The 194,448-nt window shown below is 61.0% G+C and carries 183 protein-coding genes, 10 tRNA genes and 1 pseudogene; 106 read left to right on the forward strand and 88 right to left on the reverse strand.

The window, feature by feature from the left end:
* Both EA795_RS21305 and EA795_RS12365 read left to right on the forward strand, forming a co-directional pair.
* A pseudogene (locus tag EA795_RS21305) lies at positions 1–266 on the forward strand (hypothetical protein); the annotation flags it as partial.
* The gene (locus EA795_RS12365; protein WP_122077589.1) at positions 263–661 is read left to right on the forward strand and encodes a hypothetical protein; all 399 of its coding nucleotides are present in this window, start codon (positions 263–265) and stop codon (positions 659–661) included. The pseudogene EA795_RS21305 and the gene EA795_RS12365, both read left to right, overlap by 4 nt.
* A 168-nt stretch (positions 662–829) precedes the next feature.
* On the opposite strand, the gene EA795_RS12375 is transcribed toward EA795_RS12365, so the two are convergent.
* Together EA795_RS12375 and EA795_RS12380 are read right to left on the reverse strand one after the other, a co-directional pair.
* The gene (locus EA795_RS12375; RefSeq protein ID WP_122077593.1) at positions 830–1,900 is read right to left on the reverse strand and encodes a hypothetical protein; all 1,071 of its coding nucleotides are present in this window, start codon (positions 1,898–1,900) and stop codon (positions 830–832) included.
* 26 nt (positions 1,901–1,926) lie between these two features.
* Positions 1,927–3,990, reverse strand: coding sequence for an alpha-amylase (locus tag EA795_RS12380; RefSeq protein WP_043942558.1), 2,064 nt, complete (start codon positions 3,988–3,990; stop codon positions 1,927–1,929).
* Between the two features lie 260 nt (positions 3,991–4,250).
* Here EA795_RS12380 and malE point away from each other — a divergent pair, with 260 nt between their 5' ends.
* From malE to malK, 6 genes are all read left to right on the forward strand, one after another.
* Positions 4,251–5,438 (forward strand): maltose/maltodextrin ABC transporter substrate-binding protein MalE, encoded by a 1,188-nt coding sequence (gene malE, locus EA795_RS12385; RefSeq protein ID WP_122077595.1) that lies wholly within the window; start codon positions 4,251–4,253, stop codon positions 5,436–5,438.
* Between the two features lie 59 nt (positions 5,439–5,497).
* Entirely contained in the window at positions 5,498–7,063 is a 1,566-nt protein-coding gene (gene malF / locus EA795_RS12390; RefSeq protein WP_014852448.1) for a maltose ABC transporter permease MalF, read from the forward strand.
* A 193-nt stretch (positions 7,064–7,256) separates the two neighbouring features.
* Entirely contained in the window at positions 7,257–8,147 is an 891-nt protein-coding gene (malG, locus tag EA795_RS12395) for a maltose ABC transporter permease MalG (RefSeq protein WP_014852449.1), read from the forward strand.
* Positions 8,148–8,190: 43 nt separating this feature from the next.
* Positions 8,191–10,935 (forward strand): HTH-type transcriptional regulator MalT, encoded by a 2,745-nt coding sequence (gene malT / locus EA795_RS12400; protein WP_122077597.1) that lies wholly within the window; start codon positions 8,191–8,193, stop codon positions 10,933–10,935.
* 252 nt (positions 10,936–11,187) lie between these two features.
* Positions 11,188–12,804: an alpha-amylase family glycosyl hydrolase gene (locus EA795_RS12405; RefSeq protein WP_122077600.1), complete on the forward strand. Its 1,617-nt coding sequence runs from the start codon at positions 11,188–11,190 to the stop codon at positions 12,802–12,804.
* 60 nt (positions 12,805–12,864) lie between these two features.
* Positions 12,865–13,980, forward strand: coding sequence for a maltose/maltodextrin ABC transporter ATP-binding protein MalK (malK, locus tag EA795_RS12410; RefSeq protein WP_122077603.1), 1,116 nt, complete (start codon positions 12,865–12,867; stop codon positions 13,978–13,980).
* Positions 13,981–14,009: 29 nt separating this feature from the next.
* Here the strand turns inward: malK and sugE are convergent, their stop codons facing one another.
* A complete protein-coding gene (sugE, locus tag EA795_RS12415) occupies positions 14,010–14,324 on the reverse strand; it encodes a quaternary ammonium compound efflux SMR transporter SugE (RefSeq protein ID WP_122077605.1) in 315 nt (104 codons plus the stop codon).
* 253 nt (positions 14,325–14,577) lie between these two features.
* Complete coding sequence (rdgC, locus tag EA795_RS12420) at positions 14,578–15,498, reverse strand: recombination-associated protein RdgC (RefSeq protein WP_122077607.1); 921 nt, start codon at positions 15,496–15,498, stop codon at positions 14,578–14,580.
* Positions 15,499–15,724: 226 nt separating this feature from the next.
* On the opposite strand from rdgC, the gene EA795_RS12425 reads away from it, so the two are divergent.
* The 4 genes from EA795_RS12425 (at position 15,725) to bamJ (ending at position 17,563) form a co-directional block, all read left to right on the forward strand.
* A tRNA-Val gene (locus EA795_RS12425) sits at positions 15,725–15,800 on the forward strand.
* A 15-nt stretch (positions 15,801–15,815) separates the two neighbouring features.
* Positions 15,816–15,892: transfer RNA gene (locus EA795_RS12430), tRNA-Asp, on the forward strand.
* 234 nt (positions 15,893–16,126) lie between these two features.
* A complete protein-coding gene (locus EA795_RS12435; protein WP_122077609.1) occupies positions 16,127–16,678 on the forward strand; it encodes a sugar O-acetyltransferase in 552 nt (183 codons plus the stop codon).
* A gap of 132 nt (positions 16,679–16,810) precedes the next feature.
* Positions 16,811–17,563: a BamJ family beta-barrel-assembly machinery protein gene (gene bamJ, locus EA795_RS12440; RefSeq protein ID WP_122077612.1), complete on the forward strand. Its 753-nt coding sequence runs from the start codon at positions 16,811–16,813 to the stop codon at positions 17,561–17,563.
* A gap of 490 nt (positions 17,564–18,053) precedes the next feature.
* Here bamJ and EA795_RS12445 read toward each other — a convergent pair.
* Positions 18,054–18,129 (reverse strand) — tRNA-Asn (locus tag EA795_RS12445).
* A gap of 51 nt (positions 18,130–18,180) precedes the next feature.
* Positions 18,181–19,377, reverse strand: a complete 1,197-nt coding sequence (locus EA795_RS12450) for an amino acid aminotransferase (RefSeq protein WP_122077614.1) — start codon at positions 19,375–19,377, stop codon at positions 18,181–18,183.
* A 289-nt stretch (positions 19,378–19,666) separates the two neighbouring features.
* Here EA795_RS12450 and uvrB point away from each other — a divergent pair, with 289 nt between their 5' ends.
* Both uvrB and EA795_RS12460 read left to right on the forward strand, forming a co-directional pair.
* Entirely contained in the window at positions 19,667–21,682 is a 2,016-nt protein-coding gene (uvrB, locus tag EA795_RS12455; RefSeq protein ID WP_014852458.1) for an excinuclease ABC subunit UvrB, read from the forward strand.
* A 244-nt stretch (positions 21,683–21,926) separates the two neighbouring features.
* Complete coding sequence (locus tag EA795_RS12460) at positions 21,927–23,945, forward strand: TonB-dependent receptor (protein WP_122077616.1); 2,019 nt, start codon at positions 21,927–21,929, stop codon at positions 23,943–23,945.
* Positions 23,946–23,978: 33 nt separating this feature from the next.
* Here the strand turns inward: EA795_RS12460 and EA795_RS12465 are convergent, their stop codons facing one another.
* Together EA795_RS12465 and EA795_RS12470 are read right to left on the reverse strand one after the other, a co-directional pair.
* Positions 23,979–25,532 (reverse strand): MDR family MFS transporter, encoded by a 1,554-nt coding sequence (locus tag EA795_RS12465; RefSeq protein ID WP_122077618.1) that lies wholly within the window; start codon positions 25,530–25,532, stop codon positions 23,979–23,981.
* A complete protein-coding gene (locus tag EA795_RS12470) occupies positions 25,522–26,556 on the reverse strand; it encodes an HlyD family secretion protein (RefSeq protein WP_122077621.1) in 1,035 nt (344 codons plus the stop codon). Before EA795_RS12470 ends, EA795_RS12465 begins: the two co-directional genes overlap by 11 nt.
* 263 nt (positions 26,557–26,819) lie before the next feature.
* On the opposite strand from EA795_RS12470, the gene gltX reads away from it, so the two are divergent.
* The 6 genes from gltX to EA795_RS12500 all read left to right on the forward strand — a co-directional run bounded on the left by gltX (position 26,820) and on the right by EA795_RS12500 (position 29,748).
* Entirely contained in the window at positions 26,820–28,301 is a 1,482-nt protein-coding gene (gltX, locus tag EA795_RS12475) for a glutamate--tRNA ligase (protein WP_122077623.1), read from the forward strand.
* Between the two features lie 325 nt (positions 28,302–28,626).
* Positions 28,627–28,702: transfer RNA gene (locus tag EA795_RS12480), tRNA-Ala, on the forward strand.
* 57 nt (positions 28,703–28,759) lie between these two features.
* A tRNA-Glu gene (locus tag EA795_RS12485) sits at positions 28,760–28,835 on the forward strand.
* Between the two features lie 49 nt (positions 28,836–28,884).
* Positions 28,885–28,960 (forward strand) — tRNA-Ala (locus tag EA795_RS12490).
* A 57-nt stretch (positions 28,961–29,017) separates the two neighbouring features.
* Positions 29,018–29,093, forward strand: a tRNA-Glu gene (locus tag EA795_RS12495).
* Positions 29,094–29,298: 205 nt separating this feature from the next.
* Positions 29,299–29,748, forward strand: a complete 450-nt coding sequence (locus tag EA795_RS12500; RefSeq protein ID WP_115027952.1) for an acyl-CoA thioesterase — start codon at positions 29,299–29,301, stop codon at positions 29,746–29,748.
* 6 nt (positions 29,749–29,754) lie between these two features.
* Here EA795_RS12500 and EA795_RS12505 read toward each other — a convergent pair whose 3' ends face one another.
* Positions 29,755–30,018 carry a hypothetical protein gene (locus EA795_RS12505; protein ID WP_125864814.1) on the reverse strand — a complete coding sequence of 88 codons (264 nt, stop codon included), beginning with the start codon at positions 30,016–30,018 and terminating at the stop codon, positions 29,755–29,757.
* Positions 30,019–30,128: 110 nt separating this feature from the next.
* Here EA795_RS12505 and dinB point away from each other — a divergent pair, with 110 nt between their 5' ends.
* The 17 genes from dinB (at position 30,129) to EA795_RS12600 (ending at position 49,271) form a co-directional block, all read left to right on the forward strand.
* Complete coding sequence (gene dinB / locus EA795_RS12510) at positions 30,129–31,178, forward strand: DNA polymerase IV (RefSeq protein ID WP_082636294.1); 1,050 nt, start codon at positions 30,129–30,131, stop codon at positions 31,176–31,178.
* 620 nt (positions 31,179–31,798) lie between these two features.
* Positions 31,799–32,722, forward strand: a complete 924-nt coding sequence (locus tag EA795_RS12520) for a type IV pilus biogenesis protein PilM (RefSeq protein WP_058078243.1) — start codon at positions 31,799–31,801, stop codon at positions 32,720–32,722.
* The gene (locus EA795_RS12525; protein ID WP_058076074.1) at positions 32,722–33,327 is read left to right on the forward strand and encodes a PilN domain-containing protein; all 606 of its coding nucleotides are present in this window, start codon (positions 32,722–32,724) and stop codon (positions 33,325–33,327) included. The genes EA795_RS12520 and EA795_RS12525 overlap by 1 nt, the downstream gene beginning before the upstream one ends.
* A complete protein-coding gene (locus EA795_RS12530) occupies positions 33,320–33,985 on the forward strand; it encodes a type II secretion system protein M (RefSeq protein WP_014852468.1) in 666 nt (221 codons plus the stop codon). The genes EA795_RS12525 and EA795_RS12530 overlap by 8 nt, the downstream gene beginning before the upstream one ends.
* The gene (locus tag EA795_RS12535; RefSeq protein ID WP_238536424.1) at positions 33,978–34,310 is read left to right on the forward strand and encodes a Type II secretory pathway component; all 333 of its coding nucleotides are present in this window, start codon (positions 33,978–33,980) and stop codon (positions 34,308–34,310) included. The genes EA795_RS12530 and EA795_RS12535 overlap by 8 nt, the downstream gene beginning before the upstream one ends.
* Positions 34,307–35,929: a pilus (MSHA type) biogenesis protein MshL gene (mshL, locus tag EA795_RS12540; protein WP_058078244.1), complete on the forward strand. Its 1,623-nt coding sequence runs from the start codon at positions 34,307–34,309 to the stop codon at positions 35,927–35,929. Before EA795_RS12535 ends, mshL begins: the two co-directional genes overlap by 4 nt.
* A gap of 8 nt (positions 35,930–35,937) precedes the next feature.
* A complete protein-coding gene (locus EA795_RS12545; RefSeq protein WP_058078245.1) occupies positions 35,938–36,861 on the forward strand; it encodes an ExeA family protein in 924 nt (307 codons plus the stop codon).
* Complete coding sequence (locus EA795_RS12550; RefSeq protein ID WP_058078246.1) at positions 36,858–38,222, forward strand: tetratricopeptide repeat protein; 1,365 nt, start codon at positions 36,858–36,860, stop codon at positions 38,220–38,222. Before EA795_RS12545 ends, EA795_RS12550 begins: the two co-directional genes overlap by 4 nt.
* Entirely contained in the window at positions 38,219–39,943 is a 1,725-nt protein-coding gene (locus tag EA795_RS12555; RefSeq protein ID WP_058078247.1) for a GspE/PulE family protein, read from the forward strand. Before EA795_RS12550 ends, EA795_RS12555 begins: the two co-directional genes overlap by 4 nt.
* Before the next feature lie 400 nt (positions 39,944–40,343).
* Complete coding sequence (locus tag EA795_RS12565; protein ID WP_122077629.1) at positions 40,344–41,579, forward strand: type II secretion system F family protein; 1,236 nt, start codon at positions 40,344–40,346, stop codon at positions 41,577–41,579.
* 71 nt (positions 41,580–41,650) lie between these two features.
* Complete coding sequence (locus EA795_RS12570) at positions 41,651–42,205, forward strand: type II secretion system protein (protein WP_122077631.1); 555 nt, start codon at positions 41,651–41,653, stop codon at positions 42,203–42,205.
* 22 nt (positions 42,206–42,227) lie between these two features.
* On the forward strand, positions 42,228–42,689 hold the full coding sequence (locus tag EA795_RS12575) for a pilin (protein WP_122077634.1): 462 nt from the start codon (positions 42,228–42,230) through the stop codon (positions 42,687–42,689).
* Positions 42,690–42,878: 189 nt separating this feature from the next.
* The gene (locus tag EA795_RS12580) at positions 42,879–43,334 is read left to right on the forward strand and encodes a pilus assembly FimT family protein (RefSeq protein ID WP_014852477.1); all 456 of its coding nucleotides are present in this window, start codon (positions 42,879–42,881) and stop codon (positions 43,332–43,334) included.
* Entirely contained in the window at positions 43,331–44,017 is a 687-nt protein-coding gene (locus EA795_RS12585; RefSeq protein WP_240645012.1) for a prepilin-type N-terminal cleavage/methylation domain-containing protein, read from the forward strand. Before EA795_RS12580 ends, EA795_RS12585 begins: the two co-directional genes overlap by 4 nt.
* Complete coding sequence (locus EA795_RS12590; protein WP_122077638.1) at positions 44,014–44,883, forward strand: PilW family protein; 870 nt, start codon at positions 44,014–44,016, stop codon at positions 44,881–44,883. The genes EA795_RS12585 and EA795_RS12590 overlap by 4 nt, the downstream gene beginning before the upstream one ends.
* Positions 44,873–45,295, forward strand: a complete 423-nt coding sequence (locus EA795_RS12595; RefSeq protein ID WP_122077640.1) for a type IV pilus modification PilV family protein — start codon at positions 44,873–44,875, stop codon at positions 45,293–45,295. Before EA795_RS12590 ends, EA795_RS12595 begins: the two co-directional genes overlap by 11 nt.
* Positions 45,285–49,271: a DUF6701 domain-containing protein gene (locus EA795_RS12600; RefSeq protein WP_240645013.1), complete on the forward strand. Its 3,987-nt coding sequence runs from the start codon at positions 45,285–45,287 to the stop codon at positions 49,269–49,271. The genes EA795_RS12595 and EA795_RS12600 overlap by 11 nt, the downstream gene beginning before the upstream one ends.
* Positions 49,272–49,584: 313 nt before the next feature.
* Here the strand turns inward: EA795_RS12600 and EA795_RS12605 are convergent, their stop codons facing one another.
* Entirely contained in the window at positions 49,585–49,986 is a 402-nt protein-coding gene (locus EA795_RS12605) for an META domain-containing protein (RefSeq protein WP_065983843.1), read from the reverse strand.
* A complete protein-coding gene (locus tag EA795_RS12610) occupies positions 49,983–50,420 on the reverse strand; it encodes a hypothetical protein (RefSeq protein WP_122077642.1) in 438 nt (145 codons plus the stop codon). The genes EA795_RS12605 and EA795_RS12610 overlap by 4 nt, the downstream gene beginning before the upstream one ends.
* 466 nt (positions 50,421–50,886) lie before the next feature.
* Here EA795_RS12610 and EA795_RS12615 point away from each other — a divergent pair, with 466 nt between their 5' ends.
* The 22 genes from EA795_RS12615 (at position 50,887) to EA795_RS12725 (ending at position 76,469) form a co-directional block, all read left to right on the forward strand.
* Positions 50,887–52,548, forward strand: a complete 1,662-nt coding sequence (locus tag EA795_RS12615; protein WP_122077644.1) for a DEAD/DEAH box helicase — start codon at positions 50,887–50,889, stop codon at positions 52,546–52,548.
* 455 nt (positions 52,549–53,003) lie between these two features.
* Positions 53,004–53,288, forward strand: coding sequence for an integration host factor subunit beta (gene ihfB / locus EA795_RS12625; protein WP_014852485.1), 285 nt, complete (start codon positions 53,004–53,006; stop codon positions 53,286–53,288).
* A gap of 144 nt (positions 53,289–53,432) precedes the next feature.
* The gene (locus tag EA795_RS12630; RefSeq protein WP_065983846.1) at positions 53,433–54,707 is read left to right on the forward strand and encodes a Wzz/FepE/Etk N-terminal domain-containing protein; all 1,275 of its coding nucleotides are present in this window, start codon (positions 53,433–53,435) and stop codon (positions 54,705–54,707) included.
* A 485-nt stretch (positions 54,708–55,192) separates the two neighbouring features.
* Positions 55,193–56,473 (forward strand): Wzz/FepE/Etk N-terminal domain-containing protein, encoded by a 1,281-nt coding sequence (locus EA795_RS12635; protein ID WP_122077646.1) that lies wholly within the window; start codon positions 55,193–55,195, stop codon positions 56,471–56,473.
* Positions 56,474–56,601: 128 nt separating this feature from the next.
* Complete coding sequence (locus EA795_RS12640) at positions 56,602–58,272, forward strand: MBL fold metallo-hydrolase RNA specificity domain-containing protein (protein ID WP_122077648.1); 1,671 nt, start codon at positions 56,602–56,604, stop codon at positions 58,270–58,272.
* 67 nt (positions 58,273–58,339) lie between these two features.
* Positions 58,340–59,440: a dTDP-glucose 4,6-dehydratase gene (rfbB, locus tag EA795_RS12645; protein WP_122077650.1), complete on the forward strand. Its 1,101-nt coding sequence runs from the start codon at positions 58,340–58,342 to the stop codon at positions 59,438–59,440.
* A 12-nt stretch (positions 59,441–59,452) separates the two neighbouring features.
* Positions 59,453–60,316, forward strand: coding sequence for a glucose-1-phosphate thymidylyltransferase RfbA (gene rfbA / locus EA795_RS12650; RefSeq protein WP_122077652.1), 864 nt, complete (start codon positions 59,453–59,455; stop codon positions 60,314–60,316).
* A 50-nt stretch (positions 60,317–60,366) separates the two neighbouring features.
* Positions 60,367–60,939 carry an acyltransferase gene (locus tag EA795_RS12655; RefSeq protein WP_122077654.1) on the forward strand — a complete coding sequence of 191 codons (573 nt, stop codon included), beginning with the start codon at positions 60,367–60,369 and terminating at the stop codon, positions 60,937–60,939.
* Positions 60,926–62,074, forward strand: coding sequence for a dTDP-4-amino-4,6-dideoxygalactose transaminase (rffA, locus tag EA795_RS12660; RefSeq protein WP_122077656.1), 1,149 nt, complete (start codon positions 60,926–60,928; stop codon positions 62,072–62,074). Before EA795_RS12655 ends, rffA begins: the two co-directional genes overlap by 14 nt.
* 26 nt (positions 62,075–62,100) lie before the next feature.
* Positions 62,101–63,342, forward strand: a complete 1,242-nt coding sequence (locus tag EA795_RS12665) for an O-antigen translocase (RefSeq protein WP_240645018.1) — start codon at positions 62,101–62,103, stop codon at positions 63,340–63,342.
* A 1-nt stretch (position 63,343) separates the two neighbouring features.
* Positions 63,344–64,612 (forward strand): glycosyltransferase, encoded by a 1,269-nt coding sequence (locus EA795_RS12670; RefSeq protein WP_122077660.1) that lies wholly within the window; start codon positions 63,344–63,346, stop codon positions 64,610–64,612.
* Between the two features lie 166 nt (positions 64,613–64,778).
* The gene (locus EA795_RS12675; RefSeq protein ID WP_122077662.1) at positions 64,779–65,762 is read left to right on the forward strand and encodes a hypothetical protein; all 984 of its coding nucleotides are present in this window, start codon (positions 64,779–64,781) and stop codon (positions 65,760–65,762) included.
* A 38-nt stretch (positions 65,763–65,800) separates the two neighbouring features.
* On the forward strand, positions 65,801–66,835 hold the full coding sequence (locus EA795_RS12680; RefSeq protein WP_122077664.1) for a polysaccharide biosynthesis protein: 1,035 nt from the start codon (positions 65,801–65,803) through the stop codon (positions 66,833–66,835).
* Positions 66,836–66,838: 3 nt separating this feature from the next.
* Positions 66,839–67,957, forward strand: a complete 1,119-nt coding sequence (gene wbjC, locus EA795_RS12685) for a UDP-2-acetamido-2,6-beta-L-arabino-hexul-4-ose reductase (RefSeq protein WP_122077667.1) — start codon at positions 66,839–66,841, stop codon at positions 67,955–67,957.
* A 19-nt stretch (positions 67,958–67,976) separates the two neighbouring features.
* Entirely contained in the window at positions 67,977–69,107 is a 1,131-nt protein-coding gene (gene wecB, locus EA795_RS12690) for a non-hydrolyzing UDP-N-acetylglucosamine 2-epimerase (RefSeq protein ID WP_122077670.1), read from the forward strand.
* A 5-nt stretch (positions 69,108–69,112) separates the two neighbouring features.
* A complete protein-coding gene (locus EA795_RS12695) occupies positions 69,113–70,336 on the forward strand; it encodes a glycosyltransferase family 4 protein (RefSeq protein ID WP_122077673.1) in 1,224 nt (407 codons plus the stop codon).
* 46 nt (positions 70,337–70,382) lie between these two features.
* The gene (locus tag EA795_RS12700) at positions 70,383–71,063 is read left to right on the forward strand and encodes a PIG-L deacetylase family protein (RefSeq protein ID WP_122077675.1); all 681 of its coding nucleotides are present in this window, start codon (positions 70,383–70,385) and stop codon (positions 71,061–71,063) included.
* A complete protein-coding gene (locus EA795_RS12705) occupies positions 71,060–71,638 on the forward strand; it encodes a sugar transferase (RefSeq protein ID WP_122077677.1) in 579 nt (192 codons plus the stop codon). The genes EA795_RS12700 and EA795_RS12705 overlap by 4 nt, the downstream gene beginning before the upstream one ends.
* Positions 71,638–72,633: a methionyl-tRNA formyltransferase gene (locus EA795_RS12710; RefSeq protein ID WP_158601306.1), complete on the forward strand. Its 996-nt coding sequence runs from the start codon at positions 71,638–71,640 to the stop codon at positions 72,631–72,633. The genes EA795_RS12705 and EA795_RS12710 overlap by 1 nt, the downstream gene beginning before the upstream one ends.
* Positions 72,630–73,250 carry an acetyltransferase gene (locus EA795_RS12715; protein WP_122077681.1) on the forward strand — a complete coding sequence of 207 codons (621 nt, stop codon included), beginning with the start codon at positions 72,630–72,632 and terminating at the stop codon, positions 73,248–73,250. Before EA795_RS12710 ends, EA795_RS12715 begins: the two co-directional genes overlap by 4 nt.
* A 2-nt stretch (positions 73,251–73,252) precedes the next feature.
* The gene (locus EA795_RS12720; protein WP_122077683.1) at positions 73,253–74,449 is read left to right on the forward strand and encodes a DegT/DnrJ/EryC1/StrS family aminotransferase; all 1,197 of its coding nucleotides are present in this window, start codon (positions 73,253–73,255) and stop codon (positions 74,447–74,449) included.
* A 4-nt stretch (positions 74,450–74,453) separates the two neighbouring features.
* A complete protein-coding gene (locus tag EA795_RS12725) occupies positions 74,454–76,469 on the forward strand; it encodes a polysaccharide biosynthesis protein (protein ID WP_122077685.1) in 2,016 nt (671 codons plus the stop codon).
* 274 nt (positions 76,470–76,743) lie between these two features.
* Here the strand turns inward: EA795_RS12725 and EA795_RS12730 are convergent, their stop codons facing one another.
* The 14 genes from EA795_RS12730 to EA795_RS12795 all read right to left on the reverse strand — a co-directional run bounded on the left by EA795_RS12730 (position 76,744) and on the right by EA795_RS12795 (position 94,040).
* Positions 76,744–78,279 carry a Fic family protein gene (locus EA795_RS12730; RefSeq protein ID WP_122077687.1) on the reverse strand — a complete coding sequence of 512 codons (1,536 nt, stop codon included), beginning with the start codon at positions 78,277–78,279 and terminating at the stop codon, positions 76,744–76,746.
* Positions 78,280–79,097: 818 nt separating this feature from the next.
* A complete protein-coding gene (nuoN, locus tag EA795_RS12735; RefSeq protein WP_122077689.1) occupies positions 79,098–80,567 on the reverse strand; it encodes an NADH-quinone oxidoreductase subunit NuoN in 1,470 nt (489 codons plus the stop codon).
* Between the two features lie 7 nt (positions 80,568–80,574).
* Positions 80,575–82,104 (reverse strand): NADH-quinone oxidoreductase subunit M, encoded by a 1,530-nt coding sequence (gene nuoM, locus EA795_RS12740; protein ID WP_122077691.1) that lies wholly within the window; start codon positions 82,102–82,104, stop codon positions 80,575–80,577.
* Between the two features lie 22 nt (positions 82,105–82,126).
* The gene (nuoL, locus tag EA795_RS12745) at positions 82,127–83,971 is read right to left on the reverse strand and encodes an NADH-quinone oxidoreductase subunit L (RefSeq protein WP_122077693.1); all 1,845 of its coding nucleotides are present in this window, start codon (positions 83,969–83,971) and stop codon (positions 82,127–82,129) included.
* The gene (gene nuoK / locus EA795_RS12750; RefSeq protein ID WP_014852504.1) at positions 83,968–84,276 is read right to left on the reverse strand and encodes an NADH-quinone oxidoreductase subunit NuoK; all 309 of its coding nucleotides are present in this window, start codon (positions 84,274–84,276) and stop codon (positions 83,968–83,970) included. Before nuoK ends, nuoL begins: the two co-directional genes overlap by 4 nt.
* Before the next feature lie 3 nt (positions 84,277–84,279).
* Positions 84,280–84,780, reverse strand: coding sequence for an NADH-quinone oxidoreductase subunit J (nuoJ, locus tag EA795_RS12755; RefSeq protein ID WP_122077696.1), 501 nt, complete (start codon positions 84,778–84,780; stop codon positions 84,280–84,282).
* 88 nt (positions 84,781–84,868) lie between these two features.
* A complete protein-coding gene (gene nuoI, locus EA795_RS12760) occupies positions 84,869–85,417 on the reverse strand; it encodes an NADH-quinone oxidoreductase subunit NuoI (RefSeq protein ID WP_058076039.1) in 549 nt (182 codons plus the stop codon).
* A 12-nt stretch (positions 85,418–85,429) separates the two neighbouring features.
* A complete protein-coding gene (nuoH, locus tag EA795_RS12765) occupies positions 85,430–86,425 on the reverse strand; it encodes an NADH-quinone oxidoreductase subunit NuoH (protein ID WP_122077698.1) in 996 nt (331 codons plus the stop codon).
* Positions 86,422–89,127 carry an NADH-quinone oxidoreductase subunit NuoG gene (gene nuoG, locus EA795_RS12770; RefSeq protein ID WP_122077701.1) on the reverse strand — a complete coding sequence of 902 codons (2,706 nt, stop codon included), beginning with the start codon at positions 89,125–89,127 and terminating at the stop codon, positions 86,422–86,424. Before nuoG ends, nuoH begins: the two co-directional genes overlap by 4 nt.
* A 126-nt stretch (positions 89,128–89,253) precedes the next feature.
* Positions 89,254–90,600: an NADH-quinone oxidoreductase subunit NuoF gene (nuoF, locus tag EA795_RS12775; protein ID WP_115028566.1), complete on the reverse strand. Its 1,347-nt coding sequence runs from the start codon at positions 90,598–90,600 to the stop codon at positions 89,254–89,256.
* A gap of 5 nt (positions 90,601–90,605) precedes the next feature.
* Positions 90,606–91,100 carry an NADH-quinone oxidoreductase subunit NuoE gene (gene nuoE, locus EA795_RS12780; RefSeq protein ID WP_115027919.1) on the reverse strand — a complete coding sequence of 165 codons (495 nt, stop codon included), beginning with the start codon at positions 91,098–91,100 and terminating at the stop codon, positions 90,606–90,608.
* Position 91,101: 1 nt separating this feature from the next.
* Positions 91,102–92,883 (reverse strand): NADH-quinone oxidoreductase subunit C/D, encoded by a 1,782-nt coding sequence (nuoC, locus tag EA795_RS12785; protein WP_122077704.1) that lies wholly within the window; start codon positions 92,881–92,883, stop codon positions 91,102–91,104.
* 64 nt (positions 92,884–92,947) lie between these two features.
* Positions 92,948–93,622, reverse strand: coding sequence for a NuoB/complex I 20 kDa subunit family protein (locus tag EA795_RS12790; protein WP_014852512.1), 675 nt, complete (start codon positions 93,620–93,622; stop codon positions 92,948–92,950).
* A 10-nt stretch (positions 93,623–93,632) separates the two neighbouring features.
* Complete coding sequence (locus EA795_RS12795) at positions 93,633–94,040, reverse strand: NADH-quinone oxidoreductase subunit A (protein WP_014852513.1); 408 nt, start codon at positions 94,038–94,040, stop codon at positions 93,633–93,635.
* A gap of 540 nt (positions 94,041–94,580) precedes the next feature.
* Between EA795_RS12795 and EA795_RS12800 the strand changes: the two genes are divergently transcribed.
* Positions 94,581–94,889, forward strand: a complete 309-nt coding sequence (locus tag EA795_RS12800) for a hypothetical protein (RefSeq protein ID WP_043942766.1) — start codon at positions 94,581–94,583, stop codon at positions 94,887–94,889.
* A gap of 117 nt (positions 94,890–95,006) precedes the next feature.
* Here the strand turns inward: EA795_RS12800 and EA795_RS12805 are convergent, their stop codons facing one another.
* Positions 95,007–95,348, reverse strand: coding sequence for a helix-turn-helix domain-containing protein (locus EA795_RS12805; RefSeq protein WP_238536430.1), 342 nt, complete (start codon positions 95,346–95,348; stop codon positions 95,007–95,009).
* A gap of 234 nt (positions 95,349–95,582) precedes the next feature.
* Between EA795_RS12805 and EA795_RS12810 the strand changes: the two genes are divergently transcribed.
* On the forward strand, positions 95,583–97,211 hold the full coding sequence (locus EA795_RS12810) for a methyl-accepting chemotaxis protein (RefSeq protein WP_122077706.1): 1,629 nt from the start codon (positions 95,583–95,585) through the stop codon (positions 97,209–97,211).
* 66 nt (positions 97,212–97,277) lie between these two features.
* On the forward strand, positions 97,278–99,023 hold the full coding sequence (locus EA795_RS12815; RefSeq protein ID WP_240645014.1) for a putative bifunctional diguanylate cyclase/phosphodiesterase: 1,746 nt from the start codon (positions 97,278–97,280) through the stop codon (positions 99,021–99,023).
* A gap of 67 nt (positions 99,024–99,090) precedes the next feature.
* On the opposite strand, the gene EA795_RS12820 is transcribed toward EA795_RS12815, so the two are convergent.
* The 7 genes from EA795_RS12820 to EA795_RS12850 form a co-directional block, all read right to left on the reverse strand.
* On the reverse strand, positions 99,091–99,669 hold the full coding sequence (locus EA795_RS12820; protein ID WP_014852518.1) for an ANTAR domain-containing response regulator: 579 nt from the start codon (positions 99,667–99,669) through the stop codon (positions 99,091–99,093).
* A 99-nt stretch (positions 99,670–99,768) separates the two neighbouring features.
* Positions 99,769–101,403: a BatD family protein gene (locus tag EA795_RS12825; RefSeq protein WP_122077710.1), complete on the reverse strand. Its 1,635-nt coding sequence runs from the start codon at positions 101,401–101,403 to the stop codon at positions 99,769–99,771.
* On the reverse strand, positions 101,400–103,106 hold the full coding sequence (locus tag EA795_RS12830) for a VWA domain-containing protein (protein ID WP_122077712.1): 1,707 nt from the start codon (positions 103,104–103,106) through the stop codon (positions 101,400–101,402). Before EA795_RS12830 ends, EA795_RS12825 begins: the two co-directional genes overlap by 4 nt.
* Positions 103,103–104,119, reverse strand: a complete 1,017-nt coding sequence (locus EA795_RS12835; protein ID WP_058076028.1) for a vWA domain-containing protein — start codon at positions 104,117–104,119, stop codon at positions 103,103–103,105. The genes EA795_RS12830 and EA795_RS12835 overlap by 4 nt, the downstream gene beginning before the upstream one ends.
* The gene (locus tag EA795_RS12840; protein ID WP_122077714.1) at positions 104,112–104,603 is read right to left on the reverse strand and encodes a DUF4381 domain-containing protein; all 492 of its coding nucleotides are present in this window, start codon (positions 104,601–104,603) and stop codon (positions 104,112–104,114) included. The genes EA795_RS12835 and EA795_RS12840 overlap by 8 nt, the downstream gene beginning before the upstream one ends.
* Entirely contained in the window at positions 104,600–105,553 is a 954-nt protein-coding gene (locus tag EA795_RS12845) for a DUF58 domain-containing protein (RefSeq protein ID WP_014852523.1), read from the reverse strand. The genes EA795_RS12840 and EA795_RS12845 overlap by 4 nt, the downstream gene beginning before the upstream one ends.
* Positions 105,553–106,512: an AAA family ATPase gene (locus EA795_RS12850; protein WP_014852524.1), complete on the reverse strand. Its 960-nt coding sequence runs from the start codon at positions 106,510–106,512 to the stop codon at positions 105,553–105,555. The genes EA795_RS12845 and EA795_RS12850 overlap by 1 nt, the downstream gene beginning before the upstream one ends.
* Positions 106,513–106,543: 31 nt before the next feature.
* Here EA795_RS12850 and EA795_RS12855 point away from each other — a divergent pair, with 31 nt between their 5' ends.
* From EA795_RS12855 to queF, 5 genes are all read left to right on the forward strand, one after another.
* On the forward strand, positions 106,544–106,723 hold the full coding sequence (locus EA795_RS12855; RefSeq protein WP_043942570.1) for a hypothetical protein: 180 nt from the start codon (positions 106,544–106,546) through the stop codon (positions 106,721–106,723).
* A 73-nt stretch (positions 106,724–106,796) separates the two neighbouring features.
* On the forward strand, positions 106,797–111,644 hold the full coding sequence (locus EA795_RS12860; protein WP_122077716.1) for an NAD-glutamate dehydrogenase: 4,848 nt from the start codon (positions 106,797–106,799) through the stop codon (positions 111,642–111,644).
* 281 nt (positions 111,645–111,925) lie between these two features.
* Positions 111,926–112,858: an ABC transporter ATP-binding protein gene (locus tag EA795_RS12865; RefSeq protein ID WP_014852526.1), complete on the forward strand. Its 933-nt coding sequence runs from the start codon at positions 111,926–111,928 to the stop codon at positions 112,856–112,858.
* The gene (locus EA795_RS12870; RefSeq protein WP_014852527.1) at positions 112,855–113,634 is read left to right on the forward strand and encodes an ABC transporter permease; all 780 of its coding nucleotides are present in this window, start codon (positions 112,855–112,857) and stop codon (positions 113,632–113,634) included. The genes EA795_RS12865 and EA795_RS12870 overlap by 4 nt, the downstream gene beginning before the upstream one ends.
* 381 nt (positions 113,635–114,015) lie before the next feature.
* The gene (gene queF, locus EA795_RS12875) at positions 114,016–114,846 is read left to right on the forward strand and encodes an NADPH-dependent 7-cyano-7-deazaguanine reductase QueF (RefSeq protein ID WP_122077718.1); all 831 of its coding nucleotides are present in this window, start codon (positions 114,016–114,018) and stop codon (positions 114,844–114,846) included.
* Positions 114,847–114,919: 73 nt separating this feature from the next.
* Here the strand turns inward: queF and EA795_RS12880 are convergent, their stop codons facing one another.
* Entirely contained in the window at positions 114,920–115,186 is a 267-nt protein-coding gene (locus EA795_RS12880; protein ID WP_014852529.1) for a DUF4404 family protein, read from the reverse strand.
* Between the two features lie 192 nt (positions 115,187–115,378).
* Here EA795_RS12880 and EA795_RS12885 point away from each other — a divergent pair, with 192 nt between their 5' ends.
* Positions 115,379–116,077 (forward strand): MlaA family lipoprotein, encoded by a 699-nt coding sequence (locus EA795_RS12885; protein WP_122077720.1) that lies wholly within the window; start codon positions 115,379–115,381, stop codon positions 116,075–116,077.
* A gap of 198 nt (positions 116,078–116,275) precedes the next feature.
* Here the strand turns inward: EA795_RS12885 and EA795_RS12890 are convergent, their stop codons facing one another.
* Positions 116,276–116,575, reverse strand: coding sequence for a PilZ domain-containing protein (locus EA795_RS12890; protein ID WP_058076020.1), 300 nt, complete (start codon positions 116,573–116,575; stop codon positions 116,276–116,278).
* Between the two features lie 205 nt (positions 116,576–116,780).
* Here EA795_RS12890 and rssB point away from each other — a divergent pair, with 205 nt between their 5' ends.
* Positions 116,781–117,965 carry a two-component system response regulator RssB gene (rssB, locus tag EA795_RS12895; RefSeq protein ID WP_058076019.1) on the forward strand — a complete coding sequence of 395 codons (1,185 nt, stop codon included), beginning with the start codon at positions 116,781–116,783 and terminating at the stop codon, positions 117,963–117,965.
* A complete protein-coding gene (gene rssC, locus EA795_RS12900; RefSeq protein ID WP_014852533.1) occupies positions 117,962–118,444 on the forward strand; it encodes an anti-sigma factor antagonist RssC in 483 nt (160 codons plus the stop codon). The genes rssB and rssC overlap by 4 nt, the downstream gene beginning before the upstream one ends.
* A 13-nt stretch (positions 118,445–118,457) precedes the next feature.
* Here rssC and tal read toward each other — a convergent pair whose 3' ends face one another.
* The 10 genes from tal to EA795_RS12950 form a co-directional block, all read right to left on the reverse strand.
* Positions 118,458–119,390: a transaldolase gene (tal, locus tag EA795_RS12905; protein WP_122077722.1), complete on the reverse strand. Its 933-nt coding sequence runs from the start codon at positions 119,388–119,390 to the stop codon at positions 118,458–118,460.
* 260 nt (positions 119,391–119,650) lie between these two features.
* On the reverse strand, positions 119,651–120,661 hold the full coding sequence (dusA, locus tag EA795_RS12910) for a tRNA dihydrouridine(20/20a) synthase DusA (RefSeq protein ID WP_122077724.1): 1,011 nt from the start codon (positions 120,659–120,661) through the stop codon (positions 119,651–119,653).
* A gap of 263 nt (positions 120,662–120,924) precedes the next feature.
* Positions 120,925–122,025, reverse strand: a complete 1,101-nt coding sequence (locus EA795_RS12915; RefSeq protein WP_014852536.1) for a polysaccharide biosynthesis/export family protein — start codon at positions 122,023–122,025, stop codon at positions 120,925–120,927.
* A 385-nt stretch (positions 122,026–122,410) separates the two neighbouring features.
* Positions 122,411–123,178, reverse strand: coding sequence for a WecB/TagA/CpsF family glycosyltransferase (locus EA795_RS12920; RefSeq protein WP_122077726.1), 768 nt, complete (start codon positions 123,176–123,178; stop codon positions 122,411–122,413).
* Positions 123,168–124,046, reverse strand: coding sequence for a glycosyltransferase family 2 protein (locus tag EA795_RS12925; protein ID WP_065983880.1), 879 nt, complete (start codon positions 124,044–124,046; stop codon positions 123,168–123,170). Before EA795_RS12925 ends, EA795_RS12920 begins: the two co-directional genes overlap by 11 nt.
* Positions 124,006–125,259: a hypothetical protein gene (locus tag EA795_RS12930; RefSeq protein ID WP_014852539.1), complete on the reverse strand. Its 1,254-nt coding sequence runs from the start codon at positions 125,257–125,259 to the stop codon at positions 124,006–124,008. Before EA795_RS12930 ends, EA795_RS12925 begins: the two co-directional genes overlap by 41 nt.
* A 268-nt stretch (positions 125,260–125,527) precedes the next feature.
* Positions 125,528–126,523 (reverse strand): glycoside hydrolase family 5 protein, encoded by a 996-nt coding sequence (locus tag EA795_RS12935; RefSeq protein ID WP_122077807.1) that lies wholly within the window; start codon positions 126,521–126,523, stop codon positions 125,528–125,530.
* Between the two features lie 204 nt (positions 126,524–126,727).
* The gene (locus EA795_RS12940; RefSeq protein WP_014852541.1) at positions 126,728–128,938 is read right to left on the reverse strand and encodes a polysaccharide biosynthesis tyrosine autokinase; all 2,211 of its coding nucleotides are present in this window, start codon (positions 128,936–128,938) and stop codon (positions 126,728–126,730) included.
* A gap of 15 nt (positions 128,939–128,953) precedes the next feature.
* Entirely contained in the window at positions 128,954–129,391 is a 438-nt protein-coding gene (locus tag EA795_RS12945; RefSeq protein ID WP_122077728.1) for a low molecular weight protein-tyrosine-phosphatase, read from the reverse strand.
* 215 nt (positions 129,392–129,606) lie between these two features.
* A complete protein-coding gene (locus EA795_RS12950) occupies positions 129,607–131,043 on the reverse strand; it encodes an undecaprenyl-phosphate glucose phosphotransferase (RefSeq protein WP_014852543.1) in 1,437 nt (478 codons plus the stop codon).
* 443 nt (positions 131,044–131,486) lie between these two features.
* On the opposite strand from EA795_RS12950, the gene yegS reads away from it, so the two are divergent.
* From yegS to EA795_RS12965, 3 genes are all read left to right on the forward strand, one after another.
* Positions 131,487–132,395 carry a lipid kinase YegS gene (gene yegS / locus EA795_RS12955; protein WP_014852544.1) on the forward strand — a complete coding sequence of 303 codons (909 nt, stop codon included), beginning with the start codon at positions 131,487–131,489 and terminating at the stop codon, positions 132,393–132,395.
* A gap of 348 nt (positions 132,396–132,743) precedes the next feature.
* Entirely contained in the window at positions 132,744–133,676 is a 933-nt protein-coding gene (locus EA795_RS12960) for a chemotaxis protein CheV (protein WP_014852545.1), read from the forward strand.
* Between the two features lie 18 nt (positions 133,677–133,694).
* Positions 133,695–134,498 carry an MOSC domain-containing protein gene (locus EA795_RS12965; protein WP_122077730.1) on the forward strand — a complete coding sequence of 268 codons (804 nt, stop codon included), beginning with the start codon at positions 133,695–133,697 and terminating at the stop codon, positions 134,496–134,498.
* 15 nt (positions 134,499–134,513) lie between these two features.
* Here EA795_RS12965 and EA795_RS12970 read toward each other — a convergent pair whose 3' ends face one another.
* Positions 134,514–136,442 carry a transglycosylase SLT domain-containing protein gene (locus EA795_RS12970; protein ID WP_122077732.1) on the reverse strand — a complete coding sequence of 643 codons (1,929 nt, stop codon included), beginning with the start codon at positions 136,440–136,442 and terminating at the stop codon, positions 134,514–134,516.
* Positions 136,443–136,709: 267 nt separating this feature from the next.
* On the opposite strand from EA795_RS12970, the gene EA795_RS12975 reads away from it, so the two are divergent.
* The gene (locus EA795_RS12975) at positions 136,710–138,617 is read left to right on the forward strand and encodes an ATP-binding cassette domain-containing protein (protein ID WP_122077734.1); all 1,908 of its coding nucleotides are present in this window, start codon (positions 136,710–136,712) and stop codon (positions 138,615–138,617) included.
* Between the two features lie 175 nt (positions 138,618–138,792).
* Positions 138,793–139,485, forward strand: a complete 693-nt coding sequence (locus EA795_RS12980; protein WP_014852549.1) for a DUF6901 family protein — start codon at positions 138,793–138,795, stop codon at positions 139,483–139,485.
* A gap of 142 nt (positions 139,486–139,627) precedes the next feature.
* On the opposite strand, the gene EA795_RS12985 is transcribed toward EA795_RS12980, so the two are convergent.
* Positions 139,628–140,068, reverse strand: a complete 441-nt coding sequence (locus EA795_RS12985) for a universal stress protein (protein ID WP_014852550.1) — start codon at positions 140,066–140,068, stop codon at positions 139,628–139,630.
* 209 nt (positions 140,069–140,277) lie between these two features.
* On the opposite strand from EA795_RS12985, the gene EA795_RS12990 reads away from it, so the two are divergent.
* The 3 genes from EA795_RS12990 to EA795_RS13000 are packed head-to-tail and all read left to right on the forward strand — an operon-like array spanning position 140,278 to position 142,093.
* Complete coding sequence (locus tag EA795_RS12990; protein WP_058077635.1) at positions 140,278–140,742, forward strand: hypothetical protein; 465 nt, start codon at positions 140,278–140,280, stop codon at positions 140,740–140,742.
* Between the two features lie 56 nt (positions 140,743–140,798).
* Entirely contained in the window at positions 140,799–141,581 is a 783-nt protein-coding gene (locus EA795_RS12995; protein WP_014852552.1) for a class II glutamine amidotransferase, read from the forward strand.
* Positions 141,575–142,093: a DUF2937 family protein gene (locus EA795_RS13000; protein WP_122077736.1), complete on the forward strand. Its 519-nt coding sequence runs from the start codon at positions 141,575–141,577 to the stop codon at positions 142,091–142,093. The genes EA795_RS12995 and EA795_RS13000 overlap by 7 nt, the downstream gene beginning before the upstream one ends.
* A 71-nt stretch (positions 142,094–142,164) precedes the next feature.
* Here EA795_RS13000 and EA795_RS13005 read toward each other — a convergent pair whose 3' ends face one another.
* From EA795_RS13005 to EA795_RS13025, 5 genes are all read right to left on the reverse strand, one after another.
* Positions 142,165–142,611 (reverse strand): hypothetical protein, encoded by a 447-nt coding sequence (locus EA795_RS13005; RefSeq protein ID WP_058076007.1) that lies wholly within the window; start codon positions 142,609–142,611, stop codon positions 142,165–142,167.
* Between the two features lie 79 nt (positions 142,612–142,690).
* A complete protein-coding gene (locus tag EA795_RS13010) occupies positions 142,691–143,869 on the reverse strand; it encodes a vWA domain-containing protein (protein ID WP_122077738.1) in 1,179 nt (392 codons plus the stop codon).
* A 23-nt stretch (positions 143,870–143,892) separates the two neighbouring features.
* On the reverse strand, positions 143,893–144,297 hold the full coding sequence (locus EA795_RS13015) for a GFA family protein (protein WP_014852555.1): 405 nt from the start codon (positions 144,295–144,297) through the stop codon (positions 143,893–143,895).
* Positions 144,298–144,492: 195 nt separating this feature from the next.
* The gene (locus EA795_RS13020; protein WP_014852556.1) at positions 144,493–145,338 is read right to left on the reverse strand and encodes an AAA family ATPase; all 846 of its coding nucleotides are present in this window, start codon (positions 145,336–145,338) and stop codon (positions 144,493–144,495) included.
* A 172-nt stretch (positions 145,339–145,510) separates the two neighbouring features.
* Positions 145,511–146,587, reverse strand: coding sequence for an AsmA family protein (locus EA795_RS13025; protein ID WP_014852557.1), 1,077 nt, complete (start codon positions 146,585–146,587; stop codon positions 145,511–145,513).
* Positions 146,588–146,711: 124 nt separating this feature from the next.
* On the opposite strand from EA795_RS13025, the gene cysK reads away from it, so the two are divergent.
* The 4 genes from cysK (at position 146,712) to EA795_RS13040 (ending at position 150,606) form a co-directional block, all read left to right on the forward strand.
* Entirely contained in the window at positions 146,712–147,686 is a 975-nt protein-coding gene (cysK, locus tag EA795_RS13030; protein ID WP_122077740.1) for a cysteine synthase A, read from the forward strand.
* A gap of 81 nt (positions 147,687–147,767) precedes the next feature.
* Positions 147,768–149,480: a bifunctional isocitrate dehydrogenase kinase/phosphatase gene (aceK, locus tag EA795_RS13035; RefSeq protein WP_122077742.1), complete on the forward strand. Its 1,713-nt coding sequence runs from the start codon at positions 147,768–147,770 to the stop codon at positions 149,478–149,480.
* 173 nt (positions 149,481–149,653) lie between these two features.
* The gene (locus tag EA795_RS21560; protein ID WP_284069482.1) at positions 149,654–149,779 is read left to right on the forward strand and encodes a PA1414 family protein; all 126 of its coding nucleotides are present in this window, start codon (positions 149,654–149,656) and stop codon (positions 149,777–149,779) included.
* Positions 149,780–150,018: 239 nt separating this feature from the next.
* Complete coding sequence (locus EA795_RS13040) at positions 150,019–150,606, forward strand: tRNA-uridine aminocarboxypropyltransferase (RefSeq protein ID WP_043942572.1); 588 nt, start codon at positions 150,019–150,021, stop codon at positions 150,604–150,606.
* Here EA795_RS13040 and EA795_RS13045 read toward each other — a convergent pair.
* Positions 150,596–150,997, reverse strand: coding sequence for a YbaN family protein (locus EA795_RS13045; RefSeq protein WP_014852561.1), 402 nt, complete (start codon positions 150,995–150,997; stop codon positions 150,596–150,598). The genes EA795_RS13040 and EA795_RS13045 overlap by 11 nt on opposite strands.
* A gap of 17 nt (positions 150,998–151,014) precedes the next feature.
* Positions 151,015–151,602, reverse strand: coding sequence for a UPF0149 family protein (locus EA795_RS13050; RefSeq protein ID WP_122077744.1), 588 nt, complete (start codon positions 151,600–151,602; stop codon positions 151,015–151,017).
* Positions 151,603–151,787: 185 nt separating this feature from the next.
* Here EA795_RS13050 and recQ point away from each other — a divergent pair, with 185 nt between their 5' ends.
* Positions 151,788–153,911, forward strand: a complete 2,124-nt coding sequence (gene recQ, locus EA795_RS13055) for a DNA helicase RecQ (RefSeq protein ID WP_122077747.1) — start codon at positions 151,788–151,790, stop codon at positions 153,909–153,911.
* A gap of 136 nt (positions 153,912–154,047) precedes the next feature.
* Entirely contained in the window at positions 154,048–154,479 is a 432-nt protein-coding gene (locus tag EA795_RS13060; RefSeq protein ID WP_043942573.1) for a MarR family transcriptional regulator, read from the forward strand.
* 27 nt (positions 154,480–154,506) lie between these two features.
* On the opposite strand, the gene EA795_RS13065 is transcribed toward EA795_RS13060, so the two are convergent.
* The gene (locus tag EA795_RS13065; RefSeq protein WP_122077749.1) at positions 154,507–155,433 is read right to left on the reverse strand and encodes a DUF6685 family protein; all 927 of its coding nucleotides are present in this window, start codon (positions 155,431–155,433) and stop codon (positions 154,507–154,509) included.
* Positions 155,434–155,600: 167 nt separating this feature from the next.
* On the opposite strand from EA795_RS13065, the gene EA795_RS13070 reads away from it, so the two are divergent.
* Together EA795_RS13070 and EA795_RS13075 are read left to right on the forward strand one after the other, a co-directional pair.
* Positions 155,601–155,822 carry a DUF2835 domain-containing protein gene (locus EA795_RS13070; protein ID WP_014852566.1) on the forward strand — a complete coding sequence of 74 codons (222 nt, stop codon included), beginning with the start codon at positions 155,601–155,603 and terminating at the stop codon, positions 155,820–155,822.
* A 100-nt stretch (positions 155,823–155,922) separates the two neighbouring features.
* Complete coding sequence (locus EA795_RS13075; protein ID WP_014852567.1) at positions 155,923–156,963, forward strand: quinone-dependent dihydroorotate dehydrogenase; 1,041 nt, start codon at positions 155,923–155,925, stop codon at positions 156,961–156,963.
* Between the two features lie 86 nt (positions 156,964–157,049).
* On the opposite strand, the gene rmf is transcribed toward EA795_RS13075, so the two are convergent.
* Positions 157,050–157,265, reverse strand: a complete 216-nt coding sequence (rmf, locus tag EA795_RS13080) for a ribosome modulation factor (protein ID WP_014852568.1) — start codon at positions 157,263–157,265, stop codon at positions 157,050–157,052.
* 285 nt (positions 157,266–157,550) lie between these two features.
* Between rmf and rlmKL the strand changes: the two genes are divergently transcribed.
* The gene (rlmKL, locus tag EA795_RS13085) at positions 157,551–159,731 is read left to right on the forward strand and encodes a bifunctional 23S rRNA (guanine(2069)-N(7))-methyltransferase RlmK/23S rRNA (guanine(2445)-N(2))-methyltransferase RlmL (RefSeq protein ID WP_122077751.1); all 2,181 of its coding nucleotides are present in this window, start codon (positions 157,551–157,553) and stop codon (positions 159,729–159,731) included.
* A 147-nt stretch (positions 159,732–159,878) separates the two neighbouring features.
* Here the strand turns inward: rlmKL and dacB are convergent, their stop codons facing one another.
* On the reverse strand, positions 159,879–161,339 hold the full coding sequence (gene dacB / locus EA795_RS13090) for a D-alanyl-D-alanine carboxypeptidase/D-alanyl-D-alanine endopeptidase (protein WP_115027896.1): 1,461 nt from the start codon (positions 161,337–161,339) through the stop codon (positions 159,879–159,881).
* A gap of 246 nt (positions 161,340–161,585) precedes the next feature.
* Between dacB and EA795_RS13095 the strand changes: the two genes are divergently transcribed.
* The gene (locus EA795_RS13095) at positions 161,586–161,930 is read left to right on the forward strand and encodes a YggL 50S ribosome-binding family protein (protein ID WP_058076000.1); all 345 of its coding nucleotides are present in this window, start codon (positions 161,586–161,588) and stop codon (positions 161,928–161,930) included.
* On the opposite strand, the gene EA795_RS13100 is transcribed toward EA795_RS13095, so the two are convergent.
* From EA795_RS13100 to EA795_RS13125, 6 genes are all read right to left on the reverse strand, one after another.
* Positions 161,914–163,020: an FUSC family protein gene (locus tag EA795_RS13100; protein ID WP_058075999.1), complete on the reverse strand. Its 1,107-nt coding sequence runs from the start codon at positions 163,018–163,020 to the stop codon at positions 161,914–161,916. The two genes, EA795_RS13095 and EA795_RS13100, sit on opposite strands and share 17 nt — an antisense overlap.
* Positions 163,021–163,024: 4 nt before the next feature.
* Positions 163,025–164,356 (reverse strand): deoxyguanosinetriphosphate triphosphohydrolase, encoded by a 1,332-nt coding sequence (locus tag EA795_RS13105; RefSeq protein WP_122077753.1) that lies wholly within the window; start codon positions 164,354–164,356, stop codon positions 163,025–163,027.
* Between the two features lie 183 nt (positions 164,357–164,539).
* Positions 164,540–164,860 carry a hypothetical protein gene (locus EA795_RS13110; protein ID WP_043942576.1) on the reverse strand — a complete coding sequence of 107 codons (321 nt, stop codon included), beginning with the start codon at positions 164,858–164,860 and terminating at the stop codon, positions 164,540–164,542.
* Complete coding sequence (locus EA795_RS13115) at positions 164,857–165,237, reverse strand: phage holin family protein (RefSeq protein WP_014852575.1); 381 nt, start codon at positions 165,235–165,237, stop codon at positions 164,857–164,859. Before EA795_RS13115 ends, EA795_RS13110 begins: the two co-directional genes overlap by 4 nt.
* A gap of 14 nt (positions 165,238–165,251) precedes the next feature.
* Positions 165,252–165,653, reverse strand: coding sequence for an ElaB/YgaM/YqjD family protein (locus tag EA795_RS13120; protein WP_014852576.1), 402 nt, complete (start codon positions 165,651–165,653; stop codon positions 165,252–165,254).
* A gap of 200 nt (positions 165,654–165,853) precedes the next feature.
* Complete coding sequence (locus EA795_RS13125) at positions 165,854–167,134, reverse strand: OprD family porin (RefSeq protein ID WP_058077619.1); 1,281 nt, start codon at positions 167,132–167,134, stop codon at positions 165,854–165,856.
* Positions 167,135–167,510: 376 nt separating this feature from the next.
* On the opposite strand from EA795_RS13125, the gene EA795_RS13130 reads away from it, so the two are divergent.
* A complete protein-coding gene (locus tag EA795_RS13130; protein ID WP_014852578.1) occupies positions 167,511–167,750 on the forward strand; it encodes a glutaredoxin family protein in 240 nt (79 codons plus the stop codon).
* 203 nt (positions 167,751–167,953) lie between these two features.
* Here EA795_RS13130 and EA795_RS13135 read toward each other — a convergent pair.
* From EA795_RS13135 to mobA, 3 genes are all read right to left on the reverse strand, one after another.
* Positions 167,954–168,030, reverse strand: a tRNA-Pro gene (locus EA795_RS13135).
* A gap of 96 nt (positions 168,031–168,126) precedes the next feature.
* Positions 168,127–168,348, reverse strand: a complete 222-nt coding sequence (locus tag EA795_RS13140; RefSeq protein WP_122077755.1) for a YgdI/YgdR family lipoprotein — start codon at positions 168,346–168,348, stop codon at positions 168,127–168,129.
* 70 nt (positions 168,349–168,418) lie between these two features.
* Positions 168,419–169,003, reverse strand: coding sequence for a molybdenum cofactor guanylyltransferase MobA (gene mobA / locus EA795_RS13145; RefSeq protein ID WP_014852580.1), 585 nt, complete (start codon positions 169,001–169,003; stop codon positions 168,419–168,421).
* Between the two features lie 69 nt (positions 169,004–169,072).
* On the opposite strand from mobA, the gene moaB reads away from it, so the two are divergent.
* The 3 genes from moaB (at position 169,073) to EA795_RS13160 (ending at position 172,049) form a co-directional block, all read left to right on the forward strand.
* Positions 169,073–169,612, forward strand: coding sequence for a molybdenum cofactor biosynthesis protein B (gene moaB / locus EA795_RS13150; RefSeq protein ID WP_014852581.1), 540 nt, complete (start codon positions 169,073–169,075; stop codon positions 169,610–169,612).
* Complete coding sequence (locus tag EA795_RS13155; protein ID WP_122077757.1) at positions 169,612–170,820, forward strand: molybdopterin molybdotransferase MoeA; 1,209 nt, start codon at positions 169,612–169,614, stop codon at positions 170,818–170,820. Before moaB ends, EA795_RS13155 begins: the two co-directional genes overlap by 1 nt.
* Before the next feature lie 197 nt (positions 170,821–171,017).
* Complete coding sequence (locus tag EA795_RS13160) at positions 171,018–172,049, forward strand: acyltransferase family protein (RefSeq protein WP_065983923.1); 1,032 nt, start codon at positions 171,018–171,020, stop codon at positions 172,047–172,049.
* A 40-nt stretch (positions 172,050–172,089) separates the two neighbouring features.
* Here the strand turns inward: EA795_RS13160 and EA795_RS13165 are convergent, their stop codons facing one another.
* The gene (locus EA795_RS13165) at positions 172,090–172,476 is read right to left on the reverse strand and encodes a VanZ family protein (RefSeq protein ID WP_147456301.1); all 387 of its coding nucleotides are present in this window, start codon (positions 172,474–172,476) and stop codon (positions 172,090–172,092) included.
* Between the two features lie 217 nt (positions 172,477–172,693).
* On the reverse strand, positions 172,694–172,999 hold the full coding sequence (locus EA795_RS13170) for an I78 family peptidase inhibitor (RefSeq protein ID WP_240645016.1): 306 nt from the start codon (positions 172,997–172,999) through the stop codon (positions 172,694–172,696).
* 165 nt (positions 173,000–173,164) lie between these two features.
* Here EA795_RS13170 and EA795_RS13175 point away from each other — a divergent pair, with 165 nt between their 5' ends.
* Entirely contained in the window at positions 173,165–173,566 is a 402-nt protein-coding gene (locus EA795_RS13175; RefSeq protein WP_058075988.1) for a PA2779 family protein, read from the forward strand.
* Positions 173,563–174,516 carry a PA2778 family cysteine peptidase gene (locus tag EA795_RS13180; protein ID WP_122077761.1) on the forward strand — a complete coding sequence of 318 codons (954 nt, stop codon included), beginning with the start codon at positions 173,563–173,565 and terminating at the stop codon, positions 174,514–174,516. Before EA795_RS13175 ends, EA795_RS13180 begins: the two co-directional genes overlap by 4 nt.
* Before the next feature lie 7 nt (positions 174,517–174,523).
* Here the strand turns inward: EA795_RS13180 and EA795_RS13185 are convergent, their stop codons facing one another.
* Positions 174,524–175,807: an NAD(P)/FAD-dependent oxidoreductase gene (locus EA795_RS13185; protein WP_158601307.1), complete on the reverse strand. Its 1,284-nt coding sequence runs from the start codon at positions 175,805–175,807 to the stop codon at positions 174,524–174,526.
* A 162-nt stretch (positions 175,808–175,969) separates the two neighbouring features.
* Here EA795_RS13185 and EA795_RS13190 point away from each other — a divergent pair.
* The 10 genes from EA795_RS13190 to EA795_RS13235 all read left to right on the forward strand — a co-directional run bounded on the left by EA795_RS13190 (position 175,970) and on the right by EA795_RS13235 (position 183,794).
* Positions 175,970–176,046, forward strand: a tRNA-Val gene (locus EA795_RS13190).
* Positions 176,047–176,273: 227 nt separating this feature from the next.
* Positions 176,274–178,196, forward strand: a complete 1,923-nt coding sequence (gene thrS, locus EA795_RS13195; protein ID WP_014852589.1) for a threonine--tRNA ligase — start codon at positions 176,274–176,276, stop codon at positions 178,194–178,196.
* Entirely contained in the window at positions 178,196–178,747 is a 552-nt protein-coding gene (gene infC, locus EA795_RS13200) for a translation initiation factor IF-3 (protein ID WP_177330807.1), read from the forward strand. Before thrS ends, infC begins: the two co-directional genes overlap by 1 nt.
* Before the next feature lie 62 nt (positions 178,748–178,809).
* On the forward strand, positions 178,810–179,004 hold the full coding sequence (rpmI, locus tag EA795_RS13205; protein ID WP_014852591.1) for a 50S ribosomal protein L35: 195 nt from the start codon (positions 178,810–178,812) through the stop codon (positions 179,002–179,004).
* 25 nt (positions 179,005–179,029) lie between these two features.
* The gene (gene rplT / locus EA795_RS13210) at positions 179,030–179,386 is read left to right on the forward strand and encodes a 50S ribosomal protein L20 (RefSeq protein WP_014852592.1); all 357 of its coding nucleotides are present in this window, start codon (positions 179,030–179,032) and stop codon (positions 179,384–179,386) included.
* Positions 179,387–179,555: 169 nt separating this feature from the next.
* Positions 179,556–180,572 carry a phenylalanine--tRNA ligase subunit alpha gene (gene pheS / locus EA795_RS13215; protein WP_058075984.1) on the forward strand — a complete coding sequence of 339 codons (1,017 nt, stop codon included), beginning with the start codon at positions 179,556–179,558 and terminating at the stop codon, positions 180,570–180,572.
* Between the two features lie 40 nt (positions 180,573–180,612).
* Positions 180,613–182,991: a phenylalanine--tRNA ligase subunit beta gene (gene pheT, locus EA795_RS13220; protein WP_122077766.1), complete on the forward strand. Its 2,379-nt coding sequence runs from the start codon at positions 180,613–180,615 to the stop codon at positions 182,989–182,991.
* Between the two features lie 3 nt (positions 182,992–182,994).
* Positions 182,995–183,297 carry an integration host factor subunit alpha gene (ihfA, locus tag EA795_RS13225; RefSeq protein WP_014852595.1) on the forward strand — a complete coding sequence of 101 codons (303 nt, stop codon included), beginning with the start codon at positions 182,995–182,997 and terminating at the stop codon, positions 183,295–183,297.
* Entirely contained in the window at positions 183,278–183,634 is a 357-nt protein-coding gene (locus EA795_RS13230; protein WP_058075981.1) for a MerR family transcriptional regulator, read from the forward strand. Before ihfA ends, EA795_RS13230 begins: the two co-directional genes overlap by 20 nt.
* Positions 183,635–183,717: 83 nt before the next feature.
* Positions 183,718–183,794 (forward strand) — tRNA-Pro (locus tag EA795_RS13235).
* Positions 183,795–183,881: 87 nt separating this feature from the next.
* Here EA795_RS13235 and EA795_RS13240 read toward each other — a convergent pair.
* The 3 genes from EA795_RS13240 to EA795_RS13250 are packed head-to-tail and all read right to left on the reverse strand — an operon-like array spanning position 183,882 to position 185,680.
* Entirely contained in the window at positions 183,882–184,994 is a 1,113-nt protein-coding gene (locus EA795_RS13240; protein ID WP_122077768.1) for a tyrosine-type recombinase/integrase, read from the reverse strand.
* Positions 184,994–185,203, reverse strand: a complete 210-nt coding sequence (locus EA795_RS13245) for a hypothetical protein (protein ID WP_122077770.1) — start codon at positions 185,201–185,203, stop codon at positions 184,994–184,996. Before EA795_RS13245 ends, EA795_RS13240 begins: the two co-directional genes overlap by 1 nt.
* A 24-nt stretch (positions 185,204–185,227) precedes the next feature.
* A complete protein-coding gene (locus tag EA795_RS13250) occupies positions 185,228–185,680 on the reverse strand; it encodes a hypothetical protein (protein ID WP_122077772.1) in 453 nt (150 codons plus the stop codon).
* A 73-nt stretch (positions 185,681–185,753) separates the two neighbouring features.
* On the opposite strand from EA795_RS13250, the gene EA795_RS13255 reads away from it, so the two are divergent.
* Complete coding sequence (locus EA795_RS13255; RefSeq protein WP_122077774.1) at positions 185,754–186,206, forward strand: hypothetical protein; 453 nt, start codon at positions 185,754–185,756, stop codon at positions 186,204–186,206.
* A 419-nt stretch (positions 186,207–186,625) separates the two neighbouring features.
* Here EA795_RS13255 and EA795_RS13265 read toward each other — a convergent pair whose 3' ends face one another.
* From EA795_RS13265 to EA795_RS13275, 3 genes are read right to left on the reverse strand one after another with little or no spacing between them, the layout of a single operon-like run.
* Positions 186,626–187,132 (reverse strand): hypothetical protein, encoded by a 507-nt coding sequence (locus tag EA795_RS13265; protein WP_122077778.1) that lies wholly within the window; start codon positions 187,130–187,132, stop codon positions 186,626–186,628.
* Positions 187,125–187,361: a DUF7446 family protein gene (locus EA795_RS13270; protein ID WP_122077780.1), complete on the reverse strand. Its 237-nt coding sequence runs from the start codon at positions 187,359–187,361 to the stop codon at positions 187,125–187,127. Before EA795_RS13270 ends, EA795_RS13265 begins: the two co-directional genes overlap by 8 nt.
* Complete coding sequence (locus EA795_RS13275; protein ID WP_122077781.1) at positions 187,361–188,038, reverse strand: hypothetical protein; 678 nt, start codon at positions 188,036–188,038, stop codon at positions 187,361–187,363. The genes EA795_RS13270 and EA795_RS13275 overlap by 1 nt, the downstream gene beginning before the upstream one ends.
* Positions 188,039–188,174: 136 nt before the next feature.
* On the opposite strand from EA795_RS13275, the gene EA795_RS13280 reads away from it, so the two are divergent.
* Positions 188,175–188,441 (forward strand): hypothetical protein, encoded by a 267-nt coding sequence (locus EA795_RS13280; RefSeq protein WP_122077783.1) that lies wholly within the window; start codon positions 188,175–188,177, stop codon positions 188,439–188,441.
* Between the two features lie 3 nt (positions 188,442–188,444).
* On the opposite strand, the gene EA795_RS21050 is transcribed toward EA795_RS13280, so the two are convergent.
* The 13 genes from EA795_RS21050 to EA795_RS13330 form a co-directional block, all read right to left on the reverse strand.
* Positions 188,445–188,606, reverse strand: a complete 162-nt coding sequence (locus EA795_RS21050; RefSeq protein WP_158601308.1) for a hypothetical protein — start codon at positions 188,604–188,606, stop codon at positions 188,445–188,447.
* A complete protein-coding gene (locus tag EA795_RS20920; RefSeq protein ID WP_147456302.1) occupies positions 188,603–188,830 on the reverse strand; it encodes a hypothetical protein in 228 nt (75 codons plus the stop codon). The genes EA795_RS21050 and EA795_RS20920 overlap by 4 nt, the downstream gene beginning before the upstream one ends.
* 41 nt (positions 188,831–188,871) lie before the next feature.
* The gene (gene ssb, locus EA795_RS13285; RefSeq protein ID WP_122077785.1) at positions 188,872–189,339 is read right to left on the reverse strand and encodes a single-stranded DNA-binding protein; all 468 of its coding nucleotides are present in this window, start codon (positions 189,337–189,339) and stop codon (positions 188,872–188,874) included.
* A 21-nt stretch (positions 189,340–189,360) separates the two neighbouring features.
* A complete protein-coding gene (locus EA795_RS13290; RefSeq protein ID WP_122077787.1) occupies positions 189,361–189,978 on the reverse strand; it encodes a lambda exonuclease family protein in 618 nt (205 codons plus the stop codon).
* Complete coding sequence (locus EA795_RS13295; protein ID WP_122077789.1) at positions 189,962–190,726, reverse strand: ERF family protein; 765 nt, start codon at positions 190,724–190,726, stop codon at positions 189,962–189,964. The genes EA795_RS13290 and EA795_RS13295 overlap by 17 nt, the downstream gene beginning before the upstream one ends.
* Before the next feature lie 7 nt (positions 190,727–190,733).
* On the reverse strand, positions 190,734–191,801 hold the full coding sequence (locus tag EA795_RS13300) for a hypothetical protein (protein WP_122077791.1): 1,068 nt from the start codon (positions 191,799–191,801) through the stop codon (positions 190,734–190,736).
* Positions 191,802–191,863: 62 nt separating this feature from the next.
* On the reverse strand, positions 191,864–191,989 hold the full coding sequence (locus tag EA795_RS21510) for a hypothetical protein (protein WP_262924184.1): 126 nt from the start codon (positions 191,987–191,989) through the stop codon (positions 191,864–191,866).
* Positions 191,979–192,170 carry a hypothetical protein gene (locus tag EA795_RS13305; RefSeq protein ID WP_122077793.1) on the reverse strand — a complete coding sequence of 64 codons (192 nt, stop codon included), beginning with the start codon at positions 192,168–192,170 and terminating at the stop codon, positions 191,979–191,981. Before EA795_RS13305 ends, EA795_RS21510 begins: the two co-directional genes overlap by 11 nt.
* On the reverse strand, positions 192,167–192,523 hold the full coding sequence (locus tag EA795_RS13310) for a hypothetical protein (RefSeq protein ID WP_122077795.1): 357 nt from the start codon (positions 192,521–192,523) through the stop codon (positions 192,167–192,169). Before EA795_RS13310 ends, EA795_RS13305 begins: the two co-directional genes overlap by 4 nt.
* A complete protein-coding gene (locus EA795_RS13315; protein WP_122077797.1) occupies positions 192,520–192,912 on the reverse strand; it encodes a hypothetical protein in 393 nt (130 codons plus the stop codon). Before EA795_RS13315 ends, EA795_RS13310 begins: the two co-directional genes overlap by 4 nt.
* Before the next feature lie 12 nt (positions 192,913–192,924).
* Positions 192,925–193,590, reverse strand: a complete 666-nt coding sequence (locus EA795_RS13320) for an ASCH domain-containing protein (protein WP_122077799.1) — start codon at positions 193,588–193,590, stop codon at positions 192,925–192,927.
* Positions 193,591–193,874: 284 nt separating this feature from the next.
* Complete coding sequence (locus tag EA795_RS13325) at positions 193,875–194,111, reverse strand: hypothetical protein (RefSeq protein WP_122077801.1); 237 nt, start codon at positions 194,109–194,111, stop codon at positions 193,875–193,877.
* 42 nt (positions 194,112–194,153) lie between these two features.
* Positions 194,154–194,448, reverse strand: a 295-nt coding sequence (locus tag EA795_RS13330; RefSeq protein WP_122077803.1) for a helix-turn-helix domain-containing protein, incomplete at its 5' end; no start/stop codon positions are given.

A 194,448-nucleotide genomic window follows, 5' to 3' on the forward strand; every position in this document is an offset into this window, starting at 1 on the left:
CCGGGGAAACCGAGGCGTGCGAGAAGATTCGTTATACCGAGGCGGGTAGTTTTGTTGGCGGAATGGGTGGAGGAGGTGTTGCTGTACCACTTGCTAGCCGTTTGGCAGCAGCACCTATTTGCGCTGCCATTGGTTTTGGATCAGGTGGTATAGGCGGGATCGTCTGTGGCTTGGTGGTGGTTGGGGGAGCTTCGTATGCAGGAGGTGAGGGGGGCGAGTGGGTCGGGGAATGGATGGGAGAGAATATTTACGAGGTGCGGAAGTGATCGATATCAATAGCTGGCCATTGCAGTTGCAGATTGCTTTTGGTTTGGCCCCCTTCGTGATCGGAGCAATAGGACAAGTTATTACAATCTACATGGCTTATCACGACTTGGATGAAATGAAAGCAGCATTCCCTCAGAGCAACCACATCCGCAATCAGTTGACTGTGTGGTCTGGATCAGGATTCGTTGCACGCTATATGCAAGTGAACGCCATAACTGGCGCGGTGCTCCTTTCTAACTTCTATCTGCGCCGTGGAGAACTTGAGCCTGAAGAAGTGGAAAGATTTCCAAAGCATCTCAAACCTCGAATGCTTTGGTCGACGTGGCTCCTGGGTACCAGCCTTGCGTGGCTATTTTTGACAGTTGGTCTACTCAAACTCAGCGGCGTTGATTGACGACCGGACTCGAGTCGCTGGGGTGTATCGGGGAAATCCCCGGCTACGCCACCCATATGGACGAGGTTGTCAAAGCGGCCAGATACCTGAAGTACGATGGCTACATCGGCATTGCCCTGACTGGTACGGCTTCCGCCATGAAAGTGCAGGAAGTCTGCCGCGCCGGCCTCAGGCCGTGACCTGCCACTGCCGTGCCATCCGGCGGGCATTCCGCAGTTTGGTCTGCAATGTCTCGGCAGCCTCGACGGATACCAGGAGTTGCAGGTCGTGGTAACGCTCGCGCACCGCTTGTTCCAGCCAGTCGATGCGCGAGAAGGTGGCCGCGGTGCAGGTCTGGCCGTCCAGATCGTCCTGCAAATCCAGCCAGTGCGAGCGCCAGGCTTCGCGCAGGTATAGCGCGTCGAGATCGCCATTCAATCCTTGCTGCCATCCGGTAATGATGTCGCTCAGCCAATCGACTACCGTCGTGCTGGCACCACGGGCGTCAAGCTCGCTGCGCAGGCGTCGGTAGGTCTCCAGGGCAATGCGCTTTTCCGTGTCGAAGGCGGCCAGGGCAAGCCTGTCGCCCTGGCGTTCCAGCGGCAGCAGATGAGCGAAGAACTGGCGCGTCTCGAAACGCTCGGCGGCATGGAATTCGGGCGTTGCGGTGCCGTTGCTGTTGAACTGGCGCAGGGGATCGAAGGGGTACATGTAGCCGAAATCGAACAGGCGGATCTGGCCATCGTCCAGGGTGTTGCCGGGGCAAAGGTCCCACTCGAACAGGCCGCCGAGCAGCAAGGCCAGCAGCGCCTCGAAGAGCTCGACGAGCTGGCGCTCGTCCCATGTCCGTACCGGCTCGCCGTCGATCCAGGGCGAAAGCAGTACGCCGTGGCGAAAGCTGGCGTAGTGGGTATCGACGATGGCGCGCAGGCCCGTGGCGAACCGCGGATCGCGCTTGAGCGCGCGCAGTTCCGCACGCCGCTGGATCTCGTTGAGAAAGCTCGTCTGCCCATCGAGGTTCTGCACCTTGCAGCGCTCGCGGGCGCGTTTGAGCGTCCAGTCGCGGCCACCGGCGTGTATGCGGTAGACATGGGCCGTCAGCCCGCCGCTGAAGTATTCGCGCATGTAGGGCTCGGTGCCTGTGGTCGCAACCAGCTGTTCGAGCGGCAGCGGGCAGTCGGCCCGTTCGCCGATTTCCAGTTCCGCGCCGCTGGCGACGAAGGCCAGTTGGTTCCGATGGCGTTGCTGTTCCGGTGTCATGTGGCATTCCTCGCTGTGGCGATGGTTCAACGGCCCTGAACGACGATTACCCGGTCGTCGCCCTGTTCGCGAACGAAGGCATAGGGCTGCTCGGACAACTGCCGGTGGCTGCCGGCACCGATGGCCGGATGGCGCGCGCGGAACTGGCCGAGTCGCTGCCAGTGTTCGATCAGCGCGGCGATTTCCGGTTTGCCGTGGTCGTCCCAGTTCATGTCGGAGCGGGTGCCTTGGAACGGGTCGGAGCCGGTGGGTCCGAAGGGCCGCGCGCTTTCGTCGCCGTAGTAGATCTGCACCGCGCCGGGGCTGAGCAGCAGGGCGCTGGCCAGGTCGCGCTGACGCTGCAGGTCCTGGTGCCTGGCGAAGAACAGAGAGGTGTCGTGGGAGGAGGCGTAGCTCATGAAGTTGTGCTGCGGGTTGTCGGCCAGCAGCTCGGCGTAATGCGCGTAGCTGTTTTCCGCTTTGCGCAGGCAGTCGCTGACATTGCCGGCAACCTCTTCCTGAAAGCCGAAGTTGATCAGAGCGTCGAAGCCGTTGGCCGAGTAGTCACTGGTTTCCGGGCCGTGGCCGAAGACTTCGCCGACCATCCAGAAGGGTTCGCCGGCGAAGGGATCGTCCGGGTTGGCTCGTGACCAGTCGCGACGGGCTTCGTCCGCTTGCTGGCGCAGCTGTGCCCAGGCTGCCGGCTCGACATGCTTGACGGTATCGGCGCGGAAACCGTCGACGCCGAACTCGCGCACCCAGAAGCTCAGCCATTCGCTGAGGTAATCGCGCACGCGGTAGCCGTCACGCTCGACCGCGCGGGTGGGCTGTTTGTGCCTGAGGAATTCCGGCAGGCTGACGGCCGCCTCGCTCTCGGTGCGAAAGTCCGGCAGGAAGGCCAGCGAGCCCTTCAGCGGATCGATCAGGACGCTGGGCGGCGTAGGGTAGTCGGCGACGCCGGCACGTACCCAGTCCTTGCCCCACCAATTGGTCCAGGCGGGGTGCTGGTAGTCGATCAGGTTGTGGTAGGCGTGCAGGTTTTCGAAGGATTCGGGTTGCCATTGCGTCCACTGCTGCGGCAGGTATTGCGCCATGCCGTCGCGCAGCGCGCCGAAGTCGTAGCGCTGCATATCGGCCAGCGTCGAGTAGCCGGCATGGTTGAGCACCACGTCGAACAGCACGCGAATGCCGCGTGCATGGGCCTGGGCGATCAGCTCGCGCAGGTCGTCCTCGCTGCCCATGTTGGCGTCCAGCTGGGTGAAGTCCAGCGCGTAGTAGCCGTGATAGGCGTAATGGCGGAAGTCGCCCTTGTCACCGCCGCCGACCCAGCCGTGAATCTGCTCGTAGGGCGCGCTGATCCACAGCGCGCTGATGCCCAGTTCGGCCAGGTAATCGAGCTTGCCGGTCAGCCCTTTGAGGTCGCCGCCGTGAAAGGTGCCGATTTCCTCTTCGCCGTCCGGCTCGCGTCCATAGCTGCGATCGTTGCCGGGGTCACCATTGGCGAAGCGGTCGGTCAGCACGAAATAGACGTTGGCGTTGCGCCAGTCGTGGGCAGGCTCGGGCGCGGCACCATCCGCTTCGAGCAACAGCAGGCCGCCGCTGTCGGGGGCTGGCGTCAGGCTGATTCGGCCGTTGCTAACCACGGCAGTCTGTCCGCTGTAGCCATCGCGCAGGCGTTGACCGTCGGCGAACACGCCGGCGACCGGGACGTCCAGGGCTTCGCCGTTCCAAGGTTGGCATACGGTTTCGGTGGCCGCTTCTTTCTGTCGAATCGGCAACAGGCGCAGGTTGGCACCTTCTCCAGTCTGCACCAGCAGCCGATAGCGGCCCGGCTCGGTGACGCTGAAATCGAAACGACTCCGCTCATCCAGCTCATGACGCTGGAAGGGTTTGAGCGGCTGGCTGTCGGCATCTCTTGCACCGAGCACCAGCTGGCCGGGTTGCAGATCCAGCTCGGCGGCGAAGCGGTCATCGCCCAGCATCTCCCAGGACGGCTGCAGTGGCTGACCATCGAGTCGGATATGGACTGTTGGTTCTGCCTGAGCGGTCATGGCGAACAGACCGAAACAAAGGGCTAGGATAGAGGGACTAAGGGGCAGCAGAGGGCGCATATCCGACTCCGAAAGGGGGACAGGTCTTACCCCTATTCAAGCGATTTCGCGCACTGCTGTGCAGGCTGAGAACGCGGGAATCGCGGCGCCTCGGCAGCTGTCGGGCGGTGAAACTACGCCCCATGCCTACGCCCCTCATCCGCCGGTGGGGGAGGATGTTTCCCCCGCAAAGCTATTCGAGTATGGATTCACTGCCAGACCGCTCAGCGGCAAGCAGGACGTTGTGGATCAAAAATAAGAAGCCACGAGGAATACAGAGAATGAACAAAAAGCTGTTTGCAGCAGCCGCCATCGGTCTGTCCGCGACTCTTGGCCTGCCGCTGTCCGCGCAGGCCGCCATCGAAGAAGGCAAGCTGGTCGTCTGGATCAATGGCGACAAGGGCTACAAGGGCCTGGCCAAGGTGGGTGAGAAGTTCACCGCCGAAACCGGCATCCCGGTCGAGGTTGCGCATCCGGATGCGGCGACGGACAAGTTTCAGCAGGCCGCCGCCACCGGCAACGGACCGGACATCTTCATCTGGGCCCATGATCGGCTCGGCGAATGGGCACAGAGCGGGCTGATCTCGCCGATCAATCCCAGCGCCGCCAGCAAGGATGCAATCGCTGATTTCGCCTGGGACGCGGTGAGCTACGACGGCAAGCTGTGGGGCTATCCCATGGCCGTGGAAGCGCCGGCGCTGATCTACAACAAGGCGCTGGTCTCGACGCCGCCATCGAACTTCGATGAAGTCTTCGCCATTCACGAGAAGCTGGCCGCAGACGGCAAGCGCGCCATTCTCTGGGATTACAACAACACCTATTTCACCTGGGCGCTGCTGGCGGCCAACGATGGCTACGTCTTTGCCGAGAAAGACGGCGGTTATGACGTCAGCAAGACGGGCGTCAACAGCGAAGGTGCCAAGCAGGGCGCGACCGTCCTCAAGCAACTGATCGATCAGGGCGTCATGCCCAAGGGCGCCGACTACAGCGCCGCCGAGGCTGCGTTCAACAAGGGTGACTCGGCGATGTTCATCAGCGGGCCCTGGGCCTGGTCGAACATCCGCAAGAGCGGCATCGACTTCGGCGTGGCGCCGATTCCCGCGGTTGGCGACAGCCCCAGCAAACCCTTCTCCGGGGTGATGGCCGCAACCCTCAATGCCGCCAGCCCGAACCAGGCATTGGCCGTGGAGTTCCTGGAAAACTACCTGCTGCAGGTCGAAGGGCTGAAGACGGTCAACGCCGACGTGCCACTGGGCGCAGTGGTGAACAAGGCCTACATGACCGAGTTGTCCGGCGATCCCCTGATCAAGGCCACCTTCGACAGCGCCGAGCAGGGCCGGCCGATGCCGAACATTCCGCAGATGGGCGTGTTCTGGTCGGCCATGGAGCCGGCGCTGACCAACATCACCTCTGGTCGCCAATCGGTGGATGCGGCCCTGGATGACGCAGCCAAGCGCATCGTCAAGTAACTACCCGCAACCGGTGGCCCGAGTGGCCGCCGGTCACGCGCCATGAGGCCCGAATTCCGATGTCCGCCGTGAACATGCCCGCCGAACTGCCGCGCCGTGCCGCGCCCAAACTGTCCGTTCCCCGATTGCCCGCCGCCGTGCGCTGGGGGCTCTGGGGCATCTGCAATGCCTTTGCGCTGTATCTGATCGTCGCACTCTATGCCCAGGGGCAGACGGTGTTCGCGCTGCTCGGGCTGGTCGTCGCCGGGATTGCCAGCTTCGTCTTCATCAACCGCCGCGCCTACGCGCACCGATACATCTTCCCGGCCGTGGCCGGCATGCTGGTGTTTGTCATTTTTCCGCTGCTGTATACGGTGGGCATCGGCTTTACCAACTACAGCGGTACCAACCTGCTGAGTTTCCAGCAGGTGCAGCGCTATCACCTGGGCCAGACCTACCTGGCCGGCGAGCGCTTCGGTTTCAGCCTGCACCAGAACGACGACGGCGAGCTGCGCCTGAGCGTCGACAAGGGCGAGCAGGGCGTCTGGGTATCCGCGCCGCTGCAGGGCGAGCCCGAGCAGAGCGAGCCGCTGGAGATGAGCCCGGTCGGCGCGGTGGACGATCTGGGTAAGGCGCTGCCGCTGCGCGACGTGATCCGTCTGCGCAACCAGCTGGAGCAATGGGTGTTGCGCGGCAATGACGGTCATCTGCTGCGCCTGTACGGCTTGCGCGAGGTGGCGGCGGTCGAACCGCTCTATCAGTTGCAGGATGACGGGGCGCTGCTCAACAACCAGACCGGCGAACGCCTGGTCGCCAACAACGACATCGGCTTCTACGTCGATGCCGAGGGCCAGCGCGTTACGCCGGGTTATAGCGTCTACGCCGGCTGGAGCAACTTCGCCAAGGTGCTGACCGATCCGAAGATCCGTGGCCCTTTCCTGCAGATCTTCGTCTGGACAGTATGTTTCGCCGCGCTCACCGTGGTTTTCACCATGGCGGTGGGGCTGGTGCTGGCCAGCCTGCTGCAATGGGAAATGGTGCGTGGCAAGGCCTTCTACCGACTGATGTTGATCCTGCCCTATGCGGTGCCGGCGTTCATCTCGATCCTGGTGTTCAAGGGCCTGTTCAACCAGAGCTTCGGCGAGATCAACCTGATGCTCGACAGCCTGTTCGGCATGCGACCGGCCTGGTTCAGCGACCCGACGCTGGCGCGCAGCATGATCCTCATCGTCAATACCTGGCTCGGCTACCCCTACATGCTGTTGCTGTGCATGGGACTGTTGCAGGCGATCCCGCGCGACCTCTACGAAGCCTCGGCGATGGACGGCGCGAGCCCGTTGGACAATCTGCTGAAGATCACCCTGCCGCTGCTGATCAAGCCGCTGGCGCCGCTGCTGATCGCCAGCTTCGCCTTCAACTTCAACAACTTCGTGCTGATCACCCTGCTCACGCGCGGCGGGCCGGACATCCTCGGCACCACCACGCCGGCCGGCACCACCGATCTGTTGGTCAGCTACACCTACCGCATTGCCTTCCAGGATTCGGGGCAGAACTTCGCCCTGGCCGCCGCCATCGCCACGCTGATCTTCATCGTCGTCGGCGCCATGGCCTGGCTGAACCTGAAGCTTTCCAAGGTCAAGGTGTGAGAGCTCACGAAAATACGTTCGCCTACTGCGGTCGCCTCCAAGCGCCCGCTGCTGACGTTGCGTTACGCAAAAAACGGGGTCATTTGAGCTCACCAAACTCCCCCATTTTTTGCGTATCGCGCCTTGCTGCGAACTCTTGGAGCCAACCTCGCGACGGCGCCCGCAATTTTCGCAACCTCTAGGGATTACGCATATGGCCATGGTTCAACCGAAATCCGTCAAGTACCGCGTCTGGCTGACTCACGCCGCGCTGCTGGGCTTCATCGCGCTGATCGTCTTTCCGCTGCTGATGGTGGTGTCGATTTCCTTCCGCGAGGGCAACTTCGCCACCGGCAGCCTGCTGCCGGACAACCCCACGCTGGAGCACTGGTCGCTGGCGCTGGGCATTCCCTACGTGCACGAGAGCGGGCAGGTCAGCAATCCGCCGTTCCCGGTACTGACCTGGCTGTGGAACTCGATCAAGATCGCGCTGATCAGCTCGGCGCTGATCCTGATGCTCTCGACCACCAGCGCCTACGCTTTCGCGCGGCTGCGCTTCGCCGGCAAGGGGCCGATCCTCAAGGGTATGCTGATCTTCCAGATGTTTCCGCCGGTGCTGACGCTGGTGGCCATCTACGCCTTGTTCGATCAGCTCGGCGAGCACATCCGCTGGCTGGGGGTGAATACTCACGGCGCGGTGATCGTCGCCTCGCTGGGCGGCATGGCACTGCACATCTGGACCATCAAGGGCTACTTCGAAAGCATCGACGGTTCGCTGGAGGAGGCCGCCATCGTCGATGGCGCCACCACCTGGCAGGCCTTCGTGCATATCCTGCTGCCGATGAGCGTGCCGATCCTGGCGGTGGTATTCATCCTCGCCTTCATCACCAGCATCACCGAGTACCCGATCGCCTCGGTGCTGTTGATGGACGTCGACAAGCTCACGCTTTCGGTGGGCGCCCAGCAGTACCTTTACGACCAGAACTACCTATGGGGCGACTTTGCCGCCGCGGCGGTGCTTTCGGGGCTGCCGATCACCCTGGTTTTCCTCTATTGCCAGAAGTGGATTGTTGGCGGGCTGACCGCCGGAGGCGTGAAGGGCTAGATCCGGATGCGATAACAACAATGGACGAAGGGAGACGTCGAAGATGAATGCCGCCATGCCCGCACCGCTGCCGCTGATTCCGGCAAAGATGAGCAGGCCACCCATGCCCCGCGGGCTGCTCGAGCGGCCGCGTCTGGACGAGTGGTTCCAGCGCCTGGGCGAGGTACGCCTGGCGCTACTGCGGGCGCCCAGCGGTTTCGGCAAGACGACCCTGGCCTGCCAGTGGGCCGGGGCGTTCGACGGGCGTGTCGCCTGGTTGCAGCTGCATCCGGGCGACAACGATCCGCGTCAGCTCGCCCGTTACCTGCTACATGTGATCGATGCGCAGCTGGAGCACGGCTGCCCGCGCAGCCTGCTGCTGGCGGAGCAGGGCGCCGAAGTCTTCGACACGCTGCTGACCCATCTGCTGGCGGAGCTGCCGGTCGAACACGAGCCGCTGCTGCTGGTGCTGGATGATTTCGAGATATTGAGCAGCGCCGAAGTCATCGGCGCGCTGCGCTTCTTCCTGCGCAACATGCCTGCCTGGATGACGCTGCTGGTGTGCAGCCGCAGCCTGCCGGAACTGGGCGTGGCGGACTTGCGGGTCAAGCATCAACTGCTGACGGTGGACACGCCGCACCTGGCTTTCGAGACGGAAGAGGTGCAGGCGCTGCTCGACCTTGCGCTGCCGGTGGCCATCAACCGCGAGCAGGTCGAGCGCCTCAACCGGCGCATCGGCGGGTGGCCTTGCGCCCTGCAACTGGCGGTGCAGGAAGTGCAGACCGGGCGCGGGATGGATCTGTTTCTGGAAAACCTGCAGCTCGGTCATCCCTGCATTCGCGACTACATGCGCGAGCAGGTGATGGAACCGCTCGGTGCGGCGACCCTCGACTTCCTGCAGTCGACCTGCCTGCTGGAGCGCTTCGACGCGTCGCTGGCCGATCGTCTGACCCAGGGCAGCAACGCCCGTGGCATGCTCGAACAGCTCGAACGCGTCGGGCTGTTCATGCAGCCGCTGGACGGCCTGCGCCAGTGGTATGCCTACCATCCGTTGTTCGCGCTCTTTTTGCAGGGCGAGTTGCGCATCCACCAACCGCACAAGTTGTCCGACCTGCATCTGCGCGCCGCCGAAGCGCTGCTGGCGGAAAACATGCCGGAAGAGGCCGCCCGCCACGCCGTGCAGGCCGGCTGTGCGGTGCAGGTTGGCAAGGTGCTGGAGCGCCACGGCAAGCAGTTCTATCGCCAGGGTCGCCTGGGTCTGTTGCAGCAATGCCTGGAAACCCTGCCGGAGGCGGTCATCGCCGGCTCGCCGCTGTTCACCCTGCTGCAGGCCTGGGTGTCGCAGAACTCTTACCAGTTCGACCAGGTAGAACGCTGGTTCGAGGCCGGCGAACAGGCCTTGCAGGAAAGCTGCTCGGAAGAGGACTGGGCGCGCATCGTCAGCGAGTTCAACGCGGTACGTGCGCAGGTGGCGATGAACCGCGGCGACGAGCAGCAGGCCATCACCCTGGCCAATGAAGCGCTGGCGTGTGAGCCGCTGATCATGCGCACCTCCCGGGTGGCGGCGCTGTCGGGGCTGGCCGAGGCGCACTTCGTCCAGGGGCTGCTGCCCCAGGCGCAGAAACAGTACGAGGAGGCCGAGCGCCGCGCCCGGGAGATTCGTGCCTCGCACCTGGTGGTGTGGAACCTGTGCCAACTGTCGGAAATCGCCATCGCCCAGGGCTATCTGCAGAAGGCCTATTCGCTGCAGGAGCGCGCCATCCAGTACGTCGAGCAGGCCGAGTTGCAGGCGACGCCGATCATGGAGTTCATCTACCGGGTACGTGGCCAGGTCCTGCTGGAATGGCACCACCTGGACGCCGCCGAGCAGTGCGCGCTGCAAGGCATCCAGATTCTCGAGGACGTCGGCGATCGCTGGTTCCTGCAATGCTATGCGCTGCTCGCAGGCATCGCGCACGCGCGTGGCCAGCAGGCCGTCTGCGCCGACTACATCGGCAGGATGCAGAGCATGCTGGCCGACGACGACTACCACATCGACTGGCTGGCCAACGCCCATGCGGTGATGCTCAGCTACTGGGATTCGACCCAGGACAAGGCCGCTATCCAGCAGTGGCTGCTCACCGCGCCCGGGTTGCAACGCGGGCTCAACCACTTCGCCCAGCTCAACGGCCGCAACCATATGCGCGCCCACCTGTCGCTGAAACAGCCGGAAAAGGCGCTGCCGATCCTGCGCCAGCTGCAGGCCGACGCCGAGCAGCACGGCCTGGTCATGGACCTGAATCGCAATCACATCCTGCTGGCGCAACTGCACTGGCAGCGGGAAGGGCGCCAGCAGGCGCTGGATCATCTGCAGCAGGCGCTGACGCTGGCCAGCAGCACCGGCGCCATCGGCAGCTTCCTGCGCATTGGCAAGCCGCTGATCGTCATGCTCAAGGCACTGCAACACGAGCGGCAGCTGGACGAGCTGGAAAGCCAGCGCGTGGACCGGCTGATCCAGCTGGCGCAGCAGCAGCGTGACTTCAGCCGCGCGATTCGCATCACGCTCGACGAGGCGGTGATCCAGGACATCATCAACCGCCCTGACGTGCCCGAACTGATCCGCCATTCGCCCCTGACCCGGCGTGAATGGCAGGTGCTCAGCCTGATCCACGCCGGGCAGTCCAACGAGCAGATCGCCGAACACCTCAACGTGGCGCCCACCACTATCAAGACGCACATCCGCAGCCTCTACCAGAAGCTCAACATTACCCACCGCAACGAGGCCGTGCAGCTGGCGCGCAGCCTGCTGAGCAAGATCCAGGGCGAGTAACGCCTCGGCAACCGAGAGGATAGAGCTGCCTACTCCCGGGCTCCGGCCATGAACACCCGCTCCCCTCGAGGGAGAGGGCGGGGGCACCCGGCCAGAGAGAGGGGGTGAACGTCCGGCCTCGAATTACGCCCCCTTCGTCCCGCTCGCTACGCCTGCCCTGTACGCCGAACCAATCCATGCGCAGGAGGATGTTGCGACCCTCTGCCGCACCTAGAGTGGCTGCGTGTTTCCCTCATCTCGAAGGTCAGCAGTATGAATCGCAATGACTGGTGGCGCGGTGGCGTCATTTATCAGGTTTATCCACGCAGCTTTTTCGACAGCAACGGCGATGGCGTCGGCGATCTGCTGGGCGTTGTCGAGAAGATCGACTACATCGCCAGCCTCAACGTCGATGCCATCTGGCTGTCGCCGTTCTTCACCTCGCCGATGAAGGATTTCGGCTACGACGTTTCCGACTATCGCGGCGTCGATCCGCTGTTCGGCACCCTGGAAGACTTCAAGCAGGTCATAGCGGCGGCCCACGCACGTGGCATCCGTATCCTGATCGACCAGGTGCTCAATCATTCCTCCGACCAGCACGCCTGGTTCAAGGAAAGCCGCTCGAGCCGCGACAACCCCAAGGCCGACTGGTACGTGTGGGCCGATGCCAAGGACGACGGCACGGTGCCCAACAACTGGCTGTCGGTGTTCGGCGGGCCGGCCTGGACCTGGGACAGCCGGCGCAAGCAGTACTACCTGCACAACTTCCTTTCCAGCCAGCCGGACCTCAACTTCCACTGCGAGGCCGTCCAGCAGCAGCTGCTCGAAGACATGGAGTTCTGGCTGCAACTGGGCGTCGACGGCTTCCGCCTGGATGCCGCCAACTTCTACTTCCATGATCGCGAGCTGCGCAACAACCCGCCGAATCACGAAATTCGCGAAGGCAGCATCGGCGTGCGCGTGGACAACCCTTACGCCTTCCAACAGCACATCCACGACAAGACCCAGCCGGAGAACCTTGGCTTTCTGCGGCGCATCCGCCAGTTGCTCGAGCGCTATCCGGGCAGCGCCACGGTGGCTGAAATCGGCTGCGACCATTCCCTGCGCACCATGGCGAGCTACACCGGCGGTAGCGATGCGCTGCACATGGCCTATTCCTTCGATCTGCTCACCGAGCAATGCAGCCCGGAATTCCTGCGGCGAACCATCGACTCCGTCGAACGCGAGCTGGCCGACGGCTGGCCCTGCTGGTCGATCGGCAACCACGACGTGGTACGGGTGATGAGCCGCTGGGCGCTGGGCGAGCCGGACCATATGCGCGGTCGCCTGTTCATGGCGATGTTGCTGTCGATGCGTGGCAGCGTCTGCCTGTACCAGGGTGAGGAGCTGGGGCTGGACGAAGCCGATCTGTCGTTCGAGCAACTGGTCGATCCCTACGGCATTCGTTTCTGGCCCGAATTCAAAGGGCGCGACGGTTGCCGCACGCCCATGCCCTGGCATGACCAGGACCAGCATGGCGGTTTCAGCCGCGAGCAGCCCTGGTTGCCACTGGCGGACAAGCACTTGCCGCTGTCAGTCGCCGCGCAGGAGCCGAATGCCGATTCGATGCTCAACACCTATCGCCGCTTCGTGGCCTGGCGTCAGGATCAGCCGATGCTCACCGACGGCAGCATGCACACTCTTCACCATGACGAGGCGTTGCTGGTGTACGAGCGCCGACTTGGCGATCAGACCTGGGTGTGCCTGTTCAACCTCGGCGACAGCGCGCGGCACTTCGATCTCGGTGCGTCGGTCCAAGCGCTCGATGCGCCGTCCGCTTCGGCGGTTTTCGACGGTCAGTGCGTACACTTGCCGGCAAACGGGTTCGGCTTCGCTCGCCGGCTTGCCTGAGCCTGATGATGTTCGCCGCCGCCATTCACCGCGGCGGCTGCTTGAAGGAGAACAACAAGAATGGCCAGCGTGACGCTGCGTAATATTTGCAAGAGTTATGAGGGGGTGCCCATCACTTGCGGCATCGACCTGGACATCGCCGATGGCGAGTTCGTGGTATTCGTCGGGCCGTCGGGCTGCGGGAAGTCGACCTTGTTACGCCTGATCGCCGGGCTCGAGGACATCACCGATGGCGAGCTGCAGATCGACGGCGAACGAGTCAACGAGCTGCCGCCGATGGACCGTTCGGTAGGCATGGTCTTCCAGTCCTATGCGCTTTATCCACACATGAGCGTTGCCGAGAACATGGCCTTCGGCCTCAAGCTGGCCAAGGTCGACAAGAGCGAAATCCACCAGCGGGTGGAAAGTGTGGCGAAGATCCTGCAACTCGATCAATTGCTGGAGCGCAAGCCCAAGGACCTTTCCGGCGGCCAGCGTCAGCGCGTCGCCATCGGGCGGACCATGGTGCGCGAGCCGAAGGTCTTCCTGTTCGACGAACCGCTGTCGAACCTTGACGCCTTCCTGCGCGTACAGATGCGCATCGAGATCTCACGCCTGCACCAGCGCCTCAAGGCCACCATGATCTACGTCACCCACGATCAGGTCGAAGCCATGACCCTGGCCGACAAGATCGTCGTGCTCAACGCCGGGCGCATCGCCCAGGTGGGGCCGCCGCTGGAGCTCTATCACTACCCGCAGAACCAGTTCGTGGCCGGCTTCATCGGTTCGCCCCAGATGAATTTCCTGCCGGTACGGGTCCTGCGCGCCGATGCGCAAGCGGTGGAAGTGGAGATGCCGGGCGGCAGCGCGATGCGCGTGGCGGTCGATGGCAGCCAGGTCAGCGCCGGGGATGCGTTGACGCTGGGTGTCAGGCCGGAACACTTCGTCGATGTGGAGGGGGCCGACTTCGTCTTTCATGGCCAGATCGCCGTGGCTGAACGGCTAGGTGACCACAATCTGCTGCATCTCGATCTCGAAGGGCTGGAGGCAACCATGACGGTTTGCAGCGACGGCAACCGCCGCGTGGCGGCCGGTCAATCCCATAGCGCGGGTATCGTAGCCAGCAAGTGCCACTTGTTTCGCGCGGATGGCGAAGCCTGTGCCCGTCACTACCGGGAGCCTGCGCTCCACGGCTGACGGGCTGTGGCTCGTTCGGGAAAGGGTGATCAGTGGCTGAGCTTGAGGCCCACCAGGCCGGTGCAGATCAGCAGGACGCTGCCCAGGCGGAACAGGCTCACTGATTCGCCGAACAGGATGATCCCGGCAATCACGGTGCCCACCGCGCCAATGCCGGTCCAGATGGCGTAGGCGGTGCCCAGCGGCAGGGATTTCATCGCGAGGCCGAGCAGCCCCACGCTGATTGCCATGGCGGCGACGGTCAGGCAGGTGGGTAAAGGGCGGGTGAAACCTTCGGTGTACTTTAGGCCGACGGCCCAGCCGATCTCGAACAGGCCGGCGAAGAACAGGATGATCCAGGACATACGGGCTCCAACAAGAAAGTCGGGGCCGTCCCCTGGTGGATCGCTCGGAAGAGCGGTGAGGTCGTCCTCACGCGGGCTTATTTTGCACATCGGCCCGTTTGGGGCAAGGCTGTGATGCCCAGTGGAGCGATGCACAGGCGAATTCATGCGGTCGCAACGCATAAGGCCGAACAAGTTCGGCCCTACGGTTGTGCACAGTCCGCGCCGATGCGATCCATGTAGGGCCGAATTAATTCGGCCACTGTCGGATGTATCAGATACCCTGCGGAATCTCTTCGCCGCCCAGCGCCTCGAACAGCGCCGGCAGGAATTCGCCGAAGGTCAGCATCATCAGCAGGAAGCTGGCGTCCTGCTGGCCGAGGTCGTCATCGCCACCGTCCTGTTCGGCCTTCTCCTGCAGCATTTCCTCGAAGCGCAGGCGCTTGATCACCATCTTGTCGTCGAGCACGAAGGACAGCTTGTCCTGCCAGGCCAGCGCCAGCTGGGTGACCTGCTTGCCGACTTCCAGGTGCTGCTGAATCTCGTCGCTGGTCAGGTCCTGGCGCTTGCAACGCACCACGCCGCCGTCTTCATGGGTGTCGCGCAGCTCGCACTCGTCGAGCACGAAGAAATCGTCGGCCGCCTTCTGGGTCTTTACCCATTCGGTCATGGTGGCGGGCGGGGCGACCTTCACGGTCAGCGGGCGCACCGGCAGCGAGCCGATGGCTTCGCGCAGGGTGGATAGCAGATCTTCGGCGCGCTTGGGGCTGGAGGCGTCGACCAGAATCAGCCCCTGCTGCGGCGCGATAGCAGCGAAGGTGCCGGACTTGCGAATGAAGGCGCGCGGCAGGAAGGCCTGGATGATGTCGTCCTTGAGCTGCTCGCGCTCCTTCTTGTAGACCTTGCGCATCTGCTCGTTTTCGATCTCGTCGACCTTTTCCTTGAGCGCGTCCTTGACCACGCTGCCGGGCAGGATGCGTTCTTCCTTGCGGGTGGCGATCAGCAGGAAGCCCTGGCTGGCATGCACCAGCGGCGCGTCCGCGCCCTTGCCCAGCGGGGCGACGAAACCATAGGTGCTCAGCTCCTGGCTCGCGCATGGGCGGGCGGGTTTGGCGGCCAGCGCGGCTTCAAGTGTCTCGGCATCGAAGGGGACGTTCTGGGTGAGACGGTAGACGAGCAGGTTGCGAAACCACATGGCGTTTTGAAACTCCGGTAAAAGCAAAGCGCGCATTATTCCCTCAGCGGGAACCGAGGCCAACCCTGCGCCGATGGAAACCACGAAATCGTCAATAAACAGAGGGGTTCCTAAGTCTTTGGAAGTTCTGCAATTTTTTTTGCAAAAGGGGCTTGCCAAGGTCCGGAACCCTCTCTAGAATGCGCCCCACTTCGAGAGCAAACGCAAACAAGCGAATGCACTGAATGGGTGATTAGCTCAGCCGGGAGAGCATCTGCCTTACAAGCAGAGGGTCGGCGGTTCGATCCCGTCATCACCCACCACTCTCGAGGTTTAGCGCAGCGGTAGTTCAGTCGGTTAGAATACCGGCCTGTCACGCCGGGGGTCGCGGGTTCGAGTCCCGTCCGCTGCGCCATATTCACTTCCTGGGTCCACTGAACGCCCGGAAGTATCAACAAAAGCGGCCATTGGCCGCTTTTGTCGTTTCTGCACCATGAATTCTCGTGGCGCCTCCGATTTCCTCTCACGCTTCCTTTTTGCTTGCCGGTGCCGATCGTGGCTGCGTCGTGGGTGGCATGCATAAAAAGTCCGCATCCGTTGTCGTAGCCGAGTGGCCGGCAGGTCGTCCATTCATGGCAAGGGGTTGCGAATGTCTCGAACGGAAAAACAGAAGATGCTGGCCGGCGAGCTGTACAACGCCGCCGATGCCGAATTGCAGGCGGACATGACAGCAACGATGAACTGGCTGTCCCGCTACAACGCCGCTGTTGCACTTGCGGTCGATGAGCGTCGGAAGCTGCTGGTTGAGCGTTTCGCCGCGGTTGGCGAGGGCGTGAATATCCGTCCGCCGTTCCACTGCGATTACGGCTTTAACATCAGTCTGGGCGAAGGCGTGTTCCTCAATTTCAACTGCGTGATCCTGGATGTGGTCGCGGTGACCATCGGTGACAAGACCCAGATCGGTCCAGGCGTGCAGATACTCACGGCGGATCATCCCCGCGATGCGGCGCAGCGCGAGTCGGGTCTCGAGTTCGGTCGGCCGATCAATATCGGGCGCAACGTCTGGATCGGTGGCGGGGCGATCATCCTGCCTGGCGTGACCATCGGCGACGATGCGTTGATCGGTGCTGGAAGCGTGGTGACGCGTGACGTGCCTTCGGGCAGTACGGCGTTCGGCAATCCGGCCCGGATTCGAGAGTAGTGATGCAGATCACCGAAGCGAGCCGTATCGGCCGTCGCCTGGCCGAAGCGCGGTAGCCAGCGCTCGTGCCTGCCTGATAAGCTCGGCCACTGCTTTTTTGCGACATCCCTTTCAGCGTTATAAGGAAACAGCATGAGACATCAACGTTTGGCGCCGGCGATTGCCCTGGTGGGCCTGGTTCTGGCGGGCTGCGACAGCGAGACCAGCGTAAAGCTGGACACGCCGGCGCAGAAGGCGTCCTACGGCATCGGTCTGAACATGGGCAAGAGCCTGGCGCAGGAAGGGATGGATGATCTCGACTCGACTGCTGTTGCGCAGGGTATCGACGATGCCCTGACCAAGCAGGAGCAGAAGCTGACCGACGAGGAGCTGATGGAGGCCTTTGCCTTCCTGCAGACCCGCGCCGAAGAGCGCATGGTCGAGATGAACAAGGAAGCGGTAGCGGCGGGCGAGAAATTCCTCGCGGACAACGCCAAGCGCGAAGGTGTGAAAACCACCGATTCCGGCCTGCAGTACGAAGTCATCAAGCAGGCCGATGGCGCGCAGCCGACCGCCGAAGATGTCGTCACCGTTCACTACGAAGGCAGCCTGGTCGACGGTACCGTCTTCGACAGCTCCATCAAGCGCGGCAGCCCGATCGACCTGCCGGTCGGTGGTGTGATTCCGGGCTGGGTCGAAGGTCTGCAGCTGATGCATGTCGGTGAGAAGTACAAGCTGTACATCCCCAGCGAACTGGCCTACGGCGAGCAGAGCCCGAGCCCGCTGATTCCGGCTAATTCGGTACTGATATTCGAACTCGAACTGCTAGGCATCAAGGGTGACGAATCCCAGGCGCCGACAGAAGAGCCCGCACCGGAAGCCGCCGAGCCTGCCACCGAGCAGTAATCGAGCCGCTTCACCGAACACCGCTTTCCCGCAAGGGTTGGCGGTGTTTTTGTTTGTGGGGTGTGTGTTTGGTGGGGCAGGTAGGGAGATGCGTGCCGACGCGTTGCTTTTGCTAGCAAGCTCGGAGGTGAGGTCGATGGCCCCTCTCCCCCTGTGGGAGAGGGGTTGGGGAGAGGGGTTAAGTTGCGTGCGGGCTTTATTCCCCCCCCCCCCCCCCCCCCCCCCCCCCTAGCCCTCTCCCGCCAAGGGAGAGGGGATCAGTGCGCGTGGGGCGTGGCTTTGGTGAGGAGTCCTACGGCCACAAAAAAGCCCCGGTATGAACCGAGGCTTTCAGATTTGGCTCCGCGACCAGGACTCGACTGCGCAGCAGAGCGCGCTTCAGCGCGGCCCCGAAGGGGTGAGGCCCTTGGGCCGAATAACCTGGGACGTAGTCCCAGGTGAGAGTCCCATGGCCACAAAAAAGCCCCGGTATGAACCGAGGCTTTGAATTTGGCTCCGCGACCAGGACTCGAACCTGGGACCCAATGATTAACAGTCATTTGCTCTACCGACTGAGCTATCGCGGAACTGCGGTGCGTATCCTACTGTTTGTTAAAGGGAAGTCAAGCCCTGGCGGATCAGATCACCTGCACGATGGCGTCGGTGACGTGGTCCAGGTTGTTGTGGTTCAGCGCGGCCGCGCAGATGCGCCCCGTGCCGATGGCGTAGACGCCGAATTCCACGCGCAGGCGCTCGACCTGTGCTGCCGTCAGTCCGGAATAGGAGAACATGCCGCGTTGCTTGGCGACGAAGCTGAAGTCCTGCCTGGCGCCTTTTTCGGCCAGCTGGCGGACCATGGTCAGGCGCATTTCCTGGATGCGGGTGCGCATCTCGCCCAGTTCGGCTTCCCACATGGCGCGCAGTTCCGCGTTGTTGAGCACGGCGGAAACCACGGTGGCGCCGTGAGTCGGCGGGTTGGAATAGTTGGTGCGGATCACGCGCTTGATCTGCGACAGCACGCGGGCCGATTCTTCGCGGCTCTGGGTGACCATCGACAGCGCGCCGACGCGCTCGCCGTACAGCGAGAAGGATTTGGAGAACGAGCTGGAGACGAAGAAGGTCAAGCCGGACTCGGCGAACAGGCGCACGGCCGCGGCGTCTTCCTCGATGCCGTCACCGAAGCCCTGATAGGCGATGTCGATGAAAGGTACGTGGTCCTTGGCACGCAGGACGTCCAGTACCTGTTTCCAGTCTTCGGGTAGCAGGTCGACGCCGGTGGGGTTGTGGCAGCAGGCGTGCAGCACGACGATGGAGCGCGGAGGAAGATTCTTCAGGTCCTCGAGCATGCCCGCGCGGTCGATGCCATGGCTGGCGGCATCGTAATAGGCGTAGTTCTGCACGGGGAAGCCGGCGGACTCGAACAGGGCGCGATGATTTTCCCAGCTCGGGTTGCTGATGGCGACCACGGCATCCGGCAGGATGCGCTTGAGGAAGTCGGCACCGATCTTCAGTGCGCCGGTGCCGCCCAGGGCCTGGCTGGTCACCACGCGGCCGTCGGCTACCAGGGCCGAATCCGCACCGAACAGCAGTCCCTGGACCGCCATGTCATAGCTGGCGATGCCTTCGATGGGCAGGTAGCCGCGCGGTGCATTCAGCTCCAGGCGGGCCATCTCCGCCGCGGCGACCGCGCGCAGCAGGGGAATGCGACCTTCTTCGTTGTAATAGACGCCAACCCCCAGGTTGACCTTGTTCGGCCGCGTGTCGGCGTTGAAGGCTTCATTGAGGCCGAGAATCGGATCGCGCGGCGCCATTTCGACAGCAGAGAACAAACTCATGGTGGGGAGGCTCGAAGAGAAGAGGGTGAGTGATACGGCGCCCTCGCTTCATGCAGAGGGCTGCGGGCAAACGGGCAGGATTATAGCCATCCTGGGCTTTCGTTGCGAATGGCGGGGGCGGTTTTCCTGACAGAATTGATACCCTCGGCAGCGCAGATTCCGCCAGGATCTGTCGAAATTTCGTGCGTGGCGCGCCGGAGACGCCAATAGATACCAGTCACCGCTGCTGGCTGGCAGCCGAAATGTCACAATCGGCGTTCCAGCCGGTCCGCACTTCCCAGAGGTCGTTATGTCGCAATTTGAACTGGTCACCCGATTCAAGCCCGCCGGTGACCAGCCCGAAGCCATTCGGCAGATGATCGAAGGCATCGAGGCCGGGTTGTCGCACCAGACATTGCTGGGCGTGACCGGCTCGGGCAAGACCTTCAGCATTGCCAACGTGATTGCCCACGTGCAACGCCCGACCCTGGTGCTGGCGCCGAACAAGACGCTGGCGGCGCAGCTCTACGGCGAGTTCAAGGCGTTCTTCCCACGCAACGCGGTGGAGTATTTCGTCTCCTACTACGACTACTACCAGCCCGAGGCCTATGTGCCGTCGTCGGACACCTTCATCGAGAAGGATGCCTCGATCAACGACCATATCGAGCAGATGCGCCTGTCCGCGACCAAGGCGCTGCTGGAGCGCAAGGACGCCATCATCGTCACCACGGTGTCGTGCATCTACGGCCTGGGTGATCCGCAGTCGTACCTGAAGATGGTATTGCACGTCGACCGCGGTGACCGCCTCGATCAGCGCGAGCTTCTGCGCCGCCTGGCCGGCCTGCAGTACACCCGCAACGATATGGATTTCGCTCGCGCGACCTTCCGCGTGCGCGGCGACGTGATCGACATCTTCCCGGCCGAATCCGATCTGGAAGCGGTGCGCATCGAGCTGTTCGACGACGAGGTGGAGAGCCTCTCGGCCTTCGATCCGCTGACCGGCGAGGTGATCCGCAAGCTGCCACGCTTCACCTTCTATCCCAAGAGCCACTACGTGACGCCGCGCGAAACCCTGCTCGAGGCGGTGGAGAAGATCAAGGTCGAGCTCAAGGACCGGCTGGACTACCTGCGCAGCCAGAACAAGCTGGTGGAGGCGCAGCGCCTGGAGCAGCGCACGCGCTTCGATCTGGAAATGATCATGGAACTGGGCTACTGCAACGGCATCGAGAACTACTCGCGCTACCTCTCGGGTCGCGAAAGCGGCGAAGCGCCGCCGACGCTGTACGACTACCTGCCGGCCGATGCGCTGCTGGTGATCGACGAGTCCCACGTCAGCGTGCCGCAGGTCGGCGCCATGTACAAAGGCGACCGCTCGCGCAAGGAAACCCTGGTGGAATACGGCTTCCGCCTGCCGTCGGCACTGGACAACCGGCCCATGCGCTTCGACGAGTGGGAGGCGATCAGCCCGCAGACCATCTTCGTTTCCGCGACGCCGGGACCATACGAGGCCGAGCACGCCGGGCGCGTGGTCGAGCAGGTGGTGCGGCCAACGGGGTTGGTCGATCCGCAGATCGAAGTGCGTCCGGCGCTGACCCAGGTCGATGATCTGCTCTCGGAAATCACCAAGAGTGTGGCCAAGGAAGAGCGTGTGCTGGTCACCACCCTGACCAAGCGCATGGCCGAAGACCTGACCGACTACCTCGGCGATCACGGCGTCAAGGTGCGCTACCTGCATTCGGACATCGATACGGTGGAGCGCGTCGAGATCATCCGCGATCTGCGCCTGGGCGTGTTCGACGTGCTGGTGGGCATCAACCTGCTGCGCGAAGGGCTGGACATGCCCGAGGTGTCGCTTGTAGCGATCCTCGATGCGGACAAGGAAGGCTTCCTGCGTTCCGAACGCTCGCTGATCCAGACCATCGGTCGCGCGGCGCGCAACCTCAACGGCCGGGCGATTCTCTACGCCGACTCGATCACCGGCTCGATGCAGCGCGCCATCGACGAGACCGAGCGCCGGCGCAACAAGCAGATCGCCTTCAACGAGGCCCACGGCATCGTGCCGCAAGGCGTAGTCAAGGATGTGCAGGACATTCTCGAAGGCGCCACCGTGCCGGGTTCGCGCAGCAAGAAGCGTCGCGGGGAGGCCAAGGCGGCGGAAGAGGCGGCGCGTTACGAAAGCGAACTGCGCTCGCCCAGCGAAATCACCAAACGGATTCGCCAGTTGGAAGAGCGCATGCTGCTGCAGGCGCGCGACCTGGAGTTCGAGGCGGCCGCACAGACCCGAGACGAGATCCACAAGCTGCGCGAGCGATTGCTGCAGGTATAGCCGGTTACCCCTCGACGATCGCCGTTGGCTGGTGAAGCGGCGGCCATGTTCCATGGACTCAATCCGTAAGCGATAGCTTCCTCGCGCTCGCTCGAGCGGGCGTTCGTAAAAATGATGTAATTGTTATGATATAACATGTGATAGATTCTCCAGCCGCAAACCCTGCTCCTGTCGTTCGGGCTCGGTGCGCACCAGTCATCCCCGGTTGCTTCGGAAGGCAGCCGCCACTGTTTGGAGAATCACAATGAAACTGAAGCGTCATCCGCTGGCCCTGGCAATTAGCCTAAGCTTCGTCCCCGCCGCATGGGCCGCCGATCCGGTCGAACTCGATGCCGTGGTGGTCAGCGCCAGCGGCCTGGCCAGGCAGAGCCACGAGATGACCACGCCTGCCGAGGTCCTGGAAGGTGATGAGCTGGTGTTGCGCCGCGAGGCGACGTTGGGAGAAACCTTGGAAAGTCTGCCCGGTGTGCGTTCCAGCAGTTTCGGCGCAGGCGCGGCGCGTCCGGTGATCCGCGGTCTGGATGGCGCACGGGTGAAGGTGCTGAGCGATGGTGTGGAATTGCTCGACGCGTCCACCATCAGCCCGGACCATGCGGTGACCAGCGAGCCGCTGCTGGCCGAGCGTATCGAGGTGCTCAAGGGGCCGGCGACGCTTCTGTATGGCGGCGGGGCCATCGGCGGCGTGGTCAACGTGATCGACCGCAAGGTACCCACCTACGTGCCGGAGAAAGGCTACGAGGGTGAGCTGGAGCTACGGGCCAACAGTGTGGCCAACGAAGGCGCCGGCGTGTTCGGCATCACCGCCGGCAGCGGCAACTTCGCCGTGCGCGCCGAAGGAACCAAGCGCCAGGCCGATGAATACGAGATTCCCGGCTCGCCATCCAGGCAGGCCGGTTCCTACAACGACACCGACAGCTTCACACTGGGCGCGAGCTACATCGGTGCGCGCGGCTATCTCGGCCTGGCTTACGGCGAGCAGAACAATCGCTACGGTCTGCTGGCCCACGAGCATGCCGATTGCCATACCCATGGCAGCGACTGGCACTGCGGTGGCCATGGACACGGTCATGGCCATGACGACCACGATCATGAGCACGGCGGCGTACCCTACATCGACATGCGGCAGAAACGCTGGGACCTGCGCGGCGAGCTGAGTGAACCGCTGCCGGGCTTCGAGCTGGCGCGGCTGCGCGTCGGGCACTCCAACTACCAGCACGAGGAAATCGAGGGTGGCGAAGTCGGTACCCGTTTCAACAACGATGCCACCGACGCCCGCCTGGAGCTGACCCATCGGCCGCTGTTCGGCTGGCGCGGCGTACTGGGTGGGCAAACCCTGCGGCGTGATTTCGAAGCGCTCGGCGAAGAGGCCTACGTTCCGCCGACGCTGACGCGCAACCATGGCTTGTTCCTGCTCGAGGAATACACCGCCGGCGCCTGGCGCTACGAGCTCGGCCTGCGACACGAATGGCAGGACATCGAGGCCGATGGCCGGCGCGACACCGATCACAGTGGTACCTCGGTTTCCGCAGGGGCGGTCTGGACGTTCGCGCCGCAGTACTCGCTGGGCTTCTCGCTGTCGCGTTCGCAGCGTCTGCCTACTGCCGAAGAGTTGTACGCCAACGGCCCGCATGCGGCGACCCGTACCGTCGAACTGGGCAACGTCGAGCTGGAGGAAGAAACCTCGCACAACGCCGAGATCACCCTGCGCAAGTTCGCCGGGCCTACCACCTTCAGCTTCAGCCTGTTCCGCAACGAGGTGAACGATTTCATCTACGCCGCCGACAGCGGTCATGACATCGGTGGTGGCTATCGCGAGATCGAGTACCGTCAGCAGGATGCCGTGCTCACCGGGGCGGAAGGGGAGGTGCGTTTCCAGGTCGCCGATGCCACAGCGTTCACCCTGTTCGGCGACCACGTGCGCGGCAAGCTGCGCGATGGTGGTGGCGACCTGCCGCGTATTCCGGCCGATCGTCTTGGCGTGCGCCTCGACCAGAGCTTCACCACGGCCCTGAACGGCCAGCTGGAGTTCTACCGCGTGCAACGCCAGGACGACCTGGCCGACTACGAGACCGAAACCGGTGGCTACAACATGCTTGGCGCCAGCCTTGGCTACAGCGGCTCGCTGAACCAGACCGACTACCTGTTGTACCTCAAGGCCAACAACCTGCTGGACGAAAAGGCGCGCGAGCACAGCTCCTTCATCAAGGACGACGTGCTGCTGCCCGGGCGCAACCTGACCGTGGGCGTGCGCTTGGCGTTCTGACCGAGCGAAGCGCCCTGTTGCGTTAGAGTCAGCTCAGTGGCCGCCAGCGCCGGCCTGCATATCCTGCGGCAGCGGGCGCGTCAGCAGCACGGCGACCATGCTGATGGCCAGGGCGATGCCGACGAAGTGGAAGGCGTCGTTGTAGGCCATGATCATCGCCTGCTGATGGGTGATTTCGCTGAGCCGGCCCAGTGCCGCCTGCTCGCTGCCCAGTTGCGCAGTCAGGGTGCTCAGGCGCTCGGCGACCGCCGGGTTGGTCGGCACCAGCGCTTCGCGCAGGTAGTCGAAATAGACCTTGGTGCGGCTGTCCAGCAGGGTGGCGAGCAGGGCGATGCCGATGGCGCCGCCCAGGTTGCGCAGGATGTTGAACAGGCTGGAGGCGGAACCGGCGTCCTGTGGCTGCACGTAGGCGGTGGCGATCAGCGAGATGGTCACCATGATCAGCGGCTGGCCGATCGCGCGGATGATCTGGATGGGATGGAACTGATCACCGGCGAAGTCCGGGTTGAGCGCTCCCGAGGCGAAGCTGGACAGGCCGAACAGGGCGAAGCCCGCGGCGCATAGCCATTTCGGCGGGATGATCTTCATCAGCTTGGGCACCAGCGGAATCAGGAACAGCTGCGGAATGCCCATCCACATGATCACCTGGCCGATCTGCAGGGCGTTGTACTGCTGGATCTGCGCCAGGTACAGCGGCAGCAGGTAGATCGAACCGTAGAGCCCGAGGCCCATGCCGAGACTGGCGACGCTGGTCAGGCCGAAGTTGCGCTCGCGCAGGATGCCCAGATTGATCAGCGGGTTGGGCCGCGACAGCTGCAGAATCACGAACAGGATCAGGCTCAGCAGGGCGACGACGCCCAGCTCGACGATCAGGCTCGATTCGAGCCAGTCCTTGCGATGGCCTTCTTCGAGAAACACCTGCAGGCAGCCGAGGCCGGCCGCCAGCGTGACGATGCCGGCGTAGTCGGTGCTCTTCAGCAGCTCCCAGTGCGGCTTCTTCTTCTCCAGGCCGTAGAGCAGGCCGGCGATCATCACCAGGCCTGGTGGCACGTTGATGTAGAAGATGTACTCCCAGCCCCAGTTCTCGGTGAGCCAGCCGCCGAGCGTCGGGCCGATCGACGGGGCGAAGGTCGCGGTGATGGCGAACAGCGCCATGCCCTTGGCTCGCTGACTCTCCGGCAGCTTGATCAGCGTCAGCGTGAACGCCAGCGGGATCAGCGCGCCGCCGGTGAAGCCCTGCAGCGCCCGGAAGACGATCATGCTTTCAAGGTTCCAGGCGAAGGAGCAGAGCAGGGAAGAGATCAGAAAACCGATCGACACCCAGACGGCAAGCCGACGTGCCGAGAGCAGCTGCACCAGCCAGGCGGTCAGCGGAATCATGATGATTTCCGCCACCAGGTACGAGGTGGAAATCCACGAGCCTTCCTCCAGCGTGGCCGAGAGCGCGCCCTGGATGTCCTTGAGCGACGAGTTGGTGATCTGGATATCCAGCACCGCCATGAAGGCGCCGAGCATGGCGCTCATCACGGCGATCCAGTCGCGCCGGCTGGGTTCGCCGACCGGGCGGGTCAGTGCATCAGCGGCCACGAAGGTCGACCTTCACTTCCACCGACATGCCGGGGCGGATGCGGCCCCTAAGCGGATTGTCGGGCGCGAAGGTCAGCTTGACGGGGATGCGCTGGACCACCTTGGTGAAGTTGCCGGTGGCATTGTCCGGCGGCAACAGGCTGAACTGCGCGCCGGAGGCTGGAAAGAGGCTCGCCACCCGACCCTCGATGGGCGTATCGGGGAAGCTGTCGAAGGTCAGCTCGGCGGCCTGGCCTTCGCGCATGCGGCCGATCTGGGTTTCCTTGAAGTTGGCCTGGACCCAGATGTCTTCGTCGGGCACCACCGACATCAGGTAGGCGCCGACCGCCACATACTGCCCGGTGCGCGCGGAACGCTGACCGATAACGCCGCTGATGGGCGAATGGATTTCGGTGCGGCGCAGATTCAGCTCGGCCTGCTCGATCTGCGCGCGGGCGCTGCCGATCAGGGCCTGCAGGCGTTGTACCTCCGCCTCGAGCGTGTCGACCTGCTGACGCTGGGCGTTCAGGTCCGCCCCGGCTTTCTGCCGCTGCGAACGGGCCACGCGGGCATCGGCCGACAGCGTCGTCACGCGCTCTTCCGAGACGAAACCGGGCTTGCGCAGCGCCTCGACGCGCGACAGGTCGAGCTGGCTGCGCTCCAGGTTAGCCTGTGCCGCGTCCAGAGCGGCCTGGCTGGCGGCGATCAGACTGTTCTGCTGGGTCAGGCGGCTGCGCGCCTGGGCGAGCTCGGCCTCGTGTATCGCCAGGTTCGCGCGGGCCTGTTCGAGCGCAAGACGGAAATCCCCGGCTTCGAGCGTCACCAGCAGATCGCCGCTTTCGACATGCTGGTTGTCCTCGACATGCACCCGCTCGATGCGCGCGGCCAACTGGCTGGAGACGCGGGTGATCTCACCCTGCACGTAGGCATTGTCGGTGTGCTCGTAATGGCGGCCGATCAAGAACCAGTGAGCGAACAGGGCGGCTGCGGCCAGCAGCACAAGGATCAAGAAGATGAAGAGTCGGCGTTTCAGCGTGGCGGGCATGTCTAAGCTCGTTGCCATGGAGGACAGCCGGGCAATCTAGCAGCGTTCAGCCTTGGAAATAAACTGTTACAGTTGCGAAAATTCCGTTGCATTCAGGAAACGTCGGGACGCGCTTCTTTCGCTCCGGACGCAGTCGCAGCCAGTCACGGATGCCCGCCTGGTGGAGCCGGAAGAGGTCCGCCTGCTAACATCGCGCCTTTCCGCATGCGACCTGCCCAGCCGCCGGTCGCCGTGTTCTTCCGTGGCCTGGATTCGAGACCAACATGACCACCGTCCGCACCCGTATCGCGCCGTCCCCGACCGGCGACCCCCATGTCGGTACCGCCTACATCGCGCTGTTCAACCTCTGCTTCGCCCGCCAGCATGGCGGCCAGTTCATCCTGCGCATCGAGGACACCGACCAGCTGCGCTCGACCCGCGAATCCGAACAGCAGATCTACGACGCACTGCGCTGGCTGGGTATCGAGTGGGACGAAGGCCCCGACGTCGGTGGCCCGCACGGTCCGTACCGGCAGAGCGAGCGCGGCGAGATCTACAAGAAGTATTCGGACGAACTGGTCGCCAAAGGCCATGCCTTCCCGTGCTTCTGCAGCGCCGAGCGTCTGGATCAGGTGCGCGCCGAGCAGATGGCCAACAAGGAAACCCCGCGCTACGACGGCCATTGCATGCACATCGCGCCGGCCGAGGCGCAGCAGCGCATCGCCAGTGGCGAATCCCACGTGATCCGCATGAAGGTGCCCAGCGAAGGCGTCTGCCAGGTGCAGGACATGCTGCGCGGCACTGTCGAGATCGGCTGGGACCGCATGGACATGCAGGTGCTGATGAAGGCCGACGGCCTGCCGACCTACTTCCTCGCCAACGTGGTCGACGATCACCTGATGGGCATCACCCACGTGCTGCGCGGCGAGGAATGGCTACCGTCGGCGCCCAAGCTGATCAAACTCTATGAATACTTCGGCTGGGAACAGCCGCAGCTGTGCTACATGCCGCTGCTGCGCAATCCGGACAAGAGCAAGCTGTCCAAGCGCAAGAATCCGACTTCGGTGACCTTCTACGAGCGCATGGGCTTCATGCCCGAGGCGATGCTCAACTACCTGGGCCGCATGGGCTGGTCGATGCCCGACGAGCGCGAGAAGTTCACCCTGGCGGAGATGATCGAGCACTTCGACATCAATCGTGTATCGCTGGGCGGGCCGATCTTCGATATCGAGAAGCTGTCCTGGCTCAACGGCCAGTGGATTCGCGAACTGAGCGTGGAGGCCTTCGCCAGCCAGGTCCAGCAGTGGGCACTGAATCCCGAATACCTGATGAAGATCGCACCGCACGTGCAGGGCAGGGTGGAAACCTTCAGCCAGATCGCGCCGCTGGCCGGTTTCTTCTTCGCCGGAGCACTGAATCTCGACCCAGCCTTGTTCGAGCACAAGAAGCTCGATGCCACCCAGGTGCGCCAGGTGCTGCAGCTGACCCTGTGGAAGCTCGAAGCGCTGCGCCAGTGGGACAAGGAGCGCATCACCGATGTCATCCAGGCGGTGGCTGCGCATCTGGAGCTGAAACTGCGCGACGTGATGCCGCTGATGTTCGCTTCGATCACCGGCCAGGCCAGTTCGGTCTCGGTGCTCGATGCGATGGAAATCCTCGGGCCGGACCTCACGCGGTTCCGCCTGCGCCAGGCGCTGGAACTGCTCGGCGGCGCATCGAAGAAGGAAGTGAAGGAGTGGGAAAAGCTGCTGGCGGCAATGGGCTGATTGCCACCGTCGCTGTCGCCCTCCCTGGCCGTGCATGATGTCTGCCTGTAGGGGCGAATTCATTCGGCTGCAGTACAGGGCCGAACAAGTTCGGCCCTACGCTCGGCTTCGCACGGTCTGCCTCCACGGATTTGCCGTAGGGCCGAATTCATTCGGCCACGGGGCAAGGCTTACGCCAAGGCATCGGCTTCGCCTGCAGCTGTCGGCTCGTTGCCACCCGTCGGCGGTAAGTAATTGTTCTTCTGTCGAAATTTCTTCACCAGCCAGTAAAAATTTCGTTGACAGTGCGCAGGGCCGCCCCTAATATGCGCCCCGTCCTCGAGATGGGGCTATAGCTCAGCTGGGAGAGCGCTTGCATGGCATGCAAGAGGTCGACGGTTCGATCCCGTCTAGCTCCACCAATCTCGGACAATGATTGCCACCGACCCGCCTGAAGGCGGGTCGCGTCAGAAGGTTTTGTCCCCTTCGTCTAGTGGCCTAGGACACCGCCCTTTCACGGCGGTAACAGGGGTTCGAGTCCCCTAGGGGACGCCATATTCCAGCAGCGATGCGCAAGTATCGCGAGTCGGGAGACGTTAAATCCGGGGCTATAGCTCAGCTGGGAGAGCGCTTGCATGGCATGCAAGAGGTCGACGGTTCGATCCCGTCTAGCTCCACCAATCTCGGACAATGATTGCCACCGACCCGCCTGAAGGCGGGTCGCGTCAGAAGGTTTTGTCCCCTTCGTCTAGTGGCCTAGGACACCGCCCTTTCACGGCGGTAACAGGGGTTCGAGTCCCCTAGGGGACGCCATTTTTATTGCCCGTTTTGGGCGTCGAAGGGTCATTTCTCATGAAATGGCCCTTTTTGTTTTGCGCTGAATTAATCGGCCGGCGGCGCGAGAGTCCGGCGCTTCGATGAACTCAGCCGCTGAATGATCTGCCATAGCACGTGCAGGGGCGCAGAGACGCTCGATTGCAATAGACTTGTCGCGCACTACAGCGAGCGAGAGGTAAGCATGATCTGGGACCAGCCCGACGCGTTCATCATCGATATCGAGGTCGAAGCCGAGCACATCGACGAACTCGGCCATGCCAACAATGCGGTCTACGTCTCCTGGCTGGAGCGCTGTGCCTGGCAGCACTCGCAGAGCCTGGGGCTGGGGCTGGAGGATTACCAGCGGCTGGATCGCGCGATGGCGGTGCTCAGGCACGAGATCGATTATCTGGCGGCCGCCTATCAGGGCGATCGCCTGCAATTGGCGACCTGGATCGTCCAGTCGGACCAGCGCCTGAAGATGAAGCGCAACTTCCAGCTGGTCAGGCCAGCCGATACCACCACCTTGCTGCGGGCGCAGACCACCTTCGTCTGCATCCAGATGTCGAGCGGCAAGCCGAAACGGATGCCGGAGGCGTTCGTCGAGGGGTACGGCAAGGCGCTGGTGCCGCCTTACCCGCTCGAACTCTGACTGTCTTCAGCGCTGCTCGGGCTTGCGCATCTCGGCATCGCGGCGCTCTTTGGCATCTTCGCGCCAATCTTCCTGTACTTCGTTGGTCATGCGCGGATCCGGGTCGGTACCGGTGGGGTTCTGATAGCCATGGGCTGAGGCATCGTCATCCTGCGCCCGCTGCTCCATGGTCGAATCCGTTGGCTGGTTCTTCATGTCGTCGTCATGGGCCATTGCGCCTGTTGCAACGAGGCTGGCGAAGAGGGTCAGGGCAAGCGTCGAGTTTTTCACAGGATCTTCCTCCGCGTGGTTGGGATGGTATCGTCCCTTCTTCTGATTTCGACTCGAAGCCCTCGCGGATGTTCGCTTCGAGTGTGCCAGTGCCGATGAGATAGAACAGGTTGCGCAAAATCATTCACGTCGATTGCGATGCCTTCTTCGCCGCCATCGAAATGCGCGACGATCCCAGCCTGGCCAATCGCCCCATGGCGGTCGGCGGGCTGGCCGAGCAGCGCGGGGTCATCGCCACCTGCAACTACGAAGCGCGGGCCTATGGCGTGCGTTCGGCAATGGCCTCGGCGCATGCGCTCAAGCTCTGTCCCGACCTGCTGATCGTCAGGCCGCGGCGGGAGGCCTACCGGGAGGCCTCGCAGGAAATCCACACGATCTTCCGCACCTATACCGACCTGATCGAGCCGCTTTCCCTCGATGAGGCCTTTCTCGACGTAACCGGTTGCGAGCACTTCGCCGGCAGCGCCACGCGTATCGCCCAGGACATTCGTCGGCGCGTCTGGCAACAGTTGCGCATCACCGTCTCGGCGGGCGTTGCGCCCAACAAGTTCCTCGCCAAGATCGCCAGTGACTGGAAGAAGCCCGATGGCCTGTTCGTGATCACGCCGGCGCAGGTGGACGAGTTCGTGCTTGGCCTGCCGGTCACCAAGCTGCACGGTGTGGGGCGTGTCACCGCCGAGAAGCTTCAGCGCATGGGCGTCCGGACCTGCGCCGACCTGCGTGCGCGCAATCGCCTGGACCTGCTGCGTGATTTCGGCTCCTTCGGCGAGCGGCTCTGGGGGCTCGCCCATGGCATCGACGAGCGCCCGGTGCAGGTCGAGAGCCGGCGTCAGTCGGTCAGCGTGGAAAATACCTACGACCGCGATCTGCCGGATCTGGCCGCCTGCCTGGAGCGCCTTCCCGAGTTGCTGCAGGAGCTGACACGGCGGATGGCGAGGCTCGACAGCCGTTACCGCCCCGGCAAGCCTTTCGTCAAACTGAAGTTTCACGACTTCACCCAGACCACCCTGGAACAATCCGGAGCCGGCCTGGAACTGGAGGATTACGCCGATTTGCTCGCCGTCGCGTTCGCGCGAGGCAAACGCCCGGTACGCCTGATCGGTGTCGGCGTGCGGCTGATTGATTCGCGTGACCAGGCCGAACAACTGCGATTGTTCTGAGCCGTCGGTCGGCGCAGCCTCTTTGCCTGTAGGGGCTGTTGACGTTTCGTTCGCGGCCGCGCCGGCGCCTGTTTTTACGCGAGGCAAGGCACGAGAAGCGAAGTTTGGTTATTCCAAATAAGCGACGAGTAACGCTGCATCGCGTAAAAACAGGCCCGGCCCGAAGGGTTGCGCGGGAAATGACGCCAGCTGTCGTGTAGGACTTGGTAAGGCAATGACGCGGCCGGCCGAGGCCATTACCTGCGTCCTACGCCTAACCTGGCGCCATTTCTCGCAGCAACGCGGCTCGCGACGAAGCGTCAACATCCCCTAGATAGTCCCTCATTTGCTATGCCGCTTGCTCCTGGCTCCAGCGCGTCAAGACCGCGGCATTGCGACGAGCGGTGGCGGGCGGCGCTCACGCCTGCGGACCTTTCTGCCGATAACGAAGCAGCGTCTGGCGTTCTTATTTTGACGCATGTCAACGCAGGTTTCGGTGGAGTGACAAAATTTGGACATACCCCGCCCGATGTTGTTAAAGTCGCCCCCATTTTCAGTAATGGCAATTTGCTACGACGTTTGGCTGTGTCCGAATCGCCCCGTCAGGGGCGTCCCGATGCTGCTGGACAGGCGAGGAATTCATGAGGTTGTTCTCCAGGCGCGGCACCGCCCCGATCGGCGGATTGCTGGGTATAGAAACCGGGCCGCAAGGCGTCGCGCTTGCCGTGGTGCAGCGAGATGCCGGGCAGGCGCAGCCGGTGCTGTCGCGTTGCGAATTCCTGCAAGGCGAGGTTGCCGCGCACGCTGAACTGCTCAAACAGGCCGTGGTGGCGCATGGTCTCGCTGGCATGCCGGTCAACTTCCTGCTGCATCCGGCGACCTATCAGATGTTTCTGCTCGAAGCGCCCGACGTACCAGCCAACGAGTTGCGCGATGCCATGCGCTGGCGGATCAAGGACCTGATCAGAGAGCCGCTCGAAGAGGTGGTCGTCGACTGCTTCGCGCTGCCGGAGGACGCCTATCGCGGGCGTACCCGCATGGTCTATTGCGCGGTGTTGAGCAAGGCGCGAATGACCGAATTCGCTGCGCTGATCCATCAGGCTGGCCTGAAGCTGGCCAGCATCGACATCACCGAGATGGCCTTCCGCAACCTCGGCTTGCTGGCGGGGGCACAGGCCACCAACCTGGCCGTGCTGCGCCTGCGCACCAGCGAGGGGTTGATCTGCGTGCAGAGCGGTGCGGACGTCTACATGGCGCGGCGCATCGAGCATGGCCTGCGCCAGGCTGCAGGCGACCAGTCCGGCATGACGCTGGAGATCCAGCGGTCGCTCGATTACTACGAAAGCCAACTGGGCAAAGGCTATATCAGCCGCGTGATGTTGCTGCCCATGAAGCAGGATGGCGAACGTACTTTCCAGGCGCTTTCCAGTGGGCTGGCGGTGAATCTGCAGCGGCTCGATCTGCGCGAGCTGTTTCCCGGCCAGGCCGCGGCGGAGCTGGACGAGTCGCTCCAGGCCTTCTGTATCGGCGCCGTGGGCGCGGCCCTGCGCCAGGAAGCCAGCTGATGCAGAACATCAACCTCTACCAGCGCGAAGGTCGTCGTGGCGGCGGGCCGCAGGCGGGGCATTTGCTGTCGGGCTGCCTGCTGATCGCGGTTCTGCTGGTCGTCCATGGCGCCTGGCAGGGCTGGCAGCTGCATGCGGCACGCGAGGCCGCATCCCTGGCGGAGCAACAGGCCGCGCAGGCGCAGGCCCGACTCGACGTCGTCAAGGCCGACTACCGCGAGCCGGTGCTGGACGCGCGCCTGCCGACGCAACTGGCCGAGCAGGAAGCCGAGAACCGCGAATTGCAGCGCCTGGCAGATCACCTGCAGGCGCTGGACGCGCAGCGCAGCAGCGGATTCTCGCCCTTGCTGCAGGCGCTGGCCGACCGCCATCCGCCGCGTGGCCTGTGGCTGACCCATATCCGCCTGCAGGCGGGTGGCAGCGAACTCGCATTGCACGGCCTCAGCCAGGATCAGGAGTTGCTGCCGCTCTATCTGCAGAGCCTCGGCCAGAGCAGCGCTTTCAGCGGCCGCGAGTTCGCCCGTTTCGATCTGCAGCGCGACGAACAGGACCTGCTGCGCTTCCTGCTGTCTTCCCGCGCGGGCAAGGAGGGCGGCGATGAATAAGTGGCTGCAACGCTGGCAGGCCTTCGCCCCGCGCGAGCAGTGGCTCTGTTTCGCAGTGGGCCTGGGACTGGTCGTCATGCTCTACATGATGCTGGTCGCCGACCCGTTGGCCGCACGCATCGCCGCCGAGCAGAACCGCCAGCGCCTGGCCGAGAGCCGGCAGTTGGAAGCCGACAGCACCCTGCGCGAGATCCAGGCCAAGCTGGCGGCGGACCCCAACCTGACTTACCGGCAGGCGCTGCGGAGCGCACAGGCCAATCGGACGCGGATTCTCCAGCGTATCGATGAGGAAACCCGCGCCCTGATCTCGCCGGCGAAGATGAAGGTGCTGCTGCAGGACCTGCTGCGAACCCAGGACAAGCTCAAGCTGATCGAGCTGGAAAGCTCCAGCACGCCGCTGACGCTGCCCGGCAACGTCCAGACCGACGCCGAACAGCGCAAGACGGCGCCGCTGACGTTCTATCGCCACGGGCTGCGGTTGACGCTGGAGGGCGGTTATTTCGAGCTGCTGACCTACCTGAACGCCATTCAGGCCAGCGGTTGGCGGCTGCACTGGGACAGCCTCGATTATGAAGTGGGTGAGGCGGGCGCAGGTCGTGCGCGCATCATCCTGGATCTGCATACCTTGAGTCGTGATGCGGGGTGGGTCGGTGTCTAGATTACTGATCACCGCCGGCGGGCTGCTGTCGCTGCTCGTGACGCTCGATGCCAGCGCACTCGATCCGACCCTGCCGCCTGCCAGCCCGAGCGCGACACACATCGCCAGTGACGCGGGAGCCACCCTGCGCCTGCAAGCCATCCTGCGCCTGCCCCAGGGCGCGCGTGCGGTGATCAATGGTCAATCGCTGAAAGTCGGCGAGCAGCTGGCGGACGCCCGCGTGCTGGCCATCGACCCGCATTCCGTACTGATCGAACGCGAAGGCAAGCGCGAAGAGCTGCGCCTGAGCGCCCCCATTTTCAACACGAGCCGTACCCAACCATGATGCCGACCCTTCTGCCTCGCCTCGGCCTGCTGAGCCTGTTCTGCCTGCTCGGCGCCTGCCAGACCTTCAAGGACGGTGACCAGCGGCTCTACGAGCAGAGCGAACGCCTGTTCGAAGAAAGCCTCGAACAGAGCCAGAACAAGGTCGCGCCACCGCCCTCGGTGCAGGCCGCGCTGATTCCGCCATTGGATATCGCCGGCTCGAGCGGTGCCGGTCCGCGCTTCGACGTGGCGGTCAACGACATGCCGGCGCGCGATTTCTTCCTCAGCCTGATGCAGAGCGCCGGACAGAACCTGCTGGTGCATCCGGAGGTGACCGGCAACATCACCTTCAGCCTCAGCAACGTCAACCTCGAGGAAGTGCTGGCCGCCGTTCGCGACAGCTACGGCTACGACTATCGCCGTACCAGCTATGGCTATCAGATCCAGCCGAACCAGGCGATCACCCGTACCTACGACCTCAACTACCTCAACGTGCAGCGCCTGGGCACCACCGATACCCGGGTCAGCTCCGGCCAAGTCACCTCCAGCGACAACACCGGTGTCGGCGTCGGCGGCACGACCACCAGCAGCACCTCGTCGACGGTCAATGCCAGCCAGCTGCTTACCAGCAGCAACGTGGATTTCTGGGCGGAAATCCGCGAAGTCATCGCCATGATGATCGGTGCCGAGGAGGGCAACCAGGTGGTGGTCAACCCGCAGGCCGGGCTGCTGGTAGTACGCGCTGCCAGCGCTGACCAGCAGGCGGTCGAGAACTTCCTGCGCCAGGCGCAGCGCAACCTGCAGCGCCAGGTCATCCTGGAAACCAAGATTCTCGAGGTGAATCTGTCCGACGGCTTCCAGGCGGGAATCAACTGGAGTTTCCTGCAAGGGCAGAAAGGCATCAGCCTTGGCGGCTTCGCCACCACGGCGGGCGGCGTGAACATTCCCAATATTCCCCTGGAAGGCCCGGATGGGATCGGTGGCGTCTTCGGCGCCACCTTCGACTTCGGGAATTTCGAGGGCGTGGTACAGCTTCTGGAAACCCAGGGGGACGTGCGTGTGCTCTCCAGCCCGCGGATTTCCACCTTGAACAACCAGAAGGCGGTGATCAAGGTCGGTACCGACGAGTTCTTCGTCACCGACGTGTCCACCACCACCACCTCGCTGGCTGGCGGCACCACCGCGCCGGATCTGGACATCACCCTGACGCCGTTCTTCTCCGGCATCTCGCTGGATGTCACGCCGCAGATCGACGAGAACGACCAGATCACCCTGCACGTGCGGCCCACCGTCAGCCGCGTGCAGGACCAGAACAAGAGCATCCAGCTCGGCAGCCCCGACAACGTCTTCAACCTGCCGCTGGCGCTATCCACCACGCGTCAGTCGGATTCCATCGTGCGTGCCCGCAGCGGCCAGGTGGTGGTGATCGGCGGCCTGCTGGAAAACCGCAACAGCAACGACGACGCCAACGTGCCCTGGCTGTCGAAGCTGCCCTTTGCCGGCGCCCTGTTCCAGCAGCAGCGCAAATCGCTGGAGCAGACAGAGCTGGTCATCCTCATGCGCCCGCAGGTGGTCAACGACCAGGTCTGGCTGGACGAGTTGCGCAAGAGCTCTGAATCCTTCCGGTCGACAAGGTAGCGGGCGTCATGTACGAGGCATTCTTCGGCCTGCGCGAGAAGCCCTTCGCGCTGACTCCGAATACCGGATTCATGGTCCAGCTGGCGCCTTACCAGGCTTGCCTCAATCTGCTGCGCGTGGCGCTGGCGGAGGGCGAGGGCTTCATCAAGGTGACGGGCGAGGTCGGCACCGGCAAGACGCTGCTGTGCCGCGCGTTGCTCAACGAGCTGGACCCGGAACGCTACCAGCTGGCCTGGCTGCCGAACCCGACGCTCAATCCGCTGGCGCTGCGCCAGGCGCTGGCCCATGAGCTGCATGTGGTCGATGCCCAGGAGCTGGACAACCACGGCCTGCTGGCTGCCCTGCACGCGCGTCTGATCGAACTGGCCGGGCAGGGCAAGAGCAGCGTGCTGCTGATCGACGAGGCGCAGGCACTGCCAGCCGCCACGCTGGAAGCCTTGCGCCTGCTGACCAATCTGGAGACCGAACACAGCAAGTTGCTGCAGGTCGTGCTGTTCGGCCAGCCGGAGCTCGATGCGACCCTGGCTCGCGAAGATTTTCGCCAGCTACGCCAGCGCATCACCTTCTCCTACAGGCTGCGGCCGCTGGACGTCAGCGATGCCCAGCGTTACCTGCAGGAACGTCTGGCCGTCGCCGGCTACCGTGGCGAGCCGCTGTTCCAGCGCGCTGCCGTACGCCGTCTGGTACGCGGCAGTGGCGGCATCCCGCGGCTGCTCAACATCCTTGCTCACAAATGCCTGATGGCCGCTTTCGGCGAAGGCAAGCGCCAGGTCTCGGTGCGTCACGTGCGCCGCGCACTGGCGGATACTGAAGGGGCGCGGCCAGGCTCGGCGCACCGTTTGAGCTGGACGCTGTTCGGCTGCGCGCTGTCCCTGGTCGGCCTGATCGGCGCCTGGCCCTGGCTCGAACAGTTGCCGAAGGTGCTGCCATGAGCCTGGTCAACGACATGCTTCGCGATCTCGAAGTGCGCCGTGCCGCGCCGGCCGAGCGCGAACGGCTCTCCGGTCTGTACGCCGCCAACGAAACCGCAGCCGCACGCCGGGCGGGCTTTGCGCGTCTGCGGCGTTGGCTGCTGGTGATCGCTGCGCTGGTGCTGGCGGGCATCGCGCTGGCGTTGCTGCCCGCGTGGACCTCCGAGTCGGTCGAGACCCAGTCGGAGCCCGTCACTCCGATCGTTCCGGCAAGCGCTACCACGCGCCTGCTGGAAGTACTGCCGCAGAACGATGGCTCGCGGTTCGTCCTGCAGCTGCTGCTCGATCGTGCCGTCAGTTATCAGCGCACCGATGAGGGCGGTTCCGTCAGTTTGCAGCTGAGCGGCGTCCAGCTGAACGGCGAGGCGCGCAGTGGCCGGATAGAGACCCAGGGGCAGAGTTTGTCCTGGCGAGTGGAAGCGCACGGCGATCAGGTACAGGTGCTGTTCGTCGGCCTGGCCGAGCGCCTTCAGGTGCGTGATCGCCTCGAAACGGCCGGTGATCGCTGGCAACTCTGGCTGGAAGTACCGCTGAATAGCGAGCGCACCGAGCAGGAGCCATCGCTGGCCTTGCCGGTAGCCGAACCGGAAACGCCGGAGGAGGCGAGCCTGCCGGAGTGGGTAACCCGCGAAGCCCCCGCGAACCAGCCCGAGCCGGTGATCGTCTCGACGGCCAAGGCCGCGCCAGCAGAAAGCCCCGCCCCGAGCGCAAGCCCGAGCCGCGCGACCCCGCTGGCGAGCAATATCGGTCGCCATACCCCAAGCGCGCTGGAGCAGGCGCGCCAGGCACTGCACGACGGGGATCATCCCCGAGCGATTCGTGAGCTGCAGGCCCTGCACGAGGCGCAGCCGAAAGACCCGCAGGTGGTGCGCTGGCTGGCCCGCGCCTATCTCGCGGTCGGTGAAACCCAAACCCTGCTCGCGTGGCTGCCGGCACAGCTGCAGGCGCGGCCATTCGATTCAGAACTGCGCGAACTGCTGGCGCGTGCCCAGCTGCAAGGCGGAGACAACCTCGGCGCCATCGCGACGCTGCGCGAGAACCCGCCGGAGCTGTTCCAGCACACCGCCTATCACGCCTTGCTCGCCGCGCTGTACCAGCAGGTCGAGGACTGGGCCGCCAGCGCGGCGATCTACCGCCAGCTGGTTGCCGCCCGTCCCGACCAGGCGTCCTGGCAGTTGGGCCTGGCCATTTCCCTCGAACAACTCGACCAGTCCACTCAGGCCAGCGGGCATTACCAGAGGGCGCTGCAAGGGCAGGGGCTGGACGAAAGCGCACGGCGTTTCGCCAGTGAACGGGCCGCTTCCCTGGGAGGAACGCAATGACTCAGGACATGCGCCAGCGCAAGGTTCGCCTCGGCGACCTGCTGGTCCAGGCCGGGCTGATCAGCGACGCCCAACTGCAGCTGGCCCTGCAGGACCAGAAACGCAGTGGCTCCAAGCTCGGCCGCACGGTGCTCGATCTGGGCTTCATCGACGAGGTGCGCCTGCTCACGGCGCTTTCCGAGCAACTGCAGATTCCCTTCGTCGAGCTCAAGCACTACAAGTTCGACAACCAGCTGACCCAGAGCCTGCCCGAAGCCGTGGCGCGGCGTTTTCGCGTCATCGTGCTGTCGCGCCAGGGCGATGGTTTGCTGGTGGGCATGTCCGATCCGCTCGACCTGTTCGCCCAGGACGAGATGGAACGCCTGCTCGGCAAGCGCGTGTATCCGGCGGTGGTGCGCGAAAGCGAACTGCTCGGTGCGCTGGATCGGCTCTACCGGCGCACCAGCGAGATCGCTTCGCTGGCCGGCGAGCTGGAGGGCGATCTGCAGGACAGCGATTTCGACCTCGCGCGCCTGGGCGCCGAGAGCAACAGCGATGCGCCGGTGGTGCGCCTGCTGCAGACGCTGTTCGAAGACGCCGTGCAGATGAAGGCCTCGGACATCCATATCGAGCCGGACGAAAGCGTGGTGCGCATCCGCCAGCGCATCGACGGCGTACTCAACGAACAGGTGATGAAGGAGCAGCGGGTCGCTTCGGCGCTGGTCATGCGCCTGAAGATCATGTCCGGCCTGGATATCTCGGAAAAGCGCCTGCCGCAGGACGGCCGCTTCAACATTCGCGTGAAGAACCGCAGCCTCGACGTGCGCGTCTCGACCATGCCGGTGCAGTTCGGCGAATCGGTGGTGATGCGTCTGCTCGACCAGAGCGGGGCGATGTTCCAGCTCGAAGGCACCGGCATGCCTCCGGCCATGCTCGAGCGCTTCCGCCGCCTGCTGCAGCGCCCGCACGGCATGGTGCTGGTCACTGGTCCCACCGGCTCGGGCAAGACGACGACGCTCTATGCCGGCCTGTCCGAGCTGAACAGCCCGGAAAAGAAGATCATCACCGTGGAAGACCCGGTGGAATACCGGCTGCCGCGCATCAACCAGGTACAGGTCAACGCCAAGATCGAGCTGACCTTCGCCCGCGTGCTGCGCGCCGCCCTGCGCCAGGACCCGGACATCGTGCTGGTGGGCGAGATCCGCGACCAGGAAACCGCCGAGATCGCCCTGCGTGCCGCGCTCACCGGCCACCTGGTGCTTTCGACCCTGCACACCAACGACGCACTGACTTCGGCGATGCGCCTGATCGACATGGGCGTCGAGCCTTTCCTGGTCGCCACCGCGCTCAACGCTGTGCTGGCCCAGCGCCTGATCCGTCGCGTGTGCGAAAACTGCCTCGAAGACCACCAACCCGATCCGCGGCAGATCGCCTGGCTCGAAAACCTCTACGGCCAATCGCTGGCGGGCACGCGCTTCAAGCGTGGCAGCGGTTGTCACCATTGCCACAACACCGGCTACAGCGGCCGGGTTGGCGTCTATGAACTGCTGGAACTGGACGAGCCGATGATCGCCGCGCTGCGTCGTGGCGACCCTCAGGGTTTCGCCGAAGCCGCACGCCAGCAGCCGCACTATCGGCCACTGGCCGCCAGCGCCCTGGACTATGCCATCGCCGGCATCACCAGCGTCGATGAAGTGCTGAAAGTCTGCGCCACCCTGGCCGACGATGAGGTGAGCGCGTGAACGCCCGGCCCGCGCAACGCCGCACCGCTCTTATAGGAGCCAGCTTGCTGACAATTCTCGGTTGCCCGGTGCGCCCTCATCGCGAGCAAGCTCGCTCCTACAGGTCAGGACCGCACACCGCCTTTGCTGATGGTTCCCACGCTCCCGCGTGGGAACCCCAGTGCGGACGCTCATCGTCCGAGCGTCGCAGCGCATCGCCAACGGCGTTCCCACGCGGAACATGGGAACGATCGGTACTCCATGCTTGCACGAAAACCCCCTCTCCCCTCGTGGGAGACGACTGCATGGATGCAGGAGGTAGGACGACGCAGGATGCCAAAGCCCAGGGCTGGGGTGAGGGAGTGCTCCCGCTCCCAGCATCGCGTCGTTCAGCCGCGACAGCCGCCGGAGCGCTCGCCTGATGCCCGCCTTCCGCTATACGGGTCGCAACGCCCAGGGCGCCAAGGTCAACGGCGCCGTCGAAGGCATCAGCGCCGATGCCGTGGCCAGTGAGCTGCTCGCGCGCCAGATCACCCCGCTCACCATCGAAGCCGAGCAGGTCCAGGGCGGCGCCGACGTGCTGGCCGTGCTGCGGCAAAAGCTGCGTCGCAAACGCGTCGACCTGGACGAGCTGATCATCTACACCCGCCAGATGTACAGCCTGACCAAGGCGGGCGTGCCGATCATCCGCGCCATCGGCGGCCTGGCCGAATCGAATCGCAACCTGTATTTCCGCGAAGTCCTGCAAGACGTTCGCGCCAGCCTGGAAAGCGGCTTGTCCATGGCCGTGGCGCTCAATGCGCATCCCAAGGTCTTCAGCAACCTGTTCGTCAGTATGGTCAGCGTCGGCGAGAACACCGGCCAACTGGACCAGGCCTTCAAGCAGCTTTCCGCCTACCTGGAACTGGAGCGCGAGACCCGCAAGCGCATCAAGCAGGCCACCCGTTACCCGATCTTCGTGCTGGTGGCCATGGGCGTTGCGCTGGCGGTGATCAACCTGCTGGTGATCCCCGCGTTCGCCAAGGTCTTCGCCCAGTTCCACGCCCAATTGCCCTGGGCCACCCGCGTGCTGATCGGCACCTCCAACTTCATGCGCGACTGGTGGTGGCTGCTGTTGCTCGGCATCGTCGGTGGCCTCTACGCCTTCTTCAAATGGGCGGAAACCGACGCCGGCGCGCTCAAGTGGGACCGTGTCAAGCTGCGCCTGCCCATCGTCGGCGGAATCTTCGAGCGCATCGCCCTGGCGCGCTTCACCCGCACCTTCGCGATGATGTACCGCGCCGGCGTGCCGCTGCTGCAAACCCTGTCCATCAACAGCGCCAGCGTCGGCAATCGCCATATCGGCGAAGCGATTCTCGCCATCCGCGAAAACGTCGAGCGCGGCGAAGCGCTCACCCGATCGGCTCACAACAGCGGCCTGTTCACTCCCCTGGTGCTGCAGATGATGGCTGTCGGCGAGGAAACCGGCGCGCTGGACGACCTCTTCGTCGAAGTGGCCGATTTCTACGAACAGGAAGTCGACTACGACCTCAAGCAATTGGCCGACGCCATCGAGCCGATCCTCATCGTCTGCATGGGCGTGATGGTGCTGGTCCTCGCGCTGGGCGTGTTCCTGCCCATGTGGGAGCTGGGCAGCGCGGCGCAAGGGAGGGGGTGATGACTGAAGCAGTGAACAACGAAACGCGAAGGGCAGGGCGGTACGCCTGTGCCGACACGAAAGGTGAGCAGATGAATGAAAACCAGCAGCGAGCGCATGTAATGCAGAAGAACCAGGGCTTCACCATGATCGAGCTGGTGGTGGTCATCGCCATCCTCGGCATCCTCGCCGCGGTGGCGCTACCGCACTTCATCGACTCGGCCAAGGACGCCCACCGCGCCACCGTGCGCAGCGCCGGCGGCGCCTTCACGTCGGCCGTCTCCCTGGTGCGCGGCCAATACGAACTCAACCGCAACGGCGGCAGCAACAGCTGCGTGGCCGGCAACTGCCAGATCGACGTCGCCGGTTACGGCAACGGCACGATCGACGTCAACGCCGCCGGCTGGCCGGTTGGCACCGAACGCAGCGGCAACCCCGGCGCCAGCACCAGCATGAGCGCGGATGAATGCCGCCGCCTGTGGGGCACCCTGCTGCAGGCCTCTGCTCCCAGCATCACCGGCGACCACGCGGCCTTTACCGCGACGGCCAATGGCACACGCTGTTTGTATCGCTACAACCTCGATGGGGCTGACGACCTCATCGAGTACAACGCCAACACCGGCGAAGTCTTCGTCACCTTCAACTGAACGTAAAACAGGAGCGACAACCATGAAGAAACAACAAAGCGGTTTCACCATGATCGAGTTGATCATGGTGATTGTGATCCTGGGGATTTTGGCGGCGTTTGCATTGCCGAGGTTTGCGGATTTTGGGACTGATGCGCGTGCTGCGGCGATACAGGGTGCAGGTGGAGCAGTGAAATCGGCATCTGCAATCGCTCATGCGGCACATTTGGCAGGAAAAAGCACGACGTCCGGTACTCCAGCTGTGACTACAGTAAGGCTGGAAGGTGAAGATATCACCATGGTAAACGGCTATCCAAGTGCTGCGAGCATTCTAGATGCGGCACAAATTTCCGATGAGGATTTTGATACTAATACAACGGGGACTACTACCACTGTTTCCGCAAAAAATGTCGCGGATAAAACTAAGTGTCAAGTGAGATATACAGAGGCAACCTCTATTGACGACGCTCCGGATATTTTGATTGAAGTCGATGACTGCAAGTAATGCCAGGTTAGCCATTTATAAGTAAACCATGTGGTAGGGAATGAAATCCGCCAATGCTAGAAGCCCCTGCGGTATATGGCTGGCGGGTTTCGCTGACCCGCACCGCAGCCAGCCTTTGGCTGGGTTGCCATGACTTTCTGGAGTCGGGTCGACTCCGCCCCAATCCGCTTGTATAAGAAGGGCAAGCTAATGGTTGAACGCGGTTTTACAATCATCGAATTGATCATGGTAATCGTGATCCTCGCCATTATTTCCGCTGTGGCCCTTCCGCGCTTTTTCGATCGTAAGACCTTCGATGAGCGCTTTTATTTCGAAGAGGTTCTTTCGTCTGTTCGCTATGCGCAAAAATTGGCGGTGGCGAGTGGGTGTTCAATAAAGGTTCTGGCCGATAGCGACGGCTATCGACTGACCTATGCAAAAGATTGCGGTGTTGGTCCGGCTGATCCCAAAGCCAACGAACTTGTCGCCAACCCTTCGGGAGAGGATTATCAGGGTGTTAACGAGTACGATGTAAATATTGATAAGAGCTTGTCCGTGACATTTGACTCACTCGGGGCAGCCCATCCCGCCGCTAGCGTCGAATTTTCAGGTGGGATTTTCAAACTTATTGTTCACTCCACCGGATTTATTGAGGCCACCCCGTGATCACCGGGTTAAGCACCTGCACTAAATATCCTGTAGGGGCGAATTTATTCGCCTGGCACCGAACTCCCGGATGCCTGTGGCGTGACGCCAAACACCAGAGCCTCAACCCGAGTGGTTTGACACCACGAGGCCTGTCGCACTTTCCGCATAAGCTGAACGCATACGGCCAGGCGAGTAAATTTGCCCCCCGCAAGCAGCGCGGCCTGACTCTCGTCGAACTGGTGATCACCATCGTGATCATCGGTATCGCCGCTGCCGCTCTATACAGCGCCATGGCCGTGATCGGAGGGCGTTCCGCCGATCCGATGCTGCGTCAGCAGAGCCTGGTGATCGCCGAGGGTTATCTCGAAGAAATCCTGTTTCAGCCCTATCTGGACCCGAACTCAACGAATACCGGAAGCTGCGCGGCGACCCCAGGTTTGTCCAGATCCCGGTTTGACGATGTATGTGACTACGCGAGTCTGGATGACCAGGGGGTACGGGACGCGACCGGTGCCCTGGTTCAGGCGCTGTCCGGTTATCGCGTACAGGTTTCAGTCACACAGCTGGCCAATTGGAATGGAGTGCCGGCCAGACGTATCGATGTATCGGTGACCGACCCGTCAGGCCAGCGCCTGCAACTCTCCGGCTTCCGTACCTGCTACGGCGAAGTCGATGCCAACGGGGCGGATCGATGCCCATGAAATCTGCACGAGCTTTCACGCTGGTCGAATTGATCATGGTGATCGCCCTGAGCGGCATCGTGCTGTTGATGATCACCAGCGTCATGCAGCATCCGCTACGGGCATTCGTCGACCAGACTCGCCGCAGCGAGCTGGTCGAGCAGGCGACGGTCGCGTTGAACCGCATGGCCCGCGATATTCGCCTCGCTGTACCGAACTCGATTCGTCAGTCTTCCGATGGTCGAACGCTTGAAACCCTGAACATTCTCCAGGCAGGCCGCTACGTCTCGAATCGAGCTGGCGGTGACAGTCTGCGCTTCTCCAGCGAGCCTAGCGGCTGTGAGACGAGCAATGGTCGTTGCGATGGTTTCCAGGTTCTGGACCCGGACCTGTCAGTTGCGGGTGCGCGCTGGCTGGTGATCAACAACCTGGGTGCGAACAGCGGCGGTGTGCCGACGCCGGGTGGCAATGTCTGGGCCTATGCCGATCCGGGTGTCATCACGCCCACGGGCACGACCTTCGACGCAACCCAAACCGGCAACGAAACCCTGGTTACGCTGGATCTGCCGGGAGGCGCCTTCACCTTTGTCCATGCCTCGCCACAGCGTCGCTTCTACCTGGCCGACCAAGCCATTGGCTATCGCTGCAATCCGGCCAGCAGTGGCGGGCAGCTGCTGCGCTACACCAGCGTGACGCTGTCCGCGTCGGTATCCAGTGCCGTGCCGTCCGATTCCGTACCGGTCGCATCTCATGTGACTGCCTGTAGCTTTGCCTACCAGCCCGGCAACCCACAGAGGCCTGGGCTCGTGACACTGAGTCTGACCCTGGACCGGGACGGCGAATCCATAACTCTTCAACAACAGGTGCATATCGACAATGCGCCATGAAAAAGGCTTTTCACTGATTGCTGCTCTGTTCGTGATGATCGTCGTCGCGCTGACGGTCGTTGCCATGGCGCGGCTTTCAGTCACGACCAGTGGGACGTTGAGCCTGTCGATCCAGCAGGCCAGAGCCTATCAGGCGGCCCGGGCCGGGTTGGAGTGGGGGATTCGCGAGGCTGTGAAGGACGGATCTTGCCAGTCCAGTACGAGCCTGGCCCTGGATGGAGTTCTTGCCGAATTTTCGGGAGTCGTCGTCACCTGCAAATGGCCGCCGGACGAGTACCCAGACCGCGAGAACGGAAAAGACCTGACGCTGTACACCCTGACCGCTGTTGCACAGAACGCAGCATCACCCTCGGAGCGGCCGGATTATGCATATCGAAAACTGACGGCAAAGGTCGAGAAGATTGAAAATTAACCGTACCTTTTTGATGCGCTGCTGGTTGCTGATCCTTGCTGCGATATTGCCCGGTGGCGCGCATGCGGCGAGCTATACGTTCTACTGGGAAGGTTTTTGGCTCTGGGGTGAATACAAGACCAATGCCCCCTGCACTGGCAACTGGAGTTACAGCTCCGACTCCTTCACATGCAACGGCTCCGTGAACCTGGCGCCCGGTGACACGTTGCAGGTCGATACCAGCAGGCTCAGCCATATCACCGTCATTGCGGACGGTGGGTTCGCGCTGGCGCGCAATACCATCGGTACCAGCAACAAGAACATCACGTTGAGCGCCGGCTACGGCCCGGTGACTGCGACCGGAACCAATACCATCCATGGTTCCGTCCGCTCCAACAGCGGTGCGATCACGCTGAGCGACACCGCCGTTCAGGGCTCGGTCGAATCGGTCAACGGCACAATCACTCTGACCAAGAGCTCGATCAGTTCCAACCTCAACGGTGGCGGCAGTGTAACGACGCATGATGGAACGACGATCGGCGGGAGTCTGAGCAACAACCATGGGGCGGTGAGCCTCGACGGCGGACGTGTGGGCAGTATCAACGCCGCGCAGAACGTTACCACGATCAATGGAACCGTCATCACTGGCGCACTGACTGCCAGTGGGGAGGTGACGTTGGGGGCAGGCAGCGTCGGCGGCAAGGTGAGCGCTCGGAAAGTGGTTGCCGATGACACGAACTTTAGCGGCGATATCGTCGCGACCGAGGGACTCGTTACTCTCACCGGTGGTTCGGTCACGGGAAACATCAGCAGCAATTGCTGCACCGTTACCTTGAATAGGATGCAGATAACCGGGAACGTTACTGCCCGTCAGAACAACATCATGCTCGATGGCAGTACCGTTACCGGCAATCTCGTTACTACCAACGAAGTACGGTTGCTCAACGATTCCTTCGTCTATGGCGACGTCACTGCGGCGACCTGGGGCAACACCACGATTACCGGCACCGGGCGCAGCCATGTCTATGGTGTCTGTACCCCTACCGGCACGACACCTGCGGATCTGTGCGACGGAGAGATCAAACCGGTCTGCCTGACGTCCTCACCGGATAACTTCAACCGCAGCATCATCGGCGGCGACTGGGCCGTTACCTCCCGTAGCGGCACCTTTGGCAATCCACGTATCGTCAATGGCCGGCTTCGTCTGACCGACGACAGCACCAACGTGGCGACTGGAGCGACGGTTCAACGTACCTTTCCGGCAGCCAATAACCTGATCAGTGTCACGTTCAAGTACTACGGCTATTCCACCAGGAGCAATCGCGGCGCCGATGGTATGGCGCTGATCGTATCCGACGCCCGTGTCACGCCTCAGCCCGGAGCCTATGGCGGTTCTCTCGGCTATGCGCAGAAGACCGGAATTTCCGGTTTCGCCGGCGGGTGGCTGGGTATCGGCTTCGACGAGTTCGGCAATTACTCCAACGACACCGAAGGTCGCGAGGGCGGGATCGGTTCGCGTAGCGACGCGATCGCGATTCGTGGTCCGGGAAGCGGTACCGACGGTTATCACTACTTGACGGGAACAGGCACTCTGTCGAATGGAATCGATAACCCCAGTTCGACCTCGTTAGCGGGCCCGGGGCATCTTTATCGCGTCACGATCGATTCGCGTACCAGAGGCAAGACACTGGTGACCGTCGAGCGGGATACCGGCGGTAGCGGGAGAAACTACAGCACGCTCGTGTCGGCCTATGACGTTCAGGCACACAGCACCCAGGACTCGGTACCGGATAATTTCTGGCTCAGCTTCACTGGCTCGACGGGCAGCAACGTCAATATCCACGAGCTGGACGATCTGCAGGTCTGCGCCAACCGGATGAATCCGATTGGCACCCAGATCGACCATTTCGAGATCATTGCGCCGTCTTCGGGGCTGACATGCTCGCCGCTGCCGGTCACGGTGAAGGCCTGTCTGGACTCCGCCTGTGCCCTGTATACCGAGGCGGTCACGGCTACCGCCGTATTGTCGGCCAATGGCTCGATCGTCAGTAGCGATACCCGAACCTTCATCGGTGGTAGCGGCGGTTTTTCGCTTAGCAGAACGACCAAGGGGAGCGCGACCTTGGGGATTGCAAGCTCTAATCCAGCCACCAAACCGCTCAGCCAGACCCTGTGCAAGATTGGCTCCGGCCCGCTCGGCACGAACTGTACGCTCACGTTCGCCGACTCGGGCTTCGTCTTTGATGTGCCGACCCAGCTGTCCAACAAGCTTTCGGATGATGTTCTGATCAGGGCTGTGCGCAAGGATGACACTTCGCAGCGGTGCGTGCCGGCCTTCCAGAACGTCGAGCGCGACGTGCAGTTCTGGTCGGGATACATCGATCCCTCGGCGAGCGCTGGCCGTTCGCTCGAAGTCAACGGCACCGCTGTCTCATCTGCCGAGGCATCACCCACAACGCTGAAGTTGGCGTTCGATAACGACGCACAAGCGCCGATCAAGGTGCGCTACAACGATGCGGGCAAACTGGAACTCAATGCACGATATAGCGGTAGCTCGGGCACGGGGGACAGCGGCCTGAGCATGCTGGGTTCGGATCAGTTCGTGGTAAAGCCGATAGGGCTGTGCGTCGAACCAACGGATTCGCCGGCAAAGTGGTACTGCGAAAAAGGCGATGCCAGCTGTCAGGTTTTTGTTTCTGCAGGAGATGGTTTCCCGGTGCGCTTCAAACCGGTGGGCTGGCAGGGCGATGAAGATGAAGACCTTTGCCTAGGCAATCCGACTACACCCAACTTCCGCCATGATGGCATCGCTCTGGCATCGGTGCTGGTGGCACCGACCGATGGAGTCGAGGGTACGGTAACCCTGGCTGCCAACGACCAGAATCGTTATGACCATAAGCCGACTGCCGGGGGGACGGTGCAGGATGTGAAGTTATCCGAGGTGGGTGTATTTCGCATCAGTGCCACGCCGCCTGCCGGAGGCTATCTGGACGGGGAGACGGTGGCCGGTGGGACTTCGGTGAATATCGGCCGGATCACACCCGCCTATCTCGAAGCGACGGGGGCCGGCTCGCTCAGGCCGGCCTGTAGCGCAGGCTATACCTATCAGGCGCAGCCACTGGAGCTCAGCGAGTTACCGAGCCTTACCATCACCGGCAAGAATCGTAGCGGAGTGACCACGACCAACTATGATCGTGGAGCGTTCTGGAAATTTCCGGGAGCCTGGTCGCCGCGCTTCTTTTCCAGCGTCGGGCGCGCCTCGCTCGACCAACGTATTCCTGTCGATGGTGCACCTACGGATCTGGACTGCACTTTGGAAAACAACAAGGCCAGTTGCGTCGCCGCCAGGTTGGGTGTCAAAGATTTAGAGTCACACAGCGAGACGGATACGACTGTCGGCGATGGCGCCAGAACGATGTCTGCTTCGCTCATCCTTCAGTACCTACGAGGTGCGACGCCGGACAGCGATGACAGGCTATTCGACGCCCAGATAGAGGTTTTTACCGACAAAGCGCAGCTCATCGATAGCGATGGTGTAGAAACACAGGAACACCATGAATTCAGCATGGGCGGCTCGCAGGTTCTGTTGGGCCGTTACAGACAGGAGGGGGCGACGGGATCGGAACTGAGTCCCTTGCGTCTTCCGCTTGTGCTGGAGAAGTGGACTGGCAGTGCTTTCGTAATGAACACGGATCCGACCGATGATGATTGTGCCGCTGTCAGCGATGTCATCATGCTCGATCCGAGCGGTAATTTGTCGGTCGGAGATACAACCGCGACGTTGGGAGAAGCTTCACAAGGCATCCGCCAGATTACCCTGAGTGCGCCTGGTGCGGGCAATGCCGGCAGCATACGGGTCGAGCCGCAGGTACCCAGTTGGCTGCACTTCGATTGGCTTGGGACCGGCCCGTCCAATCCCAGCGCCATTGCCATTTTTGGCGGCTATGCGGGTTCCAAGCCGCTAATCTTCCGTCGCGAAATCTACAGGGGTATGTAACGCGCGTTGTCGGCCTGGCGGGCGCATCTCCCTGGCCGGATCGCAGCTCTCTCCCCAGCGAGGGGGCGGCCTTCCGAGATTAAAGAGGGGGTTACCCCGGCCTGCCTGTACCGAGGGCCCCGAAACTGGTCGATGAAGACTATGCAGGGCATATGCCAGTTTCGGGGGAGAGGCGCTGTCACGGGTGCCAAGCTCGTAGCGCCGAACTTAATTCGGCTACAGGCCATGGAGGCCGAACAAGTTCGGCCCTACAACGGAAGTTCTATGCATGAAAAGAGTGCGATATCGGGCGATTCGCACTCTCGCGGCGCACTCAGTTCTGTTCCGGCCACACCCGGATCGGTGCGCCCTCAGCAGGCCAGAAGCGCAACTGGTCGATGTTGGAGACGTCCCAGCGTTCGACCTGCGACAGCAAATCCAGGAAATGATGTTCCTGCTTCATGATCAGCTCGGGGCACATCTTGCGCGTGCTGCCGATGTTGCTGAAGCGAATCTGCTGGCCGTCGCGCTCGTAAGTGGCGAACCAGTGGTTGCAGCCGGCATTGCCATAGACCCGGTCTTCGTTGAAGGTCAGGGAGAGCGGCGTGCGACCGATGACGGGTTCGTCGCCGATCCATTCGGCGATGTAGGTCACGTCGTTCTGTAGCGCCAGGGGCTCGACCGCGCAGCCAGCCGTGGTGAGGGCCGTCAGGCCAAGCAGGATTTGCGATTTCATTGTTGAGCTCCCTGACAACCGGGGCAAAGGTGGCGACCACCGACATTCGTCCAGCCAAGTTCGGCGATGCGTGCTTCGGCGGCAGGGGCTCGAGCGGCTTCGCCGGATTTGGCGTCCACCGCGAATTCGAAATCCAGTTGCTTGCCGCAGCTGTCGCAGTCGACCTGCCAGTTGTGAATGGCCAGCTCGCGGAAAACCGGACCGCTGGCCATGGCTGTCCATTGGCCGGGTGGATTGATCAGGTGGCGGACTTTGTCCACGATCAGGCGCTGCGACAGATCGCGGCTGCCCTTGAGGGTGACGATCAGCACGTCCCCGCTACGGATCGAGCCGCCGTTACCGGTGACCTGATAGCGTCCCGGCGCCAGCGCGCGGCATTCGGTGAGGGTGTACGCGGGATTGAGCAGGTTGTAGCGAAAATCGTGTTCGGCCATGACTCGTGATCGATTGTGAGGGGAGCAACGCGCAATGCTATCACGCTCGCGTCCGGCTCCGGCTTGGCTGCAAGGTAAAGCTTCGATACCCACCTGCCAAAACCGCACGCACTGCTTTCGTGGGAACCGCGCCCTCGCGGCCAATGCTATTTCGCTCAGGTTTCGGATATCGCACATCCCAAGGGAGAGGGCGCTCACCGCTCGACCGATAATTAAACGAACACCATACGCACGCATCCCGGCTTTTCCGGTATAGTACGCGCCGGCTGAAATCAGCCCGCGTTCAGGTGCCGCAACAATACGAAGCGCTGCTTCGGCTGCTGTCAGCTTTCGAGCTATCCTTGACGATTCATCATTCATACGTTTTCGCAAACCCCGCCGACCAGGCTGCCAGGGTGACCTTCGGGTGTTGCATGGCATGCGCAGCTTCGGAACATGGGTCTTTGCGGAGCCTCAGGAAAGACCCATGACCCAGGAAATCGGCGGCTTTGCCGCACTCGGTATTCACTCCGCCGTACTGGCTGCCATCAGCGCAGTCGGCTACGAAGAACCATCCCCCATTCAGGCCCAGGCGATCCCGGTGATCCTCGGCGGCCACGACATGATCGGCCAGGCGCAGACCGGTACCGGTAAGACCGCGGCCTTCGCGCTGCCGATCCTGTCGAAGATCGACCCGGCCCGGCGCGAGCCGCAGGCGCTGATCCTTGCGCCGACCCGCGAGCTGGCCCTGCAGGTCGCCACCGCGTTCGAAACCTATTCCAAGCAGATGCCCGGCGTTGGCGTCGTCGCCATCTATGGTGGCGCACCGATGGGCCCGCAGCTCAAGGCCATCCGCCAGGGCGCGCAGATCATCGTCGCGACCCCCGGCCGCCTGGTCGACCACCTGAGCCGCAACAGCGCACTGCTGTCGACCATCCAGTTCCTGGTACTCGACGAAGCCGACGAGATGCTCAAGCTGGGCTTCATGGACGATCTGGAAGTGATCTTCGAAGCCATGCCGGAAAGCCGTCAGAGCGTGCTGTTCTCCGCCACGCTGCCGCACTCGATCCGCGCCATCGCCGAGAAGCACCTGCGCGAGCCGCAGCACATCAAGATCGCCGCCAAGACTCAGACCGTGGCGCGCATCGAGCAGGCACACCTGATGGTCCATGCCGACCAGAAGATCCCCGCCGTGCTGCGCCTGCTGGAAGTCGAGGATTTCGACGCGCTGATCGCCTTCGTGCGTACCAAGCAGGCCACCCTGGATCTGGCCGCCGCGCTGGAAGCCAAGGGCTACAAGGCTGCCGCACTGAATGGTGACATCGCCCAGAACCAGCGCGAGCGCGTCATCGAATCGCTCAAGGACGGCCGTCTGGACATCGTAGTGGCCACCGACGTCGCCGCCCGCGGCCTGGACGTGGCGCGCATCACTCACGTGTTCAACGTGGACATGCCCTACGACCCGGAGTCCTACGTGCACCGCATCGGTCGTACCGGCCGCGCCGGTCGCGAAGGCCGTGCGCTGCTGCTGGTCACCCCGCGCGAGCGCCGCATGCTGCAGGTCATCGAGCGCGTGACCAACCAGAAGGTCGCCGAAGTGCGCCTGCCCAACGCCCAGCAGGTGCTGGATGCACGTATCAAGAAACTCACCAACTGCCTCGCGCCGCTGGTGGCCGATGCCGAAGCCAGCCATGGCGAGCTGCTCGACAAGCTGATTGCCGATATCGGCTGCAGCCCACGTGCTTTGGCCGCTGCGCTGCTGCGCAAGGCTGCCAACGGTCAGGCGCTTACTCTGGCCGAAGTGGAAAAGGAACAGCCGCTGGTACCAACCAGTGGTCCGCGTGAGCGTTCCGATCGTCCAGAGCGCAGCGGTGATCGCGAGCGCCGTGCGCCGATGCCGCTGGCCGAAGGCCGCGCCCGCTGCCGTACCCCGCTGGGTGCTCGCGACGGCATTGCCGCGCGTAACCTGCTCGGTGCCATCCTCAACGAAGGCGGCCTGGCCCGCGAAGCCATCGGTCGCATCCAGGTGCGCGACAGCTTCAGCCTCGTCGAACTGCCCGAAGAAGGCCTCGAGCGCCTGCTGGGCAAACTCAAGGACACCCGTGTCGGCGGCAAGCAGTTGAAGCTGCGTCGCTATCGCGAGGACTGAGGGTTACATAGCAAAGAAAAAGGCGAGCTGATCAGCTCGCCTTTTTTGTATCTGCCAGAACCCCAGGACCCGACAGATCCCACATCCCGTAGGAGCCAGCTTGCTGGCGATCCCGCCCCTGACGTAGGGTGGATGGCCGAAGCCATCCACGCGGGGCGGAGGGTTGCCTTCCTGCCCCGCGTGGAAAATCGCGTCGCGAGTTTTCCACCCTACAAGCTGGATCGCGAGCAAGCTCGCTCCTACAGGTCGGGTGCAGCTGACTGACCGCACAAAACCATCAGAAAAAGAACCGCAAACTTTTTCCGCCAGCGGCGCCTCCCCTAATCACATCCTTGACCTTTCAGTCAATCATTCTGGCCTAATAAAAAAGCACACAGGCTGTTCAAACTCTGAACAACGTGCTACAAACAGGCGCAAGTCAAATGATCTAGGCGCTTGAAAACGAAGGGAAAACCATGACCAAGTCGGAGTTGATCGAGCGAATCGTCACTCAACAAGGGCTGCTGTCCTCCAAGGATGTGGAGCTGGCCATCAAGACCATGCTCGAGCAGATGGCTCAGGCATTGGCTACCGGAGATCGCATCGAGATTCGCGGCTTCGGCAGTTTTTCCCTTCACTACCGCGCCCCTCGCATCGGCCGTAACCCCAAGACCGGCCAATCCGTTCCGCTCGATGGCAAGTTCGTCCCGCACTTCAAGCCGGGGAAGGAGCTGCGGGATAGGGTCAATGAGGAAGAGTAGCGTGCAGGTGTCTGCGACTTGCTAAAAGCGCGCCCTTAAAAGTTGTCATAAATCATCAATCCCGCGGAACTTTTCGGCCGCAACAGGTACAAATCCCGGTTCGCTCGCTCTGCTTTGAAGCGTATCCAGAACAAGGAATCGGGAATGGTCGTGCCTCAGCAATCCAACACAACTGACGAGATAGATCTGGTCGAGCTGTTTCGTGCGCTTTGGCGGCAGAAGCTGCTCATCATTGGCGTCACGCTCATCGCCGCGGTTATAGCCGCTGCCTACGCTTTTTTAGCAACGCCTTACTATGAAACCCGAACCTACCTGCGGCCCGTTCCGAAGAGTAACCTCGATCAGCTCAATGAAACGGGCATCTACAAGCTGACCCCCGAAGAAGCGATCAACCGGGTAGCGGGTGGCCTTTCGTCCTATGACAACCGTCTGGACTTCTTCCTGAACAATCAGGAGCTTTTTCAAAATATCCCCAAGCGGGGCGACTCGCTCGAACAGACCTTCGCGGCCTTCAACGAGACGGCGTTCGAGATGCTTCATCCCGATCCCAAGAAGACGGATAACCGCAGCGCGTTCGTCGGCCTCAAGCTCACCTATCCCAAGGGCATGGACGGTGCGTCCGTGGTGAATGACTTCGTTTCCTATGTGGTGGAACTGGAGCGCCAAGAGATTGCCGATGATCTCGAAAGCCTGATCAATAACCGCCTGTCCAGCCTGGACATGAAGATGGAAGCGCAGCGCGCAAACTACAACGCCTCCAAAGAAGCGAAGATTGCAGCGCTTCTCGAGGAGAGTGCGCTCAACCGGGCCCGGCTGCAGGACGAACTCGCCGCTTTGCGCGAGGAGCTTAAAACGCGCCGCACCCATCGCATCCAGAAACTCAATGAGGCGATTGCCATTGCCGAATCGCTTGGGATTCGTACTCCGACCACGCCGTCGGCCATGACGCAATCCACACGCAGCGGCACGCAGGTCATTCGCACCGAAGTGACCAACCAGGAGATACCCCTGTATTTCATGGGCACCGAAGCACTGGCGGCAGAGCGTGATGCCCTCGCTAACCGAGAATCGGACGATTTCATCGAGCCGCGTATTGCCGAAATCCAGTCCGAACTGGCCATGCTCGAGAATAATCGTGAGGTTGAGATCCTTCAGGAGCGAGATCAGGAAGACCTGTACCTGACCGACCTTGCCCAACTGCGTGAGGAAGCTGCACGTCTGAAAGGCATCAAGCTCGATACGGAACGGTTGCGACTGGTCCGGCTGGACCAGCTCGCACTCCAGTCGCTGAATCCCATCAAACCGAAAAAAGCCATGATCATCGCCTTAGGGCTTGTGCTCGGTGGAATGCTCGGTGTGTTCATCGCGCTGGTTCGTAGCTTGATGGTGCGTAGCGGCGAGCGCCATCCATCACTCTGAGCATCTGCCGCAAGCTCTTGGGAAGCACGCCCTCGCGGCGAATGCAGGCCGCAAGGCTTGCAATATCCTCTAATGGTGTCGTCCCGTGCTTTGATCGCTCCCATGCTCCGCGTGGGAGCGCAGCTTGCGATGCTCTGGGTGTCCCGACGCAGAGCGCCCCGGATGGGTTCCCAGCTGGGGCGTGGGAACTATCAGGTCCAGCGGTCTGCAAACAGCTTAAAACACATCGCACCGAGGTGGGGCCCCGCAGCGGCTAGACACCCCGAGGTGCCCAAAATCCTCTCGGCCTTGCAGGTTTTTGCGAGTGGCTAGCGCATTCGTCTGAAGGCGGGTGCGCACAACAGCATGGTTCCAGCTGGAATAACTTGTCTTTTGTGATCTAGGTGGCAAAATTGCATCCGTCACGAAAGAGCGGAACCTTTCCGCTCTCGTGTAGTCCCGCCTTGGCGCAGTAGTTGCGCCCCACTCAAGAAACGGAATTCGACGTGAACGCTGTGGCCTCTCCGCAAAATCTAAGCCCAGTTGCCAGTGATGAGATTGACCTGATTCAACTCATCAGCGCGCTATGGAAGCAAAAAGTACTCATCATCGCGGTCACTGCTCTGGCTGGAGCAGTCGGGCTGCTCTATGCGCTGGTCGCAACACCCTATTACAGCGTCCAGAGCGTGCTGCGGCCAGCGGCGATCAAGGATCTCGACGAGCTTAACCACCTGGGTATCTACGAGCTGTCGCCTAAACAGGCGTTGGCCCAGGTCGGAGCAGCACTCGATTCCTACGATAACCGGCTCGGCTTCTTTCGTGATAATCAGCAGCTGTTCGCTGACTTGGCCCAGCCCGGTCGCAGCCTCGAACAAACCTTTGAGTCTTTCAATGATGAGGCTTTCAAACTGCTGCAGCCCGACCCCAAGAAGGCTGAAGGCACCACGCCTTTTGTCGGTATCCAACTGACCTACCCGGAGAACATCAACGGCGTCGAGGTCGTGAACGGTTTCGTGCAGTACTCGCTGAACAATGTGCGTCAACAGATTGCGGCCGACCTCGAGACGCTCATCGGTAATCGCCTCAATCAACTGGAAACGCGGATGGATGCGGCACGCGCCAACTACGAGGCCAGCAAGGAAATCAAAATCGCCAAGCTGAGTGAGGCGGATGCACTCAAGCGCGCCCAGCTCAACGACGAGCTCGCAGCGCTGCGCCAGCAATTGAAGACTCGCCGCGATAACCGCATCAATCAGCTCAATGAAGCGATTCGCATCGCCACCTCGCTGGGCATCACCAAACCCACGACGCCGTCTTCGCTCGGCGCGGCCCAGATCACCAGCCAGGGCAGCGTGATCCGCACCGAAGTCAACAATCAGCAGATCCCGCTTTACTTCATGGGCAGCGAAGCGCTGGAGGCCGAGCGCAAAGCGCTCCTGGCGCGCCGCTCCGACGATTTCACCGAGCCCCGCATCGCTGAAATCGCCCGTGAACTCAAGTTGCTCGAGCACAACCGCCAGATCGAAGCGCTCAACAGTCGCGAGAATGAAGACCTGTTCCTGAAGGATCTTGCCGGTTGGCGTGAAGAGGCTGCACGGCTACGTGCGATGCAGTTGGATACCGATTCGCTCAAACTCGTCTCCATTGACCAGAGCGCCGTAGAGCCAAGCAGCCCGATCAAGCCCAGGAAGGCCCTGATCGTCGCGCTCGCTCTAGTGCTCGGCGGCATGTTCGGCTTGTTCATCGCGCTGATGCGTAATCTGCACCGGCCCGCACCGGCAATCTAACCATCCATCCCTCGGTACGCCGCTGGCACCTCAGCGGTGCCGAAACCCGATAGAATCTCCTTTTTAATTTTCAGCCGACTCGTGAACAGGGTGCCGCGAGTCGTTGGCACATCGTTAAAGGAATAACCATGGGCTATCCTCAAATCGAACATCACGGCGCCAAGGACGGCGTGACCGGTTCCTGTCACCAGCTCGACATGAATGCTACGACCAGTCTTCTAGTCGACTGCGGGCTGTTTCAAGGTGACGACGCTTCCATTCCGAGCGGCGAGGGCGGTAGCCGTCTACCGATCGACTTTCCGCTGGATACCATCAAGGCGCTGGTGGTCACCCATGTACACATCGACCATGTCGGGCGTATTCCCTATCTGTTGGCGGCAGGCTTCGAAGGGCCGATTCTTTGCAGCGAAGCCTCGGCAAAACTCCTGCCCATCGTTCTTGAAGATGCCTTCAAGCTGAGCTTCAGCTGCGACCAGCAGCGTATCGAGCGCTACATCGATCTGGTGGAAAGCCGCCTCGTCGCTCTGCCTTATCAGCATTGGTTCACGCTGGTAGATACCGACGAACTGAACGCGCGTATCCGCCTGCAACGTGCCGGCCATATCATTGGTTCCGCCTATGTGGAAATCGATCTGAATTATCCTCAGGCAGGGGAGAGCAAGCGGATAGTGTTTTCCGGCGATCTGGGCGCACCCCATGCGCCATTTCTGATGCCACCGCAACCGCCCGAACGTGCGGATATCCTGGTGCTGGAAAGTACCTATGGCGACCGTCTTCACGAAGACCGGCAAACCCGCCGCCAGCGCCTAGAAGCAGTCATCGAACAAGCGTTGCAGGACCAGGGCACAGTCCTTATCCCGGCCTTCAGCATCGGCCGCACCCAGGAACTGCTCTACGAACTGGAAGAAATCATCCATACGCGCTCTGTAGGCGCGAGCTCACTCGCAAATATGCTCCCTTCCGAGACCGTACCCGCTTCTGTAGGAGCGAGCTCGCCCGCGAACAGCAACACCGACCGTCCCCCTCTCCCCACCGAGACGAGGGTCACTCTCCCCACCGAGGAGAGGGCCGTCCCAATTCTCCCTCTCCCCTCTGGGGAGAGGGCTGGGGTGAGGGGAAGGGAAACTATGCCAGAGAACGAGATTACTGCCGAAAGCGCCGAGGTGAGAGGAGAAGCGGCAGGCGACACGCCCGAAACCAACTGGCCCGAACTCCCCATCATCCTCGACTCACCCTTGGCCAGCCGCTTCACTGCAGCCTACCGTGAGCTGAAACCCTTCTGGAACCAGGAAGCCCGCGACAGAGTCCAATCCGGGCGCCGCCCGCTGGCCTTTGAACAACTCATTACACTAGACAGCCACAGCGACCACCAACGAATAGTGAACCACCTGACTCAAACTGCACGCCCCGCCATCGTGATTGCCGGTGGTGGCATGTGCTCGGGTGGCCGCATCGTCAATTACCTGAAAGCCATGCTGGGCGACAAAAGGCACAACGTCCTTTTCGTTGGCTACCAGGCCAAAGGCACGCCAGGGCACGCCATCCAGACCTACGGTCCGAAAGGCGGCTATGTAAACCTGGATGGTGAACGCTTCGATATTCGTGCTGGCATTAGCAGCATCGGTGGCTACTCTGCCCATGCGGATCAGAACGGGTTGGTGGATTTTGTGACTGGGATGCAGCAGTGGCCGACTGAGATTAGGGTGGTGCATGGTGAGCAACGGGCCAAGGAGGCGTTGGCTGAAACATTGAAGGCTCGCTATATCGATGACAATAAGGATGTGGAGCTACGACTATGAGCGTGCCGGCCCTTACTCAGCCTTGTTTCGTGTGTAGGATGGACAGTAATAAAAGGATCTCTGGTAAATGAAAATTCTCGTAACCGGTGGAGCCGGTTTCATCGGTTCGGCAGTGATTCGTCACATCATCGGCAGCACGACTGATTCTGCAGTCAATCTCGACAAACTGACCTATGCCGGCAACCTCGAATCCCTGGCTGAAGTCAGCGACAGCGAGCGCTACGCCTTCGAGCATGTTGATATTTGCAACCGTGCCGAACTGGATCGTGTTTTCAGCGAACACCAGCCAGACGCAGTGATGCATCTGGCTGCCGAGTCCCATGTCGATCGTTCAATCACCGGGCCGGCTGCATTCATCGAAACCAACATCGTCGGCACCTATACCTTGCTTGAAGCGGCTCGCCATTATTGGCAAGGCCTGGACGATACGCGCAAGGCAGCTTTCCGCTTCCATCACATCTCCACCGACGAGGTGTATGGCGATCTGGAAAATCCGGAAGAGCTCTTCACCGAAACGACGCCTTACGCACCCAGCTCTCCTTATTCAGCAAGCAAGGCCAGCTCTGACCACCTAGTTCGGGCATGGCAGCGCACCTATGGCCTGCCCGTGCTGGTCACCAATTGCTCCAACAACTATGGCCCTTACCATTTTCCCGAGAAGCTTATCCCGCTGATCATCCTCAACGCCTTGGAGGGCAAGCCGCTGCCTATCTACGGCAAAGGCGATCAGATTCGTGATTGGCTGTACGTCGAAGACCACGCTCGTGCCCTGTACAAGGTGCTGACCGAATGCCAGATAGGCGAGACCTACAACATCGGCGGCCATAACGAAAAACAGAACATCGAAGTCGTCCATACCCTTTGCGACATCCTCGACGAGCTCAGCCCAGCCACAGCGGGCATGGATGGCACTTTACCTGTAGGAGCGGACTTGTCCGCGATCAGTTCTTACAGGCAGCTCATCACTTATGTCCAAGACCGCCCCGGCCATGACCTGCGCTACGCCATCGACGCCAGCAAGATCCAGCGCGAATTGGGCTGGACGCCTGTGGAGACATTCGAGACCGGCATCCGCAAAACAGTTGAGTGGTATCTGAATAACCTTGAGTGGTGCCGCCGCGTGCAGGATGGCAGTTATCAACGCGAACGCCTCGGCACCATTGCTTAAGGAAGTAACTTCATGAAAGGTATCGTTCTAGCCGGTGGCTCTGGCACACGGCTTTATCCCATCACCAAGGGCATATCCAAGCAGTTGTTGCCGATCTACGACAAGCCCATGATCTATTACCCTCTGTCTGTGCTGATGCTGGCGGGTATCCGCGACATTCTCCTGATCAGCACTCCGGACGATATTGGTAGTTTTCAGCGTTTGCTCGGGGACGGCAGCGATTTTGGTATTAGGCTCAGCTACGCAGTACAACCAAGCCCCGATGGTCTCGCGCAAGCCTTTATCATTGGTGAAGAGTTTATTGGCGACGATTCAGTGTGCCTCGTACTAGGCGACAATATCTTCTACGGCCAAGGCTTTAGTCCCATGCTGCATACAGCTGCGACCAGAAAGCGGGGTGCAACTGTATTTGGCTATCAAGTCAAAGACCCCGAGCGCTTTGGGGTTGTCGAGTTTGATGAAAACAAACGCGCTGTCACCATTGAAGAAAAACCGCTAAAGCCAAAATCAAACTATGCGGTAACTGGCCTTTACTTTTACGACAACGATGTCGTGGAAATGGCCAAGCAAGTTAAACCTTCGGACCGTGGCGAGCTGGAAATTACTAGCATCAACCAAGCTTACCTGAAGCGCGGCAGTCTGAATGTAGAGCTATTAGGGCGAGGCTTCGCCTGGCTCGATACGGGTACCCATGAAAGCCTACTGGAAGCTGCCCACTTTGTTGAGACTATCGAAAAACGTCAGGGTTACAAGATTGCTTGCTTGGAAGAGATCGCATTCCTGAATAATTGGCTAAATGCCGATGATTTGCAACGTCTTGGGAGATCGCTTAGCAAGAATGGGTATGGGCAGTATCTGCTCTCCCTTGTTGGTTAATGCTTGGTTGAGTAGTTTAACTCTAGAAATGTTTTTTACCAGGAAATGATATGGCCTATTATTCAAAAGAGAAACTTGCGGCAATGGGCTTCAAACGTTTGGGAGAAAATGTAAAAATTAGCGATAAGGCTAGTATTTATAACTGTGATCAGATTGAAATTGGTAATAACTCACGTATTGATGATTTTTGCGTAGTGTCCGGAGCTGTCAATATTGGCGCGTTTTGCCATATAACTCCGATGTGTCTAATAGCCGGTGGTTTGCCGGGGATTACTTTTGACGATTTTAGCACTCTAGCATACGGTGTTAAAGTGTTCGCACAGAGTGATGACTATTCTGGCGAAAGTATGGCAAATTCCCTTGTTCCAAGGGAATATAAAAATGAAATTTTTAAAGCTGTTACCATTGGTCGTCACGTTATAGTCGGAGCTGGCGCTATAATATTTCCTGGCGTGCATGTTGCGGTTGGATGCTCAGTTGGATCTATGGCGTTGCTGAATAAAAGCACCCAGCCCTGGGGAGTTTATGTAGGAAATCCCGCTCGTCGTATAAAAGAACGCAAGAAAAATTTGCTTGAATTAGAAAGAAAGTTTTTGGAAGAGATTAAAAATGATTCCTTTTAATAAGCCGCCGTATACGGGGAATGAAGTCCAGCACGTACTGGCCGCGATGCGCAGTGAGAAAATCTCTGGTGATGGTGTGTACGGTAAGCTATGCCAAACTTGGTTTGAAAAACGGCTGGGTTGCAGAAAGGCATTGCTTACACCTTCCTGTACACATGCATTGGAAATGGCGGCTCTGCTGATTGATGTTAAGCCGGGTGATGAGGTCATCATGCCAAGCTATACATTTGTCAGCACCGCAAATGCATTCGTTCTCCGGGGAGCTAGAATCGTATTTGTAGACATCCGACCAGATACGATGAATATAGATGAAAAGCTAATTGAGGCGGCGATTACAGATAAGACAAAAGCAATCGTACCGGTGCATTACGCAGGTGTAGCCTGTGAAATGGATACGATCATGGCAATTGCAGAGCGGAATGGTCTTTTTGTGATAGAGGATGCTGCTCAAGGAATGATGTCTACTTACAAGGGTCGCCAGTTGGGCTCGATTGGCCATATGGCCGCGTACAGCTTTCATGAAACCAAAAACTATACCAGCGGCGGCGAGGGTGGGCTGCTTATCATCAACGATGAGCAGTTCGTAAAAAGAGCAGAAGTAATTCGAGAGAAGGGCACTAATCGAAGCCAATTCTTCCGAGGGGTAGTGGATAAATATACCTGGGTTGATGTAGGGAGTAGTTACTTGCCTTCGGAGTTGCAGTCGGCATTTTTGTACGGACAGCTCGAAAAAGCTGAAGAAATCAATATAGCCAGGCTGGCTTCTTGGGAAAAATACAATGAGGCTTTTCTAGCGTTGAGGGATGCTGGTCTTGTCGAGTTGCCTACTATAGCAACCGACTGCCAGCATAATGCACACATGTTCTACCTTAAGTTCAAAGATCTTGAAATGAGAAGTCGAGTCATAACGGCTCTGAAAGAATGTCAAATTCTGGCAGTTTTTCATTACATACCTCTCCATAGTTCCCCGGCAGGTACCACTTTTGGCCGATTTTCTGGAAAGGACCGCTATACGACTTCGGAAAGCGAACGCTTGCTACGGTTGCCCATGTGGTTTGGAATTGAGGAAAGCACTATTAAAAAGATCGTGAGTGTTGTCTCAACTGCGATCGTTGGAATTGGCTCCTTAAATTGAATTCAGCTTATAGTGTATTGCTGACGGTGTTTGCACACCTTTCCAAACTATTGGTAGGGTTTCTGCTCCTAAAACTAGTGTCTTTTTACCTAGGGGCGGAAGGTTTGGGAAGGCTCGGACATTTCATGAGCCTTCTCACCATACTTAGTATTTTGGCTGGGGGGGGCATCCTTAATGGCGTAATTAAGTATGCTGCAGAATATCGGAATCAACCATTTAAGCTCGTTGGCTTTGTCTCATCTGCTGCGAGCTACTCCCTTATCTTTTCCTTACTCCTTTTTGTGCTGGGAGTCATTTTTTCCCAGCCTATAGCAGGTGTTATTTTCGGAGACGCACAGCTCTACCCATATATCATCGTGCTGGCGCTGGCACAGGTGGGTTTTTCCTTTACCAATCTCATAATTGGGGTCTGCAATGGCGTAGGGCAAAATCATATTTATGCAAAAATACAAATTATCGGTAGCCTGTTAGCACTTCCTCTGTGCTGGGCGTTGGTTGCGAACGGGGGGTTGAAGGGAGCAATTGTTGGATTGGTTTGCAGTTTACTAGCAACAGTTTTTCCAGCTTTTTTTTATAGTTTTAAAACAAAATTAAGCCGATTAGTTCGCCTGTCAGTTCGGGGTGATCATGATTTTAGAAAACTATTCCGTTATACCTTAATGCTTTTGGCGAGCGCAATTGCTTTTCCATTGGTTGAAATCCTTGTCAGACAGCATTTGATTGTTATGAGTGGGTATCAAGAGGCTGGAGTTTGGCAGGCGGCAACTAGATTGTCCTCTGCTTACACAGGGCTTTTCTCCGTTGCTCTGGCTTATTGGTTTGTGCCAATTATATCCGCAGAAAAAAATTGGCTAAAAATACACTATAAGACTATGCGCATTTTGTTTTTCGTTATGGCTGTATTTGCGTCTGGTGCTGTTGTTTTTTATTGGTGGAGAAGTTTTTTTATAGTCCTTTTACTTTCTCATGATTTCAATGGTCTTTTGAATATAATACATTTTCAACTTCTCGGTGATTTTTTTAAAATAGGCTCGTACGTAATTGGTTTCGTTGCTGTCGCTAAAGCGGCGGCAAAGCTATATATATTTGCGGAGCTTGCGCAAAGCCTACTTTTTGTTTTCTTTGCTGTGTGTTTGGAGCGTAATTATTTTGGAGCTCAAGGGGTTATGATGGGCTATGCAGTTACTTACTTTATATATTTTATGGCATGCCTTGTTGTTTTTCTTGTTTGCTCAAGGCGCTTTTGTAAGCGGGGAGTAATTGATTAACATGCTGATAATAGCTAATACTTTAGAATTCAATGGTGGTTCTACATTTATTTTACGCTTTTCCCGAGAAAGCTTGAATAAAGGAGAAAGGCTGGGGGTTTTAGTCCTTACAAATAAACCAGAAGTAAAATTGTTGCATGAGATCGAGAGGTATGCGGATGTATATTTTCTTAGTGATTTTATGAATCCTGTTTTTCAGTATTTTGATAAGACACCGTTGGTTGGTTTTTTGCCATTTAATATTTCAGCTCTTGCAGGTATTTTTAATAAGCATGGAAATAAAGCCCATGTAATGGCGGTTTTTGGTCTTTTATGGTTATGTCGGTTTGTTAAATTGACCGGTCGAAGTGTCCAAGTTTCTGTAGGTGTTTATCATCAAAATGAATTTATGTTTTCTGGAGCTGAGTATTATTTTGCGAAAGAGGGGCAGCGGCTATTTAAGCAACTTGGGCAGGATGGAGCTGTGTTTTATAATGAAGCAAATATAGAGGCTTATACACGTTTTTTTAACTTGGATTTTTCTCGAGCATCTCTTGTGCCTATTGGTATTGAGCTTCCTTCATTTATGGGTAAATTTACTTTAGGTGATGCAGGTGCCCGAAGAATTGTTTCAATAGGTAATCTTTTAAATTTTAAATCTTATAATTCGCATATTATTAACTGTATGCCTCTATTGCTTTCGATTGACCCTGCATTTCGCTATGAAATATATGGGGAAGGGCCATATGACACGGAACTTCGTGAGCTTGCTGCAAAACGAGGTGTGACTGAGGTGGTTGAATTTAGGGGGCGAATTCCATACTCTCAATTTTCGTCTGTTCTAGAAGGGGCTTTTTTATTTGTTGGGAGCGGTACGGCCATTATCGAAGCTGCTGCTGTAGGAGTTCCAGCCCTGATAGGGATTGAGTCTACTAAAGAGGCTATCACATATGGCTTTTTAAGTGATATTGAGGGTTTTTCATATAATGAACTGGAGGACGGAAGGCCACTCTTTGAAATGGCGGATAAAATAAAAGAGATACTTTTGGATGAGGCTGTTTGGAACACGGTTGCAGCTTCATGCAAAAATAAAGCAAAAACGTTTTCTATTACTAATACTGTGGATGGCTTTAGAAGTCATGCCTCGCGCCTCCCTTTAATGGATAGAGATGTAGTAGCAGAATATTCAAACCTCCACGCTTCTATATCTCTGTTTTTTTGTTCCGTTATGCATAAGCTTGGTGTTAATCGCGTTTTTGCTGATAGACGGAATCAAGGAACTATACGTTGATCGCGTATGTTGAGTTGTTGATATTGGCGCCGGCTTTAATGTCTCGCTGTAGTGGTTGGAGTGTTGTGCTTGTTTCTATTGCATTTGTGAAATATATTTGTAGTGATGATTTTTTCGCTTTTCTTCGTGTGTTTGGATTGTATGAATCATTGCGAGGCGCTTTTTAATGGTATTAAGTTTATTTGCGCTTCATAAAAATACAAAAAACTATCTCGCTGCTTTTTTTATTTCTGGCTTATTTTTTTTGGGTAGTATTCTTATTTTTCCCTTTTTTTATGGGGGGGATCAGATAGCGTATCGCGGGTTTTATGATGAGGTTGTCGGGCTTAATCTATTAGAGGCTTTTTATTTTTATAGGGAAAAGCTTGGTACCTTTGAGCCTGTATATTTTTTGTTTGTTTATTTTTGTTCAATGTTTTTTGATAAGAATATAATTTTATCGTTGGTTAATTTTTTTCTTGTTTATTTCGTTGTTCTTTGGATGCTCAGGGTTAAGGTAAATCCTTGTATATATTTGCTGCTTTTCCCTAACTTCTATTTGATGGTGCTTTTTTTTTCTGCTGAGCGCTTGAAGTTTGCTTTAGTTATTTTTTTATTAAGCTTTTTTTTTCGTGGTATTCTTCGGTATTTTTTTCAAGGTATTTCAATTTTTGCTCATGTTCAAGTTGTAATGCTGGTTGTGGCGGAAAGGTCTAGTAGTTTTGCTTTTATTTTAAAGAGGGTGGCAAGGGGGCGGCTTCCTTATAGTTCTTTCGGTTTCTTTGTGCTTTTGTTTTTTTTGTTTATTTTTCTTTTTGTTATGCGGAATCATATACTTGGTAAGTTGCCATACTATTTGGATAATGGTGGGTTTCGCTCTTTGGTTAAGCCTCTTTTATTTATGATGGCTGCGGTTTTTTATGCGAAAGATGAAAAGTTTAAAGCGTTTTTATCAAGTTTCCCCTTGGTTCTCATGTCCTTTTTTGTTGGCGGGGAGCGTATTGTTATTTTTTCTTATTTTGTTTTTATGTATTATGGCCTAAGGTATAATGGCGGTATTAACTTTGCCGTTTTGTTGGCGGGTGCATATTTTTCCTTCCGAGGAATTGATTTTATTTGTCGAGTGCTGAAGTTTGGGGACGGTTTTTATGGGGTTGCTTATGATTCTTAGATTTTCAATTTTTTCTTATAAAGATGGCAGTATGATTTATGTTTGAAGGCAAGAAGCTACTCATAACTGGCGGCACTGGTTCTTTCGGTGATGCTGTGCTCAAGCGTTTTCTCGACACCGACATCGCTGAAATCCGTATCTTTAGCCGCGACGAAAAAAAGCAGGACGACATGCGTAAGCGCTATGCCAGTCCTAAGTTGAAGTTCTATATCGGTGATGTGCGCGATTACCAAAGCGTACTCAACGCGACCCGAGGCGTCGACTATATCTTCCACGCTGCAGCGCTAAAACAAGTGCCGTCTTGCGAGTTTCACCCAATGGAGGCGGTCAAGACGAACGTGATTGGTACTGAGAACTTATTGGAAGCCGCTATCCAGAACGAAGTACAGCGAGTGGTTTGTCTTAGTACCGACAAGGCTGTTTATCCAATCAACGCCATGGGGATTTCCAAGGCGATGATGGAAAAAGTCATGGTGGCCAAGTCGCGAAACGTTGATGAGTCCAAGACGGTAATTTGCGGCACGCGATACGGAAACGTGATGGCTTCGCGCGGTTCGGTAATCCCTTTGTTTATAGAGCAAATTCGTGCCGGCAAGCCGCTGTCGATCACCGACCCGAACATGACCCGCTTTATGATGACGCTGGCCGATGCGGTAGATCTGGTGCTGTATGCCTTTGAGCATGGCAACAATGGCGACATCTTCGTGCAAAAGGCTCCCGCCGCTACAGTGGAGACGCTTGCGCGGGCGTTAACGGACCTGGTAGGTAAGCCAGACCACCCGATCAACGTGATCGGGACGCGTCACGGCGAAAAACTCTACGAAGCTTTGCTCAGCCGCGAGGAAATGGCCTGTGCCGAGGACATGGGTGAGTATTTCCGTGTCCCGCCGGATCTGCGCGATCTCAACTACGCAAAGTATGTTGAACAAGGCGAAACCAGGATATCTCGCAGCGAAGATTACAACTCGCACAATACCGAGCGCCTGGATGTTGAAGGGATGCAGCGGCTGCTGCTGAAGCTGGACTTTATGCGCGCAATCCAGCGTGGTGAGCACGCAACGCCCGAGGAGTAAGGCATGAAGGTTTTGATTACCGGGGCTAATGGTTTTGTCGGCCAGAATCTCATCGCACACTTGGGCGAACGCACCGACATTGACGTGCTGTGTTTTACCCGTGAGGATTCACTGGCGAGTTTGCGCGACCTGGTTGCGCAGGTGGAATGTGTTTTTCATCTGGCCGGAGTCAACCGCCCGCAGGATCCGCAGGAGTTTCAGGTTGGCAATACCGATTTGACTCGTGCGCTGTGCGAAGCCATCAAGCTCTGTGGCCGAAAGATTCCAGTGCTTTACACATCCTCCAGCCAGGCCGAGCTGGAAAATCCTTATGGCAGTAGCAAGCGTGATGCAGAAGAGGCGTTGCTGGAGTTGCAGACCACTCAAGGTTCGCCCGTTCACCTGTTCCGTTTACCCAATGTCTTCGGGAAGTGGGCGCGCCCAAATTACAACTCTGCGGTAGCGACATTCTGTCATAACATCGCCCGCGACCTGCCAATCCAGATAAATGATCCCGCTGCGCGCATCAGCCTTGTCTATATCGATGATGTGATTCGGTATTTCATTGCAGTAATGGACGGCAAGGTGGCTAGTGAGCCATTCGTCAGTGTCGAACCGCAGTACAGCATTACCGTTGGCGAACTGGCTGATCAGGTGCATGCCTTTCGTGATAGCCGCACCTCCATGGTCACCGAGCCGGTGGGCACCGGGCTGGTCAGGGCGCTATATTCCACCTACCTGAGCTATCTGCCGCCCGAGCGCTTTACCTACGAGGTGCCGAAATACGGTGATCCGCGTGGTGTGTTCGTGGAAATGTTGAAAACCAAAGACTCGGGGCAGTTTTCTTTTTTCACGGCTCATCCTGGCATTACGCGAGGCGGGCACTATCACCATTCCAAGACGGAAAAATTCTTGGTCATCAAGGGGCGGGCTTGCTTTCGATTCCGGCACATCGTGACTGGTGAGTTTTATGAGCTGTTCACCACCGGCGATCAGCCGGAAATTGTCGAAACCGTACCGGGCTGGACCCATGACATTACCAACGTGGGCGACGACGAAATGATCGTGATGCTGTGGGCCAACGAAATTTTCGACCGCGAACACCCGGATACCTATGCTCGCCCGGTCGGCACCGAAGCCTGAGTTGAAGGCAGGAACTGCGATGAAAAAATTGAAAGTTGTAACGGTGGTGGGTACTCGTCCGGAAATTATTCGCTTGTCTCGGGTGATGGCTAAGCTGGATGAGCATTGTGAGCATGTTCTGGTGCACACCGGCCAGAACTACGATTACGAACTGAACGAAATTTTCTTCCAGGATCTGGGCATCCGCAAGCCGGATCATTTTCTTAATGCTGCAGGTGCCAGCGGTGCGGAAACCATCGGCAACGTGATCATCGCAGTGGATCGAGTACTGGCCGAAGTGCAGCCCGAAGCGCTTCTGGTTCTGGGTGATACCAATAGCTGTATGGCGGTGATTCCTGCCAAGCGCCGCAAGATCCCGACCTTCCATATGGAAGCGGGCAATCGTTGCTTCGATATGCGCGTGCCGGAAGAGATCAACCGCCGCATCGTCGACCACACTGCAGATATCAATCTGACCTACAGCACCATTGCGCGCGACTATCTGCTGCGTGAAGGCTTGCCGCCGGACATGGTGATCAAGACCGGCAGCCCGATGTTTGAAGTGCTCAACCACTATCGTGACGGCATCGAAGCATCCGATGTGCTGGAGCGTCTGGGCTTGCAGGCGGGTAAGTTCTTTGTGGTCAGTGCGCACCGCGAAGAGAACGTCGACTCGGACAAAAACTTCCTCAAACTGGTAGATGTGCTGAACACCGTGACTGAGCACTATGACTACCCAGTAATCGTTTCCACCCACCCGCGCACGCAAAAGCGCGTGGATGCCATGGGCGTAGAGTTTCACGCCAATGTTCGCCTGCTCAAGCCTCTGGGCTTCAAGGACTACAACAAGCTGCAACTGACCGCCAAGGCCGTATTGTCTGATAGCGGCACCATCAATGAAGAGTCCTCGATCCTCAACTTTCCAGCGCTGAATATCCGTGAAGCGCATGAACGCCCAGAAGGTATGGAAGAAGCTGCGGCAATGATGGTAGGTCTGGAAGTCGAACGCGTCATGCAAGGCCTGCAGATTTTGGAAGGACAGGCTCGTGGCAATGAGCGCAGTCTGCGCTTGGTCAGCGACTACAGCATGCCCAACGTGGCCGACAAGGTAGTACGGATCATCCATAGCTATCGCGATTATGTAATGCGTACCGTCTGGAAGAGGTACTAAGCAGGATGGCTATCCGCGTACTCCTGCTCACCCAGTGGTTTGATCCCGAGCCGACCTTCAAGGGACTAGTGTTTGCCCGCGAGCTGGTCAAGCAGGGATTCGAGGTTGAGGTCGTCACTGGCTTTCCCAATTACCCGGGCGGCAAACTCTATCCAGGCTACAAGCTCAGGCTGCTGCAGCGGGATGTCATTGATGGGGTCCAGGTGACGCGGGTGCCACTATATCCGAGCCATGACCAAGGGGCCGTTGGGCGTGTGCTCAACTATGTGACCTTTGCCGCCGCCTCGCTGTTTTACGGGCTTTTTGCTGCCAAGCGTCCGGATGTGATCTATGCCTACCATCCACCGCTCACAGTAGGGATAGCTGCTGCATTGATTCGCATGTTCCGCCGTGTCCCGGTGGTCTACGACATTCAGGACATGTGGCCGGATACCCTGCGAGCGACTGGCATGTTCTCTAACGAAAAGGCGCTGAAGATCGTTTCAAGGGTTTGTGACTGGGTCTACCGCAGAATGGATCAGCTGGTTGTTCTGTCCCCCGGTTTCAAGCGTTTGCTGATTGAGCGTGGAGTATCGGAGAACAAAATCGAAGTAATTTACAACTGGTGTGCAGAGGGTTCGCTTAGCGCCCCGATAGGTGGCCTGCCAGGCGCATTTCCTAGTCCAGATAAGTTCCGCATCCTGTTTGCCGGCAATATGGGCAAAGCACAAGCTTTGGATTCAGTACTGCACGCTGCAGAACTTTTGCAGCAAAAAACTGCTGAAGTGACCTTTGTATTCCTTGGTGGTGGTGTGGAAGTTGAGCGCCTGCAGCAACTCGCGACCAACCTGGCGCTGAGCAACGTGACTTTCCTGCCTGCAGTGCCAATGTCTGAAGTAGGCAGCTATCTACTTGCTGCGGATGCGTTGTTGGTCCATCTGAAGAAAGATCCGCTATTTACCATCACAATTCCGTCCAAGACGCAGGCGTATATGGCAGTCGGTAAAGCGATCTTAATGGCTGTAGATGGCGATGCTGCAGATCTAGTACGCGACGGCGGATGCGGAAAAGTTGCCGAGTCGGAAAATCCGCAAGCTATTGCCGAAGCAGCCCTGGCTTTGATGAGCGCCAGCCAAGATGAGCGCAACGCCATGGCTGAAAACAGTCGACGCTTTTATCAGGAAAAGCTCTCTCTCAAGGTTGGAGCGGGACGCTTTGGTGAAATATTCAAAAGACAGACCTTTCAGTAAAGTTAGATTGTGCACGATTAATTGATTAATTTTATAAGAAGCTAGTATGACTATTCTCGTTATTGCCCCTCATGCCGATGATGAAGTACTTGGTATGGGGGGCACCATTGCACGCTTTGCTTCGCAGGGCCAAAAAGTCGTAATCGCTGTGATGACAGGCCATGGTGAATCTCCGCATCCCATCTGGCCTAGGGAAATGTGGGATAAGGTTAGGGAAGAGTGCCGTGCATCGGCAAAAGCGCTTGGTGCTGCTGAGGTTATCTTTCTGGAACTGCCTGCCGCCTGCCTTGATGTAACGCCTGCCTGGAAGATCAACAGTGCTGTTGAAAAGGTCATCGCACAAGTTTCCCCAACTGTAATTTATGTGCCATTTGCCTATGACTTGCACAAAGATCACGGCTCCATTGCCTATGCGGTCACCGTTGCTGCTCGACCCTATTTGAGCCGAGCGAAGACGGTGGAAAGGGTGTTGGCTTACGAGACTCTCTCAGAAACACATTTAGCTCCGCCTTACCTTGCGCCTGCATTTCAACCCAATGTCTTCGTGAATATAACTGAAACACTAGACACAAAATTGAATGCGATGCGCGCCTATGAGAGTCAGTTGCAGGAAGACCACTTGCCGCGCTCCATTGCCGCGTTGAAAGCCTTAGCTACCTTGCGAGGTACCCATATAGGTTGCAATGCAGCAGAAGGTTTTGTATTGCTTGGTGAATATGTTCGATGATCTATAAGGTATACACAAAGAGGATTGTTGATATTCTCTTCAGTTTGACGGCCTTGAGCATGGCTTGGCCTATAATCGCTATTTCGATTTTAGCAATAAAATTAAGCTCGGAAGGTCCAGTTTTTTTTACTCAGAATCGAGTCGGTTTGAATGGTAAAACGTTCAGAATTTACAAGTTAAGAACGATGTCTGTGGATATTAATCGGAAGATTAGACAAACGAGCCAAGCTGATTCAGAGGTTTTTGGAGCAGGTAAAATTCTGAGACGTCTGAAAATCGACGAACTACCACAAATTTTTAATGTGTTGATCGGCGATATGAGCATGGTTGGTCCAAGGCCCTGCCTTGAGGTGACAAAGCAAGAGATGCCTGAGTGGGCACTGCGGCGTTTTGAGCTACGGCCTGGCATGACTGGACTGGCTCAAGTAAGCGGTAATGTTTCTCTCTCTTGGCAGAGGCGCTGGGAGTTTGATGTTTGTTATGTTGAAAAATGCTCCTTTGCAACTGATGTCAGAATCATATTGAAGACGCTCTTCGTGGTGTTGTTTGGCGAAGATCGTTTTAGGAGTGCATGATGAAGATTGCGGTAATTGGAGGCGTCTCTTCAACAAGGGTTTTGATTGAAAAGCTTTTTCAGCATGGCTTCCATGAAGTGCGTGTGTGGGGGTATTCCCCTGAAGATAACTCCTTGGTTAGTGGGTGGTCCGATCTAAAAAGCGTTTGCGAGCGTTTCGGATTTCGATATTCACCTTTTTTGCGGGTGTCTTCTTGCCAAGAGGAAATTGCTCAATGTTCGCCGGATTTGATTTTTGCTGTAGGGCTTTCTCAGATAATCTCTGAAGAACTTATCAGTATTCCTCGCTTAGGTTGCATTGGCTTTCATCCTACTGCTCTGCCTAAAGGGCGTGGCCGGGCTGCAATCACATGGCTGGTATTGGAGCGTATGGATGGAGCGGCAAGTTTTTTTATTTTAAGGTCAGGGGTCGATGATGGCCCAATCGTGGCGCAAGAGCCATTTGAGGTTGACGAAAACGATGACGCAAAAAGCGTCGAGAAAAAATTACTGGTTGCAGAAAAAAAAGCTCTCGATACTTGGCTGCCCAAGCTGGCTTCCGGTGAGATTGGTGGTGTTGAGCAGGATCATTCTCAGGCCTCTTGGTATGGACGTCGTTCTCCAGAGGATGGTTGGATTGATTGGAAAGTAACTGTAGATGAGCTGCTTCGGTTAATTAAGGCGTCAACAGCGCCCCATCCTGGAGCTTATACATTCCATGAAGACTCTATAATCACCATTTGGTCCGCAGAGCTAAATAGCAGTGCTCAAAAAGGTGTAGTAGGACGAATACTGCAGGTTTTCCCAGATCAGACCTTTTTAGTTCAATGCAATGATGGCCTTTTACGTGTAACACGATGGCAGGCAACTAATTCTTGGCTGCCAAGGGTTGGCATAAGGCTTGGTTACTATACTGAAGCTGAAGTCTATCTGTTGAAAAAGAAATACTCTGAGTTGGAAGAACGTATTGCGATACTCGAAAAGCTAGCTCTAGCTGCCTCAAGTGATGCGAAATGAAAAAGCTGGCGATCCTAGGTGCTAGCGGCCATGGCAAGGTAGTCGCGGATACTGCTGAATGTTGTGGTTGGCAATCAGTAGAATTCTTCGACGATGCATGGCCGAGTATTCAAAGAAATAGCGTGTGGCCGGTTTTGGGCGATACGGTTGCTATTCTGGAAAAGCTGGCTGACTTCGATGGCGTATTGGTTGCGATTGGAAACAATCGGATTCGCTATGCTAAATTGCTTGAATTGCGGGCAATGGGCGGGCGGCTAGTGACGCTGATTCATCCCGCCGCCATCGTTAGTCGTTACGCTGAGATTGCCGAGGGAACAGTTGTATTCGCCGGTGCCGTGATTAATGCGGGTGCCGTTATCAAGCCAGGCGCTATTCTTAATACCGGATGCAGCGTCGACCACGATTGCGTGCTGGGGAATGCTGTCCATATCAGTCCTGGTGCCCGGTTGGCTGGTGGTGTGCATGTTGGCGACGAAAGTTGGGTCGGTATTGGGTCTAGCGTGCGTCAGCTGACAAACATTGGTCAGCGTGTGGTTGTGGGAGCTGGTTCAGCTGTAGTCAGCGATATTCCAAATGACATGGTTGTCGCCGGTGTACCGGCAAAAAGGTTGAGGTAACAATGCTTAATACACCGTTTTCTCCTTGGCCAAGCTTCAGCGAAGAAGAAGCCAATGCCGTTCGCGACGTGATACTTTCGAATAAGGTCAACTATTGGACCGGGCAGGAATGCCGTGAATTCGAGAAGGAATTTGCCACATGGGCCGGAACCGAATATGCGGTTGCCTTGGCTAACGGCACGGTCGCGCTGGACGTGGCGTTACAGGCGTTAGGTATCGGCTCTGGTGATGAGGTTGTCGTTACGCCACGCACCTTCCTTGCTTCAGTTTCCAGCATCGTCAATGCCGGTGCCGTACCGGTATTTGCCGACGTGGATAAAGACTCTCAGAACATTACCCCTGAGACCATTCGTGCTGTTCTAACCCCACGTACCCGTGCGGTTGTTTGTGTGCATCTGGCTGGTTGGCCATGCGATATGGATCCGATAATGGCCTTGGCGGCTGAGCATGACCTCAAGATTATTGAGGATTGTGCACAAGCCCACGGGGCGCGTTACAAAGGGAGGCCAGTTGGGTCCATTGGGCATGTCGGTGCCTGGTCGTTCTGTCAGGACAAGATCATGACAACCGGAGGCGAGGGGGGGATGGTTACTACGGATGACCGCTCACTCTGGAAGCGTATGTGGTCCATGAAAGATCACGGAAAGAGCTGGGATGCAGTGTATGAGCGCCAGCATGCTCCCGGCTTCCGTTGGTTACATGAAAGTTTCGGTACCAATTGGCGAATGATGGAAGTTCAAGCCGTTATAGGACGTATACAGCTACGACGGATGGGCATTTGGCATGCAAGCCGTTTAGCTAACTGCGAGCGTATCTGGTCTGCTGCCAAGGCTTTAAGGGGACTGCGCGTGCCAGATATTCCGGGAGCGATTCTTCATGCCGGGTACAAATGTTATGTCTTTGTCGAGCCCGGAGAATTGTCTGAGGGCTGGAGTCGGGATCGAATTCTGAATGAAATATCGGCAAAGGGTGTTCCCTGTTTTTCAGGTTCCTGCTCCGAGGTTTATTTGGAAAAAGCGTTTGACAACACGGGGTGGCGGCCTGCGAATCGTCTGGAGATTGCCCGTGAGTTGGGTGAAACCAGCCTGATGTTTCTGGTACATCCGACGCTAACGGGAGCTGAAATCGAAAAGACCTGCGCGGTGATTAAAGAGGTTATGACCGAAGCGACAGTGCGCTCTGACCTTCCCATCAAGTGAGGTAATGGTGTTAAGACTTGCAGAGAAGCTGCGTGCTCGTCTGGTACGGCTGCCACGCCGGCAGAAACGTGCCATACAGGTATCGACTGATGTGCTATTGGTCTGGCTGGCACTCTGGCTGGCTTTTTTTCTTCGTCTAGGGGAGTCCGATTTTGTCGAGCCACTTGGGGGACATGCCTGGCTGTTCGGCGTAGCACCGCTGGTCTCAATTCCCTTCTTCATCCGCTTCGGCATGTACCGAGCGGTAATGCGTTATTTCGGCAATGACGCCCTGATGGCTATCGCAAAGGCAGTTACCCTTTCCGCCCTGTTGCTTGCCTTGGCTGTTTATTGGCGCAGTGATGCGCCCAAGTTGATACCGCGTTCGATGGTATTCAACTATTGGTGGTTGAGCTTGGTCTTGATCGGCGGTCTGCGCCTGGTGATGCGACAGTACTTCATGGGTGACTGGTTCTCCCCGGATTCGCTCATGAAGTTCAAAGGTCGCGATGCGAGTTTACCCAAGGTGGCGGTTTATGGCGCCGGCGCGGCGGGAAACCAGCTGGTCGCGGCCTTGCGCCTGGGGCGCGCGATGCGTCCGGTTGCGTTCATCGACGATGATCCCAATCTGTTCAACCGCACCATTGCCGGTTTGCGAGTTTATTCGCCCAAGCATATTCAGCAGATGATCGATGAAACGGGTGCCGATGAAATTCTGTTGGCAATCCCTTCGGCGTCGCGTGGCAGGCGGCGTGAAGTGCTGGAGACGCTGGAGCCTTATCCACTTCATGTTCGCAGCGTGCCGGGGTTCATGGACCTGGCCAGTGGCCGGGTGAAGGTCGAGGATATCCAGGAAGTGGATATCGCGGATCTGCTCGGGCGTGATGCAGTGCCACCGCAGCAGGCGCTGTTCGAGCAGTGCATTATCAACAAGGTCGTGATGGTGACCGGTGCGGGCGGCTCGATTGGCTCGGAGCTGTGCCGGCAGATTCTGGCGAACAAGCCTCGCACGCTGCTGTTGTTCGAACACAGCGAATTCAACCTTTACAGCATTCACATCGAGCTGGAGCGGACGGTCGAGCGGGCTTCGCTACCGGTGAGGTTGGTGCCGATCATGGGCTCCATCCGTAATCCCGAGCGCCTGCTGGACGTGATGCGCACCTGGCAGGTGGAGACGATCTATCACGCAGCGGCGTACAAGCATGTGCCCATGGTGGAACACAATGTCGCGGAAGGCGTGCTTAATAATGTGCTTGGCACCATGAACACGGCCCAGGCGGCGGTGCAGGCCGGGGTGGCCAACTTCGTTCTGATCTCTACTGACAAGGCTGTGCGGCCCACCAACGTGATGGGCAGTACCAAGCGTGTGGCGGAGATGATTCTGCAGGCGTTGAGTCGTGAAACTGCGCCGGTACTTTTTGGCGCTGATGACGCGGTACATCACGTCAACAAGACGCGCTTCACCATGGTGCGTTTCGGTAATGTGCTGGGCTCCTCGGGCTCGGTGATTCCGCGCTTCTACCAGCAGATTCGCAACGGTGGGCCGGTGACTGTGACCCATCCGAAGATCACCCGTTACTTCATGACCATCCCCGAGGCCGCGCAGTTGGTCATCCAGGCTGGCTCCATGGGGCAGGGTGGTGATGTGTTCGTGCTGGATATGGGGCAGCCGGTGAAGATTGCCGAGCTGGCCGAGAAGCTGATTCATCTGTCCGGCCTGAGCGTGCGTTCGGAAAAGAGCCCGCACGGGGATATCGCGATCGAATTCACTGGCTTGCGGCCCGGGGAAAAGCTGTACGAGGAGTTGCTGATCGGCGATAACGTCAGTGCTACCGAACACCCGATGATCATGCGGGCCGACGAGGAATACTTCACCTGGGATGTGCTCAAGGGCTTGCTGGCTCGGCTGCTCAAGGCTGTGGAGGACGATGACTATCCCCAGGTTCGTGTGCTGTTGCGCGAGGCGGTGAGTGGTTATGTGCCCGAAGGGGAAATCGTGGATCTGATCTATCAGCAGCGTCGGGTTGGGCCAGGGGAGTAGGGGGTCTTTGTGGTGGGAGCTTTCACCCTCTCCCCCGACCCCTCTCCCGTCAAGGGAGAGGGGAGATGGAACTTGTGCCCACCCGGAGCATGGGCGCGATCAGCTGGCTTCTACGTGGGCGAGTGCCTGGCCTGTAGGAGCGAGCTTGCTCGCGATCCGGGTGTAGAGCTTCGCTTAAACCAGGTTACGGTCATGGGCCGCATCGCTGTGTGGGGGCGCGAAAGATATGCCTTCATAAGCAATTTCCGTTGATTTTGCCTCCTGATCAACTCGATCAGCCATCGGCGCGCTCGGTCGGCGGTTCCACGGTGTGATCTTCGTCCAGCAGTGCACGCCGGGCTTCAAGCCCCTGCTGAGCAGCTTGCTCGATGAAGTCGAAGACTTCCTCGCTTGCGATGTATTGGAACTGCTTGCGGCAGTTCTTCGATATCACCCCGTCATTGGAGAGGCACATCATGACTAACTTGGAGAGTTCGCTGCCTCGCACGTCAAACCTCTCGTCTACGGCTTTGTAGAGGGTGTCAAAAGCCTCCAGGAAGGCTGTCTCCTCACGAAGATCGACTTCAAGCGCATGCTTGGCCATCTGGAGTGTGAATAGCACACAAGGCGTGGCGTCCCAGTATCGGTAGAGTGCATCCGAGCCTTTGAAATCGAGAGTGATCGTGTCGGCATCGATCCACTGAACATCCCAGAAGTCCCGCACCGGGCGGGAAAAGGTCTGTAGTGTCTTGAGGTAGAGACTCTCGGCATCTTTCATCGCCACCGATACAGGCAGCAGCAGGCCATTTTCAAGCGCGCCTGCCCGGCAAAGAGCCTGGTGGATGAGAAAACGAGACAAGCGGCCGTTGCCATCCATGAACGGATGAAGGAACACGAACCCGAAAGAGATGATCCCGGCCGCAACCAGTGGATCGATCTGCGTCGGTGCCTCATTGGCGAACCGCATCAGGCTCTCCATCAATTCACGGCAGAGTTCAGGAGGTGGGGGCACGTAGCTAATCCCGGCCGCTCCCCGGATACCGCTGGCTCCGAGGTGGTTCTGCTGGTGCCGGAAAGCGGCTGCAAGATCAAACGGGTTCGTCACGGTGGAGTTCTGCAGCGCGACCAGGTAATCCTCAGTGAGCGGCTGACGATCATGGGCCTGTCGCAGCAGCTGGATGAACCGACGCGACTTGTCCTGAGTGGGCGCTTCTCGCTCGATTGCGAAGGAATCCTGGGTTTCGTGCAGGTAGGCCCAGTGAATGGCACGGTCCATCATCAACGGGGGCAGCGATCCAATGAACGCCCTGGCTCGGCCAGGGATGTCGTGCCCCAGCAGCTCGGTTATTGCCGGGGACCGTTCAACGGTGGCGCAGTAGGTGAGATCACCGAGGCCATTGAACTCAATACGCCATTTCGAGTTCCGGGCGCCGCTGCGGGTGATGTATTGCGCCGGCTCGAACAACTGGATGAACTTCCCTCGCACGGGCGCATGCTGTTCAATTTCTTTGCCGATGAACGCTTCCCATAAATAACAGGCCTTTCGGATGTATACCCCGTTTGGCGATCGCTTCAGTGCAGCCTCGAGTTCGATGGCCGGGATGCGCGGCAGCACCTGGGCGAGAATCGAAAGGTTGATTCCCTCATGCTTCAGGGCGAAGAGTACGTTCCCGAGCAGGTCATCCGCATCAGGCGCCAGCTTCGGCGGCACAGCCAGAGTGTGTGCGATCTTCTCGATCCGCGTGGTCGGCTGTACCAGGGCGGGGCATGCCACCGGTACCGCGGTGATCGGTAATCGTTCTTGCAGTAGCGCATACCCTACATTTCGCATGAACCTTTCCTTGTGCTTGGCCCTGGCCGGCAATATTTCCTTCTCTGGGAAAAGAAAATATTTAGTTTTAGAGGTTATGCCGATTTTTTATTCACTTCCAGTGCTGAGCCGGCCGTGAACCGCCCCGGGCTTGGCTGCGCATGTGTCGTGGCAGCCATCACATCGGTGGAAAACGCTGCGCGGTTTTCCCACCCTACGGATTACGCCTTCGGCTAATCAGGCTACGGTCCTTGGCCGTATCGCTGTAGGGTGGTGCCGCGAGAAATATACCGTCGAGACGCATCTTCCGTTGATTGCGCACGGTTAATTTGACGCTAACCATACAATTTCTACGGTGACTGTGGTGGATTCCTTACAGGCTTTACGCACCCTCGGCCCGGCCCCGGCCCCGGCCCCGGCCCCGGCCCCGGTTCTGCATTCGACGTTAGTGTCGATGCTGAGGGATTATAAAACTCCGAACAACAAGATCGCTCCAGAGCGCGAAGCTGGACGTCATCCGTTTTCTGGCCGATCCTTCTTCGCTCGATATATGGTCTGTTGAGTATTTCTCTCAGCTCGTGGATCGGCTCGGCTGAGGATTGTCGCCTTGGTACGAACCTGCTACGTAGGGCCGAATTCATTCGGCCACGTCTCTGCAAAGGCCGAACAAGTTCGGCCCTACGGGTGCGGGGCCGTCATGAATGTGCTTCGGTCCCACCGCTCACGGCCAGCTACGTAAGGCCGAATTTATTCGGCCACATATCTGTAAAGGCCGAACAAGTTCGGCCCTACGGGGCTGCCATGCAGATGCTTGGGTTCCATTGTAGACAGGGACAGGATCAGAGCGCGACGAGCCCCGCCTGTTGCACCAGTTCCAGCAACGGCTGCGGATAAACCCCCAGGAAGAACGCCAGCACCGAGATGGCCAGCAGCATCACGCCCCCGGCGCGCTGCCCCCAATTGATCGGGGCATCGTGGCGGCGCATGCCCGGCTCGACCAGGTACAGCGTCACCATCACCCGCAGGTAATAGAACAAGCCCACGGCGCTGCCGATGATCAGCGCGCCCAGCAACCACCACAGCTGGGATTCGACGCCGGAGGCGATCACGTAGAACTTGCCGATGAAGCCTGCCGTCAGCGGGATGCCGGCCAGCGACAGCATCATCACGGTGAGCACGGCGGTGAGGTAGGGGCGGCGCCAGAACAGCCCGCGATACTCGTAGAGCGCATCGGCATCGCGACCCTGGAAGGGGCTCGACATCAGGGTGATCACACCGAAAGCACCCAGGGTGGTCAGCACGTAGGTCACCAGGTAAACGCCGATGGCCTCCACGGCCAGGCCCTTGCTGGCGATCAGCGCTACCAGCAGGTAGCCGAAGTGAGCAATCGACGAGTAACCCAGCAGCCGCTTGAGGTTGCTCTGGTTCAATGCCAGCAGGTTGCCGATCAGGATCGAGGCGATGGCGATCAGGCTCAGCGCATCGTTCAACCAGCCGCCGCTCGTGGCTGGCGACAGTTGATACAGACGCAGCAGCACCGCGAATACCGCCACCTTGCTGACGGTGGCCAGGAAGGTCGCCACCGGGGCCGGCGCGCCTTCGTAGACGTCTGGCGTCCACAGGTGGAAGGGGGCCAGCGAAAGCTTGAACCCGAGGCCGATCAGCATCATGCCGATACCCGCTTGCACCAGTACAGACGAGCCTTGCGCGGCCAGGCTGGCACCGAGACCGGCGAAGCTGAGGCTGCCCGATTCGGCGTAGAGCAGCGCCATGCCGAACAGCAGGAAAGCGCTGGCGGCGGCGGACAGCACCGTGTATTTGATGCCGGCTTCCAGCGAGCGCTTGTTGAAGAAGGCATAGGCGACCAGCCCGTACACCGGCACCGAGAGCAGCTCCAGGCCGATGAAGAAGCCGGCCAGGTGCTGCGCGCTGACCAGCACCAACCCGCCGGCGGCGGATAGAGCCATCAGCAGATAAAGCTCTTCGCGGTTGCCCGGGAAGCCGTCGGCACCGGCTTTCTCGCCCAGGTAGGCATGAGCCAGTGTCACGCAGGCCAGTGTCGCGACCAGCACCACGGCGCTGTAGAAATAGGCGAAGGCGTCCAGCCGCAGCAGCGGCGTCACGTCCAACGGCGCGACCCGCAGCGCCGGCACTATGGACACCAGGGCGAGCGTGAGACCCACCGACGTGATGACGAAGCTGAGCCCGTGATTACGTCGCCAGGCGATGGCCAGCATCACCGCGATGGCGGTGGCGCCGGTGATCAGCAAGGGCAGCAGGGCGATGAAGTGTTGCTGTGTGAATTCCATGGCGAGACTACCGGGCCGAAACTGTTGGGGTGAAAGCGGTATCGATCCATTGCTGCACACCGTTCATGGTGGCGAGCGAGGTGTCGAACACCGGCTGCGGATAGACGCCGAGCAGTACCAGCAGCACAGCCAGCAGCAGCACCATGCCGATCTCGCGTGCGTCCAGGCCTTGCAGTAGCCCTTCGGCCTTGGTCGGTCCGAAGTAGGCGCGGTGGATCATCGCCAGTGAATAGATCGAGGAGAACACCAGACCGAAGGTGGCGATCACCACCACCCATGGGGAGTTGGCGAAGGCGCCGAACAACACCACGAATTCACCAATGAAGTTGCCGGTGCCGGGCAGGCCCAGCGAGGCGGCGGCGAAGAACAGGCTCAGTGGTGGCAGCCAGGGCAGACGCGACCACAGGCCACCCATCTCGCGCATGTCCCGCGTGTGCAGGCGCTCATAGAGCTGGCCGCTGAGGATGAACAGCGCCGCGGCCGAGAGGCCGTGAGCGATCATCAGCACCACCGCGCCCTGCAAGGCGAGTTCGCTGCCGGAATAGATGCCGATCAGCACGAAGCCCATGTGCGACACGCTGGAGTAGGCGATCAGGCGCTTGATATCGGTCTGCGCGAACGACAGCACCGCGCCGTAGAAGATGCCGAGCAGGCCGAGGCCCATGGCGATGGGCGCGAAGTCCATCGAGGCTTCCGGGAACAGCGGCAGGGCGAAGCGGATCATGCCGTAGGCGGCGGTCTTCAGCAGGATGCCGGCCAGGTCGACGGAGCCGGCGGTGGGCGCCTGAGCATGGGCATCGGGCAGCCAGGAGTGCAGCGGCACGATGGGGAACTTCACCGCGAAGGCGATGAAGAAGCCCAGCATCAGCAGGTACTCGACGCCCGGCGCCAGATCGGCCTGCAACAGCAGCTGGTAGTCGAAGGTAAGCACGCCAGTATTGTGATAGTTGACCAGCACCAGACCGAGGATGGCCACCAGCATGATCAGGCCGCTGGCCTGGGTGTAGATGAAGAACTTGGTCGCCGCGTTGATCCGCGAGCGCTTGCCTTCCGAGCTGTGACCCCAGAGCGCGATGAGGAAGTACATCGGCACCAGCATCATTTCCCAGAAGAAGAAGAACAGAAACAGGTCCAGGGCGAGGAACACCCCGACTACGCCGCCGAGAATCCACATCAGGTTGAGGTGGAAGAAGCCGACGTGGCGCTGAATTTCCTTCCAGGAGCAGAGCACCGAGAGCACGCCAAGCAGGCCGGTGAGCATGATCATCAGCAGCGACAGGCCATCGAGCGCCAGGTGCAGGTTGATGCCGAAGCGCTCGATCCAGACGTGCTTGAATTCCACCGCCCAGTTGGCCTCGGCGCCAGGCGCGGGGGCGAGCTGGTAGTTGCCGCCCGCCCACAGCCAGAGGCCGAGCGCGAGCAGCAGCGACATGGTGAGCAGGGCGATCCAGCGCGGCATGCTCTTGTCGAAACGTTCGACGAACCAGCAGAGCAGGCCGCCGATGAAGGGAATCAGGATTAGCCAGGGCAGAATCACGATTTCGAGTCCTTGCGCAAATTCAGAGCAGAACGATGCCGAGCAACAGCACGGCTCCGCCAACGATGGACAGGGCGTACCAGCGCAACTGGCCCGTTTCGCTGCGGCTCAGCAGCACATGGCTGCCCCGTGCCGTACGCGGTACCAATCCGATGGTGGCGTCGATGGGGTCGCGGCCCAGCAGGCGGGTGAGCCAGAGGTAGGGCTGCACGAAAAGCTTGTCGTAGAGCCAGTCGAAGCCCCAGGCGGCGTACCACCAGGCCGAGAGGAAACGCCCCGGCGCGCTTTGCGCGATGGCGCTGGCCACGCCGCGCTTGCCGAGGAACAGCAGCGCCGCGAGCAGAATGCCGGCCAGGGCGATGGCACCGGAGGCGATCTCCAGGCTGTGCTTGGCTTCACCACCGGCATGGCCGACGCTCTGCGGCAGCACGCCGGCCAGCGGCGGCACGATCATCGCGCCGAGGAAGGTGGATAGCACGATCAGCACCACCAGCGGCAGGTTGTGGGCCAGGCCGCGCCCGGCATGCGCCTCGGTCTTCGCCTCGCCGTGGAAGGCGATGAAGATCAGGCGGAAGGTGTACAGGGAAGTCAGGAAGGCCCCGAGCAGTCCTGCGTACAGCAGACCGCTGTGGCCACTGGCGAAGGCTTCCCAGAGAATCTCGTCCTTGGAGTAGAAGCCGGCAGTGATCAGCGGCAGCGCCGCCAGTGCCGCGCCGCCGACGATGAAGCTGGCGTAGGCCAGCGGCAATTTCTTCCACAGCCCGCCCATTCGGAAGATGTTCTGCTCGTGGTGGCAGGCGTTGATCACCGAACCGGAGGAGAGGAACAGCAGCGCCTTGAAGAAGGCATGGGTCATCAGGTGGAAGATCGCCGCGTCCCAGGCACCGACGCCCAGGGCCAGGAACATGTAGCCGATCTGGCTCATGGTCGAGTAGGCGAGGATGCGCTTGATGTCGGTCTGCACCAGCGCGGCGAACCCGGCCAGTACCAGGGTCACGCCACCTACGATGCCCACCAGCTCCAGCACGTCCGGCGCCAGCAGGAACAGGCCGTGGGTGCGGGCGATCAGGTAGACGCCGGCGGTGACCATGGTCGCCGCGTGGATCAGTGCGGAAACCGGCGTCGGGCCAGCCATTGCGTCGGCCAGCCAGGTCTGCAACGGCAGTTGCGCGGACTTGCCCACCGCGCCGCCCAGCAGCGCCAGGGTCGCCAGGGTGATCCACAGGTCGCCTTCGGCGAACTTCTGCGGTGCCAGCGTCAGCAGTTCCGGGATGTTCAGCGTGCCGAGCTGGACGAACAGGATGAACAGACCGAAGGCCATCAGCACGTCGCCGACGCGGGTGACGATGAAGGCCTTGAGCGCGGCGTTGCCGTTCTTGCGTTCCTTGAAGTAGAAGCCGATCAGCAGGTAGGAGCACAGCCCCACGCCTTCCCAGCCGAAGTACAGCAGCAGCAGGTTGTCGCCCAGCACCAGCAGCAGCATGCTGAAAATGAACAGGTTGGTGTAGGCGAAGAAGCGCGAATAGCCCTCTTCACCGCGCATATACCAACTGGCGAACAGGTGGATCAGAAAGCCCACGCCGGTGACCACGCCGAGCATGGTCAGCGACAGGCCGTCCAGATGCAGGCCGAAGGCGACGCTGAAGCCGACCACGTCCAGCCACTGCCACAGGTGCTGGCTGAACACGCCGCCCTCCGGTGGCGAGGTGTTGAACTGCCAGATGCACAGCGCGCTGATCAGCGCCGACAGGCCGACCGAACCGACACCGATCACGGCGGCCAGGTTTTCGGAAATACGCCCGCGTGAGAAGGCCAGCAGGAAGTAGCCGAGCAGCGGGAAAACGAAGGTCAGGAATAGTAGGTTCATCCGCGCATCTCGCTTGCAGCGTCGACATCGAGGGTGTTGAAGCGGCGATACAGCTGCAGCAGGATCGCCAGGCCGATGGCGGCCTCGGCGGCGGCCAGGGTGATCACCAGGATGAACATGACCTGCCCATCCGGCTGCGCCCAGCGGCTACCGGCCACGACAAAGGCCAGGCCGGCAGCGTTCATCATCACTTCCAGGCTCATCAGCATGAACAGGATGTTGCGCCGCACCATCAGGCCGACCAGCCCCAGGCAGAACAGCACGGCGGCGATGGCCAGGCCGTGCTCCATTGGAATCGAATGCATGGCTTACTCCTTCGCCTCGTGGCGGCCCAGGTGGAAGGCGGCGACCAGTGCTGCCAGCAGCAGCATGGAAGCCAGCTCGACGGCCAGCAGGTAAGGCCCGAACAGGGCGATGCCGACCTCCTTGGGGCTGACGGTGGTCAGGCCGGCCGGTGCGTATTCCGGCGCCGAGAACAAGGCCCAGAGCAACTGCGCCAGCAGGATCGCCGCCAGCAGCGACGGGCCTATCCAGACGCGCGGCGCCATCCAGGCGCGCTCCTGGCCGGCGGTATTGCGACCCAGGTTGAGCATCATCACCACGAACACGAACAGCACCATGATGGCGCCGGCATAGACGATGATTTCCAGCGCGCCGGCAAAGGGCGCGCCGAGGGCGAAGAAGCACATCGACACGGCCAGCAGTGAGGTGATCAGGTAGAGCAGGGCGTGCACCGGATTGCTGCCGGTGATCACCCGCAGCGTGGCAACCACCGCCACGCCAGCAGAAAAGTAGAAGGCGAATTCCATCAGCAGAACCTCAAGTCAGGCGCGAACTGCTCCCTCTCCCGTCGGGAGAGGGTTGGGGTGAGGGAGGAATGTCCCTGGCGGCTCCGAGTCATGGCAACAACCCCTTGACGTTGATCGGCTCGGCTTCGTTCTGCGCGGCACCTTTCGGCTTGCCGGCGATGGCCAGGCCCGAGACGCGGTAGAAGTTGTAGTCCGGGTATTTCCCGGGGCCGGAGATCAGCAGGTCTTCCTTCTCGTACACCAGGTCCTGGCGCTTGTATTCGCCCATCTCGAAATCCGGCGTCAGCTGGATCGCGTTGGTCGGGCAGGCCTCCTCGCAGAGGCCGCAGAAGATGCAGCGCGAGAAGTTGATGCGGAAGAACTCAGGGAACCAGCGGCCTTCGTCGGTCTCGGCCTTCTGCAGCGAGATGCAGCCCACCGGGCAGGCCACCGCGCAGAGGTTGCAGGCCACGCAGCGCTCTTCGCCGTCGGGGTCGCGCGTCAGCACTATGCGACCGCGGTAGCGCGGCGGCAGGTAGACCGGCTCTTCCGGGTATTGCAGGGTGTCGCGCTTGCGGAAGCCGTGGCTGAAGATCATCACCAGGCTGCGCAGTTGGGTGTAGGTGCCGTGGAGCACCGCGCCAATGTACTTGAACATCGAATTCTCTCCTTACTGGGCCGCGGCCAGCACGAGCGCGCCGGTCACCAGCAGGTTGATCAGGGTCAGCGGCAGGCAGAACTTCCAGCCGAAGGCCATCACCTGGTCGTAGCGCGGGCGCGGCAGCGAGGCGCGCAACAGCACGAACAGCATGATGAAGAAACCGGTCTTGATCGCGAAATAGAAGAACGACAGCCAGGGCAGGGTATCGAGGAAGGGGCCGTGCCAGCCGCCGAAGAACAGCGTGGTCAGCAGCGCCGAGATGGTCACGATGCCGATGTACTCGCCGACGAAGAACATGCCCCATTTCATCCCGGCATATTCGACGTGGTAACCGTCGGCCAGCTCCTGCTCGGCCTCCGGCTGGTCGAACGGGTGGCGGTGGGTGACCGCGACGCCGGCGATGAAGAAGGTACAGAAACCGAGGAACTGGGGAATGATGAACCACAGATTCTGCTGCTGATACTCGACGATATCGCGCATGTTGAACGAGCCGACCTGGGCGACGATGCCCATCAGCGACAGCCCGAGGAACACCTCGTAGGACACCGTCTGCGCCGAGGCGCGCAGGGCGCCGAGCAGGGCGAACTTGTTGTTGCTCGCCCAGCCGGCGAACAGCACTGCGTACACCGTGAGACCGGCCATGGCGAAGAAGAACAGCAGGCCGATGTTCAGGTCCGCCACGCCCCAGGTCGGGGTGACTGGCACGATAACGAAGGCCAGCAGCAGCGAGCTCATCGCCACCACCGGTGCCAGGGTGAAGATCAGGCGGTCGGCGAACGGCGGGTTCCAGTCCTCCTTGAAGAACATCTTCAGCATGTCGGCAGCCAGCTGGAACATGCCGAATGGCCCGACCCGGTTGGGGCCGTAGCGGTCCTGCCACCAGCCCAGCAGGCGGCGCTCGACGAAGCTCAGCAGGGCACCGCACACCACCACCGCCAGCATGATCACCAGCGCCTTGATGACGGCGATGATCACGTCGATCACTTCGGGAGTCAGCCAGCTCATCGCGACGCCTCCAGTTCAGTGGCCAGGCAGGTGCCGTTCAATACCGGAATGCCTTCGAGGCCGACCGGCAGGCCGACCAGGCCGAGGCTTAGGGATTCATCGATGCGCACCGGCAGCTGCAAATGCCGATCGGCGACCCGCAGGCTGAGCAGCGTGCCTTCGGCCACTCCAAGGCGCTGGGCTTCGGCTTCGGCCAGGGCGACATAGGGCTGCGGAATGCGGCTCTGGATCGGTGCGGCGAGCGCGGTGGTTTCCTCGCTGCCGAACAGATGATGCAGCGGCACCACCTGCCAGCTGCCAAGCGCGGGGGCGAAGGCGGCGGGGGCGGATTTCCAGGTCAGATCCTGGCGGGCGTCGTCGAGCAGGCGCACACCGGGGTCGCCGGCACGCAGATGACCGCCGACCTCGTCCTGGAACTTGTTCCAGGCCTGTGGCGAGTTCCAGCCTGGCGACCAGGCGAAAGGAATCTGCTGACGATCCTCCTTGCTGCCGGAATAGCCTTCCATGGAATAGGCGAACGGCGAGTCCTGGTCCTGCGGCTGACGCGGTTCGTGCACGCTGATATTGGCGCGCATGGCGGTACGGCCGCTGTAGCGCAGCGGCTCGCGCGCCATCTTCAGGCCCTTGATGCGGAACGAGGAAAGCGGCGCGGCAGCCAGAATGCCCTGCAGTTGCGGGTTGGCCGCGGCGCAATCGGCGGTGGCCTGATCCAGGTTGGTCCAGTCCACGGCCTTGCCCTGCAACGTGCACTGCAGCGCGTGCATCCAGCGCCAGCCTTCGCGTACCAGGATCTTGCCGTCGTAGTAACTGGGCTCGAAGACCTGGAAGAAGCGCTGCGCGCGGCCTTCCTGGCTGACCAGGGTGCCATCGGCTTCGGCGAAGCTGGCGGCAGACAGCACCAGATTGGCCTTGGCGGTGGTGGCGGTCTGCTGATGATCGGCGACGACGACGGCCTTGGCGGCGGCCAGTGCCTTATCCACCTTGCTTTGCTCGGCGCGGCGGTAGAGGTCGTTTTCCAGCACGATCACGGCCTCGGCAGTACCGGCGATCAGCGCATCCAGCGCGGCATCCGCGGATTCGCCACCGAGCAGCGCCACGCCGAGGCTGTTGGCTTCGGGGACGATTAGGCTGAGGGAGGCGTTCTTCTGGCGATTCTTCAGCGCCTGGGCGATGTTGCCGGCGGCTTCGATCAGGCTCTTTTCGCCCAGCGAGGCGCCGCTGATCAGCAGCGGGCGTTTGGCGGCGAGCAGAGCCTCGGCGATCCGCTGCACCAACTCGCGGGCTTCGGCTTCCAGACCGTCGACGGCTGGCGCGCTGGGGTCGATGGTGTGGGCCACGGCGAAGCCGAGACGGGCCAGATCGGCCGGCGCGGCATGCACGCTCTGTTCGGCGATGTCGTCGAGACGGGTTTCGCTGGCGCTGGCGATGAACACCGGATGCAGGGCGTTCTGGGCAACGTTCTGCACCGCCGCCACGTGCCAGTCCTGGATCTTCATCGAGGCGGCGATCTCTGTGGCCTTGCCCTTGGCGGCCTGGCGCACGGACAGTGCCATGCGCGCGGCCGTCTGGGTCAGGTCCTCGCCGAGAATGAACACCGCATCGTGGCTTTCGATGTCTCGCATCGTCGGCACCGGCAGCGGGCCGTTCTGCAGCAGTTGGCGGATCAGCCGGATATTCTCCAGCTCGTTGGCGGCGATGCCGCTGTAGAAGTTCTCCGCACCGACCAGCGCACGCAGGGCGTGGTTGCTTTCCAGGCTGGCGCGTGGCGAGCCGATGCCGATCACCCGCTTGCCGCGAAGCAGCTCGGCGGCGCTGTCCAGGGCGGCGTCGATGCCGAGCCTGTCCGCACCCAGCAGCGGCTGGCGTGGGCGATCGCTGCGGTTGACGTAGCCGTAGCCGAAGCGCCCGCGGTCGCAGAGGAAGTAGTGGTTCACTTCGCCGTTGAAACGGTTTTCGATGCGGCGGATTTCGCCGTAGCGCTCGCCGGGGCTGATGTTGCAGCCGGATGCGCAGCCGTGGCAGATGCTTGGCGCGAACTGCATGTCCCACTTGCGGTTGTAGCGCTCGGAGTGGGTCTTGTCGGTAAACACCCCGGTGGGGCAGACCTCGGTGAGGTTGCCGGAGAACTCGCTTTCCAGCACGCCGTCTTCGACACGGCCGAAATAGACGTTGTCATGGGCGCCGAATACGCCGAGGTCGGTGCCGCCAGCGTAATCCTTGTAGTAGCGCGTGCAGCGGTAGCAGGCGATGCAGCGGTTCATCTCATGGGCGATGAAAGGGCCGAGTTCCTGGTTCTGGTGGGTGCGCTTGGAGAAACGGTAACGGCGCTGGTTGTGGCCGGTCATCACCGTCATGTCCTGCAGGTGGCAGTGACCGCCTTCCTCGCACACCGGGCAGTCGTGCGGGTGGTTGATCATCAGCCATTCCACCACGCTGGCGCGGAAGGCCTTGGCTTCCTCGTCTTCGATGGAGATCCAGCTGTTGTCGGTGGCGGGCGTCATGCAGGACATGACCAGGCGACCGCGGGTGTCGTTCTCGTCGCTGTACTGCTTGACCGCGCACTGGCGGCAGGCGCCGACGCTGCCCAGCGCCGGGTGCCAGCAGAAATAGGGAACATCGAGGCCGAGGGACAGACAGGCCTGCAGCAGGTTGTCCGCCCCATCGACTTCGTAGTCTTTGCCGTCTACGTGGATAGTGGCCATTTCTAGGTCTTCTCATCCCGCTTGCGCGGGTCTGGCTAATAGGAAATCTTTCGCTAGAGGCTGAAGGCTCGAGGCTGGACGAGGTGCGAGTCGCTTTTTCGTCCAGCCTCTAGCCTCCAGCGTCTTTTAATTCGTCAGCGCCAGTTGCGGCGGTGCGTTGCTCGCCTGGGCGACGCCCGCCTCGAACTCCGAGCGGAAGTACTTGATCGCGGCGCCCAGCGGTTCTACCGCGCCGGGTGCGTGGGCGCAGAAGGTCTTGCCCGGGCCGAGGAAATCCACCAGCCGCAGCAGGATGTCCAGGTCCTGGCGTGTGCCCTGGCCGCGCTCCAGCGCGCGCAGGGTCTTCACGCTCCAGGGCAGGCCGTCACGGCACGGCGTGCACCAGCCGCAGGATTCGCGGGCGAAGAACTCTTCCATGTTACGCAGCAGCGAGACCATGTTGATGGTGTGGTCGACGGCCAGCGCCAGGCCGGTGCCCATGCGCGTGCCGACCTTGGCGATGCCGCCGGCGTACATCTGCGCCTCGAGGTGCTCGGGCAGCAGGAAACCGGTGCCGGCGCCGCCGGGCTGCCAGCATTTGAGGGTGTAGCCATCCTTCATGCCGCCGGCGTAGTCCTCGAACAGTTCGCGCGCGGTGATGCCGAAGGGCAGTTCCCAGATGCCGGGGTTCTTCACCTTGCCGGAGAAGCCCATCAGCTTGCTGCCGTGGTCTTCGCTACCGGGTCGGGCGAGCGACTTGTACCAGTCCACGCCGTTGCCGATGATCGCCGGCACGTTGCACAGGGTTTCGACGTTGTTGACGCAGGTCGGTTTGCCCCAGACGCCGACGGCGGCGGGGAAGGGCGGCTTGGCGCGTGGGTTGGCGCGGCGGCCTTCCAGCGAGTTGATCAGCGCGGTTTCCTCGCCGCAGATGTAGCGGCCGGCGCCGGTGTGCACGAACAGTTCGAAATCGAAGCCGCTGCCGAGGATGTTCTTGCCCAACAGGCCGGCGGCCTTGGCTTCATCGATGGCGCGGTTGAGGTTGCGCGCCGCATCGACGTATTCGCCACGCAGGAAGATGTAGCCGCGATAGGCCTTGAGCGCGCGGGCGCTGATGATCATGCCTTCCACCAGCAGGTGCGGCAGCTGCTCCATCAGCAGGCGGTCCTTCCAGGTGTTGGGCTCCATCTCGTCCGCATTGCACAGCAGGTAGCGGATGTTCAGCGATTCGTCGGCGGGCATCAGGCCCCACTTCACGCCCGTGGGGAAGCCCGCGCCGCCACGGCCCTTGAGGCCGGATTCCTTCACCGTCTGCACGATGTCGGCCTGGGCCATTTCGGCCAGCGCCTTGCGCAGCGCGGCGTAGCCGTTCTTCTGGCGATATTCGTCGAGCCAGACCGGCTGGCCGTCGTCGCGCAGGCGCCAGGTCAGCGGATGGGTTTCTTCGCTACGGGCGGTGCGGTTGGCCGGACCGAAGGATGCCAATTGCTTCATGACGCTCATTGATAGGCCTCCAGCAACTGGGCGACGCCGCCGGGCTGAACGTCACCGAAGGTGTCGTCGTCGATCATCAGGGCCGGGGCCTTGTCGCAGTTGCCCAGGCAGCACACCGGAATCAGCGTGAAGCGGTTGTCAGCCGTGGTTTGGCCTGGCTCGATCCCTATTTCATTCTTGATGCTGTCCAGCACGCTTTCATGGCCGCCGATGTAGCAGGTCATGCTGTCGCAGACGCGGATGATGTGGCGGCCCACCGGAACGCGGAATATCTGACTATAGAAGGTGGCCACGCCTTCGACGTCGCTGGCCGGGATGCCGAGGATGGCGCCGATGGCATCGCAAGCGCCGTCCGGCACCCAGCCGCGGGCCTTCTGCACGATCTTCAGGGCTTCGATGCTGGCAGCGCGCGGGTCTTCGTAATGGTGCATTTCGTGCTCGATGGCCGAGCGTTCGGTTTCGCTGAGGACGAAACGGTCAGTCTTGATCAGAGTGCTCATATCAGCGGTCCACGTCGGCCATAACGAAATCGATGCTGCCCAGGTAGGCGATCAGGTCCGGGATCATGCTGCCGCGGATCACCGAGGGGATCTGCTGCAGATGCGGGAAGCTGGGCGTCCGAATGCGCGTGCGGTAGCTCATGGTGCTGCCGTCGCTGGTCAGGTAGTAGCTGTTGATGCCCTTGGTTGCTTCGATCATCTGGAAGCTCTCGTTGGCCGGCATTACCGGACCCCAGGAGACCTGCAGGAAGTGCGTGATCAGGGTCTCGATGTGCTGCAGCGTGCGCTCTTTCGGCGGCGGCGTGGTTAGCGGGTGATCGGCCTTGTAGGGGCCTTCGGGCATGTGCTTGAGGCACTGCTCGATGATCTTCAGGCTCTCGCGCATCTCGCCCATCTTGACCATGCAGCGGTCGTAGGCGTCACCGTTGACCGCCAGCGGCACCTCGAACTCGAAGTGCTGGTAGCCGGAGTAGGGGCGTGCCTTGCGGATATCGAAGTCGCAACCGGTGGCGCGCAGGCCGGCGCCGGTGGTGCCCCATTCTAGCGCCTCCTTGGTGTTGTAGGCGGCGACGCCCTTGGTCCGACCGATGAGGATGCTGTTCTTCAGTGCGGCCTTTTCGTACTCGTTGAGACGCTTGGGCATCCAGTCGAGGAATTCGCGCACCAGCTTGTCCCAGCCGCGCGGCAGGTCGTGGGCGACGCCGCCGATGCGGTACCAGGCCGGGTGCATGCGGAAACCGGTGATGGCCTCGATCACCTGGTAGGCGCGCTGGCGGTCGGTGAAGGTGAAGAACACCGGTGTCATGGCACCGACGTCCTGGATGTAGGTGCCCAGGTACAGCAGGTGATTCTGGATGCGGAAGAACTCGGCCATCATCACGCGGATGAAGTCGACGCGGTCCGGCACGGTGATGCCGGCCAGTTTCTCCACCGCCAGCACGTAGGGCAGGTTGTTCATCACCCCGCCGAGGTAGTCGATGCGGTCGGTGTAGGGAATGTAGCTGTGCCAGCTCTGGCGCTCGGCCATCTTCTCGGCGCCGCGATGGTGGTAGCCGATCTCCGGCACGCAATCGAGGATTTCCTCGCCATCAAGCTGCAGGATGATGCGGAAGGCACCGTGGGCCGAAGGGTGGTTCGGGCCGAGGTTGAGGAACATGTAGTCCTCGTGCTCGCTGTGGCGCTGCATGCCCCAGTCCTCGGGCTTGAAGCGCAGGGCTTCCTGCTCCAGGTCCTGCTTGGCGGCGTTCAGGCTGTAGGGATCGAACTCGGTGGCGCGCGCCGGGTAGTCCTTGCGCAGCGGATGGCCTTCCCAGGTCGGTGGCATCAGCATGCGGGTGAGGAACGGGTGGCCATCGAAGGTGATGCCGAACATGTCCCAGATCTCGCGCTCGTACCAGTTGGCGTTGGGCCAGACGGAGACGGCGGTGGGCAGGTTCAGATCGCCTTCGCGGAGCGCGACCTTGATCATCACGTCACTGTTTCGCTCCAGCGACATCAGATGATAGAAGACGCTGAAGTCGGCGGCCGGCAGTCCCTGGCGCTGGGTGCGCAGGCGCTCGTCGGTGGCGCTCAGGTCGTAGAGCATCACATAGGGCTTGCTCACCTGGCGCAGGAAGCCCAGCACCTCGATGAGCTTTTCGCGGGGCACCCAGAGCACCGGCATGCCGGTCAGGCTGGGTTGCAGCGTGAAGGTTTCGGCGCCGAAGCGCGCGTTCAGTTCGACGACGATATCCTGGTCGTCAGCCTTGTAGGGCGGGATGTACAGAGCATTGCCTGCAGTCATGATCTCGGTCGCTTTCGGTCAACGTTTGGGTGTGCGGAGGCCTTCCGGTCGGGAAAGCCGGAATTCACACGTCGTCGGGGCTGCGCAGGTTGGTGACCTGGATACGCTGTTCGCGTCGCTGTTCCTTCTGCGACGGCATCTCGGCGCGATAGACGCCTTGATCGCCGACGACCCAGGAAAGCGGGCGTCGCTCCTTGCCGATGGATTCCTGTAGCAGTTGCAAGCCTTGCAGGAACGCCTCGGGGCGGGGCGGGCAGCCGGGTATGTACACGTCCACGGGGAGGAACTTGTCGACCCCCTGAACGACCGAGTAGATGTCGTACATACCACCGGAATTGGCGCACGAACCCATGGAAATGACCCACTTGGGTTCGAGCATCTGTTCGTAGAGGCGCTGGATGATGGGCGCCATCTTGATGAAGCAGGTGCCGGCAATGACCATGAAGTCGGCCTGGCGCGGCGAGGCACGGATCACCTCGGCACCGAAGCGGGCGATGTCATGAGGCGCGGTGAAGGCGGTGGTCATCTCCACATAGCAGCACGACAGACCGAAGTTGTACGGCCAGAGGGAATTCTTGCGCCCCCAGTTGACCGCGCCACTCAGCACGTCTTCCAGCTTGCCCATGTAGATGTTGCGATGAACCTGGTCTTCTAATGGATCGGCAACAGTCTCCTGCTGGCCGATCGGATAACGGTCATTGACCGCATCCGGATCGATCCGGGTAAGTTTGTATTGCATGTGAAGAGCCTCATTGTTTTAGCTTCGCCTGTCGCTCGCGACGGCTGGATGGCGCCCAATCGAGCGCACCCACCCGCCAAAGGTAGACAAGACCCGCCAACAGAATTGCTATGAATACGGTAGCTTCAATGAGGCCCGCCCAGCCGCTTTCGCGCACCGAGACAGCCCAGGCAAAGAGGTATAGGGCTTCAACGTCGAAGATCACGAAGAGCATCGCGACCAGATAGAATTTTGCGGAGAAGCGCAGTCGTGCGCTGCCCGTGGGAAGAATGCCGGACTCGAAGGGCTCGTTCTTGGCGCGACCCCAGGCCTTGCTGCCGAGCAGGCTGGAAGCGCCGAGCATGAATGCGCAGAGCGCAAGGACGCCGAGAATGAAGAAGGCAAGCGCCCAGTTGTGAGGCAGGCTTGAAGCAGTCATGCCGGACTCCTTTTCGGAACGGCTGGAAGGCTTTACGGCGTGTCGTACGTGTGACAACGCGTCGCATGTATTCGATGGCGCAGCATTCTAGGCCCATCGGTTGTGCAAGTACATGGTGTGCTGAAATTTTCTGAAATATTATTCTGCCGGAGCGCTGAACAAGGCGCGGTAGGTGCGCTGCCGACATTCAATTGAGACGTATCGTCGCAGGAATCGTTCGAATGTCGCCTTGACGGGCGTCATCGTTGCGATGCTTCCCGCTGGCCAAGGAGCCAGGGCGAAGAGAGCTCTGGGCGGCGAGCGAGTGCGCTCCTGACGCGGCTTGTCCGGTACTGCGCCCGTTCGGGCGTGTCGAGGTTTCGTTCACTCGGCGATTGACAGCGCCTGCCGGGCTTTTCTAAAGTTTTGCCCATGCGCCGATTTAGTCAGCTACTTGCGGGGCGCCTGGAGCCGAGGCTTCGAAATACCGCTAAAGCGCTGGTTCCGGTGTTGCCTCCCACCGCTGCCCAGCGGAATTCTCGAGGCGTGGAAATCTTCAGCATGAGCGCACAGCAAGTCTCCTTACGTCTGGCCCCGATCACCAGCGGGCCGATTCGATCCCATTCCAAAGTCCTTCTCGGCGGTGCCCACCAGCCCTCCCTGCTGCGTTACCTGGACGGCTGGCCGCATCGCAACGGCAAAGCCAGGGCGCTGCTGGTGCAGTTCGCCAGGGTGGATGAATCGCTGGCACGTTTTGCCTCCGACAGCTTCGATCTGGCGGTGATTCAGGCGCCTTCTGCCGAATCGCTGCACGACTGCATCCATGAGCTGACACGTGTGGCGCGTCAGGGGCTGATCGTTCGGCGTTAATAACCTGTAAGGACTCTTAGGGTCTGTTGCCGTTTCGTACGCGGCCGCGTACGAAACGGCAACAGACCCTAGCAGGGTGGGCAACGGCGAAGCCTTGCCCACGCGTCTGTCTGGTTATCAGCGCGCAGCCTCATCCTCCTCGCCGCAGGCCACCCCCCTGGCCTTGAACACCTTGACCACCTCGCTGACGAAGTTCACCACTAGCGTCCGTTCATTGGCGGGCAGGTCCTGAATCATTTCACCTATGGATTGGGCATGGTCGGCGATGCTGGCCGGGCCGGTGCGGAAAAGGTCACTCGGTGAGCATTCCAGAATTTCGGCGATCTGCTGCAGCCGGGGGAGCGTCGGCGATATCACGCCGTTTTCCATGCGGCTGATCGTTTCCTTCTCGACGCCCATGATCTCCGCTACCTGTGCCTGGGTTAATCCTTTGGCCTTGCGGCGGACGGCGATCACCATGCCCACCTCGTATGCCAGTCCTCTGTCCTTCATGCGCTTAGCCTCTTACGTCATTACATATGACGTTTTGAGTTATTTTCTGAGCGCGGACTCCATAAGCGAAGGACGTTTAACGTCAATATCATAGACCTTAGATATCATCTTTTTGGTTGACCCTCATCACGCCAGGAGGCGATAGTTGTGCCACTAGAGTGCTATCTAGAGCACTTCGTGGTTTGCATCGGGGGAAATGGAATGCTGGCCAACCTGAAACTGCGCACAGGGATATCGATCGTCCTCTTCACATTGATCGCGGCCCTGCTGGTGTCGACTTTCACGGCCTGGAGAGGCGCCAAGACCAGCATGGAGCAGATCCAGAACCTTTATCAGCAGGGGGTCGAGCGCGGCGGCCAGTTGCAGAAAGCTTATGCCCGCCTGTTGCGTGCCCGTGTCGGTCTGGCCGGGGCCTTTCTGGAAACCAGTGCCGGGGAGCTGGACAAGGCGCAGGCCACCCTGGTCATCACCGAGAGGCTGGTCGACGAGGCGGACACCGCCTTCGCCGCATTCAGCGACGACAGTGCCGGAAATGCCTGGCAGGCACTCGAACAGGGTCTGCAACAGACGTTCGGCGTCTATCATGCCGCGCTGGACGAGCAGCTGCAGGCGCTGCAGAGCGGTTCGCAAAGCCGCTACATCGAGGTCAACCTGAAGGCCCGCGCGGCGAACGACGACTTCGACAAGGCGCTGCAGGCTTATGAGCAGCGCATGGACAGTCATACCGCCGCGGTCATGCAGGGTGCCCACGATCGTTACGCCCTGGCCCTGACCGAGGCCATCGTCCTGACCCTCGTGACCCTGTTGCTGGCGGCTGGTTGCTGGTGGTTCATCACCAGCCGCGTGCTCGTACCGCTGCGTGAAGTCGGCAACGTCTTCGGCCGCATCGCCGAAGGTGACCTGACCAGCCGCATCGAGGTGCGCTCGACCAACGAAATCGGCGTGCTGTTCGCCTCGCTCGCCCGCATGCAGGAAAGCCAGCGCGAAACCATCGGCAGGATCACCAACTCCTCGAACCAGCTCGCCTCGGCCGCCGAAGAACTCAGCGCCGTCACCGAGGAATCCAATCGCGGGCTGCATCAGCAGCATCAGGAGCTGGAACAGGCGGCGACTGCGGTCAACGAGATGACCACCGCGGTGGACGAAGTAGCGCGCAACGCGGTGTCCACGGCGCAGGCTTCCAACGACTCCAATCAGTTGGCGCAGCAGAGCCGCGTCCAGGTGCAGGCGACTCTCGCCGAGGTGGAGGCCATGACCCAGGACATCGAGCTCACTTCGCAACTGGTACGGGAACTGGCCGAACAGGCGCACAGCATCGGCAAGGTGCTCGATGTGATACGCGCCGTGTCGGAGCAGACCAACCTGCTGGCGCTCAACGCCGCCATCGAGGCCGCACGTGCCGGCGAGGCCGGGCGCGGCTTCGCCGTGGTCGCCGACGAGGTGCGTACCCTGGCCCAGCGGACGCAGCAATCGACCGGCGAGATCGAGCAGATGATCGGCCGCATCCGCAACGGCACCGAAGAGGCCGTCGAGTCGATGACGGTCAGCACGCGCCGGGCGCAGTCCTCGTTGGATTCGACCCGTAACGCCGGCCAGGCGCTGGAGGGCATTTTCCAGAGCGTGATGCAGATCAGCGAGCGCAACCTGGTGATCGCCAGTGCGGCGGAGGAGCAGGCCCAGGTGACGCGCGAGGTGGACCGCAATCTGATTAACATCCGCGAACTCTCCACCGGCGCTGCGGCGGGCGCCAACCAGACCAGTGCGGCCAGCAACGAGTTGTCGCGCCTGGCGGTGGAGCTCAACGAGATGGTGCTGCGCTTCAAGCTTTAGGGGTTGTTGACGTTTCCTTCGAGCCGAGGCCGCAAAGAACCTCTTATGCCAAGTGCACATGAACTCATGGTCCTGACCCAAAAGGTGCTTGCCAGCCTGCTGAGCACGGCGTCCCTGGCGGAGCAGGCGACTCTGATCTGCCAGGAAATCGAATGCATTGCCCCGGATGCGATGGCCTCCATCCTGCGTGTCGACCAGCAAGGTGCGTTGCGTCCGCTGGCCGGGCAAGTCCAGGGGCTGGAGGGGCTGGCCCTCGACAGCCTGTGCGGCAACGCAGACGACGCGGTATTGGCCGATACGGCGGGCGCGACGCAGGAGTGCCTGCACGACACCGGCGTAGCACCGTGCGCGAAGCGTTTCTGGGCCGCTCCGGTACGCTCCGGCGACGGCCGGGTGCTGGCCATGCTGGTGATACAGCCGCAGGAGGCGGCCATGCCCAGCGCGCTGCACCGGAGCCTGATCGATGCCTGCGTTCCGTTCTGCGCCTTGGCTCTGGAACGGGAGGAAAGCCGCACCCGCATCGAGCGGCTGACGTTTCATGACGACCTGACCGGCTTGCCCAACCGCCGCCTGCTACAGGCCCGCGCCGGGCAGGCCATCGCCAAGGCGCAGCGCGATCGGAGCCCGCTCGCCGTGCTGGTCGTCGACCTCGACCGTTTCCAGCGGATCAATCATTCCCTCGGCCAGCCCGGTGGCGATGAACTGCTGCGCCTGGTCGCCCGGCGTCTCGGGGAAGGCCGGCGTTTCTGCGATATCGTCGCCCATCTGTCGGCAGACGAATTCGCGCTGGTGCTGCCGGGGTGCGATGCCGAGCAGGCTGCCGCCTCGGCGCGCTGCCTGCTGATGGCCCTGGGCAAGCCCTGCCGGATTGCCGGTGTCCCGTTCGGCTTGTCGGCCTGCCTGGGAATCAGCCTGTTTCCCGGCGATGGGCTGGATGTCGATACGCTGGTCCACCGCGCCGACATGGCCATGCAGCGAGCGAAGACCTGCGGGCTGGGTCGCTTCTGCTTCTTCAGCGAGGAACTGCAACGCTCGGCCCTGGAGCTGTCGCTGGAAGAGGACCTGCGAATCGCCATCGAGCGGAATCAGCTGCGCCTGCACTACCAGCCGCAGGTCTGCTTCAGCGATGGCCGGCTGCGTGGGGTGGAGGCGCTGGCGCGCTGGTCTCATCCGCGCCTGGGCGACATCTCGCCCGCCCGCTTCGTCGTCCTGGCGGAGCAGTGCGGGCTGATCGACGCGCTCGGGCGCTGGGTATTGCGCGAGGCCTGCCGCCAACTGGCCGACTGGCGCCGCCGAGGACTGGCGGTCCCGGCGATATCGATCAACCTGTCGCCCTCCAACTTCCATGACCCCGGGTTGCCGGCGACTATTGCCCACATGCTCGCGCAACATGGACTTCGGCCCGGCGAGCTGATGCTGGAGATCACCGAAAGCGTGTTGATGGACACCACCCCGGCGTTCCTGAAGATCTTGCGCGAGGTCCACGAACTGGGCGTCCTGCTGTCGATGGACGATTTCGGCACCGGCTTTTCCAGCCTGAGCCACCTGCATCGCCTGCCGGTGCAGGAACTCAAGCTGGATCGCAGCTTCGTCTTCGACCTGGAGCACGACGGCGCCAGCCGCACCCTAAGCGATGCCGTGCTGCATCTCGGCGAGAGCCTGCAGCTGTCGGTAGTGGCCGAAGGGATCGAGACCGAGGCGCAGCGGCGCATCCTGATGCAGCTGGGTTATCAGGTGGGGCAGGGATATCTGTTCTCTGCGCCCTTGCCGTCTGCAGAGTTGGAGAGCTGGCTGGCGAGCCGCTCAGCCTGAATGATCCAAGTCGCGGGATGGCTCAAAAAGGCGCAGAACGATTTGGCGTGCCTTGCTTTGGCGCACCCTAACCCGCGAGCAGGTCGTTCATCGTGATGATCTGCTCGGCTACCTGGATCAGCTTCTGTTGCCGGCTCATGGCCTGGCGGCGCATCAGCGCATAGGCCTCCTGTTCCTGGCAGTCGCGCATTTTCATCAGGATGCCCTTGGCCAGTTCGATGCGCTTGCGTTCGGCCAGCTGCTGATCGCGCGCCTGGAGGTCGGCGCGCAGGGCGCTGTCCTGTTTGAAACGCTCCATGGCCACCTCCAGGATGGGCTTGAGCCGGTGCGCCTGGATGCCCTCGACGATATAGCCGCTGACACCGGCCTGGAGGGCTCTGCGCATGGCTTCGGGAGCGTCGTCATTGGTGAACAGCACGATGGGCCGTGGCTGGCCTCGGCTAAGCCGATCCAGAGTCGCCAGCGTGGAGCGGCTGGGGGAATCGCTTTCGATCAGTATCACCTGGGGGCGTGCGGTCTCGATCTGCTCGGCCAGATCGGGGCAAGGCCCGGCTTGCTCGATGACTTCGAAGCCAGCCTCTACCAATGCGCTTCTGAGGCGACCGGCGTTCGCCGGCATGTCGTCGATCAGGAAAGTACGAAGCATGGCGTGCTCTCTCGCGTGCGGGTTCGGCAGAGTCGTTCGTCGCGCCGAGCGCTCCGAATGGAACTGTCCGAAGCAAGCCGTATGCCAGGCCGCCGGCACCTAGCGTGGATACAGCGGCGGCAATGCGCTCGAATCCTGTTCCTGACTTGCAGCCGGGAGGGGTGGCAGGTCCCGGATCGCCTGCCACAGTGCTTCGCCTTGCCAGCGCTGGCCGGTTTCGCTGTACAGGTTGCCGTTGAGCCCATCCAGGGCATCGGAAAGAGGCACGAAACGGGCCGCCATGTCCGCCAGGGTTTCCGGTTGCTGGCGCGCCCAGGCATCGAGGGCCTGACGTGTCGCCTGGCTGTCGTTGGCCTGGCAGGCGCGCTTGAGATCATCGAGCAGGCTGCGTGGCGTCGGGCCGGCCTGTAAGGTTCGCAGCACCGCAGGCTGGCGACGTGCGTAAAGCCACAGCGCAAAACCCAGCAGGGTGGTCATGGCCAGTACCAGGCTGCTCAGCTGCCAGGGCCACAGAAGTGGCCCTTCGACAGTGACGGCGGAAGCCGTCGGGGCTTGCGCCGGGCCCTGCTGAAGCTCGGGGTTTTCAGCGACATGAAGGGTGCGTGCGGCGAGTTCGGTGTGCTCCAGGCGATCTTCCCGGGTGTTCCACCAGGTGATTGCGATGGCCGGAAGCTGGATTTCGCCCGACTGTGTCGCGATCAGGGCTTCGCGCTGTTCGCGGCTACCGGTCAGGCCGGAGGCGGTCGCTTCGTTGGCCAGGCTGGGCTGGTCTGGATAGCTGCGCAGGCCGGCAACGGAGGCGGCGATGATCGGTGGCAGCTGGGTGCTGGAAAGGCCATCGGCCTTGAGCAGCAGGCTGCGGGTCAGCGAGTCGCCCGCGCGCACCTGATCGGGCTCGGGGCTCCAGGCTTCGACCAGCGTCATGCTGGCCGCAGGCAGCCAGGGAACATCGGCGGGATAGTCGGCGGGCTTGGGGAGAACCTCCAGCGGAATGGAGGGCGACTTGACCTGGGTCGATCTGCCGAAGCGCGAGCCGAACGGCAGATAGTCGCCGTTGGAGGCGACAGCCGTGGTGGCGCTGAACAGCTGGCTGGGGATGCTCAGCTGGCCGCTTTTCTGCGGGAACAGTGCATAGCGGATCTCGATGACGCCATGGCGTATGCCGTTGATGTCCTTTTCATAGGTGCGCCAGGTGCCGAGCTGTTCGACCAGCGCATCGGAAATCTGCAAGGGCGACAGGGTGCTGTCGTCGTACAGCGAAACCGAGTGGTAGATGCGCAGAGTCAGGATCACCTGGGCCTGCACGTAGACGCGATCGCGGTCGAGACTGGCGTCGATGAATATCGGTGCCAGCCTGTCACCGGCCTCCGGGGTGCCGGCTTCCTGCACCTGCAGGGTGATGGGCTGGCTTTGCAGGTCGCCCAGCCGCAGCGGCGGAACCACCACATAGCCGGTTTGCCGCGGCTGCAGGGTGACCTGCCAGCGGGTAAGGGCGACGGCTTCGCCGCCGACGCTGGAAAGCTGGTTCACCTGGCGGGTCGCGGATACCTCGAACAGCTCCTGGAGCGGTTGCATGTCGGGCTTGCCGAAGAAGGTGGCGCCCTGTGTTTCCAGCGTCAGCTCGACGGTCTCGCCGAGGCTGAGCTGTGTGCGGTCGACACGGGCGAGCAGCTCGGCGGCATTCGCCGGACAGCCGAGCAGAAGCAGGAGAAAGACAGCGGTCAGGCGCATCATCGGTTCGTTTCCTGGCGCTTGCGTTGTTCGAGAAGGAATTTGCGTCGCAGCAGTTCACCCGGATCGTCCGGTATCTGCCTCAGCCATTGGTCGGTGGCCTGCTGTTGCTCGGTGAGGGTCGGCACCTGCTCAGGCGGAGCCGGAACGCCCGGATCCTCGCCGGGCTGAGGTTCCACTACTGGAGGGGCCGACGCATTCTGCTCCGACTGCTCGCCTTCACCTTCCGTCGGCTGGCTCTGTGCGGCACTGGAATTGGAAGAGGGGGGAGCGGTGGCGGGGTCGCTCTGCTCGGGTTGGGAGCTCTCTTCAGGCGCCTGCTGAGTCTCATCGTTCTGTTCCGTTTGGCGTTGCCGCAGTAGCGCCTCGGCGATGGCCCGGTTCTGTCGCGCAGCGTCGAGATCCGGCTGCAGTTCCAGCGCCTGATCGTAGGCTTCGATGGCTTCCTCCAACTTGTCGCTGTGAACCAGCGCATTGCCGCGATTGTAGTGATCGGCAGCGCTATCGCCCTTGGCGAACAGCTCCGCGGCAGCGGCGTAGTTGCCGGCCTGATAGTGGGCGAAACCCTGCCAGCGAGGATTCTCGAAGCGTTGCGCTGCGTCGGTGGGGCGCTGTGCCTCCAATAGTCGCTGGCCCTGCTGATCGGGGCGTAGCCAGAGATCGTCGAATTCGAATGCCTGGGCCGGCGGCGGAACCAGCAACAGCAGCGGCAGGCAGAATAGCCAGCCACGCCGTGCGGCGCAGGCAGCCAGCACCAGTAGCGGCAACAACAGCCAGTGGCCCTGGTCGAGCCAGACGCTCAACTGCGTGGCTTCGCTGGCCTGGGTCGCGGCATTACCCGTCTCGTGCAGGCCCAGCGCCAGCAGGTCGGCATCGTCCAGGCTCGCAGACTGGTAGCGTCCGCCCAGCTCGTTGGCGAAGCGCTGCAGCCCCTTGGCGTCCAGTTGCGGAATCAGGATGGCACCCTGCGGATCCTTGAGAAAGCCGCCGCCCTGTTGCGCGATGGGGGCGCCCTGTTCGGTGCCGATCCCGAGTATCGACAGGCGCCAGCCACTGCCGGCCAGCAGCGAGGCGATGCCGGCTTGCTCTTCAGCGGCCAGCGTACTGCCGATCAACAGTAACTGGCCGCGCCCCTGAGCGCCTTGCTCGAGCAGCGCGAGCGCCTGGGCCACGGCGAGGTCGGCACGATGGCCGTCCTCGGGCATCAGTTCCGGCCTGATCGCATCGAGCAGGTTCTCGGTCGTGGCCAGGTCATCGGACAGCGGCACCAGCGTGTGGGCGCTGCCGGCGAAAACCACCACGGCGGTCTGTGCATCCTGGCGCAATCGCAGCAGGTCGAGCACCTTGTGCCGGGCATGTTCCAGGCGGGTCGGTTGCAAGTCGCCGGCGAGCATCGCGGGTGTCATTTCCAGCAGCACCACCAGCGGCGCGGCGCGTTTCAGGCTCGGTTGTTCCAGCTGCTGCCAGCTTGGCCCGAGCAGGGCGAGCCATGTGAGCAGCCATGCGCCGCCCAGCGCCAGCCAGGGCAGCCGGCTGTTGCGAACGCGACCGCCGGTCAGCAGCGTGTCGTGGAAGGCGACGGGAAGCAGGCGCTGCCAGCTTCCCTGCTGGCGCTGGCGATGCCAGAGGTGCCACAGCAGCCACAGTGGCAGCGGCAGGATCAGTAGCCAGAACGGACGCAGCAGGTGAGGCCAGATATCCATCATGGGCGCTGCTTCCAGTTCCAGACGTGCTGCAGCTGGGTGTGCCAGAGCCGCGCCACCACCAGCAGCAGGCTGATCAGCAAGGCGGCCGATAGCGGCCAGACGTACAGGGCCTCGGCCAGGCGGGCCTGGGTCAGTTTCTGTGCCGCCGGCTCGAGCTGGTCGAGGGTGTCGTTGATGGCTTCCAGTTCCTCGCTGCTGCGGGCGCGAAAATACTGTCCGCCGGTCTGCTCGGCGATGGCCCTCAAGGTGGTTTCGTCCAGATCCAGGCTGGGGTTGAAGCCGAACTGGCCCAGCAGCCCGCCTGCCTGTGCATCGGCGCCGATGCCGATGGTGTGGATCTTGACGTTTTCCTCGGCGGCCAGGCGTGCGGCCAGCAATGGCTCGACTTCGCCTCCGTTGTTGGCACCGTCGGTGATCAGCACCAGCACGCGGCTTTCGGCAGGCCGCTCGCGCAGACGCTTGACGGCCAGGCCGATGGCATCGCCGATGGCGGTTTCGCTACCGGCGATGCCCACTACCGCTTCTTCCAGCCAGGTGCGCACGGTCTGTCGGTCGAACGTCAGCGGCGCCTGCAGGTAGGCCTTGCTGCCGAACAGGATCAGGCCGACCCGATCACCGCGCCGCTCGCTGATGAAGTCGCCGAGCAGATGCTTGACCAGCGTCAGGCGCGTGATTTCTTCACCTTCCCATTGCATGTCGGGATAGTCCATGGAGCCCGAGACATCCACGGCCAGTAGCAGGTCCCGACCGCTGCTGGGCACCGGCAGGGGTTCGCCGAGCCACTCGGGGCGCGCGGCGGCGAACAGCAGCAGCAACCAGACGACCAGATAAGGCAGTTGCTGGCGCCAGCCGGGCAACACGGCACGGGCACGGCGCCCGGCGAGGGTTTCCAGTTCCGCCAGGAAGGCGATCTTGAGCGCGGCGTCGCCACTGTCGGCAGGCGGCAGCAGCCGACGCAGCAACCAGGGCAGGGGTAGCAGCAGGAAAACCCAGGGCCAGGCCAGCTCAAACATGCTTGCGAATCCAGATATCGACCGCCTGCTCCAGGCCCTGGATGGCCTTGTCGTCGAGCCGGCATTCGGCGCGATAGACGCCTTCGACCAGTACCATCCAGCGGGTCAGGCCCGCGGCGGGACAGCGGTTGTCCAGAAAGGCCAGCCAGGCGCGTCCGCTGAGGGTATGCGACTGGGCCTCGGGATAGCGGATGCGGCACAGGCGCTTGAGCAGGGCATTGAGCTGTTGCAGCCACTGGTTGGCCGGCTGGCCATCATAGGGTTTGCTCAGTTGCGCCAGCTCGTCGAGGGCGATCTGCCGTTGCGGTTCGAGAGGGGCCTCGGCCACGGAGTTGTCCTGGCGTTGGCGCCGCCAGGGCTTGATTCGCCACAGCAACAGGCAGCCCAGCAACCCGGCGGCGAGAAACCACCAGCCCGGCGCAGGCGGCCACCAGGATACCGGGGCAGGAGCAATCAAAGGCGCCAGCTCGTTCAGCGGGTTCATCGACGGCCCTCCGGCTTGGCGCTGAGGTATTCGCGCAACTGGGCCACCAGCTCGTACTGCGTGTTGAGCGGCATCAGGATGACGCGAAGGCGGTCGGCAAGACGTTGCCAGCGCGCCATGCGGGCCTCGCCGAGCTGGCGATAGGCCTGGCGAATGCCGGCGTCCCGGGTGTCGAGTTCCAGACGCGCGCCGTATTGGGCGAAGCGCAGCAGGCCGGCGGCGGGCAGGGCGCGATCGAGCGGATCGAAGACGGGCATCAGCAACAGATCGACATGCCGTCCCAGCAGGCTCAGTTGTTGTTCGGCGGCTTCGCTCAGGGTGCGCTCGTCGCAGAGGATCACCGCCAGGCTGCCGGGACGCAGCACTTCACGGGCACGACGCAGGGCGAGACCGAAGGCGTCCGGATCGACTCTTTGCTGGCCATCGAGATGGCGGTTGACGCGCACCAGGCGGTCGAGTAGCTGCAGCAGGCTCTGCTTGCTGCGTCGCGGCTTGATCTCATGATGTTCGCCGTTGCCGAAGACCAGCCCGCCCACCCGGTCGTTGTGGGCCAGCGCGGCCCAGCCGACCAGGCTGGCTGCCTGGGCAGCCAGCACCGACTTGAAATTCAGGCCGCTGCCGAAGAACAGGTGCTGGCTCTGCTCGACCAACAGGTAGATGGGTCGCTCGCGCTCTTCATGGAACAGTTTGGTGTGCGGTTCCTGGGTACGCGCGGTGACGCGCCAGTCGATGGTGCGAACATCGTCGCCGGGCTGATAGATGCGCACCTGGTCGAAGTCGATGCCACGCCCGCGCAGCCTGGAATGATGCAGGCCCACCAGTGGGCTGCGCCGGTGCGGCGTGGAGAACAGTGGAACCTCGCGCACCCGGTGGCGAATGTCGATCAGCTCGGCGAGCGTCACCCGGATGCCGGGCGCTTCCTCGCGCAGCTCCTCGCGGGCGGCTTGCATCAGGCCACCGCCACCACGTCGAGGATGCGTTGCAGGACCCGATCCTGATCGATGCCGGCCGCTTCCGCCTCGAAGGAGAGAATCAGGCGATGGCGCAGCACGTCGAAGAACATCGCCTGGATGTCTTCGGGGCTGACGAAGTCGCGCCCGGCCAGCCAGGCATGGGCACGGGCGCAACGGTCCAGGGAAATGGTGCCGCGCGGGCTGGCGCCGTAGGCGATCCACTCGGCCAGGTCGCTATCGAACTTGGCGGGCGTGCGGGTGGCCATCACCAGCTGCACCAGGTATTCCTCCACCGCATCGGCCATGTACAGGCCGAGAATTTCCTTGCGTGCGGCGAAGATGGCCTGCTGGCTGACGCGATGCTCCGGTGTGCTTTCGCCATTGATGGCTTCGCCCCGGGCCTGTTGCAGGATGCGGCGCTCCACCGAGGCATCGGGGAAGCCGAGCTTCACGTGCAGGAGAAAGCGGTCCAGCTGCGCCTCGGGGAGCGGGTAGGTGCCTTCCTGCTCGATGGGGTTCTGCGTGGCCATCACCAGGAACAGGGGTGACAGCTCATAGGTACTGCGACCGATGCTGACCTGGCGCTCGGCCATGGCTTCCAGCAGCGCCGACTGGACCTTGGCCGGCGCCCGGTTGATCTCGTCGGCCAGCACCAGATTGTGGAAGATCGGCCCCTGCTGGAAGACGAAGCTGCCGGTCTCGGGGCGGTAGATCTCCGTACCGGTGATGTCGGCGGGCAGCAGGTCGGGGGTGAACTGGATGCGGTGGAACTCGGCCTCCACGCCGCCAGCCAGCTCCTTGATCGCGCGCGTCTTGGCCAGGCCGGGCGCACCTTCGACCAGCATGTGGCCGTCCGCCAGCAGGGCGATCAGCAAGCGTTCGATCAGGCGATCCTGGCCCAGGATCTGGGTGGAAAGCATCTGGCGCAGGGCGATTATGGCTTCACGGTGTTCCATCGTATCGAGTCTTCCAGAGAGAAGCGGCGGGGTGTTTCAGCAGCGTGCGACGGTCGGCAAGCGCCTCGTCGATGCGAAGAACGGCATGTCCGAGCCGAGCTGGCAGGCCGTTCGAAAACGACCTGCGCTGGCAATGCCTGCCGACCCCGCCTGCGTTTTCGATAGCCTGCTGGAGGCGCCACTTTACTGCATCGATGGCCGTCTAGACTAACCTTGAACCTACGAGGTGTGGCGCCAGTCACTATCGAGTCCATTCTCACCCAGCAAGCCCAGTGGAGTACAAGATGGCGTTCTTTACAGCGGCCAGCAAAGCCGACTTCCAGCAGCAACTGCAAGCAGCCCTGGCACAGCACGTCGACGAGTCTCTTCTGCCACAGGTAAGGCGCTTCGCCGAACAGTTCTTCGGCATCGTCGCACTTTCCGAACTCACCGAACGACGCATGTCCGACCTGGTCGGCTCCACCCTGGCCAGTTGGCGCCTGCTGGAGCGTTTCGACCCGGCCGCGCCCAAGGTGCAGGTATTCAACCCGGACTACGAAAAGCACGGCTGGCAGTCGACCCATAGCGTGCTCGAGGTATTGCACCCGGACATGCCGTTCCTGGTCGATTCGGTGCGCATGGAATTGACGCGCCGCGGCTACAGCATCCATACCCTGCAGAACAGCGTGTTGCAGGTGCGGCGCGATACCGAAGGCGGCCTGCTGGAGTTGCTGACCAAGGGGGAAAGCACCGAGGACAGTAGTGCCGAATCGCTGATCTTCATCGAGATCGACCGCTGCGCCAGTGCCGCCGCCATGCGCGAATTGGAGCAATCGCTGCTGGGGGTGCTCGCCGATGTGCGCCTGATCGTCGATGACTTCGCTGCCATGAAAGACAAGGCGGAGCAGCTGCATGCCTGGCTGGGCAACCTGCAGCACACGGACGAAGGACAGCTGGCGGAAATCACCGATTTCATGCGCTGGCTGGCCGACGATCATTTCACCTTCCTCGGCTACGAAGAGTTCAGCGTGACGCAGCAGGCCGACGGCGGTCGCATTCTTTATGACGAGGCCTCGTTGCTGGGCCTGTCGCGCCATCTGCGCACCGGGCTGTGCGAGGCCGATCAGCTGATCATGCCCCAAGCCCTGGCTTACCTGCGCGAGCCCTTGCTGCTGTCCTTCGCCAAGGCGGCGACGCCGAGCCGCGTGCACCGGCCGGCCTATCCGGATTACGTATCGCTGCGGGTGATGGATGACCAGGGCAGGGTGGTCAAGGAGTGTCGTTTTCTCGGCCTCTTCACCTCCTCGGTCTATACCCAGAGCGTGCGGCGGATTCCCTATATCCGCAGCAAGGTGGCGGAGGTGGTTCGGCGTTCGGGCTTCGACGAGTCGGCACACCTGGGCAAGGAACTGGTCCAGGTACTGGAGGTGCTGCCCCGCGACGAGCTGTTCCAGATGTCCCTCGACCAGCTGTTCGATACCGCCATCGCCATCGTGCAGATCCAGGAGCGCAACAAGCTGCGGCTGTTCCTGCGGATCGATCCCTACGGCCGCTTCTGCTATTGCCTGGTCTATGTCCCGCGCGACAGTTACTCGACCGAGACGCGCCTGCGCATCCAGCAGGTGCTGGTCGATCGCCTCGGGGCCAGCGGCTGCGAATTCTCCACCTACTTTTCCGAGTCGGTGCTCAACCGTGTGCAGTTCCTGCTGCGCCTGGATCCCGCCCGGCCACTGCAGATCGATGCGGCGCAGCTGGAGCAGGAAATCATCCAAGCCTGCCGCACCTGGCAGGACGATTATTCGAGCCTGGTCAACGAGCGCTTCGGCGAAGCCCGCGGCACGGCGATCCTGAGCGACTTTCCGAAAGGCTTTCCCGCCGGTTATCGCGAGCGTTTCACCGCGCATTCGGCGGCGGTGGACATGCAGCACATCCTCAGCCTGAGCGATGAGCAACCCCTGGTAATGAGCTTCTACCAGCCGGTCACCGCGATGGAAAACCGCCTGCATTGCAAGCTCTACCATGCCGATCGGCCACTGCCGCTGTCGGACATGCTGCCGATCCTGGAGAACCTGGGCCTGCGCGTGCTGGGCGAGTTTCCGTTCCGTCTGCGAAGCAAGGAAGGGCGGGAATACTGGATTCACGATTTCGCCTTCACCTATGCCGAGGGGCTGGAAATCGACCTGCTGGAAATCAACGAGCCGCTGCAGGATGCCTTCATCCAGATTCATACCGGCGCGGCCGAGAACGATGCCTTCAACCGCCTGGTGCTCACGGCCGGCCTGACCTGGCGTGAGGTGGCGTTGCTGCGGGCCTACGGGCGCTACCTCAAGCAGATTCGCATGGGCTTCGACCTGGGCTATATCGCCAGCGCGCTGCTCAATCACACCGATATCGCGCGCGAGCTGGTGCGCCTGTTCAAGACCCGCTTCTACCTGGCGCGCAAGCTGGGCGAGGAAGACCTGGCGGACAAGCAGCAGCGCCTCGAACAGGCGATCCTGAGTGCGCTGGACGAGGTCGCGGTGCTCAACGAGGACCGAATTCTCAGGCGCTATCTGGCGCTGATCAAGGCGACCCTGCGCACCAACTTCTATCAGGCCGACGCCGATGGCAAGGCCAAGAGCTACTTCAGCTTCAAGCTCGATCCGCGCTCGATCCCGGAAATGCCGCGGCCGGTGCCGATGTATGAGATTTTCGTCTATTCGCCGCGAGTGGAGGGCGTTCACCTGCGTGGCGGCAAGGTCGCCCGCGGTGGGCTGCGCTGGTCGGATCGCGAAGAGGATTACCGCACCGAAGTGCTGGGTCTGGTCAAGGCGCAACAGGTCAAGAATGCGATCATCGTTCCGGGCGGGGCCAAGGGCGGTTTCGTCCCGCGCCGCCTGCCGAGCGGCGGCTCGCGTGACGAAGTGTTCGCCGAAGGGATCGCCTGTTACCGGGTTTTCATCAGCGGCCTGCTCGACATCACCGACAACCTCAAGGAGGGCAAGGTCGTGCCGCCGGCCCAGGTGCAGCGCTATGACGGCGACGATCCTTATCTGGTCGTGGCGGCGGACAAGGGCACCGCGACCTTCTCCGATATCGCCAATGAAATTGCCGGCCAGTACGACTTCTGGCTCGGCGATGCCTTCGCCTCCGGCGGCTCGGCCGGCTATGACCACAAGAAGATGGGCATCACCGCCCGCGGGGCCTGGGTGTCGGTGCAGCGGCACTTTCGCGAGCGGGGCATCGACGTGCAGCGCGACAACGTCAGCGTGATCGGTATCGGCGACATGGCCGGCGACGTATTCGGCAACGGCCTGCTGATGTCCGAGACGCTGCAGCTGGTCGCCGCGTTCAACCACTTGCACATCTTCATCGACCCGGAGCCGGATGCCGCGCGCAGCTTCATCGAGCGCAAGCGCCTGTTTGAGTTGCCGCGTTCGTCCTGGGCCGATTACGACAGCTCGCTGATCTCCGAGGGCGGCGGTGTGTTCGCCCGTTCGGCAAAACGCATCGCCATCACGCGGCAGATGAAACAGCGCTTTGCCATCGAAGCGGACCAGCTGACGCCGGCCGAACTGATCCACGCGCTGCTCAAGGCGCCGGTGGATCTGCTCTGGAACGGCGGCATCGGCACCTACGTGAAGAGCGTGATGGAAAGCCATGCCGATGTCGGCGACAAGGCCAACGACGCGGTGCGGGTCAATGGCAGCGAGCTGCGCGCCAGGGTCGTGGGCGAGGGCGGCAACCTGGGGATGACGCAGCTGGGACGGGTCGAATACGGCCTGCACGGCGGCGCCAGCAACACCGATTTCATCGACAACGCCGGCGGGGTGAACTGCTCCGACCACGAGGTCAATATCAAGATCCTGCTCAACGAGGTGGTGGCCGCCGGCGACATGACCGGCAAGCAGCGTGACCAGCTGCTGTTCGAGATGACCGATGCCGTCGCCGAGTTGGTACTGCATGACAACTACAAACAGACCCAGGCGCTGTCCCTGGCCGAGGATCGTGCGGCGCAGCGCAGCGGCGAGTACAAACGCCTGATCGGTGCGCTGGAAGCAGGCGGGCTGCTGGATCGGGCACTGGAATTCCTGCCCACCGATGAAGCGCTCAGCGAGCGTGCCAACCTGGGCAAGGGCCTGACCCGTGCCGAGCTGTCGGTGCTGATTTCCTACAGCAAGATCGAACTCAAGGAGGCACTGTTGGCCTCGCGGGTACCTGACGACGCTTACCTGGCGCGCGACATGGAGACGGCCTTTCCGCAACTGCTCGCCGAGCGATACCGCGAATCTATGCTGCAACACCGTCTGAACCGGGAAATCATCAGTACCCAGATCGCCAACGACCTGGTCAACAACATGGGCATCACCTTCGTCCAGCGACTGTGCGAAGCCACTGGAATGAGCGCCGCCAACGTCGCCGGCGCCTATGTGATCGTTCGCGATATCTTCCATCTGCCGCACTGGTTCCGGCAGGTCGAGGCGTTGGATTACAAGGTGCCGGCCGAATTGCAGTTGAAGCTGATGGGCGAGCTGATACGCCTGGGCCGCCGCGCGACACGCTGGTTCCTGCGCAATCGCCGTAACGAACTCGATGCGGCTCGTGACGTGGGGCACTTCGGCCCGCGGGTCGCCGCACTCGGGCTGAAGCTCGACTCTCTCCTGCAGGGCGGCACGCGCGAGCTGTGGCAAACGCGCTATCAGCGCTACACCGAGGCCGGTGTGCCGGAACTGCTGGCGCGAATGGTTGCCGGTACCAGCCACCTCTACACGCTGCTGCCGATTCTGGAGGCGGCCGACGAAACAGGGCAATCGCCAGCGCAGGTGGCGGCCGCCTATTTCGCCGTCGGTGGTGCGCTGGAACTGCCCTGGTACCTGCAGCAACTGACCGCGCTGCCGGTGGAAAGCAACTGGCAGGCGCTGGCACGCGAAGGCTTCCGCGACGATCTGGACAATCAGCAGCGAGCCATCACCGTTTCGGTGTTGCAGATGGACGGTGGGCCCGAAGAGCTCGATGCGCGCGCCGATGCCTGGCTGGCGCAGCGGCAGTATCAGGTCGAACGCTGGCGAACCATGCTCGCCGAGCTGCGTACCACCAGCGTTGCCGATTACACGATGTATGCGGTGGCCAGCCGTGAGCTGCAGGATCTGGCGCAGGGCGCGGCGAAGAGCTGAGCGCCTTTCGCCGCGAGGGTGCGGCTCCCACGAAAGCGGTGCGGTGTGCTGTTGATCTGTGGGAGCGCGGTCCCCGGTGCGAAGCTTTTGGCTTTACGGGCAGGCTGTCGCCTGCATTCGCCGCGAGGGCGCGGCTCCCACGAACGGTACGGTGTGGCCTTGATCCTGTGGGAGCGCCGCCCCCGGCGCGAAGCTTTTACCAGGCGCGTGCCGGGGCAGCTTGCAATTGGCCGGTACCGCCCTCATCTAGATGATCTTTCTCGTGTTGCGTGCATTTTCTTATGACTACCGCTCTGTCGATCAGACAGTTGACCAAGGTTTACGGTAACGGCTTCGAGGCGCTGAAAGGCATCGATCTGGACGTGGCCGAGGGCGACTTCTACGCACTGCTGGGCCCCAATGGTGCCGGCAAGTCCACCACCATCGGCATTCTTTCCACGCTGGTGAACAAGACCGGCGGCACGGTGAACGTGTTCGGCCACGACCTGGATCGCGACCCCTCGGGGCTCAAGCGTTGTCTCGGGGTGGTGCCGCAGGAGTTCAACTTCAACCAGTTCGAGAAGGCCTTCGACATTCTGGTGACCCAGGCCGGCTACTACGGCATCCCGGCGAAAGTCGCCAAGGAGCGCGCCGAGCGCTATCTCAACCAGCTCGGTCTGTGGGACAAGCGCGACGTGTCCTCGCGGATGCTTTCGGGTGGCATGAAGCGGCGCCTGATGATCGCCCGTGCGCTGATCCATCAGCCGCGCCTGCTGATTCTCGACGAACCCACCGCGGGCGTGGACATTGAGCTGCGCCGTTCGATGTGGTCCTTCCTGACGGAACTGAACCGGGAAGGCATCACCATCATCCTCACCACACATTACCTCGAAGAGGCCGAGCAGCTGTGCCGCAACATCGGCATCATCGACCACGGCCGAATCGTCAAGAACACCAGCATGCGCGAGCTGCTCAAGCAGTTACACGTCGAGACCTTCCTGCTCGACCTGAAGGAATCGCAGCTGGTGCCACCGGAGCTGGGCCATTACCCGGCGCGGCTGATCGACCACCACACCCTCGAGGTGCAGGTGGAGAAGGAGCAGGGCGTGACCGAGTTGTTCCGCCTGCTGGCGGCGCAGGGCATCGAGGTGCTGAGTTTGCGCAACAAGACCAACCGGCTGGAGGAGCTGTTCGTCTCGATGGTGGAAAACAACCTGCCGAAGGTGCCCCAATGAACGAGGAACTTCGCTCCAATCTGGTGGCACTGCAGACCATCACCCAGCGTGAAATTCGCCGCTATACCCGCATCTGGCCGCAGACGCTGCTACCGCCGGCGATCACCATGGTGCTGTACTTCGTCATCTTCGGAAATCTGATCGGCGCGCGAATCGGCGAGATGGGCGGGTTCAGCTACATGGACTACATCGTGCCGGGGCTGATCATGATGGCGGTGATCACCAACTCGTACAGCAACGTGGTCTCGAGCTTCTTCAGCAGCAAGTTCCAGCGCTCGGTCGAGGAGCTGCTGGTGTCGCCAGTGTCGCCCCACGTGATCCTCATCGGCTTCGCCCTAGGCGGCATCACGCGCGGGCTGGCGGTGGCCTTCATCGTCACGTTGCTGTCGATGTTCTTCACCGACCTGCAGGTTCATCACCTGGGCGTGACGCTGCTGGTGATCACGCTGACGGCGACCATCTTCGCTTTCGGCGGTTTCATCAACGCAGTGTTCGCGCGGAATTTCGATGACATCTCGATCATCCCGACCTTCGTGCTGACGCCGCTGACCTATCTGGGTGGAGTGTTCTATTCGATCAGCCTGCTGTCACCGTTCTGGCAGACGCTGTCGCTGGGCAACCCGATCCTGCACATGGTCAATGCTTTCCGTTACGGCATCCTCGGCGTGTCCGACATCCGTATCGGAGTCGCCATAGCCTTCATGGCGGCAGCGGCGGCGGTCATGTACCTGTGGTCCATCCGGTTGCTGAAGAGCGGGCGGGGAATGCGGCAGTAATACAGGCAGTGCTTCATCTCCTGGCCCTCTCCGAAGGGAGTGATCGTTTCACCACCTGATGTTCGGCGCCCACGCAGGAGCATGGGCACCATCAGGCATACAGGGTTCTCTCCCACGAGGGGAGGTGGCCTATGCGCCGCGCTCCATGGTGCTCTCGCAGGAGCATGGGCCCCATCAGAGATCGCTGGCTGGCTTTACGCCCGAATCGCGAGCACGCTCGCTCCTACAGAAGGTCAGGGCCGTAGGGTGGAAAACCGCGCAGCGTTTTCCACCGAAAGTCCCAACACCCAGCGCACCCTGATAACGCAACGCGCGTCGCTTTATGGGAAAAAGTCTCCCGGCGCTATACACTTGCGCTCATTTTTTGTACAGGTCCCGTCCATGCAACATCCCGCTGAACTCTCGCCGCTGGGGAAATCCAGCGCTTATGTCGCTACCTACAGCCCGCAGGTGCTGTTCCCGATTCCACGCGCGCCGAAATGGGCGGAGCTGGGGGTTACAGCCGAAACCTTGCCCTATCAGGGTGTGGACATCTGGAACTGCTACGAGCTGTCCTGGCTGCTGCCGTCGGGCAAGCCGGTCGTTGCCATCGGAGAGTTCGTGATCCCGGCCGATTCACCGAACATCATCGAATCGAAATCCTTCAAGCTCTACCTGAACTCGCTGAATCAGTCGGTGTTCAAGAGTCGGGAGCACCTGCTCGACGTGATGCGTGGCGATCTTTCGGCGGCGGCCGGCAAGCCGGTGGGGATTCGCTTGCGCAGCCTGGAGGAAGTCGAACGCGAAGGTATCGCGCCGCTGCCGGGACGCTGCATCGATGAACTGGATCTGAGCATCGATCACTACGATTCGCCGCGTGCCGATCTGTTGCGTTGCGATCTCGGGCGTCGGATCGAGGAGACCCTGCATAGCCATCTGCTGAAATCCAACTGCCCCGTGACCGGTCAGCCAGACTGGGGTTCGGTGGTGGTGGAGTATCACGGTGCGGCGCTCGAGCCGGCGAGCCTGCTGGCTTACCTGGTGAGCTTTCGCCAGCATGCGGACTTCCACGAGCAGTGCGTGGAACGCATCTTTCTCGATCTGCAACGACTGCTGCAGCCGGAGCGGCTGACTGTCTATGCGCGTTACGTGCGTCGTGGCGGGCTGGACATCAATCCTTACCGCAGCACCGAGGCGTTGACAGCCGCCAATGGGCGCCTCGTCAGGCAGTGAGCGAAGGAGGAAGGAGCGGGCAGCTGTCGAGCTCGCTCCATCCGGGCTTCGCGCCCTTTCGGCTATCGCCGGTTCATATCCCCATATTGGCCAAGGTCTGCATGATGTTGCGCAGCGTCATGGCGGTACTCGGGTGGCTGACTTCGAAGCGCTCGACGGCGAGGTTGACGCCATCGACAAGCGAGTCGTTGGATACGCCTTCGGCCTGGCTGGCCAGGCGAATCTCGATGTCGTTGGCAATCGCCTGCAGCGAGGCGCGTTCCTCTTCGGTCAGAGGCGTGTCCTGAGCCAGGTGATTACGCAGCTCGTCGAGCTGCGACTGCAGATCATGTTCCGCCATATTGCTTCCCCTCGTGGTTGTCGGGATGACGTCTGGTTTCCACCAAGGGTAAACCAGCCACCCGTGCTTGTCTGTTCCTTAGAGGCAGCGGCAGCGCCGGTAGTTTCTGGGCTGTGGAACGGAGCGAATGGATTTATACTGCGGCGCTTGGCCGCGCAGGCGCGATATTTCATCGGAACAGAGGAACCAGCGATGCAGAAGATCGACACGGATTGGTTCGGCTATGTTAGGGGCGCCCTGCTGGCCGTGGTGGCGCTCGGTGCGTCGCCGCTGCATGCGGCCGAGGAAGATCCCTGGGAAGGGGTCAACCGTGCGGTGTTTCGTTTCAACGATACGGTCGATACCTACAGCCTGAAGCCGCTCGCCAAGGGCTACCAGAAGGTCACGCCGGACGTGATCGAAACCGGCATCGGCAACGTGTTCAGCAACCTGGGCGATGTCGTCGTGCTGGCCAACGATTTGTTGCAAGGCAAGATCCGCAATGCCGGTATCGATACCAGCCGAATCCTGTTCAACACCACTTTCGGCGTGCTGGGATTCTTCGACGTGGCGACTCGCATGGGCCTGCCGAAGAACGACGAGGACCTGGGCCAGACGCTGGGTGTCTGGGGGCTGGGTAATGGTCCCTATGTGGTACTGCCGCTGTTGGGGCCAAGTACCCTGCGCGATGCCGGTGGGCGAGTGGGCGACAGCTTCCTGAGCCCTTATCGTTACATCAACGACGTTCCGGTGCGTAATACCACCCTTGGCGTCGACGTCGTCGATACCCGCGCCAGCCTGCTCTCGGCTGAGAAGATGATCACCGGCGACAAATACATCTTCATTCGCAACGCCTATCTGCAGAACCGCGAATTCCGCACCCGGGACGGTCAGGTCGAAGACGATTTCTGACAGGCGGTGGCAATCGCCCTGCATTCACTGCGGCGACGCGCTCCCAAACGGAGCGTGGGAGCGCTCATCAGTTCACGATGTCTATTGGTGCCCATGCTCCCGCGTGGGCACCGTTTTCGGGGTCGGCGCCCCGTCGAGGGTGGAGCGACGGAGCGATCAGGGCCGTAGGACGGCGTTGAGCGAAGCGATAGCCATCAATCAATTCATCGACAGAATGGCCAGTCCAAGGCCCTGGCGGCCACCGTCGAGCGGTTCGACACGCACCACTTCCGTTTCGGCATCCAGCCCTTTCAGCTCCTTGTGCTCGGACGGAATGAAGATACGAACCCTGTCGCCCAGTTGCAGGGCGGTGGGTGCCTCGACCTGCATGCCGGTGCTGGACAGGTCCAGGCATGTGCCTGAGAAGGACTGTCCGTCCTTGGAGAGGGTGATCGGCGTGTCCACATGCATCCGAATGAAGTCGCGTTTTTCGCTGTAGTTCCGGTCGCTCTGGGTCATTGTCCCGTCCTTTGCACCATGGGTTCGCAAGTTCTTATAGCCTCCGCCAAATCCCCCTGTAAAGTCGCGGACCGAGCGGTAGCGCACGGCTTGAAACGCCGGTCGTATGGGAGTACCGTCTGCGCCTTGAAAAGACCCCCTTGCTCCGCCGCGCGCGGAGCCGATGCTTTCGCCAATCATCCTGGCGGATTCGCCTGGTAGGAACATGCAAAGCCCAAGCGCGACGCTACTGATCATAGATGACGACGATGTGGTTCGAGCCAGCCTGGCTGCCTATCTGGATGACAGCGGATTCCGGGTTCTGCAGGCACCCAGCGGACCGAAAGGATTGGAGCTGTTCGATTCCGAGCGTCCCGATCTGGTGATCTGCGATCTGCGCATGCCGCAGATGGACGGTCTGGAGCTCATCCGGCTGATCAGCGAGCGTCAGAACGACCTGCCGGTGATCGTGGTGTCCGGCGCCGGTGTGATGAACGATGCGGTGGAAGCCCTGCGCCTGGGCGCCGCCGACTATCTGATCAAGCCCCTCGAAGACCTGGCGATGCTGGAGCACTCGGTGCGCCGCGCGCTCGATCGCTCGCGTCTACGGCTGGAGAACCGCCGCTATCGCGAGCAGCTGGAAACCGCGAATCGCGACCTGCAGGCCAGCCTGCATCTGCTTCAGGAAGACCAGGATGCCGGGCGCCAGGTACAGATGAACATGCTGCCGGTGACGCCCTGGACCACCGACGACTTTCATTTCGCGCACCAGATCATCCCGTCGCTGTACCTGTCTGGAGATTTCGTCGATTACTTCCGGGTCGACGAGCATCGGATCGGTTTCTACCTGGCGGACGTCTCGGGCCACGGCGCCTCTTCGGCCTTCGTCACGGTACTGCTCAAGTTCATGACCACCCGGCTGCTCTACGAGTCGCGCCGTGGCGGCACGCTGCGCGAATTCAAGCCATCCGAGGTGCTGGATCACATCAACCGCGGGCTGATCAACTGCAAGCTGGGCAAGCACGTGACCATGCTCGGCGGCGTCATCGATCAGGAGCGCAACGTGCTTCATTACAGTATCGGTGGGCACCTGCCGATGCCGGTGCTCTACGATGGAGAGAGCGCCCGCTATCTCGAAGGCCGCGGCTTGCCGGTCGGCCTGTTCGTTGACGCGACCTATGACGATTTCGAAATGGTGCTGCCGGAGCGGTTCAGCCTGACGTTGCTGTCTGATGGCATTCTGGACCTTTTGCCCGGCGACACACTCAAAGACAAGGAGTCCGCATTGCCGGAACTGGTGGCTGGTGCCGGGGGCACGCTGGACGGGTTGCGTGGCGCATTTGGCCTGGCCGCGCTGCATGACATGCCCGATGACATCGCCTTGTTGGTGCTAAGCAGGAACCTTGCATGAGTACTGGTAAGATCCAGTTCGCCGAGCAGGATGGAACCTTCGTACTGAAGTTCGTGGGTGAGATCCGCCTGACGCTCTGTTCTGCCCTCGATGCGACGATCGAAAAGATCTTCGCCTCCCTGGATTTCTCCTCCATCGTGATCGACCTGACCGAGAGTCGCAGCATCGACAGCACCACGCTCGGGCTACTGGCGAAACTCTCCATCCTGTCGCGGCAGAAGGTCGGCCTGCTGCCGACCGTGGTGACCACCCATCCCGATATCACCCGTCTGTTGCACTCGATGGGGTTCGATCAGGTATTCAATATCGTCGACCAGCCGTTGCCGTCACCCGAGCAACTGGCGGACCTGCCCAGCCAGGACCAGTCCGAAGAAGTCGTGAAGGCCAAGGTGCTCGAGGCTCATCGGATTCTGATGAGCCTCAACGAGTCCAATCGCGAGGCCTTCCGCGACCTGGTCACGGCGCTGGAGCGGTCCTGATCCCCGACGCTTGTCAGCGACTTGCAGAAGCCGCGAGCAGCGTTTCGAGTTTTTCCTGATCACGCGCGAACTGACGGATACCCTCGGCGAGCTTTTCGGTGGCCATGGCATCTTCGTTGAGACCCCAGCGAAAGCTGTTCTCGTCGATCTGCACGCGTGGTTCGGAGGTGCGGCCTGGCGACAGCTGGCGCTCCAGTGTGCCTTTCTGCTCTCCCAGCTGGCCGAGCAGTTCGGGGCTGATGGTCAGGCGGTCGCAGCCGGCGAGGGCTTCGATCTGGCCGATGTTGCGGAAGCTGGCGCCCATCACCACCGTGTCGTAGCCATGGGCCTTGTAGTAGTCGTAGATTCGGCTGACCGACTGCACGCCGGGGTCTTCGCTGCCAACATAGTCGCGGCCTTCGTGCTTCTTGTACCAGTCGTAGATACGCCCGACGAAGGGTGAGATCAGGAATACGCCGGCATCGGCGCAGGCGGCCGCCTGGGTGAAGGAGAACAGCAGCGTGAGGTTGGTCTGGATGCCGGCTTTCTCCAACTGCTCGGCGGCCCGGATGCCTTCCCAGGTCGACGCCAGCTTGATCAGCACCCGTTCACGGCTGATGCCGGCTTCGGCGTAGAGGCCGATCAGCCGCTCGCCACGTTCGATCATCGCCTGGCTGTCGAAGGACAGTCGTGCATCGACTTCGGTGGAGATGCGGCCCGGTATCAGCTTGAGCACCTCCTGGCCGACCGCTACCGCGAAGAGATCGCAGGCCAGTCCGATATCGCCTTGGCAGCGCGACATCGCCGCGTTCAGATGCTCCGTATAGCGGGGCATGCCGGCGGCCTTGAGCAGCAGCGAAGGGTTGGTGGTGGCATCGATGGGCTTGAGCCGGGCGATGGCGTCCAGATCGCCGGTGTCGGCGACGACGGTGGTGAATTGCTTGAGTTGTTCCAGCTTGGAAGTCATGAGAGCGCTCTGTCCGGTGAGTGACATGACCTTACCCGAGCCAGTCTGCCCGCTCAACGGGTGAAGGGGACGGGTGCGGACAGGGATAGGAACCGAAACTGCGCCCGGTGTTCCCTGGCTCGTATCAAATGCTTCTGGCTGGGTGTGTCATTGCATTCGCCGCATCCCTTTCAGGTCCGCATGGTTGTCGACGCGGGCCGGTTTCAAGAACGTTGAGGCCGAGCAAACGCTCCTTCTCCCCGTTGGCGAGAGGGTCCCCATCAACGACCTTCGAGCAGCTCGATAGCCTGGTCGAGCAGGGCGAGCGGCGTCTGGGTCTTGTGGATATCCACCGAAAGCAGCTGGCGAAAACGTCTCGCGCCAGGGAAACCCTGGCCCAGCCCGAGCACATGGCGGGTGATGTGGTGCATCGCGCCGCCGTCTGCCAGATGCCGCTCGATGTAAGGGCGCATGGCTCGCAAGGCATCGGCCCGGCTGATCACCGGGGAATCGCTGCCGAACAGCTGCTGGTCGACCTGCGCGAGCAGGTAGGGGTTGTGGTAGGCCTCGCGTCCGAGCATCACCCCATCGAAGGTCCGTAGATGCTCGCGGCATTCCTCGAGCGTCTTGATGCCACCATTGAGAATGATCTCAAGATGGGGAAAGTCCCGCTTCAGCTGCGCGGCGATGTCATAGCGCAGCGGTGGCACTTCGCGGTTCTGTTTCGGCGACAGCCCTTCGAGGATGGCAATGCGCGCATGCACGGTGAAGCTGCGGCAACCGGCTTCCTGCACCTGGCCGACGAAATCGCAGAGTTCGGCATAGCTGTCGCGACCATTGATGCCGATACGATGCTTGACCGTCACGTCGATGCCCACGGCGTCGCGCATCGCTTTCACGCAGTCGGCCACCAGTGCGGGATGTGCCATCAGGCAGGCGCCGATCAGGTTGTTCTGCACACGGTCGCTGGGGCAGCCGACGTTGAGGTTCACCTCGTCGTAGCCAGCCGCCTCGGCCATTCTCGCGCAGGCCGCCAGGTCCGCCGGCACGCTGCCGCCCAGTTGCAGCGCCAGCGGGTGCTCGGCCTCGTCGTGGCGCAGAAAGCGCGCAGCATCGCCATTGATCAGCGCGCCCGTGGTCACCATCTCGGTATAGAGCAGGGCATGGCCGGAGAGCTGGCGCAGAAAGTAGCGACAGTGGCGATCTGTCCAGTCCATCATCGGCGCCACGCTGAAGCGGCGGGAGGGCGAGAGGCGCCTGATGGCGGCGTGCGGTTGGCTTTGCGGTTGCATGTTCGATATCTGGGTCTACAGCAAGGGGCGGCATTGTATTCGATCAGCGCTGCCAGTTGCCGGCACGCGACGAACGCAGGCGCGATTTGCCGATCCGCTCAGCGCTTCATATCGAGGGCGGGCCTCCAAAACACAGCAAACCTCAAGGCTGTGAGTGCTCCTTCTGCAAGACAGCCAGAAATGAAGAGGCCGTTCAACCTTGCGGTCGAACGGCCTCTTGCATGCGTCGGCAAACGGTTTTCGTCAGCCCGTTACGCCTTCGCTTAACGGCTCAGGTTGTAATCCGCTGCGGCACCGGTGCCGACGATGCTGGCCGACGGCAACAGCTGGCTGATGAAGCGGTTCCAGCGGGTGATATTGGCCGGCCCGACGAACACCACGTCCTGCGGCTGCAGCGGGAAGTGCTTGGCCAGCGCGAAGGCCGTCGGTGACTTGGCATTCAGCTGGAACACCTTGGCTGTTTCCGTAGCGATGTTCTCGGCACCGCGGATCACGTAGACCGCTTCGCCATCGGCTGTTTCCTGGCGGATGCCGCCGGCCGAGCCGATCGCATCCATCAGATTGAGGCTGGTGGTCTTGAAGGTCATGGCCTGGGGTAGGGTGACTTCGCCCAGAACATACACCTTCTTCTGATCGTTGTAGGGCAGGTGCAGCTGGTCGCCGTCCTTCAGGTAGACCTGATGCAGCCAGGAGTCAGGACGGTTCAGGTCATCGAGGTTCAGCAGGTACTCGCGGCCATCGCGCTTGAGGGTCAGGCTGGTGAGGTCGGCGTTCTCGGTGTCGACGCTGGCCTGACCTATGGCTTGCACGATAGTCATGGGAGCGGTGGTGACCGGCACTTCGCCTGCGGTGTTGAAGGCCCCGGAGAGCACGATACGCTGGCTGCCGAAACGCAGCAGGCTGACATCCACCTGCGGGGTGTCGATGTAGTTGGCCAGGCGCCGCGCGATGGTCGCGCGCAGTTCCTCGATGGTCAGGCCGGCTGCGTTGACGTTGCCGATGTAGGGATAGAACAGCGTACCGTCGGGCCGTACCAGGCGGCCGTTGGCGTCGAGCTGCTGCTGAGGACCGGACGGAGCGGTCAGTTCAGGGTGATCCCAGACGGTGATGTAGAGCAGGTCGTTGGCGCCGATGCGGTAGGCGGTGGGTTTGAAGTCGAGCAGTTCCTGCTTGCTTGCGGTGCCCATGTCCGACACCACGTCGCCCTTGAGCATTTCGGGGGTTATCCGCAGGAGCTGGACGTTGCCGTTTTCGGTTTTCGCGCCTTCCTCGAATTCATCGGGATCCAGATACTGGCCAGGAGCGAATGCGCATCCCTGGAGAATCAGCAGGGAAGAAAAAGCGAGAGCGAGTGCTGGTTTCATAGGTGATTTCATCCTTGACGGAGTAGTTGTTTTTCACGGGGTGAAACGACTGAATTCACTGTTCTTGAGCGTTCGACGAAAATAAAACCGCGTTTTTCGATGCAACCGGTGAGCATTAAGCGGATATCTCCAGTACGCCATTTTTCATGAAAGCCATAAGCGCTCCTTTTGTTGTTCTTATAACCGGGAAGTGAAGATTCGCTTTCGTCCAATTCCCGGGTTGTCAGTGTGGCTAGTTGTTTTCAGGTTCTCTGGGCCTGGAACTAACGGAAACTTCGCCGCTATCCCGATTCGATATTGAAATGCCATCGAAGCGAAATAATTACAGTGAGGTAGACCGTCGCGCTTTATCTGGGTTCAAAAGCGGAAACGATCAATTTTCCGCTCATGAATCCTGTTTGGCCGGGTCGGGTTTGTGATGCCGGGCGCTCCTTTCGCGCAGGTAGGCTGGAACGATGAACAGCGCGTCATGGAGGTAACGCCTGGCCAATCTGCGCGGCTCCGAGAACATGCGATGCAGCCATTCCAGCTTGTTCATTTGCATCCATCTAGGGGCCCGCTTGATGCTGCCGGTGGCGAACGAAATCGACGCGCCAATGCAGAAACCCATCCCCGTTCTGTCACGGCTGCTTACCGCGGCGGCCAGGATCTCCTGGCGGGGCGCGCCGACCGCGTAGAAGACCAGCTCCGAGGGATGTTCACGGATGAACTGCAGACAGCGCTGGACCTCCTCGGGCCGGTTGATGAAGCCCATCGGCGGGTTGTGGTGGTGGAGCTGGATGCGCGGATAGAGCGCGCGCAGCTTCTCGCATTCGCTGGTCGTGGCGCCGATCAGCACCAGCCCCAGGCCTTCGTCGTTGGCCCATTCGAGCAGGTCCATGGTCAGATCGCTGCCGGGAATCACTTCCTCGATATGCACGCCGAGCCGATGCAGCAGCGGCAGCAGCACCCGGCTGTCGCACAACCGCCAGCGTGCCTTGGCATAGGCCTCGCGCAGCTCGTGGTTGTATTGCAGTTGGGCCAGATGGTCGACGTTAGGCGTCACCACGAAGGAGTAGGGCTGCTTCACTGCCTCGCGGATGCAGGCGAGCAGGGCCGCCTTGCTGCCGGAATAGAAGCTGACTCCAAATGCCTCATTCGTATCACTTGACACTCATCGCTACTCCCTTGAAAGCGCCTTTGATGCCGGACCAGGCGAGGCCGGGGTTATTGCGTTCCTTGATCACAGTGATCACCGACAGGAAACAGGCGGACGCGAATGCGAACGCCGGGCCGTAGAAGCGCTTGTTGAAGCGGGTGGCGGCACGGTTGCGGTAGTAGTGGTAGAAGGCCGAGCGATTGCCCAGGCTCAGCGAGCCGTAATGGAACAGGCGGCTGTCCGGGATGACCTGGATGCCGATGCCGAAGCGTTTCGCCCGGAACTGCCAGTCCACTTCCTCGGAATACATGAAATAGCTTTCGTCCATCATGCCGACTTCCCGGACCAGCGAAGCGCTGAAGGCGAGGCTGCAACCCATCAGGTAGTCGGGCTTGTCGCGCATCTGTTCCATCGCCTCGAGCGTCGACTCCTTGCCCAGCAGACGGGCCTTGCCGAACAGTGGGTAGAGCTTGCCGCCGCCATAGCACTCGAGCCGGCCGGTGTCGGCGCTCAGCACCACGGAGCCCACGAACTGCCGGGGGTTTCCCTCCAGCGCCGCGAGCAACGGCGTGAATGCATCGGACTCGACGTAGGTGTCGTTGTTGACTATCCAGAAGTGGGTCGCCGACAAGTTTTCCAGCGCCCAGCGCAACCCATAATTGTTACCGCCGGCATAACCGTTGTTCTGCGGGTTGAGCAGCACGGTCACTTTGTCCAGCGCGCGGTCGGCATGCCATTGTCGAAGGGCTTGGGCGGAACCGTCCTGCGAATCATTGTCGACCACCACGATATGGTCGAGAGTGGGACAATGCTTCAGCAGGCTTTCTGCGCAGCTGATGGTTTCAGTAGCAGCTTTGTAGTTGAGAATAAGTGCGACGTTCATGAACTTTTTCCTGGCTGCGAAGGTGACGTGCTTTCATTGCGTGAATGACGAACAGCGTGGCAATTACCGGCTGGCCATATTCGAAGAGACCGTTGAGTGGCCAGATGACGAACAGCGCCAGCATTACCGAATAGAGGAATTGCATGTCGGTACCGATGTTGCGGGCGATGTTCCGATAAACGAGCAACGACAGCGGAACGATGAGGAAGGTCAGAAACCCGAAGCGGAACAGCGTGCCGATGATGCCCACATCGGACAGGAAGAAGTGTTCGCCGAAGTAGGGAATGAAACCGTCCTGCCACATCAGCGAGAGCGAACCGCTGGGTAGCCAGTTCACCAGGTTGAGATGATCGAAGATCATGGAGACCGTCGTCGAGCGGACACCGTCTTCAATGCCGTCCAGCGCGTTGTCGTAGAACTCGATGTTCAGCCCCAGCATTTCCAGCAGGCTGGGATAGAGATAGAAGGGCGAGAGCAGAACGCACAGGGATGCGGCCCAGATGACGGCCTTCGCGCGCAGGCAGAACAGGGTGAAGGCGAGGCAGAGCACGATCAGCTGGCGCGTCTGGGTGGCGAACACCAGCGTCAGCAACAGCAACGCGGCGATGACCAGATAGAGATTCCTGTTTCGCTTGGCGTCGTTGATCGGCGATTTGCCCTTCGACCAGATCTGGATGCAGTAGAAGTAGCCGAAACAGATCAGGAACGGGCCGATGGAGGAGCGATCCGGGCGGTCGTCCGAACGAACCTCGTCGCGCAGATCGGGAATCACTCCGAACTTGAAGCACCAGGACAGGAAGGCCGCCACCAGCGCGGCGTAGATCAGGGCGCGCTCGAACTGCAGCGTGGACACCCGCTTGGACAGCAGCAGCAGCGGCACGAAACCCAGGCAGAAAAGAATGCGGCGTTCTTCGATGAGGCCATAGACGATGGGCTGGCCATAGGTGAAATAGGCGAATACGGCAGGCAGCACCAGGAACACCACCGTGCTGTAGAGGCAGTAGTACATCAGGATCCTGATTTCCCGAGAGGCTTCGTCGGCCATGGCGAGGATCAGAAAGGCGGTCAGGCACAGGCAGATGGCCAGGTACAGCTCGTTGACCATGGTGATGCCGTAGGGGTTGTGCGGGCTTTCTCCAAACACCGAGAAGTGCAGTGCGAACGTCAGCACCAGCAAGGGCAGAAAGAAGAATCTTGAAGTGATAGTGGTCATCAACCTGAGTCCTTAGGTACTGGTTCCTTGATTCCGTGGCGCCGCATCGACTGCCCGATGCGCTGCTTCGGAACTTCCCGCCTCTGGCCGCCGATCCGCTGAAGCCCTGCAGCGTCGGTGGCTCACGATCCCTTCGATCACCAGGGGCCTGCGATGGTCGACTGTTGCCTCGCCGCACAGGACGAAGCTCCCGCTTGGACAACGCCCGGGCCTGCGTGTTGCGTGCAGGCGGCTGGCAGTTCGCATTCCGGACGATCGGATCCGGCGTTCAGGAATGCGGGCCATATTCGGCACAGTCGTTGTTCAGGTTCTGCTGGAGGACACGCATCTGTGGACGGTCCTCGCCGTCGCGTGGCTCGATTGCCATGACGTAATCGCCCCAGCCAGGGCCGCCGGCCCAATAGGCGCTGGGTATGCAGTTCTCGTTCAGGTAGGCCAGCAGGTTGTTCATGGCCACCAGCAACGGCTCGGAGTTGCCGGGCACGCCGTATTCGCCGAGGAAGCCTTTCTGGCCGTGCTTCTTCAGCCACTCGACGAAGGGTCGCGCCCGCTCGACGCCGAGCATCGGATCCACGTCGGAATAGTCGGCGCGCTGGTAGCGACCCGAGGTGTCCTCGTCGAGGTAGAGATGGGCTTCGTAGACGATATTGCCGGTGGGGTCGTCGATCAGGAAATTGGCGTTCGCGCTGGGCCAGTGATAGGCGCTGGCCCAGCGATCGCCTTCGACGAAGATCAGCGTCTTGCTGTCGACCTCGCGGATGGCGTTCACCGCCGCCTGCGCCGCGCCCGGCCAGAGCCCGGCCGTGCCGTGGGGCTCGTTCATGATGTCGTAGCCGTGCAGGGCAGGGTGGTCCCTGAAGCGCTCGGCCAGCTTGCGCCACACCTTGGCATAGGCCTCGTAGGGCACTTTGCGCGTGCCGATCAGCTCACCCTGATAGCGACCATAGTTGTGCATGTCGAGAATGACTTTCTGGCCATGCTCCTGTGCCAGATCCAGGGTCTGCTCCAGCAGGCGAAGCTGCTGGGTATTCAGGCCCTTGTACAAGTCGTGCTGGACTCGCTCCCAGAGAAAGGGGAAGCGAATCAGGCGAATGTTCTTGTCGCGGTAGTACGCGAAGTGTTGCTTCTCGGGATAGAAGTAGTGCTGCCCGACCTTGCCCGGCACCACGTGCGGCGCGAAGCCGGCGCCCGACAGATTGACGCCGATCAGATCGATACCCGGTTGTTCGTCCGACGCGGCGGCCAGCTGGGAGGCGGCAAGCATGGCCACGAGCCCGAGCCGGGCGGCACGAACGAAATGCCGGAGGGAAAGACTCTTCACAGGGTTACCTTCGATGACGTGAGCGAATGGTCGGCGGTTGCCGGCTCATGGCGGACATGAGCGATCGGCAACCGGATCATCGCGGATCGGTACGGGCGGATTGCCAGGCGGGCCGCGAAGCCGGCGAATCCTTCCGCCGGCTGGCCATTACTTGCTCTGGTACTCGTACTGGTAGTAACCGTATTCGCTGTAGGTCGAAGCCTTGCGTTCCACGGCGTTGAAGATCACGCCCTTGACCAGCAGGCCGTTCTGCTCCAGACGGCGTTTGGCGAATTCGATCTCCTTGACGCCGTTGATGCCGTAGCGGGTGACCATCAGCGTGGTCCCGGCCTGGCCGCCGACCAGTGCGGCGTCTGTCACGGCGAGGATCGGCGGTGTATCGAAGATCACCAGGTCGTACATGCCGCTGATTTCCTTGACGAAGCGCGAGAAGTTCTCGTGCATCAGCAGCTCCGAAGGGTTCGGCGGCAGCTGGCCGTGGGCGATCACGTGCAGGTTGTTCAGCTGGGTTTTCTGGATGGCGTCGAACAGGGTGATGCGGCCGGAAAGAATGTCCGACAGGCCCTTTTCGCTCTGGCAGCGCATCACCTTGTGCAGGTAGCCCTTGCGCATGTCGGCATCTACCAGCAGGACCTTCTTGCCGGATTGCGCGATGACCGCGGCCAGGTTGGTGGTGACGAACGACTTGCCCACCATGGGGCTGGGGCCGGTGATCATCAGGATGTTGTTCTTGGCCTCGATCATGGCGAAGTGCAGGCTGGTGCGCAGGCTGCGCATGGCCTCGGTCGCCAGGTCGGCCGGGTCGTTGATCGCCAGCAGGTAGGAGGCGCTGCTCTTGTCGCGCTTGAAGTTGGCCAGGCGCTTTTCCAGCAAGCCCTGTTTTTCGCTGAAGGGGATCGCCGCATAGACCGGAATACCCACGCGCTCGATGTCTTCCGGGTTCTCGACGCCACGCTTGAGCGCCTCGCGCACATAGACGAAGGCCACCGCGAGGATGCCGCCGAGCAGCATGGCGGCGATGACGATCAACGGCTTGTTGGGCTTGACCGGATTCTCGATGTCCGCCGCGGCGTGGTCGATGATCTGCACGTTGCCGACGGTGCCCGCGCGGATGATGTCCAGTTCCTGGGTCTTGTTCAGCAGCATCGCGTAGGTTTCCGACGCCACTTCCACGTCACGCGTCAGACGCAGCAGTTCCTGCTGGGTGGAGGGCAGGGTGCCGATCTGCTTCTCCAGCTCTTCCTTCTGGCCCTGCAACTGATTGATCTGGTTGATCAACGCCTGGAAGTTGGGGTGCTGGCGGGTGAAGCGCCGTTCCATTTCGGTGCGCTTGAGGTTCTGCTCGGAGATCTGCTTCTCCAGGTCGACGATACGGTCGAGCACGGACTGGGTCTCGGCGCTGATGTCCACGGAGCGGTTGCCGGTCTGGTACTTGTTCAGCGCGGTCTGTGCGGCGTCCAGCTTCTTGCGCACCGCGGGCACCTGCTCGCTGAGGAATTCCAGGCTCTTGGTCGCTTCGGCGGCATTGCGGGCGACGTTCTGGTCGACGTAGCGCTGGGCGACTTCCTCGAGCACCAGAATCGCCTTGGCCGGGTCCGGATCTTCGAGGGTGACGTTGATGATGCCCGACTGCTTGCCGCGCTCACCGGCGGCCAGACGGTTCTGGTAGTCCTCGGTGGTGTTGTAGGTGCGGCTCTTGATCACGCTGAAGGTGGTACCCGGGCGTGCGACGAGCTCGGAGACGGTGATGCTGTAGTCGCCCATCACCATCTCTTCGCCGACCGGCCCCTGGACCACGACTTCGCCGTCGGGATCACGCAGGATGAAGCCGTTGGTATCCAGCGCTTCGAGCGTCAACTCTTCGCTGTGCATGTTCTCCGGGACGCTCAACTGGGTGATCTTCAGCTGTTCGCCACCCCAGGCGTAGGAGCCGAAACCGGCCGGATACCAGCCGAGTTCGCCTTCCTCGGAGGGCTCGAAGCGGCGCGCCATGAAGCCGCCGATCAGCGGGAAGTAATGCGGCTGGATGTTGATGTCCAGGTTCAGGCTTTCCACCGCGCCGCCGACCACGGAGCGCGACTTGAGCAGGGATATCTCGGTCTGTGCCGGGGATACCGCGGGTGTCGCGTTGACCACGTCGGACAGGCTGGGCAAGCCGTTCTTCGGCTCGATCTGGATCATCGCGCTGGCCATGTAGACCGGCGTGGCCAGCAGCGCGTAGGCGATGCCCAGGGCCGTGAAGAATCCGGTGATGGCAAGGATCAGCAGGCGGTTGTTGATGAAGGTGTCGAAGAGGTGGGCCAGGTCAATGTCCTTGTCCTCTTTGGCTTCATAGATAGGGCGGGGCATGGTGGTCATTGAAGTTCCTTCTTCTTATTTCAGGTAAGGAAGCCAGCTTTCGACGGATTGCGTCAGAAGGCTGTGAACATGTTCGAAGGCAGGTCTGGACTGACGGTATGGATCCGGTATTTCGATGTCGTCCAGCCATTTGCCCATGAGGAAGGTTTTGCCGTGTACCTCGGGTGCGATCTGCCGCAGGTGCTGAATGTGTCCCTGCTCCATGGCAAGGATCAGGTCGGCCTGGTGAAGCAGCTCGCTGTCGACCTGGCGCGCCCGATGACCGAGGCATTCCAGGCCGTTTTCCTGCAGGACTTCGTGGGCGGTTTTGTCCATGGGGTTTCCAACCAGGGCACCGATCCCCGCCGAACTGATCGAGCGGTTCGTTCCCTGGAGCTTTTGGGTGAGCAGGACTTCGGCAACCGGACTTCGGCAGACGTTGCCCACACAGATGATCAAGATGTTGTTGAACATGGTCAGGGTCTGTTGCCGTTTCGTCGCGCGCCGTGGTGCAGCGTGAAAGGGGCGCTTGGCGATGTGTAATGCACGGGGTAGGCCCTATGCGATCCGTCGAACGCAAATCTGATATCGGGGCGTTTCATTAGTTCATTCCTGCTGCGTTCGCAGTAATTCGCGTCGATAAGGCGTGCTGGCGGGCCGGGCGCGCTGCCCGGCGATACGTCTGGCCGTCAGTACACATCCTTGTTGAACAGCAGCGCCGGAACGGTGCGCAGGAGGATGTAGATGTCGAACCAGACCGACCAGCGTTCGATGTAGTCGAGGTCGTACTCGACGCGCTTCTCGATCTTTTCCAGGGTGTCGGTTTCACCGCGATAGCCGTTGATCTGCGCCCAGCCGGTGATGCCCGGTTTGACCCGATGGCGCGCTGAGTATTCGGACACGGCATCTTCGAACAGCACGCCGGCAGCCTTGGTGGCGGTGGCGTGTGGCCGGGGGCCGACCATCGACATGCTGCCGAGGAACACGTTGAGCAGCTGTGGCAGCTCGTCCAGGCTGGTCTTGCGGATGAAGCGTCCGACGCGGGTGATGCGGTCGTCGCCACGGGTAGTCTGGCGATCGGCGTTGGCGTCCGATTTCTCGTGATACATCGAGCGGAACTTGAATACTTCGATCAGCCGATTGTTGTAGCCATAACGCTTCTGGCGGAACAGGACCGGGCCAGGCGAGTCGAGCTTGATCGCCAGCGCGACGAGCAGCATCAGCGGGGCGGCAGCCAACAGCGCCAGGCTCGACAGGACGATGTCTTCGATGCGCTTGAACATCGGCGACCAGCCGCGAAGCGGAATATCCGAGGCGATCAGCGTCGGCAGACCGCCGACTTCGGTGATGCGCTTGTTGGCATGGCGGAAGGCGACCATGTCCGGCACCAGCAGGACATTGACCGGCAGCTTGCGCAGTTCGTCGATCACCTGGCCGATGCGGCTGTCGGCGAACCAGGGCAGCGCGACCAGCACCTGGGTGACTTTTTCCTCGCGGATCATCTGTTCCAGATCGCGGGTGTTGCCCAGCAGAGGCAGCTCGGCCAGGGTCTTGGGCAAGCGCTCCAGGCGGTCGTCGATGAAGCCCATGACGCCGGTGCGAATGTCGCGATGGTTGGCCAGGTATTCGGCAACGCGGATGCCGTTGTCGGTGCCACCCAGGATCACTGCGTTCTGCAGGAACACGCCCTTGGCCATCAGCCGGCGAAACAGCGACAGCATCATCAGCCGCTCGGCGCCGAACAGCACGGTGCTGGTGGCGAACCAGAAAACCAGGTGTTTGGCTTCGAGGTAGCTGAACATGCCCAGGCCCTGATGCATGAAGACCAGCAGGCTGAAGGCCGCGGCCCAGGCCACCAGCATGGCGCGAAAGCGCAGCAGGGTGCTGAAGACTTCCTCGTTGTAGATGCCGACCGAGTGGAAGATGACGACGCTGATCACGCCGAAGAAGACCAGGAAGGTACTGAAGGTGCCGCCGCCTGCCGGCAGGTTCCATGGCATGAACATCAGCAGCAGGAAGCCGGGCAGTACGGCCGTCAATCCATGGATCAGGCGCACGCTGGCGAGGAAGTAACCGACGAAACTGGGATGGGCGTATTCAAGGGTTCCAACGGACTGTAAGCGCATACAAGGCTCCTTCCTACGGCTATTGCTAGCTCAACTCGATTTGATCGCCGCTATCCGCGGTTTTGATGGCAGGCCGCTATCGCAGCCTTCAACCAGACAAATCCTCCGACCCTGCCCCGAGAAATGAGTTCATTGCCGGTCGTCAAAGTGCTGTAAAAATGGCGGAGGATTAAATGCGCTTATTAACCAATTGATTTGTATGGTTTTATTTGTTGTTGCGATGAGATCGAATTGACGGTCGGCTCGATGATTCGGACCAGCGGTTGCTGTGCGAATCGAGCGGGTTAAGTCGTTCCAGAGCGCCTCTCCTATCGTTCGTGACTGCGCCAGAGCTTGCGCAATAGAGGCGGGCCAGGCGCCGCGAAACGCCGCCTGGCAGCTGCCAAGACTTTTCCCGCTTGGGCGCGGTCTCAACAGCCGAATCTGAAAGGGAAGCGATGCTCATGACGGAAACCGGTGCTCTATTGATCCTGCACGGCAAACAGGCGCTCAACGAAGAAGTACGGGCGGCGGTGGCCCGTTGGCGTGAAGCCGGAAAGGAACTGGCGGTACGGGTCACCTGGGAGGCCGGCGATGCACAGCGCCTGGTGTCCGAGGCGCTCGCCGCCGGCTATCGAACGCTGATTGCCGGTGGTGGCGACGGTACCCTGCAGGAGGTGGCGAAGGCACTGCTGGACAGCGGAGCCCAAGCCGATCTGGCGATCATGCCGCTGGGGACCGCCAATGACTTCGCACGCGCCGCCGGTATTCCTCTTGAACCCTATGAAGCCCTCATGTTGCTGGAACAGCCAGCGGTGGCGGTGGATGTCGGCGAGATGGACGGCCAGCCTTTTCTCAACATGGCCACCGGCGGCTTCGGCTCCAAGGTCACCGCCAATACCTCGGAAGAACTCAAGCGAATGCTCGGCGGTGGCGCCTACCTGCTGACCGGGTTGAGTCGCTTCGCCGAGCTAGGTTCGGCACGCGGTCGGTTTCACGGGCCGGGCTTCTCCTGGGAGGGTGAATTTCTGGCGCTGGGCATCGGCAACGGGCGCCGGGCCGGCGGAGGGCAGGAATTGTGTCCGCATGCGCTGGTGGACGACGGCCTGCTGGACGTCTGCATCGTTCCGGCAGCGGAAGATACGGTTGGAACCCTGGGCACGCTGCTCAGCGGTGGTCTGCTCGGTGTCGACACCGTGGCGGTGACTACTCGCCTGGCCTGGCTGGAAGTCGAGGCGCCAGAAGTCATCGATATCAATCTCGATGGCGAACCGGCTGCGACACAGAAGATGCGCTTCGCCGCGCGCCCCAAGGCGCTTCGCCTGCATCTGCCCGCTGATTGCCCGATGCTGAGTGGCGTGCCTGATCGTTGAGTCGGTGAGACGCGTGCTCCGCTTACATGTACGAATTCCGTTGGGAGGCGAGCCCCTTGTGTGGGCGCGCCCTCGCAGCGAATGCAGGCCGGAGACCTGCCAGCAAAGCCAAGAGCTGCGCGCCGAGGGCGGCGCTCTCCCATGTAGGAGCCAGCTTGCTGGCGAAGCTTTACGCTTGAATCGCGAGCAAGCTCGCTCCTACAGATCGGGCTCGTCCTGTGGCGCTTCAGCTGCGGAGGGCACAGTTTCATTCTGCAAGGGCTCCCTCGACATTTAGTTTGCTCTGCCCGATAAAGGACCCATGGTTGCTGCCGATATCCCGGTATTCGTCATTCACAAGGAGCCGCTATGGCCAGCATGCTTGATTCGGTCGACCAACGTACCCGGTTGGTAGGGCAGAATCGCCTGGAAATCCTGATGTTCGGCCTCTCGGGCCGGCAAAAATTCGCCATCAACGTGTTCAAGGTGCAGGAAGTCGTTCAACTGCCGAAGATGACCCTGATGCCGCACCGCCATCCTTCGGTCTGTGGCGTGGTGAATCTGCGTGGGCAGACGCTGCCGGTGATCGACCTGTCGCGCGCCATCGGGCTGCGGCCGCTGGTACCGGATGAGCGCAGCACCATCATCGTGACCGAGTACAACCGTTCGGTTCAGGCGTTCCTGGTGGGCGGCGTCGACCGCATCCTCAACCTCAACTGGGAGGAGGTGCTGCCGCCACCCAGCACGGCCGGTCGCCAGCACTACCTCACCGCCATCACCAAGGTGGACGAGCAACTGGTGGAAGTCATCGACGTGGAGAAGGTGCTGGCCGAAATCGTCCCCTACGACACCAGTATCTCTGCCGAAACCCTGGCCGATCCGATCCTCGAACGCGCCCGTGGTCGCGAAGTGCTCTGCGTCGACGACTCGGTCGTTGCGCTGGCGCAGCTGCGCGAAACCCTGAGCCAGCTGGATATCACTGTGCATACCGCGAGCGACGGGCTGAAAGGGCTGAACCGGCTCAAGGCCTGGGCCGACGCCGGTGAGGTGCTGACCGACCGCCTGCTGATGGTGTTCACCGATGCCGAGATGCCGGAAATGGACGGCTATCGGCTGACCACCGAGATACGCAACGACCCGCGCCTGAAGGACCTCTACGTGGTGCTGCATACCTCGCTTTCGGGCAGCTTCAACCTGGCGATGGTGCAGAAGGTCGGTTGCGACAACTTCCTGTCCAAGTTCCAGCCGGAAAAACTGGTCGATGTGATTCGCGATCGTCTGCTACAAGACGAATCCAACTGAGCCGAAGTCGAGCACGCCATGCATCTTTCCGCACTGTATCGCTATCCCCTCAAGTCCGGTGCTGGTGAGCGACTCGACCAGGGCTGGTGTGGACCGCTCGGGTTGCATGGCGACCGCCGCTGGATGGCGGTCGATGCGGCTTCGGGCCGCTTCCTGACGCAGCGCGCGCTGCCGAGGATGGCATTGTTGCAGCTGCGTTGGCAGGACGAGAGGGCGGTGCGATTGACCGCCCCTGGAATGCCCGAACTGGAGGTCGAGGTGCCTGAACCCTCGGCGCCATTGCGTGGGACCTTCATCTGGCGCGAAGCGTTGCGCGTACCGGACTGTGGCGATCGTGCGGCCGAATGGCTGAGCCGCTTCCTCGGCCGCGAGACCCGCCTGGTATATCTGCCGGAATCCGAGGCCATCCAGATCGACCGGGAATTCGCCGCGGATGGTGAGCGCACGGCCTTCACCGATGGCTTTCCGTTTCTGCTGATCGGCCAGTCGTCGCTGGACGATCTGTGCGTGAGAATCGGCAGGCCACTGGAGATGCTGCGTTTCCGGCCGAGCCTGGTGGTCGCCGGCAGCGCGCCTTATGCCGAGGACAGCTGGAAGCGTATCCGCATCGGCACCATCGATTTTCGCGTGGTCAAGCCCTGTTCGCGTTGCGCGATTCCCACCATCGATCCTTCCAGCGCCGAGCGCAGCCCCGATCAGGAGCCGCTGGCGACACTGTTGCGCTATCGCCGGGACAAGGATGGCGTGTTCTTCGGCCAGAACCTGATTGCCGAAAGCACCGGTACCCTGGACGAAGGCATGCCGGTCGAAGTGCTGGAGTGACCGGCGCGCCTCCTCTCATTGCATCTCGAAGTAGCGTTCGTGCCACTCCACCAGCGGCTGTGGTGCGTTGAGCTTCTGGCCGTAGATCACCGAATACGCCAGCACGTTCTGCACGTACTGACGCGTTTCATCGAACGGGATGTTCTCCACCCAGACGTCGAAGGAAAGGTGCCGGGCATCGCGCAGCCACTGGCGAACCCGCCCCGGGCCGGCGTTGTACGCAGCGGAGGCGAGCACGCGGTTGCCGTTGAACTGGGCGTAGATCTGGCTGAGATAGGCCGCGCCCAGCTGCACGTTCACACCGGGATTAAGCAGCTGTTGCTGTGACGAAAAGGGAATATTGAAACGCTTGGCGGTTTCCTTGGCTGTGGCGGGCATCAGCTGCATCAGGCCGGTGGCGCCCACATGGGAGCGTGCGTCGGCCATGAAGGCGCTTTCCTGGCGAGTCACGGCGAATACCCAGCTGGGGTGGAGGTCACGTGCCTTGGCGGCGCTGACCAGGCTGTTGCGGTGCGCCATGGGAAAGCGGATGTCCAGGTCGTCCCAGTACTTCGCCTGGCTGATGGTGCGAATCGCCGGGAAATACCACTCCATCTCGTAAGCCAGCTGTGCCTGGGCGACCAGTTCGTCGCGGCTGAACAGGCGGCTGACGTGGTACCACTCGCGGCGCCCGTCGACGATCTGGCCTCGTGCGTGAAACTCCATCGCGCGGCGGATGCCCGCCGTGTTGCGCACCTTCTGCATTACCCGCGGGGCGATCGCCAGCGGCTGGTGATTGAGTCGGTAGGGTGCCTGAATGCGATCGGCGGACAGAAAACCGTAGAAGTCGCGCTCCGCCGCCACCGATTGGTAGAGCTGCGCTGCTTTCTCGCTCTTGGGCTGGGCGAGCTGCAGGCTGCGTGCCTGCCAGTAGCGCCAGCGGCTGCTGCTGGCCAGCTCCTCGGGAAAGCGCTGGGTCAGCGCATGGGCTTCGTCCCAGCGACCCAGGCGCAACAGCAGCCGGGCGCGCCATTCGCTGACCGTGTTGTCGCGCAACTGCGGATCGTAGTCCGCCATCACCTGCAGTGCGCGGGCATCGGCACGCTTGGCGAAGGTCAGGCCGATCTGCCGGGCGATCGCGACTTTCTCGTCATCGGAAAACGACATCCGTCTGGCGTAGCTCTCCAGCAGCCCGAGCGCCTGCTCGGGGTCCTGGCGGGCGAGTCGGCGCAGGCCAACGGCAACGATATCGCCCATGGTCGAAGTGGCGGGCGCGAAGCGCGCGGGGTTGCTCAGCATCTGCGGCTTCTGGGCGACGTCGACCAGCAGTTCGCCCTGGGACTTCAATGTGGGCAGGTTCTTCGCCAGGAAGCTGGCCAACCCGTAATTGCCGCTTTCGACGGCAAGCTTGGTCCGTTGCCAGCGCAGTTCTTCGCTGAGCTGGCCCGCTGCCGTCCAGCGCTCGAACAGCGGATCACAGGCCTCATGCTGGGATTTGCCGACCAGCCAGAGGCGCTCGGCGGTGGCGTAGCCCTGCTGCGGATAGCCGTTTTCCAGTTGATAGCGGCCAAACAGACAGTCCAGTTCGGTGAAATTCATGGCCGGATCGTAGTGCTCGACGAAGGGCTTCCAGTCGCCCCGGGCAGCCAGCAGGCGCAGCCAGCGCAATTTCATCCAGCTGGCTTGGGGCAGATCGCCGTGTTCGGCGAGAAATTTCTCCACCTCGGCGTTGCTGGCGGTCTTGAGCCGTGCCGTCAGGTCGTCGTAAGCCAGATAGGGCTCGAGTGGGTAATCGCGCAGCGCATTGGCATATCGGCGATACGGGCCGCTGTCGCCACGAGCCAGCGCCTGCTTGGCTTCGTCATAGTACTGACGCTGCTGGGCGAGGCTGGCGGCTTGGGCGGTTTGGACGGCAAAGGCAGTGAACAGGAAGCAGAAACAGATACTGGAGAGTCGACCGCGCATGAGACTTCCGAAAACGGGAGGCAGAGAAATTCTGCGGCTAGCTTAGCCCGGCCAATCGGCCAGTTAAACGAGGATTCGCGACTTGAAACAAACAAAGCGAATCTTCCGACGAGCGTAGCTTCGGCAGGGCGGCGAGCACGTGAAGAGGCAGCATTAACCATTGTGAAGCGGGTATCGGATCGGGCCGGATAGTCAGGTCTTTTTCAGGCCGGCAGGTAGTTTCCGCACAGCCTGCTAGAATGCGCGCCCTGTTTCCCGGAGGTAGCCATGACCCTGCTCAAATTGACCGATGTGTCCCTCGCCTATGGCGCTCATCCCTTGCTCGATGGCGTGTCCTGGCAGATTGCGCGAGGTGAGCGGGTTTGCATCATCGGCCGTAATGGCACCGGCAAGTCCAGCATGCTGAGCCTGGTCAAGGGCAGCCAGTTGCCCGACGACGGGGATATCTGGCGTGCGCCAGGACTGAAGATCGGCGAATTGCCACAGGAATTGCCCCGGGCCGACGATCGTACCGTGTTCGACGTGGTAGCCGAGGGGCTGGATGGGGTCGGGCAACTGCTTGCCGAGTATCACCACCTGAGTCAGAACATCCGCGACGATGCCGATCTGGACAAGCTCATGCACGTTCAGCAAGCGCTCGAAGCCAAGGATGGTTGGCGCCTGCAGCAACTGGTGGACAGCACCCTGAGCCGGCTGCAACTGCCGGCCGACAAGACGCTCGCCGAGCTGTCCGGCGGCTGGCGGCGGCGCGTGCTGCTGGCCCAGGCGCTGGTTTCGGAACCGGACCTGCTGCTGCTGGACGAGCCGACCAACCACCTGGACATCGGTGCCATCGCCTGGCTCGAGGAGGCGCTGACCGGCTTCAACGGCGCCGTATTGTTCATCACCCACGACCGTGCATTCCTGCAGAACCTGGCCACACGCATTCTGGAGCTGGACCGCGGCTATCTGATCGACTGGAACGGCGACTACGCCAGCTTTCTGGTGCACAAGGAGCAGCAGATGGCGGCCGAGGAAACCGCCAACGCGCTGTTCGACAAGAAGCTGGCCCAGGAAGAAGTGTGGATTCGCCAGGGCATCAAGGCCCGTCGCACCCGCAACGAAGGCCGCGTGAGGGCGTTGAAGGCCCTGCGTGCCGAGCGCAGCGAGCGTCGGGAAAAGCAGGGCAGGGCGACTTTCCAGGTGGAAACGGCGGAAAAGTCCGGCAAGCAGGTGATCGTAGCCGAGCACGTGACCTTCGCTCACGCGGGTGGCGAGCCGCTGGTGCGTGACTTCTCGTTGGTTATCCAGCGCGGCGACCGCATCGGTCTGCTGGGGGCCAACGGTACCGGCAAGACCACGCTGCTCAAGCTGCTGCTCGGTGAGCTGCAACCGAGCAGCGGCAGGGTCGAGGCTGGCACCCGGCTGGAAGTGGCGTATTTCGACCAGCTGCGTCACCAGCTCGAACTGGAAAAGACCGTGGTCGACAACGTCGCCGAGGGCCGTGACTTCATCACCATCGATGGCCAGAACCGGCATGTGCTGAGCTATCTGGGGGACTTCCTGTTCAGCCCGCAACGCGCCCGGACACCTGTGAAGGCGCTGTCTGGCGGTGAGCGGGCACGGTTGTTGCTGGCCAAGCTGTTCAGCAAACCCGCCAACCTGCTGGTGCTCGACGAACCCACCAATGACCTGGACGTGGAGACGCTCGAACTGCTCGAAGAAGTGCTGCTCGGCTTCCCGGGAACGGTATTGATGGTCAGCCACGACCGGGCGTTCCTGGACAACGTGGTGACCAGCACCCTGGTGTTCGAAGGCAACGGCCTGGTGCGTGAATATGTCGGCGGTTATCAGGACTGGCTGCGTCAGGGCGGCTCGGCAAAGCTGCTCGGTGTTGCCGATGCCAAGGAAACCAAGGTGGAAGCTGCACCGACCAAGCCGGTGGAGGCGCCTGCATTGGCCGAGCCGGCAGCGCCGAAGAAGAAGCTCAGCTACAAGCTGCAGCGAGAACTCGAAGCGCTGCCCGGAAAAATAGACGCAGTCGAAAAAAACATCGCGGCGTTGCAAGCGGAAATTGCGCAGCCGGCGTTCTATCAGCAGACTGCCGCGGTTACTGGCGAAACGATATCGCGCCTGGAATCGCTGCAGCAGGAGCTCGATCAGTTGCTGGAGCGTTGGGCCGAGTTGGAGGAGTAGGCGAAAGGCCCGTCTCGGGCTGATTGCTACCGGTGGGTGCGAGAGTTGCTGGAAGGGAAGAGCCGATATCGAACTGCCGGGCTATGACTTGGCAGGCGTCCTCCTGAGATGGATCAATACGACCCGGGTGGACGCGTAGTCTGATGTCGGCATCAACAGTCATGCTGGAGTGTTAATGGCTATCGAATATCGCATCACCCTGGACGATGAGCATGAGTTCAGCTACCGGATCGAGCTGGACCGTGCCTTTGATCACGAAGGTGCCGCACAGGCACCGAAGTGGACCCGGCTGGAATACCAGCAATGCAACAATTGCCCCCTCAGCCGCGATCAGTTCAGCCACTGCCCGGCGGCGGTCGATCTGCACCGCGTGATCGAGGATTTTCAGGGTTTGCCCGCGGTGAAGAAGGCCCAGGTCTGGGTACGCACGCCGGAGCGTGAGTACAACAAGCTGGTCGGCCTCGACGAAGGCCTGCGGGCGCTGCTGGGGGTGATCATGGCGACCAGTGCCTGCCCGTTGCTCAGCCGGCTCAAGCCCATGGCCAAGCAGCATCTGCCGTTCGCCAACAATCATGAGTTCGTGCTGCGCACGGTGTCGCTGTACCTGGCGCGGCAGTATTTCAACCTGCGTGAAGGGCGCCATGCCGACTGGGAACTGCGTGGGCTGGTGCGTTCGTTCCAGCAACTGCAACTGGTCAATCAGGCGTTCTGGCAGCGTATTCACGGCACCTGCCACGCCGACTCGAACCTCAAGGCCTTCCTGACGTTCTTCTCGATGGCATCCAGCCTGACCTGTTCGCTGGAGACCCAACTGCAGAAAATTCGCCCGCTGGTAATGAGCGCGGGCGAAGAGCGGGAAATAGCCTGAACCAGGAATTCTCGATTCCTCCCTCTCCCTCAGGGGGAGAGGGCTGGGGTGAGGGGCGCTTTTACATAGCGCCTCCAAACTGACTCGGGAACGCTAAAGCCCGTTCAAACAGGCCCCGGCACCGGTTCCAGCATCGAATCCGTTACTCCGGTTTTGCCAGGCGCACGGCCAGTACATCGCAAGGTGCACCGTGCAGGATGTCGTTCGCGGTCGATCCGAGTAGCAAGGCCAGGCCATGGCGACCATGGCTGCCCACGACGATCAGGTCGCAACCCTGTTCACGGGCCAGACGGTGTACCTCCTGACGAGGCTGGCCGTAGGCGAGGTGGCGCTGTTCGCTGGTCAGACCGGGATACTGATCGGCAAAACCATCCATACGCTCGCGAGCCTGGTCGAACTGCTGTTGCTGCAGCAGCGACAGATCCATGGGCACGTCGCCACCGAACGCCATGGCCATGGGTTCGATGATATGCACCAGGGCCAGCCTGGCTCCGCTGGCGGCGGCCAGCGCCTGCGCCCGTGCGACGACCGGATGACATTCACTGGTCAGGTCGATGGCGACCAGAATGTGCTGGTAGGTCATGATGACTCTCCTGGAGGTTATCGGTTGGATAAGTATGGCTTCTTGCCGAGCCTGCGTAAGGGATGAAGCTGTAACCGGATGAGATTTATACGGCGTCGATCGAGCGATGACCAGCGCCGGCTCACCAGCGACTGCCGGGAAATGGCCGGTGACTGCTATCATGGCCGTCGTTGTCGCCGGTGACTCGGCCGGTTTGCCAAGAGATCGTCATGTTGATATTTGCCAATGATTACCTGCTCGCCTGGGCTGCCTACGGATTTGCGGCGCTGGGTTGCCTGCTGGTGTGGTTTCGGATCACCCGTCCGCTGTGGCGTGCCCTGCGCGAGCCCTTGCGGCTGATCGTCGCGGTGTTGCTGCTGAGCCCGACCATCGTCGATCCCGCCAGGGAGCTGTTCGCACCCTCGATTGCCATCACTGCGCTGGACTTGCTGTTCAAGGTAGGCACCAATGCCTGGCGGGCCGTGGCGGACCTGGCCCTCTACGGGCTGATTGCGTTTGCACTCTATGCGCTGCTGGTCGCGATCCGCTGGCCCATCGAGCGCCGTATCCGCCAGCGTCGCGCGCAAGCGGTCGATGAAGACACACGTACGTTGCGTGAACGGCTCCGGGATGACGAGGACGATGATGAGTACCCATCCGTTCGCTACCCCAGCAGAATCGAACCGCGGCTGTAGCCGTTCCAGGCCGTCCGGGGCTGCCATGTGCCACCAAGATGCGAGGGATATAGAGCATGTGTGAGCTGCTCGGCATGAGCGCCAACGTACCGACCGACATTCACTTCAGCTTCACCGGGCTGATGCAGCGCGGTGGGCGGACCGGGCCGCACAAGGATGGCTGGGGTATCGCCTTCTACGAGGGCCGCGGGCTGCGCCTGTTCCAGGACCCGGTGGCCAGCTGCGAGTCGGAAGTGGCGAAGATGCTCCAGCGCTATCTGATCAAGAGCGAAGTGGTGATCGGCCATATCCGCCATGCCAATGTCGGCAAGGTGGCGCTGGTCAATACCCATCCCTTCGTCCGCGAACTCTGGGGACAGCACTGGTGCTTCGCCCATAACGGCCAGCTCGCCGATTTCAGTCCGGCACGGGGGTTCTACCAGCCGGTGGGCGATACCGACAGCGAAGCCGCCTTCTGCGATCTGCTCAACCGCGTGCGCACTGATTTTCCCGAACGCGTCGATGCCGAGGACCTGCTGCCGCGCCTGCTCGAGGCCTGCGCCGGCTATCGTGCTCGGGGCGTGTTCAACTGCCTGCTGAGCAACGGCGAGTGGTTGTTCAGTTTCTGCTCGACCAAGCTGGCGCAGATCACCCGCCGTGCACCCTTCGGACCCGCGCAATTGAAGGATGCCGACCTGACGGTTGATTTTCAGGCTGAAACGACGCCTGACGATGTGGTGACCGTGCTCGCCACCGAGCCATTGACCGATAACGAGGAATGGATCGTTCATCAGCCCGGCGAATGGACCTTGTGGCGCCTGGGTGAATGCGTTGCCCGCGGGCAGGTGGAAACATGCTGAGAAGCTATCTGCGGCTGACCCTGTTCGCCCTGGGGCTGCTGGTTGGCGTGCAGGTGCCAGGCTTCATCGAGGCCTATGCCCAGCACGTCGAGGCGCGCCGACTGGAGGCGCAGCAGGGGCTGCAGGGCTTCCAGGAAACCGCTCGGCGTTTCTTTCATGGCGACCTCGATGTGCTGGTGGAGCATTACCGCACCAGCGAAGACCCGGTCTTCCAGAGTGATGCACAAAGCGTGAGTGTGCTGGTCGAGCGTGCCCGTCTGCTCGAGCGCGAATGGCAGGCCATGCAGCGACCCTGGTACGCACGGGCATGGCACGTGGCATTCGCCGGGGAGCCCCGCCTGCGTGGCGAAGTATGGAGCGGCTACCGCTTCCAGGTACTGCTGGCGCCGGAGGCCATCGCCTGGGGCATCGGCTGCGCGCTGGCGCTGGCCTGGTTGGTGGAAAGCCTGCTGCTGGCGTTGAATTATCCGTTTCGCTCGAAGCGGCGGCATGGGCGCAGGCTGTATCGCTAAGTTCAGCCGCCAGTTAGCATTCAAGTTGCCGACGACCAGTTCTGCTGGCCGTGCGGCTTGATTTTAATCGTTCAGTTCCTGCGGATGAGCGTCTCGAACTTCGAGGCGTCCAGATGTTTGCCGAAACGACTGAAGGCCTGGCTGACCTTTGAATCGGACATCAGTCCGGTCATAGCAACTTGTCCCAGAACCTCGAACCCTTTCTGCATGGCGCTGACACCTTCGTATTGAAGCGCGTTCTGCGTCTGCTCCAGACAATCTCCGGTCAGCAAACGCTCAAACAGCATGGCGATCGAATAATCCATCTGCTCACGCTGTGCGGACGTTACGCTGGAAATATCGGAAACTGATGGATGCTCGCTGGCAGTGGCGAACACCCACCGTATGAGCTCGGTTTTGTCGGTCGATGTCGTTGCGCCGACCAGGCAACGGCTGAGGTCGTCGGCATAGATACCAGCGTGCGCGCTGGAAAGCATCCCCAAGGAAAGGGCGAAAGTGAGAATTGGTTTTACTTTCATGAAAGCGGCTCCAGACTGAGTTCTGGAACGCGTGGCACGGCTATCCATTTCGGGTTCCCTCCCTCGTTTATGAAAGGCGTTACTTTGCCAGAAAACGCATGCCTTCTTCCAGCCCGCTCAGGGTCAGCGGATACATGCGGTCTTCCACCAGTTCGCGGATGATGCCGGTGGAAGTCGTATAGCCCCAGGTGTCCTTGGGATAGGGGTTGATCCAGATGAGCTTCTTGTACTTCTCCATGAAGCGTTGCATCCAGACGTAGCCGGCTTCCTCGTTCCAGTGCTCAACGCTGCCGCCCGGCTGGGTGACTTCATAGGGCGCCATCGCCGCGTCGCCGACGAACACCACCTTGTAGTCCGGGCCGTACTTGTGCAGCAAATCGAGCGTCGAGGTGCGCTCGGAGGTGCGGCGGAAATTGTTCTTCCACACCGATTCGTAGATGAAGTTGTGGAAGTAGAAGTATTCCAGGTGCTTGAACTCGGTCTTGCAGGCCGAGAACAGTTCCTCGCAGACCTTGACGTGGGCGTCCATCGAGCCGCCGATGTCGAACAGGATCAGCAGCTTCACCGCGTTGCGCCGCTCGGGGCGCATCTGGATGTTGAGCAGGCCGGCATCGCGGGCGGTGTGGTCGATGGTGCCGTCGATGTCCAGCTCGTCCGCGGCGCCCTGGCGGGCGAACTTGCGCAGGCGGCGCAGGGCGACCTTGATGTTGCGCGTACCCAGTTCGACCTGGTCGTCGAGGTTCTTGTATTCGCGCTGGTCCCAGACCTTCACCGCGCGGCCCTGGCGCTTGCCGGCATCGCCGATGCGAATGCCCTCGGGGTTGTAGCCGCCGGAACCGAACGGGCTGGTGCCGCCGGTGCCGATCCACTTGTTGCCGCCGGCGTGGCGTTCCTTCTGTTCTTCCAGGCGTTTCTTGAATTCCTCGATCAGCTTGTCGAGGCCGCCCAGGGACTGGATCTGCGCGCGCTCCTCGTCGCTCAGGCTGCGCTCGAACTCCTTGCGCAGCCATTCCTCGGGAATCAGCGCCTCCAGATGCTGGTCGAGGCTCTGCAGGCCATTGAAGTAGGCGCCGAAGGCCCGGTCGAACTTGTCGAAGTGGCGTTCGTCCTTGACCATCACGGTGCGCGCCAGATAGTAGAACTCGTCCATATCGGCGAATACCACGCGGTGCTTCAGCGCATCGATCAGGTCGAGCAGTTCGCGCACCGACACCGGTACCTTGGCGGCGCGCATTTCATTGAACAGGCCAAGCAGCATTGCAGAACCTCTGGGCGCGGCGATCAGCTGCTGCTGTCGCCCTGGTGTTCGGGAAGCCCGTCGCGAATTGCGTACCAGTCGGCCTTGGAGCCGACGAAGATGTGCGATTGCGGCGGTACGGGCAAGGGTGAGTCGAGCGTGCCCACGGCGACGCCGAGCTCATGCTCGCGGTTGTCGACGAACTGCAGGTTCGAGCCGCAGCGGATACAGAAGGTGCGCGTCACGTGTTCGGAGGAGTGGTAGACGCCGAGCTGGTCCTTGCCGGACATGAAGTGGAAGGCCTCCAGCGGCACGCTCGCGTAACTGGCGAACGCGGCGCCGTGGGCCTTGCGGCACATGCTGCAATGGCAATGGGTCAGTCCGTCGATGGGGGCGTCGATACGGTAGCGCACGACACCACACAGGCACTTGCCGGTGTAGGTTTGCATGGTTCTTCCCTCCAGTTACAGGCCGCTGTAAAACTACCTGCGTTGGCAATACTGCGTTAAAAACGACCTCAAAATGCTCATTTACACTAGTAAACTCCGCTTTTTCGGTCGTTTTTGCCTTGTCTTGCCTGCCTCGCCTACGTTTTTCAACGACCTGTCAGTGACGTGCCGGCTCCCAAACGGAACCGGCTGCAATCAGCGGCTGGCGCGGCGACTCATGAAGGCCAGGCGTTCGAGCAGCATCACGTCCTGCTCGTTCTTCACCAGGGCTCCGGCCAGCGGCGGAATCGCTCGCGTCGGGTCGCGCTCGCGGAGTACCGCTTCGCCGATGTCGTCCGCCATCAGCAGCTTCAACCAGTCGACCAGTTCCGAGGTGGAGGGTTTCTTCTTCAGGCCCGGAACCTTGCGCACGTCGAAAAAGACGTCGAGCGCTTCGCTGACCAGCGAGGGCTTGATGTTCGGGTAGTGCACGTCGACGATGCGCTGCAGCGTCTCGCGATCGGGGAAGGCGATGTAGTGGAAGAAGCAGCGGCGCAGGAAGGCGTCCGGCAGCTCCTTCTCGTTGTTGGAGGTGATGATGATGATCGGGCGCTGCCTGGCCTTGATGGTTTCGTTGGTCTCGTAGACGTAGAACTCCATCTTGTCGAGTTCCTGCAGCAGGTCGTTGGGGAACTCGATGTCGGCCTTGTCGATCTCGTCGATCAGCAGGATGACGCGCTCCTCGGCCTCGAAAGCCTCCCAGAGCTTGCCCTTCTTGATGTAGTTCTTCACGTCGTGGACCTTGTCCACGCCCAGCTGCGAGTCGCGCAGGCGGCTCACCGCATCGTATTCGTAGAGTCCCTGGTGGGCTTTGGTAGTGGACTTGATGTGCCAGGTGATCAGCTTGGCGCCGAAGGATTCCGCCAGTTGTTCGGCAAGCATGGTCTTGCCGGTGCCGGGTTCGCCCTTGACCAGCAGCGGGCGCTGCAGGGTGATCGCCGCATTGACCGCGAGCTTGAGGTCGTCGGTGGCGACGTAGGACTGGGTGCCTTCGAACTTCATCGGAAAATCCTCAAAGGGGTAAGCCGGACAAGGCCGGCTGGCAATCGAAAGGGGAGACTATACCGTGCGGTCGCCAAGCTGAGAACGTATGCGACCTATTCAGTCACTTGATGATGGCGCGTCCGGATATGGTCACGTGCTGGGTGCCTCGCTGTGCGGAACGAGCTGCCGCTCACTCCTCTTCCAGCTCGAGCGAGCGCTCGAAGCGTGCCGTAAAGGCCTGGACGAAGGCATTACGCAGGATCGCGATGAATGCCTGGAAAGGGCTGACGTCGGCACTGCGTGTACTTCCGGACAATTCGATCCGGGTGGCGAACTGATCCTTGCGCTGATTCTGCAGGACTTCCTCGGTTCCGCCGACCACGGCTTCCCAGAGGCCGCGGAAGAAGCCCTTGTCCTCGGCCTCGATGTCCTGCCTGAAGTTGAACACTTCCACGTTGTGCAGCAGCGGCTTGATGTACCCGCCCAGCTGACTGTCCTTGGCCTCCACTTCGAGCACCAGGTCGCCGGAGCCCTTGGCGAAATCGAAGCTGCCGTAGGCATTGCTGAAATCGTTGAGCTTGGTCAGGTCGAGGTCCGTCATGCGCAGGCTGACCTGGAAATTCTCCCAGTCGGTAAAGGGGTCGAAATGGGCGCGGGCTTCCATGGGCGCCTGGTTGAACAGCTTGGCGGTGCCCTCGAAGGTGGCGACCCGCTCGCCCTTGGCATCGGCGCTGTTGGTCAGGTTGTACAGGCTGGCGTCGACGGCGCTGGCATAGACATGCACGGGCGGCTCGGCAGTGAAATTGCGGAACGAAAGCTGACCGTCCACCACGCGGATCTCGTTGAGCGTGATGGGCAGCAGGGCTTCCAACTGGTCGCGCCAGTCCACGCCGTCGCCGGTCTGCGACTCGCCTCGCTCGCCACCATCGACGAAGTTCAGCTTCGGTTGTTCGAAGACCACCACGGCGACAACGGCCTGGTTTCGCCAGAGTTCACGCCAGCTCACGGCGATGTCGATCAGTGGCGCGTCGAGCAGCGGGGCCTGGACCTGCTTGTCCTTTTTCTCGATGAGCAGCCCATCCAACCGATAGGCGCCGCGCCACCACGCCAGGTCGACATCTGCGACCTGGCCTCGGTAATCGCCCATGTCGGCCATCTTGTCGTTCAGGTAGTTGCGCACCAGGTGGGGCAGGGCCGTGTGCAGCACGATCAGGAAGGCGGCCAGCGCAAGCAGAATCCACAGAGGCAGTCGGTAGCGGCTTTTCATCTCGTCCCGGTCCGTTCATGGCTTACTGGATGGACCCGAACCTGCGCGCGGGAGTTCGGCTGGACTAGGCACGCATCAGGGCATAGGCTCTGATTCTGTTTTTTTCTCATCGCAGGGACACATCATGAGCCGCATCTTTGCAGACAACGCACGCGCCATCGGCAACACGCCGCTGGTGATGATCAACCGCCTGGGTCCCAAGGGCGTGACCATCCTCGCCAAGATCGAAGGCCGCAACCCGGCGCATTCGGTGAAATGCCGGATCGGCGCGGGAATGATCTGGGATGCCGAGGAAAACGGCTCCCTCAAGCCGGGCATGACGCTGGTCGAACCCACCTCCGGCAATACCGGTATCGGCCTGGCGTTCGTGGCGGCGGCGCGGGGCTACAAGCTGATCCTGACCATGCCGTCTTCCATGAGCCTCGAGCGGCGCAAGGTATTGAGGGCGCTAGGCGCCGAGCTGGTGCTCACCGACCCGGCCAAGGGCATGAAGGGGGCGATCGAGAAGGCCAGCGAGATCGCGGCTTCGGACCCGAACCTGTACTACATGCCGCAGCAGTTCGAGAACCCGTCCAACCCGGCGATCCACGAGAAGACCACCGGGCCGGAAATCTGGAACGACACCGACGGCAGCATCGACGTGCTGGTCTCGGGTGTCGGCACCGGCGGCACCCTGACTGGCGTATCGCGCTACATCAAGCAGACCAAGGGCAAGCAGATCATCAGCGTGGCGGTCGAACCGACCGGTTCGCCGGTCATCAGCCAGACGCTGGCGGGCGATGAGGTCAAGCCCAGCCCGCACAAGATCCAGGGCATCGGCGCCGGCTTCGTGCCGAAGAATCTGGATCTCTCGCTGGTCGACCGGGTCGAGCTGGTCGACGACGAGGAAGCCAAGGCCATGGCTCTGCGCCTGATGCGGGAGGAGGGCATTCTCTGCGGGATTTCCGGCGGCGCCGCGATGGCCGCTGCCGTGCGCCTGGCCGAGCGTCCCGAGATGCAGGGGCGCAACATCGTGGTGATCCTGCCGGACTCGGGCGAGCGTTATCTGTCGACGATGCTCTTCGCGGACATCTTCGGCGAGCAGGAACTGCAGCAATAACGTCGCGGCCGGGCCCGCGTGTGCGGGTTCGGCCCTCTGGCATGCCCATGCTCGGGTTCCCATCGTGTGCAGGACGCCGTCATGATTCAGCAAGCGCCGGATACCGAGATCGCCCGAGAGATCCTGCTCGGCTTCGATGATTACCGCGAGCATTTCCGCTTGATCACCGAGGGCGCCAGGACCCGCTTCGAGCGGGCCCAGTGGCAGGAAATCCAGCAGGCCTCTGCGGCGCGCATCGCGCTATACGAACAGAAGGTGGGCGAGACCTGCCGACACCTGCGTGCGACTTTCCCCGAACAGACACTGTTGCGCGTGCAGTTCTGGCCGCAGATCAAGAGCGCCTACATCGAACTGATCGATCCACGCTTCGACGATGAACTGTCCGAGACCTGGTACAACTCGATCTTCTGCGGGCTGTTCAGCCATGACTGCATCAGCGACGAGACCATGTTCATCCACACCACTCGACCGCCGAGCCGGCACGAGCACGTGGCGCAGACGCGTCGTTATCGGCCGATGGGCGATCTGCGAGGCATGCTGGAAGGGATTCTCGATGATTATGCGTTCGACGTGCCCTACGCCGACCGAGGCGGCGATCTGCAGAAGCTCGAGGCACAGTTGCAGGCCTCGTTGCCTGATTGGGTGTGCAAGGACCCCGAGCTGACCGTCGAGCTGTTCGCTTCGGTGCTTTATCGCAACAAGGGTGCCTATCTGCTGGGGCGCCTTTTTACTCGCGACGAGCAATGGCCGCTGGTGATCCCGCTGTTGCATCTGGAAGGCACGGGCATCGTGGCCGATGCGCTGATCACGGATGAGGCGGAGGTGTCGATCATCTTCTCCTTCACCCGTTCCTATTTCATGGTCGAGGTGCCTATCCCGGCCGAATTCATCGCCTTCCTCCGGTGCATCCTGCCCGGCAAGCACATCGCCGAGCTCTACACGTCCATCGGCTTCTACAAGCAGGGCAAATCGGAATTCTACCGGGCGCTGATCAACCATCTGGCGACCACTGACGACCGTTTCGTCATGGCGCCCGGCGTACGCGGGATGGTGATGAGCGTGTTCACGCTGCCGGGCTTCAACACGGTGTTCAAGGTCATCAAGGATCGTTTCTCGCCCATCAAGAGCGTCAACCGGACGAACGTGGTGGAGAAGTATCGCCTGGTAAAGAACGTCGACCGGGTAGGGCGCATGGCCGATACCCAGGAATTCGCCGACTTCCGCTTTCCCACATCCAAGTTCGATCCCGAGTGCCTCGCCGAGCTGCTGGAGGTCGCACCTTCCACGGTGCAAGTGCAGGGCGATACCGTCCTGATCCGCCACAGCTGGACCGAGCGGCGCATGACGCCACTGAATATCTACCTCGAGCACGCCAGCGAGCAGCAAACGCGCGAAGTGCTGGAAGACTATGGCCTGGCCATCAAGCAGTTGGCGGCGGCGAACATCTTTCCCGGCGATATGCTGCTGAAGAACTTCGGCGTCACCCGCCACGGACGCGTGGTGTTCTACGACTACGACGAGATCTGCTTTCTCACCGAAGTGAACTTCCGTTACATACCCGAGCCGCGCTATCCCGAGGACGAGATGGCATCCGAGCCCTGGTATTCGGTGGGTCCCAACGATGTGTTTCCCGAGGAGTTTCCGCGCTTTCTGTTCGCCGATGTCCAGCAGCGGCGTCTGTTTGCCAAACTGCATGGCGAGCTGTACGACGCCAACTACTGGAAAGGGCTGCAGGACGCCATCCGCGAAGGCAAGGTGATCGACGTATTCCCGTATCGCCGACAGCGTGCCTGAGGATGCCGTTGCATTCGCGCTGAACGCCTGCCAGACGCGCGGGTCGCATTTCATAGGGCCAGATGAAAAAGCCGTGGCTCAACATTGACGCAGCGGCTTCCCGTTCGATGAGTTATGCTGACGTCAGGCCCCAGATGGCTCACAAGACCCGTATCAAGCAGGAGGGTTCGACCATGAAAGCGTGGCTCAATCGTGTGTGCTGGGAACTGGCAGTGGCGCTCGGTTTCATCGAACCGCCCCGTCCGCAGCCGATACCTGTACGTGCCGAACGCACGAAGTCGGTGCCGCCCCGGCATTGATCGACAGGTGGGGTCGTTCTCAGGCGCCCCCTCGATGACTGTTTCGCCTCGCTCGATGAGTCGAGCGGGGTGAAACTGTGTTTTCGAAAAGCAGTTTGCCGTTCGAATCGGCGTTCTCTGGATATTTCACCGGGCGCAGTCTGTACGCCGGAAAACCGTGATTCCACGTGCAGAGGCCATTCCCGCTCGGTATGGAAGCGCTGTCATTGCCGACCCGGTTAACGGCCTGAGGAGAATTCATGTCCCGCCCGCAATGCCCCCGTTGCCAGCGGCCCCTCAGCCACTGCCTGTGCTCGTTGATACCGTGCCTCGATAGTCATACCCATGTGCTGATTCTGCAGCACCCGGACGAGTCATCCCATGCACTGAATACCGCGCGACTGGCGGCGCTGGGCTTGCGTAATTGCGAACTGCGCGTTGGCGAGGTCTTCGATGATCTACCGCTCGATGACGTGCCGAGCTATCTGCTGTTCCCAGGGGACGATGCCGTGCCAGTGGCGAACCTGGCCGGGCATGGTGCTGCGTTGCGGCTGATAGTGCCGGATGGTACCTGGCGCAAGGCGCGCAAGTTGCTATACCTCAACCCACGGCTGGCTGCCCTGCCGCGCGTCGCTTTGCCGCCTGGGCTGGAGTCGCGGTATCGGCTGCGCAAGGCACCGGCGTCCGGAGCGCTGTCCACGGTAGAGGCGATCACCGTGGCCTTGAACATCCTCGAAGGTGCAGGGCGTTTCGATGCGCTGTTGCGGCCTTTCGAGGCCTTGATCGAGGGGCAGATCAAGGCCATGGGTGAAGGGGTCTACCAGCGCAATCATGGCGTCAGCGCGTAGGAAGAGTCCGCTGGCGAAGGATGTACAGCGTGACCAGCGAGGCGCTGATCAACATGCCGACCCTCGCCCAGAAGAGCGGGACCAGCCAGCAGGACACGCCGATGCTCAGCCACATGGTGGCAATGGCGTAGATCTTGGCCTTGAGGGGGATGCCGTTGCCTTCCAGATAGTCACGAAACCAGGGTCCGAGACGTGGGTGGGTGACCAGCCAGTCGTAGAAGCGCCGGGAACTGCGCACGAAGCAGGCGGCGGCCAGTAACAGGAAGGGTGTGGTGGGCAGTACAGGCAGGAAGATGCCGATCACCCCGAGTGCGACGCTCAACCAGCCGATGCCCAGCAGCACGTAGCGTGCTACCGGGTTGCGATACGTCGGGATATCGCGATGGGCCAAGGCGGGTTATCCCACGATCAATGACGCCGCGGTTTGAGCAGCGCAGGTTTTTCCTCAGGGGCGTGGCAGATCAGATAGAGGGCGGTCAGGATCTCCGGAATCTGCGAAACCATCTCGTCGACGAGGTTGGCGTCTGCGGCGATATCGGTGAATTCGGGCTGTTCGTCGAACAGGCCCGAGCCGACCATGATCGGCAACAGCAGCTCGCTGACCTCCTCCTCGGACTCTTCGAACCAAACGGCTTCGCGCATGAACACGCCTTCCATGAAGCCGATGCACCAGCCGCGCAGATCCGATTCATCCGGCTCTTCGCCGAGATCCAGGTCGCAGGGCAGCTCCATGTCTTCGTCGCTGGCCAGCTGTCGGGCGATGTGCGCCTTGAGCTGTACCAGCGTCGCTTCGATCGCTTCACGCTCGGTATCGTCGGCGTACTGCGGCGGTTCGGCGAACAGCGCGTCTATCCATTCGCGTTCTGGCACCTGCTCGGAGCAGATGCACAGCGCTGTCAGATAGCCGTGCGCGGCGATGTAATCCAGCGCTTCTTCATGCAGGTCATCTGCATCCAGAAACACTTGCAGGCGGGCGAGTTGCTCGGCGAAGGACATCGGTGGCTACCTTGAATGGACGATGGCGGTGATTCTAGACGAGCCGCGGGCTGCAAGCTACCGAATGGGCGTGGCCAAAGGTCATATGGAGCATCTGCCGGTTCATCAGCCCGCCGTACGGTCCGGTTGCGCCTGAACTTGGCGAACGCCTCGCGTATACTGCGCGCCTTGTTTCGGAGACCGGCATGCTCGACCAGGCACAGCGCATACTCAAAGACGTATTCGGCTACGACGCCTTCCGTGGCAACCAGGGCGCGATCATCGAGCGGGTTGCCCAGGGCGGCGATGCACTGGTGCTGATGCCCACCGGCGGCGGCAAATCGCTCTGCTACCAGGTACCGGCGCTGTTGCGCGAGGGGCTGACCGTGGTGGTTTCGCCATTGATCGCGTTGATGGACGATCAGGTAGCGACCCTCGAGGAACTCGGCGTTTCGGCCGTGGCGCTGAACTCCACGCTGAGCGCCGATGACCAGCGCGAGATCGCCGAGCGGCTGCGTCGCAACGAAATCAAGATGCTCTATCTGGCACCGGAACGTCTGGTCCAGCCGCGCATGCTGGCATTCCTGCAGCGTCTGCAGATCGGTCTGTTCGCCATTGATGAAGCCCATTGTGTATCGCAGTGGGGGCATGATTTTCGGCCCGAGTACCTGCAACTGGGCCAGTTGGCCGAATTCTTCCCGGCGGTGCCGCGCATTGCCCTGACTGCCACCGCGGACAAGCGTACCCGCGAGGAAATCGTCCAGCGCCTGCATCTGGAAAATGCCGAGCGCTTTCTCTCCAGCTTCGACCGGCCGAATATCTTCTACCGCATCGTGCCCAAGGAGCAGCCGCGCAAGCAGTTGCTGGGCTTTCTCGCCGAACGGCGTGGCGATGCGGGTATCGTCTACTGCATGTCGCGCAAGAAGGTCGACGATCTCGCCGCGTTCCTGACCGAGCAGGGCTTTCCTGCGCTGCCCTACCACGCGGGGCTGCCCAACGAGCTGCGTGCCTTCCATCAGAAGCGCTTCCTCAACGAGGAAGGCCTGATCATGGTCGCCACCATCGCCTTCGGCATGGGAATCGACAAGCCCAACGTACGCTTCGTCGCGCACCTGGATCTGCCCAAGTCGCTGGAAGCCTATTACCAGGAAACCGGGCGCGCCGGACGCGACGGCCTGCCGGCCGATGCCTGGATGGCCTACGGGCTGCAGGATGTGATCTTCCTCAAGCAGATGCTCAACAATTCCGAGGGTGACGAGCGCCACAAGCGGGTCGAGCAACACAAGCTGGATGCCATGCTGGCGCTGTGCGAGGAAACCCGCTGTCGGCGCCAGGCGTTGCTTGCCTACTTCGACGAAGTGCTGCCCGAGCCTTGTGGCCATTGCGACAACTGTGTCGACGGCGTACAGACCTGGGATGCCACCGAACCGGCGCGACAGGCCTTGTCGGCGATCTACCGCAGTGGGCAGCGCTACGGCGTCGGGCACCTGGTGGACGTGCTGCTGGGGCGTGACAACGAGAAGATTCGCAATCCCGGCCATCAACACCTGTCCGTCTTCGGCGTCGGCAAGGGCATGTCGGAAGGGGAGTGGCGTTCCCTGTTTCGCCAACTGGTGGCGCGAGGGCTCGCCGATGTCGACCTCGAAGGCTTTGGCGGTTTGCGTCTGAGCGACAGTTGCCGGCCATTGCTGCGCGGCGAGGTGAAACTGGAGCTGCGTCGCGAACTGGCCAGCAAGGCGCCCAAGTCCTCCGCCAGTGCTGCCAGCCAGTTGGTGCGCAGCGAAGAGCGCGAAACCTGGGAAGCGCTACGCGCCCTGCGCCGCAAATTGGCCGAGGAGCATGGTGTGCCGCCTTACGTCATCTTCCCCGACGCCACACTGTTGGAGATGCTGCGCAGCCAGCCGAGCTCCCTCGCCGACATGGCGCGCATCAGCGGTGTCGGCGCGCGCAAGCTGGAACGTTACGGACAGGCTTTTCTCGAAGCGCTGCAGAGCAGCGGGGCGGCAGTCAAGTCGCCTGCAGACGTGCGCCATGAATTGATCACCCTGGCGCGCGCCGGGATGACGCCGGCACAGATCGCTCGCCAGCTCGATTGCAGCGAGAAGAACGTCTACGCGATGCTGGCCGAAGCCATTGGCTCGCAGCAACTGAGTCTCGAACAGGCGCTGGATCTGCCGGAGGACCTGCTGGAAGAGATTCAGGAGGCTTTCCTCGATGGTGAAGGCGAGTTGCCTCCGGTTGCCGCCGTGGCAGAGCGCTTTGCCGGGCGCGTTCCGGATGCGGTGCTCTTCTGCGTGCGTGCGGCGCTGCAGACGGAGTTCGAACTCTAGGGCGCGCGAGCAGCGAGCATAAAACTGAAACATTTCCGTCGGTGATGATGCTCGCTGGCGACCAACGCAGTCTTGCCTGCATGCCGGAGCTGTGGTTAGCTCGCTAATTATTAGGTTTTGCAGGAACGCGCGCGGCATGTACCCGGAGCAACATCGATTCGCCATGCAATTGGCGCAACTTTCGCGAGGATGGCGCGCGGAACTGGATAGACGGCTGGCTGACCTCGGATTATCCCAGGCGCGATGGTTGGTGCTGTTGCATCTGGCGCGCTTCGATCACTTGCCGACTCAACGTGAGCTCGCCCAGAGCGTGGCGGTGGAAGGGCCAACTCTGGCGCGCCTGCTGGACAGCCTGGAAGCCCAGGGGCTGGTGCACCGCCAGCCCGCGCCAGGGGATCGCCGAGCGAAACTGATTACCCTGGCTGCGCCGGCGCGTCCGCTGATCGAGAAGATCGAGGCGATTTCCACTCAGGTTCGGCAGGAGGCATTCGCCGGTATCGATGAGGAAGAGCTGCGTAATTGCCAGCAGGTTCACGAGCGGATACTGGCCAATCTGATCAAGCGCTAGTCTCGCATCCAAGTGATTGGCGAGGGGCTAGCCGTTCTGCGTCGTTTCCGGTTGGCCGAGCCAGAAGCGGGTGATCTGCGGCAGGTCACGCAGATAGTTCACCAGGTCGGGTGCGCCTGCCAGTTTCAGACCCTCGCCGATGGCGTTGGCGATCGGCTGGCGTTTCTCCAGCAGCAGAAGTTCCGAATTGCCAAGGTTGCGCAGCAGCGTCAAGCGGGCGTAAGGCACCTTGGTATCCAGGATCAGCCTCATGAAATCGCGATTGCTCCAGGCTTCGGCAGGCATGGTGATCGCGTGGTAGTCGTTGTCGAGTCTTCGCAGGCCCGCCGTGTCGAGACGGTAATCGGTCAGCTCGCAAGGAAGTAATACTTCCAGCCCCCGCAAACGGGCATAGGCGATCGCACAGGCGAAGGCTTCGGCATTATGCTCGCCGGCCCAGTACAGCCGTTCTCCCAGCCAGCTGGCCTGACGTAGCTCGATCGGGGTGTTGCTGGCGAAGCCGGGCAAGGCGTTGCCGAGGGTGCGCAGGAAATCCTTGTAGCTGATGACGCGCAGCTGGCGGCAGCCTGGCGTGGCGGCGAAGGCTTCGAGGGTGGCGTAGCGGGTGTCGTCCGGATTCTGCCCGCTCAGGCCGTCGATCTGGCGCAGGTCGATGGCGGGATAGAGGACGCTTTCCTTGCGAACCAGGCGGGTCAGCGCGGCATGTGCCCGCGCTTTGTCTTCCTGAATCGGCCCGGAAAGCGCGCCGCGCGGCAGGTCGACGATCCGCTGCAGACAGGGGCCGTCATGCCAGAAAATGCTGGGTTGCGGCGCGGACAGCGGCGCAAAGGGCAAGCGCAGACGGCTGGCAAGCTCGAGCGTCTGACGCGGCGATGTACCGGTCAATCCGAGGCGTTGCGCGAATCTGCTGATACGGGAAGTCACGGACGGCATAGGCTCGAGCAGGCTCACCATGATGAATGAGCTCGTTGGGCGATGCGCGAAGTTTGGCAGACCTGTCGCGTTTGCGCACTGGCTTTGCGGGTTTTACCCGATTGGCTGGCCGCACAAGGCTGCACGAGACAACGATCGAGGCAGGGCTGATGTGGCAATATTGCTGCGTTGATCAATGAGGAGCCTCCATGCCAAGCCTCTTGCTGGATATCGCGCTACCCGCGGACAAGCTGCTGGCTGTCTACCAGGGGCGCGCCAATCGAATCCTGATCACGAGCCGGGAAGGAAGAAGCGTCAGTCTGCCGGCCCACCACTTGCGCCCGTTTCTGACAAGTGAAGGGGTGTTTGGTTCCTTCGAAATCGAATTTGGCGATCAGGGTAAGCTGATCGCGCTGCGGCGTCTGGCTTGAATGTGGGCCTTCAGGCGCTTCAAGCCGCTTGCGATGCCGCTGAAATACCCGGGTGGCTGCTATACTTCGCCGCCACTCTTTCCATAACTCTAGGTTGCGTATGTATAACCTGGCCCGCCAGTTGCTGTTCAAGTTCACGCCTGAAACCTCCCATGAACTTTCCCTCGATCTGATAGGGGCAGGGGGCAGACTCGGGCTCAATGGCCTTCTCGCCAAGGCGCCGGCCAAGCTGCCGGTTCGAGTGATGGGACTGGAGTTTCCCAACCCGGTCGGGCTTGCCGCGGGCCTGGACAAGAATGGCGAGGCCATTTGCGGCCTGTCGCAGCTGGGGTTCGGTTTCGTCGAGGTCGGCACGGTAACGCCTCGGCCGCAGCCGGGTAACCCGAAGCCGCGGATCTTCCGGCTGCCGGAAGCCGAGGCGATCATCAATCGCATGGGGTTCAACAACCAGGGCGTCGATGCCTTGCTGGAGCGGGTGGACGCGGCGAATTTCAAGGGCGTGCTGGGCATCAATATCGGCAAGAACTTCGATACACCGGTCGAGCGCGCCGAGGCCGACTATCTGCACTGCCTGGAAAAGGTCTATCACTATGCCAGCTACGTGACGGTCAACGTCAGCTCGCCCAACACGCCCGGTTTGCGCAGCCTGCAGTTCGGCGACTCGCTCAAGCAGCTGCTCGACGCCTTGCGCCTATGCCGCGAGGACCTCGAGATGCTGCACGGCAAACGGGTCCCGCTGGCAATCAAGATCGCCCCGGACATGACCGACGAAGAAACCGCTCTGGTAGGCGAGGCGGTGTTCCAGGCGGGCATGGACGCCATCATTGCCACCAACACCACGTTGAGTCGTGAAGGGGTTGCCGGGCTGGCCCATGCCGATGAAGCCGGAGGGCTGTCGGGTGCGCCGGTGCGGGAGAAAAGCACGCATACCGTGAAGGTGCTGGCCGATACGCTGAGTGGGCGCCTGCCGATCATTGCAGCCGGTGGGATCACCGAAGGGCGGCACGCGGCCGAGAAGATCGAGGCTGGTGCGAGCCTGGTTCAGCTGTATACCGGTTTCATCTACAAGGGACCGGCGCTGATTCGTGAGGCGGTGGATGCCATCGCGGCGTTGCCTGCTCGGGGTGGAGTGTCTCGCTAGGCCCGGTGGGGCTCCCTGAGGGAGCCCCGGGCTTCAAGCCCGCCGCCCGGATGGGGCGTGCCGTTTGAAGTCGGTTTGAAGGGTAATCAGCCGACTGCGTGGAGTTCGTTCAGCTTGTGCAGACCGGCAGTGCCGGTCAGACCGTCCCAGTTGTCGCCGCGACCCTCCCGCCAGCCGTTGATCCAGGCTTGGCGAACTTGAGGATGGGAAAAAGGACAGAGGTCGCGGGATTTGCCGTGTATGCCATGCTGGTAACCGCGTAGAAATGCTCGTTCCATCGGATCACGCTTGAGTCTTCTCATTGGGTATTGCCCTCAGTGGTTGACTGGTGTTCCTGTTGGCCTCATGGCGAGGCTCGGCAGATAGACTGCCAGCGAAGCCCGCTGCCGGCGTGGCGGGGTTCTACCGGCATCGTTGCGATGCCGATCTGAGTGGTGTTCTAACCCAATGCATCAGAGGCTGGAATGATCGTTTTGTCATAAGCAAGTCATCAAACTATGTTCAGACCCATAAGCCATGCGCTATGAGGCTTATGGCGACTCGATCCCGCCGACGCCTGCCCGAATCGTTTATTTCCTGGAAAAACCATGACTGACCGCCACGAACTCATCCTCACATGTCCCAAAGGGCTGGAAGGCCTGCTGCTGGACGAAGCCACTGCGCTTGGCCTCGAGGAGGTGCGTGAGCAAACCGCCGCGATCCGCGGGTTCGCGGGGCTGGAGGTGGCCTATCGGCTGTGCCTCTGGTCGCGGCTGGCCAATCGCGTGTTGCTGGTGATCAGCCGCTTCGCCACCGAGAACGCCGAGACCTTGTATGCCGGCGTCCACGCGGTGGACTGGGCCGAGCACCTGGAGCCGTCCGGTAGCCTGGCGGTGGAATTCAGCGGGCGCGGTTCGGGCATCGACAACACGCACTTCGGTGCGTTGAAGGTCAAGGATGCGATCGTCGATCGGCTGCGCACGAATTCGGGCGAACGTCCCAGCGTCGACAAGCTGAATCCCGATCTGCGCGTGCATCTGCGCCTCGACCGCGGCCAGGCGGTGCTCTCACTCGACCTGTCGGGGCACAGCCTGCATCAGCGCGGCTATCGCCTTCAGCAAGGCGCCGCACCCTTGAAGGAGAACCTTGCAGCTGCGGTGCTGATCCGCGCGGGATGGCCACGCATCGCCGCCGCCGGCGGGGCGCTGGCCGATCCCATGTGCGGGGTGGGTACCTTTCTCATCGAGGGGGGGCTGATGGCGGCGGATATTGCGCCGAACCTGCGTCGTGAGCGTTGGGGCTTCAGCGCCTGGCTCGGGCACGTGCCGGCGCTTTGGAATCGTCTGCATGCCGAGGCCCTGGCCCGTGCAGAGGCCGGACTGGCCCGACCACCGCTGTGGATTCGCGGCTATGAGGCCGATCCGCGCCTGATCCAGCCAGCCCGCAACAACGTCGAGCGCGCGGGGCTGGCCAGTTGGATCCGGATCTATCAGGGTGACGTGGCGACTTTCGAACCGCGTCCAGATCAGAATCAGAAGGGCCTGGTGATCTGCAACCCACCCTACGGCGAGCGCCTGGGTGACGAGGCGAGCCTGGTCTATCTCTACCAGCACCTGGGTGAGCGTCTGCGGCAGGCCTGCCTGGGCTGGGAAGCCGGCGTCTTCACCGCGGCGCCGGAACTGGGGCGGCGCATGGGCATTCGCAGCCACAAGCAATACGCATTCTGGAACGGCGCGCTACCGTGCAAGCTGTTGCTGATCAAGGTCGAACTGGATCAGTTCGTCACCGGCCAGCGTTCGGCGCCGAATCAGCGTCCGGCCGAGGCTGAGCAGGCCGTAGAGCTGGCGCTTCTCAGCGAGGGCGGGCAGATGTTCGCCAATCGCCTGCAGAAAAACCTGCGTCAGCTCGGCAAGTGGGCGCGTCGGGAGGGCATCGAGTGCTATCGCTTGTACGACGCGGACATGCCTGAGTATGCCCTCGCCATCGACCTGTACCGCGACTGGGTGCACGTGCAAGAGTACGCACCGCCACGTTCGATCGATCCGGAGAAAGCCCAGGCGCGGCTGTTCGACGCGCTGGGCGCCATCCCCCAGGCGCTGGGTATTCCACGTGAGAAGGTCGTGGTGAAGCGCCGCGAACGGCAGAGCGGTACGCGCCAGTACGAGCGCCAGGCCAGTCAGGGCGAGTTTCTCGAGGTCAGCGAAGGCGGCGTCAAGCTGCTGGTCAATCTCACCGACTATCTGGATACCGGCCTGTTTCTCGATCACCGTCCGCTGCGCCTGCGCATCCAGCGCGAGGCGGCGGGCAAGCGTTTCCTCAATCTGTTTTGCTACACCGCCACGGCGACGGTGCATGCGGCCAAGGGTGGGGCGCGTAGTACGACCAGTGTCGATCTGTCGAAAACCTATCTGGACTGGGCACGGCGCAACCTGTCGCTCAACGGCCTGTCCGATCGCCAGCGGCTCGAGCAGGCGGACGTCATGGCCTGGCTGGCGGAGGATCGCAGCGAATACGACCTGATCTTCATCGACCCGCCGACCTTCTCCAATTCCAAGCGTATGGAAGGTGTGTTCGATGTGCAGCGCGACCACGTCGCCTTGCTCGACCTGGCCATGGCGCGCCTGGCGTCAGCCGGTACGCTGTATTTCTCCAACAACTTCCGCAAGTTCGTGCTCGACCCGCAGATTGCCGAGCGCTATGCCGTGGAGGAAATCACCCAGGCAACTCTGGATGAAGACTTCAGGCGCAACGCCAGAATACATCGCGCCTGGAAGCTGCAAGCGCGTTGAGCAGGAGCTGCGCCTGATGCGGCTGTGCTCGCGCCCATGCTCCCGCGAGGGCGCGCAACGTCGCGGCTGGGTTCCCACGCAGGAGCATGTGAACCATCAAGCCCCACCGCATCATCGCGGGAGCTCGCGCTGCCGCGGTGCCAGCTATCAGCGTTGCGCGGTGTTTGCGCTAGCCGGTCGGTTGTAGAGGCTGAGCAGTACCTGATCCAGAATGGATGACGCGCCCCAGGGGCGAGGGTGATTGAGGATGGCGACGACCGCCCAGGTGTTGCCATCATCGTCGCGGCTGTAACCGGCAATGGCGCGAACGGTATTCAGGGTGCCTGTCTTGATATGTGCCTTGCCGGCGACCTGGGTGTTGCGCAGGCGCTTGCGCATGGTTCCGTCGACCGCCGCCAGGGGCATCGAGGAAATGAACTCCGCGGCGTAGGGGCTTCTCCACGCGGCCTGAAGCAGGCTGGCCAGCTCTCGCGCACTGACGCGTTCGGCGCGCGATAGGCCCGAGCCGTTCTCCATCACCAGGTGCGGTGAAATCAGGTCTTTTTTCGCGAGCCACTGGCGGATGACGCGTTGTGCGGCCTTGGAATCGTCGCCATCGGCCTCGTTTCGAAACTCCGCGCCCAGGCTCAGAAACAGCTGCCGGGCCATGGTGTTGTTGCTGTACTTGTTGATGTCGCGAATGATCTCCGCGAGATCGGGCGAGTACGAGCGTGCCAGCAGCCTGGCATCCTCGGGCACCTCGGCGACGCGATCCTTGCCGAGGATTTTTCCGCCCAGCTCCTTCCAGATGGCGCGTACGGTACCGGCGGCGTAGGTCGGGTGATCCAGTAGCGAGAGGTAGGTCTGCCCGCTGCAGCCGGCCGCCAGCTTGCCAGTGACCGTCACCTTCACACCATCGCCATCAGTCACGGGGCTGTAGCGTATGTCCGGCCAGGCAGGGCATTTGCCACTGGGCAGGGCTTGGACCCGGTTGTCGATTCGCACATTGGCGATCGGCGGTTCGACGGAAATGCCGATCTTGCCGCTGTCGTTGCGTACGGCGAACCTCAGCGCCTTGAGGTTGATCAGCAGCGAATCGGGGCCGACCAGATAGGGCTTGTTCTTGTCGCCGCCGTCGTCATCGAATATGGGTAGTGCCGGCTGGATGAAGTGACTGCGATCGAGTATCAGGTCGCCGCTCACGGTTCTGACGCCATTGGCGCGCAACTCACGCAACAGCAGCCAGAGTTTCTCCATGTTCAGCTTGGGATCGCCGCCACCCTTGAGGTACAGGTTGCCGTTCAGCGTGCCATCTATCAGCGGCCCGTCGCCGTGGAACTCGGTCTTCCACTGATGATTGGGACCGAGCAGCTCCAGGGCGGCATAGGTGGTGACCAACTTCATGGTCGAGGCCGGGTTGACCGAGACGTCGGCGTTCACGAACGTCGGCGTGTCATCACCGTTGAGCGGTAGCATCACCACCGAGAGTGCGTCGCTCTCGATCTTGTTGGCCGCGAGCGATTTTGCGACACCAGGCGGCAGCGTCTGGTTGACCGGCGCGGCGAATGTCGGCACAGCCAATGCTGTCGTGAGAATGGCGGCAGTGAGATGACTCAGGAAGTTGCTCATCAACGGCGCCCCAGGTGAATGGGACAAAACAGAACAGGTGTCATGGCGTTCCCTACAGCGTTCAGGGAAAAAATTACGGGCCATTATGCCCATACGCGGAAAGCGAGATACAGCCGTCCGACAAGCGTAGCCGGCCTGGCTGTGATGTTGCCAATGAAAGGTAGCAGTCCCTCGCCCTGATCGCACAAGCACGGCGTTGCTGTTAGAGTGCGCGCCATCATCCAGCGACAAGAAGGACCGATTCAAATGGCTACAAATCGCTCGCGCCGCCTGCGCAAGAAACTCTGCGTCGACGAATTCCAGGAACTGGGCTTCGAAATCAACCTGACCTACCGCGAAGGCGTCGATGCCAAGGCGGTGGATGAGTTTCTGGAGGCGTTTCTAGATAACGCCATGGAGGCTAACGGGCTTGGCTATATCGGCGGTGAAGACTACGGTTTCGTCTGCCTCGCCCGCCGCGGTTCGGTCACCGAGGAGCAGCGCAACCAGGTCGAAGCCTGGCTCAAGGAGCGCAGCGAGTTGTCCGAGTACACCGTCAGCCCGCTGATGGACGTGTGGTATCCCGAGAACGAGATCAACGCAAAGGGCTGATCTCGTCGTCCTTCCGTGCATCGTTCGTGGCAGGGGCCGTTGCGGTGGTCTTTCGGCTCGATGGCCGTCTGATCAGCCGCAGCAGCCCTGTCATCAACAGACTTACCGAAAGTGCCAGCCCGACGCCGATCGTCGCATTGATCAGGCGTATCTCGGGCAGATACCAATCCTGAGCCAGAGTTTCCGCCAGCAGCAGGAAGCACAACGTGGTCTGCAGCACGAACAGGCCATAGTGGTGGGCCTGGAATGCTCGGCTCAGTATCACCAGCGGCAGCATGATCATCACCATGAGCGGCGGGTCGGCCAGGCTATGGCCCATGTAAATGAGTACGGCCGCGGCACCCAGCACCCCGAGGCTCGCTTGCAACGCACGCGCGAAGCTGCGCTGAAGATTCATCTGCAATGTGGTGAATACGGCCAGGGTCAGCCAGTAGCCACGTGGCAGTTGCGCCAGATTCACCACCAGCCCCCCAAGGGCTGCAGCCAGGATGTAGGTGAGCGCATGCATTCGCCATTGACGAATCGGCGTACGGCGCGCATGTCGACGCAGCACCTTCATCAGACTCATGAAACGCGGCATGTAGGGCCACATGCGCAGCCCATGCAGACCGCGAAGCCCGAATGCGAGCAACGTCACCCATAGCCCGCCGAGTGCGAACAACACGGCGATGGCCTGGGGGTTGTTGAAATCGGCGACGCCGCTTTGCCCCTGGCCCAGGCACAGGCAGATGGCCAGGCCGATGCCCAGCTTGCCGGCCTCGGTGCCGTAACGTTGCAGCCAGGCCAGCAGCAGTCCGTAGAACGCAAACAGCCCCAGACTGACCATCGGCAGTGTGGCGGCCCAGAAGCCCAGCCCCGCGCTGCAGGCACCCAGCGCGATCAGCAGAAGCATGCGCAGCATGCCCAGACGATGCAGCGGATTGGCCTTGGCTGCCTGGAAGGCGCCCACCGTCGCCCAGAGAAATCCTGGATGGCCGCTGAACAGGCCAAGCAGCAACGGCAATGCACACCCCAGCCCCGCCACCATGGCGGCGCCCCAGGCGGGGCGGCCGCGCTGCCAACCCAGAATCTGTCGGAACGATCTTTTCATGCGGCTATGTAGGGCTTGAGCGCCCGGTCATTTCGCTGGCCATTTCGGTGGCGTAGCTGTCGGTCATGCCGGCGATGAAATCAATCATGCGTACGAATGATTTGTACAGCGGCCAATCCGGGTCGGGCGCGTTTGCGCCAAGCAGGTCGAGAATGCGGCGATTCTTGAACGAAGGCGTGCGCCCGCCATGCTGCTCCAGCGCCGCGCCGCAAAAGGCATTGAGCAGGATCTCGAGTGTGGTGTAAGCGCCGATCTCGTGAAGCGTCTTGCGCTTGTCCTGGAAGATCTTCTCGCGTGCCATCGCCTTGGCCTGGACCACGCATTGCTTGGCAGGGCCATGCATGTGCTCCACCAGATCGCCTGCGAGCTGCCCACTGAGCAGCGCATCCTGCTGTTCGACGAAGGCGCTGGCGGCGGCATTGGTCAGGTGCTCGATAGCCTTGCCGCGGAGGATCGCCAGCTTCCGTCTGCGCGAATCGTTGGGGCCAAGTTGCCGGTAGGTCTCCGGAAGGTCATCGCCGACTAGCGCCAGCAGCAAGGCTTCCACCTCGGTATAGTCGAGCAGCTCCATCTCGAGACCATCTTCGAGGTCGATCAGGCCATAGCAGATATCGTCTGCCGCCTCCATCAGGTAGACCAGTGGGTGGCGCGCCCAGCGTTGTTCCTCCAGTTTTGGCAGGCCCAGCTTCCCTGCGATCTGTTCCAGTAGCGGCAGCTCGCTCTGGTAGCAGCCGAACTTGTGCTTCTTGTAGCCCAGCGCCTCGGCGTGGCGGGAAGTCCACGGGTATTTGAGGTAGGTGCCGAGGGTGGCGTAGGTCAGCCGTGTACCGCCGTCGAACTGGTGGTATTCGAGTTGGGTCAGCACACGAAAACCCTGCGCATTGCCCTCGAAATTGAGAAAGTCGGCGCGCTCTGCATCGCTCAGGTCGTCCAGCCAGCCGCGTCCGGCGGCCTGCTGGAACCAGTAGCGAATGGCGTCCTCGCCGGAGTGGCCGAAAGGCGGGTTGCCGATATCGTGGGCCAGGCAGGCCGACTGCACGATCATGCCGAGATCGGCCGGGCTGCACCATTCAGGCATCTCCTCACGCAGCACCTCACCGACACGCATGCCCAGCGATCGCCCGACGCAGCTGACTTCCAGCGAGTGGGTCAACCTGGTGTGGATATGATCGTTGCTGGAAACAGGATGGACCTGGGTCTTGCGTCCAAGTCGGCGGAAGGCTCCAGAAAAGATGATGCGGTCGTGGTCCTTGTGAAACGGGCTGCGACCGAGTTCATCGGTGCTGTGCACGGACTTTCCAAGCCGTTCACGGGTGAGCAGGGTGTGCCAGTCCAAGACTATCTCCATATTGCCTTTAGTGTTGCAGCACGAAGGAACGCTCGCAGTCTGGGGCCGACGCGCAACTCCGTTACCCTGGCATGCCAAGGCGAATCATCTGCGTTGTCATGACATGGGTGAAGCTACCATAAGCATCGTTGTGACGAGCTGCAGTATCGCATCCTTTCGGTATCCCAACCGCTACCGCAGCTTTTGTCGTAGCTTCTGTTGGCCTTTGATCAGCGGATACAGGGTCAACGCGACGCGCGCCAACTGACCGACTCGGCCCAACCGCCGGCCAAACAGGGCCAATATCATGGTGGCGGCAATCACGACAGGGCCTTTGCCGGGCGAATGTTCGGATGATTCGCTCTTGGACGTCATCATGCTTTTGACCTGCCGCAGCGGATGCGCCAGGGGCTGCGAGTGATAGAGCAATTGCTGGCGATGCATCTCCATGCGCAGCCGGATCAGCTCTTTGCGCATGCCCGTTTCATTCGAGGTGCTCAAAGGACGGCTCATGGTAGTAGGCGCTCCCGATTGCGCTCGAGTTCTTCAAGGGTCGCCTTGAATGGTGTGGCACATTCCTTGGCGAGCTTCAGCGCACGGACGATGCAGGCGATCAAGATCACGGCATAGATCGCGCAGAGCACCAGGATCGCCGTGATGCGATGGTCTTCCCAGAAGGCAATGACGATAGCAGCCGACAGGCCGACCAGAATCAGTAACCCCAGGATCAGACTCACCCCCGCGAGAAGAAAAAGTCGGAAGGTCCGAACCTTTTCTTCCTGAACCTCGATGCCGAGCAGTTCCAGATGGCCCTGCAGCAAGCCGACGAACGCACCTCCCAGCTTTTTCAGTGAAGGTTTCGGGGCCTCTTCGCCTGGCTTGGCATCCATTGACTGCTCTCCCATCAGCGACGCGTGATCAGGCCAAGCAGAAAGCCGACGCCGGCGGCGATGCCAATGGACTGCCAGGGGTGGGTATGCACGTATTCTTCGGTGCATTGAATGGCAGCCTGGCCCTGATCGCGCAGCGAGCCTTCCTGGGTCATCAACGCTTCCTTCGCCCTCGCGAGGTTCTCATTGATCTTGCCGCGCAGTTCCTCGGTCTGGCTGCCAGCCGTTTCCTGGGTGTGCTTGAGCAGGCGCTCGGTATCGGCGATCAGGGTGCGAAACTCCTCGATCAGCGCATTCTGCGCCGCCTGGAGGTTGCGGCGGTGGGCGGATTTGTCGATCAGCGGAGTGCTGCTTCCGGTGTTCGCGTCGGGGATAGGCGTGTTGTCGTTGGTGCTGAAGGTGGATTCGGTCGACATCTGCTGCTCCTCATTGAGTCATGGGGACAAAAGGTCCCGCTGCCTCAGGTTTCGAGCATGGCGACGGCACAAGGTTCCGCTTGGCGTGGCGGTGGGATGGTTGGATAGAAGAGTGTGGCAGTTTTGAATGCATACAAGAAAAAGAAAACCCGCCGAAGCGGGTTTTCTTTTAACGGGACCGCAAAGCGGAATTCCGTTTTTTACATCAGCGGGATGGTGTAGCTGACGATCAGACGGTTTTCGTCCATATCGTTGCCAGCACCATTGCTGCGGAAGGTGGCGTTACGCCATTTCAGGTTCAGGTTCTTCAGCGCGCCTTCCTGGAAGGTGTAGCCGATATCGGTGTCACGCTCCCACTCTTTGCCGTCGCCATTAGCTCCGAAGTCTTCGCCGGAGAGATAGCGGGTCATGAAGGTCAGGCCGGGAATACCGATGGATGCGAAGTTGAAATCGTAGCGAGCCTGCCAGGACTTCTCGTCAGCTTGGGCGAAATCACCAATCTGTACGTAGTTCACCAAGAAGGGGTCGATGTTACCGCCCACATAGGCGAAGCCGGTATCACCGGACATCTTCTGGTATCCCAGACCGAAGCTATGGCCGCTGAGCGAGTAGGTGACCATGGCGCCGAAGGCCTTGTTATCGACGTTCGTGTTGCCATCGTCAGTCGAGCGCTGGTAACGCAGATCGGTCTTCAGCGATTGACCTTCGGAGATCGGCAGTACGTGCACAAGATTCAGCGCATGCTGCTTGTAAAACTCTTCGAGGTTGCTGTAGTAGTAGGATGCGCTCAGGTCCTTGGTGACCTTGTAGGTGCCGCCCAAGTAAACGAACTCATCGGATTCGACGTTGGTAATGCCGGTAATGCCTTTACCGGCAGTATTAACGCCCATGTCTTCGTAGTTGGTGGAGTTTCGGTCATTGATCTGATCGATATAACCCAGATCCAGAGTCAGACCATCGATCTCGTTGGAAACCAACTGGGCTCCGCGCATTGCTGCAGGAAGCAGGCGGCTGTCGCTGGTGGCAATCGCAGGGTTTTTCAGTTGCAGAGTGCCGACTTTCAGCACACTTTTGGAGATTTTGGCCTTGGCGGTCAGGCCCAGCTCCGAGTAATCATCCGGTGCGCCGGAAGCGCCAACCGGAAGAAGGCCGGTTCCGGTACGGCGGTCAACACCGCTTCCGCCCGAATCAAGTTTGACACCCAGCAGGCCGAGTGCATCTACACCAAATCCTACCGGACCTTCGGTATAGCCCGACTCTACGCGCAGCAGGAATCCCTGCGCCCATTCGTCTTGCTTGGACTGAAAAGTAGTGGATGTGGCGGAGTTATCCTGACGATAGTCACGATTGAAATAGAAGTTACGCAGTTCCAGGCTGGCCTTTGTATCTTCGAAAAAAGCAGCTTGAGCCATGCTAGGAATGGCCAGTGTTGCTCCCAGAGTGGCCAGGGCCACGCCCCGGGCGATGGGGGTCTTGAGCATTTCTTGTTCTCCTCGTTGGATGATGCTCTGAAGTCGCTCTTTACGGCGCTATGCAATTAACCATCACATAGAACTTTCGACCCTTAGACTTTAGTCGTCTGGGTCATGCCGTCAATGTATTGAGCGCTTTCGTCACACCCACCTTATGCAGGCGTAACTACTAATGCGCGATTGATACTTATCGCCCGACGCTCTCCGTCGTCGTGACCGCCGTATCCTAGCGTTTTGCTGGCATGGAGTCGAATGTGGCGAAAAAACCCTTCGATGAGTGAGCAGGGCTTCACACTTTTCGGTGGCTGGAATCGCTGCCGGATGTTGGCATTCAACACACTCGGCAACTGCTAGAATGGCGACGTTCATGACAAGAGCCATTGATATGTTGCCTGAATGCCAGCTGTTCGGAACTCTGGGTTGCCATCTCTGTGAGCAGGCGGAGGCGGTCGTGATGCCGCTGGTGGAGCATGGACTGCTGGTGGAGTTGATGGATATTGCGGACTATCCCGAGTGGGTCGAGGCGTACGGATTGCGAATTCCGGTGCTGCGGCGTGTCGATACGGGCGCGGAATTAGACTGGCCGTTCGAGCTGGAACAGTTGGTCTGGTTTCTGCGCGACTGATAGCGGCGCCTCAGGCGCCGGATATCGGCAAAGTTCGTTCGAGCGTAGGAGCCAGCTCGCCGCCGATCCGATAGTTGGCATTCGTGCCATACGCAGTGAGGCACGTCTCGAATGCTGATCGCAAGCAAGCTCGCTCCTACAAGGCGCAAAAAAACCGACCATAAGGTCGGTTTTTTGATTCTCGATAATTATCGAGGCGGGATTGGTCGGAGCGACTGGATTCGAACCAGCGACCTTCTCGTCCCGAACGAGACGCGCTACCAAGCTGCGCTACGCTCCGAAGATGGCGCGCATTTTACAGAAAAACTATTGCTCGACAAGAGGTTAGCCCGAGCTTTTTTAAGATTCGCTGAAACGCGCGGCCTGGTAGCGGCTGTCAGAGGTCCTTGACGGTGCGTACCTGGTCCTTGTTGACCTTGCCTGGCTTGCCGTCGAGCGCTTCGAATTCATAGAAGCCGGAATCCTCGTCATATTCGGGGCGGTCCAGGGTCGGTATTTCCCGACCATCGTTGAGTGTGATGACGCTGGGGTTAGAGCAGCCTGCCAGCACCAGGACGCTGGCTGCCAGTAGAAGTGCGGGTATCATTCTGGAGTTCATGACCGTTCCTTTTATCAGTGGTGGCTACCGTTCTGACGACAGCGTAGCGGTCTAAGTTCCGGGGGTTCCCTCAGGTCTGGGCAAGCAGCTCCGGCGTGTTGAGATTGGCCAGGCGCGGGTCGCTGGGGCTCAATTCAAGGCTGTCGGCGCCAAGCCCCAGCAGGACATCCCGATTGCTGCGTGCGCCGTTTTGCCACGCCATCTCGATAAAGGGGGCGATGCTCAACGGGATCATGCAGAACAGCGGTTGCCATTGTTGCCCCTGGCGCAGCATCAGCGGTCTTTCCGGCGCGCGGAAGGCGGCTTCGTGAAGACTGCTCAGCAACGGGTGGTCGATCAGTGGGGCGTCGCAGGGCAGTACCATCAGCCATTGATTGCGGGCGGCGGCGAGCCCGGCGCGGATACCGGCCAGGGGGCCAGGGAAATCCCGCTCCTGGTCGCTCACCAACTGATCGGCGAAGTCGGCGTACTGTTGATGGTTGCGGTTGCAGGAGATGATCAGGTCGTCCGTCAAAGGGCGCGCCACGGCATGCAGCCAACTGACGAGGGGCTGGCCGCGCCAGATGACGAGTCCCTTGTCCTGTCCTCCCATGCGGCTACCGCGGCCGCCGGCCAGGAGCAGTATCGAGCAGGAGGGCAGTCGAGTCTTGATCATGAGCGGGTTCCGTCAAAAAGGGCTGTGATATAACACCCGGCTCGTGTGCTAACAACCGGATGCCTTTTTATGAGCCACCACGCCGAACAGACTTTCGTTCCCCTGAATATCGCTGTGCTGACCGTCAGCGACACCCGTTCGCTTGAAACCGATACCTCGGGGCAGCTGCTCGTGGATCGACTGACGGCTGCTGGGCATCGGCTCGCTGAACGTGTGTTGCTCAAGGATGATCTGTATCGCATTCGGGCGCAGGTTGCTACCTGGATCGCCGAGGAGGTGGTTCAGGTGGTGCTCATCACCGGTGGCACGGGATTCACCGGGCGCGATTCCACGCCTGAGGCCGTGGGCTGCCTGTTGGACAAGCAAGTGGATGGTTTCGGTGAGTTGTTCCGACAGATATCCCTGACGGATATCGGTACTTCGACAGTCCAGTCGCGCGCCCTGGCGGGGTTGGCCAATGCCACGCTCGTTTGCTGCCTGCCCGGTTCCACCGGCGCGTGCCGTACCGCCTGGGATGGCATCCTCGCCGAACAGCTCGATGCTCGCCACGGTCCGTGCAATTTCGTCGCGCATCTGAAGCAGGCCGAACCCTGCGGGACTCGTTCGTGATGGCGGGCGCGACAGGGCTGCTTTCGGTCGAGCAGGCGCTGGAGTTGCTTTTGCAGCAGGCTGATGCAACGGTCATCCGAGAAACTGAATCGGTAGCGCTGGCGGATGCCGAGGGGCGGGTATTGGCGCAGCCGCTGACCGCAGGCATGGACCTGCCACCGTGGCCCAACAGTGCGATGGATGGCTACGCCTTGCGTCACGCCGATCTGGGCGAGGCGCCTATGCGCGTCTCACAGAAAATCTATGCAGGGTTGCAGCCAGAGCCGCTCGAGCCGGGGACCTGTGCACGAATTTTCACCGGCGCGCCGATGCCAGAAGGGGCCGACAGCGTCGAGATGCAGGAGAATACCGAGGTCCTGGCCGGCGGCCGGGTGGTCTTTCGGCAGCCGATTCGTGAAGGCCAGCATGTGCGACCGCAAGGCGGCGAGGCACGCCAGGGCGAAACGATGCTGCATGCCGGGGCTCGGCTTGGGCCGGTCGAATTGGGGCTTGCAGCCTCGCTGGGCGCTGCGACGCTGAAAGTGACACGCAGGCCGCGCGTGGCGTTGCTTTCCACCGGCAACGAGCTGGTCGAGCCGGGGCAGCCGCTGGCGCCGGGGCAGATCTACAACAGCAATCGCAGCCTGCTCCAGCACTGGCTCAAGCGGCTGGGCTGCGAGGTGCTGGATGTCGGTATCCTGCTGGATGAGCCCGAGCACATCCGCAACTGCCTGCAATCGCTGGGCGAGGTGGATCTGATTCTCTCCACTGGCGGCGTATCGGTGGGCGAGGCCGATTTCCTCGGCCAGGTGCTGCGTGAAGAAGGCGAGTTGACGTTCTGGAAACTCGCCATCAAGCCGGGCAAGCCCTTGACCTGCGGCCGCTATCGCGGTGTGGCGGTGATCGGCCTGCCGGGTAATCCCGCGTCGACCCTGGTGACCTTCGGCATGCTCGCGCGGCCTTATCTGCTGCGCCGAATGGGCGCTGTCGAAGTCGCTCCGCTCGGCTTCCCGGTACCGGCCGGCTTCGCCTGGCCCAAGCCCGGAACGCGACGCGAGTACCTGCGGGCACGGATCGAGCAGGGCCGGGTGACGCTGCACGCCAATCAGAGTTCAGCGGTGCTGCGTAGCGCCGCATGGGCGCAGGGGCTGGCGGAGGTTCGTGAAGGCAGCCAACTGAGCGAAGGTGATCTGGTGACCTTCTATCCTTTCTCCGAACTGTTCGACTAACGGCGCACTCGCTCAGAAATATCGAGTTAGAGCCTGTGCAATGCACAGTGATGCGCAGCACAGGCTTGCTCGTCATACGGCTGAGCCTCAGCGCGCGGTGGCGCGACAAACAAATCGCAAAACTCATTGTCTACTTTTTCCGTCCGCCGCCCCCGGCGGATCGGATGCAGGCCCTAGTCTAGACAAGGAGAACTGTGATGCAGGAGAGAAACGCCTGGGTCGATTACGCCAAAGCCATCGGAATCATCCTCGTCGTCTACGGGCATGTGGCGCGCGGGGTGTTCAATGCGGGCCTGCCAATGGACGAAGAGCTTTACGTTCTGGTGGACAGCATCATCTATAGCTTCCACATGCCGTTGTTCTTCTTTCTGTCGGGTCTGTTCTTCTATGACTCGTTGGTCAAGCGCGGCACGGGCGGGCTGATCATCAATAAAGTGGACACCATCGTTTATCCCTTCATTGTCTGGTCGCTGTTGCAGGGATTCCTCGAGGTAATCCTGTCGAACTACACCAATGGCAACGTGACGGTTGCCGAAGTGCTTTCGCTGTTGTGGTCACCACGCGCGCAGTTCTGGTTTCTTTATGCGCTGTTCCTGGTGTTCGTGGTATGCGCGTTCGTCTACGCCAAGGCTGATCGCCGTTACTTCCTGCCGTTGCTTCTTGCGTTCGCAGTGCTCTATCTGTTCAAGCAGGATATTTCGGTGAACGCCATGAGCCGTTTCATCGTAAGCAACGCGGTGTTCTTCGCGCTGGGCATCTGGTTCAACGAGATCAAGGCGTTCTTCCTGGCGCGCAATGCCTCGTTAACGCTGCTTTTGGGCGTGCTTTTCCTGGTTGGCCAATACCTGTTCCATTTCACCTTCGGTCTCAACTGGACGGTTGGCGGTCTGCCGGCACTGGCGCTGGCAACGGTTTCGATTTTCTTCACGATCGCCCTGTCGATGTGGCTGGGGCGCTGGAGCATGAACTGGCTGTTGTTCATCGGTGCCTCGTCGATGACGATCTACCTCATGCACATCCTCGCCGGCAGCGGGGTGCGGGTCATCCTGAGCAGCTTCATGGGCATCGATTCCATTCCGGTCCATCTGGTGGCGGGCACATTGATCGGGCTCGGGGCACCTTTGGTGGCTCAGGTAATCATCCAGCGCTACAACCTGTACTTCCTGCTGACGCCGCCGAAACTGGTATCCGCCAGCCGTTTCCGCGTGCGTAGAGCCGCGGCGCAGTGAGTTGAGCCTGTCGCTGAGCAGCTGTGCCCGTCGCAGTTGCTCAGCGAGAGCCCTCGTCGAGATCTTCCCGGCGCCTGTTGTGGGAACGCCGCTTCCTCTTGTGACTTCTGCGGCGGTCGGGCGGGGCGGATCGAAGGGGTTTCCGAATCAGCTGCGTTGCACCCAGGCCGGTGAGCACGCCAACGATATTCACCGTCATGTCGCCCAGCGAAGCGGTCCGGGCAGGTGATAGCGCCTGCAGCAGCTCGATCGAGGTGGCTCCGATCAGAATGCATATGAGCAGCAGGCCCAGTTTGACGCGGGGAAAGGCCAGGTGTGCCGTGAAGGTCAGCGTGGCGAAGCCGATCCAGTGATACAGCTTGTCGGCGCCCTGGTAGAGCTGATTGTTCGGTGAGGTTTTCAACGCCATCACCAGCAGAACCAGCAAGGCCAGCCAGAACGGCGCCATCCTTAAAAAACTTCGATACTTCAATGATCTGCTCACTTATTACGACGGAAAATACTGAAGTCGTGGCCGGCGTCCTCAGGCGCTGGCCAGAACTTGATTCCGCTTCACGCACCGAGAAGATGCGGAAACCTGCGGGCAAGGCGTTCAGCTATGGCGAGTCATTTGCCCGAAATCAGCGAACCCCAACCAAGTGTTTTTAGCCGCAGTTGATGCGTTGGATGACCAGCTCCCCATTGGTGGAAAGGTTCAGTCGCTGGGCATTGTATTCCAGCGTCACGACATCCTGCGGCCGGAGCACGCGGGCCGTCTGCGCACCTGATTGCTCTCGGGCCTGTTCCAGCAGCGCCGGGCTGGCTGTCTTGCCGACAAAATTCTGGACGGCTTCTGCGTTGCAACTGCCCGGCCGGGCCGAAGGCGCCTGTGTTTGCGGCTGCGATTGTTGGCATCCCAGAAGTGCAAGGCTGGCAAGCAGCAGGGTGGTGGTAGCAGATACGACGTGCATGAAATTCTCCTGTATGGCGAGCTGCGCTCTGGCTTCGTTCTGGTTGATGAGGCTCACAGGGTGCATGCTGGAGCGGCGGAAGGGAACCAGTTTGATGTCGATATCGTCTTAATCGCGGTAGTCCTTCGCATTGCGCCAAGGCCGACAATAAAAATGGAGTTCGCCATGTTCAACTCATCCTTGATGAAACGAGTAGCCAGCATCCTGGCCGTCATGCATTTCCTGTTGTTCGCTCAGATCCCTCTGGCCCAGGCGGCGATGATCGGTACGCCCGAGGTGATTGCGGAGCAACAGCAGCAGGTCGACCGTCAGCAACTGCTGACGATGCTGGATGACCAGAAAGTGCAGGACAAGCTTGTATCCATGGGCGTGGATCGCGATCAGGTCGAGCAGCGCATCAATAGCCTGACGCCGGCCGAGCTGGCGCAATTCAACCAGCAACTGGATCAGGCACCTGCCGGTGCAGGCGTGGTCGGCATCATCGTCTTGTTCCTGGTGATCTTCATCATCACGGACATGCTCTGCGCGACCAACATCTTCAACTTCATCAACTGCATCAACCGTTGAACCCGCGGTTTCTGATACTGCTGTTGTTCGGCCTGCTTGGGGCCTGTGCACGTACGCCGGTCATACCGGTAGATAACGGTGCGCAGCTGCCCGAGCGGGTAGAACTCACGGAGGTTCCTTTCTTTCCCCAGCAGGATTACCAGTGTGGCCCGGCTGCACTGGCGACTATGCTGAACCAGCGCGGCATCGATACCGCCCCCGAGCAACTGGTGGAGCGTGTCTATCTTCCCGAGCGTAAAGGCAGTCTGCAGGTAGAGATGGTGGCCGCGGCCCGCGCGCATGGTTTGCTCGTCTATCCACTGCAGCCGAAGTTGGAAACGCTGCTGACGGAAGTGGCGGCGGGCAATCCGGTGCTGGTGCTGCAGAACCTGGCGTTCGATCGCTGGCCGCAATGGCATTTCGCTGTGGTGGTCGGTTACGACCTCGCCGAGCAGCAGATCATTCTTCGTTCCGGCACTACCAAGCGCTGGGTGGGCAGCTTTCGTCAGTTCGAGCGTAGCTGGGTGAAAGGTAATCGCTGGGCGGTACTGACCCTCGAGCCCGATCATCTGCCTGCTTCCGCGCAGGAAACCGTCTGGCTGGCGGCGGCGAGCGACCTGGAGCAGACCGGCCGGGTGGGTGCCGCGCAACGAGCATACCAGGCGGCCGGTGAGCACTGGCAAAGCGGATTGCCCTGGTTCGCCCTGGCCAACAATCGCTACAACGACGGTGAGCGGTTCGCAGCGGAGCAGGCATTGCGCACCAGCCTGGAAAGGGATGCGCGCTTTGCACCGGGTTGGTTCAATCTTTCCCAGGTACTGGCGGAGCGGGGGTGCGCGGCAGCCGCTGCGGATGCGCGTGCCTGTGCTGCTCGGCTGGCACCGAGCGATGAGCGTTTCGCAGCAGCAATTCCCGAAGCGAGCCAGGCCGATGGAAGTTGCCAGGCACCACCGCGTTGCCCGGCACAGTGAGCTCGAATCAGAATCCCAGCCTGTCTCGCAGCGAGTAGTACATCGCACCCAGCGCGCTGAGCGGAACGCGCAGAGTCTGGCCGCCGGGGAACGGATAGTGCGGCAGGCTGGCAAAGGCATCGAAGCGCTCGGCCTGTCCGCGCAGTGCTTCGGCGAGCACCTTTCCCGCCACATGGGTGTAGGTTACGCCATGGCCGCTGCAGCCTTGGGAATAGTAGATGTTGTCGCCGATGCGTCCGACTTGCGGCAGGCGTGACAGCGTCATCAGGAAATTGCCGGTCCAGGCATAGTCGATTTTCACATCCTTCAGTTGCGGGAAGGTCTTGAGCATTTTCGGCCGGATGATGGCTTCGATATCGGCTGGATCACGTGCACCATAGACGACGCCACCGCCATAGATGAGGCGCTTGTCCGCCGAGAGCCGGTAGTAGTCGAGCAGGTAGTTGCAATCTTCCACGCAGTAATCCTGCGGCAGCAACTGGCTGGCCAGTTCCTCTCCGAGCGGCTCGGTGGTAATCACCTGGGTGCCGCATGGCATCGATTTGGCGGCGAGCTCGGGAACCAGGTTCCCGAGATAGGCGTTGCCTGCGACCACGACGTACTGGGCGGTCACGCTGCCGCTGGCGGTGTGGACGACTGGATTCGCACCGCGCTCGATGCGGGTCGCGGGACTCTGCTCATGGATCACGCCGCCCAGCGACTCCACCGCCGCGGCTTCGCCGAGGGCGAGGTTGAGTGGATGGATATGGCCGCCAGTCCGGTCGAGCATGCCGCCGATGTAGCGATCGCATGCCACCACTTGGCGTATGCCTTGTTCGTCGAGCAACTCCAGCTCATGGTGGCCGTAGCGTGCCCACAGCGCCTTTTGCGACTCCAGGTGTTGCATCTGCTTGGCGTTGAAGGCAGCGAAGACGCCGCCGTCCTTCAGGTCGCAATCGATGCGGTAGCGGGCCACGCGCTCGCGAATGACCCGGCCGCCTTCGAACGCCATGGCGCCGATGAGACGGGCCTGCTCGACGCCGACGCTGCGCTCGATGGTGTCCAGGTCGCGGCTGTAGCTGTTGACGATCTGGCCGCCGTTACGCCCAGAGGCGCCGAAGCCCACTCTGGCCGCTTCCAGTACTACGACACTGAAGCCGTGCTCGAGCAGGAACAGAGCGGTGGACAGGCCGGTGTAGCCGGCGCCGATCACGCAGACATCCGCCTGTTTCGCCTCTTCGAGCGCCGGGCGCGCGGGGGCGGGGTTTGCCGTGGCTGCGTAATAGGAAGAAGGATAGGGTGTGTTCGGCATTTCGAGAGCACCGTTGTTAATATTTGACGTCGATGCTACCCGTCTGCGAATGGGCTCGCCAGGCGCACACGATGCTGCTTTTTCAAAAATTACGAATATCAGTGAGTTAGCGAAAAAAAGCTTGACTCCTCTCGGCGCATCTTTAGAATGCGCGTCCATCGGAGGCACATAGCTCAGTTGGTTAGAGCACCACCTTGACATGGTGGGGGTCGTTGGTTCGAATCCAATTGTGCCTACCAATTCCGAAAAAAAAGGGTCGCGCTAGCGGCCCTTTTTTATTGCTCGACTTGTTGAGGGGCGGGCAGTTAAATAGTCGGTTTCGTTCATTCTCCAGTGACTTCGGTTCGTGTCGGTCGGCCTTCGGGCTACTGCCATCGTGCGGCAGAGCAGACCCGCGGATCGCTTTCCTGGCTCATCCCAACCCACGTGGCCTTTGGTAGGGGTCACCACTAGGAGAGGAGGCGCCATGCCCATCATCACTCTTCCTGACGGCAGTCAGCGTTCGTTCGATCACCCCGTTTCCGTTGCCGAGGTCGCGCAATCCATTGGCGCCGGGCTGGCCAAGGCGACCCTGGCCGGCAAGGTCGACGGCAGGCTCGTCGATGCCTGTGACCTGATCGAGCAGGATGCGTCGTTGCAGATCATCACGCCGAAGGACGAGGAGGGGCTGGAAATCATTCGCCACTCCTGCGCGCACCTGGTGGGGCATGCGGTCAAGCAGCTCTATCCGACCGCCAAGATGGTCATCGGCCCGGTTATCGCCGAAGGCTTCTATTACGACATTGCCTACGAACGTCCTTTCACGCCGGAAGACATGGCTGCCATCGAGCAGCGGATGAAAGAGCTGATCGACCGGGACTACGACGTCATCAAGAAAGTGACACCGCGCGCCGAAGTGATCGAGGTGTTCCAGTCCCGTGGCGAGGAGTACAAGCTGCGGCTGGTCGAAGACATGCCCGACGAGCAGGCCATGGGGCTGTACTACCACGAAGAGTACGTCGATATGTGTCGCGGGCCGCACGTGCCTAATACACGCTTCCTCAAGTCCTTCAAGCTGACCAAGTTGTCCGGTGCCTACTGGCGTGGCGATGCCAAGAACGAACAGCTGCAGCGTGTCTACGGCACGGCCTGGGCCGATAAGAAGCAGTTGGCTGCTTACATTCAGCGCATCGAAGAGGCCGAGAAGCGGGATCATCGCAAGATCGGCAAGCGCCTGGATCTGTTCCATACCCAGGAAGAAGCGCCGGGCATGGTCTTCTGGCATCCGAATGGCTGGACGCTCTATCAGGTGCTCGAGCAGTACATGCGTCAGGTGCAGCGCGAGAACGGCTATCTGGAGATCCGCACGCCGCAGGTGGTCGATCGGGTGCTCTGGGAGAAGTCCGGGCACTGGGCCAACTACGCCGAGAACATGTTCACCACCGAATCGGAAAGCCGCGACTACGCGATCAAGCCGATGAACTGTCCGTGCCACGTCCAGGTGTACAACCAGGGGCTGAAGAGCTACCGCGAGCTGCCGCTGCGTCTGGCCGAGTTCGGGGCCTGTCACCGCAACGAGCCTTCCGGTGCCCTGCACGGCATCATGCGTGTGCGTGGCTTCACCCAGGACGACGCGCACATCTTCTGTACCGAAGAGCAGATGCAGTCCGAATCCGCTGCGTTCATCAAGCTGACCCAGGCGGTCTATGCCGATTTCGGTTTCCAGGATATCGAGCTGAAGCTTTCCACTCGGCCGGAAAAACGCGTCGGTTCCGATGAGCTCTGGGATCGCGCCGAAGCGGCGCTGGCCGCAGCGCTCGACAGCGCTGGCCTACCATACGATCTGCAGCCGGGCGAGGGCGCTTTCTATGGTCCGAAGATCGAGTTTTCGCTGAAGGATTGCCTGGGGCGTGTCTGGCAGTGCGGTACGCTGCAGCTCGATTTCAACCTGCCGATCCGTCTTGGTGCCGAATACGTCAGCGAAAACAACGATCGCCAGCATCCGGTCATGCTGCATCGGGCGATTCTCGGCTCCTTCGAGCGCTTCATCGGCATTCTGATCGAGCACTACGAAGGCGCGTTCCCGGCATGGCTGGCACCGACTCAGGCGGTGATCATGAATATCACCGACAAGCAGGCCGAATTCGCTGCCGAAGTGGAGAAAACGCTGAATCAAAGCGGCTTCCGTGCCAAGTGCGACTTGAGAAACGAGAAGATCGGCTTTAAAATCCGCGAGCATACCTTGCTCAAGGTTCCCTATCTTCTGGTTATCGGAGATCGGGAGGTCGAGACACGATCCGTTGCAGTGCGCACCCGCGAAGGCGTCGATATGGGCTCCATGCCCCTCGATCAGTTCGCGCAGCAGTTGGCGCTGGCGGTTTCCCGGCGTGGTCGCCAAGAATTGGAGTAATCACTATTAAGCGTGAAATGAGACAGGATAAACGAACTGCACCCAAGGCCCCGATCAACGAGAATATCTCGGCACGCGAGGTTCGATTAATTGGGGCAGAAGGCGAGCAGATTGGCATCGTCTCTATTGATGAAGCGCTGCGTGTGGCCGAAGAAGCCAAGCTGGATCTGGTGGAGATTTCTGCCGACGCTAATCCGCCTGTATGCCGGATCATGGATTACGGCAAGCACCTGTTCGAAAAGAAGAAGCAGGTCGCAGCAGCGAAGAAGAACCAGAAACAGATTCAGGTCAAAGAAGTCAAGTTTCGTCCAGGGACGGAAGAAGGGGACTACCAGGTCAAGCTACGCAACCTGGTGCGTTTCCTGAGTGAAGGGGACAGGGCCAAGGTTTCCTTGAGATTCCGCGGTCGTGAGATGGCGCATCAGGAGCTGGGGATGGAACTGTTGAAGCGGGTCGAAGCCGACCTCGCCGAATACGGTTCGGTCGAACAGCATCCGAAGATGGAAGGACGCCAGCTGATCATGGTCATCGCTCCCAAGAAGAAAAAGTAACCACCAGGGCACTGGCAGGCCTTGCGGTTATTTGTAATCACCCACAATGTGGAGTACCGAACATGCCAAAGATGAAGACTAAAAGTGGTGCTGCGAAGCGCTTCAAGAAGACTGCTAACGGTTTCAAGCACAAGCACGCTTTCAAGAGCCACATCCTGACCAAAATGTCTACCAAGCGTAAGCGTCAACTGCGCGGTACATCCCTGATGCACCCGTCTGACAACGCAAAAGTAGAGCGCATGCTGCGCGTACGTTAATCGGTCAAGAACAGAGGAATAACTCATGGCTCGTGTTAAGCGTGGCGTCGTAGCTCGTCGCCGTCACAAGAAAATTCTGAAACTCGCCAAAGGCTATTACGGCGCTCGTTCGCGCGTGTTCCGTGTTGCCAAGCAGGCGGTAATCAAGGCTGGCCAGTACGCCTACCGCGACCGCCGTCAGCGCAAGCGTCAGTTCCGCGCTCTGTGGATCGCCCGTATCAACGCTGGTGCTCGTCAGAACGGTCTGTCCTACAGCCGTCTGATTGCCGGCCTGAAAAAGTCGTCCATCGAGATCGATCGCAAGGTTCTGGCCGATCTGGCAGTGAACGAAAAAGCGGCGTTTGCTGCGATTGTCGAACAAGCTAAGGCTTCTCTGGCTTAAGCCCCTCGACAATCACGGATCCTCGGATTCGTAGCTGCGTCACCGATAGGGGAAGAGCCTTGTGCTCTTCCCCTATTTCGTATCTGAAGAGGGGCTTTTGCAAAAGTGCGCATGAGTGGCGGTTTCGCCAGGATCAGCGCGGTTCTGCAAGAACCTCTGGAGGTTGTACATGGAAAACCTGGATGCACTGGTCTCGCAAGCCCTCGAGGCGGTGCAGCGAAGTGAAGACGCCGCGGCCCTGGACCAGATCCGGGTTCAGTTCCTTGGCAAGAAAGGCGAGTTGACCCAGTTGATGCAGACCCTGGGCAAATTGTCGGCAGAGGAACGTCCAAAGGCGGGGGCGGTGATCAACGCCGCGAAGAATCGTGTGCAGGACGTGCTGAATACTCGCAAGGCCGAGCTGGAGCAGGCTGCGCTGAGCGCCAAGCTGGCAGCCGAGCGCATCGACGTCACTCTTCCAGGGCGTGGTGAGGCTTCCGGCGGACTGCATCCGGTGACCCGCACGCTGGAGCGCATCGAGCAGTTCTTCACCCATATCGGCTACAGCGTCGCCGAGGGGCCTGAAGTCGAGGACGATTACCACAACTTCGAAGCGCTCAATATTCCCGGCCATCATCCGGCCCGGGCGATGCACGATACCTTCTATTTCAACGCCAACATGCTGCTGCGCACCCATACCTCGCCGGTGCAGGTGCGTACCATGGAGTCGAAGCAACCGCCGATCCGCATCGTCTGCCCGGGTCGGGTCTATCGTTGCGACTCGGATATCACCCATTCGCCGATGTTTCATCAGGTCGAAGGGCTGCTCGTCGACGAGGACATCAGCTTCGCCGATCTCAAGGGCACCATCGAGGAGTTCCTGCGGGTGTTCTTCGAAAAGCCCCTGGGCGTGCGCTTCCGGCCTTCGTTCTTCCCTTTCACCGAGCCGTCCGCGGAAGTGGACATGCAGTGCGTGATGTGCAGTGGCAAAGGCTGTCGCGTGTGCAAGCAGACCGGCTGGCTGGAAGTGATGGGCTGCGGCATGGTGCATCCGAACGTGCTGCGCATGTCCGGCATCGATCCCGAGAAGTATTCCGGGTTTGCCTTCGGCATGGGGGCCGAGCGCCTGGCCATGCTGCGTTACGGCGTCAACGACTTACGCCTGTTCTTCGATAACGACCTCAGGTTCCTTGCGCAATTTCGCTAGGCACTCGAAACGGTCAACGAGAATTCTTTAGGAGAGCAGGATGAAATTCAGTGAACAATGGCTGCGCACTTGGGTAAACCCGGATGTTTCGCGCGACGAACTGGTCGCGCGTCTGTCCATGGTCGGCCTCGAAGTGGACGCCGTGACTCCTGTTGCCGGCGAGTTCAGCGGTGTGGTGGTCGGGGAGGTGCTGAGCACCGAGCAGCATCCCGATGCCGACAAGCTGCGCGTTTGCCAGGTCAGTAACGGTGCGGAAACCTTCCAGGTGGTTTGCGGAGCGCCCAACGTGCGTCCTGGCCTGAAGATTCCATTCGCCATGATCGGCGCCAAGCTGCCAGGTGACTTCAAGATCAAGAAGGCCAAGCTGCGCGGCGTCGAATCCAACGGCATGCTGTGCTCGCAAACCGAGCTGCAGGTGGGCGACGACGACAGTGGGCTGATGGAGCTAGCGGCAGATGCGCCTGTCGGTCGGGATTTTCGTGATTATCTGGGACTGGATGACGCGACCATCGAGATCGGCTTGACCCCCAACCGTGGCGATTGCCTGTCGCTGGCGGGGCTGGCCCGTGAAGTCGGTGCCATCTATGGCGCTGACGTTTCTCAGGTGGCAGTCCATACGGTCGCCCCGGCCCACGATGAGACACGTCCGGTGGAAGTGCTGGCGCCCAAGGCCTGCCCGCGTTATCTCGGCCGAGTGATCCGCAACGTCGATCTGTCGCGCCCGACGCCGCTGTGGATGGTCGAACGCCTGCGTCGTTCGGACATCCGCAGTATCGATGCCGCCGTCGATATCACCAACTACGTCATGCTCGAACTGGGCCAGCCGCTGCATGCCTTCGATCTCGCTGAAATCAATGGTGGCATTCGTGTGCGCATGGCCGAAGAGGGCGAGAAGCTGGTCCTGCTGGACGGGCAAAAGGTCAGCCTGCGTGCCGATACGCTGGTCATTGCCGATCACCAGCGTGCCTTGGCCATCGCTGGCGTGATGGGGGGCGAGCACAGTGGCGTCAACAGCGGAACGCGTGATCTGTTTCTGGAGAGCGCCTTCTTCGACACCATTGCCCTGGCCGGCAAGGCCCGCTCCTACGGTTTGCATACCGACGCCTCACATCGTTACGAGCGGGGAGTGGATTCGCAGCTGGCGCGAAAGGCAATGGAGCGAGCGACCGCCCTGTTGCTGGAGATCGTTGGTGGCGAAGCCGGCCCCATCATCGAAGCGGTTAGCGAGGCTTCCCTGCCGAAAGTGGAGCCCATCAGGCTGCGTGCCGAACGCATCGAGCAAATGCTCGGCCTGCAATTGCCGGCGGTCGATGTGGTGCAGATGCTTTCCGCGCTGGGCCTTGGCGTAAGCGATGAGGCGCAAGGGAGCTGGTTGGTGCAGATTCCCAGCCATCGATTCGATATCAGCCTGGAAGTGGACCTTATCGAAGAGCTGGGGCGGCTGTACGGATATGACCGCCTGCCGGTTCGCTATCCACAAGCCCGCCTGGCGCCCGAGGCCCGCCCCGAGGCACGTGCGGAACTGCCAGCGCTGCGCCGGTTGTTGGTCGCCCGTGGCTATCAGGAGGCGATCACCTACAGCTTCATCGATCCCAAGCTGTTCGAGCTGTTCACGCCTGGGCAGGCGCCGTTGCTACTGGCAAATCCCATCTCGGCTGATATGGCGGCGATGCGTACGTCATTGTGGCCGGGGCTCGTCAAGGCGCTGCAATACAACCTCAACCGCCAGCAAACACGTGTGCGTCTGTTCGAAAGCGGGCTGCGTTTCGTGGGTCAGCTCGATGTTCTGAAGCAGGAGAGCATGCTGGCGGGCCTCGTTTGCGGTGGCCGCTTGCCCGAGGGCTGGAGCAACGGGCGCGAGTCGGTGGATTTCTATGATGTGAAGGCGGACGTGGAAGCGCTTCTGGCTTCGGCGGGTGGCGCATCGGCTTACGCCTTCGTGCCTGGCGAACATCCGGCGCTGCATCCGGGGCAGACTGCGCGTATCGAAAAAGACGGTCGGCTGGTCGGTTTCGTTGGCGGGCTGCATCCGGAACTGGCGAAGACGCTGGATATCGATCAGCCGGTGTTCCTCTTCGAGTTGCTGCTCGAGGAGCTGGCGGAAGGGCGGATGCCTGCCTTCAAGGAATTGTCGCGCTTCCCTGAAGTACGCAGGGACCTGGCCGTACTGGTCGATCGCAATATTCCTGCCGAAGCGATCATGCAGTGCATCCGCGAAGCGGCCGGCGAATTCCTCACCGAGCTCAAGCTGTTTGATGTTTATCAGGGCAAAGGTATTGATCCGCTTAGCAAAAGTATGGCAGTAGGCTTGACCTGGCAGCACCCTTCGCGCACCCTGAACGACGATGAGGTGAGCGGTGCACTGCAGCAGATCCTCAGTACTCTGGAAGAAAGGTTCAACGCCACGTTAAGGAAATAGCGTATGGGGGCTCTGACGAAAGCTGAAATGGCCGAACGTCTTCATGAAGAGCTAGGCTTGAATAAGCGTGAAGCCAAGGAGCTGGTCGAGCTGTTTTTCGAGGAAATCCGGCAAGCGCTGGAGCATAACGAGCAGGTCAAGTTGTCCGGTTTCGGCAATTTCGACCTGCGCGACAAGCGCCAGCGCCCCGGGCGCAACCCGAAGACCGGCGAAGAAATCCCGATTACGGCACGGCGCGTCGTGACGTTCCGTCCCGGTCAGAAGCTCAAAGCCAGAGTCGAAGCCTATGCTGGAACCAAGCCATAACGACGAGCTTCCGACGATCCCGGGCAAACGCTACTTCACCATTGGCGAAGTCAGCGAGCTCTGCGCCGTCAAGCCCCATGTGCTGCGCTATTGGGAACAGGAGTTTCCCCAGCTCAGTCCGATCAAACGCCGCGGCAACCGCCGCTATTATCAGCGCCAGGACGTGCTGATGATCCGGCAGATACGGGCTTTGCTGTACGAACAAGGCTTCACCATCGGCGGCGCGCGCCAGCGCCTTTCCGGCGACGAAGCCCGTGACGATACCACTCAGTACAAGCAACTCATCCGCCAGACCATCACCGAGCTCGAAGAGGTGCTGCAGGTCCTTCGAAAATAACTTCAACACCAGCAAAAATGTTTCACATTTCAGTCAGTTAATGTATAGTTCGATCCGCTTTCAGCAGTGCTGATAGCAACAGTCGGGGCGTAGCGCAGCCTGGTAGCGCACTTGCATGGGGTGCAAGGGGTCGAGTGTTCGAATCACTCCGTCCCGACCAAATAACATAACGGGATCAGTAGCTTACGGCTCTGGTCCCGTTTTCGTTTCTGGCCTCGCGCAAAACCTGCGCAAAATGCGCGCAAAACTATCCGGCGATCTCCGCGATATCCAGGTCAGGCGTTGCGTCTGACCAGACAACCTCGGCATGGTCCCGCTGGTAGTTCTTCGTCATTTCCTCACTGGCATGGCCAGCTATCTTCTGACCGTCCTTGCCTGCTTTTTTGTAGAGGTGCAGCGATAGGGCGCGTATCTCGTGGAACCCTGGCTGTTCCTCTTCCTTCCAGTCGGCATAGCAGCCGGCCGCCTCCCGGGCCTCCTTGAACGCCCGCGTCAGATACCGCTCTTCAACTTTCGTCCAGTGCTCTTTCTGCTCGGCCTGCTTTTGCCGCTTGCGCTCCGGCCTGCGGTGAATCAGAAACGGGGAGGGCACGTTGTCCCGGCATCGGCTCAGCACGGCCTGCAGCTGTGGGGTCACCGCGAACCGGATCCATGCCGCGTCGCTGGCTTTCGCCGTCTTCTGCTGCACGACATAGAGGTAGCCGTCGCGCACATCGTCGAATCGCATCGCGAGAATGTCCGTTCTCCGCTGGGCAGTTATCAGCGCTAGGTCAATCGCGTTCTGCAGCCAGGCCGGAGCCTTCGCGCGAATCGCTTTGAGTCCTTCGATCGTGTGCCGCTTGCGTGTCTTCTTCTCGATTCGGCTGATGGTGCTAGCCGCTGGATTATCAGGACACAGCCCCTTCGCCGCGGCGTGGTTGAATATGTCGATCAGCAGCGCCCGCGCCTGGTTGGCCGAGCGAGGCGACAGCCCGTCCAGCATCTCCGCGACCATCCGGATTGTTATCTGGTCAACTGCCTTGCCGTCGAACGCCTTCCGGAACTGACGGAAGCGCACGGCGTAGAGCTCAAGTGTGCCTTTCGCTAGCTCGCGGGGCGGCAGGACTTCGCGCTCATAGTGATCGAGGAACGACGCGAACAGATCAACCTCGACGCCTTGCACCTGGGCAACCAAGTCAGCGCCTTGCATGAAGGTCAGGTTTAGCTGCTTGGCCGCGTCGATTGCCTTGATCCGATCGTCCCCAAACTGGAACCACTTCCCATCCGTCGGGCGCCGATAGCGGTAAGTGCCACGGCGCGCATCCATGTAAAGGTTCTGCGGCAACCCCTTGTTGCCTTTGCTCCGTGGCCTTGGCGCCATTACGCTGCCCCTTTCAATACCATTGCGACCAGATCATTCGAGCCTGACTTGCTGAATGCTGTCCAGTCTACATACCAGAGTTTCCCGATCTGCTCGCCGGGCAGCTGGCCGTTGCGCAGCTGCATACGGATAGCCTGTGGGCACATCGGCGTCCCGTTCTCGCCCCAGCGTCGGCGCTGGAACTCACTGATCTTGATCAGTTCCTTCATGTCTATCTCCTCCCGCATATCGGGTTAGGCGGCTGATACCTGCTCAAACTTGCAGAGCCAGCGGCGGGTTCCGGTAGCACTGTCGTCTTGCCCTTCAGGCTTCACCTGATACGTGGCCGCTGAGTGCTCGGATAGCCCGGTTATGGTTCCGATCTCGTTACGCACATTGCACTGGACGCGAGCACCAACCGGGAATGGCGGCTGAATATCATTTACAGCTACCCATTCCTTTTCAGCCTCACGCAGCGCTGCATCAACCAGCCAATCAACTTCGTCCAGCGCCTCCATGTCGTCGCGCGAGGTATCCCAGTAAGCCCATTTATCAAGTTCCTTGGCCAGCTCGTATCCGTCCATTCCGTGGCGGTAATGCTCGGCGATGGTTGCGGCATCGGCGTCGATCTTGGCGGCCACAACTTCGGCGGCGGCAAGAATCATTTCCTTGGTGACGGTGGGGCGCTTCGGTTGAATCTCAGACATACGAACTCCTTTCCCGCCCGACTCTCGCCGGCAGGTTGTGTGTATGCTGTCGCTACTTGAGCGGAGCAATTAAATGAAGGTTACGAAAAGCCGTTTGGAGTGGCTTGTCATCGGTGCGAGCTATGGGCTGGTGTTGTTGGGTGTGCTTCTGTCTTGGCTAACTCAGGACCCGACTTGGATGAGCCGGGCAGGATCACTGCTAATCGTGCTGGCAATCCTGGTGGCTTCAATCAAGCTTGATGAGGTTCTCGGGGCTCACATCAATAAGTTCAGGCAGCGCAGCTCAGAAGATCAAATGAACGCTATAAGGGACCAACGCGAAGAGTTTCACGGGGAGAAGCTTGGCCCCCAATACGAGGCGGCCCTAAAAGCGCAAGTGGACAAAGCAACGACCGACATATTTGCGACGTACATCCAAAAGCGTGTCGTCCAGATGAAGGCATTTGAGGTCAAGTTGTTGGTTGCCGGAACGCTGATCAATGGCTTCGGCGACAAACTGATGGTTTGGACTTGCCTAGTTCAGTGAGTTGCTCGCTCAACCTCGAACGCGATAGACCCGCACTCGCACGGAGCTGGTACGGGAACAGGGGTAGGGGACGCATACGACTTGCCGCAGCGCATGCAGCGCCAGGCTGTGCTGGTCATGGGCTTGCCGCCTATACGGTCAGGCTCGCCCAGGATGCGGCGTAGGTCGTCTTCGTTCATTCCTTTGGGACAGCAATGGAGACGGACAGACTCAGCGGTTCAGGCCATCCAAGCGGCATCCCATCCTTTCGGATCAAGTGCGGCGGCTGGTCGTCCATCATGCACATCGGCACATCACCAGCGCCGCAGCTCTTGCAGCCGTGCGATATGCCCCGGCAAATCGGGTGCAGGCGCACATGGCCGCTACGGCACTTGTTGTTTGTGCCGTCGTATTCGGAGCATGGGGTAATCTCTCGCATATCACGCCTCCTTCGCAGCCAGGGCGGGCGCTTCGCCATCAATCAGCGCATCTACCGCAGCGTTGATGTTTCCGCCGAAATCATCCAGATCGACGCGCAGCAGGTTGAGCCAGTGCGTGTCGTCGCCCTGGAGGCTGACGTAGCGCCACCGCTCTGCATCCTCCCGCAGCATTTCGACCTTGGCGCGGAGTTGGTCCCGCTCGGACTCTACTCGTGCCCATTTTGACCGCAGCCTATCCCGCTCGGCGGTCACGGCTGACAGGGCGGCGAGGTGATCTGACTGGTGGACGAGCGCGGTGCCATCAGCAGTCCCCATCCGCGCCTTGGGGTCGAAGTCCACGCAAAGAAGCATGTCGTTGTCATAGACAAACGCGGCCACGACCTCCACCCCTTCCGCCTCTGCGGGCTGGGCAGGTCGCATGGAACATGGGCACGTCTCAACGGTGCTGTATTCATAGATCACGCCTTCGCCGTTGCAAAACGGGCACGGCTTCAGTTCATCACTCATGGCTTTCTCCTTGGACTGGAATGGCCGTAACCGTCACATCCCAGCTCTTGCCGTCACCGGTGATAATGAATCCACCGCCGTGATGCTCAGCCTTCTGGAGGAGGCACTTCATGAAGTCGCTGGTCACGTCTTGCCGCGATCCCTCTGTAAGTTGCGTTCCTGCCTTGTTTGTGTGCCCGGCCATGATTCGACCGCCGAGCGCGGTGACCTGCATTCGGATTGGTTTCATCACTCACCTCCTTGGGCGGATAGGGCTGCGTTCAACCTGAGAACCTCAGCCGCATGGTCCGACCATCCGCGGTCGTACTCAGCGCTCACAGAGGCAAGAGCGACAGGCATCACCAGCTCCGGCTGCGGGGCGGTCTGGGCGATGGGGGCTGCGTACAGATCACGTACCGGTATGCCAGCGGCCTCGGTGTTCTTCCGGTGATCCTTAATTCGGTCGCCGCCGTTCCACCACTTTCCGTCCTGATAGAACTGCCAGCTCACCGGCTGCTGCTCGGCCTGCGCGGGGCGGGCGTACAGCTCATAGACGGGCCAGCCTTTGCCACGCCAGCGGTCAGCCACCTCGCGGTCGTATGTGGTAGCGGACTTGTCTGTCAGGTGGTCATCGGTGTACCAGCCGACTGGCTCCCGATCATCCTGCGCCGGGGCTTGCTCTACTGCCGCCTGCCCATCCCTGAACCCCTGCGCTGCGGCTGTGGCCATGTCGACGGCGGTGAAGGTGTCGGTGGGCTCGTCCTGCTGGGATAGGGCGGCACGAATGGCCGCCTCTTCGTCAGGCTCAAGAATAATTCGGCCGCTGCTACCGCGCGGCGTCTTCAGTACGCTCATCAGCAAGCCGCGCAGCCTGGCGTTCTCTTCCATCACATGCTCTGCAATGGCTGGGTGAATTGGCTTGTTCATGGTTCGCTCCTTGTTTAGCGCATACACGTACAGGTGCCGATCAGCTTTCCGCTTGATCGGCAGTAGGTCGGTCTGTTCATTGGTTCGGGTATCGGATACGGTCGGGGGCCGGCATGGGGCCGGAAGGAGGACTGAAATGCCGGTATATAAGGAATTGATCAGGGAGCTTTCTGCGAGCGGATTCACCAGTAGCGGCCAGATAGCTAAGGGGCGCATCTATCGAGCTATTCCAGATGGTCCGTACAGCTGCGAGACGAATGAAACGGTCAGAGGCGTTAAGCGCCCAGCGGCACAATTCGAAACAGAAGAAGAGGCACGCGCCGCGCTGATAGAGTTCTGGGAGGAATGTGAGCAGGCCCTGAAGAAATCAGGCATGCCTAACTGGCAGACGACTTACGGGTAGCGTCTACGCTGCGGCTCTCCCGTACCGATCACGGTGAGCCGCCAGCCATGCACACCGATGGCCGATGCGCGAAATCCCGTAGGGGCACACCGCGTCGGCCGGCGCGTTCCAGCCTTGGCGCCACGCCGGTTCGAATTTCTGCGAGTGCAGGTCGAAGGTCTTCATGCCATCTGCTCCAGTGCCCGGCGGGCGAATGCCGCCAACTCTCGCTTCGGATCGCGGCGGCGCTTGAGTACGGTCGTCGGGTCGTGCCAGCGCTTGCGCTCAATGGGCTTCACTTCGCGGAAGCCTTCGACCTGCTGGATGGGTACGCCTGATTCGGCGACGAGTCGTGAAAGCCAGGCAGCATCTTTCGCCCGGCCCGCTGGGGTTAGGTTGCAAAATGTCATGGTGTGTACCGGGGAGGAGGGCGCGCTGGGCGCCCGGTGGGTCAGTACTGCACGCCGTAGCTGTCGTAGTCGGGCATTGAGTTATCGGGCTGACGTTGCGTCTGCGGCGACTGTTGCGAGCGCTGGTTATGCTGAGGCCGTTGCTGCTGGGTCTGCTGACCGTCTGGCCTGCCGCCGAGCAATTGAAGGGTGCCGCCCATGTCGACCACGATTTCCGTGGTGTAGCGCTTCACCCCATCCTTTTCCCATTCACGCGTCTGCAGACGACCTTCGATGTAGCACTGCGATCCTTTGCGCAGGTATTCGCCCGCTATCTCTGCGACCTTTCCGAAGAACACCACTCGATGCCATTCGGTGCGCTCCTGCTGCTGGCCGGTCTGCTTGTCCTTCCAGCTGTCACTGGTCGCCAAGGTGATGTTCGTCACCGCGTTTCCGTTGGGCGTGTAACGCGTTTCTGGATCACCACCGACGTTTCCGATCAGGATGACTTTATTGATGCCTCTGGCCATGGTGGCTCCTGGGTAGTTGGATCAGGCAGCTATGCCCATGACCCGATTCATCCGCTCTTCGAGCAGTTCGTAGAAGGTGGTGACGCGCTCGCTGATCTTTCGAATCATGGCTTCGTCGCGATAGGCGCGCTTGACGAAGAGGGGCATGCCCGGCCAGTAGGACACGAAGTCGATCCACTCGCGATCCGAAACCCATAGGCCGCCTTGGCACTGCGCGATGTGCTCCTTCGGGATCTCGTCGGCCAGGATCACGCCGACCTGAAACTTCGGAAGCTTGGTCTTTATCTCGGTGAGGCCGTTGGCGCCGACCAGCGAGTCCGGCGAGTAGCCGATGCCGTGATTTAGGATGATGGCCACCTGTTCCGTGGCGACCTCTTCGCGCGACTCGTACAGGCCGCGGGCAACGGCTTCCAGCTCATGCCCGCGCTCGGTGTGGCGGTTACCGCTGAACGGGTCTGCGGCCTCGCCAGTGATCCGCTCGCCGATCAGCGTGTCCATGTAGGTGAAGGCGCCGGCACCGAATCCGGCTTGCCCTTTCCCGTTGACCAGCAGGCAGTCCAGTTCGGAGCAGGTCACGATTCCAAGGCGCAGAGCCAGCCAATCGGCCGACCCTTGCTCAACGTCACGAATGATTTGCACTGGACGCCTCCTTGGCCTTGGCCGCTGACTTCGTGAGGGCCGCGAGCACATGGTCGAACATGGCCTTTTCGACAGATGCCGGCGTGCCGTGGAGCGCTGCGAACGACTCCTTGGCCTTGTCGCTGCATTGCTCCAGTAGCATGGCCAGCTGTGCGGCCTGCACCGAGGTAACGCGCGCCGTTACGACCGCGCCGTTACCGTCGTCGTCTTCGCCGGTAGTGGTGAAGTTCAGCAGGGCTCCAGCCGTGTAGCGCTTGCCGTAGCTGACACTGGACGCCACCGCCTGGACGCCGTTCTTGTTGCCGCTTACGTCGGCGGGCAACAACAGCGATGTGGTTTCCCGGTGGCCTGCCCTATGGCTCAGCACACCCTCAACCTCGATACCTTTGTCGTTGCGCGGCGTGCGAAAAGTGATCGCGAAGCCGTGTCGAGCCAGAACCGGCTTGATGACCTCATTGATGTCTTCCCAAAGCGCGTAGGTGCTTTGGATGCGGCCGTTCTTGTCCTTGATGCCGCCGCGCTCACCGATGACGGGCAGCTCTTCCTGCATCTGAGCCAGCGCCTCGTCGTACTGCTGCTTTGCCTGCTGAGCCTGGAAGCGCTCGTGCATCGCCATCAACCGCTCCATCTTGTCGATGTCCGCGTTCGGGCTCATGGCGACTTGCTGGATGATCTGCAGGATGGTGGCCGACTCGCCGGCCTTCGTTACGGCAGTGTTCTCCTGCCGCTGGGCAATTGCTGTGTTCATGGCTGCCTCAGTAGGTAATCGACACGCTGGGCACTTCGCCCTTGCGGATCATGTTGATGATGGCCTTGGCCTGTTCTTCGGTGACGCCAGCCGCCATGAATGCCTCTTTGATGGAGGTCAGCACTGCAGTCTTGTGCGCAATGTCCGCCTCGCGGGCCTTGGCCTCGGCTTCTTGGCGGGCCTGCTCGTCGGCCTGGCGCTGGCGTTCGGCTGCTGCTGCGCGCTCGGCGCGTTCGGCGGCGTCACGCTCTGCCTGCTCGGCCCGGCGCTGGGCTTCCAGCTTCTCGCGCTCTGCTTGTTCGGCCTGCAGCTTCAGTTCCAGCTCGCGGCGTTCTGCTGCGGCCTTGGCGTCTGCTTCACGCTTGGCTGCTGCGTCACGCTCGGCCTGTGCGCGCTGCTCTGCTTCGCGCTGGGCTTGCTCGGCGGCTTCCCGGGCGATGCGCTCCTCGCGCTCCTTCTGCTCGCGCTGGGCGGCCTCGGCGCGGAGGCGTTCGAGTTCGGCCTGTTCGGCTTCGTACCTCTCCCGCGCGACAAGCGCTTCGCGTAGTGCGGCCAGGGCCTTGTCCTTCGCTCGCAGCGCCTCGGACTCGAATTCCTCCCAGCTCTCATCGATGGCCATGGTCTCCAGCCACTCGATGTTCTGGCACAGTTCGGACGAGTCCAGGTCGCGGCACTCCAGCCGCAGATTGATCTGGTCGATGGCACCCTGGTGCTTTGCCTTGCGAGCTTCTTCTGCCGCCTCCCACTCAGTCAGCGGCGCCCGCACCTCATCGCGCAGCTTGTCCATCTCCTGCACGAACTCGCGCAGCTCGGCCTCGATAGCCTTTGGCATCTCCTTGATGCGGCGCAGGTAGTCGCGACCAGGCTTCTCGACCGCCGTCTTGCTGCGGCTGACCTGGGCGGCGAGCGACGCGATCCGCTCGCGGCCCTTGCGGGTGGTCAGATCAGGCACTTCATTGGCCGCCTGTTCGCGAGCCAGGGCGACGTAGGCCGTCAGCTTGTTGTGGCCGTAGATGACGGGGGCTTTGTCCGCGCTGATATCTTCCAGGGCGATCAGTTGGGTTTCCGTGGACATAGAGAATCCTTGCCGCGCCAAGCGCAGCGGTATGAGCAGCGGTATGAATTGAAAGGAATGGATCAGGCGAACAGGCGTTCAACCATCCACATTGCTGCGATAGAGAGGCCGAACAGGGCAAGGGCGCCGAATGCGAGCATGGCGAGCCAGGCGGCGGCGAAGGAGTGGCGGTCAGATTCAACGCCCATGCATCACCTCCAGCTGCTGTGCCCTAACCAGCGCCGCCCGATGGCTGACGCAGAAACCCGCTGTTTTGCCGGTAACCCTGTCGTGGATGTGCCACATGTTCCCGACGTTGCAGGCTTGAAAGCGGGTTATGATTTCTTCGAGTTGCTCATCGATGAGCGATTTGACGGGGGAGGTGGTCATGGCTGCTCTCCTTGCAGGGCGGCGTCGATGGCGGCGTCAATGTCGTCTGCCTCCCATTCGTCATCTTCGAACTTGTTGTGCGCCGGCTCTGGCAGGTTGAATGTGATCCGGTAACCGACGAAGTTGTCTCCGTCGCAATCAGTGCCGAGAGAGACGTCTGCATGTGAGAATCCGCGATCCCGCAGCCACCGATATCGCTCGGCATCCTTCTTCAGCGCATCCCGCTCAGCGAGAAGGGCTTCGATAGCTGCGTCGTGGTCGGATGCCAGAACGACTACGGCTGACGGCCCCCATCCAGTTATCTGCGAAATGCCTTCCGGATGAATCGTGTACCGCTTCACTTCCTTGCTCATGCCGCTTTCTCCTGCTCTGCCAGCCGCCGCGCGGCCTCCTGCTCAACGAACTCCGGCTGACGCTTGCCAATCATCCAGGCAACGTCCTGTAGCGCATCGGCCAGCAGAGGGTTTGTCTTGGCGATATCACCCCTCAGGCGCTCCCAGTTTGCGGTCAGGCTCAGCTGGAGAATCATCGCGGCGGTCAGCTTGAATGCCATCGCTGCGTCGAGGTGCTGGACGCAGTGCTCGGCGCAGGCGTCGATAACTGCCTGCTCGCCACTGTCGATCTGCTCCACGATGGCTTCCTCGATCAGCTCTTTCGGGCCGATGCTGTCTGGCGGCGTGGCGTTGTCCCTCGCGAATTGCCCAGCCGAAAAGGCGCGGGCGTTGCGTAACGCTGCGTTCATGGGGATTCCTCGCTATGGGTGCTGGTTGACGCGCTTGAACTCGACGACCCAGACCCAGGGGTTTGAATCAAAGTCGCCGCCGGTCTGACGCCAGAGCTGGGCGAATGCTGCCTCTGGATTGATGAAAGCCGGGCCGCCTTCGTCCGTGGCGAACCACATGCGATGGTCGCGGTGAATGCCTTCGGCTGCCGCCTGCTCATAAGTGATGGCCTGCAGGCGCTCGACGCGCACGTCGGTGATTTCGAGCTGGATCCGCGAAGCCCAGCGGGGCATGTGGATGCTGGGCTTCCAACGGCACTGCATGTCGCCGTCCGGATCAACGAATTCGCACGAATCACCGCTCGCGCGATAAGCGCAATGCGCCGGGTTCTGGTAGCGCGACATGTCCTTCCACCAGCCCGGGTCGGCACGCATCTCGTCATCGCTTAAAAGCGGACCTTGCCACGTCTCGCGCACCCATAGCCGGTCACCTGGCTGGCCGAACGGGCAGCATTTACCGGATTTCTCCAGCAGGCGCATAAGCACGGCCGGGTCGCCTGACCACGGCTCGATGCTGCTATCAGTAACCATCTGCGGGGCGGGCTTGATCGCGCGCCGCGTCACGGTCTTGCGACCTTCGAGGATGGCGCGAACCATCGCGCCGTTGAACAGAATCGGACGCTCTTTTTGCTCAGACATAAGCTCTCCATGCCGCGTCCAGCGCAGCGTTTCGATTGAGTAGTGAATGGCACCCACTGCAAAGCCCCCGTCCTGTATCGCAGGACCAGTGAGGTACAAGGGGAGGCTTTGCGGTGAGTGCTGGGGTAGGAAGGCCGCTATCGGCGGCAAGTCGGCCATCCCAACGGGTAAAGCTGTGGGTAATCCCGTAGATGGCTGCCGGGGTTTTACGCAATCAGGGCACTGTCCGGCTGATCCCTGTCGCAGATACCCGTTTCCGGTCCGCTGCGCTCGGATGTGATGCGCTATTTGGTGCGGGCTGCAAGCATGGCGTCGGCCTGGCGATACGCCCATTCGGCAACTTCCTGAATCGACGAATCATTAGGCAGAGGGTTTGCCGTCCACCCCTGCATCGCCTTCGCTGCGAAATAATCGCGAAGATCCATGCCGGAACTGGGAAGCGTTCTCCGTATCTCATTGCCCGAAATAAACTTGTTTCCGCCTTCGCATGGAAAGGCCGGACCGCCAGTTTCACTCGCCATCTATCTCATCCTCTTATGTGCTGATGGGTGCCCATGGGGCGGTTATGCAGCCAGCTGGGCTTCTTCCAGCCGCTGAATCCGCACAACGGTCTGCGCCCTGGGCGCATCAGGCCGGCGAACCGGGCGCATCTGTTGGATGTTCCCGCCGCCTACCAGCAGGGCGAGCACAAGCGGGGCGATGATTCCGCGCCGCACGGCCTCAAGGCACAGGCCGCGAATGGTCCGCTGCATCCCCAGCTTGAAGCGCGCGGTGTCGAGCTGCTTTTTGATCGTCGAAGGGCTGCAATCCATGCGGCGCGCAATTTCTTTCGCCGTCATGTCCTTCGCCGCGTAGATC

The organism is Stutzerimonas nitrititolerans, from assembly GCF_003696285.1.
Classification (GTDB): domain Bacteria; phylum Pseudomonadota; class Gammaproteobacteria; order Pseudomonadales; family Pseudomonadaceae; genus Stutzerimonas; species Stutzerimonas nitrititolerans.

What these genes read in the sequence shown, in the direction of transcription:
- EA795_RS12580 (WP_014852477.1), top strand. Translation starts at nt 42,879, where the DNA reads ATGGTTGAACGCGGTTTTACAATCATCGAATTGATCATGGTAATCGTG.
- nuoK (WP_014852504.1), bottom strand. Translation starts at nt 84,276, where the DNA reads ATGCATTCGATTCCAATGGAGCACGGCCTGGCCATCGCCGCCGTGCTG.
- EA795_RS12995 (WP_014852552.1), top strand. Translation starts at nt 140,799, where the DNA reads ATGTGTGAGCTGCTCGGCATGAGCGCCAACGTACCGACCGACATTCAC.
- recQ (WP_122077747.1), top strand. Translation starts at nt 151,788, where the DNA reads ATGCTCGACCAGGCACAGCGCATACTCAAAGACGTATTCGGCTACGAC.
- EA795_RS12870 (WP_014852527.1), top strand. Translation starts at nt 112,855, where the DNA reads ATGAACGAGGAACTTCGCTCCAATCTGGTGGCACTGCAGACCATCACC.
- EA795_RS12730 (WP_122077687.1), bottom strand. Translation starts at nt 78,279, where the DNA reads ATGCGAAATGTAGGGTATGCGCTACTGCAAGAACGATTACCGATCACC.
- moaB (WP_014852581.1), top strand. Translation starts at nt 169,073, where the DNA reads ATGAGCCACCACGCCGAACAGACTTTCGTTCCCCTGAATATCGCTGTG.
- EA795_RS13125 (WP_058077619.1), bottom strand. Translation starts at nt 167,134, where the DNA reads ATGCTCAAGACCCCCATCGCCCGGGGCGTGGCCCTGGCCACTCTGGGA.
- EA795_RS13300 (WP_122077791.1), bottom strand. Translation starts at nt 191,801, where the DNA reads ATGTCCACGGAAACCCAACTGATCGCCCTGGAAGATATCAGCGCGGAC.
- EA795_RS13280 (WP_122077783.1), top strand. Translation starts at nt 188,175, where the DNA reads ATGCCGGTATATAAGGAATTGATCAGGGAGCTTTCTGCGAGCGGATTC.
- EA795_RS13020 (WP_014852556.1), bottom strand. Translation starts at nt 145,338, where the DNA reads ATGAAGTTCGAAGGCACCCAGTCCTACGTCGCCACCGACGACCTCAAG.
- EA795_RS12500 (WP_115027952.1), top strand. Translation starts at nt 29,299, where the DNA reads ATGATCTGGGACCAGCCCGACGCGTTCATCATCGATATCGAGGTCGAA.
- EA795_RS12795 (WP_014852513.1), bottom strand. Translation starts at nt 94,040, where the DNA reads ATGACTGCTTCAAGCCTGCCTCACAACTGGGCGCTTGCCTTCTTCATT.
- EA795_RS12965 (WP_122077730.1), top strand. Translation starts at nt 133,695, where the DNA reads ATGCATCTTTCCGCACTGTATCGCTATCCCCTCAAGTCCGGTGCTGGT.
- rplT (WP_014852592.1), top strand. Translation starts at nt 179,030, where the DNA reads ATGGCTCGTGTTAAGCGTGGCGTCGTAGCTCGTCGCCGTCACAAGAAA.
- malF (WP_014852448.1), top strand. Translation starts at nt 5,498, where the DNA reads ATGTCCGCCGTGAACATGCCCGCCGAACTGCCGCGCCGTGCCGCGCCC.
- EA795_RS12380 (WP_043942558.1), bottom strand. Translation starts at nt 3,990, where the DNA reads ATGCGCCCTCTGCTGCCCCTTAGTCCCTCTATCCTAGCCCTTTGTTTC.
- EA795_RS12860 (WP_122077716.1), top strand. Translation starts at nt 106,797, where the DNA reads ATGGCGTTCTTTACAGCGGCCAGCAAAGCCGACTTCCAGCAGCAACTG.
- EA795_RS12710 (WP_158601306.1), top strand. Translation starts at nt 71,638, where the DNA reads ATGAAGATTGCGGTAATTGGAGGCGTCTCTTCAACAAGGGTTTTGATT.
- pheS (WP_058075984.1), top strand. Translation starts at nt 179,556, where the DNA reads ATGGAAAACCTGGATGCACTGGTCTCGCAAGCCCTCGAGGCGGTGCAG.
- EA795_RS13155 (WP_122077757.1), top strand. Translation starts at nt 169,612, where the DNA reads ATGGCGGGCGCGACAGGGCTGCTTTCGGTCGAGCAGGCGCTGGAGTTG.
- EA795_RS12575 (WP_122077634.1), top strand. Translation starts at nt 42,228, where the DNA reads ATGAAGAAACAACAAAGCGGTTTCACCATGATCGAGTTGATCATGGTG.
- EA795_RS13185 (WP_158601307.1), bottom strand. Translation starts at nt 175,807, where the DNA reads ATGCCGAACACACCCTATCCTTCTTCCTATTACGCAGCCACGGCAAAC.
- malE (WP_122077595.1), top strand. Translation starts at nt 4,251, where the DNA reads ATGAACAAAAAGCTGTTTGCAGCAGCCGCCATCGGTCTGTCCGCGACT.
- EA795_RS12640 (WP_122077648.1), top strand. Translation starts at nt 56,602, where the DNA reads ATGGGCTATCCTCAAATCGAACATCACGGCGCCAAGGACGGCGTGACC.
- EA795_RS12630 (WP_065983846.1), top strand. Translation starts at nt 53,433, where the DNA reads ATGGTCGTGCCTCAGCAATCCAACACAACTGACGAGATAGATCTGGTC.
- EA795_RS13160 (WP_065983923.1), top strand. Translation starts at nt 171,018, where the DNA reads ATGCAGGAGAGAAACGCCTGGGTCGATTACGCCAAAGCCATCGGAATC.
- EA795_RS12940 (WP_014852541.1), bottom strand. Translation starts at nt 128,938, where the DNA reads ATGACCACCATGCCCCGCCCTATCTATGAAGCCAAAGAGGACAAGGAC.
- EA795_RS12460 (WP_122077616.1), top strand. Translation starts at nt 21,927, where the DNA reads ATGAAACTGAAGCGTCATCCGCTGGCCCTGGCAATTAGCCTAAGCTTC.
- EA795_RS13265 (WP_122077778.1), bottom strand. Translation starts at nt 187,132, where the DNA reads ATGAGTGATGAACTGAAGCCGTGCCCGTTTTGCAACGGCGAAGGCGTG.
- EA795_RS12470 (WP_122077621.1), bottom strand. Translation starts at nt 26,556, where the DNA reads ATGCCCGCCACGCTGAAACGCCGACTCTTCATCTTCTTGATCCTTGTG.
- EA795_RS12820 (WP_014852518.1), bottom strand. Translation starts at nt 99,669, where the DNA reads ATGCTTCGTACTTTCCTGATCGACGACATGCCGGCGAACGCCGGTCGC.
- pheT (WP_122077766.1), top strand. Translation starts at nt 180,613, where the DNA reads ATGAAATTCAGTGAACAATGGCTGCGCACTTGGGTAAACCCGGATGTT.
- EA795_RS13110 (WP_043942576.1), bottom strand. Translation starts at nt 164,860, where the DNA reads ATGAGCCGTCCTTTGAGCACCTCGAATGAAACGGGCATGCGCAAAGAG.
- uvrB (WP_014852458.1), top strand. Translation starts at nt 19,667, where the DNA reads ATGTCGCAATTTGAACTGGTCACCCGATTCAAGCCCGCCGGTGACCAG.
- yegS (WP_014852544.1), top strand. Translation starts at nt 131,487, where the DNA reads ATGACGGAAACCGGTGCTCTATTGATCCTGCACGGCAAACAGGCGCTC.
- EA795_RS12570 (WP_122077631.1), top strand. Translation starts at nt 41,651, where the DNA reads ATGAATGAAAACCAGCAGCGAGCGCATGTAATGCAGAAGAACCAGGGC.
- EA795_RS13060 (WP_043942573.1), top strand. Translation starts at nt 154,048, where the DNA reads ATGTACCCGGAGCAACATCGATTCGCCATGCAATTGGCGCAACTTTCG.
- EA795_RS13230 (WP_058075981.1), top strand. Translation starts at nt 183,278, where the DNA reads ATGCTGGAACCAAGCCATAACGACGAGCTTCCGACGATCCCGGGCAAA.
- nuoG (WP_122077701.1), bottom strand. Translation starts at nt 89,127, where the DNA reads ATGGCCACTATCCACGTAGACGGCAAAGACTACGAAGTCGATGGGGCG.
- thrS (WP_014852589.1), top strand. Translation starts at nt 176,274, where the DNA reads ATGCCCATCATCACTCTTCCTGACGGCAGTCAGCGTTCGTTCGATCAC.
- EA795_RS13120 (WP_014852576.1), bottom strand. Translation starts at nt 165,653, where the DNA reads ATGTCGACCGAATCCACCTTCAGCACCAACGACAACACGCCTATCCCC.
- EA795_RS13025 (WP_014852557.1), bottom strand. Translation starts at nt 146,587, where the DNA reads ATGAAAAGCCGCTACCGACTGCCTCTGTGGATTCTGCTTGCGCTGGCC.
- EA795_RS13305 (WP_122077793.1), bottom strand. Translation starts at nt 192,170, where the DNA reads ATGACCACCTCCCCCGTCAAATCGCTCATCGATGAGCAACTCGAAGAA.
- EA795_RS12615 (WP_122077644.1), top strand. Translation starts at nt 50,887, where the DNA reads ATGACCCAGGAAATCGGCGGCTTTGCCGCACTCGGTATTCACTCCGCC.
- EA795_RS13040 (WP_043942572.1), top strand. Translation starts at nt 150,019, where the DNA reads ATGTCCCGCCCGCAATGCCCCCGTTGCCAGCGGCCCCTCAGCCACTGC.
- rlmKL (WP_122077751.1), top strand. Translation starts at nt 157,551, where the DNA reads ATGACTGACCGCCACGAACTCATCCTCACATGTCCCAAAGGGCTGGAA.
- EA795_RS13245 (WP_122077770.1), bottom strand. Translation starts at nt 185,203, where the DNA reads ATGAAGGAACTGATCAAGATCAGTGAGTTCCAGCGCCGACGCTGGGGC.
- nuoN (WP_122077689.1), bottom strand. Translation starts at nt 80,567, where the DNA reads ATGGAATTCACACAGCAACACTTCATCGCCCTGCTGCCCTTGCTGATC.
- EA795_RS12545 (WP_058078245.1), top strand. Translation starts at nt 35,938, where the DNA reads ATGTACGAGGCATTCTTCGGCCTGCGCGAGAAGCCCTTCGCGCTGACT.
- EA795_RS12435 (WP_122077609.1), top strand. Translation starts at nt 16,127, where the DNA reads ATGTCTCGAACGGAAAAACAGAAGATGCTGGCCGGCGAGCTGTACAAC.
- tal (WP_122077722.1), bottom strand. Translation starts at nt 119,390, where the DNA reads ATGACTTCCAAGCTGGAACAACTCAAGCAATTCACCACCGTCGTCGCC.
- EA795_RS12975 (WP_122077734.1), top strand. Translation starts at nt 136,710, where the DNA reads ATGACCCTGCTCAAATTGACCGATGTGTCCCTCGCCTATGGCGCTCAT.
- EA795_RS13270 (WP_122077780.1), bottom strand. Translation starts at nt 187,361, where the DNA reads ATGAAACCAATCCGAATGCAGGTCACCGCGCTCGGCGGTCGAATCATG.
- nuoC (WP_122077704.1), bottom strand. Translation starts at nt 92,883, where the DNA reads ATGACTGCAGGCAATGCTCTGTACATCCCGCCCTACAAGGCTGACGAC.
- ihfB (WP_014852485.1), top strand. Translation starts at nt 53,004, where the DNA reads ATGACCAAGTCGGAGTTGATCGAGCGAATCGTCACTCAACAAGGGCTG.
- EA795_RS13000 (WP_122077736.1), top strand. Translation starts at nt 141,575, where the DNA reads ATGCTGAGAAGCTATCTGCGGCTGACCCTGTTCGCCCTGGGGCTGCTG.
- EA795_RS12790 (WP_014852512.1), bottom strand. Translation starts at nt 93,622, where the DNA reads ATGCAATACAAACTTACCCGGATCGATCCGGATGCGGTCAATGACCGT.
- rpmI (WP_014852591.1), top strand. Translation starts at nt 178,810, where the DNA reads ATGCCAAAGATGAAGACTAAAAGTGGTGCTGCGAAGCGCTTCAAGAAG.
- EA795_RS12845 (WP_014852523.1), bottom strand. Translation starts at nt 105,553, where the DNA reads ATGCAAGCCGCCCGCGAGGAGCTGCGCGAGGAAGCGCCCGGCATCCGG.
- EA795_RS12595 (WP_122077640.1), top strand. Translation starts at nt 44,873, where the DNA reads ATGCGCCATGAAAAAGGCTTTTCACTGATTGCTGCTCTGTTCGTGATG.
- EA795_RS12715 (WP_122077681.1), top strand. Translation starts at nt 72,630, where the DNA reads ATGAAAAAGCTGGCGATCCTAGGTGCTAGCGGCCATGGCAAGGTAGTC.
- EA795_RS13095 (WP_058076000.1), top strand. Translation starts at nt 161,586, where the DNA reads ATGGCTACAAATCGCTCGCGCCGCCTGCGCAAGAAACTCTGCGTCGAC.
- EA795_RS13240 (WP_122077768.1), bottom strand. Translation starts at nt 184,994, where the DNA reads ATGGCGCCAAGGCCACGGAGCAAAGGCAACAAGGGGTTGCCGCAGAAC.
- EA795_RS12375 (WP_122077593.1), bottom strand. Translation starts at nt 1,900, where the DNA reads ATGACACCGGAACAGCAACGCCATCGGAACCAACTGGCCTTCGTCGCC.
- malK (WP_122077603.1), top strand. Translation starts at nt 12,865, where the DNA reads ATGGCCAGCGTGACGCTGCGTAATATTTGCAAGAGTTATGAGGGGGTG.
- EA795_RS13320 (WP_122077799.1), bottom strand. Translation starts at nt 193,590, where the DNA reads ATGTCTGAGCAAAAAGAGCGTCCGATTCTGTTCAACGGCGCGATGGTT.
- EA795_RS12825 (WP_122077710.1), bottom strand. Translation starts at nt 101,403, where the DNA reads ATGATGCGCCTGACCGCTGTCTTTCTCCTGCTTCTGCTCGGCTGTCCG.
- ihfA (WP_014852595.1), top strand. Translation starts at nt 182,995, where the DNA reads ATGGGGGCTCTGACGAAAGCTGAAATGGCCGAACGTCTTCATGAAGAG.
- EA795_RS12565 (WP_122077629.1), top strand. Translation starts at nt 40,344, where the DNA reads ATGCCCGCCTTCCGCTATACGGGTCGCAACGCCCAGGGCGCCAAGGTC.
- EA795_RS13175 (WP_058075988.1), top strand. Translation starts at nt 173,165, where the DNA reads ATGTTCAACTCATCCTTGATGAAACGAGTAGCCAGCATCCTGGCCGTC.
- nuoH (WP_122077698.1), bottom strand. Translation starts at nt 86,425, where the DNA reads ATGAGCTGGCTGACTCCCGAAGTGATCGACGTGATCATCGCCGTCATC.
- EA795_RS13070 (WP_014852566.1), top strand. Translation starts at nt 155,601, where the DNA reads ATGCCAAGCCTCTTGCTGGATATCGCGCTACCCGCGGACAAGCTGCTG.
- EA795_RS13275 (WP_122077781.1), bottom strand. Translation starts at nt 188,038, where the DNA reads ATGAACAAGCCAATTCACCCAGCCATTGCAGAGCATGTGATGGAAGAG.
- EA795_RS12880 (WP_014852529.1), bottom strand. Translation starts at nt 115,186, where the DNA reads ATGGCGGAACATGATCTGCAGTCGCAGCTCGACGAGCTGCGTAATCAC.
- EA795_RS13255 (WP_122077774.1), top strand. Translation starts at nt 185,754, where the DNA reads ATGAAGGTTACGAAAAGCCGTTTGGAGTGGCTTGTCATCGGTGCGAGC.
- EA795_RS12865 (WP_014852526.1), top strand. Translation starts at nt 111,926, where the DNA reads ATGACTACCGCTCTGTCGATCAGACAGTTGACCAAGGTTTACGGTAAC.
- EA795_RS13005 (WP_058076007.1), bottom strand. Translation starts at nt 142,611, where the DNA reads ATGAAAGTAAAACCAATTCTCACTTTCGCCCTTTCCTTGGGGATGCTT.
- EA795_RS12950 (WP_014852543.1), bottom strand. Translation starts at nt 131,043, where the DNA reads ATGCGCTTACAGTCCGTTGGAACCCTTGAATACGCCCATCCCAGTTTC.
- EA795_RS21510 (WP_262924184.1), bottom strand. Translation starts at nt 191,989, where the DNA reads ATGGGCGTTGAATCTGACCGCCACTCCTTCGCCGCCGCCTGGCTCGCC.
- EA795_RS13310 (WP_122077795.1), bottom strand. Translation starts at nt 192,523, where the DNA reads ATGAGCAAGGAAGTGAAGCGGTACACGATTCATCCGGAAGGCATTTCG.
- EA795_RS13100 (WP_058075999.1), bottom strand. Translation starts at nt 163,020, where the DNA reads ATGAAAAGATCGTTCCGACAGATTCTGGGTTGGCAGCGCGGCCGCCCC.
- EA795_RS12945 (WP_122077728.1), bottom strand. Translation starts at nt 129,391, where the DNA reads ATGTTCAACAACATCTTGATCATCTGTGTGGGCAACGTCTGCCGAAGT.
- dusA (WP_122077724.1), bottom strand. Translation starts at nt 120,661, where the DNA reads ATGCAACCGCAAAGCCAACCGCACGCCGCCATCAGGCGCCTCTCGCCC.
- nuoL (WP_122077693.1), bottom strand. Translation starts at nt 83,971, where the DNA reads ATGAACCTACTATTCCTGACCTTCGTTTTCCCGCTGCTCGGCTACTTC.
- EA795_RS12985 (WP_014852550.1), bottom strand. Translation starts at nt 140,068, where the DNA reads ATGACCTACCAGCACATTCTGGTCGCCATCGACCTGACCAGTGAATGT.
- EA795_RS12695 (WP_122077673.1), top strand. Translation starts at nt 69,113, where the DNA reads ATGGCTATCCGCGTACTCCTGCTCACCCAGTGGTTTGATCCCGAGCCG.
- EA795_RS12800 (WP_043942766.1), top strand. Translation starts at nt 94,581, where the DNA reads ATGAGCGCACAGCAAGTCTCCTTACGTCTGGCCCCGATCACCAGCGGG.
- EA795_RS12815 (WP_240645014.1), top strand. Translation starts at nt 97,278, where the DNA reads ATGGTCCTGACCCAAAAGGTGCTTGCCAGCCTGCTGAGCACGGCGTCC.
- EA795_RS13115 (WP_014852575.1), bottom strand. Translation starts at nt 165,237, where the DNA reads ATGGATGCCAAGCCAGGCGAAGAGGCCCCGAAACCTTCACTGAAAAAG.
- EA795_RS12810 (WP_122077706.1), top strand. Translation starts at nt 95,583, where the DNA reads ATGCTGGCCAACCTGAAACTGCGCACAGGGATATCGATCGTCCTCTTC.
- EA795_RS12930 (WP_014852539.1), bottom strand. Translation starts at nt 125,259, where the DNA reads ATGACCACTATCACTTCAAGATTCTTCTTTCTGCCCTTGCTGGTGCTG.
- EA795_RS13010 (WP_122077738.1), bottom strand. Translation starts at nt 143,869, where the DNA reads ATGCTGCTTGGCCTGTTCAATGAAATGCGCGCCGCCAAGGTACCGGTG.
- rdgC (WP_122077607.1), bottom strand. Translation starts at nt 15,498, where the DNA reads ATGTGGTTTCGCAACCTGCTCGTCTACCGTCTCACCCAGAACGTCCCC.
- EA795_RS12530 (WP_014852468.1), top strand. Translation starts at nt 33,320, where the DNA reads ATGAATAAGTGGCTGCAACGCTGGCAGGCCTTCGCCCCGCGCGAGCAG.
- EA795_RS12835 (WP_058076028.1), bottom strand. Translation starts at nt 104,119, where the DNA reads ATGTTTGAGCTGGCCTGGCCCTGGGTTTTCCTGCTGCTACCCCTGCCC.
- EA795_RS12935 (WP_122077807.1), bottom strand. Translation starts at nt 126,523, where the DNA reads ATGCTTGCCGCCTCCCAGCTGGCCGCCGCGTCGGACGAACAACCGGGT.
- EA795_RS12520 (WP_058078243.1), top strand. Translation starts at nt 31,799, where the DNA reads ATGAGGTTGTTCTCCAGGCGCGGCACCGCCCCGATCGGCGGATTGCTG.
- EA795_RS12680 (WP_122077664.1), top strand. Translation starts at nt 65,801, where the DNA reads ATGTTTGAAGGCAAGAAGCTACTCATAACTGGCGGCACTGGTTCTTTC.
- rfbA (WP_122077652.1), top strand. Translation starts at nt 59,453, where the DNA reads ATGAAAGGTATCGTTCTAGCCGGTGGCTCTGGCACACGGCTTTATCCC.
- EA795_RS21050 (WP_158601308.1), bottom strand. Translation starts at nt 188,606, where the DNA reads ATGAAGACCTTCGACCTGCACTCGCAGAAATTCGAACCGGCGTGGCGC.
- EA795_RS13170 (WP_240645016.1), bottom strand. Translation starts at nt 172,999, where the DNA reads ATGCACGTCGTATCTGCTACCACCACCCTGCTGCTTGCCAGCCTTGCA.
- EA795_RS12830 (WP_122077712.1), bottom strand. Translation starts at nt 103,106, where the DNA reads ATGATGGATATCTGGCCTCACCTGCTGCGTCCGTTCTGGCTACTGATC.
- EA795_RS13050 (WP_122077744.1), bottom strand. Translation starts at nt 151,602, where the DNA reads ATGTCCTTCGCCGAGCAACTCGCCCGCCTGCAAGTGTTTCTGGATGCA.
- EA795_RS12555 (WP_058078247.1), top strand. Translation starts at nt 38,219, where the DNA reads ATGACTCAGGACATGCGCCAGCGCAAGGTTCGCCTCGGCGACCTGCTG.
- rffA (WP_122077656.1), top strand. Translation starts at nt 60,926, where the DNA reads ATGATTCCTTTTAATAAGCCGCCGTATACGGGGAATGAAGTCCAGCAC.
- EA795_RS12925 (WP_065983880.1), bottom strand. Translation starts at nt 124,046, where the DNA reads ATGAACGTCGCACTTATTCTCAACTACAAAGCTGCTACTGAAACCATC.
- EA795_RS12990 (WP_058077635.1), top strand. Translation starts at nt 140,278, where the DNA reads ATGTTGATATTTGCCAATGATTACCTGCTCGCCTGGGCTGCCTACGGA.
- EA795_RS12850 (WP_014852524.1), bottom strand. Translation starts at nt 106,512, where the DNA reads ATGGAACACCGTGAAGCCATAATCGCCCTGCGCCAGATGCTTTCCACC.
- EA795_RS12450 (WP_122077614.1), bottom strand. Translation starts at nt 19,377, where the DNA reads ATGAGTTTGTTCTCTGCTGTCGAAATGGCGCCGCGCGATCCGATTCTC.
- EA795_RS21560 (WP_284069482.1), top strand. Translation starts at nt 149,654, where the DNA reads ATGAAAGCGTGGCTCAATCGTGTGTGCTGGGAACTGGCAGTGGCGCTC.
- EA795_RS12525 (WP_058076074.1), top strand. Translation starts at nt 32,722, where the DNA reads ATGCAGAACATCAACCTCTACCAGCGCGAAGGTCGTCGTGGCGGCGGG.
- EA795_RS12655 (WP_122077654.1), top strand. Translation starts at nt 60,367, where the DNA reads ATGGCCTATTATTCAAAAGAGAAACTTGCGGCAATGGGCTTCAAACGT.
- EA795_RS12890 (WP_058076020.1), bottom strand. Translation starts at nt 116,575, where the DNA reads ATGACCCAGAGCGACCGGAACTACAGCGAAAAACGCGACTTCATTCGG.
- EA795_RS12605 (WP_065983843.1), bottom strand. Translation starts at nt 49,986, where the DNA reads ATGAAATCGCAAATCCTGCTTGGCCTGACGGCCCTCACCACGGCTGGC.
- nuoJ (WP_122077696.1), bottom strand. Translation starts at nt 84,780, where the DNA reads ATGGAATTCGCCTTCTACTTTTCTGCTGGCGTGGCGGTGGTTGCCACG.
- malT (WP_122077597.1), top strand. Translation starts at nt 8,191, where the DNA reads ATGAATGCCGCCATGCCCGCACCGCTGCCGCTGATTCCGGCAAAGATG.
- EA795_RS12705 (WP_122077677.1), top strand. Translation starts at nt 71,060, where the DNA reads ATGATCTATAAGGTATACACAAAGAGGATTGTTGATATTCTCTTCAGT.
- rssB (WP_058076019.1), top strand. Translation starts at nt 116,781, where the DNA reads ATGCAAAGCCCAAGCGCGACGCTACTGATCATAGATGACGACGATGTG.
- malG (WP_014852449.1), top strand. Translation starts at nt 7,257, where the DNA reads ATGGCCATGGTTCAACCGAAATCCGTCAAGTACCGCGTCTGGCTGACT.
- bamJ (WP_122077612.1), top strand. Translation starts at nt 16,811, where the DNA reads ATGAGACATCAACGTTTGGCGCCGGCGATTGCCCTGGTGGGCCTGGTT.
- ssb (WP_122077785.1), bottom strand. Translation starts at nt 189,339, where the DNA reads ATGGCCAGAGGCATCAATAAAGTCATCCTGATCGGAAACGTCGGTGGT.
- EA795_RS12550 (WP_058078246.1), top strand. Translation starts at nt 36,858, where the DNA reads ATGAGCCTGGTCAACGACATGCTTCGCGATCTCGAAGTGCGCCGTGCC.
- rssC (WP_014852533.1), top strand. Translation starts at nt 117,962, where the DNA reads ATGAGTACTGGTAAGATCCAGTTCGCCGAGCAGGATGGAACCTTCGTA.
- mshL (WP_058078244.1), top strand. Translation starts at nt 34,307, where the DNA reads ATGATGCCGACCCTTCTGCCTCGCCTCGGCCTGCTGAGCCTGTTCTGC.
- EA795_RS13075 (WP_014852567.1), top strand. Translation starts at nt 155,923, where the DNA reads ATGTATAACCTGGCCCGCCAGTTGCTGTTCAAGTTCACGCCTGAAACC.
- EA795_RS12885 (WP_122077720.1), top strand. Translation starts at nt 115,379, where the DNA reads ATGCAGAAGATCGACACGGATTGGTTCGGCTATGTTAGGGGCGCCCTG.
- EA795_RS13325 (WP_122077801.1), bottom strand. Translation starts at nt 194,111, where the DNA reads ATGGCGAGTGAAACTGGCGGTCCGGCCTTTCCATGCGAAGGCGGAAAC.
- nuoF (WP_115028566.1), bottom strand. Translation starts at nt 90,600, where the DNA reads ATGAAGCAATTGGCATCCTTCGGTCCGGCCAACCGCACCGCCCGTAGC.
- nuoI (WP_058076039.1), bottom strand. Translation starts at nt 85,417, where the DNA reads ATGTTCAAGTACATTGGCGCGGTGCTCCACGGCACCTACACCCAACTG.
- EA795_RS13250 (WP_122077772.1), bottom strand. Translation starts at nt 185,680, where the DNA reads ATGTCTGAGATTCAACCGAAGCGCCCCACCGTCACCAAGGAAATGATT.
- wecB (WP_122077670.1), top strand. Translation starts at nt 67,977, where the DNA reads ATGAAAAAATTGAAAGTTGTAACGGTGGTGGGTACTCGTCCGGAAATT.
- nuoE (WP_115027919.1), bottom strand. Translation starts at nt 91,100, where the DNA reads ATGAGCACTCTGATCAAGACTGACCGTTTCGTCCTCAGCGAAACCGAA.
- EA795_RS12840 (WP_122077714.1), bottom strand. Translation starts at nt 104,603, where the DNA reads ATGAACCCGCTGAACGAGCTGGCGCCTTTGATTGCTCCTGCCCCGGTA.
- cysK (WP_122077740.1), top strand. Translation starts at nt 146,712, where the DNA reads ATGAGCCGCATCTTTGCAGACAACGCACGCGCCATCGGCAACACGCCG.
- EA795_RS12670 (WP_122077660.1), top strand. Translation starts at nt 63,344, where the DNA reads ATGCTGATAATAGCTAATACTTTAGAATTCAATGGTGGTTCTACATTT.
- EA795_RS12970 (WP_122077732.1), bottom strand. Translation starts at nt 136,442, where the DNA reads ATGCGCGGTCGACTCTCCAGTATCTGTTTCTGCTTCCTGTTCACTGCC.
- EA795_RS13295 (WP_122077789.1), bottom strand. Translation starts at nt 190,726, where the DNA reads ATGAACACAGCAATTGCCCAGCGGCAGGAGAACACTGCCGTAACGAAG.
- sugE (WP_122077605.1), bottom strand. Translation starts at nt 14,324, where the DNA reads ATGTCCTGGATCATCCTGTTCTTCGCCGGCCTGTTCGAGATCGGCTGG.
- EA795_RS12980 (WP_014852549.1), top strand. Translation starts at nt 138,793, where the DNA reads ATGGCTATCGAATATCGCATCACCCTGGACGATGAGCATGAGTTCAGC.
- EA795_RS20920 (WP_147456302.1), bottom strand. Translation starts at nt 188,830, where the DNA reads ATGACATTTTGCAACCTAACCCCAGCGGGCCGGGCGAAAGATGCTGCC.
- EA795_RS12700 (WP_122077675.1), top strand. Translation starts at nt 70,383, where the DNA reads ATGACTATTCTCGTTATTGCCCCTCATGCCGATGATGAAGTACTTGGT.
- wbjC (WP_122077667.1), top strand. Translation starts at nt 66,839, where the DNA reads ATGAAGGTTTTGATTACCGGGGCTAATGGTTTTGTCGGCCAGAATCTC.
- EA795_RS12960 (WP_014852545.1), top strand. Translation starts at nt 132,744, where the DNA reads ATGGCCAGCATGCTTGATTCGGTCGACCAACGTACCCGGTTGGTAGGG.
- EA795_RS12675 (WP_122077662.1), top strand. Translation starts at nt 64,779, where the DNA reads ATGGTATTAAGTTTATTTGCGCTTCATAAAAATACAAAAAACTATCTC.
- EA795_RS13065 (WP_122077749.1), bottom strand. Translation starts at nt 155,433, where the DNA reads ATGGTGAGCCTGCTCGAGCCTATGCCGTCCGTGACTTCCCGTATCAGC.
- mobA (WP_014852580.1), bottom strand. Translation starts at nt 169,003, where the DNA reads ATGATCAAGACTCGACTGCCCTCCTGCTCGATACTGCTCCTGGCCGGC.
- EA795_RS12805 (WP_238536430.1), bottom strand. Translation starts at nt 95,348, where the DNA reads ATGGTGATCGCCGTCCGCCGCAAGGCCAAAGGATTAACCCAGGCACAG.
- EA795_RS12590 (WP_122077638.1), top strand. Translation starts at nt 44,014, where the DNA reads ATGAAATCTGCACGAGCTTTCACGCTGGTCGAATTGATCATGGTGATC.
- rmf (WP_014852568.1), bottom strand. Translation starts at nt 157,265, where the DNA reads ATGAGAAGACTCAAGCGTGATCCGATGGAACGAGCATTTCTACGCGGT.
- EA795_RS13130 (WP_014852578.1), top strand. Translation starts at nt 167,511, where the DNA reads ATGTTGCCTGAATGCCAGCTGTTCGGAACTCTGGGTTGCCATCTCTGT.
- EA795_RS12720 (WP_122077683.1), top strand. Translation starts at nt 73,253, where the DNA reads ATGCTTAATACACCGTTTTCTCCTTGGCCAAGCTTCAGCGAAGAAGAA.
- EA795_RS12405 (WP_122077600.1), top strand. Translation starts at nt 11,188, where the DNA reads ATGAATCGCAATGACTGGTGGCGCGGTGGCGTCATTTATCAGGTTTAT.
- EA795_RS12725 (WP_122077685.1), top strand. Translation starts at nt 74,454, where the DNA reads ATGGTGTTAAGACTTGCAGAGAAGCTGCGTGCTCGTCTGGTACGGCTG.
- EA795_RS13015 (WP_014852555.1), bottom strand. Translation starts at nt 144,297, where the DNA reads ATGCAAACCTACACCGGCAAGTGCCTGTGTGGTGTCGTGCGCTACCGT.
- EA795_RS12915 (WP_014852536.1), bottom strand. Translation starts at nt 122,025, where the DNA reads ATGAAACCAGCACTCGCTCTCGCTTTTTCTTCCCTGCTGATTCTCCAG.
- rfbB (WP_122077650.1), top strand. Translation starts at nt 58,340, where the DNA reads ATGAAAATTCTCGTAACCGGTGGAGCCGGTTTCATCGGTTCGGCAGTG.
- EA795_RS13140 (WP_122077755.1), bottom strand. Translation starts at nt 168,348, where the DNA reads ATGAACTCCAGAATGATACCCGCACTTCTACTGGCAGCCAGCGTCCTG.
- aceK (WP_122077742.1), top strand. Translation starts at nt 147,768, where the DNA reads ATGATTCAGCAAGCGCCGGATACCGAGATCGCCCGAGAGATCCTGCTC.
- gltX (WP_122077623.1), top strand. Translation starts at nt 26,820, where the DNA reads ATGACCACCGTCCGCACCCGTATCGCGCCGTCCCCGACCGGCGACCCC.
- EA795_RS12610 (WP_122077642.1), bottom strand. Translation starts at nt 50,420, where the DNA reads ATGGCCGAACACGATTTTCGCTACAACCTGCTCAATCCCGCGTACACC.
- EA795_RS13315 (WP_122077797.1), bottom strand. Translation starts at nt 192,912, where the DNA reads ATGAACGCAGCGTTACGCAACGCCCGCGCCTTTTCGGCTGGGCAATTC.
- queF (WP_122077718.1), top strand. Translation starts at nt 114,016, where the DNA reads ATGCAACATCCCGCTGAACTCTCGCCGCTGGGGAAATCCAGCGCTTAT.
- dacB (WP_115027896.1), bottom strand. Translation starts at nt 161,339, where the DNA reads ATGAGCAACTTCCTGAGTCATCTCACTGCCGCCATTCTCACGACAGCA.